The sequence below is a fragment of the Rahnella aceris genome (genome assembly GCF_011684115.1).
Classification (GTDB): Bacteria; Pseudomonadota; Gammaproteobacteria; order Enterobacterales; family Enterobacteriaceae; genus Rahnella; species Rahnella aceris.
The window spans coordinates 1,036,258-1,266,943 of record NZ_JAADJV010000001.1 but is presented as its reverse complement, the minus strand read 5'-3'; the positions used below and the strand labels follow the sequence as shown (position 1 = coordinate 1,266,943).

Below are 230,686 nucleotides of genomic sequence, written 5' to 3'. Positions count from 1 at the left end.
TCATTCATGTTAATGATTCCCGATAAGGTAGGCGCTGGGATTCTACTCCCCCCCAGTATTAAATACACCCCCCCAGTATCCACAAAATGATATGATCGCGCCGTCATTGGTGTCACGGAGGAAGTGAGATGTCCCATACCATTCGCGATAAACAGAAGCTGAAAGCCCGTACCAGCAAAATTCAGGGTCAGGTGGCGGCGTTAAATAAAATGCTGGATGAGCCCCATGAATGCGCGGCTGTTCTGCAACAAATTGCCGCGATCCGCGGCGCGGTGAATGGCCTGATGCGGGAAGTGATTAAAGGCCATCTGACTGAGCATATTGTTCATGAAGAAGATGTTGTGAAACGTGAGGCCGATCTGGACGTCGTACTGAGCGTGCTGAATTCTTACGTGAAATAACCTCCTGTGCCGCAGGTCTGATCACGCCAAAAGGGGCCGAAGCCCCTTCTTTATATTTCCGTCACTGAGTATCGTGATTAGCTTTTGACTTGTTTGGTGGCAAAACCTTTGTTTAGTTTGCGCCAGTACACCAGCCAGGTGATCAGCGCACAGACCACGTAAAACACCAGGAAGACTTTCATCGCGCCAGCCGGTGAACCGGTCAGCGCCAGTGAAGTCCCGAACGCTTTAGGAATAAAGAAACCGCCAATCGCGCCGATTGAAGAGATAAAACCGAGCGCCGCAGCAGTATCCGTCACCGCTTCACGCAGCGCTTCATCATCGCTGGCGCCACGCGCTTTAGCCTGGTCGGTAGTGAGTTTGCGGAAAATCACCGCAATCATCTGGTAGGTAGAGCCACTGCCCAAACCGGCCGTCAGGAACAGCACCATAAATACCGCGAAGAATGCCGGGAAGTTGCCGCCCGCGCCGCCGACCGGCAAGGTCAGGAACAGTAAACCGGCAAAAATCGCCATGACGATGTAATTCACCAGGGTTACGCGAATACCGCCAAGGCGGTCTGACAGCATGCCTCCCGCAGAACGCGCCAGCGCGCCAAAGAACGGGCCGAAGAAGGCGAATTGCAGGATGTTAACGTCGGGGAACTGGGTTTTAGTCAACATCGCAAAACCGGCGGAGAAACCGATAAACGAGCCGAAAGTCGCCAGATACAATATGCTCATGATCCACAGATGACCGCGTTTCAGCACCGGCAACTGCTGGCGGATTGAGGCTTTAGAAGACGCAAGATCGTTCATACCAAACCAGGCAGCAAGCGTACCGATGATCAAAAAGGGTACCCAGATCCACGCCGCATTTTGCAGCCACATGTCCGTACCGTTCGCCAGGGTTTGTTTATCGCTGAAAGCCGCAAACACACCCAGGGAAATGACCAGCGGCGCAACCAGTTGCATCACGCTCACACCCAGATTACCCAGACCACCATTGATCCCTAATGCGCCGCCCTGCTTCGCTTTCGGGAAGAAGAAGCTGATATTGGACATGCTCGAGGCGAAGTTTGCTCCACCGAAACCGCACAACAGCGCAATGATCAGGAAAACGTTATACGACGTGGTGGTATCCTGCACCGCAAAACCCAGCCACAGGCACGGCAGCACCAGAAACACGGTACTGATGGCTGTCCAGCGGCGGCCGCCGAACAGTGGGATCATAAAGGAGTAAGGCACGCGTAACAGTGCGCCGGACACGGACGGAATAGCGGTCAGCATAAACAACTGATCCGTGGTGAAGTTAAAACCGACTTTATTGAGGTTAACGGAGACCAGGCTGAACAGCATCCAGACGCAGAACCCCAGCAACAAACACGGCACGGAAATCCATAAATTACGGCTGGCCACTTTATGCCCGGCCTTTTCCCAAAAGGCCGGATCTTCCGGACGCCAGTCCTGCAGCAGGCGTGACGGTTTTTCCGTCGGTGAAGCTGATGTGTGTGACATGTGTACCTCGGTGGCAACGCATTGTTGTTGTAATGATTAAGTTATGTCGCACACACTAGGTAGAGCCCCGCTTCAGGATGTTGATACAAATCAACGCAATCGCAGGTGGATAATGCAGGAAAAATGACCATGAATCCTTTGTGAGTATCCGGTGAAAAAAGAATAAACTGCTAGTATTCATAAAGTTGATGAAGAAATATTCTTTCATCTAATGAAGGTATAAATCAGATGGAAATAAAGGAGTAACCATAAAGAGGTATAGGGAAACTTCCTCTGATCATAAAAAATGCCCACTCTGTACAGGCTGGCGTCAGCCCGGCACGGTATCCGCAGCTTTCGATATAGGTTCAGGAAATACTATTCATGTTTAAACGCGCACTGCCTTCTTTGTCGCTCATCAGCCAGATCACATTGCTGATGCTGCTGCTCGGCCTTCTGGGCATTGGCGGAATGAGCATGGCGGCGTGGATGGCGGGCAGTATCGAAGGCAACGCCCATGCGATTAATAAAGCAGGTTCACTGCGTATGCAGAGTTACCGGCTGTTGTCGCAGGTCCCTCTGAGCGAAACCAGTGCCCGTTATATCAGCCAGATGGAAGCTGACGAAAGCAGCGCCGATTTATTACAGGCGGTAGAGCGCGAAAACCTGCAACCGCAGTTTCTGGCGTTACGTCAGTACTGGCAAACTACCCTGCGCGACCAGCTTCTGGCGGCTAAGCATCCGCAAGATGTATCAGCCAATATCGCCGTATTTGTCGGCCAGCTTGATGTGCTGGTCGCCGCACTTGAGTACAAAACCGAATACCATCTGCAACAGATTTCGCTGATTCAGCGCGGGCTGGTGGCGGTCACTGTATTACTGATGGCGCTGACCATCTGGTTCCTGCGCCGCCATCTGTTAACGCCCTGGAAAAGTCTGCTCGCACAGGCCAGCGCCATTACCGCCGGGGATTTCAGCCACCGCTATCAGCGCAAACGTGTGGCGAATGGCGATGCGCATAATGAAATGGATATTCTCGGCGATTCGCTTAACAGCATGTCGCTGGCGCTGGCGGAGATGGTTGATAATCTGGCGCAGCGCGTGGCAGAAAAAACCGCCGACCTGCAACAAAAAAATCAGATGCTGGATTATCTGTACCGTGTGAGCCGTCAGCTTCACACCAGCGATCCGCTTGAGGTGCGCATGGAGCCGGTGCTGAAAGAGTTACAGTCACTGACTCCGCTGAGCGGCATTCAGTTGCGGCAATACGAAAATAACAGTGTGGAAGTGTTCAATGAATACAGCCATGCTTCACCCCGTCAGCCTGACAGCCCTAAGGTCGGTGAACATGCGGATGACGGCGGCGAATCCCTGAGCTGGAGCCTGCGCGACGATCGTGAAAATTACGGTGTGTTGCTGGCACAGTTGCCGCCGGGCCAGTATCTGGATGACGATCAGCAGCAACTGCTACATACCCTGCTGGAACAGCTCACCAGCACCCTGATGCTGGCGCGTCAGGCAGAACATCAGCAGCAGTTAATGCTGATGGAAGAACGCTCAGCCATCGCCCGCGAACTGCACGATTCGCTGGCACAATCGCTGTCGTGCCTGAAAATTCAGGTGGCCTGCCTGCAAATGCACGCTGACACGTTCTCTGAAGAAGATAAAAATCTGTTGCAGCAAATGCGTGAGGAACTGAGTACCGCTTATCGTCAGTTGCGGGAACTGCTGACCACGTTCCGACTGACGCTCAATACTCCCGGCCTGCGTGCTGCGCTGCAACATACCGTGGATGAATTCTCGCGCCGCATGGGTTTGTCCATCGGTTTTGATTACCAGATCCCGCCGCGTTCCGTGCCGGCCAATCAAGGTATTCACCTGCTGCACATCGCCCGTGAAGCCCTGAACAATGTTTACAAACACGCTAACGCCACGCAGGTATCGCTTTCACTGCACTGTCATGACGGCGAAATCAACATGTGTGTTTGTGACAACGGCGAAGGCATTTCACAGGACGTCGAGCGACAAAATCATTATGGCCTGATCATCATGCAGGATCGCGCCAGTACCTTACACGGCAGCTGTCGGGTCGCCCGACGCCCGGATGGCGGCACAGAAGTTACGGTGCGTTTCCGTCCGGAAGCCCTGCCTGTCAATCCCCAGGAGCAAGTATGAACGACATCACCCCTTCCACTATTTTGCTGATTGACGATCATCCTATGCTGCGTAACGGCGTGAAACAGCTGATCGCGCTGGACTCGCGTCTCAAGGTCATTGGCGAAGCCAGCAATGGCGAACAAGGCGTTGAACTGGCGAAACAGCTCGACCCGGATCTGATCCTGCTGGATCTGAATATGCCGGGCATGAACGGGCTGGATACCCTCGACAGCATGCGCCAGACCTCGCTTTCCGGTCGTATCGTGGTATTCAGCGTGTCGAATCACGAAGATGACGTGGTGACAGCCCTGAAACGTGGCGCGGATGGTTATTTACTGAAAGATATGGAGCCGGAAGATTTGCTGGCCGCGTTGCATAACGCCGCCGCCGGGAAGATGGTGCTGAGCGAAGCGCTGACGCCGGTGCTCGCCGCCAGCCTGCGTGAAAGCCGCCCGAGCGGTGACCGCGATATTCAGTCCCTGACGCCGCGCGAACGCGACATCATCAAACTGATCGCTGAAGGTTTACCGAACAAAATGATCGCCCGCCGGTTGAATATCACCGAAAGCACGGTGAAAGTGCACGTCAAACATCTGCTGAAAAAAATGAAACTCAAATCCCGCGTCGAAGCCGCGGTATGGGTGTTGCAGAGTAATGTGCTTTAACAAGGTGTTAGCCTTTAAAAACCCTACTCGCCTCCCCCTTCGCAGGAGGAGGAGCAAAAAGCTAAACCCTCAGTGGCTCGGTCAGAAATTCAGCCCCGCGTCGTTGCCGTATTGCGGTTGCGCAGTCAGCGGCGGGGATACATTGAGGGTGATCCAGTTTGACGTCACTTTCTGCGATTTACTGTCTTCCACGGTCACCGACAGACGATAAATGTTGGTGGCGTCCGGGGAATCATCCCACGGCGGCACAATCACACTCCAGCCATCGGGATTACGGTTATTCGCGGGTGGCGTCAGGCTCAGCGCCTGCGTATCGCCCTGCCAGCTTAGCGCCACCACTGAATTCAGCGCGCGCAGTTGCAGTTTCAGCGGCACAGTTTCACCCGGCTGCAATGACCACGGCGGCGTGGCTAAAAACACCGACAATGTTTTACGCTGTTTGAATTCCATCACCGGCATATTATTGCGATCAACCATGTCCATGCGGCTTCCGCGCAGCGAGCGCGCTGCCGCGACATTCCGGAAAGACAATTGTTGATCCAGCGGCACACCCAGCCGGTAATTGAGGGTCAGCTTCACCACATCCTGATTATCGCCATCCTGCCCGGCCTGATGCTCGGCCATCACTGTCACCAGCGGTACCGGTGTGTAATTCACGCCAAACGACACCGCCGAGGGATTACTCTGCCGCGTGCCGTTGCCGAACAAATCCACCTGATGACCGAAATACTGCTCATAACTCAGCGAAGCCCCCAACTGGCGGTAGAACGGTAAATAGCCTTTGGTGGTGATGTCATAGCCACGCGCCTGACGGCGCAGTTGCGCAGACGTACTGCTGTCGGCTTTATAGGACGAAAACGGATGATAATAATTGGTGGAGAAACGCAGGTAATCTGTCCAGGCTTCCGCGCCCAGACTGCCGCGCGTCAGCTGATGATCGAAATCATTATCCACAAAAGCGTTATATCCCAGCATCCACGCGCCGGTGTTGAAGCGCTGCCCCAGGCCGAAATTACCGACAGTGGCATCCGTCTCGCTTTGCAGGCCAATCTGGCTGTAAACCAGATTGGTTTGAGAATTATATAGCGGGCTGAAAAGCCGGCCGGAGCTGCCGTCAAGATTACGCCCGGTCATATCCAGTGAGGTGCTCACTGTCCCCAGCGGCGAAAGCAAACTGCTGGTTTCTTTTTGCACCAGTTTCGCGGCCTGACTCAACGCCAGCGTCTCCGCCTGCACACGCAGGGGATCATCGCTGTCCGTAGTGGTGGCTCCCAGCTCTTTCAGCGTGGTAGCAAGTTGTTTTTCAGTGGCCGTCGGTCCGGTATTGTTATGGATATACTGGCTGCCAAGGCTCGGTAACGTCTGAGACGCTTGGGTCGGGGTGCCATTGTTAAAGACAGAACTTTCGTCGCTGGCAGGCAGAAAACCGCTGAGGTTATAGCTGAGTGCGTCGTATTCGGTGGGTTCTGCCGTCAGCGCACTGGCGCTTACAGCATAGAAGGCGGTTCCCCCAGCCATCAGCAAAGAGGCGCAGGTCTTGCCTGCAAATCGCTTCAATAAATCAGAAAAAAAATCTGTGACGTCAGTCATACCTTACACATTTTGCCCGTAAGGTTTGATCTTACCGCACGGTCAGCATAATTCAACCTTCACGCCACGAACGGCCACATACATCATTTCCTTAAATGAAATCATGCCAATTCATTTCCATAGTGAATACATGGATGATTTGCTGTCACATCACAAAAAATATCACCTAAAATAACACCAAAGATATCATTGCACACATTTGATAACATTTTTAACAAACCAACCATTTATCTTTACAGTCTGTTTTCATTTATCCTTAGCAGGTTAACGATTATCCCGACGCCACCCGACTGCCCTGGCAGAGTGCGTCCGGACCTTAAAGTGATGTATACCAACAGGGAACATAAATGAGCAAAAAAACCTTGCCCGGCGTGACCCGCAGACAAATTCTCTCCTTCACGGCCGCCTCCGCAGTACTGGGTGCCGCCAAAGCCGCAAATGCGGTGACGCTCAAAGGCACGCCCGTGTGGAGCCCCTTTGACGCCAGCCCGCCGCCGCAGATTGAGACCGATGGCTGGGCGTTCTTCACCGACGCCGAAGCCGCTGCTATGGAAGCTATTGTTGACCGTCTGGTGCCCGCCGATGACCTGAGCGTGGGCGGTAAAGATGCCGGATGCGCAGTGTTTATCGACCGTCAGCTGGCCGGATTCTACGGCACCTATTCCCGCCTCTACATGCAAGGCCCTTTCCAGGACGGTACACCGGAACAAGGTGACCAGTCACCGCTGGTTCCGCAACAGCGTTACCGTCTTGGTCTGGCCGCACTGGATAAATACACCCGGTCACAGCATCAGAAATTATTCAAAGATCTGCCCGGTGACCAACAGGATCAAATCCTGTCAGGCCTTGAGAGTGGAAAAATTGCCCTTGATGGGATCGATTCCAAATTGTTCTTCGCCATTGCACTTAAGAACACGATGGAAGGTTTCTTCGCTGACCCGATTTATGGCGGTAACCGCAATATGGTGTCGTGGAAAATGCTGGGCTTCCCTGGCGCACGCTACGACTACCGCGAATATGTCGGCAAACATAACCAGAAACTCGATCTCGAACCGCTGAGCATTTCCGGCGGCGACGCATGGAAAATGAAAAGCTAAGGGCAGAACAATATTATGGCAAAAAAATTACCCAAAACCGACGTGGTGGTGATCGGACTCGGCTGGGCCGGCTCGATCATCGCCAATGAATTGTGCGACGAAGGTCTGAATGTGGTGGCGATTGAACGCGGTCCGTGGCGTGATACGGCGCGCGATTTCAACGTAGCCACCGTTACTGATGAATTGCGTTACAACACCCGTCAGGAACTGATGTTACGCACCCGTCAGAACACCATCACCATCCGCAACAATCCGGCGCAAACGGCTTTGCCGATGCGCGAATGGGGATCTTTCCATCCGGGTAACGGCACCGGCGGCGCAGGCAACCACTGGGCGGGGATCACCTTCCGTTTTCAGCCAGATGAATTCCGCCTGAAAAGCCATCTGACTGAACGTTACGGCGCGAACGCCATCCCGGAAGAGTTAGTTCTGCAAGACTGGGGCACCGACTGGGACGAAATGGAACCGCATTACGCCTCTTTCGAACGTCTGGCCGGGGTGTCCGGTAAAGCCAGTAACGTGAACGGCGAACATCATGACGGCGGTAACCCGTATGAAGGGATGCGCTCGATTGAATATCCGACCCGCCCGATGGATCAGCCTTACGGCCCGACACTGTTTGCTGAAGCCGCGCGCAATATGGGCTACAAAGCGTTCCCTGTGCCCTCTTCCCTGATTTCCGAGCCTTACACCAACCCGCTCGGTGTAAAAATGGGACCCTGTACCTACTGCGGCTTCTGCACCAACTACGGCTGCGCGAACTATTCCAAGGCCAGCGCCATCACTACCGTATTACCGGCACTGATCCGCAAGGAGAATTTCGAAGCCCGCACCAACTGTGAAGTGATGCAGGTGTTGACCGATTCCACCGGTAAACGCGCCACAGGTGTGGTCTATATCGACTCGTCCGGTGACGAGTGGGAACAACCGGCTGATCTGGTGATCGTCAGTGCCTTTACCTTCGAAAACGTCCGTCTGATGTTGCTTTCCGGTATCGGTAAACCCTATGACCCGGTCACCTTAAGCGGCACCACGGGCCGTAATTACGCTTATCAGACCGCCAACGGTGTACAGCTGTTCTTCGATGACAAAAACTTTAACCCGTTCATCGGTGCAGGCGCGGTCGGGATGGGCATCGACGATTTCAACAACGACAACTTCGATCACAGCGGTCTGGGCTTCTTTGGCGGTGGCAATATCCGTGTCACACCCATCGGCGGTGCGCCCATCGGCTACCGCCCTGTTCCGCCGGGAACGCCGAAATGGGGCAGCGAATGGAAAAAAGCCACGGTCGCCAACTATCTCAGCTCGATGTCGATCGGCTGTGAGGCCAGCAGCTACACCACCAAAACCAACTATCTGTCGCTGGATCCAAACTATAAAGACCGTCTGGGTCGCCCGCTGCTGCGCGTGACCTTCGATTTCCCGGAAAACGATCTGAAAATGGCCGCGTATTGCACCGGTAAAGTGGCCGAAATCGCCAAAGCGATGAATCCGCGTCAGCTGGTCGCTAATCCGATGAAAGGCCACTGGAACGGTACGCCGTATCAGTCTTCCCACGTGGTCGGCGGATTTGTGATGGGCGCGGATCCGTCCACCAGCTCGGTAAACAAACATCTGCAAGTCTGGGATGTGCCTAATCTGTTTGTGGTCGGTGCGTCTGCCTTCCCGCAAAACCCCGGTTACAACCCGACCGGCACCGTCGGCGCGCTGGCGTTCAAAGCCGCCCATGCAATCCGTAACTACTATCTGAAAAAACCGGGAGAGATGATCGCATGAAAAAGTTAACCTCATTCTCACTCGGTTTACTGGCTTTGAGCATCAGCGGGCTGGCCCACGCGGCAGGCGACGGCTCTTTCGAACAGGTGGAACGTGGCCGGTATCTGGCAACGGTGGGCGACTGCGCCGCCTGTCATACCGCCTCCACGCCGGATGCCAAACCTTTTGCCGGCGGCGTGCCGATTGAAACACCATTTGGCCGTCTGGTCGGCGCAAACATTACGCCAGATGTGCAAACCGGTATCGGCAAATGGACGTTCGATGACTTCCAGCGTGCGATGTCCGAAGGCATCGGCCACGGCGGCAAACGTCTTTACGGTGCGATGCCGTTCACGGCCTACACCAAAGTAACCCGCGAAGATAACGCCGCCATTTGGGCGTATCTGCAAACCCTGCAACCGGTGCATCACGAAGTCGAGACTAACCAGTTGCCGTTCCCGTTCAACGTGCGTACCAGCCTGATGGGCTGGAACTGGCTGAACTTCACCCAAGGCGAATTCAAACCGCAGATGGATAAATCAGCGGAATGGAACCGTGGCGCGTATATCGTTGAAGGTCTGGGACACTGCGGCACCTGTCATACACCGAAAAATATGATTGGCGGCGACAAGGACAGCGAGTTCCTGCAAGGCGCGGTGGTGGAAGGCTGGGTTGCGCCGGATATCACCAGCAACAAGCACACCGGTGTCGGCAACTGGACGCAGGAAGATCTGATGCAATATCTGAAAACCGGGTCTAACCGTTTCGATATCGCTTCCGGTCCGATGGCGGAAGAAGTCACTAATTCGTCTCAGCACTGGACGGATGCTGATCTCAAAGCCGTGGCGGTGTACCTGAAAGACAGCGGTCATGACAGCGGCAGCAAAGCCCCTGCGCCGGTGAAAGCCGATGATAAGGCGATGGTGGCCGGGAAAAATATCTATGCTGACCGGTGTTCCGCATGCCATACGCCAGCCGGAAAAGGTCAGGAAGGTCTGTTCCCGCGCCTGGCCGATTCACCGCTCATCAACCAGACCAACGCCACGTCGCTTATCCGCGTGGTACTGACGGGCAGCCGTCCGGTGGCTACCGACAGCCAACCGACCGCGCCGTCGATGCCATCGTTTGATGCCAACATGAGCGATGCTGATGTCGCTAACGTGCTGACGTATATCCGTAACAGCTGGGGAAATGCCGCCGCGCCGGTTTCTGCCTCAGACGTGAAAGAGTTACGCGCAGAACTGAAGAAATAAGCAGGGATTTGCTGAAATGTTAAAGGCCGCGAGAGCGGCCTTTATTTTGAATGCATCACGGAGAAATCAGTGCCGGGGCGGCATCTGCATAATCTGCACTATCAGATGATCATTATTCTGGTTTAATTGCACCAGATGTTTGCATTCTACTTTTATTGCAGTGAGCTGTTCTTCAGTCAGCGAGTACGGCAGATTAATATCAATGCTGTACATATTCTGCTGCTCAGCCAGTTCAATCAGCCGGACAATATTGGTCTCGTCGCTGACCTGGGTGGAAACTACCTGTAAAGCCAGTGCGCGCAACGCTTCCTGCTTGGATTTTTCTTTTTTCGAACGGGATTTCAGAACCATGCCAAAGAACGGCATCACGCCATAAATAGCGTCGACAAAACTCCATTTCTTTTTGCAGGATGCGGACAAGTATTCCATGTAGTCAAAGGATGCTTGTTGACTGCGCGCATCGGGTACCAGGCGGTTTTCATTCATCCCCTCTTCCTCTTCCTGGTCAGGGTCAATCAATTATTTAATCAATGTATAACGCCGAAGATATTCAGCTATATAATGGCATAATTCACTAACACTTTGCCAGTCGCTTCCGGTGCTTTCCGTAACGGAAACTGACATGTTCTATTACGCTAGCACGATAGCGTCGCCCTGCGGGTCACGCTATGCTAATCACCGGATTTCTTAAAGCAGCAAGCCAATGAATAAAATCGTTTTTGTAGAAGATGATGCAGAAGTCGGCAACCTGATTGCCGCCTATCTGGGTAAACACGATATCGACGTGCTGGTTGAACCGCGTGGCGATACCGCGCAGGCGCGTATTGAAAAAGAAAAACCCGATCTGGTTCTGCTCGACATCATGCTGCCGGGCAAAGATGGCATGACATTATGCCGCGATTTACGCCCGATCTTCCCCGGCCCGATTGTGTTGCTCACATCACTCGACAGCGACATGAACCACATTTTGTCACTTGAAATGGGCGCCAGCGATTACATCCTGAAAACAACGCCACCAGCGGTACTTCTGGCCCGTTTGCGGCTGCATTTACGTCAGAGTCCGGCGCAGAATAGCCAAAATGAACAACCGGTTCAGACGCTCAAAAGCGGCAATGCCCTGCATTTCGGTCAGTTGTGCATCGACCCGGTTAACCGCGAAGTGACGCTGGTGGATGAAACGATCGTTCTTTCTACCTCCGACTTTGATTTGTTGTGGGAACTGGCAACACACGCCGGGCGCATTATGGATCGCGAAGCGCTGCTGAAAAACCTTCGCGGGGTCAGCTATGACGGGCTGGATCGCAGCATTGATGTCGCGATCTCCCGCCTGCGTCGCAAACTGTATGACAACACCCTTGAGCCATTTCGCATCAAAACCGTGCGCAATAAAGGCTATCTGTTTGCTCCCAACGCCTGGGAGACGTTACAGGAATGAAAAAGCTTTTCATCCAGTTCTTTCTGTTACTGCTGGTCTGTTTTCTGGTGATGGCGATGCTGGTCGGACTGGTTTACAAAGTCACCGCTGAACGTACCGGCCGTCAGTCCATGAACGATTTGATGAAAAGTTCGCTCTACCTGATGCGCAGTGAACTGCGGGAAATTCCGATTAAAGACTGGAACAAGACCATCAATACGCTGGATCTGAATCTGTCTTTCAAACTGCATATCGAGCCGCTCGGAAAACGCAAACTCAGCCCTGTGCTGGATCAACGTCTTAAAGACGGCGAAATTATTGCGCTTGATGACGAATACACTTTCATTCAGCGTGTGCCGCGCAGCCATTACGTGCTGGTGGTCGGCCCTATTCCGTACCTGTTTTATATGCATGAAATGCGGCTGCTGGATCTGGGGTTGCTGATCTTCATCGGTTTATCGCTGGCCCTGCCGGTATTCCTGTGGATGCGCCCGCACTGGCAGGATTTGCTGCGGCTGGAAAACTCCGCGCTGCGCCTCGGTAACGGCCATCTCGACGAACGTATTGATTTTGATTCCACCTCCAGCCTTAACCGGCTGGGCGTGGCCTTTAACCAGATGGCAGACAACATCAGTACGCTGGTCGCCAGTAAAAAACTCCTGATCGACGGTATCGCCCATGAGCTGCGTACGCCGCTGGTACGTCTGCGTTACCGGCTGGCGATCAGTGAAAACCTGCCGGAGTCGGAACAAAATGCCATCAACCGCGATATCGGGCAGCTTGAAGCGCTGATCGACGAATTGCTGACTTATGCACGTCTGGACCGTCCGCAGGTGACGCTTAACCTGGAAAAAGTCAATCTGGCCGAATGGCTGGAAGACAAAGTCGATGATTTCCGGCTGATCACCGAGCGCACCATTCTCTATGACGCGCCGCAAAATGCCGATTTCGGCGGTGTGGATTTACGTCTGATGGAGCGTGTGCTGGACAATCTGGTCAATAACGGTCTGCGCTATTCACAACAGACATTGCGCGTCAGCCTGTGGTTAGACAGTGAACTCGCCTGCCTGCAGGTTGAAGACGACGGGCCGGGCATCCCGCCGGAAGAACGTACCCGCATCTTTGAGCCCTTTGTTCGCCTGGACCCGAGCCGTGATCGCGCCACCGGCGGCTGCGGGCTGGGGCTGGCAATCGTCCATTCCATCGCCGTCGCTTATCAGGGGCGTATCGCCGTTGACGGCAGCCCGCTCGGCGGTGCCAGTCTGCGTTTCAGCTGGCCGGTAAAACCCACATTCAATCTGGCTGCAGAACAGCCTAATCACGAAAATCAGGAAGGGAGCCACAATGACCATCGCCTATAAAAAATTACACGACACCTTCGCCCGTTTGTCCCGCTTCGGCCATTTATCGGCTATTGCAGGCTGGGATGCCGCGGCCATGATGCCACCGGAAGGCGGACAAGCCCGCTCGGAAGCGCTGGCTGAACTGAGCGTGCTGACGCATCAGATCCTCACGGCGAAACAGGTCGGTGAATGGCTGGAACAGGCCAGCGGCGAACAACTTAATGACGTTGAGCAGGCCAATCTGCGCGAAATGCGCCGTCACTATCAGCAGGCGGCTTTGCTGCCGGAAAGCCTGGTACAGGCAAAATCACTGGCCGGCGCACGTTGCGAGCAGGCGTGGCGTATCCAGCGTAAATCGAACGACTGGGAAGGCTTCTCGGATAACCTGAAAGAAGTGGTTAAGCTGAGCCGTCAGGAAGCACAGTTGCGCGCCGAGGCTGCGGGCATCAGTCGTTACGACGCCCTGCTCGATTTATACGAACCGGGCATGACCTCACAGAAGCTGGATGTGCTGTTTGGCGATCTGAAAACCTGGCTGCCGGACCTGTTACAAACCGTGGTTGAAAAGCAAAAATCCGAAACCCGTATTGCGCCACAGGGGCCGTTTGACATCGAAAAACAGCGGCAGCTTGGTCTGAAAGTGATGGGTAAACTGGGTTTTAATTTCGATGCCGGTCGTCTGGATGTCAGCGCGCACCCGTTCTGTGGCGGGGTTCCGCAGGATGTACGTATCACCACACGTTACAATGAAAATGAATTCCTCAGCGCCATGATGGGAGTTATCCACGAAACCGGTCATGCACGTTACGAGCAAAACCTGCCAAAAGAATGGCTGGGCCAGCCGGTTTCCAACGCCCGTTCGATGGGTGTTCACGAATCACAAAGCCTGCTGTTTGAAATGCAACTGGGTTGCAGCGAGCCGTTCCTGAAATCTGTGTATCCGCTGGTTATCGAGCAATTCGGTCACCGTGAAGGGCTGGATGAAAGCAACTTTATGAAGCTGAACCAGCACGTCCAGCCGGGCCTTATCCGTGTCGACGCCGATGAACTGAGCTATCCGGCCCACGTCATCCTGCGATATGAAATCGAAAAAGCGCTGATGGAAGGTGAAATAGAAGTTGATGATATTCCGGCCCTGTGGAACAGAAAGATGCAGGAATATCTTGGCATCGACACTGTCGGCAACTACCGCGACGGCTGCATGCAGGATATCCACTGGACCGACGGTGGCTTCGGTTATTTCCCGACATATACCCTCGGCGCGATGTACGCCGCGCAGTTGTTCCAGACGGCTAACAAAGCCATTCCGACGTTGCAGGATGACATTGTCCGCGGTGACCTGACCGCCCTGTTCCAGTGGCTGCAACAGAATATCTGGCAGCACGGCAGCCGGTTCACGACAGATCAGCTGATGAAAAACGCGACAGGCGAAACGCTGAATCCGGCGTTCTTCCGGGCGCATCTTGAAGGGCGATACTTGTAGGCGGAAGGCGTGCGTTGTCGATTTTTTAAATATAAATCAATAAGTTGAAGTTTGCTTTAAAAGGGAAGTTGCCATTAATACCCCCTCCCCGCCTCCCCCTTCGCAGGGGGAGGAGCAAACACGCGGTCCGCTCCCTCCCCTGCGAAGGGGAGGGCTGGGGTGGGGTTTTAAAGCAAAATCAATAAGTTGAAGTTTGCATTAAACGCAAACACGCGATCCACTGCCCCGTAGCAACTCCATCGCTATACCCTCCAATTTCACCGTAATTCCCTGATTTTATTACGCCCCCTCCTTTGTACATTCCGTTACACGCCGAAACCAATCACTCACGGACAACCAGATCCAACACGCCTAGTATTCTTCATACCGGCCCCGCAGTGGGGTGGACACTTAAACAAAAATTCTGAGGAATTAAAGATGAAAAAAGTATTAGCTCTGGTTGTAGCCGCTGCAATGGGTCTGTCTTCTGTCGCTTTCGCTGCTGAAACTACTGCAACTCCGGCGCCAGCTGCTGCTGCAACTACCGCTGCTCCAGCACCTGCTGCCAAGCATGTGACTAAGCACAAAACTCACAAGAAAGTAGCTCAGAAAGCGCAGGCTGCTAAAAAACACGTGAAACACGCTAAGAAAGCGGCTCCAGTAGCTCAGAAAGCCCAGGCTGCTAAAAAACACGTGAAACATGCTAAGAAAGCTGCACCAGTAGCTCAGAAAGCCCAGGCTGCTAAAAAACACGTGAAACACGCTAAAAAAGCGGCTCCAGCTGCAAAAGCAACTCCAGCAGCATAAGTAGTCAGTAAAAGTCTTTGTGAGCGTATCTACTCACCATTATCAAGACTGATGATTTAACACCCGGTTCGCCGGGTGTTTTTTTCTCCGGTTTTCTATCTTGAGGTACTGATGGAAGATGCTGCGCCGCTACCTGTTCGAAATCACCCTGTGTTCCCTGATCCTTTGCGGTCTGATCACCCTGTTCTTCTACTTCTGAGATACCCCGCGATGACGCCCGTCATCGGCTCAAAAGGCTGAGTTACCAGACAAATATATCCACCACGAAACATAACCGTCTATAATCGTTCCATAATTACGGCTTCCCGGGTTCTCCCTGTTTTCAAGGTCAGAATGTTATGCGCATCGCGTTACCGCTGTTTTTGTGCTTTTTCTGTTTTACCGCCAGTGCCCTTGTACATGCAGACTCTCCTGATGATGCAGATTCCGACACACCTTCCATCAGCATGAAAGAAAAAACGGCCCTTTTCTTTGGTCACGATCAGCGCACACCGGTGGCTGCGGCGGCGCACTGGCCATGGCAGGCCATCGGGCAGATTGAAACCGAGAGCGGCAATTTATGCACCGCGACGCTCATTTCTAAACATCTTGTCCTCACGGCGGGCCATTGTGTGCTGGCGCCTCCGGGCAAAATAGACAAAGTCGTGGCGCTGAGATTCATTTCTCATGATCAGAAATGGCGATATCAGATCACCGCATTACAAACGCTGGTGGATCCGAAATTGGGCAAGAAACTGAAAGCGGATGGCGACGGCTGGATTGTTCCGCCTAAAGCGGCACCGTTTGATTTCGCACTGGTTCGCCTGACAGATGAAAAGCTGGCATTGCCGATCAAACCCCTGCCATTGTGGGAAGGCTCCCGTGACAACCTGACCGCTCTGCTGAAACAGGAAGGCAGGAAAGTGACCCAGGCCGGATACCCGGAAGATCATCTGGATGATTTGTATGTACATCAGGATTGTCTGATCACCGGATGGGCGCAACCGGGTGTGTTATCGCATCGCTGCGATACTTTGCCGGGCGACAGCGGCTCACCGTTGCTGCTGAAAAATGCCGATGGCTGGTCGCTGGTGGCAATTCAAAGTTCCGCGCCAGCGGCACAAGACCGTTATCTGGCCGATAACCGTGCGCTGGCCGTTCCGGCCATCCGCGATGCCCTGAATACGCTGTCCTCAGGTGTGATCAGTGCGAGCACGCCGGTAACGACGCCCGCTCAGTAACCGTAAGCATCACCATTTCAGAGCATAAAAAACCGCCTTCGTGTATCAGGCGGTTTTTTAGTTTTGAGAACCGGTTAAACCAGTTGCTCCATGGTCTGCAAAATCCGTTTATCCGAAATCGGATACGGCGTGCCCAGTTGCTGAGCGAAATAGCTGACGCGCAGTTCTTCAATCATCCAGCGTATTTCTTTCACCTCATCACTTTGCTGACGCACCGGCGGCAGTTTGTTCAACCACTGCTGCCATTGCTGCCGGATGTTTTCCACTTTCAGCATCTGCGCACGGTCGCGATGCGGATCCATCGCCAGTTTGTCCATCCGGCGTTCAATGGCCTGCAAATAGCGCAGCGTATCCGGCAGACGTTTCCAGCCATTTTGCGTCACGAAACCCCGATAAATCAGCCCGGACATCTGGGTTTTGATATCTGAAAGCGCCAGCGCCATGTTGATATCGATCCGTCCTTTCAGCCGTTTATTGATGCTGAAAACGGTCGTCAGAATTTGCTCCACCTGAATCGCAATCTGCACCACCGTATCATTCAGGTTGGCGCGCACGTGCTCATGCAGTTTTGCGAAATCTTCTTCACGCCACACCAGCCCGCCGGACTCCGCAATCAGTTTGTCGATGCCGCAGGAAATGCAGTCGTCAATCAGATCCAGCACTTTGCCATACGGGTTAAAATACAGCCCCAGTTTGGCTTTGTTCGGCAACTTCTCATGCAGGTATTTGACCGGTGAAGGAATGTTCAGCAGCAGCAGACGTCGCATTCCGCTGAGCATTGCCTGTTGCTGTTCCAGTTCACTGTCAAACAGGCGGATCGCTACGCTGTCTTTCTCATCCACAATCGCCGGATAAGCTTTTACTTCATAGCCGCCGCGCTTTTGTTCGTAGCGTTCCGGTAAGGTACCAAAGCTCCAGACATGCAGATCGCGTTGTTCGATACCGTCATCAGCCACCGCAGAAAGCGTTTGCTGAACCTGCTCTTTCAGGCCAGATTTCAGCGCGGCCAGGTCTTTGCCCTCGCGCAGCGTTTTGTTTTTATCATCGACAATGCGGAACGTCATTTTGAGATGATCGGGCACCTGATCCCACTGCCAGTCTTCGCGTGACACCGTCACGCCACTCATCTTACGCAGTTCCTTTTCCATCGCATCCAGCAACGGCATCTCGAACGGTTTGATGCGCCCGAGCAAGGCATCCGCGTAATTTGGCGCAGGCACAAAATTGCGGCGAACGGGTTTTGGCAGCGATTTAATCAGCGCCATGATCAGATCACGACGAATGCCCGGGATCTGCCAGTCAAAACCTTCTTCACTCACCTGATTGAGCAGCGGTAAAGGAATATGTACCGTTACGCCGTCAGCATCGGTACCCGGCTCAAACTGATAGGTCACGCGCAGTTTGAGATTGCCCTGATGCCAGAAATTCGGGTAATCGTGAGCGCTGATATTGCCCGCGCCCTCTTTGATCAGCATGCTTTTTTCAAAGTTCAGGCTGTCCTGCGGCTGCGTTTTCCACCAGGTATCAAAATGACGCGCCGACACCACTTCCTGCCCGATGCGTTGTTCATAGAACAGGAACAGGGTTTCGTCATCAACCAGAATATCGCGGCGACGGGATTTGTGTTCCAGCTCTTCCACTTCGGTGCGCAGACGCAGGTTAGCGCGGAAGAACGCATGACGGGTCTGCCAGTCGCCTTCCACCAGCGCATGCCGGATAAACAGTTCCCGTGACACGACCGGATCAATCGTGCCGTAATTCACCCTGCGTGCCGCCACAATCGGCAGGCCGTACAGCGTGACTTTTTCCGTCGCCATCACCGCGCCCTGGGCTTTTTCCCAGTGCGGCTCGCTGTAACTGCTTTTCGCCAGATGCTGAGCCAGCGGCTCGATCCATTCCGGTTCGATACGCGCGGCAATACGCCCCCACAGGCGGCTGGTTTCCACCAGTTCGGCGACCATCACCCATTTCGGCGGTTTTTTGAATAATCCGGAGCCAGGGAACACCGCAAAACGGGCATTGCGTGCACCGGTATATTCCTGCTTATCGGCATCTTTCTGGCCGATATGCGACAGCAAACCGGTCAGCAATGCGCAATGAACTTCGCGGTATTCAGCGGGCAGGCTGTTCACCGGCAGCCCCAGTTCTTTCACTACCTGACGCAACTGGGTGTAAATGTCCTGCCACTCGCGCACGCGCAGATAGTTGAGGAAATCGCTGCGGCACAATTTGCGGAACTGTGCAGAAGACAGCGCTTTCTGCTGCACCTGCAGGTGATCCCACAGGTTTACGAATGCCAGGAAATCAGAGTCTTTGTCGGCAAAGCGACGATGTTTTTCATCGGACGCCTGCTGTTTGTCCATCGGACGCTCGCGCGGATCCTGAATCGACAGCGCGGCGGTAATGATCATCACTTCACGTACGCAGCCGTTTTTCTGTGCTTCCAGCACCATGCGCGCCAGACGCGGATCCACCGGCAACTGCGCCAACTGACGACCGAGCGGTGTCAGCGTATAGCGACCATCGACGGCGTTATTAATGGCGTTCAGCTCTTCCAGCAGACGGACGCCATCCTGAACATTGCGTTTGTCCGGCGCCTCAACAAACGGGAATGCGGCGATATCGCCCAGCCCCAGCGAGGTCATTTGTAAAATGACGGAAGCCAGATTGGTGCGCAGAATTTCAGGGTCGGTGAATTCCGGGCGCGAGAGGAAATCCTGCTCCGAATACAGGCGGATACAGATACCTTCGGAAACACGTCCGCAGCGGCCTTTACGCTGGTTAGCCGACGCCTGCGAAACCGGTTCGATCGGCAGGCGCTGCACTTTGGTGCGGAAACTGTAGCGGCTGATACGCGCGGTGCCGGGATCAATGACATATTTGATACCCGGCACGGTCAGCGAGGTTTCGGCGACGTTGGTCGCCAGCACGATACGGCGACCGGAGTGCGACTGGAATACGCGGTTCTGCTCGCTGTTCGACAACCGCGCATACAGCGGCAAAATCTCGGTGTGAGGCAAATCCAGACGGTTCAGCGCATCGGCAGTATCACGAATTTCACGCTCACCGCTCATGAAGATCAAAATGTCGCCCATGCTTTCGCGGCCGAGTTCATCGACCGCATCGAAAATCGCCTGCAACTGGTCACGATCCACATCATCTGCGTCATCCACAATCGGGCGATAACGCACGTCAACCGGATACGTCCGGCCGGAAACTTCAATGACCGGTGCATGATTAAAATGACGCGAGAACCGCTGCGGATCGATAGTCGCCGAGGTAATAATGACTTTCAGGTCGGGGCGTTTTGGCAGCAACTGACGCAGGTAACCGAGGATAAAGTCGATATTCAGGCTGCGTTCATGCGCTTCATCGATGATCAGCGTGTCGTACTGCATCAGCATGCGATCCTGCTGGATCTCCGCCAGCAGAATACCGTCGGTCATCAGCTTAACGAGGGTGTTTTCACTGACCTGATCGTTAAAGCGAACTTTATAACCGACCGTGTTACCGAGCGTGGTATCCAGCTCATCGGCAATACGGTTGGCCACAGTACGCGCCGCCAGACGTCGCGGCTGAGTATGACCAATCACGCCTTTAATCCCGCGACCGAGTTCCATACAGATTTTCGGGATCTGTGTGGTTTTACCGGAGCCGGTTTCACCTGCGACAATCACTACCTGGTGATCGCGGATAGCGTTATAGATGTCTTCTTTCTTCTGGCTGACCGGCAAGTTTTCCGGATAGCTGATTTTTGGCCGTGAGGCTTCACGGGCACTGACTTTTTTCAGGCTCTCGTTGATGGCGGTCTGGATTTCAGCACTTAACGCGTCGAGTGCTTCAGGTTTATCAATCTTTCTGGCACCCTGCAAACGGCGTTGCAGGCGTTGCCGGTCACGTAGCATCAGCCCGTCTAACTGCGCTGATAATGCCGCGAGCGGTGATTTCACGTTCACAATTCCTTGTTGCATGTCAGCCGGAGAGCAAAACGTCTGCGCCAGCTGAATCTGAATGGGTGATGAGGAAGGTTTAAGCCTTGCCTGCTTGTGTCTATGTTAACACAAGGTATTGAACATGCTGAAAACGGGTGATTACGCCGCAGGATTAAAGTTGTTCAAAAAAATCGATGATAGGTCTCTAAATATTGCGCTATCACTGAATAAGCTTTGTGAATAAAGTAAGTTCCATTCGGGGGACGTTCTGGTTATAAAAAACCATTCCCTATGTATCACACAGTTAAGGAACTCACTAATGAGCAAAGTACTCGTTCTGAAATCAAGCATTCTGGCTAACTTCTCTCAGTCAAATCAACTGGCCGATTACCTGATTGCACAGTATCAGTCTGCAAACAGCGGTTCTGCCGTGACAGTTCGTGACCTGGCGGCTAACCCAGTCCCTGTATTAGATGGCGAACTGGTTGGCGCACTGCGTCCTTCCGATGCTCCTCTGACTCCACGTCAGGAAGAAGCACTGGCGCTGTCTAACACCCTGATTGACGAACTGCAGGCGCATGACGTGATCGTTATCGCTGCACCCATGTACAACTTCAACATCCCGACTCAGCTGAAAACGTATTTCGACCTGGTTGCCCGTGCTGGCGTGACCTTCAAATACACCGAGAAAGGCCCTGAAGGTCTGGTGAAAGGCAAACGCGTTATCGTTCTGACCAGCCGTGGTGGTATTCATAAAGACACCCCAAGCGACCTGGTTGCCCCATACCTGTCTCTGTTCCTGGGCTTCCTGGGGATGAGCGACGTAGAATTCGTTTACGCGGAAGGTATTGCTTACGGTCCTGAAGTGGCGACCAAAGCACAGACTGATGCGAAAGCAGCAATCGATGCCGCCATCAAAGAACTGGCTGCTGCATAATTATCGTTATCACAATCTGAGCACCCATTCACTTAAGAATCTGTCCGTTCCGCTCAGATGATGTTGTGATAAAGCTATTGCGCGCTGAAAGGCGCGCTTTTTTTTGCCTGCGATCCTCTGCTTACTTCTGCAACCACTTACCATTTATGCCACGGACGTATTCGCCCTTCCCGGCACGGGCGACCAGCTTTTGTCCGGCGAGTTTTGCCACATCGTCGGTGCTGACGTTATTGTCCCGCGCCACCTGTTCGTATTGCTGTTTGCGCCCCTCGTTAATTTTTGTCGCCAGCGCGACACTGTCGGCGTCTTGTTTCAGCGGTGCCAGATAGCCGGACAAGGTTTCGCCCACGCGCCCTTGCTGTTTGGCTTCATTGAGCGTTAACGCGAACGCCTGACTGCAAAACAGTAAACCACCCGTCAGTAACATCAGGCTGATTCTCCTGATGCTGTTTTTATTGAAAAATATCGCGGACATAGTGGCCCCTAGAATAAATCGCTTTGATTCTTCAACAGATTTTCCACGTCTTTATCCACTTTGATATGGATCTCGTGTTCGATTTTCACGTTCATGTTGATGGTGATCGGCTCTTTCGGCGCGGCCAGTTCGATACGCGGCACGCAACCGCTGAGCATCATTACGCAAAGCGCCACGCCCGGGCCGACAACTCGCAATTTCATTGTTCCTTCCTCACTGTTGGATCCTTTTTCTGTCCCGCCGCAGACGGATTTTTTGACAGCGCATCAGCAGGCAAAGACATCTGCTGTTGCAGCCATTCCTGAAGATTGTCGCCAAAACGCAAACTGCGCCAAAGCTGATAGATATTTTCCTCATGGGAATAATTGAGGACGATTTCACGTTTTTCTTTATCGCCACCGTGCGTCGTGTCGGTGTAATTCACACCGTCAACTTTAGCCTTCATGGTCAGCACACCAAGATTATCCAGACTGACCTGCGCATCGGAACGGCTGATTTCCAGATAGCGCAGCAGGCCAATGACCATATTGTTGGCGAAATTGCCGCTGGCCATTGCATCGGCAAATTGCGGGTCGAGGCGCAGCGTCAGGCTGCCGTCGTTTCTGATCCAACCGTTATGAATGATCCACTGCGGATTTTCCACATACAGCGGCAACTCACCATAAATCACACCGGACATCGCCAGTTGCTTGGGTTTCAGCGCCGTAAACAGTTCGCTGAGATTGATTTTTTCCAGCTTCAGCACAGCCGCATCATGCTGCGGCATACGCAGCGCCGACAAGCTGAGATGACCACGCAATATATCGACACCGAGATTGCTCAGGGTCAGTGGCGTTTGTTCACTCCACGGATAATGTCCCTGTAAATCGGCCGTCACGTTCTGCATTTTGACCAGATTGTTCACTTCGCCGATACGCAGCGTCACCGGCTTTTTCACGCCGAGCTGCCAGACCTGATCCTGAAGGCGATACGGCAGGCTGAAATCCAGCCCGCTCAGGTCGCCGTCTTGCATCCAGAAGCCCCCGTTTTTCACCACCCAGTGCCCCCCCGCGACAAATCCCTGCCCGCGCGCGGCCGAAAATGCCGACTGCGCGTAGAAGGTGCCTTCACGTAATTTGATGTTCAGATCCGGCGTGAGAAGCGGCTGGAACGCGGTCAGTTGCTGTTTCGGCCACCAGCCTTCCCCGCGCAGACGTTCGCCATCCCAGCGCCCGTTGAGCCGGATCGGGCCGATCGGTTTGGCATCCAGCATCCCGCGCATGATGAAACTGTCCGGGCTGCCACCGCTGAGCTGTAACGTCAGCGTGGCGGGCGGCAGATAGCCGCCGTTCGCCAGCGAAATCTTCTTCGCCACCAGTTTGATGTCCCCTTTAAACGCCGTTGGCTCATCAGGATACTGCGGTTTGAAGCGGGCGGATGGCGGACGTTTCCAGATCAAAGGGTGTTCGAGCGTAAGGCGCGGCGCATCGACATCTGCCAGCCCGTAATGCAGGCGGTCAAAGCCCGTCGAGAGCGAATTAATGCTGATCAGATTGTCGTGCCACTGGCCTTTGCCAGACATGTCCCAGCGGCCGTTCAGTGGCGGCAGATGCCCGTTGCCCCAGTAATTGAAATTCCACAACCCAATGTCCGGCCAGAACGCCAGCGATTTCCCGCTGAGATGCAGATCAAACGCGCCCCAGAAACTGTGACGTGCTTTGAGGATCGCTTGCAACGGCCCGCTCACGCCCTCTGCGGAGACTTTGACCCCCGCCAGTGGCCAGCGCGCATCGCTGATGGTCAGTTCCGGCGTCGGCTTACCCCACGCCCGTAACAGCGAACCGCTGCGCAATGAAAGCGTCGGGTTAAGCACCGAGCCGCTGAGCTGACCGGGCAATGACGCACTCAGAGACGTGGTCTGTAAATTTGCCTGACCGGTCAGGCGGAAACCTAAATCGCTGTCGAGTAAACCAATGCGTCCCGGCCCGAGCGTCAGCACCACGTTGGCCTTGCCGTTGTGGCCCTGCGTCAGCACATTCAGCCTTGCGGTAATGTGGGTCTGATCAAACGCCGGTGACCAGTCGCTGAGCGTCAGATTTACGCCCCCTGCCAGGGGTTGTGCGGCATAAGGCCAGCGCCATTGTCCCTGCGTGATCTGTAATTCGTTATTGTTGAGTTTCCATGGCAGCATCGCCAGAGGCTGATCACTGCCCTTTTCGGTCAGCGTCAGAATACCGTCGGTTGCCTGCCAGCTCAGCGTAATATCCAGCGGCTGAGGCACCTGCGCCGTTTGCATTTCGGCGTGCAGTTCGCCGGATTCAGGCAGATGATCGAGATTCGCTGGCAGCAGCAGTTTACCGCTGAGCGTCACCGGCTGCGTACTGCCCGGCGGCGTCAGACTGAATGAACGGATGGCAAGCTGACGGTTACCGTCAAGCACAGCGTCAAGTTTCAGGGCATCGCCATTCACAGAAAGATGTTGTACGCCGTCCAGATTACTGAGCTGCACACTGGCGGCGTAATGCTGCCACGGCGTTACAGAAAGCTGGCCGATACTGACGTCACCGGCAGGCAGGAGTTGCTGTATCTCTGCGAGGGAAAGCGTTGACTGACTTTCGCTTTTGGGCAGTTTTGCCAGACAGGCGGTATCGACCGTCAGCGCATCAAGCTTCAGCGCCCATTGGCCGGTGTTATGACTGAGGCGGGCATTTCGTGCCGTCGCGAGCGTGCAGTCCCCGGCCTGATAGCGCACGCCCGGCAGTTGCAGGACGCCGTGCGACCAGTGCGGAGAACCACTCAGCACCAGTTGGGTTCCGCCCGGCAACCAGTGGCTGGCAACAACGGGCAACCAGCGCGGCACGGTTTTCCATAACACCCACAACAGCAGCGCAATAATCACCACTATACTCAGGAGTATCTGCGCGCTTTTCTTCAGTCCGTTCCTCATGACTTGCCTTGTCTTATGCTTCACTAAATGATCTAAACGCCCGCAAGATATCATAATTAGCGTAACAACTGATGACAGGAATGCCAGAGCACCTGAATCAAATAGCACAGGATAAATTGTCTGCCTTCCTGCGCTCTGCTAGTTTGATGGCATATTGCGAATTGTTTCTGAAACTGTTTATTCCTTATAAAACATGCGGAAGCCGTTTCGCCAGAGATTCAAACTCACTGCGGAGAAACACCATGAAAGTGGCTGTCTACAGTACTAAAAATTACGACCGGAAATATCTGGAACTGGTCAACGCGCATTATGGCTATGAACTGGAATTTTTCGACTTTCTGCTGACCCCGCAAACAGCGAAAACGGCGGTAGGTGCCGATGCAGTCTGCCTTTTCGTGAATGACGATGGCGGCCGCGAAGTGCTGCAGGAACTGGCCTCTCTGGGCATTAAAACGCTGGCACTGCGTTGTGCGGGCTTTAACAATGTCGATTTAGATGCCGCAAAAGAACTGGGAATTTCGGTGGTGCGCGTACCGGCTTATTCGCCGGAAGCGGTGGCTGAGCATGCAGTGGGAATGATGATGTGTCTTAACCGCCACATCCATCGCGCTTATCAACGCACGCGTGAAGCCAACTTCTCGCTGGAAGGTCTGATCGGTTTTAACATGTATCAGCGCACCGCCGGTATTATCGGTACGGGTAAAATTGGCGTGGCGACGATGCGGATCCTGAAAGGTTTCGGCATGCGCATTCTGGCGTTTGATCCGTATCCCAGCCCGCTGGCCCTCGAACTCGGCGCGGAGTATGTCGACCTGGATACGCTGTATGCCGAATCCGATGTCATTTCGCTGCACTGCCCGCTGACACCGGAAAATCATCATCTGCTTAATGCAGAAGCCTTCTCCAAAATGAAAGACGGTGTGATGATCGTCAACACCAGCCGTGGCGGATTACTGGATGCCACTGCGGCTATCGATGCCCTGAAAAAGCAAAAAATCGGCGCACTGGGCATGGACGTTTACGAGAATGAACGCGATTTATTCTTCGAAGACAATTCTAACGAAGTGATTCTTGATGACGTCTTCCGTCGTCTGTCGTCCTGCCACAACGTGCTGTTCACCGGCCATCAGGCCTTCCTGACCAGCGACGCACTGACCAGCATTTCAGAAACGACGTTGTTGAATATTGATCAGCTGTCGAAAGGTGTGGTCTGCCCGAACCTGCTTTAATCACGTAATCAGCATCATCATTATAAGGCTCACTCCGGTGAGCCTTTTTACTTTCTGCATCTGCGCTGCAACACACTCAGCGGCTCAGCACCCGGCTGATTTCCGGGCCGTAGCCGGTGAGGGTCAGGACATCATCAGCCAGCGTGACCGAGGAAAATGGCAGGCTGCTTTCGCCGTCGACCATACCTTTCAGCGTAATAAAATCAGTATTGTCTACACGGTCATAACCGCCACGGTGATCGTGACCGGCGAAATAGGCGCGAACGTCGTACCGGCACAGCAATTCCACCAGCGTTTCACAATTCCACAGGTTGTGGCTGTTAACCGGTGTCAGCGGATAATGGCCGAAAACCAGTACCACCTCGCACTGCTCACGCGCCTCAAGCAAGTTTTTCTCAATCCATTCAAGCTGTTTCGGCCCGACCGCACCGTTCCATGGCTGCGCCTGCGACTGCTGACATTCTGTCAGTTCTTCCAGCATATATTCTGCTAACTGGCGGTCATCGGCATTGGCGTGGTTGCAATACAAACTGACGTCGTTACCGTCGATGACCAGAAAACGATAGCCCGGCAAACTGAACGAATAATAACTTTTCGGTAAACCGATGGCCGGTTTCTGCGCCCCGAGATGCTCGGAAATCACCTGCGCGTCGTGGTTGCCGATCACCGCCGCATGCGGGTGGCGCAGCGCCTCATAACGGGCAAGAACGGCCTGAAAGCTGCTCCAGTCGCGGTCCACCAGATCACCCAGCGTGACCACAAAATCGAGTTTGAGATCATTAAGCTCATTGATGGCGGTGGCCAGTTTATTCAGGCTGTTGCGGTAATAACGGATTTTTTGGGGTTCGGCATCCGCATACTGCGGGTCGGCAATCAGCCCGAAACGCAGCCGTGTGCCAGTGACCAGCGCATCGTGAACGTCCGGCAACTGATAAAATGCACTCACGTTGCCCAGCGCCAGCGCCTGCCGTTCGGATAACAAAGGGGATAAAGTGGTGACGGCCATAACATTCTCCTGTCGGGATCTTAACGGATCCCTGCCCGCATAAAGGATTGAACAAACTGACGCTGAAATATCAGAAATAACACCAGCAGTGGCAACACGGTCATCAGGGTGGCGGCACTGATCAGCGCCCATTGCACGCCCTGCTCCGGCGCGGAAAACAACTGCAGTCCGACCGTCACCGGCCGCACTTTGACGGAATCGGTGATCACTAACGGCCAGAGAAAATCGTTCCAGTGGAAGCTGATGGAAACCAGTGCAAAAGCGACATAAATCGGTTTCGCCAGCGGGATATAGATTTTGCGCAAGATATAAAACCGGCTGGCGCCTTCCACAATGGCGGCTTCTTCCAGCACCAGCGGAATACTTTTAAACGTCTGGCGCAGCAGGAAAATGGCAAACGCCGAGGCAAAATACGGCAGGGCGATGCCCGCCAGCGTGTCACGCAACCCGAGCGCGCCAATGGTTTTGTAGTTGTTCAGGATCAGCACATCGGGGCTTATCATCAGTTGCAGCAAAATCAGCGCGAAGATAAAGCCTGCCCCTTTCAGTTTAAACCGCACCAGCGCGTAAGCCGCCAGCGTCGCCAGAATCAGCTGGCACACCACAATCATCATCACCAGTAAAGTAGTGTTCATGAAGTAGCGCGCGAAAGGTGCCGCCTGCCAGGCGTTGATGAAATTCTGAAAAGTCAGCGGCGCAAACAGCGAAAAACTGCCCTGCACTGACGCCGGATGAATCGCCACCCAGACCGCGACCAGCACCGGTAAAAACCACAGTAACGCCGCCAGCCAGATGGCGAGATTCAGGATCAGGCGGCTGAAAGAAAACGGTTTCACTGATAATGCGCCCTTTTATCCAGCAGGTTGAATTTAATCAGCGCGATGACGGCGAGGATCACCAGTAACACGACGGTCATTGCCGACGCAGCCGGTAAATCCCAGTAACTGAACGCCGTGCGGTAGATGTAAAACAGCAGCAAACTGGTGCTGTTGTTCGGCCCGCCGTTGGTCATCGCAATCACCTGATCGACAATCCTGAATGCATTCATCGAGGCGTTGATCAGCACGAATAATGTGGTTGGCATCAGCAGCGGCCACTGTACCCGGCGGAAGAAATAGCGCCGTGATGCCCCTTCGATTTCTGCCGCTTCGGCCAGCCGCGGGTCGATTTGCTGTAATGCGGCAAGGTAGAAAATCATGAAGAACCCGGCCTCGCGCCAGACTGAAACTGCCATCAGGCTGTAGAGTGCCGTGCCCGGTTCACCCAGCCAGTTGACCGCAGGTAGCGAAAAGAGCGCCAGCATTTTGTTGAGCAAACCGAGTTGCGGCGTATAGAAAAATAGCCACAGATTGGCAATCGCCACCATCGGCAGCAGCGAAGGAATAAAGAAAGCGGCGCGGGTCAGCGCATTGCCGCGCAGACGACGGTTGACCGCCAGCGCCATCAGCAGCGCAAGGGCAACCGACAGCGGGATGGTGATAAGGGCGTAGAGCAGATTGTTGCGTAACGACAACATAAACACATCGTCGTCCAGCAGCGCACGGTAGTTATCCAGCCCGACAAACTGCGGCGGATGCCCGCTGCGGGCAGCGCTGAACAGACTTTCCCACACCGTTGCCAGCGCCGGATAGTGGGTAAACAGCAGCAGAAAACCCAGCGCGGGCAGCAGCAACAGATAGCCGTAAAGTTGTAATGACAACCCGCGTGTGCGGGTGGTCGGAAGAACCGCGTGAAATGTGCTCATGCTGTTCCTTTCGCGCTTACTGATACGGTTTCAGCAGGCGGTCAGCCTGTTTCTGCGCCGAACTCAGCGCGTCTGCCGGCGTTTTTGCCTGTGTGACCGCAGCTTCAATCGCGTGGTTCATCAGTTCCTGAATTTGCACGCTGTTATAGGTCGAGAGTTCCGGCTGCGAATATTTCAGTTGTTCGCGGGCCACCAGCGCCTGCGGCACCTGTTTCACATAATCCTGCATGACCGGGGTTTCCCACGCAGCAGGCGATGTCGCGACATAACCGGTGGCGATACTCCAGCGCGCCGCCTGTTCAGGGGCAGAAACCCAGCGGATAAATTCCAGTGCCGCTTTCTGTTGTTCCGGCGTGGTGTTTTTGAAGACGTAAAGATTACCGCCGCCGGTCGGGCTGCCACGCTGCGTTTTCTCCGGCAGCATCGCCACACCAAACGGGAATTTCGCGTTCTCACGCACGGTCGTCAGATTGCCGGTCGTCGTGACCATCATCGCCGTTTTGCCGTCGATAAAGTCCTGCGGAGTGGTGCCCCAGGCGATGGTGCCCTTCGGTGACACCGCTTCTTTCTGCGACAGATCGGTCAGCCATTGCAGGGCTTCCACATTGGCGGGTGTGTCAAACGTCACTGCCGTGCCTTTGCCATTATCCAGATGGCTGCCGTTGGTGGCCGCAATCCCCTGGAAATTCCAGTAACCGTTCGGCGTGGACGGGATTTCAATGCCCCACTGCTTCACTTCAGAACCGTCACGCACCACCAGTTTTTTGCCGAAATCGACCACCTGCTGCCAGCTGGCAGGCGGCGTGTCGCCATTCAGACCCGCCTTCTCAAACGCCTGTTTGTTCCAGTACAACACCACCGTCGAACGCTGAAACGGAATGCTCCAGACTTTGCCCTGAATGTGGCGGATAAAGGCCGGATAGAAGCCGTCGATCCATTTTTTACCGTCTGCGTCATTCGCCAGATCGCTGACCGGCAAAATCGCGCCCGCGTCGATCAGGGAATACGCTTCAATATCGCCGATCACCGCAATTTGCGGGGCATTGCCGCCACGAAACGCCGTCAGCGCTTTGGTGACGGTGGTGGCGTAATCACCGGTATACACCGGCTGAATGCTGATATCAGGATGTGTTTTCTGGAAATCTTCCACCAGCGTATCCACCGTATGACTGATTTTCCCGCCGACAGCAATCGGGTAATACATTTGTAATTTCACCGGATCTGCCGCAAAAGCAGAGGTGCAGGAGATGAGCAGAACGGCGGTAGCGAGACGTGAAAAACGGTGAACAGGTGACATAGTTTTCCCTTCGGCAATAGGCGTTGTATGAGTCAATAAAAGTGAATAACGGCAAAAAATGACAACTACACGGCAACTCTGTGATCTGACGGTAAACAGGATTGCTCAGCGTGGAAGCAGCGTTTTCCGTCTGCTGTAATGAAAAAATATTGTGCGCCCGTGGTCCATTGCAGACCGACCTTCTGACCATCAGCAAAGCGTTTCATGCCCGCGACTTTCACGGTCATTAGCTCGGGATATCCGGCAAGTGCGCAGGCCACCAGGGTGTCCGCCCCCATGTATTCATGGCTGACCACCCGGGCGGTCAGGCTGGCGTGTTCAGGCGAAATCAGCTGAATATCTTCGGCGCGCAGGCCGAGACTCAGGGCGTTTTCGTTGAGGTTTTCCACCACCGGCAGCGGCGTACCGGCGAGATAGTGATGCTGCCCGCGGCGTTCGAGCGGCAGAATATTCATTGGCGGCGCACCGATAAATTGCGCGGCAAAAATGCTGGTCGGGTTGTTATAAAGGTTATCCGGGGTGTCGTGTTGCTCGATGCGGCCATCGTTGAGCAAAATGATTTTGTCCGCCATGCTCATCGCTTCGGTCTGATCGTGCGTGACATACAATAAGGTCAGGCCGAGCTTCTTCTGAATTGCACGGATTTCGCGGCGCATACTCTGGCGCAGTTTGGCGTCGAGATTGGAAAGCGGTTCGTCCATCAGGCACAGCCTGTTGTTGGCAATCACCGCCCGGCCCAGCGCCACGCGCTGTTGCTGACCGCCGGAAAGCTGCGAAGGTAAGCGGTCGAGCAGCGGCTCCAGTTCCATCAGCCTGCTGACGTCCGCCAGCCGCGATGCAAAATGATGCTTGTCTTCGCCACGTGCACGCAGGCCGAAAAGCAGATTTTCGCGCACATTCATATGCGGGAATAACGCGTAAGACTGAAACACCATCGACAGTTTACGCTGCGAGGGTGCCAGCGACGTGACATCGGATTGCTGAAAATACAAGGTACCGCTTTCCGCCGTTTCCAGCCCGGCGATGGTGCGTAATAACGTCGATTTTCCGCAGCCGGAAGGACCGAGCAAGGCAATAAAATCACCCTCTTCCACATCAAAACTGATGTCATTGAGGGCCACTTTCGTCCCCCAGGATTTCCGGATGTGATGCAGTGATAGGTAGCTCATGCCGCTGTAAGTCTCTCTGACCGGTGATGGGCATAACCTATCGGGCTAAAATGACGCTTTTATGATCGGGAGATGACGGGATAAAGACGGACAAGGTTTTAAGCCCCATTCATTCACGCTATAATACGCCAACAAATATCGCATAAGTCAGTTGAATATATCGACATGGCGAATGCCAAAGGAATATTTCTCAGGAGAGAAGATGAAGAAGTCACTGTTTGTTCTGGCCGCCGCGATGACCCTGGGGGCGTGCAGCATGAATCAGAATACCGCCGTTAAACAGACCGATTTGCAGCATCACCGTTTTGAGTTGCTGAGCGTCGATGGTCAGACGGTTCCTGCCGCGCAAGGGCGCATTCCGGACATTGAGTTCGGCTCAAACATGCACGTTTCGGGAAAAATGTGTAATAACTTCATGGGTCAGGGCCAGTTGCAAAACAACGTGCTGACCGTGAAAGGACTGGCATCCACCATGATGATGTGCCCGGATGAAAACCTGAATAAGTGGGATCACGTGATCAGCGATGTGCTCAATAACGGCGCGGCGCTGACCTTGCAGGAAAACAAACTGACCCTGAAACAGGGTAAACACCAGTTGATTTATCGTCTGAAAGACCGGATGTAAATTTATTGCCACGTTAACTGCAAAAACGCCAGACGACTGTCTGGCGTTTATCAGGCTTTACACACACCCTGCATCAAAGCACTTTCCGAGCACTGACGACCATTAGCCATCGAACACATACCGACGCGGCTGCCATCAAGTTGCGGCGCCATCCGTAATTGCCCGCCCGCCATCGAACAGGCTGCATACGCCGGGCTATCCATATTAACGGTACGTTGCCCGATATTAACGCTGTTGCCTTTTTGTGGAACGTCAGCCGAATCGTCGTGGCTGCTGCATGCGGCTAACACCAGCACACCGGCGGCCAGTAACACGCGAAACGCAGTGATCATCTGTCCTGCTCCTGAATATGACGGGGATTTTTTTGCGAATCGCCATCATATCCGACGTTTTTCGCCTGCGTCGAGCCTTTCGGCAAAATAACATCAACTTTTTCCTAAAATAATCTCAAATTTAAACACTCAGACACATTTTATTTCGGCCTGTTATTTCTTTAACGCATAAAACCAACAGTAATTAACCGCTTTTCCCGCTGCATTCGCGGAAAAATATAATGATAAGGCGCTGCTGACTGAATTTGTCGAAAGATATTCATTAATCATCACGCGCGCGCCCTTCACGCCCCTATTTAGCCGCTGTCCCGAACCGGCTTCTGCACGACAGCTAATAATAATCCCAGCGCCTCGGGTTATTCAGTAACCGCTTAAAATATCAGCCGAAATAGCCCTGCACACAATCAGGATAAATCGATTAATCCGCCCTCTGCTAAGCTTTTAACATTCCCGCCAGCAACCGACTTTTCCGCTGGCTGCCATTGTGAGCAAAGCAAAAAAGGTATTCCATGATCACCACTGATGGTAATAATGCAGTCGCTTCCGTGGCTTATCGTACCAACGAAGTGATTGCTATCTACCCAATCACCCCCAGTTCAACCATGGCCGAAATTGCCGGTGCCTGGTCAGGCGAAGGGAAGAAAAATTTGTGGGGCGATGTCCCGACGGTAATGGAAATGCAGTCGGAAGCCGGTGCGATTTCCACCGTGCATGGCGCGTTGCAGACCGGCGCACTGTCGACCTCGTTCACCTCGTCTCAGGGTCTGTTGCTGATGATCCCGACGCTGTACAAGCTGGCCGGTGAACTGACGCCGTTCGTGCTGCATGTCGCTGCGCGCACCGTAGCCACCCACGCGCTGTCCATTTTTGGCGATCATTCGGATGTGATGGCCGTACGCCAGACCGGTTGCGCCCTGCTCTCTGCCGCCAGCGTGCAGGAAGCGCAGGATTTCGCGCTGATTTCTCAGGTTGCCAGTCTCAACAGCCGCGTGCCGTTCATTCATTTCTTCGACGGTTTCCGGACCTCGCACGAAATCAACAAAATTGCCCCGCTCAGTGATGACACGCTCCAGCAGATGTTGCCGCAGGCGCAGATTGATGCGCATCGCGCCCGTGCTCTGTCGCCGGACCATCCGGTGATCCGCGGCACCTCCGCCAACCCGGACACTTATTTCCAGTCCCGCGAAGCCACCAATCCGTATTACAACGCCACCTGCCAGCACGTCATTGATGCGATGAATGCTTTTGCCGTCCTGACCGGCCGTGAATATAAGCCGTTCGAATATGTTGGCGATCCGCAAGCCGAACGGGTGATTGTGCTGATGGGTTCCGGCATCGGCACCGCCGAAGAAGTGATTGAAACCCTGAATGCCCGTGGCGAAAAAGTCGGCGTACTGAAGGTCCGGCTGTACCGTCCGTTCAGCGCCGGACATTTGCTGTCCGTGCTGCCACAAAGTGTGAAAAGCATCGCGGTGATGGATCGCACCAAAGAGCCGGGCGCGCTGGCTGAACCGTTATACCTCGACGTGATGACCGCGCTGGCCGAAGCCTATTCCCGTGGCGAACGCGATTCACTGCCGAAAGTGAGCGGTGGCCGTTACGGATTATCTTCGAAAGAATTCGGGCCAGATTGCGTGCTGTCGGTGTTCCGCGAACTGTCGCTCAGCCAGCCGCGTCCGCGCTTTACCGTCGGCATTTATGACGACGTCACCGGCCTTTCCCTGCCGGTGGTGGAAGAAGCGTTGCCGCAGCACGCGTCGCTCGAGGCCCTGTTCTATGGCCTGGGCAGCGACGGTTCGGTATCGGCCACCAAAAACAATATCAAAATTATCGGCAACAGCACGCCGATGTATGCGCAGGGTTATTTTGTCTACGACTCCAAAAAGGCCGGTGGCCTGACGGTGTCGCATCTGCGTGTCAGTGAAAAGCCGATCAAATCTGCTTATCTGGTCAGTCAGGCGCATTTCGTTGCCTGTCATCAGTGGCAGTTTATCGATTTATATCAGATGGCAGAACGTCTGCGTCCGGGCGGGATTTTCCTGCTCAATACGCCGTTCAGCGCTGATGAAGTCTGGGCGCGTTTACCGCTGGAAGTGCAGGCGACACTTATCCAGCACGAAGCCCGTTTCTATGTGATTAACGCTGCCAAAATTGCCCGCGAATGCAAACTCGGCGCGCGCATTAATACCGTCATGCAGATGGCGTTCTTCCACCTGACGCAGATCCTGCCGGGCGAACAGGCGCTCGCCGAATTGCAGGGCGCGATTGCCCGCAGTTACCGCAGCAAAGGCGAAGAGATCGTCACCCGCAACTGGATGGCGCTGGCCGCTACGCTGGAAGAACTGGTCTCCGTGCCGCTGCAGGCTATTCCGGAAAATCCGCGCAAACGCCCGCCGATTGTTTCCGATGCGGCACCGGATTTCGTCAAAACTGTCACCGCTACCATGCTGGCCGGTCTTGGCGATGCCCTGCCAGTTTCCGCGTTCCCGCCGGACGGCACCTGGCCGACCGGCACCACGCAATGGGAAAAACGCAACATTGCCGAAGAAGTGCCGATCTGGAAACCGGATTTGTGTACCCAGTGCAATCATTGCGTCGCCGCCTGTCCGCACTCGGCGATCCGCGCCAAAGTGGTTCAGCCGGAATTTATGGCAGATGCGCCGTCTGCCCTGCAATCGCTGGATGTGAAATCCCGCGACATGCGCGGTCAGAAGTACGTGTTGCAGGTCGCACCGGAAGACTGCACCGGTTGTAATCTGTGCGTTGAAGTGTGTCCGGCGAAAGACCGTCAGGATCCGTCCATCAAGGCCATTAATATGGCGGATCGCATCGAACATCTGGAAGAAGAACGCGCCAATTACGATTTCTTCCTCAAACTGCCGGAGATTGATAAAACCACGCTGGAACGCATTGATATCCGCACGTCTCAGCTGATCACCCCGCTGTTTGAGTATTCCGGTGCCTGCTCCGGGTGTGGCGAAACGCCTTACATCAAACTGCTGACCCAGCTTTATGGCGACCGTTTGCTGATCGCCAATGCCACCGGCTGTTCTTCTATCTATGGCGGTAATCTGCCTTCAACGCCGTACACCACTAACGCCGAAGGTCGCGGTCCGGCATGGGCAAATTCACTGTTTGAAGACAACGCCGAGTTCGGGCTGGGCTTTCGTCTGACGGTTGATCAGCACCGCCGCCGCGTGCTGCGTCTGGTTGCATCGCTGGCGGAACATATTCCGGCGGACGTCCTCGGTGGCCTGCGCAATGACACGTCCACGCCTGAAGTGAAACGCGGGCATGTCACGGCGCTGCGTAAAATTCTGGCAGACATCGACACGCCGGATGCGCGTCAGTTAGCCACCGATGCCGATTATCTGGTGGATAAATCCATCTGGCTGATTGGCGGTGACGGCTGGGCGTATGACATTGGTTTCGGCGGCCTGGATCACGTCTTAAGCCTGACCGAAAACGTCAACGTGCTGGTGCTCGATACCCAGTGTTATTCCAACACCGGCGGACAGCAGTCGAAAGCGACTCCGCTCGGTGCAGTCACGAAATTCGCAGAACAGGGAAAACGCAAATCACGCAAAGACCTGGGAGTGAGCATGATGATGTACGGTCATGTGTATGTGGCGCAGATTTCACTCGGCGCGCAGCTTAACCAGACCGTCAAAGCCATTCAGGAAGCCGAAGCTTATCCGGGGCCGTCACTGATTATCGCGTACAGCCCGTGCGAGGAACACGGCTATGATCTGGCGCTCAGTCACGACCAGATGAAACAACTGACTACCACCGGTTTCTGGCCACTGTACCGCTTCGATCCGCGTCGTGTCGAAGAAGGCAAACCGGCACTGGCCCTCGATTCAAGACCGCCTTCCAGCGGGCTGACCGATACGCTCAATAATGAACAACGGTTCAGAAGACTGAACTCCCAACAGCCGGAAGTAGCAGAGATGTTGTATGCGGCGGCAGAGAAAGAGTTACAGGCTAAATATGACTTTTTAGCCATGCTGGCGGGGAAGAAGACCGAGCCGGAGTCTTGAGTTTTTAAACTGTGAGTTGAGAAAAAAACGCGGTCGGCTCCCTCCCCTGCGAAGGGGAGGGTTGGGGTGGGGTATCACAGACAAATCAAAAAGTTAACCTGTGCTTTGACGGCCGTTTTGTCTGCTAAACCCCCTCCCGACCTCCCCCTTCGCAGGGGGAGGAGCAAACAAGCGACCTCACTAAACTAACCGGTATTCCACCCGATATTCCCCCGATCCCACCTCAGCGGTATACCCGTCAGCACAGCGCACAAAATCAATCCCATCCGTTTCCTGCAAGCTTTGACCGTCCGTCAGGACAAGTGTGGCGGTGGTATTGGCCGGAATACTGACCTTAAGAATCACCTGCTGATCACTCACTTCCCAGCGTACGCCAATCGCACCATAGATTGACTGATAGCGGGTATCGAGCCAGCTCAGGCCGCCGCCGGTCTGCGGTTTGATGATGACGTGTTTGAATCCGGGCTGTTCCTCATCAGCTTCAATCCCTGCCGCCACGCGGTAGAGCCATTCCCCCACCGCGCCGTAAGCGTAGTGATTGAAGGAATTCATGTCCGCGCTCCACATGCTGCCGTCCGGTTTGATGCCGTCCCAGTGTTCCCAGACAGTGGTGGCACCGGCTTTCACCTGATACAGCCACGAAGGGAAATCCTCTTTCAGCAGTAAATTCCAGGCTTCTTTAGTGCGACCATTCTGGCTGAGTGCGTGACAGAAATACGGCGTGCCGACGAAGCCGGTCACCAGATGCCCGTCGTGCTCGTTGAGCAATTCAACCAGCGTATCGGTGGTGCGCTGGCGGAATTCGTCAGGGACCAGATTGAAGTACAGTGCCAGAATATGCGCGGTTTGCGTTCTGGCCGCCAGACGACCCGATGGCGTAAAGAACTCCTCCTGAAAACGACGGACAATCGCCTGATGCAAGGCAGTGTAATGTTGATAGTCTTCAGTACGATTCAGCGCTTTGGCGGCTTTGGCGAACAATTGCGTGGAATAAGCGTAATACGCCGTGCAGGTCAGGTCGTTTGGGGTAGCACCGAAATAACTGCCCTCTTTGGCATCCAGCGCCACCCAGTCACCAAACTGTAATTTGTAATGCCAGAGGTGATTTTCCGCATGCGCGGTCATGAAATCAATCCAGCCTTTCATGCTGGCATACTGGTTTTCCAGCACGTTGGTATCGCCATACATCAGGTACATTGTCCACGGGTTGATCACCGCGGCATCAGCCCAGGCCGAGGCAGAATGGGTTCCGCCTTCAGACAACAGGCGGTCCTGGCCACAGTAACCGGTCAGGATATCCGGGATAACGTGCGGCACACCGCCCTCAGCCGTCTGGTCATAACGAAGATCGGTCAGCCATTTGGCGAAGAAATTGCGGGTTTGCATCAGATAACTCGCCGTACGGCAAAAAATCTGCGCATCCCCCGTCCAGCCAAGCCGCTCGTCACGTTGCGGGCAGTCCGTCGGCACGTCGACAAAGTTACCTTTCAGCCCCCACAGAATATTGTGGTGTAACTGATTCAGATCCGGGTTTGAACAGGCGAAAGACCCGGTCTGCTCCATATCGGAATGCAAAACAATGGCGGTGAAGTTATTCAGATCCAACTGTGCAGGATATTCCTCAACTTTCACAAAGCGGAAACCTTGCCAGGTGAAGTGCGGATGCCAGGTTTCTGTCCCTTTACCTTTGAGCACATATTCAGTGCGCTGTCGGGCAGAACGCAGATTATCGAGATACACATTGCCCTCTGCGTCCAGCACTTCAAAGTGGCGTAACACGACTTTATCGCCCGCCTTGCCGCTGACCGTAAACTCTACCCAGCCACTGAGATTCTGGCCAAAATCAATGACTGTGTCGCCTTGCGGCGTGGTGAGCAGCGCAACAGGCTTAATTTCTCCCATTTTCCTGACCCTGTTGCTTCCCTGCGCCACCAGTGTGGATTTTTCATGCATCGCCAGACTGACCGGACGCCATCCCTTCTCTGCGAAACCTTTCACGCACCAGCCGGGGATTTCCCTGCGCGCATCGTAAGTTTCGCCGTCATAGATTTCTGAAAACAGAATGGCGGAATCCTGCCCTTTCCAGCTTTCATCGCTGACCACAATTTCATGCGAGCCATCGTTATAATTTATGACCAGTTGGGAAATAAGCGCGCTCCGTTCACCATAATAATTGCGATGACGGCTGAAGCCCATATCGCCTTTGTACCAGCCCGCACCGACAATAGCGCCAATAACGTTTTCACCTTTTTCCAGATGTCCCGTCACATCATAAGTCTGATAAAGTAAATGATGGTGATAACTCGTCCAGCCTGGCGTCAGGGCATCTTCTCCGACTTTATGACCGTTGAGATGTAATTCATAAAGTCCGAGTGCACTGACATGAATAAAGGCAGACTGAATATCTTCCGCACGGTTCAGAACAAAAGGTTTTCGCAATAATGTTGCACCGGAATTGTCTTTATCTGCCGACGTTTCGGCGGTAATAAAATCAGCCAGCCATTCATGGCTATACAGCACGCCGGAAATCATCTCCGCAGGTGAACTCCAGGCACTGGTTTCGTCATAATTATCACGTACCTGTACACGGATAAAATAATGCTGCGAGGATGTGAGCATTAATTCCGTCAGGGAAACATTATTTGAACATTCGCTTTCCTGCCATTCGCCGCGAAGCAGGATATTATCGAAATTCTGATCCTGGCTGATCTGGATCCGGTAAGCAGTTTGCCGGACATTTCTGTTATGGCTTTCAATTTCCCAGCCTAATACAGGCAGTTCCTGCACACCGTGCAATGCAGATTCCTGATTTACTGTAAGTCTGATCACTGCGAGCATAATGCCTTACTCCTCATGTAATGTTGTCTGAGCGGTAAAATAAACAACTAGATTTGCTTTATGGCGGATGCCGGATATTGTGTTGCCGGTTCTTTAATAACCGTACCGGCTTCGCTGTTAAATTCATTCCTTTGCTTGCCGTGGAAACAGATCCAGCCGATCAATAAACCGGAAGCCACCGTAGAGGATAAGATGAAATACAATACCAGCGGACCGGCATCAAGCAGCAGTGGCGTAATGAATGCCAGCACACCGCATAACAACCGGGAAATAGCGACGATAATACCTTGTGCTGTAGACCGGAGCATGGTCGGGAAGGATTCCTGCGACCAGACTTTCATTATCCCTTCGAAGGCCAGACCGCTGCCTATCGCGGTAAAGAATAAACAACCGAACCAGGATACGGGTGAAAAGTTAAATACTACCGGCAGGAAGAATCCTCCCGCAAAACAAAATGCCCCCATAATAAACGCGGGGATACGTTTCGGTGTATCGACAAAGCGCATAAACATGATCCCGGCAAATACCCCGACCGGCATGGTCAGCAGGTTCCACAGCGAGTGTTGCCCGACGGAAATACCCACTACGTTAACTGCAATATAAGTCCCAAACTGACCGCCGGTATTCGCTGCAAGATTGGTAAAAGTATAGAACAGGCACAACGCAATAAACGGCCACAGATATTTCCCGTGGATAAGATCTTTAAACGACGCTTTCTGCGCACGCACCGTGACAATGCCTGCACGCCGTTCGTTTCGGGCAATCAGCCATAAAGGCGACTCCGGGATCGTCCAGCGCAACGCCAGCAGAACGACGGCCACTACGCAGACATGCAGATACATAATCTGCGCACCGGGCCTTCCCCAGTCGCCCACCATGGCAGAAATTGCCATCGTGGTGCCAATCCCCAAAAACCACAGCAGATTCGACAATCCGATAATTTTCCCGCGATTTTTATCCGTCGCCGCTTCAGCAATGGTCGCCAGTGATACCGGTAAGTCTGCACCGGTAGCTAACCCGACCAACAATGTGCCAGCCAGCAGCACCGGAAAGGTATTGCCGAATGCCAGCAGCAGCGTACCGATAATGATCATTGCCATGGTGACAATAAACACTTTGCGTCGGCCATAACAATCCCCCAGTCTGCCGCCCAGAAATGCACCCAGTGCAATACTCAGGGTTAATATGCCAGAAAGTATGCCTATCTGAGCTGATGTTGTCCCTATCGTTTTCTGATAAATAACCAGGGCCGTTCCGTTTGAAACAATCGCGGCTGAATCAATATATGACGCCATGCCGGAAACCACCCCGACGTACCAGGGATTAGGTTGTTTAGTGGTTGACATAATAATGTCCTTCAGAGGTAATGGTGAATAAAAAAGTCCGTGAGTTATCCTTAATTCTTAGTGTTGTTATGGTTTTATATTATTAATTCTTATTATTGAATTTTGTTTTTAATAGCGTGTTTTAATCACACTGTTACTGACTCTCATTCGCTCCTGAGAGGGTGTTCTGTGAAACTCTTTTTTATAGGCTTCCGTCAGACGTGATGGGGTGGAAAAACCGCACACGGTGGCTATTTTCCCGACAGTTAAATCTGAGGTACGCAATAATTCCTGTGTTTTTAACAGACGGTAACGCTGCTGAAATTTTTCAGGTGTAAATCCTGTCATCTCTTTTATAAATCTGAACATCGTTCTTTTTGCCACACCACTTTCTTCACATAAATAATCCCAGTTGATGCTGCATGTGTAATTCTCGCGTAAATAATTCAGCAGATGTCGCTTGCCGGAATCTGTCGGGCTGGCCCGGCATTCCTTGCGGGTCGCACACTGGTACAGGATGACCATCATCGAAAATAAATAAGACTCTGCTGTGGCAAAGTAGGCGTTGTCGTAACAGGCATCACTTTGTCGGGTGATTTTATCGGTCAGCTCAATAACTTTCGTCAGTTCCTCGTCCGTTAATCCTGCACGCCGCTTTTTTATCGAGGCAGTATAATCTTTGATACCCGCCGTCAGTTGCCCAATGTTATTGAGAAAATAAAACGGGCGCTCTTTATGGAGCAAAATATTAGTAATTGACAGCTTATTGGTGGATTCATAACAATGGACATCATGAGCGCTGACGATGAAAAAATCGCCTTTATGAATAAATTCAGCCTGGTCGTTGATTATATGAAACCCGCTGCCGTTGCGGACAATAACCAGCTCATCAAACTCATGCCCGTGTACATCTTCCATCGACTGGCGATTCATATCGAATAAACTGAAAGCATGATGTTCCGAGAGAAAGAAATCACTGACCTTGAGTATTTTCATATATTCACCGGGTTAATAACTAAAATAAATATCGTTAATCACTCTGCGCCATAAAATGTTATGTCCTGATAAAATGATTAGACCGTAATAATTATGACAAGTCTATATAACCCACTGGCACTGGGGCGTAACCGCCCGTGACGTTTGTTTCATTTTTGTATCAGTGAGCTCATTTGAGGATCATCAGACATAAAAAATGCGCAGAGAGATCTGCGCATCGGGAGGAACGGCATGAAACGGTTTTGCTGAACGTTATGTCTGATGCAACCGGTGCTTATGCCCTTTCATCAGACTCAGCGAGGCAGAAAATGCCGCACCTTCGTCACCGGCCATAATCGCTTCGTAAATACGTTTATGTTCACTGAGGCACATGCCCCCTTCTTTTGAGGAATACTCAAAGAACCATTTGAAAATGGTGGTCAGCACGTTGCCGAACGGCACGTAAAAACAGTTTCCGGAGGAAATGAAAATCATCCGGTGGAACTGCGTATCGATATCGACCCAATGTTGTGCATCGAAGTTTTCGGCTACGTGACACATCTGGCGATAAATTCTTGAGAGTTCAATGCGTTGCTCTTTACTGGCGTTCACCGCCGCCAGCGCGGTGGCGTGCGGTTCAATCGCTTTGCGAAATTCCAGAAACTGGTGGTAAATATCTTCCGTCGCTTCCATGCCCTGCATCCACTCCAGCAACTGCGGATCCAGCATGTTCCATTGCGGACGCTCTTTCACGCGGGTGCCGATTTTTGGCCGCGACTCCAGTAATCCCTTGGAAGTCAGCAGTTTCAGCGCTTCACGCAACGCAGTACGGCTGACGCCAAACTGTTCGCCCAGCTCGATTTCACTCGGCAGTATCGCGCCTGACGCCAGTTCGCCCGAAAGAATTTTGCGGGCGATGTCGCGGGCGATATGGGTATTCAGGCCACGGGTCATGCCTGCGGCGGTTTCAAACTGCATCGTCATGCTCTTCCCTTTTTCCTGTGCAGATTGCCGACATCATAGTTCAGGTGGCGGCGCGCTGCATGCCCCCGCCACACTGAAACACCCGAACTGTGCGCTACGGCGCCATCTGGCCGCCATTCACATCCAGAATCTGGCCGGTGATGTAACCACTGCAGGCGTGCGAGGCGAAAAACAGGTAAGACGGCGCCAGTTCTTCAGCGGTGCCGAAACGACCCATGGCGATGGAGCCGGCGATTTTTTCGCGCACTTCTGCGCTCTTATCCGCGTGAAAAACGGTGTCGATGGTGCCCGGCGCGATCACGTTAAAGCGGATATTGTCCCGGGTGAATTCTTTCACCCAGTTGCGGTGCACATTGTGCAGCCAGGCCTTTGAAGCGGCGTAGAGACTGGCACCCGGCCCGCCGCCTTCGCGTCCGGCAATCGAACCGGTGCTGATCACCGATGTGGTTTTGCCGCTTTGTTTCGCCGCGTGACGCAGATGCGGAATAGCAAATTTTGTGACCATCAGCGCCGAGCGGGCATTGAGATCCATCACATGGTCATAAAAATCATCGTCAATGCTTTCCAGCCCCTGACGTCCGCCCAGGCCGCCCGCGTTATTAATCAGCACATCAATGCCACCAAAGCGTTCGACAAAACTCGCCACCAGCGCTTCGCACTCGGCCGACTTCGTCACATCCGCACCAAAATAGGCCACTTCGCCGCCGTTCTTAGCGATATCAGCCGCCAGTTTGTCCAGGCTGGCATCATGACGATGGCCGTTAATCCCGACTTTTGCGCCCGCTGCGGCAAATGCCTGCGCCGCCGCCAGCCCGATACCTTTGGTTGAACCGGTGATCAAAACACGCTGACCTTTCAAATCGTTAAACATAGTGACTCCTTTATGATTCAGGGATGTTCAGAGGTGAAACGGATTGCCACGCCACGCTGAACGCATCTTCCGCAGCCGGTGCGGCGCGGTTGCTGATGCGGACGTTCAGTGTCCGGTTGGCGGCAAAGTAAATATTCAGTTCGGTTTGCACGTCGTCATGGCTGACCACGCTGACGCGTTCAACCTTGCCGCGCGCGTCAAGGGACGTTTCGCTGGCTTCATCAAAATAGCCGTGGGTTTCAAACACGCTGGCGAAAATGGCGTTTGTCCCCCGGGTTCGCAGCAGTAAAGCGGGTTCATTACGCAGGTTAAAATTCGGATCGCTGGCCCCGGTGCGGGCGACAATCAGTTCGCCACCGTCGGGAAAGGCGCTGACCAGGGTGCGGTAACTGTCGCCGTCAAGCCAGCTGAATAAGGCCGAATCTCCCGCCGTAATATCAGCCCTCGCGCAATCCCATAAATGCTGATAGCCGTGATCTTCACCGAGTGGCGTCAGTTGGCTGGCAGCATCAAGAGCAGCATCAGTGCGGACAAACTGACCGAGATGATGCAGGCAATAATCGTACTGGTGCGGCTCATGGCTGGTAAGCCGGAACACATCGACGATCAGCGGCGAAGACAGTTCCGGCAGGCTCAGCATCAGCACCGTCCGTTGCTGGTTCACCCCCGGATAATAATCATTAAGCCGCGCACTCATCCCCTGACAGGCCGGATTACCCGTGACGAAGAAATGCGGTTCGCCCCAGCGTGTTTCGGCTTCAAGGCTGTTGCCGCCATTCTGGCTTTGCCCGTCAACCACCACGGTGTTGTGCGCGACGGTCTGCTTGCAGTAACTATTGTTTTCAGGAATATAGCGGCCACCGAATTTAGGCTCGACGTTGACCCAGCGGCCAAAGCCGTAATCACGCAGGAACTCGCGTCCGCCGCTGAACAGGCTAAGATGCAGGCCGTCAAAGTGGCCGTGATTGAGCGCCGAATGCAGGCGGGGAATGCTGCCGTGCTGGCCGTACCACATCAGCGCCATGTCCTGATTTTCTGCGTCACTGCGTAAAATCCCGATGCCGCCCTGCGTGCCTTGCGGACCATCGCGCAGTTCTGCGCTGCCCCAGTCCACGGGCGTTGCCGGGGCTTTTTTCAGGGCAGCAGAGAGTTTCAGCGCGGCCGCACTCACCCACACCGTTTGCTGTTGTTGTGCGACAGCGATCCACTGCGGATTGTGGCCATAGCGGGAATAGCAGACGCTGGCGGCGATCACCGCGCCGTCATCACGGATATTGATGGTTTTAGAGGAATCATTCAGCGCAGGCCAGACGCCGTCGGGGAATGCGGTCTGCATCAGGGCTTCACAGGTTTTACGGATAATCTGCTCACGGAACTGATAAATCTGTAAATCCGGCTGACGCCGTTCAATGGCCTCCGCCAGCAGTAACAACGGGCGCAACGCAAAGCGGTGGTAATACGGCCCTTCGATATAATAACCGTCCGGCGAAAAAAGCTGGCTGAGCTGGGCAAAGAATCCGCCACTTTCACTGTCGCCTTTCAGGCCATATAAGGCTTTTTCTACCAGCGATGCATCGTCCAGCACATAACCACTGATCGCCGCCGCGGCCACCGACCAGATACCGTGGTTATGCACGATATCGAAATCACGGCTATGCCGGTTCAGCGCATCATCTGCCATCACCTGAAACAGGTTAGTTTCTATATGTTCCCGCTGAGCCGCGCTAAGCGATGGCATCACACAGTGGTAGCCTTCGACGGCGTACAGCCAGAACATATTTTCATTCAGGGTCTGATGGAACAAACGACCGGGCGCATTGCTGTCTTTGCTGGTCGCGCTGCCCAGCGAGGGATAAATGTCGGCGTAACCGGTCAGCAGCGCCAGCGCGTAATCGCCATAACGTGGCTCACCGGTGATCAGCGCTAAACGCCCCGCCAGATTGATTCCCAGATAGTTTTGCTTGTGCTGCGTATGCTCAGGGCCACCGGCCTCGCCGTGACCGGGAATCGTCAGCGGCTGCACGAGCATGTTTTCCAGCGTGGTGATTTGCGCACGCAGCGCCGCACCCAAAGGAGAATCTGCATTAATCTGTCCGCGCAGTTCATCCGCTTCGCCCGCGCTTATCTGCAACGGCTGCCAGTGATTCATTTATGCATCTCCTGAGGCTGTGGCGCGACATATCCTGCCGCAAACGATGGCAATGACAGCAGCCAGGTTTCGCGTTCAGCCTCCATCACCGCGCCACGGGTCAGGTCTTCGTGGTATCCGCCGGAAGCCGGTTTCACCGCTGGCGGCAAGGTGAATTTCGCGCTGCGGATGTATTGTTCGTAACGGTTTTCACCCGTAGCGTTATCCGCCCAGGACAGCAACGGCACCGGACGCACACGGATCTGATCGAGTGACTTGTATGGCCAGGGCACTGACGGATCGGTAAAGCGCGCCATGAAATCCAGCGAGGTCAGCACGCTGCCGCCTTGTGGTGTTTTGTAATGCCAGAGGTCAATGCCGTTTTTCTGCGCCAGCACCGCCATCATGCTGATTGCCTGCAAATTGAAGTAGCTGTAATGAAACGAACGCGTGCGCGCCAGCTCGGCAGGCTGCGTGCCATCGGGTTTGAGTTGCACATCCAGCTTGCTTTTCATCAGCTTCGCCATGTCGCCAGTCAGCGCTTTATCGCCCAGATACCAGGCAATACCGGAGACTTGTGTCACATACCAGTTACCGTGATTGTTCTCCGTTCGTCCTTCTTTTTTCGCGATTTTACTGCCCTGCAACCACTGCAGATAATCCTGCATCCACGCCCGCATTTGCTGTTCGTCGTTATCTGTCCAGGCCGGATTTCCGCGCAACAGCACTAACGAATCGACAATTCGGGTGGAGAAATAGCGGCCATCCAGCACACCGGCGTTACGTCCCGGCGAAATGCCCGGCACACCCTGCGCATAATTCAGATTCGGGTTCATGCGCGTTTCCGGGTTGATAAACCAGGTGCGCAGCAGGCTGGCGGCTTTATCGGCGTATTTCTGTTCGCCGGAGAAATACCACGCCAGCGTCAGGTTCTGCACCCGTGCGGTAAAATCGGCCAGCCGCACGCCATCACTCTGGTCGTTTTTACTGGCGGGATTTACATGACCGTCCCTGCGGATCCACGGCAGTCCGTCGGGTGTGCTGTCGTCCGGCCACCAGTACGCACTCAGGCTGAGATAATCATGCTTCGAGCCTCCCGGCGGCGTCATGCCTTTGTCGGTCACGCTCAGCTCAGGCTTATTCAGCGCGGAATCCGCCGCGGCCAGCAAGTGCTGATACGCCTGCGCCGTTTGCGGTGCCGCATGGTGATCATGCAGTTGCTGGCGGACAACAGCCATTTGCGCCGTATTCAAAAATGCCGGTTCCGCAGCCAGTGCTCCGGCAGAACCCGTCATCAGCGTCAGCAACAGCACCAGGCTGGCCGTCACTCCTTTTCCATTACTGCACAGCATTAACGTCATGTATTCTCCCGGCTCCGCGCCATTTCCCCGTTGAGATTTCACGCTTTAGTCATACTAATAAAGCAATGAACCTTCATTTTCGCCAGCCAGAATTGACTTAAAAGCCGATATTCGGCCAAACAAGTGACCAGAATCACAATTTGATAACAAACTAAGCATTTCTTATTTGTCCGACTTTTAATTTCAATTCCCTCTTCTACGCTTGCTCAATACATAACCAAAAAACATCTCACCCTACAAACAAGAGAGTAACGACAATGGATATCAACGTTCTGGTCATGATCGGTTACTTCGTCTTAATGATTGCCATCAGTTATGCCTTCAAAAAAATGGCGTCCGGCTCCTCGAGTCACTATTTCCGCGGCGGCGGGCGAATGCTCTGGTGGATGGTCGGCGCGACCGCCTTTATGATCCAGTTCAGCGCCTGGACATTTACCGGTGCGGCCGGTCAGGCTTACCGCTACGGTTTCAATGTCGTCAGCGTGTTTGCCGGTAACGTGTTCGGCTATCTGATCGCCTGGTGGTGGTTTGCCGCCCGCTTCCGCCAGTTGCGTGTTGATACCGCAACCGAGGCAATCAACCATCGCTTCGGCAAAGGTAACGAACAGTTTTTCACCTGGATGATCATTCCGCTGAGCATTCTCAGCGCCGGCGTATGGCTGAACAGCCTGGCGGTGTTTGCCAGCGCGGTATTCCGGCACGACATCACTCTGACGCTGTGGGTGACGGGCATCGTGGTGCTGGTGATTTCGCTGCTGAGTGGGGCGTGGGGCGTGGTCGCCAGTGATTTTGTGCAGACGCTGGTGGTGGCGATTATTTCCATTGCCTGCGCAGTGGTGGCGTTATTTAAAGTCGGCGGCCCGGTGAAACTGGTGACGGAGTTTCCTTCCGGCTTCATTACCGGCCCTGACGTTGGCCCGCATTATATTTCCCTGCTGGTGGCCTGTTTCCTGTTCTTCTTTATCAAGAATGTGCAGAGCATCAACAATCTGCAGGATTCCTACCGCTTCCTGAATGCCAAAGACAGTTTCAATGCCAAAAAGGCGGCATTGTTCGCGTTAGTGCTGATGCTGGTCGGTACGATTATCTGGTTCATTCCGCCGTGGGCGGTGGCGATCCTTTATCCTGACGCGGCAACCGCGCATCCGGAACTGGGCAAAAACGCGACCGATGCGGTGTATCTGATTTTTGCAGAACGCGCCATGCCGGTGGGCACCGTCGGCCTGCTGATGGCCGGACTGTTCGCCGCCACCATGTCTTCTATGGATTGTGCACTGAACCGTAATTCCGGGATTTTTGTACGCAGCTTCTGGACGCCGGTCATTAACCGTGACAGTGAACGCAGCGACAAATATCAGTTGCGCGTCGGCCAGATTGCCTGCGTGGTGAATGGCGTACTGGTCATTCTGGTGGCGCAATACATGCACACCATGCAGACAGTCAGCCTGTTCGACCTGATGATGAAAGTCGGCACGCTGATGCAGGCACCGATTGTGGTGCCGCTGTTCCTCGGTGTGTTTATCCGTAAAACGCCGGACTGGGCGGCATGGGTCACCGTATTATTCGGATTATGTGTGTCTTATGTGGTGGCGAACCTGTTCACCGCGCCGGATGTCGCCCGTCTGCTGGGGATCACCCTGACGGCACGTGAGCTGCTGGATGTGGCGATCATGTGGAATATCTTTGCGCACCTGGTGTTTACCGGCGGGTTCTTCTGCCTGACCACTCTGTTCTATCGCGAGTCCGATACAGTGCGGGAAACTCAGCGCCAGCAGTTCTTTTCTGACATGGAGACACCCGTCTATGCCGACCATGAACAAGATGAGTTCGACCGCCTGCAGCGCGATAAAATCGGCCGTATTTCGATGTACATGGGCGCGGGTTTGCTGCTGATGGTGCTGGTGCCGAATCCGTTGTGGGGACGGCTCCTGTTCCTGCTGTGCGCCCTGTCAGTTCTGCTGTTCGGCTGGATATTGCACCGCAGCGCAGAAAAAGGCATGAAAGCCGCACTGGCCAAAAAAGCATTAAAACGCAATGTGGTGACGTCGCAAAGATAGGGGCAATGAGAAAACCAATGCAGAGATTTGGGCAACGGTTTGCGGTAATCCGTTCATAAAAAACCCGCTTTAGCAGCGGGTTTTAATATCAGACAAAAAAAGATTACGCACCGGATTTACTTCGGAAGTTCTGTTACCTGTTTCACTTCAGTTTTGCTGATTTGCTGTTTCACACCATTGGCGTCGGTATATTCCAGCAGACCGGAATCTGCTTCTTTCGGTTTACCGTCGCTGATGATGGTTCGCGCATCATTGGTCTGAATCGCATAACTCGTGCGGGTACAGCCAGACAGCGCTGCGACACACAGGATAGCGGCTAAAGGCAAAAGCATTTTTTGAGGCAATAAATTCCTGTTCATCATTCTCTCCTTTGTCAGAATTTCCGGATAAATCAGTTATCCAGTTCACTCATATTTTTAACCTGGTCGCGATTGATCTGCTCGGTTTTACCCGTCTCGGCATTTTTATAAGACACCAGACCGGTATCGTCATCTACCTGAGGTTTACCGTCTGTGACGATGGTTTTCCCGTCCGTAGTTTTAATCGCCTGATTAGACGCGCAACCTGCGACAAAAAGAATGGATACAGCGGCAAGTGACGCGGCAATAAGGTTTTTCCTGTTCATACTTCTCTCCTAAAAGTGATTCTGATTTAACAATGCGTTTAGTAAGCATAGTTAGCATTTCAGCTTGTTCATTGAGAAACATCTGTATTTGCCCCGTACCTTCATCACAGGTGTGTCATTCAAGGCACAAAATCCCTTAAACAGCCCCGCTTCCCCTCTGCGGACAAGTAAAATAACCTAAACTATTGCCTGAAAAATTTGCCGATTCTTGGCCGGAGATGACCGAAAGTACTTATGAACATCTGAAAGTTTATTTGTCCGTGACAACACCGAAAATAAGGGTCGCCTCTTCTTCCAGACCTGCAACTCCCTTTCCCCAAGCGGAGCATGCCGGAATGCTGCTATAAAACGCGCTGACATTTCACGGCGTAATCCGTATCATACGCGCCACACGAACGCATGCCGGATGCTGACTGCGGGAACAAACCCGCCTTTTATCATCGGCAGTTGGAGCATGAAAGCGACCCGACCGGTATGCTGAACAAGAAACTCGCGTTGCAGGTTTTCCCCCTGCTGCGCCACCAGACGAATCGAACATCAAAAAATGTCAGATAATCAATTAGTTAATAAAAAAGATCAGTACAACCTCAACAAGCTACAAAAGCGCCTGCGCCGTGACGTTGGGAAAGCAATTGCTGACTTCGGTATGATCGAAGAAGGTGATCGCATTATGGTTTGTCTTTCCGGCGGAAAAGACAGCTACACCATGCTCGAAATTTTGCGCAACCTGCAACAAAGCGCGCCGGTGAATTTTTCACTGGTGGCGGTCAATCTTGACCAGAAACAACCGGGGTTTCCGGCACACATCCTGCCTGAGTATTTAGACGCGCTGGGTGTGGAATATAAGATTGTCACCGAAGACACCTATTCCATCGTCAAAGATAAAATCCCGGAAGGCAAAACGACCTGTTCCCTGTGTTCACGTCTGCGCCGCGGGATTTTGTACCGCACCGCGACGGAACTGGGTTGTACCAAGATTGCCCTCGGCCATCACCGCGATGACATTCTGCAAACCTTGTTCCTCAACATGTTCTACGGCGGCAAGCTGAAAGGAATGCCACCAAAACTGATGAGCGACGACGGTAAACACATCGTGATCCGTCCGCTGGCGTACTGCCGCGAGAAAGATATCGAACGTTTTGCGATTGCGCGCGAATACCCGATTATCCCTTGTAACCTGTGCGGCTCGCAGCCAAACCTGCAACGTCAGGTTATCGGCGACATGCTGAAAGACTGGGATAAAAAATATCCTGGCCGCATTGAGACCATGTTCAGCGCGATGCAAAATGTGGTGCCTTCGCATCTCAATGACATGAATCTGTTCGATTTTAAAGGGATCCGTCATGGCGATGCCGTAGTCGACGGTGGAGATCTGGCGTTTGACCGTGAAGATATTCCGATGCAGCCTGTTGGCTGGCAGCCGGATGAAGATGAAGCGGCGGTGCCGGTTGAACGTCTGAACGTGCTGGAAATTAAATAATCTCCCGCGCAGCGTTCACTGTGAATCTTATAGCCCGCGCAATGCGGGCTTTTTGTTTATCAGGCTAGTGTGAACGTCTCCGTCCAGTTGTAATTAGTCATGACAAGGTTCACCGGCAAACTCAGCGAGCCAAAGTCTTTCTGCCGGTTTTCATGGAACCAGACACGCAGCGATTCAGGCAGATATTGCGCGCTGTAACGCAGCAAGGTGCTGTGCCAGAAGACTTGCGGGATTTCCGTGTTGGGGAATCGCTCTCTGATCCTGGCTGCCCACGGCGTATTCAGCAGATGCTCAACCAGCGCCTGTCTCACCCGCAAACTTTCCGCGTCCGGAAATCCCGCCAGCAGAAGCTGATCCGGTAAAGCCACCAGCCGCAAATCGCTGATCTGCATAACATGGCCACGGCAATACTGTTCAAAAATGCTGATCAGATCCGCGAGGCCTTCCGCGTCTTCAGGGCGGTCATACAGCGCCTGCGTGATGGCGAAAAAAGTGAAATGCATGCCGTTAACCTGCGCCACATCGGCCAGCGGATCCCCCTGCGCAGCGGTGGCTAAGTCTGCCAGTAACCCCGCCATCCGGGGGCCTGCGCGATGACCGCTGGTGATGGCAAGCCGCGTCGGGTGATAAAAAGGCTCAGTGCGGATTTCGCCCGTGTCGCGGTGGTTTTTCCAGATGCCGGATGTTTTAGTGGTCGTATTTTCATACGCCTGATGAATCATTTCCCGGGTATGCACAGCAATCTCCTGTTATGTCGAAAATAAGGCAGGCAAGCAAAAATGCCTGTACAGGCCTTCCGCAGGGGAGAAACCTTAAAAAAGATTGAGCGAAATCAACATTAGAATGGCTGAATCGGTGCAGTATCTATTCCGCAGGTGAATGCAACGTCAAGCGATGGGCGTTGTGCTCCATATTGTCTTATTTCCAAATTTTTAGAATTAATGCATAGCACAATTTAATTCGAACGACGCCGGTCTTATGACCGGCTTTTTTTTGGCTTTTTTTCAGCCAGTTAATGCTCTACAGCCACCGGCTTTTTTTCATCCACAGTGCGACACCACCGCCCAGCGCCAGCAGACAGGCACAGAAAATCCCGAAACCAAACGGCGAGGTATTGCCGGGAATACCACCCAGATTGACACCAAACAGACCGGTCAGAAACGTCGCAGGCAGGAAGACCATCGCCAGCAGCGACATGGTGTAAGTGCGGCGGTTCAGTGAATCGGCCAACAGTGAGCTGATTTCATCCGAGAGTACGGCAGTACGCGCAATGCTGGCATCCAGATCATCCAGTCCGCGCCCCAGCCGATCGGAAATTTCCTGCATCAGACGGCGGTCATCGTCATTCATCCACGGCAGGCGTTCACTGGCAAGGCGGGAGAACACATCGCGCTGCGGCGCCATATAGCGACGTAAAACGATAAGCTGTTTGCGCAGCAACGCCATCGCACCCCGCTCCGGCACCTGCTGCTCCATCAAATCATCTTCAATATCGATAATTTTATCGTGCAGATCTTCAATGAAATTACTGGTGTGATCGGTCAGCGCATCACAAATTTCCACCAGCCAGCGCCCGGTATTCCGCGGCCCGCTGCCTTGCTTCATATCCCCGATCATCTCTTCCATGGAAAACACTTTCCGGTGCCGCGTGGAGACAATCATTTTATCGGTGAGGTAGACGCGGATGGTGACCAGCTGATCGGGCCGCGCATCCGCATTAAGATTGATACTGCGCAAGGTGATCAGCGTGCCCTCGCCTACGCGCATAACTTTCGGGCGGACGCTGTCCCCGGCCAGTGCCTCGCGCACGGTATCCGGTAACACCGGCGTGCTGTTGATCCACTGTTCGCTGGCAGGAAGCGTGTAATCAAGATGCAACCAGCAGGGTTTATCTTCACTGGCGACACATAGCGGACTGATATCGTTCACGCCGCCCTGTCCGTCCATCTGGAAAGCATAAACGGCATCTGAAACCTGTAGTTCTTTTCCCTTGATGACTTCCACGACATTCCTCGCTTTTTCTTCGTTATCTGTTTTAAGTTTAGCGCTAAGTCTCTCAGTTTCGCGACATAACCGAGTGTTTCTACCCGCCGGGTGTCTGCATTTCGGCCAGTTCAGGCATCACGCCGCGCATCATTTCGAGGAATTTGCGCAGGCGCGCCGGATAATAACTGGAATACGGATAGACCAGATAAACCGGCAGCGGCAAGGCGTTCCAGCCGGGTAATACGCGCTGTAAACGTCCTTCGGCGATGTCTTCTTTGACGATCCACGCAGACACAATGCCCGCCCCTAATCCCGACAACGCGGCCTTACGCATGGCGTATAAACTGTCAGTCGCCATACGCGGCGCAATGTTGCAACTTTCCATTCTGCCGTCATTGTCATGTTTTAGCGTAAATTCGTTGCGGTAATACGTGCTGAAAGAAATCCAGGGTAATTTTGCCAGTTCGCTGACCCGGGTAACCGGATGCTGCCGCAGCAGTTCCGGCGTCGCCACCACAATACGTGGCACCTCGGCCAGCAAAATGGCCACCATCGACGGATCGGCAACATTCCCCACCTGAATGGCGCAGTCAATATCTTCAGAAATGAAGTCCGGCGTGCGGTCATTCAGCATCCAGTCGACGGAAAGATTCGGGTATCGCTGTAAATAACGGGTCAGCGGCGCGATCAGCTGGTCCTGTCCGAACGCATGCGGCGCACGCACCCGCAGGGTCCCCACCGGTTCATCACCCGCCCCGCTTAGTTGATCTTCCAGCGAGACCCAGCGTTCGAGTAATAATTTTGCCTGCTCATAACACCGCTGGCCGTCGTCGGTGAGCTTCATCGCGTGGGTGGTGCGCAGGATAAGTTTCGCGCCCAGCAGGCGCTCGAGTGACTGCAAACGGCGACTGACGGTCGGCTGGCTGGTGCTCAGTTGCGCCGCAGCCGCAGACAAACTGCCGCTTTCCACAATACGCACAAAAGTTTGCATCAGGTCGATACGGTCAATACCGCTGGTGACGGGTGTATTCATACGCCTCACGTATAACAGTTTTACCTTTCCGCAGGCTACCACTTATAACCATTCGGGTGAAGAATGCATTCCACGCACTTACGGCTACAAACTTATTATTCAGGGGTCACGTTATGTCAGAACTTACCAGCACATCCCATGTTGAGGGATCCGCCCTGTCGGGCAAAATCATTTTTACACTGGCCGCCGGTGCGGGGTTAAGCGTCGCCTCGATTTACTACAGCCAGCCGATGCTCGGCATTATGGGCGGTAATCTGCAAGCCAGCACCACGTCCGTCGGTCTGATTCCGACGCTCACACAGGCCGGTTACGCATTGGGAATTCTGTTTCTCATTCCGCTGGGTGACCGCCATGACCGCCGCACCATTATTCTGCTGAAAAGCATTTTACTGGCCGCTGCGTTGTTGCTGTGTGGTTTTGTGCCAGGCATTCACGGTTTGCTGGTCGCCAGCCTGATCACCGGTATCGGTGCCACCATGGCGCAGGATATCGTGCCCGCCTCGGCGCATCTGGCGCCAGCCGCACAACGGGGGAAAACGGTCGGCACAGTGATGACCGGTCTTCTGGTCGGGATTTTGCTTTCCCGCGTACTCAGTGGTTTTGTGGCCGAGTATTTTGGCTGGCGGGTGATGTATCAGCTGGCGGCGCTGAGCGTCGCGCTGATTGGCGTTGCGCTCTGGCGGGTATTGCCGCGTTTCAAACCGGATACGCGTATCAGTTATGCCGGTCTGCTGCACTCGATGTTTGGCTTGTGGAAAAACTATAAAACACTGCGTCATGCCGCACTGGCTCAGGGTTTGCTGTCCGTCGCGTTCAGTGCCTTCTGGTCAACGCTGGCGATTATGCTTAACGAACAGTTCCATCTGGGCAGCGCGGTGGCCGGGGCATTTGGTCTGGCGGGTGCAGCAGGGGCATTAGCTGCGCCGCTGGCCGGGGCGTTAGCCGATAAGAAAGGCCCGGCGCGGGTCACGCAAATGGGTTCTGCACTGGTGATGATTTCTTTTGCGGCGATGTTCCTGTTACCGCTGTTGTCACCGCACGCTCAGCTGGCGCTGATTGTGCTGAGCGCCATCGGTTTTGACTTAGGTATTCAGGCCACGCTGGTGGCACATCAGACGCTGGTGTATGGCCTTGAACCAGCGGCACGCGGCAGACTGAATGCCCTGCTGTTCACCGTGGTGTTTATCGGCATGTCAGCCGGTGCGGCGCTGGGCAGTAAAGCGCTGGCAACCGGTGGCTGGACGGGTGTGGTGGCGCTGGCAACGATTGCGGCAGGTGCGGCACTCTTGCTACGTCTGTTCAGCCGTAAAAACTGAAAGATGAGATAAAAGAAAAGCGCCCGCAGCTATTCACTGCGGGCGCTTTTTTACGTCAGAAATATCAATGTCTGAGGATGTACATTTCCTGACTGTAAGCCACATCCTCCGGGTTATTAATCGGATAGCCTTTCACCCAGGGTTTGATCAGACGGCCGTTGGTGTACTGATAAATCGGCGCAATGGGGGCCTGCCCGGTAATAATCTGCTCGGCTTTGTTGTAGTCATTATTGCGGCGCGCTTCGCTGGTTTCACGGCTGGCGTCACTGATGACTTTATCGTATTCCGCATTGCTGAATTTGCTGATGTTGCCGTTATGTGTGGACGTCAGCAGCGACAGAAACGTCGAGGCTTCGTTGTAATCGCCGACCCAGGACGCGCGGATCACATCGAAATTACCGGTGTTGCGGCTGTCGATGTACGTTTTCCATTCCTGATTCACCAGTTTCACATCGGCACCCAGCGTCTTTTTCCACATCGATGCCACTGCGATGGCAATCTTCTGATGGCTTTCCGAGGTGTTGTACAGCAGCGTCAGATGCAGCGGTTTTGACGGGCCGTAACCGGCCGCCGCCAGCAGGCTTTTCGCCTGTGCGTTCAGTTCTTCCTGTGAATATTGCTGCAGCTCACTTTCAACCGGTTTGAAGCCGTTGGTCACATCCGGCGTAAAGCGCCACGCCGGTTTTTCGCCCGTGCCCAGCACTTTTTCAGCAATAATTTTACGGTCAATGCTCAGTGAAAGCGCCTGACGCACCCGGACGTCGTCGGTCGGCGCACGGCGGGTATTGAAGGCGTAATAATAAGTGCCGAGCTGATACGGCGTGTAAACCTGCCCCGGCAAATCATGCAGCAATTTTTTGTACTGGTCTTTCGGGAAGGACTCGGTGATGTCGATATCATTGGCCAGATAACGTTTCGTGGCGTTGGATTCTTTGTTGATCGGCACGAAGGTGACTTTCGTCAGCACCGTGCGGGCATGATCCCAGTAATACGGGTTCGGTTCCAGCACCAGCTTTTCATTGACCACGCGGTCTTTCAGCACATACGCGCCGTTACCCACCAGATTGCCCGGTTTGGTCCATTCATCACCGTATTTTTCAACAGTGGCTTTATGCACCGGGAACAGGCTGAAATTCGCCAGCAGACTGACGAAATAAGGCACCGGTTTATCCAGAGTAACGCGTAAAAGCGTCGGGCTGACGGCGGTCACACCCAGTTTATCCACCGGCATTTTCCCGGCGATAATCGCATCCGCATTAGCAATGCCGGCCAGCCCGGCAAACCACGCGCCGGATGATGACCCTTTCGGATCCACCAGACGCTGCCAGCTATAGACAAAATCCTGTGCGGTCACCGGATCGCCGTTCGACCATTTGGCGTCTTTGCGTAAAGTGAACAGGAATACCTGATTGTTCTGGTTTTGCCAGCTTTCCGCCACGCCCGGAATATTTTTCCCGGTGGCGTCCTGATTCACCAGCCCTTCGAATAAATCACGCGCCACCTGCGCTTCCGGCAGGCCGACAACTTTTGCCGGATCCAGTGAGGCGGGTTCGTCTTTAATGTGACGGACAATTTCCTGTTTTGTCGCGAGCTGGGAACCGGCAGGAACCTGAGCGGCGATAGCCTGACTGGCAGTCAGCGCCGCCAGCACAGCGCATACGGAATACGATAAAAGCGGAAATGGATTTCCCTGCAGCATAAATTCTCCTGAACTGACAAAGGGCTACGCCCTGAAACATTCACGAGTTTTATCATTACCGGTAATAATTCCCTATAAGAAATCATTACAGATTTGCCTTCGCGCACAAAACCGCCGGGTTTGGTGAATAAAAAGCCGGGCGAAGTCAGTCCGAACCGGCAACGTCAATGCCACCGCAGTGAAATTTCATGGCCGGTTCGACGTCCTGAGCCAGCCAGGTCGGGCCATCAAGGTCAATAAACTTAGCCCCCGCCGTCAGCGGTAATGCTGCGCGAACCGCCCGTGACGTGCACAACATGCAGCCGAGCATAATCTCAAAACCCTGTTCACGCGCGGCTTCTGCCAGCACCAGTGCACCGGTGAGTCCACCGGTTTTATCCAGTTTAATGTTCACCATGTCATAGCGGTTTTTCAGCGCCGGTAAGCCTTCAACCGTATGACAGCTTTCGTCAGCGCAAATCGGCAGCGGGTGGATAAAGTTTTCCAGTACCGAATCCTCACCGGCAGGCAGCGGCTGTTCAAGCATCAGAATGCCGAGGTCAGCCAGCAACTGACAGCGAGCCGCCAGTCCGTCACTTTGCCAGGCTTCATTGGCATCGATAATCAGCGAGGCGTTCGGCACGGCGGCACGCACCGCCACCAGCCGTTCGGCAATCAGGCGGTCATCAAGTTTGATTTTCAGCAGAGTCGCCCCCTTTTGCTGCAAGGCTAGCGCCGCTTCCGCCATCGCTTCCGGCGAACCGATACTTACTGTCTGCGCCATGCTGATGGAAGGCAGCGGTTCAGTGCCGGTCAGTTGCCATAAATTCAGGCCACTGGTCTGGGATTCAAGGTTCCACAGCGCACAGTCCAGCGCATTGCGGGCGGCGCCTGCCGGAAGTATCTGTTGCAGTTTTTCGCGGCTGGCACCCTGTTCTATAGCGGTAACGACGCTGGCGATTTGTGCCATTACCGAGGTTTCGCTCTCGTCATAACGCGGATACGGCGTGCATTCCCCGACGCCGCGAATGCCGCTTTCTTCTATTTCGACCACCACCACCCGCGCTTCAGTGCGGCTGCCACGGGAGATCACAAACGGCGTATGTAACGGCCAGGCTTCAGGATAAAAGCGAACACTTCTCATAGCGTCTCCAATAGTGAAATGCGCCCTGCGGGATACAATCAATACATACAACTTATTAACAAATAATCTATATCCAACATAGCATTGTTCCCCTAAACTGAAAGCCGTTTGACTCAAATGGAAATAGGAAATAATCATGACCCAGACAGTACACTTTCAAAGCAACCCGGTTAGCGTTGCAGGCAAAATCCCTCAGAAAGGCGATGTTGCTAAGCCTTTCACCCTGGTCGCTAAAGATCTTTCTGATGTCAGCCTGAGCAGCTTCGCGGGCAAACGTAAAGTCCTGAACATTTTCCCAAGCATCGATACCGGCGTTTGCGCCACGTCCGTCCGCAAATTCAACCAACTGGCGGCTGACATCGACAACACTGTGGTGCTGTGCATTTCTGCTGATCTGCCCTTCGCACAGTCCCGTTTCTGCGGCGCGGAAGGCCTGTCCAACGTGATTACCCTGTCCACCCTGCGTGGCGGTGATTTCAAATCCGAATACGGCGTGGGCATTACCGATGGCGCGTTGTCCGGTCTGACTGCCCGTGCGGTTGTGGTGCTGGATGGTCAGGATAACGTGTTGTACAGCGAGCTGGTGAATGAAATCACCACTGAGCCTGACTATGAATCTGCGCTGGCTGTGCTGAAATAATCACTTCTTAGCAGATAAAAAAAAAGCAACGGCGTAATCCGTTGCTTTTTTATTGCGCATCATTTCTGAACCGGGAATTACTCGTCGCTGTCGCCCGTTTCGCCACGACGACTGCTGAGGCCATATTCGCGCAGTTTGTTAGCAATAGCCGTGTGTGAGACGCCCAGACGTTTCGCCAGTTTACGCGTGCTCGGATAAGTGCGGTAAAGCCGGGTCAGCACGGAGCGTTCGAAACGTTTGCTGATGTCGTCAAGCGAACCGTTCAGTGCTTCCTCACCTATCGTCACTTCAGCATCGAAGTCCGGCAGAACGATGTCCTGCGGGCGTAGCTCTCCGCCTTCCAGTTGCGTCAGCGCACGATAAATGGCATTTTTCAACTGGCGGACGTTGCCCGGCCAGCCGTAGTGCGTCAGGTAATTCGCCAGCTGTGAAGACAGTTTCGGACGCGGCATCCCCTGTTCATCCGAGAAACGCGCCACGAACAGTTCAGTCAGCGGCATCACATCCGCAGGACGGTCGCGCAGTGGTGGCAGTGTCAGGCTCAGCACGTTCAGGCGGTAATACAGATCCTCACGGAACTCGCCGCGCTGCACCAGTTCCACCAGGTTTTTCTGAGTGGCGCACATCACGCGGACATCCACTTTCACTTCGTGCTCTTCACCCACGCGACGGAACGTACCGTCATTGAGGAAGCGCAGCAGTTTGATCTGCATTCTCGGCGACATTTCACCGATCTCATCGAGCAGCACGGAGCCGCCGTTAGCCTGTTCAAAGAAGCCTTTTTTGCCTTCCAGCGCATTCGGATAAGCGCCTGCCGCATAGCCAAACAGCTCACTTTCTACGACGTCATCCGGCAGCGACGCACAGTTCAGACCGAGGAAAGGTTTTTTGCCGCGTGCACTGCGCAGATGGCAGGCATGCGCCAGTAAATCTTTACCGGTGCCGGTATCACCGACAATCAGCAGCGGCGCATCCAGCATGGCAAGTTTACGCGCCTGATCCAAAACGTGACGCATTTTGGTGCTGACTGCGACGATGTGGTCAAACTCACTGTCATCGTTAACAGTCAGATCCTGCAACTGACGTCCCATGCGGGCAGCCGATTTGAGCATGACGACAGCGCCGGCAATTCCGCCTTTTTCGTCTTCGTCATCCACATGTATTGGCGTGAGATCCATCAGGAAATCCTGGCTGCGGATCACAATACGTTCGGTGTGTGGCTGGGCATTTTCGCTTTCCAGCCAGCGCGTGACGTTGTAACCGGTGATCAGATTCGCTGCTGTCACATTGCGGATTTTGTCTTCATCAAGTTCAAACAATGCCATCGCCGACGGATTGGCCTGCTCGACCTTGCCTTTCATATCAATGGAAAAAACCGGTTCCGGCATGGAAACCAGTAAAGCGCGTAACGCACGATGCTCCCGTTCGGAAGGCATGAACGACACGGTACGGACGTCCGTCACGCCGTCGATGCGGCGGATTTCAGCCATCAGGGCGCGAAAAGTATCAAAATCCAGTTGGGAAAAATTCAGGTAAATACGGCCAATCGAGGCAATCTCGATACCGCGTAAATCAATACTGCGTAAAACCAGTAAATCGAGGAGTTCACGGGTGAGACCCAGGCGGTCTTCGCAAAAAACTTCCAGACGCATCAGTGTTGACCTTTTTCTGCCGGTGCGGAAATCGCTGCAGGCATAATACTCTTTCATGTACACCGGAAGAAGAGACTGTCACGAAAAGTTGACAAAATAATTCGCTGAATGACATCTGACTGCCATGATGATCGGGTAAGGATTTTGCTTTCATAGTGATTTCTGCTGACAGCATCCGGCACATGTTGGTTTCGCCATCCCGCCTTTTTCTGCTACTATCGCCCTTCTGATTTCATCGCCAAATGGTTCCCGACTATGAAGTTCGTCTCCTTTAATATCAATGGATTGCGCGCACGTCCACATCAGCTTGCGGCAATAATCGAACAGCACCAGCCTGACGTTATTGGTTTACAAGAAACCAAGGTGCATGACGATATGTTCCCGCTGGAAGAAGTCAGCCAGCACGGGTATCACGTGTTTTATCACGGGCAAAAAGGCCATTACGGCGTTGCCATGCTGACCAAGCAAGAACCCGTCGCTGTACGCCGTGGTTTCCCCGGTGATGATGAAGAATCTCAGCGCCGCATCATCATGACCGATATCGAAACGCCACAAGGCATTCTGACGGTCATCAACGGTTACTTCCCGCAGGGTGAAAGCCGCGACCATCCGACTAAATTCCCGGCAAAAGAGAAGTTTTACCGTGATTTGCAGGATTACCTGACCACCAGTTTGTCGGTGAACAATCCGGTCGTGGTGATGGGCGATGTGAATATCAGCCCGACCGATCTGGACATTGGTATCGGCGAAGACAGTCGCAAACGCTGGCTGCGCACCGGTAAATGTTCGTTTCTGCCGGAAGAACGTGAGTGGATGGATCGCCTGAAAGGTTGGGGTCTGATCGACACCTTCCGTGCCGCCAACCCCGACACCGCTGATAAATTCTCGTGGTTTGATTACCGCTCACGCGGCTTTGATGAAAACCGTGGTCTGCGTATTGATCTGATCATGGCGAGCACGCCGCTGGCCGCGCGTTGTATCGCCACCGGGATTGATTACGATATCCGCGGGATGGAAAGGCCGTCTGACCATGCGCCAATCTGGGCGACGTTCGACCTGAAGTAATGACCATGAAAACGATTGATGTGGTCGCCGCCCTGATTGAGCGCGAGGGCAAATTGCTGCTTGCCCGTCGGGATGCGTCCGGCGATCAGGCCGGTTTGTGGGAATTTCCCGGCGGCAAAGTCGAAGCCGGGGAAAGCCAGCCTGCTGCATTAGTGCGCGAGTTGCAGGAAGAAATGGGCATCACTGCCACGGTGGAAAATTTCATCGCTACCAGCGTTGTGCAACAGTCTGAACGGTTAATTCGTTTGCATGGCTGGCGGGTCAGCGGGTTTACCGGCGAGATTAGGTTACAGTGTCACTCTGAAATCTGTTGGGTAACGCCGGATGAGGTGCTGTCGTTTGAACTGGCACCGGCGGATATCCCGCTGGCACAAGCTTATCTGGCAAAATTTGCCGGTTAGCGATCATGGCAAATAAAAAGGCGCGGACTGTTGCCAGTTTCGCGCCTTTTTTGTCTGAACATTTTAAGAAAGCGTTATTTCTTCAACACTTGCCATTTGAGTTCGTTGGTGCCCACCACATTCGGATCACGGGAACACTGCAGGACCACGCTGTCTGCCGTGACAACGGCCCCCTCGCTGTAACTCTGGTTGTTGTAGATACAGCAATTGTGGCAGGTTGGCGCGCTGTTATTGTTGTTGCCGCTGTTCTGCCAGATTTGCGGCGGCAATGGCACAACGACATCCGTACCGTTGCCGATATTGCTGCGGTTCGCCATCGCCGGTGCAGCCAGCAACGCGGAACTGATCAGCGCTGCCATCAGAACTTTACGGATAAAAACATTATTCATCACTGTTTGCTTCCTTCCCTTTGGTACTCGCTTTGCGGCGTTTAGGGGCGCTTTTGCCTTTCGCCACAGCGCCCGCCGGTTTGGAAGGCAGACTGCGGAATGCCGAAGACACCCGGTTCGTTTTGGCCTGCATGATGAGATTCTGCAACGTCGCGACCAGCGGTTGCATGAAATCCTGATAACGGCAGCTCTTTTCACTGATACGCGTCAGCGTGGATTCCCAGTCAGCGGTCATATCCGGGCGGGCGGCGATGTCCGGCAGCGAGTGGATCAGCGCGCGGCCGGTATCGCTGGAATGAATATAGCGCCCTTTCTTATACAAAAATTCGCGGCGGAACAGCAGCTCGATAATCCCGGCACGGGTTGCTTCCGTACCTAATCCATCTGTCGCACGCAGGATTTTTTTCAGTTCTTTATCCTGCACAAAACGCGCAATCCCGGTCATGGCGGAAAGCAATGTAGCATCGGTAAAAGGCCGCGGCGGCTGGGTCTGGCGTTCAACCACTTCTCCGCGCTCGCACAACAGTTCGTCACCTTTGGCCACCACCGGCAGCGGCGTGCCTTCGTTTTCCTCGTCGCGTTCTTTACTGCCCAGCAACGTGCGCCATCCCGCCTCGGCCAGAAAACGCGCTTTGGCGATAAATTTACCGCCCGCGATATCCAGGTCGATAACACATTTGCGGTAAACCGCATCCGGGCAGAACTGCATCAGATACTGACGCGCCACCAGGCCGTAAATTTTGCGTTCGTCATCCGTCAGATTGACGTTACTGCTGCGCGCCGTCGGGATAATCGCATGGTGCGCATCAACCTTTTTGTCATCCCAGCAACGGTTACGTAAATCGGTATCCACTGCCGGTTGTGGCATCAGGTCAGGCCGGTGAACGCCAATGGCATTCAGCACGGCATGACGCCCGGCAAAATGCTCTTCTGGCAGATATCGGCAATCCGAACGCGGATACGTAATCAATTTGTGCGTTTCATACAATTTCTGACAGATATCAAGAATTTGCTGAGCACTCAGCCCGAAGGCTTTAGAGCCTTCAATCTGCAATGTGGAGAGTGAAAACGGCAGCGGCGCAATATCATTCTCACGCTTGTCATTATAGCCGGTGACCATCGCCGGTTGTCCGGCAATACGCGCCACGACATGATCGGCCAGCGGACGGTGCAGCAATCGCCCTTCTTCATCCTGATACGGCTCGCAGGAATCACTCGGCTGCCACAGCGCGACAAAACGCTCTTCGGCAGGTGTGACGATATGCGCTTTTACTTCAAAGAAATCTTTCGGCACGAAGTTTTCGATATCTTCATCGCGACGGACCACCAGTCCGAGAACCGGGGTCTGTACGCGTCCGACGGAGAGCACGCCGTTGTAACCGGCGTTGCGCCCCAGAATGGTGTAGGCGCGGGTCATATTGATGCCGTAAAGCCAGTCGGCACGGGCGCGGGCCAGCGCGGAAACACACAGCGGAATAAAATCACGGTTGTCGCGCAACCGCTCAATAGCACGCTCGACGGCCTGCGGGTTGAGATCGTTAATCAGGCAGCGCTGGGTCGCGTGACGTTTTTCCGGCGTCAGTTCGAGATAATCCAGCACTTCATCCACCAGCAACTGCCCTTCGCGATCCGGGTCACCGGCGTGGACAACCTGCGAGGCCTCGAGCAATAAGCGTTTAATCACGTTGAGTTGTTTGGCGACGGAAGAACGCGGCTGAAGCTGCCACTTTTCAGGAATGATCGGCAAATCGGCGAGCGACCAGCGCGCAAAGCGGCTGTCGTAGGCATCGGGCTGCGCCTGTTCGAGTAAGTGGCCGACGCACCAGGTCACCACCTGATCGTTGCCACAGGCAATATAACCATCGCCCCGGCGATGAGGTTTCGGCAGGACATCCGCAATCGCGCGGGCAAGGCTGGGTTTTTCGGCAATGAACAGACGCATCAACAGGCACCTGTTTGCGGTGTAATCGCGACAAAGATTTCCATTATCCCACCCTTCATTTCACTACGTCCTCATCATGCAGAGTGGCTATGTTAGCCGCTGACGGCGTAATTAGTAAGATGGTTACAAGGATCCGCGACGGCGGTCGCTCATTTAGGCAGCAAAAAACCGGTTTAATCGGAAAAGGCCGATCAAAACCGGTTAATAAGCGAGCGGTCTGATTTTACAAATGCGTGATGAATGGCGTGCTGTCGGCCGGGATCACCTGCAAACTGGCTTTCAGTTGCGGTGTACCGAGATACAGGAAACCGACGATTTTATCGTTTTCACCACATTTGAATGCCTTGCGTACGTCCGGATGATCAGTCCACGCGCCGGTACGCCAGATGCCGTTAAAACCCTGCGCCAGTGCAGCCATCTGCATGGCGTAAACCGCACAACCGGCGGAAAGCAACTGTTCCCATTGCGGTACTTTAGGACTTTCTTTGCACACGGCAATCACGGTAATAATTTGCGGTGCGCGCAAGGGCGCCTGCGTGGCTTTCTCAATGGCTTTTTCATCCGCGCCGTCTTTTATGGCGGCCGCGCGCAGCACCTCACTGAAACGTGTCAGGCCGTCGTTTTCAGCAATGACAAAACGCCAGGGTTGCAGGGCACCGTGATCCGGGGCGCGCATACCCGCATGGATGATGTTTTGCAGCGCTTCACCGGCCGGTGCCGGTGCAGCCAGGCGGGAAGCAGAACGGCGGTTAAGTAATAAGTCCAAAGCGTCCATGATATTCTCCTGAGAATAATTGCTATTTGAATTACGTTAACATAATCGTAACGCCTTTTTCCAACGGTCAACTGGCTTTCAGATAATGCATCACTGCCAAACTCTGACATGATTTAAAGCTGACATTTTTCTGGCGGGTCATTAGGATAGCGGGACTTATCTGTCTTGTTGGAGAGACCATGCGCACATTGTGGCGAATTATCGCCGGTTTTTTTAAGTGGACCTGGCGTCTTCTTAATTTCGTCAGAGAATTCATTCTCAACGTATTCCTTATTCTCATTATTCTGGCTGGTGTTGGCATCTGGTATGCCGTGCAGGACAAGCCTGTCGAAACGACCCAAGGTGCACTGCTGGTTGATCTCAGCGGCTCAGTGGTCGACAAGCCTTCCGTCAATAATAAAGTCCGTCAGTGGGGACGCGAATTGCTGGGCACGTCGAGCAGCCGCTTGCAGGAGAACTCACTGTTTGATCTCGTCGAGACCATCCGCTCCGCTAAAGACGACAAAAACGTTACCGGGATTGTGTTACAGCTGACCGATTTCACCGGCACCGACCAGTCTTCACTGCAGTACATCGGTAAAGCACTGCGTGAATTCCGCGATGCAGGCAAACCGGTTTACGCCATCGGCGACAGCTATAACCAGTCACAATATTATCTGGCCAGTTACGCCAACAAAATCTATCTGTCGCCGCAGGGCGCGGTCGATCTTCACGGTTTTGCCACTAACAATCTGTATTACAAATCCCTGCTGGATAAGCTGAAAGTCACCACCAATATCTTCCGCGTCGGAACCTATAAATCTGCCGTTGAGCCATTGATCCGTGATGATATGTCTCCTGACGCCCGTGAGGCAGACAGCCGCTGGATTGGCGGATTGTGGACCAACTATCTCAATACCGTGTCAGCCAACCGTCAGATCACGCCCGAACAACTGTTCCCGGGTGCGGCGGGCGTGCTGGCGGGTATGCAGGCAACCGGCGGTGATATGGCGCAATATGCGCTGAAAGCCAAGCTGGTTGATGCACTGGCGTCACGCACCGAAGCCGACAACGAGATGGTGAAAGCCTTTGGCTGGAACAAAGACACCAAAGACTTTAATTACACCAGCATTTACGATTATTCGCCGAAGCCAAAACCGGACAACAACGATCCGCAAATCGCGGTGATCTTTGCCACCGGTGCAATTAACGACGGTGAAGAACAACCGGGCGCAGTCGGTGGCGACACCACGGCACAGCAAATTCGTGATGCCCGTCTGGATCCGAAAGTGAAAGCGATTGTCTTGCGCGTTAACAGCCCGGGCGGCAGCGTCAGCGCTTCTGAAGTCATCCGTTCCGAACTCGCGGCTGCGAAAGCCGCAGGTAAACCGGTTGTGGTTTCAATGGGCGGTATGGCGGCATCCGGCGGTTACTGGATTTCAACACCAGCCAACTACATCATCGCCAGCCCGAGCACCCTCACCGGCTCCATCGGTATCTTTGGTGTAATCAACACGTACCAGAACACGCTCGATTACGCGGGTGTGCATACCGACGGCGTGGCAACGTCACCGCTGGCGGATATCGCTTCCACCAAAGCGCTGCCGCCGGAGTTCTCGCAGATGATGCAACTCAATATCGAGAACGGTTATAAAACCTTCCTCGGTCTGGTTGCCGATTCACGCCACAAAACGCCTGAGCAGATCGACCAGATCGCCCAGGGCCACGTGTGGATCGGTTCAGATGCCAAAGCCAATGGCCTGGTTGATGAGCTGGGTGATTTCGATGACGCTGTGAAGAAAGCCGCTGAACTGGCCAAACTGCCAAAATGGCAACTGAACTGGTATGTCAGCGAGCCAAGCCTGAGCGACCTGGTATTCTCGCAGGTCAGCGCATCGGTCCACGCTATGTTGCCAGCGGCAATCCAGGCGTATCTGCCTGCGCCGGTGAGCAAAATGGCCATGGCGCTGAAATCACAGGCTGACCTGTTCAGCAACATGAACGATCCGCAGAACCGTTACGCACTCTGCCTGACCTGTGGTGATGTGAAGTAACGTTCCGTTTTGGGATAATGTGGGATAAAGAATCGCCTTAATGCACAGCCCGGAGCTTCTTGCTGAGAACTCCGGGCTTTTTTAGGGTGGGACGTCAGCCACGAAGCCTTTATACTTAGCGCAGTTGCTTTCACCTTTCTAAAAAAGAACATCTTCGATGACTAAAAAATCTATTTACGTTGCCTATACCGGCGGCACAATCGGTATGCAGCGTTCTGAACAGGGTTACATTCCGGTGTCCGGCCATTTACAACGTCAGCTGGCGCTGATGCCTGAATTCCATCGCCCTGAGATGCCTGAATTTACCATTCAGGAATACGCGCCTCTGATGGATTCCTCCGACATGACGCCGGAAGACTGGCAGCACATCGCCGACGATATTCAGGCGCATTACGACGACTACGACGGTTTTGTTATCCTGCACGGCACCGACACCATGGCATTCACCGCTTCTGCACTGTCGTTCATGCTGGAAAATCTGAGCAAACCGGTGATTGTGACAGGGTCACAGATTCCGCTTGAAGCGTTGCGTTCTGATGGTCAGATCAACCTGCTGAACTCGCTGTATATCGCCGCGAATCATCCGGTCAACGAAGTCACCCTGTTCTTCAACAACCGTCTGTATCGCGGCAACCGCAGCACCAAAGCGCACGCAGATGGTTTCGATGCCTTTGCCTCACCGAACCTTTCGCCGCTGCTGGAAGCCGGGATCCACATCCGCCGACTTTCCACGCCGTCACTGCCTGAAGTGCCTGCGGCGAAGCTGAAAGTGCATCACATCACGCCACAACCGATCGGCGTGGTAACGATCTACCCGGGCATTTCCGCCGAAGTGGTACAAAACTTCCTGATGCAACCGGTAAAAGCGCTGATCCTGCGCTCCTACGGTGTCGGTAACGCCCCGCAAAAAGGCGACCTGCTGAAAGTGCTGAAAGACGCATCTGAGCGCGGCATTGTGGTGGTTAATCTGACGCAATGTATTTCAGGGCGCGTCAACATGGGCGGCTATGCCACCGGCAACGCCCTCGCCCATTCCGGTGTGATCAGCGGCTTTGATATGACCGTGGAAGCGGCACTGACCAAGTTGCATTATCTGCTCAGCCAGTCACACACTCCCGAGGAAATCCGCGAACTGATGCAGCAAAACCTGCGCGGCGAACTCACCGAATAAATAAGAGGGCGATATGAAATCTGCTTTGTTGCTGGTCGATCTGCAAAATGATTTTTGTCGCAGCGGCGCGCTGGCCGTGACTGACGGCGACGCCACGATTGCGGTTGCCAATAAGATGATGACATGGTGTAAAAGCCATGACATCGCCGTGGTGGCATCGCAGGACTGGCATCCGGCGGGACATCGCAGCTTTGCGGTGAATTCCCACGCGGAGCCCTGGACGTCGGGCGAACTGAACGGTCTGCCGCAAGTCTGGTGGCCGGTTCACTGCGTTCAGCGTGAACCGGGCGCTGAATTTCACCCGGGGCTGAATCTGCCGCAGGTGGATTTTGTGGTGCAGAAAGGCACCAATCCTGACATCGACAGTTACAGTGCGTTTTTCGATAACGGACATCGTGCTGCTACGATGCTCAATGACTGGCTGAAAGCGGCGCAGATTACACATGTGTATGTGATGGGGCTGGCGACGGATTACTGTGTGAAATTCACGGTGCTGGATGCGCTGGAGCAAGGTTATCAGGTGACACTGCTGACCGACGGTTGCCGTGGCGTCAATCTGCAACCCGAAGACAGTGCTGAAGCGGTTGAAGCGATGCGTAAAGCAGGGGCAAAAATCAGTACCTCTGAGGCAGTAACAGGCTGAATTTGTCTTCCCGTCTGACTTGATAAAGGCGCTTCAGCGCCTTTATCAGCAAACAGCACTTTCGCAACCCGCCCACTTACTCCGGCTTCAGTTTAATCAGCGTATCCTGCGTAAATTGCTGTTTCAGTTCCTGCTTGCTTTTGGTGACAATCTGCCCGTCCGTGCCAATGCTCATGTGCTGGGCATCAACATTGTGACGCGACTGATACAGCATCACGGCCTGCAGGCTGTGCTCTTTCTGTTCCGGCGTCAGCGCGACACCGTCCGGCCACTTTCCGAGTTCAACTGCCTGCGCGAGACGTGCGTAAATTTCCGGCGTCATTACATCAATAAGTTGATTAATTTCCATCTGAGCACCTTGTGTTCATCTGTATTATTCAAACGGTTTTGAATAATAGCTGAATCGATTTTGTCGGTAAAATTACATCACCATTTTCTTGCGAACTAACCGCGGGTTTTATTGCCACTTTTGCCATCCGTAAAGCTCATTGAGGCAGAGTTTATGCAGTAACGTTCACCTGTCGGTTTCGGGCCATCCGGGAAAACATGCCCCAGATGAGCTTCACAGCGGGAACAGCGGATTTCGACACGCGCCATTTTATGCGAATTATCAGTGAGATATTTGATCGCATCAGGGTTAACTGGCTGATAAAAACTTGGCCAGCCACAGCCGGAATCGTATTTGGTATCGGAGTAGAACAACGCTGACTCGCAGACCACGCAATGATAAATCCCTTCGCGGTGGTTGTGCAGCAATTTTCCGGAGAACGGAGGTTCTGTTCCGTGCTCCTGCGTGACATAACGTTGAATTTCAGTGAGTTGGTCAAGTGTAGGGGAAGATTTGGCTTCAATGCTCATGATTCTCGTTCTCTGACGAATATAAAAATCAACTTAAATAACAGTTTATAATAACAAAAAATTAACAACGAGTCTGCCCGTTTTGTCCTAAACTGTATGGCATCAGCGTTAGCCAGCTTGCAACTTGTGATGGCGATCACACTCCTGATCTTCCGGCTCTTTATATTCTGTTTTTCGCCCCCATGTGGTTGTGAGCCGATTTAAAAACGGAACGTGCAATAAGCGAGCAAGAGTAGGTCGTCGCTTTGACTTACAGCAATAATTGACACGATTCCGCTTGACGCTCAGCAAGGTTTTTGTAATTTTACAACCAACCTTTTATTCACTAAAAAAATAGCTGGTGGAATATATGACTATCAAAGTAGGTATCAACGGTTTTGGCCGTATCGGTCGCATTGTTTTCCGTGCTGCTCAAGAACGTTCTGACATTGAGATCGTAGCAATCAACGATCTGTTAGACGCGGACTACATGGCATACATGCTGAAGTACGACTCAACTCATGGTCGTTTCAACGGTACTGTTGAAGTTAAAGACGGTCACCTGGTTGTTAACGGCAAAACCATCCGTGTTACCGCTGAGCGTGACCCAGCTAACCTGAAATGGAATGAAGTTAACGTTGACGTTGTAGCTGAAGCTACTGGTCTGTTCCTGGATGATGCGACTGCTCGTAAGCACATCACTGCAGGCGCTAAGAAAGTTGTTCTGACTGGTCCTTCTAAAGACAACACCCCAATGTTCGTTATGGGTGTTAACCATAAAGAATACGCAGGTCAGGAAATCGTTTCTAACGCATCTTGCACCACTAACTGCCTGGCACCACTGGCTAAAGTTATCAACGACAACTTCGGTATCGTTGAAGCACTGATGACCACTGTTCATGCAACTACCGCAACTCAGAAAACCGTTGATGGCCCGTCTCACAAAGACTGGCGCGGCGGCCGCGGCGCATCCCAGAACATCATCCCTTCTTCTACCGGTGCTGCTAAAGCAGTAGGTAAAGTTATCCCAGCTCTGAACGGTAAACTGACGGGTATGGCGTTCCGCGTTCCTACTCCTAACGTTTCTGTTGTTGACCTGACTGCACGTCTGGAAAAACCAGCGTCTTACAAAGAAATCTGCGCAGTAATCAAAGCAGCTTCTGAAGCAGGCGATCTGAAAGGCGTTCTGGGCTACACCGAAGACGACGTAGTATCTACCGACTTCAACGGCGAAAAACTGACTTCCGTATTCGATGCGAAAGCAGGTATCGCGCTGAACGACAACTTTGTGAAACTGGTTTCCTGGTACGACAACGAAACTGGCTATTCAAACAAAGTATTGGATCTGATCGCTCACGTTTCCAAATAATTGGTTATGTGAATGAACTGATTGAAGGGCGACGCAAGTCGCCCTTTTGCTTTCTGTCGGATGCACTTTTTTATCAGCACATGAGTGCGATCAAACAGACGGGTTTGGTTCATGTGTAGTCTTGGTTCAAAATCGTAATTGTTTAACCCTGACAGGATTTTAGATAATGACAGAACAACTCTTTTCTCTTCCGATCGTAAACCAAATCTCTACCTCCGTTAGCCAGCGTCTTGTCGACGAACTGCCGGTACTCGTTGTGACTCATCCGAAAGTCCGTGCTGCCATTGCCCTGCAAGGTGCACATCTGTTGGCATGGCAGCCTGAAGGCGAAGAGCCGGTGCTATGGATGAGCAGCGCCAGCGCGTTCAAAGAAGGCGTTGCGATTCGTGGCGGTATCCCTATCTGCTGGCCGTGGTTTGGTCCGGCGGGCAAACCCTCACACGGTTTTGCACGTAACGTTGCGTGGGAACTGACTGACCACAAAGAAACTGACGAAAATGTGGTACTGACCTTAACGCTGAAAAGCTCCCCTGAAACACTGGAATTATGGCCGCATGCATTCACGCTGACGGCACGCTTCACGCTCGGGGCAACCTGCCACATCGAGCTGGAGTCGACCGGTGATTTCGAAGCCAACAGCGCCCTGCACACCTATTTCAACATTGGCGACATCGCCGATGTCACTATTAAAGGCCTGGGCAACAGCTTTATTGATAAAGTCGATGGCGCAAAAGCCAAGCAGGAAGACGGTGATCTGACCTTCACGGGCCAGACTGACCGCATCTACACCCAGCCGCAAGCCACCAGCGAAATCGTTGATCCGGTTCTGAAACGTACGCTGGTTGTCGCACATGAAAATAACGCCGATGTGGTGGCCTGGAATCCGGGTTCTGCACTGTCGGTGAGCATGGCTGATATGCCGGATGACGGATATAAAACCATGGTGTGCGTTGAAACGGCGCAAGTTTCTCATACACACACCTCTACGCATGCCGCGCCAGCGCGTCTGGCAGTGACCTTCTCTGTCCGTAAATAACCGGTTTAGGTTTGCAGCAAAGATGACATAGGGGCCAGATGGCCCCTTTTTATCGTCTGATGACCGATGTGAATGATTGACTTCAAACCATATCCAGCGGCGTTTTATGATTCGGTGCCGGGAATACTGTGTCAATTCGTGCTATTTCATCGGCCGTCAGGCTGAGCGTCAGCGCCGCCGCATTATCTTTCACGTGCTGCGGTTGTACCGCTTTAGGAATAGCGATCACGTTACCGGTGCGCGTTACCCAGGCCAGAGCAATCTGCGCGCTGCTGACACCCCGAGCGTTGGCGATTTCCTGCATCACCGGTGCAGTCAGGACGTCGTGACGTAACTTGCCGGCCTGCGCCAGCGGGCAATAGGCCATAACGGGAACGCTGTGCTCCTCACACCACGGCAGCAGGTCAAACTCAATGCCACGGACTGCCGCGTGATACAGCACCTGATTGGTCATGCATGCATTGCCTCCGGGGATTTTCCACAGCGCCTGCATATCGTCAGTATCAAGATTAGAGACACCCCAGCGCCGGATTTTGCCGGATTGCTGCAATTTTTCCATCGCCGTGACAGTGTCATGTAGCGGAATCGAACCACGCCAGTGCAACAAATACAGGTCTAGACAATCTGTTTTTAAACGCTTCAGACTTTGCTCACAGGCGGCGATCGCTTTCGCGCCACCGGCATGATGCGGATACACTTTTGACACCAGAAACACGTCATCACGCCGCCCGGATATCGCTTCACCGACCACCCTTTCCGCACCGCCATCCGCGTACATTTCTGCAGTGTCGATCAGCGTCATACCGGCATCCAGCCCTTGCTGCAAGGCCTTCACTTCGGCACGGAGATCACTGTTCCGTTCCCCCATATACCAGGTACCTTGTCCGATTGCGGGTACTGTCGTGCCATCAGGCAATTGCACGGTCTTCGCTTTCATCTGTTTCCTCCGGTTGGGTCATAGCTGAAAAGTTAATTCGATTCTTTGAAAATTTACTGATCTATAAATGTGCAAATGGGGCGATACGCCCCACTAATGTGCAATATGTTCACCATGATGGTGCATTGCCTCAGAAGGTGTAAGTCACACCCGTCCACAACACGCCAGTCCAGTTATTTTCGATGATCGGGCTGTCGGTCACTTCACTGGACAGACGCAGGTAGCGACCGGTCACGAACCCTTGCCATGCTGGCGTGAAGTTATATTTTGCGGAGACTTCAACATACGGGCTGAAGCTGTCGTTCGGGGAATAGCTATGGAAGCCACTGCGACGGGATTCGTCTTTGGTCACGCCATAATAATACTGGGTGAGATTCGAGCTAAACCAGGTCACACCAAAGCCCGGTACCACAGCCCAGTTAGAGCCTTTAATGGCATACAGATAAGCCAGATCAGCAGTCATGCCATTGCTGGTATCCAGCGTATCCGCATTGAAGCTGGCGCGGAGGGTACCCCACTCGGCATTATGCGAATAAGCCAGACCGGCCATCAGCGTTGAGTGACGTTTATCGAGGCGCTTCATGCGCTTATCGTCGCTGTCGCTTGGGTCAAAGCTCAACGGGAAATAGCTGGCGGTGACGCTCAGTTTGTTGGCGTCATCATTCCACAGGTAATAGCCCGCCATCAGGGTGTGAAAATAGAAATCATCATTGTCGTAATTGATGATCGGTACCGGGTATACGTGGTCATTATTACCACGGTACGGATCCGGAGCGACCAGCGCAGATGCACCCGCCTGCCAGGTTCCCGCCACGGCAGCATGACTGCAAAGCACTGCCGCGCTAACGATGGACAGTGTTTTTAGATTGATCATTTTCATTGTCTTAATTCCATTAAGTAAAAAAACGTCGCTAGTGTAAATGAACCTTAAACGTCACGCTTAGCAATTCTGGGTCTATAAAAAGACATATCCAGAAAAACCGGGGCGATCGCACAATTTAACTGCAAAATATGAAATAAAAATGACTAAAGAAACAACTTCCGCTCTGCAGGGCACGTCCTGTAAGGCTTTTCAGAGCATTCCGCACAACTGAGTCATTGATATGACTTAAAAAACGCCAAAACCAGAGAGGAAATTTTCTTAATGCCAAACTACGCTTATAAATAGATGAAAGACTTAGCCTGAACGGTTGCCCGTCCCACCGAATAAAGACAGTTCTCAAACCATCGAGATTGTCGCTTTCCAAGGGGTTTTGCAAGTTGGCATAAGGGTTGCTGTATTTCAGGTGGGAGATCTTTCTTCCGGGAGCGCTGAAAAAAGCTCTCATTAACCTGTGCGTTACCCGAATCATTGGAATTGCAGCAAGGCGGCAAGTGAATGATTCCCGATGAGCTTACACAGTTAAGTGACCCGGGTGAACAAGCGAAGCCAACGAAGGTGCGGTTCCAAAGACGAAGGGTAAAATAACGAAGGACGGGCATCGTATGAACATATTTGACCATTATCGCCAGCGCTATGAGGCTGCCAAGGACGAAGAGTTCACACTGCAGGAATTTCTTACCATTGCACGGCAAGATCGCAGTGCTTATGTCAATGCGGCGGAACGTCTGTTGATGGCAATCGGTGAACCAGCGATGGTAGATACCGCGCTTGAACCACGCCTGTCGCGTTTATTCTCGAACCGTGTTGTTGCACGTTACCCTGCATTTGAAGAATTTTACGGCATGGAAGAGGCTATCGAACAGATTGTCTCCTACCTGAAACACGCCGCGCAGGGTCTGGAAGAAAAGAAACAAATCCTTTATTTACTGGGCCCGGTGGGTGGCGGTAAATCGTCACTGGCCGAACGGCTGAAATCCCTGATGCAACGTGTACCGATTTACGTGCTGAGCGCCAACGGCGAACGCAGCCCGGTAAACGACCATCCGCTGTGCCTGTTCAATCCGCAGGAAGATGCGCATATTCTGGAAAAAGAATACAACATTCCTCCGCGCTATCTCGGCACCATCATGTCGCCATGGGCGGCAAAACGTCTGCATGAATTCGGGGGGGACATCACGAAGTTTAAAGTCGTGAAAGTCTGGCCGTCGATTCTCGAACAAATCGCCATCGCCAAAACGGAACCGGGCGACGAAAACAACCAGGACATCTCCGCACTGGTCGGGAAAGTGGATATCCGTAAACTGGAAAACCACGCGCAAAATGATCCGGATGCTTACGGTTATTCCGGTGCTTTATGCCGCGCAAACCAGGGTGTGATGGAATTCGTTGAGATGTTTAAGGCACCGATTAAGGTGCTGCACCCGTTACTGACGGCGACACAGGAAGGTAACTATAACGGTACCGAAGGGATCTCCGCCCTGCCGTTCAACGGCATTATTCTGGCGCACTCCAACGAATCTGAATGGGTGACGTTCCGTAACAACAAGAATAATGAAGCGTTCCTTGACCGTGTGTACATCGTGAAAGTGCCTTATTGCCTGCGCGTGTCTGAAGAGATGAAAATCTACGACAAGCTGCTCAGCAACAGTGAACTCTCGCATGCTCCTTGTGCACCGGGAACTCTGGAAACGCTCGCGCGCTTCTCGATTCTCTCGCGCCTGAAAACGCCTGAAAACTCCAGCAGTTATTCCAAAATGCGGGTGTATGACGGTGAAAGCCTGAAAGATACCGACCCGAAAGCCAAGTCCTATCAGGAATACCGCGATTATGCGGGTGTGGATGAAGGCATGAACGGGCTGTCGACGCGCTTTGCGTTTAAAATTCTCTCCCGTGTTTTCAACTTTGACCATGTGGAAGTGGCTGCCAACCCGGTGCATTTGTTCTACGTGCTGGAACAGCAAATCGAGCGCGAACAGTTCCCGCAGGACATCGCTGAAAAATATCTGGAGCACCTGAAAGGCTATCTGATCCCGAAATACGCTGAGTTTATCGGCAAAGAGATCCAGACTGCTTATCTGGAATCCTATTCAGAATACGGACAAAACATTTTCGACCGTTATGTTACCTACGCTGACTTCTGGATCCAGGATCAGGAATACCGCGATCCGGATACCGGTCAACTGTTTGACCGTGAATCGCTGAATGCCGAGCTGGAAAAAATCGAAAAACCGGCCGGGATCAGCAATCCAAAAGATTTTCGTAACGAAATCGTCAACTTCGTGCTGCGTGCCCGCGCCAATAACAGCGGCCGCAATCCAAACTGGACCAGTTACGAAAAACTGCGCACGGTCATTGAGAAAAAAATGTTCTCAAATACCGAGGAATTACTGCCAGTTATCTCGTTTAACGCCAAGACGTCGACAGATGAACAGAAAAAACATGATGATTTTGTCGACAGAATGATGGAGAAAGGATACACACGCAAACAGGTACGCCTGCTGTGTGAATGGTACCTGCGCGTAAGAAAATCCTCGTAACAGAAGATCGTTGGCAACGTCGTTTGGGGGAAATATGACGTATTTTATTGACCGTCGGCTGAATGGCAAGAATAAAAGCGCGGTGAACCGCCAGCGCTTTTTGCGCCGCTATAAGTCGCAAATCAAACAGTCGATTGCCGAGGCCATCAACAAGCGTTCGGTTACCGACGTGGATAGCGGGGAATCCGTTTCGATCCCCAATTCCGATATCAACGAGCCCATGTTTCATCAGGGTCGCGGTGGCTTGCGCCACCGTGTTCATCCCGGCAACGATCACTTTGTGCAGAATGACCGCATCGAACGACCGCAGGGGGGTGGTGGCGGTGGCAGTGGTCAGGGCGATGCCAGCAAGGATGGTGAAGGCGAAGATGAGTTTTCATTCCAGATTTCAAAGGACGAATATCTCGATCTGCTGTTTGAAGATCTGGCGCTGCCAAACCTGAGAAAAAACCAGCATAAACAGCTGAATGAATTTAAAACCCACCGCTCCGGTTACACGTCTAATGGCGTACCGGCCAATATCAGTGTGGTGCGCTCTTTGCAAAACTCGCTGGCCCGCCGCACGGCGATGACAGCGGGTAAAAAACGCGAGCTGCGTGAGCTGGAATCGACGCTGACCGAGGTCGAGCACAGCGAACCAGCACAATTACTGGAAGAAGAACGGCTGCGTAAAGAGATTGCTGAGCTGCGGGCAAAAATCGCCAAAACGCCGTTCATCGATACCTTTGATTTGCGCTACCGTAACTATGAACGTCGCCCCGAGCCTTCGAGCCAGGCGGTGATGTTCTGTCTGATGGATGTCTCGGGTTCGATGGATCAGGCAACCAAAGACATGGCCAAACGTTTCTATATCCTGCTCTATCTGTTCCTGAGCCGGACGTATAAGAACGTCGACGTGGTCTATATCCGTCACCATACACAGGCTAAAGAAGTGGATGAACAGGAGTTCTTCTACTCGCAGGAAACCGGCGGGACCATCGTTTCGAGTGCACTGAAACTGATGGATGAAGTCATTCAGGAACGCTACGACCCGGCGCAGTGGAATATTTACGCCGCGCAGGCCTCCGATGGCGATAACTGGGCTGACGACTCCCCGCTCTGCCATCAGCTTCTGGCACAGAAGATCCTGCCGATGGTGCGTTATTACAGCTATATCGAAATTACCCGCCGCGCCCACCAGACGCTGTGGCGTGAATACGAAGTGCTACAGGAGAAATTCGATAATTTCGCCATGCAGCATATCCGTGAACAGGAAGATATTTATCCGGTATTCAGGGAGCTGTTTCATAAGCAGGTTCAGGATCATTAATGTTTAGTCTTTAAAAACAGCCGGTTAAGTTACTTTTACTGGCTGTTTCCCTTCACTTTTGAGTGCATATTCCCTTTCAATGAGATCAATAAATTACTCTTCGTTTTGGTGAAGATTTTCTTTCCATACGTCCAAACTATACCGTTTCATATGACGCAACAGCACAGTGAGTAAAATAATTTATTGATTAAAAAAGTAAATATCACCATTTATGAACGTATTTATTGGCAAATCATTTCAAAAGTGATGAGCATGCGAAAATAAAGTTACTAAGGACTTCTCTCCGGCATGCCTGCAGATAACCCATTGTTCGAATCGTTCAATGGCAGTCTGAGGAATGCCTGAATATCCACTCGTTCCTGTCGATCGAGAATGCGCAAGAAAAGCTCGATCGCTGGCGGAAGGAACATAACCATGATGGACCACATTCCTCGTTAAATAACCAGACTCCGGCAGAATTTATCCGAAGCCTGCAAACAGGCCCGGATCTCTGATTTATCCTGGCACAGATATTGGGAAGGGATCAGAAACCGGAAATCTCAAAAAGTGCGTGGAAGTAAAACAGGTGTGCTTACAAGGGAGGAGAAAAAAGGACTACAAAAATGATATAGCTTGAGTGCAAGAAGGTTACAGAATGGGTGCAAAAACACCGGCGCAAGGCCGGTGTCGATAGTGCCTGACCAATGTAGGTATTTTGAAGAGACTACATCTGTCGAATATCAGATAAAAATTCATGAAACTCTTTTTCTGTCATCTCAAACTCTGGCCCTTCGACCATTGCAATTAGTGACAGCAACGCAAAATCTAACTTTTTCGTGAGTGAAAAACTTGGATCTTGATAAATATCAAGTGCCTCTTTTGATATTTTAAAAATATCAAACCCATCCGCAACTATTCTTTCAAGCCTATCAGCCACTACGTCTTCCATGCTCATTGCTGCCCCCAATTCTTTAATTCTGCTCCGGTCGGAGGGTAGTGCTGAGCATCAACCGATTGGCCATTAATACTTTTCGGGTGGACACGGATTACCTCCCCTGAATGATCATAGCTTTCCATCCACTGCCTCGTACTGCCCGTTTTAGGATCAAACTCTGTAACAAAAGAAGCCCCCCGAGTAGGGCCTTCCGTTCTGGCTGTGTAGTGGTCAACAAAAATTGGCCACGGCTTTAGAGTTTTCCAGAACAATCGTTCTGATTCGTTGGGCGACTAACCACCATTATATTGATGAGTTTTGAGTTGGCTGTGATATCCCGTTATGTAATTCGTTATCGCTGTGCTGGCTTCGCTAAAATTAGCGTATCCATTATCCGGCATCCATTCTGTTTTCAGACTTCTAAAAAAACGTTCCATCAGGCTGTTGATGCTCCCAGCAATTCCCCCGGCGACCCAGGCTTTGCTTTATCTGATATCTCCACAGTAACTGCTTGAAATTACTACCAGTATAGTGCCTACATTGGTCCGAATGATACAGCAAACCCCCAGAGACTGAAAATAATTTGAAACATAACTACTTAATTAGTTTTTGAGGTTTTGCAAAACCAGTATTTCCGTTTATAAAATATAGTCCGCCATCCCAACGATAGGCCGTAATATTACCTAGATCATCTACACTGATATTTGTGAAAGGATTCCCCTCAGAATCATACTCACTATAAACCTGCCAAATTACTTGAGCACTCGCATCAATCAAGTAAACATTTCTGGCGCATTGCTCTCTGCCATAGATGCTTTCCATATCGAGCCGATCATATAGCACTACTTTATTTCCATCTTTTACACTTAACTCGTTCACAATTTGGTCAGTCATTTCAATAATCTCATTTTAAAGGTATTGGCTTACCTAATAATGCCGCTGGTATACGATCTAAAAGCTCATACTGAACCCCACCAGAACTTGATGCTCCAAACTGCGGCTGAGGTGCAACTTTCCCAACTTGCATTTTGGTTCCTGCTGGCACAATTGTAAGTATTCAACCAAAGTGCAGAAGCGTCAGTATGGCGGTGAGCTGTTTGCACAGGCGGCTCTAGGACTGGGTTATCACCCGTTTTAGCGTTTGCTGGATGAAGGGGAGCATTTGGTTCACTCCGGTGAGCGTCACATCGTCTACCGTTGCCTGCGCAACCGGCGCTTTACCCATAAACGCGATGTTGGCGGCAACACGCAGATAGTAATCTTCTGCACGATTGAGCGGGCAGCGCCCAGAGTTGCCCCCAAGCCAGTTTTCGCTCTAACGACCTGTCCTCGCGGTTCGACACGATTAGTAGTGCGAAAAAGGCCGAAAAGGCACTGAGAAACATCACCAACGGGAAAGCGTAGCTAAACCAAATTGGACGGGCTTGTACCACAGAGACTTCGCGACCAGTGTATACCAGTAACCCCACCGCTGAGAATGCACTTGCCAACGCCAGCCATTGAGTAGCGGAGCCGTCACGGCGCCAGCAGCAGCCAGCATCATTGCTGCTCTATACCGAACAACTCCCTTGCGCAATCCCCGCAAAGCACCCAGGGTCGCTGCAACGCCCACGGCGAGCAGCGCCACAGGCGTTGCATGACGTATGTCCATGCCGAGGCCGAACACCAGCGCCAGTCAGTCCCAGCGCGGCTCCGATGATTAGGCCCAGCAGTCCACCCGTCAATGAGAGCATCGTGAATGATCTCTACTTTCCCTTGAGCAGTCTGGGATGCGATTCGTGAGAGGCGGACATCAAGTTCGGCGACTCGGCGGCTGATTCAGCGTGGTCACAGTGATTGTTGTTGCTGTGCGCGAACGACTGGTTATCCTGCCAGAGCTGAACCGCTGAGGATATAAAGTAAAATCCCGGATCGATGGCCGGGATTGAGTAATCAACTTAAATCTAAAGATACAAGTTGCCCGTCTTCACCAAAAATAATTGTCACCGCTCCGTAAGGACAATCAGCCGTAATAACTTTGTTTTTGAGCTCCTCATCTACACAGTGTGAAGCCTTCAGCGTTTGATCATCAAATCGGATTTCAAGGAAATAACCCTCTCCGTTGTTCACATGAGGTAATGCATCTTTTTCACCTCGTGCCGCAAGATATTTTTGTATTTCTTCAATATGTATTTTTGCCATACTCATTGCGCCTCAAGGTAAAGGAACAAAAGAACCTTTCTCGATAAGATTTTTCACTTGGTTTGGCCTGATAGGACCGACAGATATTATCTTCATTTCATTATTTGGTACAGTAATTCGCAAAAGCTTTCCATCAACGGTTTGTATTACATTGATATGACCGCTTCTTGCATCATAAACACGTACCGCATCGGGGTTGTTAACAAGCTTTTGCAGGTCTGCAGCGTTAAATTTCCCAGACAAACTCCCCAACCTTGGGTCATTTAGTTGATCGTAAACTCGTTCAGCTATATTAAAGACACCAGTTTTTGGAGCAGCTTTTGCAAATTTCCCAATTAAGGCTAATGCTCGCTCAGCTGGTAATGTACTTAATAATGCTAACGCATAATCTTCTGGATTTTTTGCATTCAATAATGACATCACAGTGTCTGATCCTGGATTATTTTCCAAGATAGCCTTGATAACATCCTCAGGTAGATCACCTTTTATATATTGGTCACGGATTTTCTGTTTTTCTTGATCCGTCAGATTGGGATCTTGCAAAAGCTCTTTTTCTAAAGAGGCTGCACCTTCAAAATACTTACTACCTTGGCTACCAAAAACGTCCCCAAGACTACTAAGTGCATTATTCTCCACTGCCGTCTTCCCAGCAATCGCCCCTTGCACGCTTGCCAATGACGAATTCCCGGCCACACCACCCGCCAGACCGGCAGCTAATGTACTTAATGCGCTGACATTTGCCTTCTGCTCCTCCGTCAGGTCTTCTGGTTTGGTATTGGGGTAAAATGCACTGATGATGATTTTCGCAGCTAATTCTCCCGCAGCACCGCCTGCTGCGCCGCCCGTCACTGAGCCACCCTGAATATAGGCTGTCACAGCCCCGGCCAATGCATGCCCAACGGTGTTAGCGACAGCGCTGTCCCCCGTGACTTTTTTTACCTCCTGAGACAGATAAGGTGCCAGCCCGCCCGCCAGAGCCTGTCCCATATCGCCACCGGTGAGCCCGGCAAGCGCTCCGCTGATACGCCGGTTACCATTAGCGTAGAACGGGGCAACTGGTGATCAGGCCTGCTGAGTAATTGATAAAAAGATCCCGGCAACTTGGCCGGGATCTTTTCAGTTCATTTGTTTATATATGTGTTTCAGCCATTTTTCCGAAGAACGCCATTCGTTATGGGTAATAATAGTTACAATCAATTTTGTTAAGCAGTATGTCCTGTAATTCATCTTCTGATAGAGAAAGTGCCAGCAAATAATCTATCTCTGCTTTCATCTGCTGCCGCTCTTCCGCAGTCTCAGTAGCCTTATATGCTGCCAATCTTTCATTCGCATTACCAAACAGCACCTCAAAATCTTAGTTAAGGTAGAACCTTAATAAATATGATAAATAAGGGTATTTTTCTTTAATATTCATTAAGTTGTATACTATTCATTAATCCATATCTGCCATTCTTTGTGGTGAACGACTACGTTTTTCGGCGCCCTAGCGGGGATACGTGGGTAACAAAATTGCCGTCAGACAGGCTGCATCAGTGATGCAAAAGAATGGTTGCGGGGACAAACTCAGGAACTGTGCGCCTAAAATCCGGATTCCGAGTCAGAAAATAGGCAATTGGTTGATTTTTTGGCACCTCCGAAACCATTTCCCTTCACATCAGGCTGATTAGCCCTAAAAACCTTGGTCAGGAGACATGGCAAAAAAGCGATTGAGGCGCCTAACCATCAAGAAAACTCTATTTTACAATCTGATAGAGGGAACGAGCGCCCATCAGAAATAACAAATTGTTCACCTTCGATTTGAGCGAGTAATAGAGCAAGGCCATTTGCCCCTATCTCAATATCTTTTTTCCAACCGTTAAGATCACCATGATAGGAAATCGCGTGAAAAAGAGGACCCGAGGGCGGGGTGACTTTGCACCCTCGATCATTTACCCCACCTCGAACGGCATTCGGAGGTTCAGAAAAGCACGTTACGTTATTAAATTGTTTTCGGAATTTGTTTTTCCCATCATCCGAAAAATAAACAACTTGCTGCCCATCAACAACCGTAACACCAGGTACACTTCGAGAGTCCGATTGCTCAATTTTTCCGCCCAGAATTTTTTCTAAAGCCTCTCGTTCACTAGTCATTTCACACCTCACTTTCAGAACCTTCATTCAACAGTGAAGGCATGCACAGGCTCTTCCGACGACTTGGCTTAGGTTATTAATCAGTAAGTAATTATCGGATAATCACCTTGGCTAGTCGTAATTACATAAGATTCTAACCCGTTATTTTCTGGAGTTATGCATATATAACTTCCATCGTCAAAGCATAAATTCAATCTTTTATTACCCAGGAGTGAGCAATTTTTAACCTCATGATTAAGAAGAGGAAAAAGTAAATTACTTGTTTCTATATTTTCTCCATGACCTAAATGTGACCGTTCATTTCGACCGCATAGGAATGGGCATTGGATCAATACTCGGGTACTAGACGAAAATAATAAAATCATAGACCCAATTCCAACTGTTATTCCGGTAAATATAGAGTGCTCAAACTCATGAAGTTCATCTTTACTAATCATTGCTACCTCATCTTTTTGGTGGCATCGTCTCTGTTGGTAATGGAATGTGCGTTTCCCCACGAGTGCCGGTACCGCCTGTGGCAGGATTCGTCGGCTGACCATTTTTGACCGATATCCAATAACCATTTTCTAACCCAGGTACCGGAGTTGAGCCAGGCGGCATAACTCTAATATACGAGCTGCCAGGGTTACTCGGGTCAGTACCAGGAGGATAATAAATTATGCTTCCGGTTACTCTACCTGGTTTGCTCACCCAGTCCGAGGGGATTACAGGACCTTGTGCCGGGTTTGTGAAAGGTTGCAAGTTAGTCGGTACTTTAGGTGTTGAAGTTCCTCCGCCATTCACTCCACCCCCGTTTTTGCCTGTTCCTGTTGCACCAATCCCAACACCTACTCCTAATCCTGGACCCTGGACTTACTACGTTATGTGTCAGCTCAGGATTTTCAGTGTCAGGAAGCCCACCAAATATCTCATTCTCCTTTTTCCTTAACTCTTCTGCATCCTTTTCGAATTTGCTAAGGTCACTCTCCGCATTATTCTCAACTGCCGTTTTCCCGGCAACCGCACCCGTCCCCGCAGCCACAGACGAATTACCGGCCACGCCACCCGCCAGACCGGCCGCCAGCGTGCTCAGTGCGCTGACATTCGCTTTTTGATCATTCGTCAGGTTTTCCGGTTTTACTCCCGGATACAGCTCTTTCGCAATCAACTGCGCAGCCAGTTCACCGGTCGCGGCCCCGGCTGCACCGCCCGACACAGAACCGCCCTGCAGATAGGCGACCACTGCGCCGGCAAGCGCATGCCCGGTGATATTTTCGACTTCGTTAACGTTGCCTTTGGCGTCTGTGGTCGCCGCCTTCACGGCCAGGGACAGATAAGGGGCCAGCCCGCCCGCCAGCGCCTGGCTCATGTCGCCACCGGTTAAGCCTGCCAGCGCGCCTGATATCGCCGTGCCCGCCGTCCAGAACGGGCTGCCGATACCATACTTTTGTTCTGCTGCAATGTATTCCGGCGAGTTCTCCAGCATTTTCTGCTGGTCTGCAGGTGAAGCTTTATTGTACTCCGCCGTGCCTGACAATCTTGCGAGCGCGTCACTTCGTGCATTCACCTGCGCCTGCATGACCACGTTCTGCATCGTCTGGACGCCCACCTGGCTGATAGCCTGCGCCACGGCCTGATTTTCTTCTATTTTCTGCTTGTCGAAAATTTTATCGATATGCCCGTTGGCGTTCTCCGTATCACGGCTCAGCGTACTCACATCCTGCGTTTGCTGGCCGGTATCACGCACCGTAATGCTGCCATCAGCAACCGCTGAACGGGTGGTGCCCGATGCGCTGCCGCTGGCATTGGTCATCACCGGCAGCACACCCCCTGCATTGTGCCGCACGTCCCCCTGGTCTTTACTGGATGAGAAACCGGCGCTGACCCCAACGCTGCTGGCACTGTAGTTTGCCTTGTTCTGGATATCGTCCCAGCCCAGCGTCCCTGTATTCAGACTGTTATTGGCCGCATCAGCGGTCGAGGCAATCACGGCACCGTTCAGTTGTGTATGGTCACCGACGTAGATGTCATAACCCTGATTGCCCGCAAACAGCCCGCTCTGGTCGCCCACGCTGGCGTATTCACTTTGGGTTTTAGACTTGCTCATACTCAGGGAAGCAGAGCCGGTCATCGACCCAAAGGTGAAGCTGAATCCACCGCTGATGCTCTGCTGTTTACTCTGGTAGTCGTCGGTATCCTGCTGACTGGTGAGCGTCAAATCACGCCCGATATTTGCCGTGATTTTATCGCCCAGCGCCTGCGCTCCGGAGAGTACGGTGTCACGCCCGCTGCTTAAAATCAGGTTATCTTTGGCATTTACGCGGGTATTGACGTATTCCGTCGTTTCACCGTCCGAGGAACCTTTCGCAGCATACCCATTACCCTGTACCCCAATGCCGGTTTCCTTACCCAGTGAGATATGCGCGCCGACACTCCAGCCGTTTGAACTGTCTTTACTCGTCTGTTTGCTGTTATTCGTCGCGGCCTGCAATAGCAGATCGTTCTGCGCAGCAAGCGTGACTTTATTTCCCGTCACACCGCTGCCGGTGATAGTGATATCACCGCTTTGCCCATTGGCACCTGTCGAAACGATGGCAACATTACGTCCACCGGTAATCGTGCTGCCAGTGACCTGATTTTGTTCCAGTTCGGAAGTGGATTTACTTTTACTCGCACCGATATTGACCTGCAACTGGACCAGGTTGCCATCCACTTTGCCATTCATCAACTGAGACGCCTGCGTTGCGGTCCCGTCCATCGAGGACATCCAGCCCTGCTCCACCGCCTGCACGCCATACAGTGCTTTCATTCGGCCGTCGCCGGTCTGTGAGGCCTGTTTGGCAATGCTGGTGAGCGACAACAGCGCATCCGTCACCGGGCTCGACAGCGAGACCGTCAGGCCGCTTTGTTTCTGCTCGTAGATTTGTTTGCGGGTCAGCATGTCATTGCCGGGGTCAACCGTGACCGAGCCGCCGACGATGTTGACGTCATTTTTAGCGTTCACATCCGAGCCACCGATATGCGCCTGTTCACCGGCAATCAGATTCACGTTGCCGCCGGTGCTGCCGACGGCACTGCTGCTCTGGCTCTGGGTGGTGCCGTCCTGATTGATTTGCTGACGCGAGGATTTGCTGCCGAACGTCACGCCCAGACCGCCTCCGCTGAACATGCCGCTGGTTTTTTTCTCACTCAGCCGGTAGCTGGACTGTTCCTCTGTGGCGGCGGTAATGCTGAGGTCTTTCCCCGCTTTCAGCGTCACATCCCCGTCACCGACCACGGACGAACCTTTCACCGTCAGGTCCTGCCCGGCGACAACGGAGACTTTATTGCCACTCAGCTGTGAGGCTTTCTCTGTGGTGGCATAGTCCTCTGCAACGGTATGCGTGGTCGTGCCGGAGAACAGGTGTTTTTTGGTTTTGGTTTTTTCGTCGTAGCTGTACTGGCTTTCCTGTGCGGTGGTGATATTCACATCCCGCCCGGCGTTCAGGGCCAGGTCGCCGGTGGCCTGTACTTGCGCGGCCTGTGTCGTAATGTCACGCCCGGCGGCAATGCTGGTGCTTACGCCGCTGACCACCGCTGTCCCTTCCTGCCCCACATTCTCGCGGATACTCACGCTTTTACTGCCGTGGGTTTCGCTGTAGGTGCTGGTCTGCTGCGCGTTCAGGTTGACGTCGCGACCGGCGCTGAGTGAGGCGTTGAGGTCGGCGGTGAGTTGCGCCGCCTGCGAGTTAAGGTCGCGCCCGGCGCTCAGCGTCAGGTCGCCGCCGCTGCTCACCACCGTGCGGGTGGCGTTGTTGCTGTCAGCCTGATTTTTGCCGCTGGTCTGATGGCTGCTCTTGTCCATCGTGTTGAGGTTGATGTCATTAACTGCCGCCAGCATGGCGTCGCCTTTGGCGGTCACGGCGCTGCCTGCGTGGTCTCCGACAGATCTCGAAGACCATTCGTTCAGCAGGATTTTGAGTGCGCCAGCGATGTTTTTTAAAGTCAACGTCTGACGGAGTTTGAAGATTTAATTTGGATGTTGGGATTATGCAGAATTATGGGCAGGGACGTCTATTCAGTGTGCATTACAAAACGTGGAAGAGACGTGTTTTGGGTGTGCTAATATCTCAGGCATCACACCCATGGCAAACATAATTAGGGCAATCATGGACAGCAAGATGCTTAACGAAATAAGTAAATTTCTAAGTTATATTTTACGTCATAAACCTGACACCATCGGATTGCAACTTGATGTAGAAGGCTGGGCAGATATCAATTCTTTGATTCTCGGCGCGGCGAAAGAAGGCCGCGTACTTGATCAGGCAATAATTCAGACAGTAGTAAATAGCAGTGATAAGAAACGTTTTACTCTCTCCGAAGATGGCCAGCGTATTCGTGCAGTTCAGGGACATTCAACACCAGACGTGAACCTTCAACATATGGAGAAAAAACCGCCAGAATTCCTCTACCATGGCACTGCAACACGCTTTCTTGAATCTATTCTTCAGCAAGGATTGATTGCAGGTTCACGTCACCATGTGCATCTATCACAAGACATAACCACAGCCGTAGCTGTCGGACAGCGATATGGAAAGCCTGCGGTGCTAAAAGTTGAAGCCCTGCGGATGCACCAACAGGGATTCAACTTTTTTCAGGCTGAGAATGGCGTATGGTTAACGAACCATGTCCCCAATTTTTTCATATATCAGGAATAGCCATTGTCTTTGTCTTCGACTTGCTCGGCTTTATAGCGGGAAGACTCTTCTTTGGCAGCACTAAACCATTCAGAGAAACCAGAATAAGACAAATTATCCCAAGGACTTAACTTCGGTTTTGAATAATCATAAATCCGGACACCCGTAGTGCCATCCTTACCTCCCCCATCAAAACAAGCAAGAACAACCCAGCCATCATTATACAGCCCTGACTCATCTTGAATAATTGCAAAGGGAACCAGGGCAGCCCCCGAAAACTTCAAAAGCATCGAGCTGTAATAAAAAAGAGATGTCGCCATATCTTTCGATAGAAGCCGCCAAGGCTCTATATCTAAAAACTCATCAGCTAAAACCACATCTAAATAATCAACAGGGAATTCAAAACTATTGGGTAAAATTGGAAGGTCGTACAAAAAAGGCTTCATTATTTAGCACCTCCAGAAATACGTGGTGGTTCTGTTGAACCGTAAGGATTAGAAGTAGAAAACCCCCCTGACTGTTTGTTTATACGACCAGTAATGGCCTCACCCCAAGTATTAAAATTCTGCCACCCTCTAGCCTCTTGAATAGCTGGCGTCAATGGATCATCAAATCCACGGACGCTAGCTTTAACGTCGATCCCCGCCTCTCTGGCCGCGGCAATTCGAGTGTTATCCATGCTAGTCAGCTTGCCATCAGGCATTTTAACGACGTCAACTGGATCACCTTTCCAACCATTAGTCCGCATGCTTTGTACCAAATCGTCGTATGTGTAATTTTTACCCGTGTCTCGGTCAGTTTTATTGAATGAAAAGCTATTTTGCGAGAACCGAATATCATCCGCCGCATGGAATGTGACACTGCCAGCGCCTTTTGCACCCACATCGGCAGTAACTGACGTCGCTTTTCCTACTCCGCCAATCCCCGCCGCGCCCACCTGCGTCAGGCCGTAAATCCCTTCCGAGTACTGTGGAGAGACTCCCAACCCTTCCAGCAAATACGCACCGCTGGTTTTCTGGTTGACACCAGACAGGAAGGTGTTAAAGCCTGCATTAGCCGTATCTATCCCTGAGGCTGCCAGATAACCGCCTGCCAGGCAAGCTACACCCGCGGTGGTCGTGCATATTGCTGCCCCACCCACCGCCTGGAGTTCCCCGGCGGTAAATTGCGTCAGGCCACCTAAACGCGTCCTCACACCGTAGTGGGATAGCGCATCCCCGGTTTGATCACTAACCGAATACCCGAACATCGGCAAACTGGCGCTGGCATAGCTGCCCATTGCGTAGATCAGCTGGTTACCGCTCTGTGATGCCAGTACTGTACGCTCACTGGCATACGCATCACTGTTACCTAACTGCTCCAGCGCCTGCGCTTTCACATAATCCGGAGAACCTTCCGCAAACTCAGCGGAACATTTCACCAACGCACAGGCCGCCGCTTTCAGACGCGCTTCTTTATCTTTATCCCCACCGGACAATTGCTGGATCCGGGCTACTTCATCCGGGTGTAACTGGCGGTTATAGCGTTCAGCATCCAGTGAGACGGCTGCGCCGGACTGTGCACCGGTCATTCCGCCAATAATTCCGTCAATTGCACTACCACTTACCTACAGCAGAGCGGGGCGTACCACTGGCATTACCGCTACTAAACGCCATCGTCGGGAGCGGCGGGATCATCTGATTTATTTGATCGGTCTTGCCCTCTTTATCACGGATATCGCCCCTTGCACGCCTGCCAATGACGAATTCCCGGCCACACCACCCGCCAGACCGGCAGCTAATGTACTTAATGCGCTGACATTTGCCTTCTGATCCTCCGTCAGATCTTCTGGTTTGGTATTGGGGTAAAATGCACTGATGATGATTTTCGCAGCTAATTCTCCCGCAGCACCGCCTGCTGCGCCGCCCGTCACTGAGCCACCCTGAATATAGGCTGTCACAGCCCCGGCCAGCGCATGCCCAACAGTGTTAGCGACAGCGCTGTCCCCCGTGACTTTTTTTACCTCCTGAGACAGATAAGGTGCCAGCCCGCCCGCCAGCGCCTGCCCCATATCGCCTCCGGTGAGCCCGGCAAGTGCTCCGCTGATAACCTTCCCGTTTTCCCGCTGGCAGAAATCCCCACACTGCGGGCCTTGTAATCCGCTTCATTCTGGATATCTGTCCAGCCCAGCGTGCCGATATTGAGGCTGTTCCGTCGAGGCAATCACAGCGCCGTTAAGTTGAGTAAGGGTGCGTTATGCCAGAGTTCTTCATGAGCAACGCGCCACTAAAATGGCCACGTGTTATAGCCGCACGGACGGCCTGCACCTGAAGGGTAACTGACTGGGATACTTACATTTGGGACTGATACTCTGGTTACCATTGCTGTAGAACGCGGGCAACTGGTGATCCGAGCTGCTGAGTGACACGTAAAAATATCCCGGCTCAGAAGTGAGCCGGGATTATTGATTAATCAAACTCTTTTTCTAATCGTTCAACAACGCGTTTGTAGATTTCAACGACTTCTGGGACTCCGTCACTTAGATCGTCATGGAAGTACTCCTGATAAAACTCCTCCGGCCAAAGTGATATTTCGTATTCACTACGCTTTTGGATCTTCCAGTATTGCGATGGACGGTTATCAACGATTTCAAAAATGCATAAGGGAACCGATATAATATAATCCATTGGTATTTTTTGTAATTGCAGCAATGTTCCCGCATTAACACCAATTTTGCTACTTATAGCCAAAACCGTATAAGTTTGCCCAACAATATATGGATACTGAGGATCTTGATTATCCATTAAGCCGAGCACTGTCTTCTGTTGTGCTGTTAGGTTAGTCGCAAGGCATTTTACTTTCATAACGTCCCACTATTTTTTTATCGCTATCGTTTTTGGCTCAACAACTTGGCCTGTAGCCGCATTACGGTAAGCATGGATTTCGAAAACAGTACCATCAACAGCTTTGTAGCTTTGACTACTAACTTTACTCCAGTCGGCTGTTTTTCCACCATATTCTGCAACTAAACGGGCAGAGTCTTTCAGCACGGCACCAGATCCATGACCAGCCACTGAAGTCCCTCCACTTCTGGATAGCTCAGCCAACTGAGCCTCACTTGCCAGCGACTTATTCAGATTCAGGCCACTAACGGAACTATTAGCCCCCCTACCCGGTAAACTCTTCCCGTTCTTCGCCGCCACAACCAGCATAGCCAGCGACATCCCTTCGGTCATTTGACGCGCTGTCTCAACCTCAACACCCAGCTTATTACTCAGTTCAACCACATACTGATTACGTACAAACTGCTGGCTGTCGTTGAGCTTATCCGCTTCGCCGTACTGGAACAGTTGCTTGTCTTCCGTCCCTGCATAACCCGGATAGTTACCGTAACTTTCTTTAAATTGTGTAACCCAGTAGCTGTCCAGCGCTTTACGCTCTTCTGGCGTCGCGGCCTGATTTTTTACCAGCGCTTCATAATAGGCCCGTTGCTCTGAACCCAGCGCAAACTCAGCCGCGCAATCTACCCGGCGACAGGCTTCAGCTAACAGTCGCTGCTCTTTCTCTTCGTCTCCGCCTGCCAGCTTTTTGATTTCAGCTCGTTCATCCGGGTGTAACTGGCGGTTATAGCGTTCAGCATCCAGTGAGACGGCTGCACCGGACTGTGCACCGGTCGTTCCGCCAATAATTCCGCCAATTGCACTACCACTTAACGTGGCGGCCCACTGGGTGATAGCCCCTCTTTCATTGCGGTCCAGTTGTGTGTTGTTACTCAGATAAGTATCGACCATCTGACTAAACGCTTCGCTGCTCATCCCGGCCAACCCGCCGGCCAGCGCATTGCCGCCGCCGAAACTCGCCTGGATTGCACCTATCACACCGTGGATCGCGGCTTTTTCGGGGCTATTCGGTCCCCAGCCCATCGCCTCACCAAGATCACCGGCAGCTGAGTTCGCCATCTGCCCGAACAACGCCGCCAGTTCCTGTTGCTCGGCAATTTTCTTCTCATCGAAAATCTTATCGATATGACCATTGGCGTTGTCGGTATCGCGGCTTAGCCCTGCAATATCCTGCGTCTGCTTCTCACTGTCTCGGATGACGATACTGCCCGCAGCAATGGCCGATTGCGTTGTACCTGAAGCGTCACCGCTGCTCTTAACACCAATAACAGGGACAACGCCGCCGCCGTTAACCCGCTCGCCTTTATTATTTTTTTCCGATGAAAAGCCACCGGCAAGCCCCTGGCTACTGGCACTGTACTGCGCTTCGTTATTGATATCGCTCCAACCCAACGAACCGGTATCAAGCAGGTTCTTATCGGCTGTTGCAGTGCTCGCTATGACTGCACCACCCAGTTGGGTATGGTTGCCTACCGTAATATCGAACCCTTTATCCCCGGCAAACAACCCGCTTTGCTCACCAACGCTTGCGTAGTCGCTGTCGGTTTTGCTCTTATTAATACTCAGTGAGGCTGAACCGGTCATTGACCCGAAAGTGAAACTGGCGCCGCCACTCACGCTTTTCTGCTGGCTGTGGTACTCGTCAGTATCCTGCAGGCTGGTTATCGTCAGGTCGCGACCCACCTCAGCAGTGATTTTTTCACCCAACACCTGCGCACCGGAAATAACCGTATCCCGTCCGCTGCTCAGGCTAAGCCCATCACTGGCGTTGACCCGCGTATTAACATATTCGGTACTCTTACCGTCAGCCGTTCCTTTTGACTGGTAACCGCTGGCCGACACGCCAATTCCCGTCTCCTGACCCAGCGATATATGCACACCGACATTCCAGCCGCTGCTGTTATTCTTACTGGTTTGCTCGGTGTTGTTCGATGCGGCATCCAGCAGCAGATCATTCTGCGCCACAAGAGTGACATTATTGCCTGTCACACCGCTGCCGCTGATATGAAGATCACCGCTGGTACCTTTGTTACCCGTAGCCACCAGCGTGGTATTTCCGCCTGCGCTGAGGGTGCTGCCGCGTACCTGATTTTGTGTAGAACTGGATTCAGATGAGCTTTTACTCGAACCTACGCTGAGTTCCACCTTCACGGCGTTCAGATTGCCCTGGGCTACATCAGTCGCCATGGAAGAGGCACCCGCGACAGCTATCCATGCGTTATCTGCCGCCTGCACGGCATACAGCGTTTTCAGCCGTTCGTCGCTGACCTCCCCACTTCGTTTGAGTGTGCTGTTCGCTGCAAGAATGGCATCGGTCACCGGGCTGGACACTGACAATGTCAGACCGCTCTTTTTCTGTTCGTAACTCTCTTTACGTCTCAACAGATCGTTACCGGGGTCAACCACAATTTCGCCCGCGACAACGTTCAGGTTTTTATCGGCAATCACATCCGCGCCGCTGATATGTGCTTTTTCACCCGCGATAATATTTGCGTTACCGCCGGTTGAACCAATAGTGCTGACACTCTGACTCTGAGTGGTACCCTCTTCATTGAGCTGATGTCGCGATTGTGCGCTGCCGATGGTTACACCAAAACCTCCCGTGCCCATCAGCCCGCTTTTTTTAGTCTCGCTCAGGCGGTAGCTGGAACTGGTATCGGTGGCTGCAAGGATATTGACATTTTTCCCCGCTTTCAGCGTCACATCCCCGTCACCCACCACGGACGAGCCCTTCACCGTCAGGTCTTGCCCGGCAACAATTGACACCTTGTCGCCACTCAGCTGCGAGGCTTTCTCTGTGGTGGCATAGTCCTCTGCAACGGTATGCGTGGTCGTGCCGGAGAACAGGTGTTTTTTGGTTTTGGTTTTTTCGTCGTAGCTGTACTGGCTTTCCTGTGCGGTGGTGATATTCACATCCCGCCCGGCGTTCAGGGCCAGGTCGCCGGTGGCCTGTACTTGCGCGGCCTGTGTCGTAATGTCACGCCCGGCGGCAATGCTGGTGCTTACGCCGCTGACCACCGCTGTCCCTTCCTGCCCCACATTCTCGCGGATACTCACGCTTTTACTGCCGTGGGTTTCGCTGTAGGTGCTGGTCTGATGCGCGTTCAGGTTGACGTCGCGACCGGCGCTGAGTGAGGCGTTGAGATCGGCGGTGAGTTGCGCCGCCTGCGAGTTAAGGTCGCGCCCGGCGCTGAGCGTCAGGTCACCGCCGCTGCTCACCACCGTGCGGGTGGCGTTGTTGCTGTCAGCCTGATTTTTGCCGCTGGTCTGATGGCTGCTCTGATCCATCGTGTTGAGATTGATGTCGTTGACTGCCGCCAGCGTGGCGTCGCCTTTGGCGGTGACGGCGCTGCCCGCCACGGTCAGGTCGTGTCCCGCGCTGGCCGATAAATTACCGCCCGCGCTGACCGTGCTGGCCTGGCTGTCGGTGGTCTGTGTACTGCTTTTCGCCGTGGTTTTGCTGGTGCTGAGCGCGTTGCCAGTGATGCTGATATCGTTCAGCGCCACCAGTTGCAGGTCACTGCCCGCCGTGAGTCGGGCACCGGTGTTGTTGATGTCGTGACCGGCGGTAAGCGAAAGCCCGTCAGTGGCCGAGATACCGGCCACGTCGCCGGTCTGGGTCTGGCTGAAGGTCAGCTGAGACGTTTTGCTTTTGCTGGTGGTCGGCGCGGCCGTCCACTGCTGCGCCTGCGTGACGTTATTGATGTCGCCGCTGACCGAGGCCAGTGCCACGGTCTGTCCGCTAATCGAAGAACCGATATTATTGATATCGCCCAGCGCGCTCAGCTGCAGGCTGCCGTTAGAAGCAATCAGCCCGGCGTTAAGGTTATCCAGCGAACTGCTGCTTTTTGCCGCCAGTTGCGTCTGGGCCTGCAGGGTACTGCCCGCGTTGACGATATGCCCGGCGTCGAGATTGACGGTGTTCCCGGAAATCACGCTGCCGGTCACCGCGTGGGTGTCGTTAGCAGAAAGATAGAGTTTAGGTGCCAGAACCGTCTGGCCGTTGACGGTGGTTTTTTCCCACCAGACGATGCTTTTGGTCAGCGCCGCGACCTGTTCCGGCGACAGGCTGACGCCCAGTTGCAGGCCCAGACCGGCCTGCTGTTCGGCGGCGTTATCAATCAGATACTGCATCTGCGCGAGGTCTGACCCTGTGCCGCCGACGTAGCGCTGTCCGGTCTGACTGAGCACGGCGTTATCGACATAACGGGTATCGAAGGCGGCATCGCCGAGGAATTTGTAGTCATAGTCCGGCGTCAGCTTCAGCCGGTCCATAAAGTAGGCCGAGCCGAGGAACTTGCTCTCGTCGGTATAGACCGGTGCCGTTTCAATGCGCGGGTTGGACGGCGTGCCAGGCTGAACCGCAGGATGGACAACCTGACCTGCCACCGGCGTTGCAGAAAAGGCCGCAGAGGTCAGGCCGGTACCACCCGGGGTGGCCTGTTTGCCCACGGCAGATATCGCAGACGTCGGTCGCGCAAGGTAATCGTTCAGCGCATTGAACAGTGACGGATCGGTTTTACCGATCCCGCCAAGTTGCGGGTTGGTGGTGATCAGATACGGGCTGGAAGGATCCTGACTCGCCACAAACAAACCGTTATTGCCGGTCGGCAGCGGGTAATCCGTCAGTGCAGCGCCCTGATTGCCGATTTGCTTTAACGCATCGGTGACGGAATTGTTCCACTGTACCGAGCCGACGGTCAGGTTTTGTGCGGATGCCAGTTGTTTACTTTGCGAACCGCTGACCTGTTGCAGGCCCGACGTGCCGTTCAGAGACGGGGCGCTTATCGCATGGGATAAACCGCCTGCGTTAGCGGAGGTCGTGGTATTGCTGATGTTATTGCTGAAACTGGCGTTAACTGCCCCACCGGCCTGAATAACTGAGCGGAGGCCTTCGCCGGTGCTGAGGGTTTCGTAAGTTGCGCCGTTCGCTAACTGATAGGTAACTTTAGTATTGGTATCGGCATCAACGTAATAGCAGTTGCCACAGTCAGGGTCAAAGTAAGCTAAGCCGTGGAGTTTATCGAAGCTCTCAGTGGCTGTAACGCCCGTATATTTATAGGTCAGATATTCATTTTGGACGCCATTCTCATAAGACTGATTATTCAAAGAACTGCCGGACAGGGTGATGTTTCCCCCTGCCAAAATATTGCTGGCGATATTATCTACATTACTGGCTGCAATATTTAAATCGCGGTTTGAAGCAATACGCCCCGCGCCTCCTGAGGCGGTAGCATTAACGGTTGAGGTACTGACCAGATATTTCTTTTCTGCAGCCGTCGCTTTCGGCGCAAGGTAAAAATGGTCATCAACGGAACCGTTACCTTGTCCCATACTTCCGCCAGTTCTGACCGATACCGTGTAATAACCGAGGTCGCTTTCGTTGAGATCCCCTAATCTCATGGTCACGGAGCTTTGCCCCAACCATGACGGCGCATCCACCGGCGTTTGAGAGGAACCGGACACACTCAAACCGTCCCGCTGATTCAGCAGATGGCCGGTATTGATGGTGATATCGCCGTTGGTGGTTTCGATATCCCCCGACGTGTTGACCACTTCACTGTTGGCGTTGCCCGCCGCGTCCCGCTGCAGCCACAGGCTGTTGCCTGCCAGAATATCGCCGTAGTTATTGTGAATACTGTCGGCCAGCAACTGCATGTTGTTACCGGCGTACAGCAGTGCGCTGTTGGCAAGCGGCCCGGCTGCGGACATCACCACGTTGCCCGCCCCGCCGACAAAGCCGCTGTTGTTAAGCACGCCACGGCTGGCCAGGCGGATATCCCCGCCGGACTGTACGCTGCCGCTGCCGTTGAGCTGGATGTTGCTGGCGTCCACGCCCACCGTACCGCCGCCACCGCGCAACTGACCGCTGTTGGTAAAGTTGCCCGTGGAACTGAGCTGGATACCGTTGCCCTGCAAGGTGCCGAGCACGTTCAGGTCGCCCTGCGTGCTGAGGTTGAGGTTCTGCCCCGCTGCCAGCGTGCCGGTCTGGGTAAAACCCGAACCGAGTTGCAGCGTCATATCCCCCAGCGCCAGCAGGCTGCCCGCCTGATTGAGCACCGGTGTCACCAGCGTCAGGTTGCCTGCGCTGTAAAGTCTGCCGCCCGCCTGGTTGTCGGCGTTCTGAACGTTAAGCCCCAGTGACTGGCTGCCCAATACGGTGCCGGTGTTATGCAGTTCGTTACCGGTAAGCGTCAGCCGGTCGCCCTGAAGCTGGCCCTGATTGGTCATCTGCGTGACGTTCAGTGCGCTGTCGCCCTGTCCGGTCAGCGTACCGCTGTTGTTGAGCGTGCCGCCGGTCATGGTGAGGCCCTGTGCCTGCAGCGTGCCGCTGTTGGTCAGCACCGGTGCAGACACTGTCAGCCTGCCGCCGGTCAGTAAGGTGCCCTGGTTGTTGAGATTACCGGTGAGGGTCAGATGGCTGACGCCGTCGCCCTGCAGCTGACCCTGATTGAGCAGCGATTGTGCGCCCAAATCTAACGTCCCCTGACTGCGTACGGTGCCGCCGCTCAGATTGGTGATGCCGTTTTGTACCGTGCCCTGCAGGCTTTGCTGGCCCTGTAACTGCCCGGCGTTTGAAATGCTGTTGGTAGTGAGCGTCAGATTACCGGCCTGAAGAGTGCCGCTGTTAGCAATATTCCCGGCGTTCAGCGTGGCGGTGCCGCCACTGAGTAATGTGCCGCCCTGCTGAACCTGAAGTTGCCCGCTGAACGTGGCCGTAAGCGCGCTGACACCGCTGATACCGCCGCTGCTGGTCAGGACACCGCCGGTAAGGGTCAGGTTATCCGCCGACCAGTTCCCCTGATTATTCAGGTTCGCCGCCTGCAAAATAGCCAGACCGGTTGAGATGATTTTGCCCTGCGCCTGCGTGTTGAGCGCGCCGGTCAGGTTGAGGTTGGCGCGCGAGGCGGTCTGGATCGCGCCGTTAAGATCTAACTGACCGGCGTGTACATCGGCGCTGTCGGCCTGCCAGTTGCCGTTGTTGGTGACGTGCGCGGCGGTGACGGTGAGTGCGCCCTGCGTCAGCATCTTGCCGGACGTGGCGTTGGTTAAATCCTGCTGCAGCTGCGCCGTCAGGCCCTTCAGGCCAATCAGGTTGCCGCTGTTGTCCGCGTTGTTCGCCGTAAGCGCGAGCGTGTCGCCCTGGATCTGTCCTGTGTTGCTGACGTGGTCAGCCGTCACCGTGGCGGTTTTATCGCTGAGCAACTGGCCACTGTTTTCCAGCGTGGCGGCGTTCACCGTGACATCACCGGAAGAGAGCAGGCTGCCGCTGTTGGCGAGATCCCCCTGCATCTGCGCGTTCAGGCCATTCGTGCCTAATGCCGTGCCGCCGTTGGTCAGGCTGTTACCGGTAAGATTAAGCTGGCTGCCCTGTAAACGTCCCTGATTCTGGGTATCGCCTGCCTGCACACCCAGCGTGCCGCCGGACAATACCTGCCCCTGCGTACCGTTGGTTAACGTACTGGCGGTGAGCGTGGTGCCGCCGTTGCCCTGCATCAGCCCGTTGTTGCTGATACCCATGGCATTCACGCCGACGGTTTGTGCCAGAAGCTGGCCGCTGTTGGTCACTACCGGTGCCGTCACGGTCAGACCATTACCCGCCGATATCACGCCGGTGCCCTGATTGGTCAGACTGCCGGTGACATTCACGCCGACGTTACCGCCCGACACGTTGCCCTGATTGACCAGCGTCTGGCCTTCCAGCGTCATCTGGTTCTGCGCAGACAGGCTGCCTTGCTGCTGCAACGTACCGGCTTTCACATGCAGGCCGTCGTCGGCGGTGATGGCACCGCTGTTGGTCAGCGAGCTGGCCGTGATATCCACATTGTCCGCACCCAGCGCCGCGCCGTTGGTCAGCGTACCGGCCTGAACTGTCAGCGTGCCCGGTGTCACCAGTTTCCCGGCCAGATCGGCTTTTTCAGACGCACTGATCCCCAGCGCGTTTTTACCCTGCGTCTGCGAGCCGTTGCCGGTGGTGAGCTGTTGCGTGGTCAGCGCCGCGTTACCATCTGCGGAGAGAAAACCCTTTAAGTTCGCGGTATCCGCACTGAGGTTCACATCGCCCTGGCTGGACTGTACCGATCCGGCGCGGGTGGTCAGCGCGGTGGCGTTAAGTGTTGCACCCTGCGTGCCGGTCAGCGTGCCGCCCAGATCTGCCTGGGCGGTGTTGAGCGTCAGCTGACCATCGGCCAGTAAGGTTGCCGCATCACCGTTGGTCACGCCGTCCCGCGCGTTCAGTATGATGTCGCCGCGGGTGCCGGTCAGCCCCTGATTGTTGAACTGACTGAGGGTCAGCGTCTGGTCACCGCCGGACTGCGCCGTGCCGTTGTTATTGAAGGTGTCGCCGTCAAGCTGCTGCGTGCCGAGGGATTGCAGCAGGCCGTTACTGGTCAGGGTGCCGAAGCTGAACTGCCCGTTGCGGTTGGCGGCCAGCGTGCCGCCGTTGCTGAAATCGTGTGCGGTAAAGTTCAGGTCACGTCCGGCAATCAGGCTGCCGGACCACTGCCCGCCGCTGGCAACCGTGGCCTGCACGTCATTTTGTGCCGAGGTTTTACCACCCTGTGCGGCATTAAGCCGGTCAGCGTTAATCGAAAGATTATTGCCCGCGCTGATGGTACCGTCGAGCTGCTGCTGGCGGGCGGATAACTGCATATCTCCCGTGGAGGCCAGTGAACCGGTGCCGGTCACCTGCAATGTGCCGCCACCGGCTTCCAGCGTGTTGCCGTCGAGCGCACCGGCCACCGTGGCGCTGCCGGTTGCCGTCAGGGATAAATCTTTATCGCTGTGAACGGAACCCTGCGCCCCGACGGACAGATCCGTAGCGTTCAGGCCGACGTTGCCGGAGGTCGACAACTGGCCGCCCAGCGTCTGCTGCGCGGCAGTAAACTGAATATCGCCAAGGCTGGTGATCAGCGAGTTTTGCCCGGCGTTCAGGGAATTACTGTTGAGCGTCAGGCCATTTTTGCCGGTCAGCGTGCCGTCGACAATCATCTGACCGCCGCCGATGTTCAGCCGGTCACCGGCAAACAGCGAGCCTTGTTCACCCACGGTCATCTGGTCAGCAACCTGCAACCCCAGCCCCTGCTGTGAACCGATCAGCCCCTGATTGCTGAGGGTATTGGCGGTGATGTTTTGCGCGCCGCCGGACTGCATTTTGCCGCTGTTGTTCAGTTCGCTGGCGTTCAGGATCTGTGTACCCTGCGCCTGGATCAGGCCGCCGTTGGTCAGTTTTTGCGTGGCGAGCTGCGTGTTGCCGCTGGCGGCCAGCGTGCCATTGTTGGTCATGTCGCCCGCACTGACGCCCAGATTACCGCCCGCCGTCAGGCTGCCATTCCACACACCGTTATTGCCCGCCTCCGCCTGCACATTCCCGACAGCGTAAAGCTTAGCGCTGCTGGCCGAACTCAATGAGCCGCTGCTGAGCTGCAGGTTTTGTCCGGCGCGGACGTTCCCGCCGAGTACCGCACTGCCCTGCACGCCGATATCCGCATCGGTACCGGACTGAATTTGCGACCCTGCGAGGGTGGAAAGTTGCCCGAAACGCCCGGTCAGTTGATTGTCACTCGACAGCAATCCGCCAAGCTGCGTTTCTCCGGCGGTGAGGGTCAGGGCACCGCTGGCCTGCACCACCCCGCTGTTATCCAGCGTTGTCGCCTGAAGATCTTGCGTCCCCTGTGCCTGCAGCGTGCCGGTATTGGTCAGCCGCTGCGTGGTGATACGGGCGTTTCCGTTTGCGGCGATCAGCCCGTTATTGGTCAGATCCCCGGCGTTCAGTTGGAGATCTTTCCCCGCCGTCAACTTGCCCTGCCACTGGCTGTCATTACCGGCGGTAGCATGAATATTGCCTGCCGCAGACACCTGCGCGGTATTACCTGAATTGAGCTGGTCAGCGGCCAGCGTGATATTGCCGCCGCTGGTCACCTGACTCCCCTGAACGGCCAGTTGTCCCTGACTGTTGAGCGCCATATCGCCGCCCGACTGCTGGGTGCCGTTAAGCGCGATAGCCTGCGCATTCGCCGTCAGCTTGCCGGTGGAAGTCGCATTACTTAGCGTCAGCCTGCCGCTGGCATCAATCTGCATATCGCCGACCGAGGCATTCAGGTTGCCGAGGTTGACCCCGACGCCCTTGTCGCTGGAAACCAGATGAATGCGGTTGGCGTACATACCGCCGAGTGCGCCGGTGTCAATCGCCACCGCCGGTACGCCTGCGCCGGATATCGGCGTGGCATTGCCCTGCGCATCGACACGGTTGGCACCCAGGGTGACGTTCAGGTCTCTGGCGTACAGCCCGGCGTTAATCTGCGCGGCGCGGGAAATCAGTGAAAAAGAATCGCTCGTGCGGGCATCCAGCCCCTGACCTTCAACGGTGATCGCGCCCTGCGTGACGTCGAGGGATTGCAGCGAGCCGTCCGCATTCAGCACCGGCCTGCCGGTGGTCAGCGTGGCGTTAGGGGTGTTGAGGAAGCCGCAGCCGTTACAGGTGATGCCGTAAGGGTTGGCGACCATGACGTTCGCGGCTTTACCGGCGACTTCCATGTAGCCGTTAAGCTGCGAAGGGTTCGACGACACCACTTCGTTAATGATGCCCTTCGCTTCCTGACCTGCCGTAAGATTGGGGTTGTTCTGTATCAGCCCGCCCAGCTGAGTCTGGGTCAGTTTGCCGGTGGCGTTGTTGAGAATGAGGCCCTGCTGGCCGACGTTGAAATCGTTGTATTTATTATGCGAAATCCCGGCCTGATTCGGGGTGGCGATGTTCACCACCGGCACGCCGTTACCCGCCTGATCGGTGCGGGTGTTGCCTTCGGCTACCGTGATACCCGCCGCAAATGCAGGCATCACCGGTTGCCAGACCAGCCAGCCCATCAGCCCGTAGGCCAGCGCTTTACGCCATAACGCGACCGGTTGCTCTGTGATCGATTTCATCGCCGAATTCCTTCTCTCTTATGCAGAGGTACAACGCTAAAGTGCAAAACCGATGCGGTAGTAGACCGTGACGCGATCCGGTGCCAGTGAGTCCGGATAGCTCAGCGGCCAGCCGACGGTAAACTGGCTGGAGAAATGTGCGTTACTGCTCGATAAACCCACCGCCCCGCCCCATAAGGTGCCGGACGCATTGGTGTCGTGATTGCTGCGTTGCAGGTAGCCGCCGTCGAGGGCCGTCACGGCGCTGATCTGGCCGAGCACCGGCAGCGTGAACAGTTGGGTATCCAGCTCATTACGCCAGTAGCCGCCGTTGTCGCCGGAGATGTATTGCTCTTTGAACCCCCGCACCGAGCTTTCGCCACCAATCGTCAGGCGTTCGCTGCCGTAAAGACGGTCATCGCCCCACTGGCCGTAGGCGCTGGTCAGCCAGGTAATGCGTTGCGTGACAGGCCGGTAATAGCTGGTGGACAGCGTCCATTTAGAGAACTCCGCACGCGGGGCATCCGGATTTTTATCTTCATCGCTTTCGCCGCCAAACCACGGCACGCCACGGCTGAACGCCGGGTTAAGCGTGGCGTATCCGCCCCAGAGTTTCTGGCTGTGATTGATACCGGCGGTCCAGCTGGTCAGGCTGCGGGTGCTGCTTTCCAGCGGGGCATCGTTGAGATAATTTCGGTTGAGGCGGTGCGTCAGCCCGAGGCTGGCGGCGGTTTTCATGTCGCCGTTGCGAAACAGTACGCGGGAAAGCGTGAAGCGGTGCGCCTGGCTGTCGCCGGTGGAGCGCCACAGATAGCCCTGCGATTCAATGGTGCTCAGGTAGTCGCTGTAGCTGTAGTTGTAATCGAACAGCCAGTAGCCGTAAGGCAGATTAACGCCCGCCTGCACGCTTTTCGCGTCATGGTCGCTTGCGCCGTCGCTGCTGCGTGACGCACTGACAAACCACTGATCCGCCAGCCCGAGCAGGTTATTGCCGGTCAGCGAGCCGCTGACCTGTCCGGTGCCGGTGCTTTTCTGCCCTGAGTTATCAAAACCGGCGCTGGCCTGCAGGGGAAACTCAGGCTTTGAGGTGAGGTTGACGATGGAGTATCCCGGCTGGCTGCCGGGCTGGATTTCAATCTGCACCGGCGTTTTGCGCAGCCGGTTAATCTGCTCCATCCCCTGTTCGATATCACGCAAATTAAGGATGTTGCCGGTCAGCCCCGGAAACGCCATCGCCAGCATTGCGCCGCGCTGGTTTTCCATTTTGATGGCTTCGAGTTTGCCTTCCATCACCGTCAGGCTGAGCGCGCCGGAAGACAAATCCTGTTCAGTGAGAAACGCGCGGCTGGTGATGTAACCCTGGCCGATATACCAGTCGGAGACCTGTTTCACCAGGGCATTAATCTGGCCAATGCCGAGGCACTGTTGCAGATAGGGTTGAGTGAGTTTTTGCTGTATTCGCGCGGGCATATGGTCTGCGCCGCTGAGGGTAATGTCGTGAATATCAAAGCACGGGCCGGCGGGTTGCGCTGGGGTTTGCGGCGCGGGGGCGACTGACGTGCTGCGCTCCAGTTCCTGACGCTGCTGCTGGTTCTGCTGCAGAAGTTGCCGCTGCTGCTGTTCGATACTGTCGCGGTCAGCGGGGCTGAGCGGCGCGGCCTGCGCGGTGAGGGAAAACATTCCGGTAAGTACCAGCAGGCAGGAAACTCGCCACCGCAGGGAAAGACACGCGCACGCCGAAACAGTGCGGGCTAATGGTGTAAGAAAGCTTATGATTTCCATATCCGGTGTTTTCTATCGCCAGAACCGCTTGCCTGTACGCCTCAAAAACACAGCATCAGAAGTGGCTATGGCATTGATTTAAGATTAAACATTCGGTTTCTATCGGCAGGGATAAGATTTACTTTAGGTTTTTTTTAAGTTTATAAAAAAAATTCTGCAAGAAGCATAGCGCGAAACATAAGAAATCATGGTTTATAGGGGTATTCACTCTGTTGCCCCTGCCAGCACCGTTTGTGGCCTTCAGGGATATTTTCTTGTGGCTTACAAGCAGGATACAGGGAATATAATCGGGAGGCTTAATAGCCATCCGCTTATTTAAAATTCAGTGCAAGATGCTGGCAAAAATAACCCATAAAAAAAGCCAGAGGATTTCTCCTCCGGCTTTTCTGCATAATTCCCCGGGGGAAATTACAGACCGTACACCAGGTTTACAGACGTCACGGTGTCGGTTTTATCCGGCGCACTGGCTGGTGGTTTGGTGTTATAGGTTACGTCATACGCCACTTTCAACGAGAAGTGGGAGTTGATCGCAACGGTCAGCGCGGTTTCTGAGTTCAGCGTAGTTTCGTCGTTCGCTAATACAGAAACACCCTGCGTGAAGCGCGCAGTGTCGCTGATCTGGTAACCGTAAGTGCCTGAAGCGTAAGCCAGCGCACGAGTGGTGTTACCGCCCTGTTCGAATTCATCATGACGAACACCAGGACCTGCTTCCAGGTTCAGCGTATGAACCGGGCCGCTCCAGATCTGACGACCATAACCGACAGCGCCCACAGTCCGCGAACGGTAACCGTTATAACGGTCGCTCAGCCAGCTCCCCTGACCGAAAATATAGTTCGCGTTGTCAAGGTTATAACGCGTACGGGCACCGGCCTGATACTTCTCGGATGAACGCACACCGGAAGAAGAGGTGTTACGCGCAGAACCCCACAGGCTGTTAGCCGTGTTGGTATCAAACCAGGTCATGGTGGTATCAGCATTCAGCGTGGAGTTGCTGGTGTTACCGGTTTGCGCACTGTAACCCGCCTGAATATTGCCCTCGAACGGTTTTTTCGCCTGAGCCGGATCATCTAACGCGGTGAAGATGGTGGTGTCTGCAAGGCTTGAAATACTGAACAGCGCTGCACCGCAGACTACGGCACAAGCTGGTAAACGACGTACAACCCGAAAAAACATTTTGTTTCCCCAATAAGACTTAAGGCAAATAACGAGACTGGAACCACACGATTTATGCCATTAATTAGGATCCGTTAATCAAGCCTGGCAACTCCATTTCGATGGCATATGCATACAAATATTTCTACCGCAACAAATATAACGCACTCAGCCCGGAATATCTTAATAAAGCGGCTTTTTTGGATAGTTCCGAGTGACATATATTTCCGGCAATAGAAACATACAAAATCATTACCCTTTCTTGCATTGATTTCTTATTTCAATGAGGAATGGAAATGGTTCATTACGCGCCACACTTTACGTCTTCCCGCCACTTTGGTTCGAAATATTGCGAGCCGGCAGCGTACAGATTTCCGCCTAACTCGTCGCTGAATCTTGTCCTTTTGAGCGATGCGGGGTAGTTTTGTCCTGATAACGTCTTATTTTTGCCTCGGGTTCCTCGAAGGCAGCCTTCAGGAGGAGTGGTCATGGCTTTACAACAAGAGATTATTCAGGCTCTGCACGTCAAACCCCACATCGATGCCGCACAGGAAGTTCGTGTCAGCGTCGATTTTCTCAAAAGTTATCTGCTGGCCCACCCGTTCATCAAGACACTGGTTCTGGGTATCAGCGGCGGGCAAGATTCTACTCTTACCGGCAAACTTTGCCAAACAGCAATTAGCGAATTACGCGCACAAACAAATGATAGCGCTTACCAGTTCATTGCGGTGCGCTTGCCATATGGCGTGCAAGCTGATGAATCGGACTGCCAGGATGCCATTGCGTTCATCCAGCCAGATCAAGTTCTGACCGTTAATATCAAGAATGCCGTCCTGGCAAGCGAAGCGACCTTACGTGAAATCGGTATCGAACTGAGCGATTTCATTAAAGGCAACGAAAAGGCCCGCGAGCGCATGAAAGCTCAGTACAGCATCGCCGGGATGAAAAAAGGCGTGGTGGTCGGGACTGATCATGCTGCCGAAGCCGTGACCGGTTTCTTCACTAAATACGGTGATGGCGGCACGGACATTAACCCGATTTTCCGTCTGAACAAGCGTCAGGGAAAAGCCCTGCTCAAAGAATTGGGTTGCCCGGAACATCTCTATACGAAAGCCCCGACCGCTGACCTTGAAGATAACCGCCCTGCCTTGCCAGATGAAGCCGCACTCGGCGTAACTTACGAACTGATCGACGACTATCTGGAAGGCAAGAAAATCGACGATAAATATGCCACCATCATTGAGGGCTGGTACCTGCGCACTGAACATAAACGTCAGCCGCCGGTCACGGTGTTTGATGATTTCTGGAAGAAAAAATAAGTCTTTCGTCACCGCTTAGATCACGGACACCTGCGGGTGTCCGTTTTTATTCACAGCGCCCGCCGGTCTGATTATCACAAGCTTCTTTCCATTCATTAACGAAATCATTACCCTTAGCGTCCTTTCGGATGACTGACAGTGATGTTTTCAATGCAAAAATTCCTTTTCCTGCTGCTGAGCATGGTGCTGCTTGGCCCTTTAGGTATTGATTTGTACCTGCCCGCCATTCCCGCCATCGCGCTCGGTTTACAGAGCACCGAGGCGGTCATTCAGTCCTCGATTTCATTATTTATTCTGGTGATGGGGCTGGGACAACTGGTGGCCGGTCCGCTGGTGGATAAATTTGGTCGTCGCCCGATCGCCATTATCGGCGTCATGGTGTATCTGGCAGGGGCGATAGTTGCCGCGATCTCCGTAACACCGTGGATGTTTTTATTATCCCGCGTCATTCAGGGACTGGCAGTGTGCTGCACTTCCGTGGTGATTTTCAGCGGCGTACGCGATCGGATGAGTGGCAACGATGCCGCCCGTGCGTATGGTTTCCTCAATGGCACGCTGAATATCATTCCGGCACTGGCACCGCTGATCGGCGGCCTGATCGCGCAATATTATGGCTGGCGTGCGCCGTTCTGGGCATTAACCGGTTATACACTGGCTGTCTTACTGCTGGTTATATTCAAACTGCCTGAGACTCGCCCTGCTGATACGCAGACCAACACCGGCCTGCCATTCCGTCAGTACGCCCGCATTTTATTCAATGCGCGCTTCATTACTTTTGCTCTGGTGAATGCAGGTGCAATGGGTATGGCGCTGACCTATGTCTCGCTGGCGCCGACCGTTTTGATGAACACTGCCGGGCTGACGCCACTGCAGTTTTCACTGGTATTCGGCGCAAACGGATTCTGGATCATGGGGATGAGCTTTATCGCCAACCGGATTATCCGTAAAGTGGGGCGTCCGGTATGTCTGAAAACAGGCGGCATCCTGATGTTTATTGGCTGTCTCGGGCTAATCGCTGGGATCACGCTGGTTCCGCCTGCGGAACAAACAGCAACCTGGCTGTATATGGTGCCAGTCGCCAGCGCCTGTGCCGGTCTGGCTTTCCTGATGGGCCCGGCCACCAGTTATGCGCTGGAACCGTTCTCCGGTGAAGCAGGCGTGGCTTCGGCACTGGCAGGTTCGGTGCAAATGGCGGGCGGTGCACTACTTGGTTTTATCGCGATGGCATTACCGTTGCAGCCTAAGCTGAGTCTGTCGCTGGTGATGCTGGCAGGAGGATGTCTGGCGATGCTGGCTCGACGCGCCAGCAAAAAATCGACGGGCCAGCTGACCCGCCTGGGACAGTAATACGTTTTTTAACCGATTGTCGACACCGGTACGCGGGGTGCCAGCGCACTCAGCAGTTCGTAACCCAGCGTACCGGCCGCTGTTGCCACGTCATCCACCGGTAAATTATTCCCCCACAACTCAACCGGCGCACCCATCTGCGCCTGCGGGCATGGCGTTAAATCCACAGCCAGCATATCCATTGAAACCGTGCCCGTCGTCGTCGTTCGCACGCCGTCTACCCAAACCGGTGTACCGGAAGGCGCATGGCGCGGGTATCCGTCCGCATAGCCACAGGCCACCACGCCGATACGCTGAGGACGAGTTACACTGTAACGCCCGCCGTAACCCACGCGCGCACCGGCGTTAAGTTCCTGTACGGCAATCAGCTCACTTTTAAGCGTCATTACCGGTTGCAGACCGGTATGCGCAATATCTTTCCACTCACCGCTTGGCGACGCGCCATAGATAATAATTCCCGGACGGATCCAGTCATGATGTGTATGCGGATGCCACAGCGTCGCAGCGGAATTGGCCAGACATCGCGGGCCGCGAATGTTTTGCCCGGCGAGGTTAATCACACTCATCTGCGCATCGACACCTTCCGCACTGTCAGCGGTGGCGAAATGGCTCATCAGCGTGATTTCCCCCACCTGCTTCAGCTCACGTAACTGCTGCCAGACAGCACCGGCGCGCTCAGGCGCAAAACCCAGGCGGTTCATGCCACTGTTTACTTTCAGGTAGATACTGACCGGCAGGCTGATGCTGGCCTGCGCAAGGGCTTTTATCTGCCATTCGCTGTGTACGGCCGTGGTCAGGCGATATTTATCAACAATAGCCAGATCCTCTGCGGTAAAAAAACCTTCAAGCAGTAATATCGGTCCCTGCCAGCCGGACTCACGCAGTAAAATCGCCTCATTGAAATCGAGTAAAGCGAAACCGTCAGTGGCGGATAAACTGCGCCAGATACGGGATATACCGTGGCCGTAGCCGTTGGCTTTCACCACCGTCCAGACTTTACTGTTGGGGGCAAAACCGCGAATGATGTTCAGGTTTTGAGTTAACGCAGACTGAGACAATGTGGCTGAAATCGGGCGAGGCATACCAGCTCCGGCAATAAGCAAAGTAAAAACCATGCGGTATCAAACCCCGCATGGGATCGGATTACAGCAGGTTCAGCCTACCGGATGCATTTTGTGCGGGCCAGCCGGACGGGCAATGAAATCCGGGCTGTAACGCTCAACCGAGAGATCATCGGATGGGATCGCAGGCATCACGCCGGACATAATGTCCGAGAGCAACTGCCCGGAGCCGCAGGCCATCGTCCAGCCCAGCGTGCCGTGGCCGGTATTGAGATACAAATTCTTAATGCGCGTACGCCCGACAATCGGCGTGCCATCCGGCGTCATCGGACGCAACCCCGTCCAGAACGTGGCCTGTTCGACGTTGCCGCCGTTCGGATAGAGATCTTTGACCACCATCTCCAGCGTTTCGCGGCGCGCCTGCGCCAGCTTCAGGTTGAAGCCGACAATCTCCGCCATACCGCCGACGCGGATGCGGTCATCAAAACGGGTGATAGCAATTTTATAGGTTTCATCAAGTACGGTAGACACCGGCGCAGAAGCCGGATCAGTAATCGGAATCGTCAGGGAATAGCCTTTCAGCGGATAAACCGGAATAGAGACCAGATCACGCAGCAACGCGGTGGAATACGATCCGAATGCCACCACGTATGCATCCGCCCTGACGAACTCATTGCCACACTGCACGCCAGTGATTTCGCCATTTTCAATATGCAGCTTATCCACCGTGCGGTTAAATTCGAAGATAACTCCCGCCTGACGCGCCATGTCTGCCAGCTTGCGGGTAAACATCTGGCAGTCGCCGGTTTCATCATTGGGTAAACGCAGGCCGCCGGTCAGTTTGTGCGCAACCTGAGCCAGCGCCGGTTCTGCAGTCGCCAGCTGGCTGGATTCGAGCAACTGATACGGCACACCGGCGTCTTCCAGCACCGCAATATCTTTGGCTGCGCTTTCAAACTGCTGCGCGGTGCGGAAAAGCTGCAACGTGCCACCCTGCCGACCCTCGTACTGAATGCCGGTATCTTCGCGTAACGCTTTCATGCAGTCACGGCTGTATTCCGCCAGACGCACCATGCGGCTTTTGTTGGTCTGATAGTGGTCCATGTTGCAGTTACGCAGCATTTGCCACATCCATTTAAGCTGGAACTGTGTTCCGTCGAGGCGAATCGCCAGAGGCGCGTGCTTCTGGAACATCCATTTGACGGCTTTGACCGGAACCCCCGGAGCCGCCCACGGCGCAGCATAGCCCGGTGAGATCTGTCCTGCATTACCCGCACTGGTTTCTTCTGCCGGGCCGGACTGGCGGTCAATAACCGTCACCTGATGACCCGCTTTAGCCAGATACCATGCACTGGCGACACCGACCACACCACTGCCTAAAATCACCACACGCATATCGACTCCACTCCACGACAAAACAAAGCATAATATTCTGATGACAGGAAATTAACCTGACTGAGAAAAATCACCAACACAGGCACTCACAACCGTGAGGTCTTTCACATTTATTTATCGTTCATGACAGCATTTATTTCAATAGCCAGAAATAAATAACGATATTCCGCAACATTCCGGCCATGCGGCAAGAAATTTATGGCGTAATGACAGCATTGATTGCATTGATGTCACAAGACTCCCGACGCTTCAGGGTCAGTTTTGTTGCAGGTTTTTATTCTTGTGTACAAGCCGTGCATCAGCACAAAACACCACAAACAAACAGGCATGTGATATTCCCTCACGCTGCGCAGAGAATTGACGTTCAGGTTGAACGGGGATTTATAAAACGAGGCAAAGCAGAGGTGGCTGCGTAAAACATTAAGGCCACTATTCATAGTGGCCTTATATTGCGGGAATTTACCGGCGTAACAGAAAAAATCAGGCAGACGTCGTTTCCAGTCTCATCAGAGAGACAGGTTTAAACAGGCCCGTCTGCCCTTCCAGTTGTACGCAACTTTCGCGGCGAATTTCTTCCGGTGAACTCGATTTCACCCTGAACGCGGTAATTTTGCCGGTAACGCCCGTTTCGGCATCCATTACACGAACGCCCTGGCCGATACGATTTCTATATCTATCATAAGTAAAGGTATTTACCATTTTCTTGACCTCCTAAAGCATCAATAACAAACAATAGCGGGTTAATGCTATACCCGTAAAAATTAAGTTTCAATATATAAACCCTGCTAAGTATCAGGTTAAATTTCATACCCTGTCCCGCCACGTTGCCATTTTAAAAATGTGACTCATATCGCAACGACGCAATTACTGACCTACACTTCAATCGGTTTCTGTTTTGCACCGTTCATTTCAGCAATTTTCAGCAATAAGGAGTCGATTGTGAATAACTCAAACTTTCTGAAGCTTAAAGATGGTACACAACTTTTTTATAAGGATTGGGGCAGCGGACAGCCGGTGGTTTTTAGTCACGGCTGGCCCCTGTCGTCGGATGCTTTTGAAGATCAGATGCTGTTTCTGGCAGAACATGGTTATCGCGTTATTGCCCACGACCGCCGCGGACACGGGCGTTCTTCTCAGTCATGGGAAGGCAATAATATGGACCAGTACGGAGATGACATGGCCGAACTGACGGCTTATCTGGATCTCAAAGACGCGATACACGTCGGGCACTCTACCGGCGGCGGCGAAGTTGCCCGTTATATTGGCAGGCACGGCACCTCGCGGGTGGCAAAAGCGGTATTAATTGGTGCAGTGCCACCGATTATGATCAAAACAGATTTCAATCCCGGAGGATTACCTCTTTCTGTTTTCGATGGTATCCGTGGCGGTGTGACGAAAGATCGTTCCCAATTTTTCCTGGACTTGCCCGACGCATTTTATGGTTTCAACCGCCCCGGTGCTGAGGTGTCAGAAGGTTTACGCCAAAGTTTCTGGCTCCAGGGTATGCAGGGTTCAATAAAAGCACTTTATGATTGTGTTAAAGCGTTTTCTGAAACCGATCAGCGCGAAGACCTGAAGAAGATGACGATCCCGACGCTGGTGATTTACGGTGATGATGACCAGATTGTGCCACCCGCTTCCTCCAGCGAAGCTGCGCTTAAGTTGTTGCCAAATGGCAAAGGTAAGGTTTATGCGGGCGCATCTCATGGTCTGTGCAGCACACACAAGAATCAGATAAATCAGGATTTGTTAGAATTTATCCGCAGTTAATCCCCCGCTGTTTGCGCCTGTCTCCTGATATTGTTCGCCCAAAGCCAGACTGTACGCGGCTTTGGGCTCTTTATTGCCCGCCGATTGACAGTCTCCTGCCTTAAGGATATAGATTTGTTGAGGAATGGATTCATGGTGTTTATCTAACGACACACTCAGATTGAGCTACGATTATCAATGGACGTGCGAAATCTTAAGAAAAGGTTGTGAATCAAACACTCTGTAGCGTCCATAACTGAATGAGGGTGCGGCTTATGACGACAGTGACCCAAAAGCAAAAAACTGAGGACAAACGTCTTAGCGATGGACCGGACTGGACGTTTGAGTTATTGCAAACTTATCTCGAAGAGATTGACCGGGTGGCGAAGTCCTACCGGCTTGAAACTTATCCGCATCAAATCGAGATCATCACTTCCGAACAAATGATGGATGCCTATTCCAGCATTGGCATGCCGATCAATTACACTCACTGGTCGTTCGGCAAGAAATTCATCGAAACCGAACAGCTGTATAAGCACGGACAACAAGGTCTGGCGTACGAAATCGTCATTAATTCCAACCCGTGTATCGCTTATCTGATGGAAGAAAATACGATCACCATGCAGGCGCTGGTGATGGCCCATGCCTGCTACGGGCATAACTCTTTCTTCAAAAATAACTATCTGTTCAGAAGCTGGACCGATGCCAGTTCCATCGTCGATTACCTGCTGTTCGCCAAGCGTTATATCAGTGAATGCGAGGAACGCTATGGTGTCGATGAAGTTGAACGGTTGCTGGATTCCTGTCATGCGCTGATGAATTACGGCGTTGACCGCTATAAACGTCCGCAAAAAATCTCCCTGCAGGAAGAACTGGCGCGGCAAAAAAGCCGTGAGGAATACCTGCAAAGTCAGGTGAATTCTCTGTGGAAAACGCTGCCACGCAAAGACAGTGTAGACGCACCGGAACAGGCGCGACGTTTCCCGCCGGAACCGCAGGAAAACCTGTTGTATTTTATGGAAAAAAATGCACCTCTGCTGGAATCCTGGCAGAGAGAAATTTTGCGCATTGTGCGTAAAATCAGCCAGTATTTTTATCCGCAGAAACAAACTCAGGTCATGAACGAAGGCTGGGCGACATTCTGGCATTACACCATCCTGAATCATCTGTATGACGAAGGAAAAGTCTCCGACCGTTTCATCCTGGAGTTCCTGCACAGTCACACGAATGTGGTGTATCAGCCGCCTTATAACAGCCCGTATTACAGTGGTATCAACCCGTATGCTCTGGGTTTCGCGATGATGCAGGATATCAAGCGTATCTGTCAGGAGCCGACGGAGGAAGACCGTTACTGGTTCCCGGATATCGCCGGTTCAGACTGGCTCGACACGCTGCATTTTGCGATGCGTGACTTTAAAGACGAGAGCTTCATCAGCCAGTTCCTGTCACCGAAAGTGATGCGTGATTTCCGTCTGTTTACGGTGCTCGATGACGATCACAATAATTATCTGGAAATCGCCGCGATCCACAATGAGGAAGGCTACCGTGCAATTCGTCAGGAGTTGTCGGCGCAGTATAATCTGAGTAATCACGAACCGAATATTCAGGTCTGGAATGTGGATTTGCGCGGAGACCGCTCGCTGACATTACGCTACATTCCGCAGGACCGGGCACCGCTTGATAAAAGCCGCCGTGAAGTGATGAAACACGTCCACCGCCTGTGGGGCTTCGATGTCTTTATCGAGCAACTCAATGAAGACGGCAGCGTCGAGTTACTCGAACGTTGCCCGCCACGTCCGACACCGCTGTAAAATTTCCATTTTCAGGCATTAAAAAAGGGCGCTAAGCGCCCTTTTGTTATTACTGGCTCCCTCAATCCTTCAAATTATATCGAGGCAGCCAACGATGAGACTGTTTGAAGGATATAGGGAATTAACGATGTTTTTGTTCGGCCAGGTCACCCGGCATAGCACCCTGCATGCTGTGCCAGATTTCACCGCTCTGACGGCCATAATTACGCACACAATCCACAATCTGCTCATAGCTTTTCTCGTGGCAGATATCAGACAACTTTTTATAGAAAGTGATCGCCAGTTTGCGCGCTTCAGGATTGGAGAAGTAATAGCGTCCGACGCGCGTATAAAGACCACGCAGTCCGTTGATGATCAAACCATAAATCGGGTTGCCAGAGGCGAATGCCAGACCACGGAAAATGCCGTAATCGAGCGCCGTAAAGGCTTCGGCATGATCTTCAACCTGAGTCGCTTTCGCGAGAACCTGTTGGGTTTCTTCCGGGTTGGTACGCATCGCCTTGCGGATAAAGATCGTCGCGATGTTGGTACGCACAGACAGCAAATTATCAATCAGCTGCGGTACGCTGTCATGATCCAGACGCGCCAGCGTTTCAAGAATATTCAGGCCGGATGTTTCCCAGAAATTATTCACTTTCGTCGGTTTACCGTGCTGAATGGTTAACCATCCATCGCGGGCAAGCCGCTGTAACACTTCACGCAATGTGGTTCGGGTTACACCAATGAGTTCTGAAAGCTCTCTTTCAGCAGGCAAAATTGAACCCGGAGGGAAGCGGCTATTCCAGATACTTTCGATGATATACTCTTCGGCAAAACCGGCAGGACTTTGTGCCTTAATAACCATGTGTTTGTCGTTCCGTGTGGGGCTTTTATTAGGGATATAGTTCATCTCATCATACCAGATGAAAATGCCCTGTTATAGCGTCCCGACGGAAGTAATGTTGAAACTGTGGGTGGGCTGACAGAATTTCACATTTTTCATGGATTTATTGCATCGCCCTTTATTATTGAAAAATCCAGTCAGACGATTAAACTTACCTATCTTTTTGAAACATTAATAAAATATATATAAAGGACCTTTGGGCAATATGGAAACAACCTACAGCCGCGCATTCATAAAGAATTTTCTTGGCCAGTCACCAAACTGGTACAAAATAGCAATTCTGGTTTTTCTGATTGTTAACCCGCTGATTTTCTTCCTCATCAGTCCCTTTATCGCGGGCTGGTTGCTGGTGATTGAGTTCATTTTCACATTAGGTATGGCGCTTAAATGCTACCCGCTTCAGCCGGGTGGATTGCTCGCCATCGAAGCCGTCATGATCGGCATGACCAGCGCAGGACGGATCCGCGAAGAAGTGTCTGCTAATCTGGAAGTCATCTTGCTGCTGATTTTCATGGTCGCTGGCATCTATTTCATGAAGCAGTTGCTGTTAACCGTGTTCACCAAATTGTTGTTGAATCTGCGCAATAAAATTGCCCTTTCACTGGCGTTTTGTTTTGCTGCCGCCTTTCTTTCCGCATTCCTGGACGCACTGACCGTTATTGCCGTGGTGATCAGCGTTTCAGTGGGCTTTTATTCCATTTATCACAACGTTGCTTCAAATCAGAATGAAAATACTGAGGTCAATGACGACAGCTCTTTTACCGGCAATCAGCAGCATCAGGCTGTGCTTGAACAATTCCGCGCATTTTTACGCAGCCTGATGATGCACGCCGGTGTCGGTACCGCGCTGGGTGGCGTGATGACGATGGTCGGCGAACCGCAAAACCTGATCATCGCGAAAAGCGCAGGCTGGCAATTCATCGATTTTCTGATCCGCATGTCGCCGGTCAGCGTGCCGGTCTTTTTCTGCGGATTTATTGTATGTGCGCTGGTAGAACGCTTCCGCTGGTTTGGTTATGGTGCGCAACTGCCACATCCGGTGTATGAAGTGCTTAAAAAGTTTGATCAAAAGAACAGCGAGAACAACACGAAGCAGGAGCGTATAAAACTGGCTGTGCAGGCGGTGATTGGTGTGTGGCTGATTGTTGCGCTGGCATTCCATCTCGCTGAGGTTGGCCTGATCGGCCTGACGGTGATTATCTTTGCAACCGCGTTATGTGGTGTGACGGATGAACATGCCATCGGCAAGGCATTCCAGGATTCACTGCCGTTCACTGCCCTGCTGACGGTATTTTTTGCCATTGTTGCCGTGATCGTCGAACAGCATCTGTTCAGCCCGATCATTCATTTTGTGCTTCAGGCTGCACCGTCCAATCAGCTTTCACTCTTTTACCTGTTCAACGGTTTGCTCTCATCGGTTTCAGATAACGTTTTCGTCGGTACGGTCTACATCAATGAAGCCAAATCGGCGCTGGAAAATGGCATTATCGATCTGAAACAATTTGAGATGCTGGCCGTGGCCATTAATACCGGCACCAACCTGCCTTCAGTGGCGACACCCAATGGTCAGGCAGCCTTCCTGTTCCTGCTGACTTCTGCCCTTGCACCGCTGATCCGGCTTTCTTACGGAAGGATGGTCTGGATGGCATTGCCGTACACTGTGGTCATGACACTCGTCGGCCTGTTGTGTGTTCAGTATCTGTTGCCCGATATGACCCAGTGGTACAGCGACATGGGATGGCTGAGTTTGCCCCCGGTAACTGAGATCATGCCGGTGCATTGATGAAGGAAAGATTGAGTCAGTAATCTCCTGTAAGCACCTTCACTCAGGAAATTACAGAATTTAAAGTCGAATTGTCCGATTTATATTAATTATTTACCGAATATTGATTCGGACAGGCTGGCAGCAGCAAGCAATTGGTTTACACTGCGTGTCAGTAGCTAACTGCAGGGAAAAATTTTCTATGTTGCAATATCTTAACCGCTGTTCACAAGGTCGCGGTGCATGGCTTCTGATGGCTCTGACTGCACTGGCACTTGAGCTGGTTGCATTGTATTTCCAACACGTGATGTTACTTAAGCCCTGTGTCATGTGTATTTATGAACGTTGTGCTCTGATGGGTATTCTGCTGGCTGGCCTCGTCGGTGCTATCGCACCTTCCACATGGTTACGCTATGCCGGGATCCTCATCTGGCTCTACAGTGCTTACGAAGGTATCCGCCTGTCATGGGAACACACCATGATTCAGTTGCACCCTTCTCCGTTCGCCACCTGTGATTTTGCCGCGCGTTTCCCAAGCTGGTTGCCACTGGACAAATGGTTCCCGTGGATGTTTATCGCCAGCGGTGATTGTGCAGAAAAACAGTGGGAATTCCTGTCACTGGGCATGCCACAGTGGCTGGTCGTGATTTTCAGCGTGTTTATGGTGATTGCTGTTCTGGTGCTGCTGGCTCAGTTCGTTAAACCAAAACGTCGCGATTTATTTGGTCGTTAATTCAGTCCTTGCTGACACGGAAAAGCGCCTCTGATGGCGCTTTTTTTATGTCTGTGGAGGAGAAGATGTTTTCCAAAACAGACGTGATGTATTATCTGCAGCGCCCGGTCAACACGGGCTTTCTGCCTCTGTGCTTTTTATTACCATTATTGGAACGTGCAATGAAAAATCTTCCCGTCTGGGCCATTTGGATCATTTGTGTGGGAGCCTGCGTCGCCTTCTGGGTCGTCGCTGGTTTCGTGTTATACGGTCTGTTTAAATAAAATTTAAACATCAGGGATAGAAATCGACAGTGACGTTTAACGGAAATGGAATGACAGGTATTAACGCGGGTGCAATGGCGGAGTTCCATTAATCCCGGCGTTGCTTTTGATCAGAGGTAAGATTCCCCCCTTCCCCCTTCTGCACACAACACACTGCACAAAAAAAGACCTACGTTTGTAAATTCGTCAATGCATTCTATGCTACGAGGGCTAAAAGATTTATCAGAGGAACAAAAATGTTCATTAAAGGTTTTTCAAAAGGCTTTTTCATCGCAATTCTTTTTATCGTAACTTTGGCTTTTTTCGATGTATTAAGGCCTTACTACTCTTCCGTACTATGGGCCATTATTCTCGCCGTCATCTTCAATCCGTTAAAAAATCGGCTGAAACAGGTTGTCGGTGATCGCAACGGTGTGGTCTCTCTGCTGACCGTTTTGATTATTTGTCTGATTGTCTTCACCCCTCTGGCGATTATAACCTCGTCGCTGGCACTTGAATTCAATGCGGTTTATACCAAACTGCAGGGAAATCAGACACAGCTGCCCGTGATCCTGGCGGATTTCATCCATCATTTACCACGATGGGCACGGCACTTCCTGTCAGACCATGATCTCGACAGCACCGCTGAGATTCAGAAAAAACTTTCTGATGTGGCACTGCAAGGTAGTCAGTATCTGGCTGGCAGCGTTTTCGTAATAGGTAAGAGCACATTCGGCTTTGTCGTGGGTTTCGGCATCATGCTGTATATCCTGTTCTTCCTGATCAAGGATGGCGCTTACCTGGTCAATCTGACACTCGCCACCCTGCCGTTGTCACGGTATGTAAAGCATCATCTGTTTATGAAGTTTGCAGCAGTTTCTCGCGCGACAGTAAAAGGCACCGTTGTGGTGGCGGTTGTACAGGGCGCGCTGGGCGGTATTGCGTTTTACATCGCCGGTCTGGACGGAAGCCTGCTTTGGGGTGCTCTGATGGCGTTCCTGTCGATCATTCCGGCAGTGGGTTCAGCCATTATCTGGGTGCCTGCGGCGATTTATTTCTTCGCCTCCGGGATGCTGTGGCAGGGGATCTTTATTGTGGCCTTCTTCGTGGTGGTCATCGGCATCGTGGATAACGTGTTACGTCCGCTGCTGGTCGGCAAAGACACCAAAATGCCGGATTATCTTATCCTGGTCACCACACTTGGCGGTATGGAAGTATATGGCATCAATGGCTTCGTGATTGGCCCGCTGATTGCCGCGTTATTCATCGCCTGCTGGAACATTCTTTCCGGCCGGGATCATCAGAACAATACCGATGAGATTAATGAAGACTTTATCGAAGAAGGGAAAAACCATCCAGATGCCTGAGGCTCTCAGCAACTGCGACAATCCACCGAGTTTTACCAAATATGATTATGAAGTTTTCATAACCTGGCGTAGAAATAAGAAGCAATAGATACTCTTTGTCTGAAGGGGCAATGAATGAAAAATATCATCTTAAGTATGGTCGCAAAAATCTCCCACATGGAAGCGGATTCCAAGCAACTTACCGCACAGGTTGAGGCTCAGTCCCTTTTGCTGAGTGCTATATTTTTAACTGTCGGCAAAAATGGCGGCCCCCAGGAAATTATCGAAAGCGTGAACAAAGCCATCAACTCAGTGCTGGACTCTGCTGATGAGATGCTTAAATCAGACGCTAAGATTTTGTTCGAGCAATTCCAGGCACTCATTGAACTGACCCGACTGATTGATAAAGAAGATCCTGAACTGGATGCCGAAGCACTCAGCGCCATGAACGGTGTCAGACCCGACTCTGAGATTTAGTGTAAAAATTCGTAATAAAAAGCCCCGGCAATGATTGCCGGGGCTTTTTGTTTTCTGATTGCGGGCAAAATCGGTTATCTGGCCCAGCTTGGCTTATTCATGGCATGCAGGTGTCGGGAAGCAAAGTGATGTGAAGTAAGATTTAATCACGGTTTAAACAGAGTATTACCGCAAACTGAAGCGCTGCTTGGCACGTAGTAACATCGGTTTGCGGTAATTTTTTGCCCCGAATATGCCCTGATGCTCATTTTACTCCCCCTTCAGCATGAAGTTGTCCAGACTGTCATCAAACTCCATGATTCCCTCGTGGTTGCCCCTCGTCAGTATCAAATGCTCCATTCCTCGCCTGGGCGATACCGGCTCCTCGATAACAAACCCAAACCAGTCATCGTAAACCTGACCAAGCCAATACCCCCTCCATGCTCCTTGCGACGCTGAAAGAAGACATAGCTGCCCGATGGTATCCGGTCGCGCGGCTCACCACGGTATACGATGTCAAAATTAGAATCCTTGCCCATATATCACCTTACAAAAACTGTTTATATATACAGTATAATCATGTATTTCCTTGCTTGTGAAGGTACTAGTAAGGATGGCGTGGTGGTTAATAAAAATTACTTTTATTTATTCAAGCAGGTGAAAATCTTTGCCAGCACGAAATACAACTAACAATTCTTTACGCTTCCTTGCGTTCTATGCAACAAATGCTAGGATCCTGCAATCTCTCATAATCTGACTATAACCATGTTAAAGATTTTTGTTAAATATGCATTTATTGGCGGACTTAACACAGCAATCCACTGGCTAACATTTGCTGCTGTATACTTTTCATTCGGTCATGACCAAATGGTAAGTAACTTCTCTGGGTTTTGTGTCGCTGTCACGTTTAGTTTTTTTGCTAACGCCAAGTGGACTTATCAGGTTGACCATACAGCTACAAAGTACTTTCTCTATGTCGGTTTTATGGGATCGATTTCGTTGGCCTGCGGTTATTTTGGCAATAAGGTTGAGCTTAATCCAGTATTAACTCTGATAGTATTTTCAGCAATAAGTCTAATTGTTGGGTTTCTGTATTCAACATTTATAATATTTAGGGAGGAATAATGAAAATATCTCTTATAGTCCCAGTATTCAACGAAGAGGATACAATCGATATTTTTTATCGAACCGTCCGCGAGCAGTTGTCGCAATATGAAGTGGAAATTGTTTTTGTCAACGATGGAAGTGTAGATAATACAAAAAAAATTATTACTGCATTGACAATATCTGATCCTCTTGTCACTTCGCTGTGCTTTACAAGAAATTTTGGTAAAGAACCAGCTTTGTTCGCTGGCCTTGAAGCATCAACGGGAGATGCAGTAATCCCAATCGATGTTGATCTTCAGGACCCCATCGACGTTATCCCCAGACTTATTGAAAAGTGGCAGGACGGAGCAGATGTTGTTCTAGCTAAACGATCTGATAGACTATCAGACAGCCATTTCAAGCGGAAAAGCGCTGAATGGTTTTACAGGCTACATAACATGATAAGTTATCCTAAAATAGAGGAAAACGTTGGCGACTTCAGATTAATGTCACGTGCTGTCGTAGAGAATATTAAGTCTCTGCCAGAGCGAAACTTATTCATGAAAGGAGTTTTATCATGGGTAGGTGGCCGAACTGAGATTGTTGAATATACAAGAGACGAGCGCGTAGCTGGCTCGACAAAATTCAACGGCTGGAAATTATGGAATCTTGCACTTGAGGGGATTACATCATTCTCCACGCTACCACTTAGAATATGGACATACGTAGGATTCTTCGTCGCAGCTCTATCGTTTGTCTATGGCGCATGGATGATCATAGATAAACTTATATGGGGAAATCCAGTCGCTGGATATCCATCTATCTTAGTTTCTATTCTTTTTCTAGGTGGTATACAGCTTATAGGAATTGGTGTACTTGGTGAATATATAGGTAGGATTTACATTGAAACAAAAAAACGCCCACGATACATACTTTCTAAGTCGGATAAAGAATAAAATGAACGGATTTAGTCGTTTAGAAAAATATATTGCGGTGGCGGGATTATTTATTTTTGTCTTTTCCGTAATCGTATCTCGTAGACCAGACATAATTTTCAACGCGCAGCCTTGGGCAGAGGATGGAAAAATATGGATGGAGAATATTTATAATAATGGTTTTTGGAACTCGCTAATTTACCCGCAAAATGGATATTATCAAACCATATCAAGAATCACTTATGGAATGGCAATACTTACTGGGATTTCAAATGCTGCATTGGTTGCCAACATTATAGCGATAAGCATTAGATGCTTTTTTGTGCTTTTTGTTTTATCTGGAAGAATGTCCTTTATAAGGATGCCTTATAGAATCGCGGCAGTTATATATTTTTTGCTGATGCCAAATCTGACTGAAGGATATGTGAACATTACAAATGTTCACTGGTACTTATCTCTATACCTTATGGCTGTTGTCCTGGCTGATGATGGTAAAGAGGTAGTCTGGAAGATACACGACTTTACACTTCTAATTATCAGTTCTCTCAGTGGGCCTTTTGTTGTATTCATTGCGCCATGTCTGCTGATTAAGCGAGTGTCTCAGCGTGGAGGTATTGTCAAGGCTATAAAGGGAATCAATGCTTTTGATATCACCATGGTCGTGTGTTGCATTATACAGGTCGCAGCTATCCTGAACTCCTCTGACACCGGTAGGTCTTCAGCCCCCCTAGGAGCAAGCTTTAGTCTCTTGGCCGATGTCATAAGTTACCGTGTGATAGGTGGTTCGCTCTTTATGAACGACCGAATTTCAGACATGGGGTCTATGCATGTACTGAACATCTTGCTTTTCATCGCACTAATCTTTCTGGTGGTTATTTTCTTCTTTAGGTGTGGGTGGCGTTTTAAATCGGCGGTTTTATTCCCGGTGTTGATGATCGGGTTTGCACTGGCAAAGCCTATGATGAGCCTTGATCAGCCGCAGTGGCCAACTTTACTGATCCCTGGGGGAGGTGAAAGATACTTTTTCATCACCAACTTTGCATTTTTTTCTCTTCTTCTTTATGTAGTGAGCCGAATTTCCCCCAAATCTTTGGCGCCACTTATGATAATTTCCATCATGGCACTTACTGTTTTATTACGTGGGTTCTCAATACCACCAATGGCCGAGGTGGGTTATCGTGAGGATATAAAATCATTCAATGCATTGCCGACAGGAGAGTCGATGCAGATTCGCATCAACCCGCCTGGATGGAGCATGCATCTACATAAAAAATAAAATAAGGGCATGATGGTAATGCCAGTCAGTTAAGCATTTTTATGAATACAAATTCATTTTTGTGCTTCAAAGGATAATGAAGGAATCAGGCTTATAGCGCTATTTTTCTTCATCGAAGGCCCAAATTCACGGGCCTCATTTCCTTAAGTGACCAGCATTAGGCCTGATGGCCCTTTTTTTATTTTCCTACCGATGTGTAATCAACTCGTACTGAAATACCTGACGTTCCGTTGATAAAGAATGATCCCTTCCCAATATCGGTGCCAGGATAAATCAGAGATCCGGGCCTGTTTGCAGGCTTCGGATAAATTCTGCAGGAGTCTGGTTATTTAACGAGGAATGTGGTCGATACTGGTTATATTCCTGCCGCCAGTGCTCGATCTTCTCCTGAGCATCTTCCAGTGACAGGAACCAGTGCACGTTCAGAAATTCATCACGCAGGTTGCCGTTAAATGACTTAACCAGGGCGTTATCTGTGGGCTTCCCGGGGCGTGAGAAGTCCATCGTTACCCGGTTTTCATACGCCCAGCGATCCAGCGCTTTCGAGATAAATTTGCTGCCGTTGTCCGTCTGTAGCCGCTGTGGTACACGCTGCTGTGTCTGCCTGAACCGTTCCATCGCGACCACATGGTCACCGCGAAGTCCCTGGCCTACCTCGATCGCCACGCATTCACGACTAAAATTATCGACTACAGTCAGGGCACGGATCCGGCGTACGTTGAACAGATTATCAGCAACGAAATCCATGCTCCAGCACTGATCCACAGCGGTCACGGCCGGGCGGATACGCCTGTGCCTGGCCGTCACGTGCCGCCGCGGGTGTTTTGACCGCAGGTTCAGCCCTTCCAGACAGTAAATCCGATGGGTTTTCTTGTGGTTAACCAGCCAGCCCTCGCGCCGCAGCAGGATATGGATCCGCTGCACACCATAACGAATGCGGGTTTCTGTAATCTCCCGTATCCGCTGCGTGAAGGTCCGGTCATCGCGGCAGCTGCGGTAGTGGTAGACCGTTCGGCTCTGCATCATCAGCCGGCATCCCCTGCGAACCCCGATGCGGTACGCCGCCAGCAGGTATTCGGCCGCCTCGCGTTTCTGCACCGGCCTCAGAACTTTTTTTAGATGACGTCCTGCAGCATTTCCTTGTCCAGACTGAGATCGGCGACCAGCCGTTTCAGGCGGTGATTCTCTTCCTCCAGCTGTCGCAGACGACGCGGTTCTGTCACGCCCATACCGCCAAACTTCTTCTTCCCATTGTAAAAAGTAGCCTCAGAAATCCCCATCTTTCTGCACACTTCCTCCACCCGAGTGCCGGTTTCGGCCTGTTTAAGGGCAAAGGCTATCTGTTCTTCGGTATAACGGGTCTTTTTCATGGTTGATATGCCTCTCAGTGAAATGAAAGAAAGACCGGATACTTCAGTTTAGACTGGCACTGCTTTCAGGGAGGAGATCACTGTACAGCGTTTACGGGTGATGCCCCGTATATACCCCGCGCTATATCACAGTGATGAAGTTCTTCAATCACTTCAGGTAGTTACTTCGCCCAGCTTGGCTTATTCAGGATGTGATCCTGCCAGTCTTCAACGTCGTCTTCGCGCACGGCGATGTAGCGTACGGAGATCTGCGCTGTATGCATGGCCGATTTCGATGCTTTGTTCAGCAGCGGATGCCAGGGAAGCAGCGGGCGTCCTTCGCCGATCAGGCGATAAGCGCAGGTTGGCGGCAGCCAGTCGAAGGTTGTCAGGTTTTCGCGGGTCAGTTTAATGCAATCTTCTTCCAGCGTGAAACGACGTTCATAGTTACGACACTGGCAAGACTTGATGTTGAGCTGGTTACAGGCGACGTTGGTGAAATAGATTTCATCGGTGTCTTCGTCGATCAGCTTATGCAGGCAGCATTGTCCGCAGCCGTCGCACAATGCTTCCCATTCTTCGTCGGTCATTTCAGACAGCGTTTTGTGCTGCCAAAAAGCGGGTTCAGTCATAATGTGCATCCGGTATAAAGAAAATGAGGGTGCTTATATAGACGCTTTAGCCTGCAGATGCAAGTAAAGCCGCCGGAAATGGGTTCCGGCGGAGAGGAAAAACGCCGTCAGATCACGCGGGAACTTACCTGTTTACCATTAAGTGTAGCCACAATTTCATCACCCGCTTTTAGCGGGCCGACGCCGTGTGGTGTACCGGTCAGAATGATATCGCCCGCGCGCAGCGTGAAGAAGCGGCTCATATAGGCAATCAGCGGCAGAAGCGGCGTCAGCATATCGCGGGTATTCCCGCTCTGACGCACTTCTCCATTGATCTCTAACCGCAGTTCAGCCTGTTGTGCATCACCAAATTCACTTACCGGAATAAATCCGCTCATCGGGCAGGAACCGTCAAACCCTTTGGCTTTTTCCCAGGGTTGTCCGGCTTGTTTGAACGTCGACTGCAAATCCCGCAGCGTCAGGTCAAGTGCCAGCCCGTAACCAGCGATAGCATTGGCGACGCGATCTTCCGTCGCCTGCTTCAGTGGTGTGCCGATAAGTACCGCCAGTTCGACTTCATGATGTACCGCACCGAGATCCTTCGGGATGACGATGGGTTGGCGGAAATCGCACAAAGCGGTTTCCGGCTTGATAAATAACACCGGTTCCGCCGCTTTCTGCCCGCCCATCTCTTTAATATGATCGGCGTAGTTACTGCCGACACACACGACTTTGTTGACCGGAAAATCCAGTAATGCGCCGTGCCAGTCTCTGTGTTGGTACATACAGCTACTCCTTGAAGTTAGGAATTTCAGCCGCTGAACGGATTATGCGGTGCTGGCGCTAACGGTGCAGAAGGCGCCGGAGTTGTCGCCGGTGCTAAATCGCCGGAAGCCACCGGTGACTGCGAGCCCATAATACCATCCGCCATCATGCCGATACTCAGCGCGAAATAGGTTGAACGGTTCCAGTGCATGATCGTACGGAAGTTATCGTAAACCAGGAACGCGCGCCCCTGCGTGTCATCCGGTGTGATAATCCATGAACGGGTCGCTGTCGACATTAGCGGGTTGCCGTCAACTTGCGTCACGCCGCGCTGCTGCCAGTAGCTGGCCGGATGCATCTGGTTATTTTTCAGCCCCGACAGAACGCCATCAAAGTTAGCTGGTAATTTCACTTCCTGGCCCCAGCCCTGATCGCCTTTCCAGCCTTCTTTCGCCAAATAATTGGCCGTGGAAGCAAAAACATCATCGGTGTTTGCCCAGATGTCTATCTTGCCGTCGCCGTTACCGTCAGCGCCGTAAGTCAGATAAGAACTTGGCATAAACTGCGACTGCCCCATCGCACCCGCCCAGGAACCTTTCATCATGTCGCTGGTGGCTTTACCGGAATCGACAATTTTAAGCGCCGACATAAATTCTTTGGTGAAGAAGGCTTCACGACGTCCTTCGAAGGCCAGTGTGGCCAGCGCAGAGAATACATCCTCTTTACCCTGAATTTTGCCGAAGCTGCTTTCCATCGCCCATAACGCCACAATGTACTGCGGCTGAACCCCATAACGTTCGCTGGCTTTTGTCAGCGCAGGCAAATTACTCTGAAGCTGTTCCTGCCCCTGTTTAATCTTCCATTCAGGTAGAACGCGTGTCAGATAATCGTCGAGGGTAATTTTCTTTTCGAGCTGATTGCGATCTGAATTGATCACGCGGTCAACAAAATGAATGTTGGCGAAGGTGCTGTCGATGGTCTGCTGGCGGATCCCTTGTGAGAGCGCCTGTGCTTTGAGTTGTTCGACATAAGCCGGGAATTCCGCGGGGTCCCGCCCCTGTTCAGCCAGAGACGTTTTGCCAGAAGGCGCTGCCGGTGCGGCAGCAGCAGGCTGTGTTGCCGCAGTGGATGGTGTAGAGGGTTGCCCTGAGGTAGCTTTCTGTGCTGCACAACCACTGAGGATGATCAGCGGTGTTAACACGGCCAGTGCCGACAATTTCATCAATTTCTTCCTTTTGACTTCTGCAAGTGATTCATCGCTATAAGCTTTGAGCACGACCAAGATGAATGCAAGTCATGCCGTCTGAAAGTTCGAGGAGTGCCGAGACAAATGTCAGGAATGCGTTATTTACTGGCGTCGTTCAGATGAATATTCAATAAACTTTCTACCGGCGGTGGAACCTGCAGATAATAACCCTGCTCTTCCAGCGACTGACGCACTTTAGCAATATCTGCTGTGGCAAGTTTTTCACGGTTTGCCAGGTTTAGCATCATTGAGAACTGAGGCACGCCAAAACCTTTGAGTAATTCTTCAGGCACACGGGAAAAATCGTCTTTTTTTTCGACATACAGATAAGTCTGGTCGCGTTTAGTACTTCTATAGATCACACAAAGCATTTTTTTAACTCTATTTTATTGAAACGGTGGCTTGCCTAGATATAACTGTAACTATAACATGCTTATCGTACATCGGAATATCGCCCCCCGAGTGGTATTCCGGGGATTTAGAGTTGCTGAGACTGAGTCAGGATAGATGTCACAATCGCCAATAGAACTAAAAGGCAGCAGTTTTACCTTATCGGTTGTTCATTTACATAGTTCACAACCTGAGGTTATTTACCAGGCATTACAGGAAAAAGTGGAGCAAGCTCCAGCCTTTTTGAAAAATGCCCCTGTTGTTATCAACGTTGCCTCACTGACCGGTGAAGCAAACTGGAAAGACATTCAACAGGCTGTCGCTTCTGCAGGCTTTCGCATTGTTGGCATCAGTGGTTGCAAAGATGAGGCGCAAAAACGCGCACTTTCCCGCACCGGTTTACCGCTGCTGAGTGAAGGCCGCGCACAGCGTATCGCTGCAGAACCACCGGTTCCTGTCGTGCCCGACAATGCACCGGCTAAAACCCGCATTGTCAGTACTCCGGTCAGATCCGGCCAACAAATTTATGCCCGTAACAGCGACCTCATCGTGACCAACAGTGTCAGCGCAGGTGCGGAACTGATTGCCGATGGCAATATCCACATCTACGGCATGATGCGAGGCAGAGCGCTGGCTGGCGCCGCAGGCGATGCAAATTGTCAGATTTTTTGCACGCAGTTAGGCGCTGAACTAGTCTCTATCGCAGGGCAATACTGGTTGAGTGATCAAATCCCGGCCGATTATCTCGGTCAGGCAGCGCGCCTCAGCCTGTTAAATAATGTGTTAACCATACAACCTTTAAACTAAGCCCTTTTGACAAGGAATCCATTCATGGCACGCATCATAGTTGTTACATCGGGTAAAGGGGGCGTTGGCAAGACCACTTCAAGCGCGGCCATTGCTACCGGTTTAGCTCAAAAAGGCAAAAAGACTGTAGTTATCGATTTCGATATCGGTCTGCGTAATCTCGACCTGATTATGGGCTGTGAGCGCCGGGTGGTTTATGATTTCGTTAACGTGATCCAGGGTGATGCCACGCTGAATCAGGCGCTTATCAAAGATAAACGCACCGAAAACCTGTTTATTCTTCCGGCTTCGCAAACACGTGATAAAGACGCACTGACCCGCGAAGGCGTTGAGAAGATCCTGAACGATTTAGCCGAAATGGAATTTGATTTCGTGGTGTGCGATTCCCCTGCGGGCATCGAAACCGGCGCACTGATGGCGTTGTATTTCGCCGATGAAGCCGTGATCACCACCAACCCAGAAGTCTCTTCCGTTCGTGACTCCGACCGCATCCTGGGCATTTTGTCTTCAAAATCTCGCCGTGCGGAACAAGGCTTAGAGCCTATCAAAGAACATCTGCTTCTTACCCGTTACAACCCGGGCCGTGTCAGCCGTGGCGACATGCTGAGCATGGAAGATGTGCTGGAAATCCTGCGTATTCCTCTGATCGGGGTTATCCCGGAAGATCAGTCTGTACTGCGTGCGTCCAACCAGGGCGAGCCGGTCATTCTGGATCAGGAATCCGATGCAGGGAAAGCGTATGACGATACTGTCAGCCGTCTGCTTGGGGAAGAACGTGCATTCCGTTTCATTGAGGAAGAGAAGAAGAGTTTCCTGAAACGCCTTTTTGGGGGATAAACCATGGCATTGTTAGATTTCTTTCTGTCCCGCAAAAAATCGACAGCCAATATAGCCAAGGAACGGCTACAGATCATCGTAGCCGAACGGCGTCGAGGGGATAGTGAACCATCATATCTGCCTGAACTGAAACGTGACATTCTGGCGGTCATCTGTAAGTACATTAAGATTGACCCAGAAATGTTGCAGGTTCAGTTCGAGCAAAAAGGTGACGATATTTCCGTACTGGAACTTAACGTCACCCTGCCAGAATCGGAAGAAACGCCTAAATGACAGCAGTCTGTTTGCTTTGTTCGCAGGTGTTTTTTTCAGCATAGCGCCCCCTGTTTTTTCAGGGGGCTACTGCTTTTTATCTCGTTCCCTTCCGCTATTCTCTTCCCGCCCCGAAATAACCACTGTATATAACCCCATTAAACAGGTTCTTTTTCCGTCTGTTTGTGCTTATTCCTGATAATTCTTGATTAAGACTTCTCTCATTTTAGCTGGAATTTAATATCCCCAGACTGGCCTGATTGCCGCTATTTTAGGATTAAGCGTTATCGGGAAATATAAAATAAAAAGAGCGGGACAATTGCCCGCTCTTTTTAACGCATATTCACTTTCCTTCTTAAAAGAAGGAATCAATAATTGCTCAAAATTTCATTCAGTCTTTCAGCTAACAACTTCCCGCGCCAGCCACTGATTAATTCAGGTTGTGATTCTTTATCTTTTAACTTCCAGTGATGGGTCAGTAACTGATTAATCTGGCGACGTGATGCCAGCATTTCAACGCTCAGTTTACTCTCTTCACTGACAGTCTGAATAAGTGCCTTAATATCCTTAAAGACTTTGCGGTAACCCGGCTGATCAATCAGGTTCAAAATCGGTGCGGGCAGTTCAGCTTCATCCAGTGCATTCGATTCCTCCACCAGCGCCAGCAACGTACGCCCGTGATAGCGAATCTCCGGGCCACTCAGACCAAGCGCTTCCAGCTCGCCCAGCGACGTTGGCTGATAGCGCGCCACCTGCCAGAGGTTTTCCTCACGTACTACAAAATTAACGGCCAGATCACGCTGACGGGCCTGGTTCAGGCGCCACGCGGCTAACAACTTCAGGCATCCCAACTGGCGTGGACGCAACTGAAAAGCGTTACTGATTTCCAGATAAGCCAGTTCCGGTTGCAGCACTTCCTTACGGCGGCGGCACAGAGCAAGGCATTCATCCAGCGCGGCATCCATCCACCCTGCGTCTTGTGTTTCACGCATCAGTTGATCGGCCAGCGGCAGCAGATACCACACGTCAGCCGCAGCATAGACGCATTGCTTTTCGCTCAGGGGACGGGCTATCCAGTCAGTGCGCGATTCGCTTTTATCCAGCTCAACGCCGGTGGTTTCAGCCACCAGACGTGCAAAACCACAGGACAACGGGCGTCCGCTGAAAGCAGCGAGGATCTGCGTATCAATCAGCGGCGAAGGCATCACCCCAAAGGCATTCAGGAAAACTTCCAGATCTTCGCTGCCGGCATGCAGGAATTTGATGACATCAGGATCAACCAGCAAATCAATGAAGGGTTGCCAGGCGGTGATTGGCAATGGGTCGATCAGCGTCAGCCTTTCGCCATCGAATAACTGTATGAGCCCCAGTTGCGGATAATACGTGCGGGTACGGACAAATTCGGTATCCAGCGCAATTTTACTGTGCGCTTTGGCCTGAAGACAAACTTGCTCCAGCGCGTCATTGGTGGTGATCAACTCATAATTCAAAACATCATTCTCTTAATCATTACTGCGTTATAACGTGATAACGCCGGACATCGCCGGCGTTAAGAATCTGACTCTTTCTGACTGAACAGGCAATCCGCTATGCCGCATCCTGCTTCGGAGTGGCTTTCGGTTTCAGCTGCTCATCACGAAGTTCCCTTCTGAGAATTTTACCGACATTTGACTTCGGCAACTCGTCGCGGAACTCGACAATCTTCGGTACTTTGTAACCGGTTAATAACCGACGACAATGTGCGAGAAGCTCTTCGCTGGTCAGTGATGGGTCTTTCTTCACCACGCAAATTTTGACGATTTCACCCGACGACTCATCCGGCACGCCAATGGCGGCAACTTCGAGTACCTTGTCATGCTGTGAAACCACCTCTTCAATTTCGTTAGGGTAAACGTTGAAACCGGAAACCAGAATCATGTCTTTTTTACGGTCAACAATCCGTAAGAAGCCCTGCTCGTCCACTGTAACGATATCGCCCGTCGATAACCAGCCATCTTTTAGCACCTCATCGGTGGCGGAAGGCCGTTGCCAGTAACCCAGCATAACCTGCGGGCCTTTAACCCACAGCTCGCCAGGCTGGCCAGGCCCGACATCCTGGCCGTTATCATCCACGAGACGGACTTCCGTGGATGGCACTGGCAGACCGATACTGCCACTGTAATGTTTCAAATCATACGGGTTACCCGCCACCAGCGGTGAACATTCTGTCAGTCCGTAACCCTCCAGCAGATGTTTACCGGTCAGTTTTTCCCACTTCTCTGCCACTGATTTCTGCACCGACATTCCGCCGCCGACAGAAAGACGCAACGAGGAGAAGTCAAGCTCACGGAAATCTTCATTATTGAGCAACGCATTGAACAATGTATTCACGCCGCTGATAGCCGTGAAAGGATATTTCCCGAGTTCTTTGACCATCCCCGGCACGTCGCGCGGATTGGTGATGAGCAGGCTTTTACCGCCCAGTTCAAGGAACAGCAGGCAATTCACTGTCAGTGCGAAAATGTGATACAGCGGAAGTGCGGTTACCACCAGCTCATGTCCCGGCTGTAACAACGGCGCGTAGGCCGCTTTCGCCTGCTCGAGATTCGCCTGCATGTTGCGGTGGGTCAGCATCGCCCCTTTCGCCACGCCCGTCGTTCCGCCGGTATATTGCAGGAACGCCAGATCATTATTAATGATATCGGGCTTAATGTATTGCAGACGACGTCCGCGCTGTAAGGCGGTGCGGAAGGAAATCGCGTTCGGCAAGTGGTATTTAGGCACCAGCCGTTTGATATATTTCACCACAAAGTTAACCAGCGTCCCCTTCGCCGCAGAAAGCTGATCGCCCATTCGGGTCAGGATCACATGCTTAACCTGGGTTTTGTACACCACTTTTTCCAGGGTATGTGCAAAGTTTGAAACAATCACAATGGCACTGGCACCGCTGTCGTTGAGCTGATGCTCGAGTTCACGCGGCGTATACAGAGGATTGACGTTGACTACCACCATGCCGGCGCGCAATACGCCAAACAGGGCAATCGGGTATTGCAGCAGATTCGGCATCATCAGGGCAACGCGGTCGCCCTTCCTGAGCCCAAGCTCATTTTGCAAATAGGCGGCGAAAGCACGGCTGCGCTCTTCGAGCTTGCGGTAAGTCATCACCTCGCCCATGTTGATAAATGCCGCATTGTCAGCGTAACGCAACGTAGCATTTTCAAACATCTCGACCAGCGAACTGTAGCGGTCAGGGTCGATGTTCTCAGGAACATCTGCCGGATATCGTTTTAGCCAAACCTTTTCCAAGGTATCACTCCTGAAATCATGTTCTGTTGCCGTCTCTATTCGACGAGTTTTATCACGTCTTTAACAATATTTTAACTCAGCTTACCAGTTGCGTTTCAAACAATGTCGAGGTTGAGAGGCGGGTCACTTTTTCTGTGCCCTTACTTTGTCAACCGTCCATGGCAGAAAATAAAAAGGCGGCAATTAAGCCGCCTTAACAACGCTTCTCTTCAGGTCATTTCCCGGACAGCGGCACAACAGAATGCGTCGCTGCCGGTTTTACTGTTGCCGGGGGAAGCGCGCCATGAGAAGGCGGAGCTCCACGCGGCGGCGGCGGTCTATTCGGTGACGACGCTTTCGACCCGGGCCGGTGCTGTATTATACCAGCCGGGACCCCAACCGGGCCCAAACCCCCGCCCCCAGGAATCATACGGCCCGCCAAAACCATAGCCCCATGGGCCGATAGGTTGCGGAGGCATGACGACCTGTTGCTGTATCCGCCAGCGTTTGTAGCTGTTGACATTAACGGTAACGAAATCATAAGACGTCTGGCCGATGGTGCCCTTTTCCACGCCGGTAATTGGCCCGACGACGGTCACTAACTGATTGCGGTAATCCACCGGATCCACAAAACCGTTAATGTAAGCCATGATGCGTCCGCGTGATGCTGCCCCTAAAATCGGGCGAGCGCCCTCATCCAGCGGAACAGTTGCGATTTCCAGACGCGTCTTGTTTTGCAGGTTGGTTACGGCAATCACTTTGCCGCCAAAACGCGACTCCTGCCCGACGTACAAATTCGGCGCGCCCTGCACGGCCTGTAAATTCATTTGCGGCGTAGCCGTGGTCCCACGAATTTCATCGGGCACGGTGACACACCCTGATAATACCAACACGCTGAGTGCAACAGCACTCCGCACCATTTTCTTACCCGTTACACCTGATAACTGCTGAACAACAGACCACTTACGCATTACGATGACTCCTGTGCAAACTCTTCATTTTGACCGTCTTTTGATGCACAAGTTGCCATGACTTATCGGCCTGGCAGCTTTTTCCACGTAACTTCATTACGCAGGTAAGTCGGTTCAGCATCTTCCGGATTAACGCGAATACCGTTTTCCCAGAGCTGCAGCGCCAGCGGCAACATATCTTCCGCCTGCGGCAGTAACATTTTTCCATCAAATAAATCCGCCGCCGGGGATTCACCCAGTAAATGCGGATAGGCTTCCCAGCCCGTACCCACGGTGGCAAAGCGCCCGTTTCGCTCAACGGTACGCGCCAGCAGTTGTTCAGGTTTGATGACCGTCTCGGTATTTTCACCGCTCCAGACACCTTGTGTATTGCGGGTAAATTCACCCCAGTACACTTCGCCCATGCGGGCATCAATGGCTGCCAGCACCTGTTCCGCGCCGGTCTGGCGGTAAGCACCCTGCGCCATGGTGAGTAAGGTGGAGACGGGCAACAAAGGCAGTTCTGCGCCGAGCGATAAGCCTTGCGCGATACCTATGCCGATGCGCACACCGGTAAAACTACCCGGTCCCCGGCCGAAGGCCAGTGCGTCGAGTTGTTTCAGGGAAAGCCCCGCTTCGGCGAGGATCTGCTGCACCAGTGGCAGAATGCGCTGCGTATGTTCGCGGGCGCAAAGTTCAAAATGAGCGAGCGTTTCGCCCTGATCGTAAAGCGCAACCGAACAGGCTTCTGTCGCCGTATCAATTGCTAAAATTCGCGTGGACATGCCAAACCTCAGGCGGGAAATTAATAAGTTATACCCTCAATACCTCGCGCGCAGTCAACGCATCTGCAACGTGAAATATGACGGGTATAAGAACCTTTTTCGGGGCGGCATCTTAGCATAAACAAAGGGCTAATTCTGCTCTTCAGCGTTCTGTAAAAAGCGGATCGCTTGTGCCAGATCACGGGTGCGCGGTGTCGGCGGCAAACTGTTGAGGAAAACTTCACCATACGGACGCATTACCAGCCTGTTATCGCAAATCACCATCACCCCGCGATCATCCGTATCACGGATCAAACGTCCGACACCCTGTTTAAGCGTAATGACAGCATCCGGTAATTGTACGTCATTGAACGGATCTCCGCCGCGCAGACGGCAATCCTCAATACGGGCTTTGAGCAATGGATCGTCAGGCGACGTGAATGGCAGTTTGTCGATAATTACGCACGACAGCGCGTCACCGCGCACGTCCACCCCTTCCCAGAAACTGCTGGTGGCGACCAGTAATGCGTTACCGGCTTCGACAAACTGCGCCAGCAACTGGCCCTTGCTGGTTTCGCCCTGCAACAAAACCGGCAGCGTCAGGCTGGCCCTGAATTCTTCCGCCAGTTCACGCATCATTTTGTGAGACGTACACAGGAAAAAACAGCGGCCTTTATTAGCTTCGATAAGCGGGCGCAACATCCGCGCCAGCTGTTTCGAACTGCCCTGCACATTTGATTCAGGCAGAAAGCGCGGAACGCACAACAGCGCCTGTTTGGCGTAATCGAACGGGCTCGGCAGCAGCAACGTTTCTGCCTCATCCAGCCCCAGACGCTCAGTAAAATGATGCAGCTGATCGTTCACCGAAAGCGTTGCCGAGGTGAAAATCCACGCCCCCGGTTTTTCTTTCATCATCTCGCTGAATTTGTCGGTCACCGACAAGGGAGTCAGCGCCAGGACGAAATGGCGTGAATTACATTCGTACCAGTAACTGTAACCGGGGATCGACACGTCTTTCAGGCGTTTGAGACGGTTGCGGTAAAGCGTGGCGCGCTCGAAAGCCGCATCCAGCAACGCAGAACGGCCGAGGGACAATTTAACCACGTCGTAGCAAAGTTCCAGCGCGTCATCGAGCAACAGTAAGGCACGCTGAATGGCGGGCTGACTGAGAACATCGCGAAGATTGCCGCGAAAACCGGGCTCGCCGAGCGCCAGACGGAAATCCATCGTGCTCTGGCTAAGCCGGTCAGCGCTTTTCTGCAACTGCACAGAGTCACGGACTTCCGTGCGGTAAGCAATAGTAATGTCTTTTGCCATATCAAGCAGCTGGCGGCTGGTGACCTGCTGGCCAAAATACTGGCTGGCGATGTCAGGGATCTGATGGGCTTCGTCGAAAATCATCACGTCAGCTTCGGGGATCAGCTCACCAAAGCCGCTCTCCTTCACCACCATGTCCGCCATAAACAGATGATGGTTCACCACCACCACATCGGCGTCCATCGCCTTACGGCGGGCTTTTACCACGAAGCATTCTTTGTAAAGCGGGCAGTCACTCCCCAGACAGTTGTCGTTGGTACTGGTCACCAGCGGCCAGACAAAGCTGTCTTCAGGTACCACGGTGCAGGTGCTGATATCGCCCTCTTCCGTGCTGCTCGACCAGTGACGCAGATGCGCCAGTTCGCTGAGCGCCTGGCTGGCAAGATCGCCGCCGGAGAGCGATTGCTGCTCCAGACGTTCCAGACATAAATAGTTTGAGCGCCCTTTCAGCAGCGCCAGACGGCCCTTGAAATTCAGCGCGCTGGCAACTTTGGGCAAATCGCGGGAATAAAGCTGATCCTGTAAGTTTTTCGAACCGGTGGAGATAATGACTTTTTTGCCGGAGCGCAATGCCGGTGCCAGATAAGCGTAGGTTTTACCGGTACCAGTACCGGCTTCCACCACCAGCCCTTGCTTACCGCTGATGGCTTTGCTGACAGCCTGCGCCATCAGACGCTGAGGTTCACGGGGTTTAAAACCTTCAATTTTCTGCGCCAGTGCGCCGTCTGTTGCGAAATCGTCTGTCACTCTGTCTCTCTACCTGTACGGATCAGCAGTGATTATGCCAATCCCTCGCCCCGACTACCACCGCCATCTGCCAATCCAACGTATTCATCCTTTGTGATACCCTTAGCGGCATCATAGAAAAGTGACTAACTGGAGCCATAATATGACCATCGAGCGTATCCGACCTGAGCCACGGATGTCCGACATCGTTATCCATAACAACACCATTTATTACACGGCAGTGCCGGAAAATCTGGACGCGAATGCAAAAGACCAGACCGCAGAAACGCTGGCCATTATCGATGCTGCGCTGACGGAAGCGGGCTCGGATAAGAGCAAAATTCTCGATGCCACACTGTTTCTGGTCAATAAAGAAGATTTCCCGGCGATGAATGAAGCCTGGGATGCCTGGGTATCACCGGGCAATGCACCGGTACGCTGCACGGTTCAGGCTAACCTGATGAATCCGAAATATAAAATTGAAATCAAGATCATTGCCGCACGCTAAGCACTGATCAGCAGACATAAAAAAACCTCCCGCGGGAGGTTTTTCATTTTCAGCACGTCGCTGTTTTAGATCTTTGCACCGGCGACCGCTTCTTTCGCCAGCTCAGTAATGCGTGCGTAATCACCGCTTTCCAGCGCATCGGCTGGCACCAGCCATGAACCACCGATACACAGCACGCTTTTCAGCGCCAGGTAATCACGGTAGTTCGCTGGCGAAATTCCGCCAGTCGGGCAGAAACGCACCTGCGGGAACGGACCGGCAATCGCCTGCAACGCTTTCACGCCGCCATTGGCCTCAGCCGGGAAGAACTTAAATTCACGCAGACCAGCATCCAGACCCATCATCAGTTCAGATACCGTACAAATCCCCGGGATTAAAGGAATAGAACCGGCATTGGCTGCTTTCAGCAAAGCATCAGTCAGGCCAGGGCTAATCGCAAACTGGGCACCCGCCTCGGTCACTTCAGCCAGTTGCTCTGGATTGAGTACCGTACCTGCGCCAATGATAGCGTCCGGCACTTCTTGAGCAATGGCACGGATCGCATCCATCGCGCATGGGGTGCGCAACGTCACTTCCAGCACACGGACGCCACCCGCAACCAGCGCTTTAGCCAGCGGAACCGCATGCTCCAGTTTGTTGATAACAATCACAGGAACAACCGGCCCTGAGGTCAGAATTTGTTCCGCGCTTGTTTTCCAGTTTTTCATCTTGTTCTCCATTCATGCCCGCAGGCACCGTTGTGATTGATGGCGCGCCCCTGCCACAGGGACCAGCAGAATTTAAACCCTGCCAGTAACCGACCACACCCGATTGGACGATACTACTCTCCCCGTCATACTTGAAGCCGCAGCGGCGTTGGCTGCGCTTGTTCACCCGAATCACTGACTCATGTCAGCTCATCGGGACTCACACACTTGCCGCCTTGCTGCAACTCCAATTATTTTGGGGAGTAATGACTCAATAAATTATTCGTTACTCGAACTCGTTCCAGGAACGGCCGTCGCGGGTGATCATCGCCACGGAAGCCACCGGCCCCCATGTCCCGGACTGATACGGTTTTGGTGCTTCGCTTTCCGCAGCCCATGCGTTCATGATGGAATCGACCCATTTCCAGGCTTCTTCCACTTCGTCACGACGGACGAACAGCGCCTGAATTCCACGCATGGTTTCCAGCAGCAGACGCTCGTAAGCATCAGCAATATGCTGTTCATTGAAGGTTTCAGTAAAGCTCAGATCCAGCTTGGTGGTTTGCAGACGGTGTTTGTGCTCAAGACCCGGCACTTTATTCAGCACTTCGATCTCGATACCTTCGTCCGGTTGCAGACGAATAGTCAGTTTGTTCTGCGGCAACTGCTGGTAAGAATCACGGAACAGGTTCAGCGCCGGGTTTTTGAAATACACCACGACCTCAGAACATTTGCTCGGCAGACGCTTACCGGTGCGCAGGTAGAATGGCACGCCCGCCCACTGCCAGTTGTCGATATCCACACGAATAGACACGAAAGTTTCGGTGCTGCTGGTTTTTTTCGCACCTTCTTCTTCCAGATAGCCAGGGACTTTTTTGCCCTGCACGAAGCCGGCTGTGTACTGGCCGCGCACGGTGTTTTCACGCACGTTTGACTGGTCGATACGACGCAGTGAGCGCAGCACTTTCACTTTTTCGTCACGGATACGGTCGGTGCTCAGATCAGCCGGAGGTGACATGGCGATCATGGTCAGAATTTGCAGCAAGTGGTTCTGGATCATGTCGCGCATCTGACCGGCGTCATCAAAGTAACCCCAGCGGCCTTCGATACCGACTTCTTCAGCGACCGTGATCTGCACATGATCAATGGTGCGGTTATCCCAGTTGCTGGCAAACAGATTGTTAGCGAAACGCAGTGCCAGCAGATTCAGTACCGTTTCTTTACCCAGATAGTGGTCGATACGGTAAACCTGGGACTCAGCGAAGTATTCCGCGACTTGATCGTTGATAACCTGAGAAGACTCCAGAGAGTGTCCCAGTGGTTTCTCCATCACGACGCGCGCAGGTTCTTTGTTCAGCCCTGCTTCGCCCAGACCGCGGCAAATCGCACCGAAGTGGCCTGGCGCGATCGCAAAGTAGTTAATGGTGGCGCGATTTTGCTGGTCAAGCATTTTGCCCAGCACTTTGAAATGCTTCACATCGTTGACATCAAGGTTACAGAAATCAAGACGGGCGCTGAGCTTATCCCACAGTTCCGGATCAATTTTTTCTTTCATGAAGGTGGTCAGTGCTTCTTTGACCACTTCGGTATAGGCCGCTTTGTCCCATTCCGCACGTCCGACACCGATGATGCGGGTGTCCGGGTGAATGTGACCCGCTTTCTCTAACTGATACAGGGAAGGCAACAGCTTACGGCGCGCAAGATCGCCCTTTGCACCGAAAATTACCAGATCACACGCCTGGGCTGTCTGAGTTACCGCCATGTTCTTCTCCTCAATGCAGGAATACCTAACATATTTCTGGTTGCTGTGCGTGAGCCGCAACTCGAATTATCTCGGGTACATATTGTAATTTTATTTCAGCAACAATGTACTCTGATTGCCCGTGAGCCGTAAACCATGTTCTGACAGGGGGATAACTCTGCGGAAAAGCTTGTTTTTATCATAAATGTCTCAGCGGATAGTAAAACCCACCACATTCTGTAATTTTATGACAAAACTGAACAGAATTTACCATACTGAAAGTTAGATCCCGGTCAAACTCTGACAAAAAAAGCGTTTTTTCGCCTGACTGACGCTGCCAACAGCATTAAGCGCGTAGTATATTTTCATCAAATCAACACGATTTCCTCTTTTCAAAGAAATCGTTGAAACCTATGAGTGTCATGCTTATGAATACGTTGGAAAAAATCCAGACCCACCTTGACATTCTGAGCAAGTCAGAACGCAAAGTCGCCGAAGTGATCCTGGCATCCCCACACATTGCAATCCACTCCAGTATTGCCACTCTCGCCCGCATGGCGGACGTCAGTGAACCTACTGTAAACCGTTTTTGCCGTCGCCTCGACACAAAAGGGTTTCCAGATTTTAAATTACATCTGGCACAAAGTCTGGCAAACGGCACACCTTATGTGAACCGTAACGTGGATGAAAGCGACAGCGTCAGCGCTTACACCAGCAAAATTTTCGAATCCGCTATGGCCAGCCTCGATCAGGTGAAAAATACTCTCGATATCGCTGCCATCAACCGCGCAGTCGATTTACTCACCCAGGCGAAAAAGATTTCTTTCTTTGGGCTGGGCGCATCGGCCGCAGTGGCGCATGATGCCATGAACAAATTCTTCCGCTTTAACATTCCCGTGGTGTATTTCGATGACATCGTCATGCAGCGCATGAGTTGCATGAATTCCAGCGAAGGCGATGTGGTGGTGTTGATTTCCCACACCGGCCGCACCAAAAATCTGGTCGAGCTGGCGCAACTTGCCCGCGAAAACGACGCTACGGTCATTGCCATCACGTCCTTTAATACGCCACTGGCGCATGAGGCCACGCTGGCTCTGTTACTGGATGTTCCGGAAGATACCGACGTTTATATGCCGATGGTTTCTCGAATCGCTCAGTTGACGTTGATTGATGTGCTGGCTACCGGGTTTACGCTGCGTCGTGGTGCAAAATTCAGAGATAACCTGAAGCGGGTCAAAGAAGCGTTGAAAGAATCGCGCTTTGATAAGGGAATGGTCGTCCCTAACCTGCCGGAGTAAGCTCGTCATGCGAGTCGGCACATCAAACCATTCATAGAATATATGAACAAATCATCATTGATTTAATAGGGAGTCTGGCGGGAAATCTACGCGCAAAGTGCGCAGGGTAAATGTCAGACATGAGGTCAGCGGGTCACACAGGTGAAACCCTTTTGTATTACAATTACACCTAAACCCAATGTGGGCTCGCTGTTTTTTTGCATTACCATGTTTCATCAGTTAACGGAGTTAGGCATGTCCAGAAGGCTCAGAAGAACGAAGATTGTTACCACGCTCGGCCCTGCAACTGACCGCGACAATAATCTTGAGAAGATCATTGCTGCTGGTGCGAACGTTGTGCGTATGAATTTCTCCCACGGAACCGCTGAAGATCACATTCTTCGCGCGAACAAAGTGCGTGAAATAGCCGCGCGTCTCGGCCGCCACGTCGCGATTCTTGGCGATCTGCAAGGTCCGAAAATCCGTGTATCGACCTTCAAGGAAGGTAAAGTTTTCCTCAATATCGGTGACAAATTCCTGCTCGATGCCAACATGAGCAAGGGTGAAGGCGATAAAGAAAAAGTCGGCATCGACTATAAAGGTCTCCCAGCTGATGTGGTGCCGGGTGATATTCTGTTACTTGATGACGGCCGTGTGCAGCTAAAAGTACTCGAAGTTCAGGGCATGAAAGTGTTCACGGAAGTGACCGTGGGCGGCCCGCTGTCTAACAATAAAGGCATCAATAAGCTGGGCGGAGGTCTTTCTGCCGAAGCGCTGACTGAGAAAGATAAAGCAGACATTATTACTGCGGCCAAAATGGACGTAGATTATCTGGCAGTTTCATTCCCACGCACCGGCGAAGATCTTAACTACGCGCGCCGTCTGGCACGCGATGCAGGCTGTAATGCGCAAATCGTGTCTAAAGTCGAACGCGCTGAAGCGGTGGCGTCAGATGAAGCAATGGATGACATCATTCTGGCATCCGATGTCGTGATGGTGGCCCGCGGTGACCTGGGTGTTGAAATCGGCGACCCTGAGCTGGTGGGTATCCAGAAAAAACTGATCCGTCGTGCACGTCAGCTGAACCGCGCGGTGATCACTGCGACCCAGATGATGGAATCGATGATCACTAACCCGATGCCAACCCGTGCAGAAGTGATGGACGTAGCGAACGCCGTGCTCGATGGCACAGATGCGGTCATGCTGTCAGCGGAAACGGCTGCCGGTCAATATCCTGCTGAAACTGTGGCAGCCATGGCGCGCGTATGTCTGGGCGCAGAAAAAATCCCAAGCATTAACGTTTCCAAACACCGCCTGGACGTGGAATTCGATAACATCGAAGAAGCCATTGCAATGTCCGCCATGTACGCGGCAAACCACCTGAAAGGGGTCACGGCGATCATTTCCATGACCGAGTCCGGGCGTACCGCGCTGATGTTGTCACGTATCAGCTCCGGCCTGCCGATCTTTGCCATGTCGCGCCACGAACACACACTGAATCTGACCGCGATTTACCGCGGCGTTACCCCTGTCTTCTTCGACAGCGCAAATGACGGCGTAGCGGGCGCACAGGATGCCGTGAACTTACTGCGTGATAAAGGTTACCTTTTGTCAGGCGATCTGGTGATCATCACCCAGGGTGATGTCATGAGCACCGTCGGTACCACCAATACCAGCCGTATACTGCGTGTTGAATAATAGTTAAATGTAATAAGATATAAACATATGGCCGATCATCGTGATCGGCCTTTTTTATTTTCGTCCTGCACCTGAATCTATTACTCCCTCCTGCTGGTCAGTGAACAGTCTTAATTTGATCATTATTTTGCCATTCGTTTGAAATAATCAGGTTCACTGCATAAATCATTGCGTGATGAAAATTCATTACACCTACAAACATTGCGCTTAAATATAACTTTTTATCGCAAGACAACCCTTCTTTTAAGTCAGCAAACGTATAACAAATACAGATTCATCTCATAGGAATGTGTACTCCGAACTTATCCTTCAGAAATTTATGTGACACACATCACATTAAACAATCAAAAAGTTCTGTTATGGGCAAATGTTCAATGTCGTTGTTGAATGATAATGATTTGCATTTATAATGATTCTCAATCGTTAAAACCTTGTATAAGTCCGCACTAAGGAATCCAAACAAGACATATCACTGCTTATTTTTTATAACATAAAATATTTAACCATACACTTTACAGGCATGGCCATCAGCCCTGCCTGCTGATGCTTACGTTCACTGCTAAATCCTGACTTTATCCGGGTGGCCGCCCCACGCCTGCTGAGGATGAAAAGGACTAACCAAAAGGATCCAGAATGAGCCAGATAAATAACTGGGAATTAATGCAATCCGCCACTCAAGACCTGACAATCACTCAGGCGAATATAAGCAAAAATAAAGGTTATATTTTTAACCAGAACAGCACTTCTGAATGGCAGATACTGATTGAGCAAGGCCTCGAATTAATTAAATCCCATATTAACCATACTGAGAAACCTTTTTCCGGCGTTTCTCCGGCTGAATTAGCCGAGCAATTTCGCCATATTGACCTGACCAAACCTTTAGACGGAACGCGGCTGGCGCTGGAAGAACTGGATGATTTATATCTTCAGCACGCGGTCTATTTCCACCATCCGAAATACCTCGCGCATCTCAACTGTCCGACCGTAGTACCTTCCCAACTGGCGGAACTGTTTATCAGCGCCATCAACTCCTCGGTGGATACCTGGGATCAGAGCGCAGGCGGCACACTCATCGAGCAAAAAGTTATTGACTGGACACTCGCCCGTATCGGTTTTGGCGCACAGTCAGATGGTATTTTCACCAGCGGCGGTACGCAGTCTAATCTGATGGCAATGCTGCTGGCACGAGACAGTCATTGCAAACGCACCCGCCCGCAGCACAGCATCAAGTACCAGGGGCTGCCGCCGGAAGCCAACCGCTGGCGTATTTTCAGTTCACAGGTCAGCCATTTCAGTATTCAGAAATCCGCTGCCCTGCTCGGCCTGGGTTATGACGCCGTGGTGCCAGTCGCCTGCGACAGCGCTTTCCGTATGGATATTGCCGCGCTCCGTCAGGAAATTGAGCGCTGCCACACTGAAGGGTTGATTCCAATTGCGGTCGTGGCAACCGCCGGTACGACCGACTTTGGCAGCATTGACCCGCTGAATGAGATCGCTGAAATCTGCCGCCAGGAAAAAATCTGGATGCATGCTGATGCCGCATACGGCTGCGGTTTGCTGGTTTCACCTCAGCATCGCCAGCGCATTGAAGGGATCCATCTGGCCGATTCCGTTACCGTGGATTATCACAAATCCTTCTTCCAGCCGGTGAGCTGCAGCGCGTTTCTGGTTAACGATCACAGCCATCTGGAGCACGTCACGCACCACGCTGAATACCTGAATCCGCTGAGTGCGAAACTGGAAGGCACGCCAAATCTGGTGAACAAAAGTATCCAGACCACCAAACGTTTTGATGCCCTCAAAATGTGGCTGACGTTGCGCATTATGGGTCAACAAGCACTGGGGGAATCATTTGATGTGCTGCTGGCACGCGCAACAGAAACGCATCAGATGATGGAACAAAATCCGAATATCGAAGTGCTGCATAAACCGGAACTGAGCACGCTGGTATTCCGTTTTGTGCCGCGTATCTCCATGAGTCATGAACAGATTGACGAAATCAATGCCGGGATCCGCAAGGCCATTTTCCGCGACGGCAGCGCCGTTATCGCCGGTACCAAAGTGCATCAGCGTCAGTATCTGAAATTCACCTTACTGAACCCCACCACCACCAGGGAAGACGTTGCCGATGTGCTCAGCCTGATCACGCATTACGGCAAAGAACTGACTGCCAGCGCGCTGAGCGCCGCGAAAAACCGGTAAAAGGAGCCGCACCATGAATATCCATTCAAACGACCAAACGTATGATTTCATCGCCGTGGGCATCGGCCCGTTTAACCTCGGGCTGGCCTGTCTGACTGAACCGGTGAAAGAGCTGAACGGTCTGTTTTTAGACCAGAATGACAGCTTCGACTGGCACACCGGTATGATGCTGGAAAGCGCGCATTTACAGACGCCGTTCATGGCAGATCTGGTGACTCTCGCCGATCCGACCAGCCCTTACAGCTTCCTGAATTACCTGAAATTACAGGGGAAACTTTACTCGTTCTACATCCGTGAAGACTTCTTCATGATGCGTAAAGAGTTCAATCAGTATTGCCAGTGGGCATGCAGCCAACTGACCAGCCTGCAATTCTCCACGCGCGTGGAACTGGTCACCTGGGATGCCGTGCAGGAATGCTATCTGGTTGAAACGCGCTCAACCAAAAGCGGCGAAAAGCAGATTTACCGCACCAAAAGGCTGGTTCTCGGCACAGGACCGTCGCCGTGGATACCCGCCTGTGCGCGGGATGCCGGCAGGAACGTGCATCATTCCTCGGCCTATTTGCCGAACAAAGAGCAGGTACAGAATTCGAAATCCATTACCGTGGTCGGCAGCGGCCAGAGTGCCGCAGAAATTTACTATGACCTGCTCTCTGATATCGATAAGCACGATTACCACCTGACCTGGGTGACCCGCGCTCCGCGTTTCTACCCGCTGGAATACAGCAAACTGACGCTGGAAATGACCTCACCGGAATACATCGATTATTTCCACGCGCTGCCAATGAGCAAGCGCGATCAGCTCAATCGTGAACAAAAATGCCTGTATAAGGGCATTAACATCAGTCTGATCAACGACATTTATGATCTGATGTACGTCAAACGTCTCGACGGCCCGCTGAATGTCAATTTGTATACACATTCGGAACTGAAAGCACTGACCCGCAGCCGCAGCGGCGAACTGGAAATGACCCTGCTCCACCACGAACAACAACAGGAATACCAACACCGCACGGAATCCGTGATCCTCGCAACGGGTTACGGCTATCAGCCACCGCAGTTTGTTGAAGGCATTTACAACCGTATTCAGTGGGATGACTCGGGCCGTTACGCCGTCAGGCGCAATTACAGCATCGATGCGCACAACCAGATTTTCGTACAAAACGCCGAGCTGCACACGCACGGCTTCGTCACTCCGGATCTGGGCATGGCGTGCTACCGCAACAGCACCATAATCCGCGAGATGCTCGGCAGTGAAGTGTATCCGCTGGAGAAATCCATCGCCTTCCAGACCTTTGGGTCCCGCATCCCTGGCGCAAACTAACGGAGAATTTACCCATGTCTGATGCCATTTCAACCGCCGTATTCTCCTGCCAGCGCGACGCAGGAAAACTGTCTTTACGCCCGCTGGCGCTGGAGAAAGATGCCGCCGTTTTACATGACTGGATGACGCAGCCCTACGCACATTTCTGGGGAATGCAGAACAGTACCCTCGCAGAAGTCGACAGCTTCTATCGCAACCTGACTCACGGTAAACCGCTGGCGGCGCTGATGGGCGAAATAGACGGTCAGCCGCAATTTCTCATCGAATGCTATCCGGTTCAGGATGATCCGTTGCATGAACATTACGACGTCCGGCCCGGCGATATGGGCATGCATATTCTGCTCTCTCCGGCCGAAAAACCGGTGTCAGGCTTCAGCTGGCAGGTGTTCTCGGCCGTGATGGAATACCTGTTCAGCCAGCCCGAAGTCCGCCGCATAGTGGTCGAGCCGGATGTTCGTAACGAAAAGATTCACAAGCTGAATAAGCGCGCCGGTTTCCGCTATCAGAAACAAATTCAACTGACACACAAAACTGCATGGCTGGCATTTTGCCAGCGTGAAGATTTTTTTCAGGCAAGCCAGAAGGAAAAACACACCATGACTCCTGCAAATCTGCAAACCGGTGAGCACCTGCAACCGGAACTCTGGGCAAAAGCGAATGCCCTGCTGCTGCGTAAATGCCTGGCGGAACTGACCCATGAACGTCTGCTCGCGCCGCAGGCGTTGAAAACGACCGGCACCTGGACTGACTATCAGCTGGCAGTACCGGCCTCGGAAATAGAATATCGTTTCCGTGCCCGCCAGTTGCCTCTGAATGACTGGATGATTGATCTCGACAGCATTCAGCGCCTGGATAATTTTATCCCGCAGCCGCTGGACGCGGTTAAATTTATCATTGAATTCGCGGAGCAAATTGGTATTTCCCAGGCCATGCTGTCGACCTATCTGGAAGAAATCAGCAGCACGCTTTACAGCAGTGCCTACAAATTGGCAAACAATCACACCACAGCAAAACAACTGTCGCAGGCCGATTTCCAGACCGTCGAAACCAGCATGACCGAAGGCCATCCGAGCTTTATCGCCAACAACGGCCGTATCGGTTTTGATGCCGGTGATTATGTCCGTTACGCGCCGGAAGCGGCCAATCCACTGCAATTGGTCTGGGTGGCGGTTCATCATGACAAAGCACATTTCGCCAGTGTCGAAGGTTTACCGTATGAAAAACTGATCGCGGAAGAACTGGGTGAAGCGCAGATTTGTGCTTTCACGCAAAAGCTGGTTGATAAAGATGTCGACCCGAAAAATTACTACTTCATGCCGGTACATCCGTGGCAGTGGCAGAACAAATTACTGACCGTCTTCGCACCGGATATCGCCCGTCAGTTTCTGATTTATCTCGGTGAAGGTGATGATAACTATCTGGCACAACAGTCGATCCGCACTTTCTACAATGCCAGCCGTCCGAAAGGACGTTACGTTAAAACGGCGCTGTCGATCCTGAACATGGGCTTTATGCGCGGGCTTTCACCTTACTATATGGCGACCACTCCGGGCATTAATGAATGGCTGGCGGATCTGGTCGAAAACGATGCGTATCTGCAATCCACCGGTTTCAGCATTTTGCAGGAAGTGGCGTCACTCGGTTACCACAATCACTATTTCGAGCAAGCCATCAAAGGCGACAGCGCGTACAAGAAAATGTTTGCGGCGTTGTGGCGCGAAAATCCGGTCGCTTTGTTGCAGCCAAATCAGCGTCTGATGACCATGGCCGCCCTGCTGCACACCGATAAACACGGCGATGCGCTGATTGTCGAGATGATCAAATCATCCGGTCTGGCCACCGGCGACTGGCTTAAACGCTACATGCACGCCTATCTCAGCCCGCTGCTGCACTGCTTTTATCAGTACGACCTGGTGTTTATGCCGCATGGCGAAAACCTGATCCTGCGGTTCGAAAACAATATTCCGGTGAATGCTTTCATGAAGGATATCGCCGAGGAAATTGCGGTGATGAACCCCGACGCCAGCCTGCCGGAAAAAGCCAAACGTCTGGCGGTGGACGTACCGGAAAATCTTAAAATTTTGTCGATTTTCACTGACGTCTTTGCCGGGGTATTCCGCTTTATCGCCCGTATTCTGGAAGAACATGGCAATTATCCTGCCGGGCAGTTCTGGCAGGTGGTAGCCGAAGTGGTACGCGACTATCAGATTCAGTATCCGGAACTGTCGGAGAAATTTGCCCGTTATGACATGTTTGGCGCCGAGTTTACGCACTCATGCCTGAACCGTCTGCAACTGGCGAATAACCAGCAGATGATCAACCTGTCAGATCCGGCGCAGAACCTGAAATTCGCCGGCACGCTGGAAAACCCGATTGCGGCCTATGCTAACCGCTACTGAAAACCCGGTTTAATCTGATGAAGCTTTAATGCCATGAATAGTAGCGCGGCTTTCACAGGCCGCGCTTTTTCGATTTTAAGACCCGGAGAATTAAGGTTATGTCGTCCGTTTCCGAACCCGCTTCGCGGCTGAATTTCCGCCAGTGGCTGTTCCCGCTGTCGCTGGTGCTATTCGAGTTCGCCACCTATATTGCTCACGATATGATCCAGCCGGGTATGCTGCAGGTGATCAGTGATTTCAGCGCAAGTGCCGACTGGGTTTCTACCTCGCTAACCGCTTATTTGTGCGGCGGTATTTTGCTGCAATGGCTGCTCGGGCCGCTTTCCGACCGCCTTGGGCGCAGGCCGGTGCTGCTGACAGGCGTGGCCTTTTTCACCGTCACCTGTCTGCTGACGGTTTTCACCCGAAACATTGAACAGTTCATTCTGATGCGTTTTTTACAGGGAATGAGCCTGTGCTTTATCGGCGCGGTAGGTTATGCCGCCATTCAGGAAGCGTTCAGTGAAACAATGAGCGTTAAACTGATGGCGCTGATGGCGAACATCACGTTGATCGCTCCCCTGCTCGGGCCGCTGGCTGGCGCGGCGTTTATTCATTACGCACCATGGAAAGCCATGTTTGCGTTGTTCTCACTGGTCTCTGCATTCTCATTCTGGGGGCTGTGGCGCAGTATGCCGGAAACCGCCAGCGGTCGCGGGGAGCGTTTTTCAATGCGCAGGCTACTGACCGATTACCGCGAAGTTTTCACCAACAAAGGCGTGGTGCTTGGTTCGCTGTCTATCGGGTTGATCACCCTGCCGTTGCTGGCGTGGGTGGCGCAGTCGCCGGTATTACTGATTCAGGATGGCGGAATGACGCCGCTACAGTACGGATGGTGGCAAGTGCCGGTATTTACCGGATTGATTATCGGTAACATCACGCTCAGCAAACTCAGTGGCAAAGTGAATATCCGCACGCCTGTCTGGCTCGGTCTCGCGCCGATAGTTCTCGGTCTGGCAGTCAGTGCTTATGCCGCGCTGTTTATGGTACATGCCTGGGGCTGGATGATTGGCGGGCTGAGCCTCTATGCGCTGGGCTCGGGACTGGTAAATGCCGGGCTTTACCGCCTGACGCTGTTTTCCAGCCCGACCGGTAAAGGCACGGTCGCCGCTGCACTTGGGCTGCTCACCATTGTGGTTTTTGCGGCGGGTATAGAAGTGGCAAAGCAGTTATATTTCGCACTGGGCAACGGCATTTTTATGCTGGCAGGCATGATTTCCGGTGTCACCGGCACATTGCTGATTGCAGTGTTTCTCAAACGTATCCCTGAAAAAGCATAAAAAAAAGCTGAGGTGCGAGCCTCAGCTTTTTCAAATCTTTTTACCGTTACTTTTTGGGATAAAGCTCTTTGCGTGAATAGGGCTCAGGCTCACCCGGTTTGCGGGTTTTAAGCAACTTGAGGATCCAGGTGTACTGTTCCGGATTCGGCCCGACCAGCACTTCCACTTCCTCATTCATCCGGCGCGCAATGCGGTTATCATCGGCAGTTGCCAGATCATCCATTGGCGGGCGCACATAAATATCGAGACGTTGTTCGTGGCCGTTATACACCGGAAACAACGGTATGATCGACGCACGGCACACTTTCATCAGGCGTCCGACCGCAGGCAATGTCGCCTTGTAGGTCGCGAAGAAATCGACGAACTCGCTGTGCTCAGCACCGTGATCCTGATCCGGCAGATAGTAGCCCCAGTATCCCTGACGCACCGAACTGATAAACGGCTTGATGCCATCATTACGCGCATGCATCCGGCCACCAAAACGACGGCGAACGGTATTCCACAGATAATCGGTCAGCGGGTTTTTCTGATTATGGAACATGGCGGCCATCGGATGTCCGTCAGCGGCCATCAGCATCGCCGGAATATCCACAGCCCATCCGTGTGGCACCAGAAAAATCACATTTTTACCTTCGGCATGCATCTGATCGACAATTTCCTTGCCGTGCCAGTGAACGCGCTGCATGACTTTTTTGGGGTCACGGATCGCCAGTTCAGCCATCATCACCATGGATTGTGGCGCGGTGGCAAACATTTCATCGATGATATGTTCACGCTCCGCTTCAGAGGTTTCCGGCAGGCAGTACAGCAGATTAATTTGCGCACGACGACGTGCGCCTTTCGCAAACTTTCCGGCCAGACGGCCAAGACTGCCTAATATAGGGTCACGAACCTTTGCGGGCAGATACGCCATTGCGGCCATCGCTCCGACGCCCAGCCAGACGCCCCAGTAACGCGGATAATAGAAGGCTTTCTGAAACTGCGGAATAAATTCTACGGTAGATCGTTTTTCTTTTTCTGGCTGCATGCTCAGGCTCTTATGACAAATTCTGCCTTAATGATAAGTGCAGTGATTTATTTTGCAATAAATCACTGCCTCACAACATTAAGCGCAAAAGGGGATCCTGAACGGTCAGTCCAGCTTCAGTTGAGGAACAACCTGACGAACGGTGGCCAGGTAAGTACTGCGATCTTTACCTGTCAGCCCTTCGGTGCGCGGCAGTTTAGCCGTCAGCGGATTCACAGCCAGCTGGTTAATCCACATTTCAAAGTGCAGATGCGGGCCGGTTGAGCGACCAGTATTGCCGGAAAGCGCGATGCGATCCCCCCGTTTCACTTTCTGACCGGGTTTCACCAACAGTTTACGCAGATGCATATAACGGGTCATGTACTGACGACCATGACGAATGGCCACATAGTTACCCGCAGCGCCGCCGTTCTTGGCAACGACCACTTCGCCATCACCCACCGCCAGAACAGGCGTACCGACAGGTACGGCGAAATCGACGCCACGGTGCGGCGCAATACGCCCGGTCACCGGGTTCAGACGACGCGGATTGAAGTTAGACGAAACGCGGTACTGTTTGCCCGTCGGGAAGCGCAGGAAACCTTTCGCCAGCCCGCTGCCGGTACGGTCATAGAACTTACCGTCTTCGGCGCGCACGGCATAGTAGTCTTTACCGCCAGTGCGCATACGCACTGCCTGCAATTCACTTTGCTCGTTCTTACCGTCCAGCACTTCGTTGGACATCAGTACTGCAAAGTCGTCGCCTTTCTTCAATTTACGGAAATCGAGTTGCCATTGCAGCGCCTTAATGACAGCACTGACTTCAGCGCTGCTCAGCCCTGCCGCTTTGGCACTGGTGACAAAACTGCCGTTCAGCGTCCCTTTCAATACGGAGTCTTTCCATTCCCCTTTCAGGGTTTCCAGAGACGATTTGAAGGTATTGCCGGAACGGTCAAAGGTATAGGTTTCGCGACGTGATTTTTCCCACGTCAGACGCTGTAAATCCCCGGCATCGTTAAGTGTCCAGGAAATCTGCTGGCCGATTTTCAGGTTACGTAAATCACGGTTGGCGTCAGAAAGCGCAGCAATTTCCGACATATCAATGCCGTACTGATTCAGAATGCTGCTGAGGGTATCGCCGGTAGAAACCACATACTCATGCACGCCCGCTTCATTGACAGTTTTATCGTCAAGATCATCTTGCGGAATGTCATCATCAGCGGGGGGAGACTGGTCGATAGGTTCGCTGGCTTCGGGAAGCAGTGAACGCAGTTGCTGATTATCAAGTGTGATATTTTTAACCAGCGGTCGGGTATCAGAAAGGTCATTGTCCGGGTGGTAAGCTAACGGTTTCCATACGGCCACAGCCAGTGTGACGACGGTAAGAGACCCCAGCATAATGCGATGGGGCCGTGGAAGGTTGCTATACGCCAGAGCGATAGATCGGGCTATCAGCTGCACTTAAATTCTGTCCTTTTAGCTTACTTCAGGCAGCTCAGGTACTGGTTCGTCAGCTGTGACAAAAAGTTCACATAGCTGTCCGCACCCAGTGCAATGCTGCTCCCCAGAGGATCCAATGTGCCCATACGCACTTTTGTTCCCTGGGCAACAGCCGTTATGACGGCCGGCCTGAATTGTGGCTCAGCAAAAACGCAGGTCGCTTTTTGCTCAACCAACTGTGTTCGAATGAGATGTAATCGCTGTGCACCGGGTTGAATTTCGGGATTGATCGTAAAGTGACCAAGTGGCGAAAGGCCGAAGTGTTTTTCAAAGTAGCCATAGGCATCGTGAAAAACAAAATATCCCTTACCCTGAACAGGTTGCAGAATACTACCAAGGTTTTTGTCAGCTTTTGTCAAGGTGTCTTCAAAATGAGATAAATTTGCATCTAATTGTTGCTTTTTTTGCGGAACCAGCGCTACGAGCTTGTTATGGATCACAATAGCAGCCTCGCGGGCAATTTCCGGCGACAGCCAGACATGCATATTGTATTCGCCATGATGATGATCAGCGTCATCGTGATCATGGTCATGATCAGCCTCATGTTCGTCATCATCACTGCCCTTAATCAGCAGCGGTTTCACTGCCGGTAACGTCGCGATGGCCACCTGACGGTTCGGCGACAACTGCGCCGCAGATTTGGTCATGAAAGCTTCCATTTCCGGCCCCACCCACACCACCAGATCGGCGCTACGCATGCGTGCAATATCCGAAGGGCGTAAGGCGAAATCATGTGGAGATGTGCCGTCCGGCAGCAACACTTCCGTCGGCATAACACCATCGGCAATGGCTGATGCGATAAAACCCAGCGGGCGTACGGAAGCCAGAACCACGGCCTGCGTGCTGAAAACCGCGCCTGAACTCAATATTGCGGCTGCCAGAAACATCCGTTTAACGCTTTTTTTCTGTATCATGCTGAGTGAACTCATCTTCAGGTTGGGGGAAAACTGGTTATTTTTAGCGAAACGCAATATTATAACATCCGATTTGTTCTGCAAGACCCTATGACATGCCCACATTAGCTACGCTCCAAAATATTTCAGTGACTTTCGGTTCGCGACGCGTGTTGTCCAACATCTCGCTAAGCCTGCAACCGGGGAAAATTCTGACCCTTCTCGGCCCAAATGGCGCAGGGAAATCCACATTAGTGCGCGTTGTGCTTGGCCTGATTGCGCCGACAGAAGGCACGATGACTTGCGAACCCGGTTTACGTATCGGCTATGTTCCGCAAAAAATTCATCTTGATCCCACCATGCCGCTGACCGTCAGCCGCTTTATGCGACTGAAACCCGGTGTGAAGAAAAGCGATATTCTGCCCGCGCTCAAACGCGTACAGGCTGCGCACCTGCTGGATCAACCGATGCAAAAACTCTCCGGCGGCGAAAATCAGCGTGTTTTACTGGCGCGTGCGTTAATGAACAGCCCGCAGTTACTGGTGCTCGATGAACCGACGCAAGGTGTTGACGTCAACGGACAACTGGCGCTGTACAACCTGATCGACAGCCTGCGCTGCGAATTGGGGTGCGCGGTGCTGATGGTGTCGCATGACTTGCATCTGGTGATGGCGAAAACGGACGAAGTGCTGTGCCTGAACCAGCACATCTGCTGTTCCGGCTCGCCGGAAGTGGTCTCTACGCATCCGGAATTTATTGCGATGTTCGGTAACCGTGGCGCCGAGCAACTGGCGATTTACCGTCACAACCACAACCATCGTCATGATTTAAAGGGAAAGATAATTTTGCGCAACACCGGAGGTCGTGACGCATGATCGCGCTGTTATTACCCGGCTGGCTGGCGGGTGTATTGCTGGCGATTGCCGCTGGCCCGCTGGGCTCGTTTGTCGTCTGGCGCCGCATGTCCTATTTTGGCGATACGCTGGCCCATGCCTCTCTGCTCGGCGTAGCGTTTGGCTTACTGCTTAATGTTAATCCTTTCTATACCGTTATCGCCGTCACGTTATTGCTGGCCGTGTTACTGGTGGTGCTCGAGCGGAAACCGCATCTGGCCGTCGATACCCTGCTCGGAATTATGGCGCACAGCGCCCTGTCACTCGGTCTGGTGGTGGTCAGCCTGATGTCCGGCGTACGTGTGGATCTGATGGCGTATTTGTTTGGTGATTTGCTGTCAGTGACCTACAGCGATATCTGGATGATTGGTGCTGGCGTAACGGTGGTGATTGCGGTGCTGTGCTGGCAATGGCGGGCATTGCTTTCCATGACCATCAGCCCGGAACTTGCTCATGTTGATGGCGTAAAACTGCAACGCACACGTATCGTCCTGATGCTGGTAACAGCGCTGACGATCGGTCTGGCGATGAAGTTCGTCGGCGCGCTGATCATCACCTCGTTGCTGATTATCCCCGCCGCGACAGCGCGACGCTTCGCTAAAACGCCTGAGCAAATGGCCTGCGTCGCGGTAGCGGTTGGCATCATTGCGGTGACCGGCGGCCTGACGTTCTCTGCATTCTATGATACGCCTGCTGGCCCTTCTGTCGTGCTGTGCGCTGCGGTGCTGTTTATGCTCAGCCTCAGTAAAAAACAGATTGCCTGACCGCAACGCCAGAAACAGAAACGGACGCCCTGAGCGTCCGTTTTTTATGCCTTTTCTTCCTGGCTTTTCTCCCGTGCCTCCCGCTCTTCCTGCGCTGCTTCCTGCCTTGCCTGCCGCCAGTGCAGCACCGGTGATACGGTTATGCCGTGGATCACCACGCTGGTGACAATCACCGTGAACGCGATGTTGGTCATATAGTTGGCGTCCGCGCCATGCAATCCGTGCGTCCAGGCGTAAGCGATATAGTTCATACTGCCGATACCGCGAATACCAAACCAGCCAATCATCAGCCGCCTGCCCTTGGGCACGTGTACGCCTATTGTCGTGATATAAACAGCCAGAGGACGGATGACGATAAACAGCAGCGCAGCGATCAACAGCCCCATCGGCTCCCAGTGTTCCGCCAGCGTTATCCCGAGCACCATGACAATCCCGGCGGCAAAAATCCGCTCAATGGTATCGCCAAATGACAGTGCATCACCCACCATCAGTCCGATCGAATTGCGCGGCATTTCAGCTTGCATCGAATGACGCTGGTGTGGATTGACCATGCCTTCAGCGGGTGGCGGGCGCGACCCGTCCGTCAGATCCTCCGGCGGATGCAAAGAGACCACGCGCACTTCCGCGCTGCGCAACCCGACACCGGCGGCAAAGGCTGCAAGGAAACCGGAAGCATCAAGAGATTGTGCGGCCGCGTAACTGAGCGCAATCAGTGACAACGCCAGAAAATCACTCGGTGCGACCGTACGCTGACGGCTGTGAAAACGCGTCGCACTTAGCCCGACCAGTTTCCCCATCGCGAAGCCAATTGCCAGCCCGCCGAGCAATGCCCAGATCACATCGCGCCATGCCCAGTGCCACAATTCTTGTGAAGATAATCCTTCATGCGCGGTAAACAACATCAGCGCCAGCATCAGGATGGGCAGCGCGGAACCATCATTCATCCCCGCCTCGCTGGAAAGTGCAACCCTGAGTCCGTCATCATCATTGGCATCATTCACTGCAATCATGCTGGCCAGCACCGGATCCGTCGGCGCAATGATGGCACCCAACGCAAGAGCCAGTGGCCATGAAATACCTGTAATGTAATGGGCAATAGCCGCGACGCACAGGACGGTCAGTAACATGGCAGGAAAAGCCAGTAACACACCGACGCGCCAGCTTTGTGCGCGAAAGGGCAACCGGAGTTTCAGTCCGGTAATAAATAATGACGCCGCCATGGCGATTTCAGTGAAATGTGCGGTGAGGGTGGAATACGCCACCAGATCGATATGCAGTAAATCCAAAACCCAGGGACCGCAGACGATCCCTGCGGCCAGATATAAACCAAACGTCGTCACCGGACCGCGGGAAATCCACCCCGATGCGAGTGACATAATCAATAGCAGTCCTCCGACCGCCGCTGTCCAACCTAAAAATCCCATGTCTATCCCATACTAAATATCAATCTATTAAGCATAGTACATGTATGCAGATGAATGATTTTTCAGATAAATAACATCAGGCACAAATGGCGCGGTGTATTCTTAGCCGGTAGGCTAAAATTGATTTTTATCCGGGAAAAGACGAGTCATAAAATGATTAAATACAGTGTGCTGTATCCAAATATCGAAAACGGAACCTTTGATCATGATTATTATCGTGATGTGCATTTACCGCTGATCAAACGCCGCATGGGCGAGTTTTGCCATTCTTACGCTATTGATAAAATGCCTGAGGGCGCTCCGGCTGAGTCGCCATTCATCGCCGCCTGCCATATCTATTGCAACTCAATGGAAGATTTTGAAAAAGGCATGAAAGACAATGCGGCAGATTTTGTCGCTGACGTGGCAAACTTCACCAATATCGAACCCGTGAAGATGATTTTCGACGTCGTTGTCTGAGCCATTCACCCTGCCCTGAAGGTAAAAAAGGCGATTAACCCGTCAGGTTAGCCGCCTTTTTTATTGTCGTGTGGACGCTGTATAAAACCCTGCCAGCGCCATTATTTCATCAGTAACTTTTTGATTGGCGCACTCGGCTCGCGCCTGATGGTATGCAAAAACTCCTGCGCCTTATCATTGACCGCATAATCGGCGGTGACGCCAAAATCCTGCACCATTGCCCACTTTTCAAACAGTGCTTCATCACTCTTACGCATAAACCACAGCATTCTGATTGCCGTTACCGCCACTTGTGGGATCTGCGTCACAGTGCCGTTGATCCACTTATTTAGCGTGCTGCGAGGCAGTCCCAACAGGATACACAACGCGGGCTGGTCGATATCCAGCCTCCGGACATAGTCCAGGAACTCATTTGCGTTATCTGCCATAAACTTATCTCCAATTTATATAACCCTGCTCATTGTACAGGAATCTCATAGATATTCCATCCCGTCGCTATTCGCTACGAGAACTCCTGATTTTCAGTGTCACTGACACAAAGATTAGTGTCTGCTAGCTACAAACAAACAAGCTAAGTGAAACAAATTCATGTAGCGCTATAACTTTACGTTTCTTGACATAAGTCAAACGTTCGTTGAATGCGTGAAGCAAGTCACATTCACCGCATGTATGATTTTCGTAAAGAGACAGAAAGAGCGTTCTGATAATGCTTCTTATTTGTCGCTAACAGATACTTATTTCAATATCGGAAAAAACAAATGACTGCACAAGTTTCAGAACGAATTCAACATAGCGCCGCTGCAAATCGCAAAGTTAATCGCGAGAATAAGATCCTCACGAAGCCATTTGGAATCTCTGCTGCTACGTTTTGCAGGATGCTTGCAGGGTCGTTACTGATGGTTAGTTCTGTAACTTTCATACAATCAGCCAGTGCGGCCTTCACATCGCAAGAAACGGATGCAGTTAATCAGTATCTTTCCGCACATCAGAGTTACCCAAATTACATAAAACAGGGAATTGAAAGCGCCACCAGTTTCCAGCAGGTACACGACTACCTGTTGAACAATACTTACTACAACGGAACCTCGACAGTTCCGGTAGACCAAATTTCGATGGCTGAGCCAATAAAAACAGAAACCGTGCCGTTAATTACTTTAACCCCCGCAGAACCCGCTAAAGATGGCGTTGTTATAAATGACCCTACTGGTAACCCTGTACTGATCACTCCGGTCAAAAATGACCCTACCGGGAATCCTGTGCTGATCACTCCGGCCAAAAATGACCCTACCGGGAACCCTGTGCTGATCACTCCGGCCAAAAATGACCCTACCGGGAATCCTGTACTGATCACTCCGGCCAAAAATGACCCTACCGGGAATCCTGTACTGATCACTCCGGCCAAAAATGACCCTACCGGGAATCCTGTACTGATCACTCCGGCCAAGAATGACCCTACCGGGAATCCTGTGCTGATCACTCCGGCCAAAAATGACCCTACCGGGAACCCTGTGCTGATCACTCCGGCCAAAAATGACCCTACCGGGAACCCTGTGCTGATCACTCCGGCCAAAAATGACCCTACCGGGAATCCCGTTAGTGTTAACACGACAGAGCAGCAGAATCCTGTTATTCCCAAAAAACAGGGGATTACATCGCAGCCCGGCTCCTCCCCCTATTCACAAGATATAAGGGTTCGTTCAAGCTATTACGACCAACAGATCACTGCCCTGAATGCCGAAGCTGAACAAAATCACGCCGAAATTCTCTCTGAATCTCACAGCCGTGCTGCCGCAGATGCTCAGGTGTTGCAGAAGTCTCAGGACTACACCAACTCAAAATTCTCCGCGTTAAAATCTGAGGTTGATGACAACAAAAAAGAAGCCGCTGCCGGATCGGCTTCCGCTATGGCGCAGGCCAATATCCCTCAGGTGCAGGAATCCCAACAGTTCGCGGTGGGTGCCGGTGTCGGCGGTTATGATGCGCAAAACGCTCTGTCCGTTGGCGCTTCATTCCATGCCAGCAGATCCACCATTGTCAAAATGTCAGTCTCCGACGACACGCAAAGTAACTTTGGTTATGGCGCTGGCGTGAGCCTTGGCTGGTAAATCGTTCCGGGGGCTCCGTCCCCCGTTCTTCCCTTTCAGGTAAATCTCAATGAAAAAATTTATCGTTTTTGCAGCCATTATCCTGCTTTCCGGTTGCTCTACTCAGGCTTCAAGAATGGCTGACTGCCAGTCACAGGGCGTCTCCAAAGATACCTGTTATATGGCTGAACAAAATCGTCAGACCGCCATTCAGAGTGTTGCCCTTAAGCAGGCAATGGAAAATGCCTCCACGCAATATGCCCAGGCCGCTAAAAAGATCGTGCATGCGCGCATTAAAGGTATCGACGTCAAAATCTTTCCTGCGGATAAACAGGGATATATCGAAGGGACCGCCGCATATCTTGATGAAGATAACGCAGATGCTCAGGTCTATCGCAAAGGCGTTTTCACAGCGATTTATTACAAGCGCACGCACAAGCTGGTTCTGATGCGTGACGGGCAAATTTATGGAAGGACGCCGATATGAAAAAGCACCACACCGATCAGTTCAGACATCTGCCACCGGGGCAGCAATATACCTGCCTGAAAATGTTACAGCGCGTTGAGGAAACCCCGCTGACCGACGGGGTGACCGGCGTCGCTGTATCGGTCATGATGAAAGACGGTCATACCGCCACACTCAGTAAATTCATCGCGCAACCTGATGAAATCTCAATTCTGGTCAGTTGGGAAAAAGAAAGAGAATAATGCACTCTGACTACGTTTTTATATCTCCTGCCCTCCTCTCCCGCCAGTCCCGCACTTCTGTTCTAGTATATAGAGGTGCGAAACCCACCTTCTCTGCACCTTTGCCCTAATTAATTGATGAGTCTGTTCAAAAATTTGCGTTTGTAACTCACGCCTTATGCGCGGACGATGGACTCTCATGCTCATGACTAACGCCTTACAGGCGCAGGAGTAAACGTGGGATTTTTAAGCGAATTTTTCGCCCGTATTACCGGCTCCAAAACCGGGCAGGATACGGTAAAAACATCACCTCAACAGGAGTTAAAGATGGCAAAAGTACTGGTTCTCTATCATTCCATGTATGGTCATATTGAAACTGTGATCGGATGATAATAAAAATCGGTAAAGTTCGCCCAAAAGCGCATTAAATAACAGTTGGTTAGAATCAGCCAAAATCGCCAACGACAAACTTATGCGATATTTGACTATTTTTTTTGCCCCACAGGTGCCCCATTGCTCGCCCCCTGCTCATACAGAATCAGAATACCTTTTAAACTACACAGCAGCAGCTCCCAGTTTTTTCTTCATATCACTGCGCTCACATCAGGGCGAACTTAAGTCAAATTAACCGTGCAAATACCGTTCAGGTTGTTTTAACATTGCCCACCCTTTTTATATGGATATTTGAATAATGGCTATACCAGCATATTTATGGTTGAAGGATGACGGCGGCGCGCTGATCAAAGGCGGTGTGGATGTTAACGGTCGGGAATACAGCATCGAGGTTAAGGGATTCCATCACAACCTGATGATCCCTACGGATAACGCGACGGGTAAAGTAACGGGGACCCGCATGCACTCCCCTTTACTGATCGTGAAGGACTTCGACTGTTCAAGCCCTTATATTTATAAAGCGGTGGCAACAGGCCAGAGTCTCGAATCTGCCGAGATTAAATGGTACCGGATTAACGACGCAGGCCAGGAAGTTGAGTATTTCAACATGTTGCTCGAAAAAGTTCGGATAGTGTCCATCTCTCCAGCTATGGCAACTGGTGATAATACTCAGGACAACCATCTTGAAACAGTAGAGTTACGCTACGAGAAAATTACGTGGAAGCATAACGACGGCAACATTATTTTTGCCGACTCCTGGAACGACCGCCAGACGGCTTAATGTGAAAAAAGGGGCGCTATGCCCCTTAATCGTAAAGCCACTTACCAGCCTTTGCAGACTCAATAATCATTTCAACAGTAAGAGTCTTGTACGACTTTTCTTTGTACTCCCGCCGCAGCCTAAACCACCACCACGGTAATTCGGGTTGAAAATAATCATCAATGTTGAAGTTGTCGTGTTTGATGTTATACCGTGTGAATAAATCTAAAAGCATTTCTTCCAGTTCTTCCGGTACAAAGTAAAAATGTTCTCTAAAAGTCCAGTCTTTGCTGACCGGTTTCTTCCGTTCACTGTAATTTTCAGTGATGTATTGAAGAATCTCACTTTCATCAATTGCCATCAGAAGTACGTCCACGCCACACGGTCTTGAGGATACGCAATGAGGTTGTATTTTTTACGAGTATCCCTTGCCACAAGAGCAACCATTACTACTGCCTGAGCGTAACCAAGATAAGGAACTGCGCGGCCGACGACAGCACCGACTTTGTTCGTATGGCGTACCTCGCCCAGTACCAATGATTCAATACGCATTCCGTCAGGGAATCTTGCATTATTAAAAATGCGTCTTGCCATCTTCGACGCTATGCTGATTTTGTTGCCTTTAGCCCCCAGTACCTTGCGCTTAGGTAAAATTGGCTGACCTGCAATAATGGTTGCGGCAGTTTCAACAGCCATTCCACTATGGTCTGCGAAAGATTCGATGAAGATAAGCCAGAACAGCTCTTCTTTCGTTACGTTGGCATGACCGTGATAGAAGTATGTTCCGTTTAGCGTTTCAGTTGTATCCATTCTCAATATCCTTTTGATTTGAAGGGTTTTAGAATAAACCCTGCGTCTTCAGCAGGCAATTAAATCAAATACACGGAATATCATCAAACTCATCGGTCGTCGCATCATTGATGATATGCGTAACGACGCCGAAAATTATCGTCGCCTCTCCTTCAAGATCCCCCCCACAATAAGCGTTTCTATTTCAGGCTGATCGAGGGATGCCGGATAGAACCCATTGCTCTTTGATGTATTTCGGAGCGGCAAGCATTTCTTCGCCCGCTTCCGTTTTTTTACCTTCAGCCCTATTCTGCTGGCCGGTCATCTTCATAAAGATCATTGGAGCTGTTTGAAATGAGCACACACAACATCATTCAGTTAGAGCCTAATGACTGGGTAACAGAAGATTTATTGATCGCGCTAACCAGGTTGAAGTCAGGCACGATTAACCAGGGGGACAAAGCAGCATCGAATAGATGTTCAATTGCGGGAATATGGCCGTTCAGTATCCCATGCCTGTACTTTCGTTTTCAGCCCAAGAGTAATGCGCCACAATGAAAACTCCGGCTATCATTATGCAGTGGGTTCCCTCAGCGCAATCTGGGAAACGGCACTGAAACGCGCAGGTTTAAAATATCGCAAGGCCTATCAGTCTCGTCACACCTATGCGTGCTGGTCGCTTTCTGCGGGTGCAAATCCGTCATTCATCGCATCACAGATGGGACATTCGAGCGCCCAGATGGTGTTTAACGTTTATGGCAGTTGGATGCCGGAAAGCAGCGCTGATCAGGTGACGATGCTAAACCAGAAGCTAAGCAGTTATGTCCCATGCATGCCCCATGGAGTAAAAGGGGCTGTATAAAATAAGCTTAATTGCCCTAATTAATTGATGAGTCTGTTCAAAAATTTGCGTTTGTAACTCACGCCTTATGCGCGGACGATGGACTCTCTTGCGCATGACTAACGCCTTACAGGCGCAGGAGTAAACGTGGGATTTTTAAGCGAATTTTTCGCCCGTATTACCGGCTCCAAAACCGGGCAGGATACGGTAAAAACATCACCTCAACAGGAGTTAAAGATGGCAAAAGTACTGGTTCTCTATCATTCCATGTATGGTCATATTGAAACGATGGCGCAAAGTGTTGCAGAAGGCGCACGCAGCGTACCCGGGGTTGAAGTCACAATAAAACGCGTCCCTGAAACCATGCCGGAAGAAGCCTTTAAGGCTGCCGGTGGTAAAACCGGTCAGACGGCAGAAGTCGCTTCCCCCGCAGAACTCGGCGATTACGATGCCATCATCTTCGGCACACCGACCCGATTCGGTAACATGACTGGCCAGATGCGCACTTTCCTTGATCAGACCGGCGGCCTGTGGGCCAAAGGCGCACTGGCAGGCAAAGTCGCCAGTGTATTCAGCTCAACCGGCACCGGCGGCGGTCAGGAAATGACCATTACGTCAACCTGGACCACCCTCGCCCACCACGGCATGATTATCGTTCCAATCGGTTACACCACACCTGAACTGTTCGATATTTCTCAGGTTCGCGGCGGTACACCTTATGGTGCCACCACCATCGCCGGTGGCGACGGCTCGCGCCAGCCGAGCGCAGAAGAACTACGGATTGCCGTACATCAGGGCAAACATGTGGCGACCATCGTCAGTAAACTGGTCAGCTAAATAACCGCGTAAAATAAGGCGCAGAATTCTGCGCCTTAAATTCCCATCACCAGTAAGTCCAGTGCTGCAACAACATCAGCACGATGAATATCCGCATTTAACACAGGTTCATGGCGTAGCTGCGTCGCACTCACGCTGGTCAGGAGATTAGTCATCAGCACGTATTGATGATTTTGGATCCTGATAAGGGGATGAAGATGCCTGATGGGTTTCAGGTTGCTAAGTGCAGTTAGCGGCACCACGATCCGCTCATTGAGTCTTTCAAATAAGGGATTCTGAATATCCATAAAATAGGGATAAAGATTTTTACCTTCTCCCTGATTTTCGTACACATCAAATTGCGCCATTACAACACTCCACGACCTTGAGAGAAGAGTCCTGCCTTTTCAGTGAAGGCGTTGCAGGAATCCATTGCTTGCTGATTTTCCTCTAAGAAAAGTTTCCTTTGCTTCTCTTTCACCGCTTCTCCTAACGCTTTATCGAAAGTTGCTGAAAGATTAATGCCGAACACTTTGGCCTGTTCTAGTAAATCGGCACTCAGCGTGACATTCGTTCGTTTTTTATTTCCGGCTACTGATGACATAACATCCTCTTCATACACACCTTAGATGCGCATTAGAGTGTCACACAATGAAGTCATAAACTATTAAATCCTTTTCTACGACCAAAAAAAACGGCCCTTGCGGACCGTTTTGTCTCTGACGGAGATTACGCCGGTTTTGCTTATTTACCACGCGACGCAATAATGTTTTCGGCCACATTGCGCGGTGCCTCGGCATAGTGATTGAACTCCATGCTGTAGGTTGCACGGCCTTGCGACATCGACCGCAAAACGGTGGAATAACCGAACATTTCAGACAGCGGCACTTCGGCTTTGATAATTTTACCGCCACCGCCCGCGATTTCTTCCATGCCCTGCACCGTACCGCGACGCGACGATAAATCGCCCATCACGCCACCGGCATACTCTTCCGGCGTTTCCACTTCCACTTTCATCATCGGTTCCAGAATCACCGGATCGGCACGTTTCGCCGCTTCTTTGAAACCAAAGATCGCCGCCATTTTGAACGCCATTTCCGAGGAATCGACCTCGTGATAGGAACCAAAGGTCAGCGTCACTTTCACATCGACCACCGGATAACCGGCCAGAATGCCGTTGTTCAGCGCTTCCGTGACCCCTTTTTCAACCGCAGGGATATAGTCGCGCGGCACCACGCCACCTTTGGTCGCATCCACAAACTCAAAACCTGTGCCTGCCGGCAATGGTTCGAGCGTGAAGACCACGTGGCCGTACTGACCTTTACCGCCGGACTGACGCACAAATTTCCCTTCGACATCAGTCACCGTTTTGCGCACCGTTTCACGGTACGTTACCTGCGGTTTGCCGATGTTGGCTTCCACACCGAACTCCCGTTTCATACGGTCGACGATGATTTCCAGATGCAATTCGCCCATACCGGAAATGATCGTCTGGCCGGATTCCTCATCGGTGCGGATACGGAACGACGGGTCTTCTGACGCCAGCCGTGACAGCGCGATGCCCATTTTCTCCTGATCGGCTTTAGTCTTCGGCTCGATGGCCTGCGAAATCACCGGATCCGGGAACTCCATGCGCACCAGCGTAATGATGTCCGAAGGATCACACAGTGTTTCACCTGTCGTCACATCTTTCAGCCCCACACAGGCGGCGATATCACCAGCACGAATTTCGTCAATCTCGATACGGTCATTGGCATGCATCTGCACGATACGGCCAATACGTTCCTTCTTGCCGCGCACCGGGTTATACACGCTGTCGCCTTTTTTCAGCACGCCGGAATAAACACGGACAAACGTCAGCTGGCCGACATACGGGTCAGTCATCAGTTTGAATGCCAGCGCCGAAAACTTCTCGTTGTCATCAGAGTGACGGAAAACGTCGTTACCGTCTTCGTCTGTGCCCGCCACCGGTGGAATATCCAGCGGAGAAGGCATCAGTTCGATCACGGCATCGAGCATACGCTGCACGCCTTTATTCTTGAACGCACTGCCGCACAGCATCGGCTGGATTTCACCGGCGATAGTGCGCAGACGCAGCCCTTCGGTAATTTCATCCTCAGTCAGCGTGCCTTCTTCGAGATATTTATCCATCAGCGCGTCATTAGCTTCAGCGGCTGCCGACACCATTTTCTCGCGCCATTCTTCTGCCAGAGCCTGCAATTCTGCCGGGATCGCTTCATAGGTAAAGGTCATACCTTGTGTCGCGTCATCCCATAAAATGGCGCGCATTTTGCGCAAATCCACCACGCCGGTGAAATGCTCTTCTTTACCGATCGGAATGACAATCGGCACCGGATTGGCTTTCAGCCGGTCCACCATCATCTGGCGGACACGGAAGAAATCTGCGCCCTGACGGTCCATTTTGTTGACGAACGCCAGACGCGGCACTTTGTATTTATTGGCCTGACGCCAGACGGTTTCAGACTGTGGCTGCACGCCGCCCACGGCGTCGTACACCATCACCGCACCGTCGAGAACGCGCATGGAACGCTCTACCTCAATGGTGAAATCCACGTGCCCCGGGGTGTCGATAATGTTAATGCGGTGCTCATCGAAGGAGTGATCCATCCCGCGCCAGAAACAGGTCACGGCGGCTGACGTAATGGTAATGCCGCGTTCCTGTTCCTGAGCCATCCAGTCTGTGGTCGCACCGCCGTCATGCACTTCTCCCAGCTTATGATTCATGCCGGTATAGAAAAGAATACGCTCGGTGGTGGTGGTTTTACCTGCGTCGATGTGTGCTGAGATACCGATATTGCGGTAGCGCTCGATTGGCGTTTTGCGAGCCATATAACGTCCTTACTGGTTGATGGCTAAGTTGGCGGAGAGTGGTTTTCACATCCCGTCACAAAGTAATGGGTACTAAACTTCTTAATGCGGAGAGTATACTACAATTGTACGTGTATATTCGTACAATAAATTTATTCTATCGATGAAATTGGTCAGAGGCCGTCGCGTTGTACAGCAGCAAAGGGATAGGCTATATTGCGCGGCCGCCGATGAGCGTCGTTAAAGTAAAGGAACAATATGATAGCCAACCATCCTGAGCGCGAGCAGATCCGCCTCGAAAATGTTCTGACTGCGCTGGGTAATCCGTTACGTCTGGCCGTGGTGCGCACCCTGGCAAAAGGTGGCGAGCATCCTTGCGGAACCTTATTACAGGGCCTGTCAAAATCGACGCTGACGCACCACTGGCGCGTATTGCGTGACAGCGGCGTTATCTGGCAGCGCCCTGACGGTCGTGCCAATTTGCTTTCGCTGCGCCGCGAAGATCTGGATGCCCGCTTCCCCGGCCTGCTCGATTCCCTGCTCAGCGCCATCGAATCCGACGGCATTACACTGGAATCCACCCAGAAACACATTTCCGAGCAGCACCTTTAATGAGCCGTCAGTTGCGATTTTACAAGATCGCAAAACGTATTGATTATAGCCGATGAATGGCTGTCTTCGCGCCGCGCGAGATATAACGGTGCGCTGAGTTGTGTCGCGGCGTCCAGCGGCAAAAATATCACCCCGTCCCCGCCCAGCCGGGTCATGGATTCCGGCACAATAGAAATCCCCAGTCCGGCGCCGACCAGGCTCAGACAAGAGGTTAAACGTGGCGCTTCCTGCACGATATGCGGACTGAAACCGGCACGCACATACGCCGCCAGTATGGCATCGTACAATCCCTGACCGGCGCGACGGCGGTATAATACAAAAGGCTCGTTATTCAGATCTTCGAGTCTGAGTGGCTGACTGGCTGGTTGCGACGCCAGTTTGTGTCCGGCCGGAACCGCCACCCACATCGGTTCCTCCAGCACCTTTTCCATCTCTAATTCCGGCATATCTTTGACCCGCATGCGCACAAAAGCGACATCCAGCTCGCCCGCCACCACGGCGGCCAGCAATTCGCCACTGCCACTTTCCTCAAGCTGAGTGCTGACGGCCGGATAAATTTCCCGATAACGGCGCAACAGCGCGGGCACAAAAGTATGCAGCGCGGCGGAACTGGTGAAACCGATGCGAATCCGACCCTGTTCGCCCTGCGCGGCGCGGTGCATGGCAGCGCTGAGCTGAGCGGCCCGCGCCAGCACAGCACGGGCTTCCTGCAATAACACTTCGCCCGCTTCGGTCGGGATCACCCCACGCGGCAAGCGTTGTAATAAAGGGATGCCAAATTCCTGCTCCAGTCCCTGTAACAGGCGCGTCAGCGGCGGCTGTTGAATAAACAGCAATTCTGCGGCGCGGGTAATGCTGCCCGCTTCCACCACGGTAACAAACGCATTCAGACGTTTCAGTTCAATCATAACCATACCTTCAGGGTATCTTTAGCCATCAATAAATGCATTAGACATCATGGCACATCCACGCGCATGATCCTTAACAGAATTTACGCCTCTGGCGGCTTTGGATTACTTTTGAGGGAGAGTGTGAAAATGTCAGCGCAAACGCAGGAAAAATTAATGCCTGAGACAGAAGAAAATACCGCGCCACAACCCGATTGCAGGCAACTGTTTATGGGCTTTTTCGTCCTTGGCCTGACCGGTTTCGGTGGCGTGCTGCCGATGGCGCGACACATGCTGGTGGATAAACGCCACTGGCTGACCGCCGCTCAGTTCACCGAGTTGCTCGGGTTGTGCCAGTTTTTACCCGGCGGCAACATCATTAACCTGTCGGTCGCGCTGGGGATGGAGTTCCGCGGATTACGCGGCGCATTATCGGCGCTACTCGGGCTTATTCTCGCGCCGACGATTTGTGTGGTGCTGCTCGGCCTTGTGTATGCACGTTATCAGAATGAACCGCTGGTGGAACATCTGTTCGCCGGAATGGCGGCGGCGGCGGCCGGTTTACTGCTCTCGACCGGCATCAAAATGCTTGCTCCTTTGCGGGGGAAATGGCTGCAACTTTTGCTGGTTGCCGTCGGCGTAATGGCAATTGCCGTGTTCCGGATCCCGATGCTGCCGGTCATGCTGGTGCTGGCCCCGGTCAGTATTTTCATCTGTGCGAGGAGTAAATTCTGATGCCAGTTTTACTTTCTCTTGCCCTGTTATTTACCGAGCTTTCCGTGCTGGCATTTGGTGGCGGAAATACCATTCTGCCTGAGATGCAACGTGCAGTGGTGCAGGTGCATCACTGGATGAGTGCGCAGGAGTTCAGTGCGCTGTTCGCCCTGGCACAGGCCGCTCCCGGCCCGAATATGATGATCGTGCCGCTGATTGGCTGGCAGGTTGCCGGATGGTCAGGATTGCTGGTGTCTTCTCTGGCAAAATTTGGTCCGTCGTCAATCATTACACTTGTCGTGATGGGCGGCTGGAAACGTTACAAAGACCGTCCGTGGCGGCAGATAGTGCAACGCGGGCTGGTGCCGGTGACGGTCGGGCTGGTGGTGTCGAGCGGATTACTGATCGCCAAAGCCTCAGCCACCACGCTGACGCTTGCGGGGGTGATCGCCTTGTGTACCCTGCTGGCGCTCAGTAAGCGTATCCACCCGTTATGGGTACTGGCCGTTGGCGCGGTGCTCGGACTGGCATTCGGCTGACATCATTGCGAAGCAGATCGCAACATTCAGCAGGCAAATAGGTTATTGATTGGGAATTGAGTTCTTCTATAGTTATCAACCATTAAGGACGATGATGAAAATCAAACCTCTGAGCCTTGCTGTCGCTGCCCTGCTGCTTTCCTCACCTTCTGTTTTTGCCGCCGATAATCAACCGGAACTTAGCCAGCGCGAAGTGACGCTGCTGACTGTCGACGGCTTACAGTTCAAAGATCTCGATCATTCCGGAAAACTGGAACCTTATGAAGACTGGCGACTGACGCCGGAAGAACGTGCAGCGGATCTGGTGAAACGCATGACGCTGGAGGAAAAAGCCGGGGTGATGATGCATGGCTCGGCACCGACGGCCAACAGCCCGATCGGCGCAGGCACGCATTATGACATGGCAGCGGCGGAAAAGATGATTACCGGCGCGAAGGTCAACAGCCTGATCACCCGGCTTTCGGCGAACGACCCCGCCATGATGGCGGAAGAAAACAATAAACTGCAGCAGATTGCCGAAAAGACGCGCCTGGGTATTCCGGTCACCGTCAGCAGCGACCCGCGTAACTCATTCGAGTATCTGGTCGGTGCGAGTACCTCTTCCGGTAAATTCACCCAGTGGCCGGAAACCTTAGGACTGGCGGCGATTGGCAATGAGAAACTCACCCGCCGTTACGCCGATATCGTCCGTCAGGAATATCTGGCCGTCGGTATTCGTGAGGCACTTTCACCGCAAGCCGATCTGGCAACAGAGCCGCGCTGGGCGCGTATCAGTGGCACCTTCGGCGAAGATCCGACACGGGTGCATAACATGGTGCGCGGGTATATCGAAGGGATGCAAAACGGTCCTGACGGGTTAAATCAGGGCAGCGTGATTTCCGTGGTCAAACACTGGGTCGGCTATGGCGCGGCTGAGAACGGTTTTGACAGCCATAACGTCTACGGCAAAAACGCCGTCTTCCCCGGCAATAATCTCAAAGAACACATCTATCCGTTTACCGGCGCGTTTGAAGCCAAGGTCGCCAGCGTCATGCCGACATATTCAATCCTGAAAAATGTTTCCGTGGACGGCAAACCGCTCGAACAGGTCGGTGCCGGATTCAGTCATCAGTTGCTGACCGACATTCTGCGCGGACAATACGGTTTCAAAGGCGTCATTCTCAGCGACTGGCTGATCACCAGCAATTGCGAAAACGAATGCCTGAACGGTTCGCCGGAAGGTAAAGAACCGGTGCCCGGTGGCATGTCGTGGGGTGTCGAAAATCTGACGCCGCAACAGCGTTTCGTGAAGGCGGTGCTGGCGGGTGTCGATCAGTTTGGCGGCGTGACCGACTCACAGTTGCTGGTCAGCGCAGTGCATGAAAAGCAACTGACTGAACAGCGCCTGAATGAATCTGTTGTGCGTATTCTTGAGCAAAAATTCCAGACCGGACTGTTTGAAAATCCGTATGTCGATGTGCAGAAAGCCACCCAAACCGTCGGGCGCGCTGACTGGCAAAAAGAAGCCAATTCGGCGCAGGGACATTCACTGGTATTGCTGCAAAACACCGATGATGTGTTACCGCTGAAAAAAGGCAAAAAGATCTGGCTGTACGGCATAGCACCGCAGGCCGCGACGGCAGCCGGTTTTACCGTGGTGGATGCGCCGGAGAAAGCCGATATTGCGCTGATCCGCGCCCATGCCCCGTACGAGCAACCGCATAAAGCCTGGTTCTTTGGCAAGCGCCATCACGAAGGCTCGCTGGCCTTTACCGGTGACAACGCGGATTATCAGGCGATCGTGAAAGCCAGCAAAGCAGTGCCGACAATCGTCACCGTTTATCTCGACCGTCCGGCGATCCTGACCAACGTGAAGGACAAAGCGAAAGTGATTATCGGCAATTTTGGTGTCAGCGATACCGTTTTGTTTACGCGCCTGACCAGCACCGAAGCCTATACCGGTAAGCTGCCGTTTGAACTGCCATCGTCTGAAGAAGCCGTGCTCAGACAACAATCCGATATGCCACATGACAGCGAAAATCCGCTGTTTGATATTGGCTTTGGTCTGGCGCGTTAAGCCCTGTTAACCGGTGACCCGCGCCAGCACAAAACCGTCCCAGCCTTTGCTGCCGACGGTTTGCAGCGCGGTCGCTGATAAACGCGGTTCCTGTTCAATCATCTCAATAAAGCGACGCACACCCTGCACCCGGGCGTCGTCGCTGTGCGGATCCACCACCGCGCCGTCCCGCACCACATTATCGCCAATAATTAATGTCCCCGGTTTCGACAATTTCAGCGCCCATTCCAGATAAAGCGGATTGCTGGGTTTATCGGCATCAATAAAAATCAGGTCAAACGGCGCTTCCGCCGCGAGCGTGGGCAAGGTCTCTGACGCAGGCCCGGTGTGTAAGGTAATTTTATCCTGCAAACCGGCCAGCTCAATGTTGGTTTGTGCGATGCGCGCATGATGCGGATCGGCTTCCAGCGTCACGACTTTTCCGAGCGCCGGTAACGCCCGCGCCAGCCAGATAGTGCTGTAAGCGCCGAGCGTACCGATTTCTAAGACTTTCTGTGCGCTGATGATTTGGGCGAACAGCGCCAGTAATTTTCCCTGATTGGGTGCTACGTCGTGTGCGGGTAAACCGGCCTGATGATTGTTTTTCAGTACCTGATCCAGAACCGGATCGCTGTCCACTAAGTGACTCACCAGATAGTTGTCAACCGCTGCCCATTTCCTGCTGTATTCCTCCGGACTCCCCTGACCCATTTTCGCCTCCCGGCCGTGAATTCTACATAGAGAACATGATTAAAAAACTCACTATTAACCCTAATCACTTCCGGCCATTTTGCTCAGATTTTTATTGCCGCAATTAAAAAACCCTCGTTTTCATCAGGTTAAAAATGCGTCACTTCACATTTTTGGCGTAAAGTTCCCTTGAATTTGTAAAATAATAATGATAACAATTATCATTAAGTTTAACATCCGTCACGTTTCGGTTAAGTGACTGCCCTTCGCACGTCACGCTTTTGTGCGGAACACATGTTGGCTTTTGGGTTTATTACACACGCATCAATTAATCACTCAATCATTATTGAGTTATTTATAGGGATTATGAATATGTTGTTGGCTTTCCCCCTCAAACGCTCGGTGCTTATGTGCGCGCTGGCAATGCCGGTTGCCTCAATGGCTGCTGAAGACACCGTCATTGTCAAAGCCGCGCCTGCGGATACCGCCGATGCTCCGACGCAGGGTTACAGCGCGAAAACCAGTAAAAGTGCGACCAAAACGGATCAGCCGCTGATCACCACCGGTCAGGCCGTTTCTGTTGTGACCCGTCAGCAAATGACTGACCAGAACGCCACCACGGTTAACGCTGCACTGAACTACACGCCAGGCGTATTCACCAACTTTGCCGGCGGCGCAACGCGTTATGACACCATTTCCCTGCGCGGTTTCCACGGCGGTGACGTCAACAACACCTTCCTCGATGGCCTGCGGATCCTGAGCGATGGCTCGACCTATAACTCCATTCAGGTTGATCCGTGGTTCCTGGAACGTATTGATGTGGTGAAAGGACCGTCTTCTGCGCTTTACGGCCAGAGCATTCCCGGCGGTGTGGTGGTGGAATCCACCAAGCGCCCGCAGTTTGCTGAAGAAGGTCACTTCCAGCTTTCCGGTGGCACGCAAAATACCAAAGGCGGCGCATTCGATTACACCAATGCCATCAACGATCAGCTGGCATTCCGTCTGACCGGGATGACCCGCAGCAGCGATACGCAGTACGATCACCAGCGTGAAGAGCGTTACGCGATTTCGCCACAGTTGCTGTGGACGCCGGATGAAAATACCTCGCTTTTACTGCGCGCGTATCTGCAAAAAGATCCGTCCGGTGGCTACCACGCCGCGGTTCCGGCTGACGGCAGCCTCTACGGACAGAAACTGAGCCGGGGTTTCTTCGATGGCGAAAGCACCCGCAACCAGTTCAAACGCTGGGAGCAAATCTACAGCTACGAATTCCAGCACGCGTTTAACGACGTCTGGTCATTCCGCCAGAATGCCAACTACACGCATTCCAACACCGAGTTGGATCAGGTGTATCAGGCGGGCTGGAATGCGGACCGTACCGAGATGAGTCGTTATTATTCCGGTGAGAAGTCCTCGCTGGATACTTTTGCGATTGATAACCAGCTCGAAGCGGATTTCGCGACCGGCGAACTGGCACATAAAGTGGTGATCGGTTTCGATTACTCCCACTTTATCAATGATGTGAAATCTGACGCTGCTTACGCTGAAAACCTCAACCCGTACACTGGCGTTGGCGGTGATGCACTGGATTATTACAGTCATAAACGCGGTAAAAACCGTTATGAGCAGATGGGTACCTATCTGCAAGATGAGATGAACTGGAACAAATGGTATCTGACCCTGTCAGGCCGTTACGACACGCTAAAAACCTCCAGCCGCAGTTACGAAAGCATCTACGGCACCACCAGCAACAGCGAACGTAAAGACAGTCATTTCAACAGCCGCGCTTCCCTGCTGTACGCCTTTGACAGCGGCATTTCACCGTACGTCAGCTACAGCCAGGCGATGACGCCATCTGCCCTGCCAGGCGCTGACGGCACGCTGCTGAAACCGATGCAGAGTGAGCAATACGAAGCCGGGATCAAATACCAGCCGGTCGGCACTTCCGATATGTACACCGCGGCGCTGTATGATCTGACGCAAAAAGACGTGGGTAACCGCGTGGTAGTCGGCAGCTACTACGAGCCGGCAGGTAAAATCCGCTCACAGGGTCTTGAGCTGGAAGCTAAGAAACAGGTTACCGAACGCTTTAACGTGATGGCCGGTTACACCTACAACAAAGTGCGTATCCGTGATGCGGCTGAGAACAACGGCAACACGCCGTATGTGACGCCAAAACAAATGGCTTCCATCTGGGGTCAGTACAACACGCCGATTGGTGTGGATATGGGTGCAGGTGTGCGTTACATCGGCACACAATGGGCGGATAACGAAAACACCCGCCACATGCCTTCTGCCACGCTGGTTGATGCGTCACTGCGTATGAATCTGGTGCAGTTCAATCCGCAACTGAAAGGCGCGTATGTGCAGCTGAATGCTAACAACCTGTTCGACAAGAAATATGTCGCAGCCTGTTACGGCACCAGCTACTGCTACTGGGGTCAGGAACGTACCGTGGTTGCTACGGTAGGGTATGATTTTTGATAGATTTTTCAGCGCCTCCCCCTGAAAAGGGGGAGGTCTGTGAATCGCCCGGATACGGTTTATTCTTCTGCAAGATCCAGCCGCGCCTTCAGCGCTTTCTTCGCACTTTCCAGCAACGCATCTGAAACTTCACGATCAGGCTCACAACGTGCCAGCGACAAACTGCCCATCAGTTCCGCACTGACCGATATCGCCTGCGTTTGCGGGTCGTCCACGCCCATTTCTGTCAGCTGGCGGATAATCATCCCACGGATACGTTCGATGCCGCGCGCGAACTCTGCCTGACAGGGCGCTGACAAGCGTGGCGTTTCAGAGGCCAGCGCCGACACCGGACAGCCCTGCGCCCGGTTATCGCGGTGCCCGGGCGACAGGTAGAAATCGATATACCCTGCCAGTTGCTGCTGCGCCGTCAGCCCCTGATTTTCTTTATCCCAGCGGACCATAACCTGATTAAACATCTGCCCGATGGCGGCCTCAATCAGTGCCTCTTTTGAGGCAAAGTGCGCATAAAACCCACCGTGCGTCAGGCCAGCTTTGCTCATTACACCTGCCACGCTGACCTGCAACGGCCCTTTGGTACGGATGTCTTTCGCCGCCTCCTTCAGGATCCGCTCGCGGATTTTAGGTTTATGTTCACTCTCATAGCGCATAATAACACCCTGATAATCAGAAAATTGCTGTCATAGCTTACCTGACCGCATCGGTTAACGAAACGCGCGCATCCACGGATAATCCGGGGCGCAGCGCCGCTAAATCTGGCTGACCAGCGTCAAGCCGGATCCGCACCGGCACCCGCTGAACAATTTTGGTGAAATTACCCGTGCCCGGCTCAAATGGCAGCAATGCAAACGTCGAACCTGATCCCGGCGCAAGGCTGTCGACTTCACCGCGAAACGTCACGCCCGGCAGCGCATCCACATGCACGTCCGCACGTTGTCCCGGCTGCATTCTGCCGGTCTGTGTTTCTTTGAAGTTGGCCGTCACATAAATGCCCTGTTCAGGTACCAGCGTCATCAGCCGCTGACCGGGTGTAACGTAATCGCCAACCTGTACCTGTCGGTTTCCCGCTATGCCATCGATGGCAGCAACAATAGTGGTGTGATTGAGATCCTGCTGTGCCAGCGCTTGTGCCGCCTGCGCTTTCACCACAGCGGCCTTCGCCAGTGCCAGCGCCGCCTGAATTTCTGCCCGCCGGGCGTGTGTCACCGCCGCCTGATTTTGGGCAACATCCAGCATCGCCGCGGCGTGCGCCGAGGTTTGTTCTGCCGTCACCGCCACCGTTTTATACCGGTCGGCATCATTACGTGATGTGGCACCGCTGACCGCCAGCGACTGATAACGCTGCTGCTCGGCTTCAGCATGTTGCTGTTCCGCACGCGACGAACGGATCGCCGTGCGCGCGGCTTCGATTTGGGTGAGTGCCAGTTGTTCCTGCGCCTGCTGGCTCAGCAACGCCGCTTCCTGTTGCGTTACCTGCGCGCGGGCATCTTCAAGTTCTCCCTGCGCAGACGCCAGACGAGCCGTAAACTCTTCGCTGTCGATCAGCACCAGTTTATCGCCGGCATGTACCCGCTGGTTATGACGCACCAGCACCGTCGAAACGAAGCCTTTTACTTTTGGCGCAACGCTGGTGGTGTCTGCCGTCAGATAGGCATCATCCGTGGATTCCGACGCGGGCGCAGCCAGTAACCATGCCGCGCCACTCAGGGCTACCATCAGCGCAATACCGCTGACCACAAAGATCCGCTTTGACCGTTTAGTGGCTTTTACTGCCGGGGACGCGCTCCCTTCATCTGCTGTTGCTTCACTCATTTTTAATTTCACTCATTGTATGATGGTCATCATATTAATATGATGACCATCATATAAACAAGTCCCCGGGATCTCATAGCCATGTCTGTCACCCTGACTCCAGCCGCGACGCTTTCGCCTGCGGATTATCCGACATCACGTAAGTTTTTGATTTTCAGCATTATGGCGTTCGGTATGTTTCTGGCGCTCATCGACATCCAGATTGTCGCCGCCTCGTTAAACGATGTGCAGGCCGGGCTTTCCGCCGGACCGGATGAAATCAGCTGGGTACAAACCTCGTATCTGATCGCCGAACTGGTGATGATCCCGTTCTCGGCTTTTCTGACGCAGGCACTTTCCACCCGCTGGCTGTTCAGCGCATCGGCGGCGCTGTTCACCCTCAGCAGCATCGGGTGCGGATTGTCGTGGAATATCGAGTCGATGATCTTCTTTCGCGCGTTGCAGGGTTTTACCGGCGGCGCGATGGTACCGACAGTATTCGCGACCGGCTTCGCCATGTTTCAGGGCAAACAGCAGGCGCTGATCCCGGCGATCCTCGGCATGGTCAGCGTGCTGGCCCCCACGCTTGGGCCGACTGTGGGTGGCATAGTCACGCAGTTACTCGACTGGCGCTGGATTTTCTTCATCAACATTCTGCCCGGCGCTCTGGTTGCCACCGGTGCCGTGCTGTTTATTCATGTGGATAAAGCGGATTATCCGATGCTTAAACGTATCGACTGGATACATTTATTGTCGATGGCGATAGCGCTCGGTTGTCTGGAATATGTGCTGGAAGAAGGCCCGCGCAAGAACTGGTTCAGCGATCCGCAAATCCAGATTTCGGCGTGGTTCTCACTGGTGGCCTTTGTGCTGTTTCTCGAACGATCCTTTTATTCGAAAAACCCGATCGTACGCCTGACGCCCTTCCGTGACCCGACATTCACCTTCGCCTGCCTGTTCAATCTGGTGGTTGGATTTGGTCTTTATGCCTCTACATATCTGACGCCGGTTTTCCTCGGCCGCATCCGCGATTTCAACAGCCTGCAAATCGGTACAACGGTGTTTGTGGTGGGTGTCGGGCAATTCTTCAGCACGATTATTGCCGCCAGATTAATCAGCCGCGTTGACCGGCGGATACTGATCACCGTGGGTTTATCCGGTTTCGCACTGAGTTTATGGCTGACGACCGCCGTGACTCCTTACTGGGGAGCAGAACAGTTTTTCTGGCCGCAGGTGGTGCGCGGCCTGTTCATTATGTTGTGCATCGTGCCGAGTGTGAACATGGCGCTGACCGCGTTTCAGGGGCCGGAACTGCGCTACGCCTCCGGGCTGTTTAACCTGATGCGTAATCTCGGCGGCGCGATTGGCATTGCCACGGTGAATACCTGGTTGCAGGACTGGACCCGCGTTCATGCGGCACGTTTCGGCGAATCGCTGGGGCAATACGGGGATCATGCGCAGGAAGTGATGGGATCGCTGGCACAAAAAATCGGCCATCTGACACCTGATACCGCTCAGGCATTGCTGATGGCGAAAGGCGTGTTTGGGGCGAAAGTCGCGGCGCAATCGCTGACGCTGGCGTTCAACGACATCTTTCAGGTCATGGCCTGGATGTTTATTGCCGCACTGGTTATGGTGCCGTTTTGCCGTAAATAAGGTCAGGAATGTGAAGGAAATGTGCAGGCTGCCGCAAAAAATGCGGTTGTGGCAGGGAACTTTTCTAACAAGGTGAGAAAGCTTTGGCCTGTTTGAAATAAATCCTTATAATTAGCGGCCCTGAAATGCGATTCGTTACACATACCGGATCCCTTTCAAGTGCTATGTGCAAGTACACTATTCCTCCGGCCGGTTTCTATCGGATCGGGGGGAATCAACATCCTGACAACTGCCAGTGTGGCATTAACGACCAACGAAAATATGAAAATGAGCATTCGCGCAATCCTTACCCTGGTTTTGGCAGTTGCTGCATATAGCCAGGCGTCTTTTGCTGTGGTCTACCCTCTTCCGGCCAATAATGGTCGTCTGGTCGGTGAAAACATCACAGTTACTGTTCCGCAGGGCAGCAGCCTGCCACTGGAACATTTTGCAGCGCAATACCAGATGGGTTTGAGCAACATGCTCGAAGCTAACCCTGGCGTTGACCCGTACCTGCCAACCCCGGGCACCGTGCTGACCATTCCTCAGCAGTTGATCCTGCCGGAAACCCCGCACGAAGGCATCGTGATCAACAGCGCTGAAATGCGTCTGTATTACTACCCGAAAGGCACCAATACTGTGGTCGTGCTGCCGATCGGTATCGGTGAGCTGGGCAAAGACACCCCGATGAACTGGGTCACTACCGTTCAGCGTAAAAAAGCCGGTCCGACCTGGACCCCGACGGCGAAAATGCATGAAGAATATGCTTCTCGTGGCGAATTCCTGCCAGCCGTCTTCCCTGCGGGTCCGGACAACCCGATGGGGCTGTACGCGCTGTATGTCGGGCGTCTGTATGCAGTCCACGGCACCAACGCCAATTTCGGTATCGGTTTGCGTGTGAGCCACGGTTGTGTGCGTCTGCGTGATGCTGACATCAAATGGTTGTTCGACAACGTCCCGCAAGGCACCCGCGTTCAGTTCATCAACGAGCCGGTGAAAGCCACCGTGGAACCAGACGGCAAACGTTATATTGAGATCCACAACCCGCTGTCCTCTAACCAGGAAGAGTTTGATTCTCAGCAGCCGCTGCCAATCACTCTGGCAGGCAGCGCAAGCAGCGTATCGATGGATCCGGCGGTCAACCAGACTGTTGTTCAGCGCGCTATCGAGATGCGTTCCGGTATGCCGGTACAGATCAACTAATTACGTCTTTGACGTTGTTGTGAAAAAGCCCCGTTCATCGGGGCTTTTTTTTGCATAGTGCCGATGCAAAGGCGGCTTCTCAGTTGCACTGAAAAGCTGACCGAGAAAGTTTCGGTTTCTCAGTTGCACTGAAAGCTGTGCCGAGAAAGTTTCGGTTTCTCAGTTGCGGTGATCACTTATCGGGCAGCGCCGAAACCGCCCAAGAGGGAAACGTGCTTTTTCCCTCTTGGATCTCCCTTCGCTTTTTCAACAAGCGCTTCCGCTCGCTGACTATGTTTCATCAGCCGCAGTGATAGCCGCAAAATCCCGCCGCTGCGCGGTTCCCTTCGTTCGGGTTACAACCCGCGCAAAAAAGACGCGCGGTTTTCCACCTCTCCTCAGGCGATATTTTGGAACCGGCCTCAGGCTTTTACTTCACAACCTCACTTACTTCATTCTTTAAAAAGTCGCGGGCGATTCAGAAAGCTTGCTGAACGGAGCGGCCTGGAGACCAAAGGCTCCAGGACCGAGTGAAGGAACCGCAAAGCGGCAAGATTTCCAGCCTGTCGCCGTGCTACCTGAAACATAGCCAGCGAGCGGAGCGCGCAGTAAAAGAGCCGGAGATTCTTAAGAGGCGCGGCGATAGGCGCCTCTTAAGGCCAGTTTGGGTGGCAACCCAAGGTCTTGACCTTGAAGTTGAAGTTAAAACCCAGTCTCACGGCCAGTCCGGCGCCTGTCATTAAAATGTCACAAGTCTCCCTTAACCTTCCGGTAACAAAAAATATCGATATGTATATTTTTATTTCCGATGGTTTATAAAAAGGAGTTTTGATAATGCAACAATCCGTATCTCTGGTCGCCCGCGCAGTCACTGCCGCCCTGCTGCTTTCCGCTTCTTCCTCCACCCTCGCCGCTGAAACCGACACGCTGACCGACCGGGCGGCAAAAGGCGTGCTGACGGAACCGGGTGGTGCCCGCCGTCTGAGCGGTGATCAGACAGCAGCGCTGAAAGCCTCGTTGTCAGACAAAACGGTGAAAAACGTGATTTTGCTGATTGGCGACGGCATGGGTGATTCTGAAATCACGTCTGCACGTAACTATGCAGAAGGCGCAGGCGGCTATTTCAAAGGCATTGATGCCCTGCCGCTGACCGGCCAGTACACGCATTATTCTCTGGATAAGAAAACGCAAAAACCAAGTTACGTGACCGATTCCGCCGCATCAGCCACCGCCTGGGCGACCGGTGTTAAAAGCTATAACGGCGCGATTGGCGTGGATGTAAACGGCAAAGATCACCAGACCATTCTTGAGATCGCCAAAGCCGCAGGCAAGGCCACCGGCAACGTCTCCACCGCAGAATTGCAGGATGCAACGCCGGCCGCACAGATTGCGCATGTGACCTCACGCAAGTGCTACGGCCCGCAAGAAACCGCAGAGAAATGCGCCAGCAACGCGCTGGAAAATGGCGGACGCGGTTCGATCACGGAACAGTTGTTGCAGGCTCGCGCTGATGTCACGCTGGGCGGCGGCAGAAAATCGTTCAGCCAGCTGGCGAAAGCCGGTGAATTTAAGGATAAATCCCTCAAAGAACAGGCGCTGACACAGGGTTATGTTTGGGTGGAAAACGCAGAACAGCTCAGTGCCATCACGCAGGCAGACCAGAAGAAACCGGTTCTTGGCCTGTTCTCCGAAGGCAACATGCCGGTGCGCTGGCAGGGTCCGAAAGCCACTTATCACGGCAACATTGATAAACCGGCTGTCACCTGTGAAGCCAATCCGCAGCGCACCGCTGACATCCCGACGCTTGCCGCCATGACTGAAAAAGCCATCGACTTGCTGAAAGCTAATCAGAACGGTTTCTTCCTGCAGGTTGAAGGCGCATCGATTGATAAACAGGATCACGCCGCTAATCCGTGCGGACAATTCGGTGAAACGGTGGATCTGGATGAGGCCGTGCAAAAAGCGCTGGAGTTCGCCCGTCAGGACGGCAACACGCTGGTTATCGTCACCGCCGACCACGCCCATTCCAGCCAGATTATCGAATCCGATGCCAAAGCCCCCGGTCTGACCCAGACGCTGACCACCAGGGACGGTGCACCGATGACCATCAGCTACGGCAACTCAGAAGATGATTCACAGGGACACACCGGGACGCAGCTGCGTATTGCCGCGTTTGGCCCGCATGCGGCGAATGTGGTGGGTCTGACGGATCAGACGGATTTGTTCTATACCATGCGGGATGCCATGGCGATTAAAGCGCAATAGTTTTGAAAATGAGGGTTTTGCTTTGCTCCTCCCCCGGCGAAGGGGGAGGACGGGAGGGAGTTTTAAGGGTAAATACTGACACTAAAAAAATTTAACTCTTTGATTTTTATTTAATACCCCACCCCAACCCTCCCCTTCGCAGGGGAGGGAGCAAACCCACAACCTTGACCTTAGTGCAATAAATTATCCAGTCTGTCGTCATCAATCCCGTCCGGCTCCAGATGAGCCGTCACATCCGCAGACTTAAACAACTTGCTCACCGCCATTTCAGCCGCATCACCGATATCGTGCCCGACATCCACCGTCAGATTGCCATCAACCTCGACGTGAAACTCGACAAATACGCGGTCGCCGCCGTTGCGGGTGCGAATGTCATGTACACCGCGCACGCCTTCAACACTTAATACTGCCGCTTTCACGCGCTTGCGGTCATCTGCACTCAGTTCGCGATCAAGCAACTGGGTCAGTGCATCTGCCGCCATACCGCGCGCATTCCAGATCATATAGAAGGAAATCAACAGCGCGCCGATGGAGTCGGAACGCGTCCAGCCGAAGTAACGCTCGAAAATCAGCGCCAGCAGTACGGCAATATTCACCGCGACGTCCGTAATGTAGTGCGCGCGGTCAGCCGCGATGGCCGTTGATCCGGTACGTTTCACCACATAGGTTTGCATCAGCACCAGTCCGGTGGCGGCCAGCGAACTGCCGATGATCACCCAGATACCAAGACCGAGCTGCGCCAGGGGTTCCGGATTAATGATGCGCCCGATGGATTCACCGCCGAGCACCAGCCCCGCGCCGCCCAGTAACAGCGCCTGTACAAACGCGGCCACAGCTTCGGCTTTGCCGTGGCCGTAACGATGGCCTTTGTCTGCCGGCCGTCCGGCATAACGCACGCCGATCAGCGTCACCATCGAGGCCAGTACATCGACCAGACCGTCGGCGGCAGAGGTCAGCAGCGCAATCGAACCGGTGGCGGTCCATGCCCAGACTTTGACGCAAACCAGGATCAGCGCGACGCACAGCGACACCAGCGAGGCAATACGTGTCAGGCCTTTATAGGAAGGCGCGGGACGGGTCATGGGTTGACCCACAAGAATGATTGTTGTTGGGAATGTTTCACAAAAATGTCCTGAAGCAGAGAATCAACTTTATTTGAAAAATACAAATACCAGCCCGGCATTATAACCCATTTCCAACTTTTAAGACGTTCCCTATGGTTTGGATCTTTGTGCTTTCCCTAAGGTTAATTGACATGGATTTACTTGCATTTACATCAATACGTTCTAGCTTAAAACAAGATTTCTTTGTTCCGGCGCGTGGCGGCCGATAATCAGAAGAGCACTATTCAGAAGAGCATTATGACAAACGATAACAAGACACAGCCCTCCGCGTCCGGCGACGCAAATACTGAACTCGATTCCAGCCAGGTAAAATCAGGAGGAGGTCACACTCAGGATCCCAAAGACCAGAAAAATCCCGACGACAGTAAACAGGATAACGATGAAAAGCGTAAAGGCCCCGGCAAGAAACCCCTGATCATCCTCGGGATTGTGGTAGTGGTGATGGTGGTCGTGGCACTGGTCTGGTGGCTGATGACCAAAGATCAGGTCAGCACCGATGACGCCTTTACCGAAGGTGATGCCGTCACCATCGCGCCGAAAATTGCCGGTTATGTCACTCATCTTGCGGTGAAAGATAACCAGTTCGTGAAGAAAGGCGACTTACTGGTGGAAATCGATCCGCGTGACGCGGCCGCGCAGCGCGATCAGGCACAGGCTCAGCTCGGTCTGGCGGTCGCGCAGTTGCATCAGGCGCAGGCGCAATACGATCTGGCGAAAGTACAATATCCGGCGCAGCTTGCTCAGGCGAAAGCCCAGCAGACGCGGGCGGAAGCCAATTTGCTGAATGCCACTGCCGATTTCCGTCGTCAGCGCGGCGTAGACCCGCGTGCCACCACGCAACAAAATATTGATACGTCCAACGCGCAGGTACGTTCTGCAGCCGCTGATCTGGAAAATGCCAAAGCGCAGGTGCAGGTTGCCGCGCAGGTACAGCTGAATATCCGTCAGGCTGAAACCAACGTCGAAGCTCGTCAGCAACAGGTTGAACAGGCGAAAGCTCAGCTGGAAACGGCGACGCTCAACCTCTCCTATGCGCAGGTGCGCGCACCGTTCGACGGCTACGTCACCAAGCGTAATGTGCAGCTCGGTACGCTGGTTCAGGCCGGAACCTCGCTGTTCTCAGTGGTTTCGAAAGATATCTGGATCGCCGCAAACTACAAAGAATCGCAGCTCGAACGCATGCGCCCCGGCAACAAGGTGGAAATTACCGTCGATGCCTTCCCGGACATCAAACTTCACGGCCACGTTGACAGTATTCAACAAGGCACCGGTTCGCGCTTCTCGGCCTTCCCGGCTGAAAACGCCACCGGCAACTACGTGAAAATCGTTCAGCGCGTACCGGTGAAAATCGTCATCGACAGCGGTCTTGATGAGAATCACCCTCTGCCGCTGGGTCTGTCTGTCGAACCGACGGTGACCGTCGAATGAATGAAGATCGCAGCTACTGGAAACCCAAGGCCAATCCGTGGGCAGTTGCCGCCGTCGTGACCATTGCGGTGTTCATGGAAATCCTGGACACCACTATCGTTAACGTGGCGCTGCCGCACGTCGCCGGTTCATTATCTTCCAGTTATGACGAATCGACCTGGGTGCTGACGTCCTATCTGGTGGCGAACGGTATCGTGCTGCCGATTTCGGCGTTTCTCAGCCGCGTGATGGGCCGCAAAACTTACTTCCTGATCTGTATCGGCATGTTCACCGTTTGCTCCTTCCTGTGCGGCATCGCCACCGAACTGTGGCAGATGATCTTATTCCGCATCCTGCAGGGCTTTTTCGGCGGCGGTTTGCAGCCGATCCAGCAATCGGTATTGCTGGATTACTTTAAACCGGAAGATCGCGGCAAAGCGTTTGGCCTTTCATCGATTGCCATTATTGTCGCGCCGGTCGTCGGCCCGACACTTGGCGGTTACATCACGGATAACTTCAGCTGGCGCTGGGTATTCCTGATCAATATTCCGGTCGGGATTATTGCCCTGCTGGCGATTTATCAGCTGCTGGAAGATCCGCCGTGGGAGCGCAAGGCAAAAGGCAAACTCAGTATTGATTACATCGGTATCGGGCTGATTGCGCTGGGTCTGGGCTGCTTACAGGTGATGATGGACCGCGGCGAAGACGATGACTGGTTCCAGTCCGGCTTTATTGTCACCTTTGCTGTGCTGGCGGCCACCGGGATTGTCGGCGCGGTTTACTGGCTGCTGTACGCCAAAAAACCGGTGGTCGATCTGCGCTGTCTGAAGGATAAAAACTTTGCTGTCGCCGGTTTACTGATGGCCGGTATGGCGATGATTCTGTATGGCAGTTCGGTGGTCATTCCGCAACTGGCGCAGCAGCAACTGGGTTACACCGCCACACTCTCGGGGCTGGTGATGTCGCCGGGCGCGGTGCTGATCGTGCTGTCGATCCCGCTGGTGCTGAAGCTGATGCCCGTTGTACAAACGCGTTACATCATTGCCTTCGGTTTCTTCCTGCTGGCGGCCTCGTTTATCTATTCGGCAACGCTGACACCTGATGTCGATTTTGAAACGCTGGTGCTGTACCGCAGCGCGCAGTCGATAGGGCTCGGTTTCCTGTTTGTGCCGCTGACCACTATCGCATTTATTACCATCCCGCAAAAAATGAACGCCGACGCTGCCGCGCTGTTTACCATGTTCCGTAACGTCGCGGGGTCGATTGGTATTTCGCTGGCGACAGCCGGTGTCACCGAGCGAACGCAGGCACACAGTGCGCATATGGCGCACAACATGTCGCCGCTCAATGAACAGTTTAATCAGGCGGTGAGCAAAAGCGCTGAGGCGATCCGTGATTTTGCCCACGTGGTCGGCGACCCGATGCAACTGGCGACCGTGCGCATGTATCAGGAGATGATTTCGCAATCGCGCATTCTGGCCTACATCGACGTATTCGGTTATTGCGCCATCGTCGCCGTTATTTTGATCCCGTTTTGTTTCCTGCTTTCGCCAGTTAAGAGCGAAGGTAATGCCGGAGCACATTAAGTTGAACAAGAAAAGCTCTACTCTGAGAAATCAGCCATCCGTGATGCCGTCCTGCTCCACCCTCTGCGAAGGCCGGGGCCGGAAGGGGGTTTTACATTCAGGCACCCGTTTTCTGACTCTCTCGACATTAACGCTGGTATTAGCAGCGTGCTCCGTTGGCCCGGATTATCAGAAGCCGAATCCGGTGACACCCTCGGCCTATAACGATATGACCCAGCCGAAAGACAAAGACGGCGCATCGATTGCCCTGCCCTCGGAGCCAAATCCGCTGTGGTGGAAAGCCTTTAATGACCCGCAACTCGACAGCCTGATCACCCGTGCGATTGCCGGGAATATTTCCCTGCAACAGGCAGTACTGCGTATCGCCGGTGCCCGCGAGCAGGTGAAACAGGCCGAAGGCGCCTGGCTGCCATCGGTGCAGGGCAGCGCGAAAATGACCCGTCAGCAGCTCGGTCTGAAAGGTATTCTCGATTCCAGCGGCGCCTCGCAACAACTTGACGATCTCGGACCGGAAGCCTCCGGCGCGATCAGCACGGCTACGCGGCCGGTGAATTTGTATCAGGGCAATTTCGATGCCAGCTGGGAGCTGGATTTGTTCGGCGGCACACGACGTCAGGTCGAAGCCGCCAATGCCCAGACGCAATCGTCCATAGAACAACGCAACGATGCATTAGTTTCGCTGGAAGCTGAGGTCGCCCGTGCCTATCTGCAACTGCGTGGCGCGCAAAGCGTGACGGCAGCGATACAGACGCAAATCGATGTCGCGCAGCAAACCTTAGATCTGACACAAAACCGTCAGCAAAACGGACTGTCACCGCAGCTTGATGTCGAAAATGCCCGCGCACAGTTAGGTTCCCTGCGCGCCCAGTTGCCGCAATATCAGGCGCAGGAACGTCAGGCAATGAACGGACTGGCCGTGTTGCTCGGTCAGACGCCTGGCTCGCTGGATGCTGAACTTTCTGCCCCTAAACCGATGCCTGCCCTGCCCGCTGCCGTGCCGGTCGGTGTGCCGTCACAGCTGGCGCGCCGTCGTCCGGACGTACGCAAAGCCGAGGCAGATCTCCACGCGGCAACCGCCAATATTGGTGTATCCGTCGCGCAGATGTTCCCGAGTATTTCGCTCACCGGCCAGTTCGGTATGCGTAACACGGACGTCAGTTATCTCGATAACTGGAGCAGCCATTTCTACTCCTTTGGCCCGCAGATTTCCCTGCCGATTTTCCAGGGCGGACGTCTGGTGTCCAGCGTGCATCTTTCCCGTGCGCAACAGGCGAATGCGGCGCTGAATTATCGCCAGACCGTGCTGACAGCGTTGCAGGATGTCGATAATGCGCTGGTGAATTACCGCACCGATCAGGATCAGGTCAGCGGTTTAGACCAGACGACCGAAGCGCTACAGACCGCGTTTGATCTGGCGAGCGACAGCTACCGCCAGGGGCTTTCTACCTTTATCAACGTGCTTGATGCCCAGCGCCAGCTGGCACAGGCGCATCAGCAATCCGCTGAAGCGAAAGTGAAAACCAGCACCGACCTGGTCTCGCTGTATAAAGCGTTAGGCGGCGGCTGGGAGCCGTATCAGAACGTCGATTTGCCGACCTACACCGTCTTTGGTCCGGCAGCCACGCCGGATGTGAAGGTACAAACCACGTCTGGCGTGACACCGTAACGCCTTATTAATGTGAAGAGATAAAATCCGACGGCGTGGACGGGGCAGGCAATGAAAAATTCTGCCTCATCCGCGCCACTTCACTCACCGGGGTCAGCCCGAATAAGCGTTTAAATTCGCGGCTGAACTGCGACACACTTTCATAGCCCACCTGCGCGCTGGCCGCCGAGGCGGTCAGGTTATTGCGCAACATCAGTAATCTGGCCTGATGCAAACGGGTGGACTTGAGATACTGCATCGGCGACGTATCAGTGACGGTTTTAAAGTGACTGTGAAACGTCGGCAGGCTCATTCCCGCTTCTTTTGCCAGCGCATTCACATCCAGATGCGAGTGGTATTCTGCGTGCAGTTTTCGCAGGGCTTTTACCACTTTGCCAAATTGCCCTTGCAGGGTCAGTGCGCTGCGCAGCGTGCCGCCCTGAGCACCGGTCAGCACGCGGTAATACAACTCACGCATCATCGCCCTGCCCAGAATTTTTGCATCCAGCGGAGATGCCATCACCTGCAAAAAACGTAATACGCAAGCCCGCATCGCGTCATCCATCAGGCTCGACACCATACTTTTCGGCGATTCCGGCTGCGGGGCGTCATAAGCATCGAGCTGCAACATCAGTTCTGCCGCCAGACTGAAATCGAGTCGCAGGTAAATTGCCAGCATCGGTTCACTGGCGGTGGCGTCAGTTTCCATGGTGAAAGGCACCGGCACCGATACGGTCAGATAATGCTGTGCATCATACAAATAGACATCATTACCTAAGAATCCGCGTTTTCTCCCCTGCACCACAATCACGATCCCCGGCTCATACAAAACCGGCGTGCGCAGCAGCGGACGGTTTGAACGTAAAAAACGCACATCTGCCAGCGTCGTCAGGTTGTAGCCTTCATGGGGCGTAAGCTGGTCCAAAAGCGCGATCATTTGCTCAGTCACTGTCAAAGATGGAAACGTCATATGAACCTGAAAATATGCAGCGGAAAGTGAATGAAGTGTCGCACCGGGAATCAGTCGCGTCCAGACGCCTCAGAGGAACAGGCAAACATCAGAGAGGATCGGGGCTACGGATTTGCTGTTGTCCCCCCTATTCTGCAAGTCCGCTTTTTACTGAGGAGTTTGTATGAGTCAGTCAAAATTATTATTCATCACCGGCGTCAGCAGCGGATTTGGCCGTGCGCTGGCAGAAGAAGCCCTGAAAGCAGGACATCGTGTGGTCGGCACGCTGCGTGATGCGCAAGCCTGCGCAGAATTTGACGCGCTGGCCCCCCGCCGTAGTTTTGGTCGCATGCTGGATGTCACTGATTTCGAGGCTATCGCCCCGCTCGCGGCTGCCGTGGAACAGGAAATCGGTGCCGTTGACGTGCTGGTCAACAATGCCGGTTACGGACATGAAGGTATTATGGAAGAGTCGCCGTTAAGCGAGGCGCTGCATCAGTTTGACGTCAATGTTTTTGGTGCGGTTGCGGTCATCAAAGCCTTCCTGCCGTATTTTCGTCAGCGTCGTGGTGGACATATTCTTAACATCACGTCGATGGGAGGCTTTATTACAATGCCGGGCATCAGCTATTACTGCGGCAGTAAATTCGCCTTGCAGGGGATCTCTGAAACACTGACCAAAGAACTCAAACCGTTCAATATTGCCGTCACGGCCATTCAGCCCGGGTCTTTTCGTACCGACTGGGCGGGACGTTCGATGGTGCGCTCACCGCGTGCCATCAGTGATTACGATGCCAGTTTCGACCCCGTGCGGGAAACGCGGGAAAAACGCAGCGGTCATCAGCCGGGCGACCCGCTAAAAGCCGCACAAGCGATGTTGCAGTTGCTCGATGCGCCTGAGCCGCCAGCCTCGCTGTTACTCGGCAGTGACGCCGTTAAATTTGTCAGGGAAAAGATGCAACAAATGCGTGAGGATATCGATATCTGGGAAACGGTCAGCCGGTCTGCCGATGGCTGAAACATTCTTTTAAAGATCCCGTCAGCGCATTTCCCGGAGACTGCGCTATTCTGTTCAGACACTGAAATCGTCCTGCCTGCGGGCAGGATTTTCGTCTGAATAACAATCGGGTAAAACAATGAATTCCATTTCCAACGAAGATAAAAAACCCAGCTGTGATTCAGTGATTAACAGCGTGGCTTACCGCGACGGTAAACGATTGCAGGATGTGACGGTCGAAGACATCAGCGAAGTCCTGAAAGAGCCCGATACCTTTGTCTGGCTCGGACTGTGGCAGCCGGAAGATGCCTATATGCGCAGCATTCAGGAAGAATTCGGTCTGCATGACCTGGCGATTGAAGATGCACTGACCGCCCATCAGCGACCGAAAATTGAGCAGTACGGCGAATCGCTGTTTATCGTTACGCACACTGCGCAGAAAGTGAATGAAACCATCGAGTACGGCGAAACACACCTGTTTCTCGGCAAAAACTTTCTGATCACCGTGCGTCACGGTGCGTCATCCAGCTATAAAGAAATCCGTAAACACGCCGAAGAACGCCCGGAAATGTTGAGTAAAGGGCCGGCTTATGCACTGTATTGCGTACTCGATTCCATCGTGGATAACTATCTGGAAATCCTGCATCAGTACACCGAACAGTTTGATGCCATCGAAAAACTGATGTTCCGCAACACCTTTAATCAGCAGGCGGTGCAGCAGGTTTATAGTCTGCGGCGGGATCTGCTCTCGCTGCGCAACGCCGCGGTACCAATGGAAGATATCTGTAATCAGCTCAGCCATCACTACGAAGAACTGATGCCTAAGAGCCTGCGGGCTTATGTGCGTGATGTGCAGGACCACGCTAATCAGGTGATCCGCACGACGGACGATGTGCGCGAAATGCTGTCGAACGCCATGCATGTGAATCTGGCGCTGGTGTCGGTGCATCAGAACGAAGTGGTACAGCGACTGGCGGGCTGGGGCGCGATTCTGGCGATCCCGACAGTGATTTTCAGTCTGTACGGCATGAACTTCAAAAACATGCCGGAGCTGGATGACTGGTGGGGATATCCGGTAACGCTGGGCGTCACTGTCGCCGGTTGTGTGTGGTTATACTGGAAGCTTAAAAAATCAGGCTGGCTGTAAGTTAATTATCACCTGAAAACACACGTTAATTAACATGCGAATAACAGAAACCGCTGTTATTCGCGTTCTTTAATTATCCTGACAATTTTAATCCTGACTTATTCTGTTTGTCCTTTCCACTTCGCCTTATTTCCTTATATACTCGGTCGCATCTTCCTTACGGAAATAATATTCATCATGTCAGTCCGTTTCGCGATTTCACAGTTCATGCATTCGCTGCGCTTGCCCGGCAAGCGGGTCAGTGTGTTGCTGTTCGCGTTATGCTGGCTTGTCCTGAATGCCCAACTGGCGCTCGCCAGCCATCAGTGCGATATGCGCCCGCCGGTGAAAAACACCGCCATGGCACATAACATCACCATGCAAATGCCTGATTCTCCAGAGCACATGCAGAGTCAGTCGCTGTTGTGTGAGAAGCACTGTGCCCCTGAAAGAACCCAGTCTGACAGTGGTTCCGCGCCACTGGTGGCATTGCCCGTCGCTCCGGCATTAGCCATGCTCACCGTCGATGCCAGCACAGCGGTCACCACCGCGGACTGGATTGCGCCAACCGTCACTCCGCCTCCCGCTGAAGTTCAGTTCTGCCGATACAGAGAATAGCCCCTGCTGTCCTGAGTGTTTTTCCGCACTCAATATTAAATGAAATTGTTTTGCCAGATTAATGGCCAGTTTTTATCTAATGACAGTATTGGAGTATTTCCCATGCGTGCAATTTTAAATGTATTTACCGCAAGTCTTTTCTTTATTTCAGCTTATTCTTTTGCCGATGCTATGCCAATGAATCACGATGCTATGGCGATGCAGCATAATATGCAGGCCTATGAATCCGAAGGCGTGATCACTCAGTGGCAGTCTGATCGCGTGGGGATTTCCCATCACGCCATTCCTGCGCTGAAATGGCCGGCCATGACCATGAATTTCCGTCTGCCGCCGGAGATCGCCGCCAACTCCCTGCCCGCCGGTACGCCGGTCACCTTTAGCTTTGTCAAAACTGAGTCCGCTTATCAGTTACAGACACTGACACCGCTGAAACGCTGACCGGGAGATTCACCATGTTGACTTTACCGCGCCATCACCGGATGACGTGGCAATGGCTGCTGGCTTTTGTGCCGGTCAGCGCGTTTGCCACACCCGTTACCCTGCCGCAGGCGCTGGTCGCTGCACAGGATTATTCCGCCGAGCTTTCTGCCAGTCGTCACCAGATCAATGCGCTGGATAACCGTGCCGATTCGGCCATGCAACTGCCGGATCCGAAGCTGAAATTCGGTATCGAAAACCTGCCGGTCAGCGGCGGCAACACCGACCGGTTTACCCGTGAAGGGATGACGATGGAACGTATCGGCATCATGCAGGATTACATCAGCAGCGATAAGCGCCAGCGCAAAGCCGACACGCTGCGTGCAGAATCCCGGGAAGTGGCGGCTACCCGCCAGAGTATCCGGGCACGTTTGCAACGCGATGCGGCACTGGCCTGGATGGAACTGGCTATCGGCGGGCAAACCGTCTCGCAATTACAAAAACTGGTGGACGAAAGTCAGCGCCAGATTGGGGTTCAGCGGGGCGGTGTCAGCAGCGGCAGTTCGCTGCCCGCCTCGGTGCTGGACGCGCACCTGACGCTCATCAGCATGCAAGACAAACTGACCGAAGCCGAACGGGATGTTCAACTGGCGCGCACCCGCTTAAGCCAGCTGACCGGCATCGATCAGCCTGAAATTAACGGTGCCATTCCGCCTTTCACCGAACTTCCTCCACAGGCGTTACAGGCGACAAGCGTCGAACAACATCCTGAAATTATTCAGGCTCGGCGTGAAGCCGATGTGGCGCAGGCGAAATCTTCCCAGTCGGCCATTGCGGCGCTGCCGGATGTCGGCGTGGAAGTCTATTACGCCCATCGTGCCGACAGTTATGAAGATCTGGCAGGGGTGATGTTTACCGTCGATCTGCCGCTGTTTACCGCTTCGCGTCAGGATAAAGATCACGCCGCCGATCAGTCGATGGCAATGGAAAGCAATGACCGGCTGGCGCAACTGATGCGCGACCATCAGGCGCAACTGACCAGTTTGCTGGCGCAATATCAGGCCGCCGCCACGTTATGGCAGCGGCAAAAAAACAACGTTATTCCCCTGCAACAGCAACGCATCAGCGTGATTCAGGCACAGTATCGCGCCGGAAAAAGCAGCCTGAATGACGTTCTCGACGCCCGCCGCAACCTGATCGACAGCCAGATTTCCGAACGCAATGCCGGGCTGGAAGTGGCCCGCTATTGGGTCGCCCTGCGTTATCTGGCCCCCCAGGAGATTCATTAATGACTTCCGCTAAAACTTACAGCCTGCTGGCCGTCGCCATCATGGCCGCACTCGCCGCCGGTTACGTGGCTGGCCGTCACAGCCCTGCGGCGCAAACGCAGGCTTCTGCTGCTCCGGCCGAACGCAAAGTGCTGTACTGGTATGACCCGATGACGCCCGGCCAGCGTTTCGATAAACCGGGCAAATCGCCCTTTATGGATATGGATCTGATGCCGCGTTACGCCGATGAAGCCACGGATGACGGCGGTGTGACGGTCAGCGCCCGTCAGCAGCAAAATCTCGGTATGCGCAGTGAAAAGGTACAGCGACGGATGATTTCCGCACCGCTTAATGTGTATGGCACGGTCAGCGCCGATGAACGCAGCCTGCGCACGGTCGCCGCGCGTGCGAATGGTTTAGTCGAAAAACTTTACGTCGCTGCCAGCCAGCAGCCTGTGAAAAAAGGTCAGAAACTGGCCACACTGTGGATCCCCGACTGGACCGCCGCGCAGCAGGAATATCTGGCCGTGCGTCAGCTTGGCGACCGCAGCCTGACTGCCGCCGCCCGTCAGCGGCTGGCTTTGCAGTTTATGCCGGAAGACATTCTGCGCCGCGTCGATAAAACCGGTCAGCCGCAAACCCGCATCGACGTGGTCGCGCCGGAAGACGGTTATATCAGCCTGCTTTCCGTGCGTGAAGGCGCGCAGGTCAGCGCCACACAGCCGCTGTTCGAACTGACCAGTCTGAAACAGGTTTGGATTGTGATGGATTATCCGCCTTCTGCCGCCAGTCAGATCCAGATCGGCGGCAAAATTACGGCCAGTGCCGACAGTCAGCCGGGCGAGATATTTCACGGTACGGTCAGCGAATTGCTGCCGGATGTGGATGCCGTCAGCCGTACGCTGAAAGCCCGCGTGGTGATTGATAATCCGCAGGAAAAACTGCGTCCCGGCATGTACCTGAATTTATCGCCAGATGTCAGTGCGCAGACGGCGGTTCTGGCCATTGCGCAGGAAGCGCTGATCCAGACCGGCAGCCGCAATACCGTGCTGCTCGACGACGGCAACGGACATTTCACCCCGCAGAAGGTCACCATCGGCGTGACGCGTGATGGCTGGACGCAGGTACTTTCAGGCCTGGAAGAAGGTCAGTCTGTTGTCACCTCCGGGCAGTTCCTGATCGACTCCGAAGCCAGCCTGCGCAGCGCACTGCCTGCCACCGACGCCCCGGCGCCGGACGCGCACCAGCACGGAGGTGATTTATGATTGCCGCTGTGATCCGCTGGTCGCTGAAGAACCGGCTGCTGGTGTTACTCGCCGCGCTGATGATGGCGGGCTGGGGCATCTGGTCATTGCAGAAAGCGCCGCTCGACGCCCTGCCGGATCTCTCCGATGTGCAGGTGATCGTGCGCGTAAGTTATCCGGGCAAGGCACCGCAAATCATCGAAGATCAGGTGACCTATCCGCTGACCACCACTCTGCTGTCAGTGCCCGGCGCGAAAACCGTGCGCGGCTTTTCGATGTTCGGTGATGCCTATGTTTATGTGTTGTTCGATGATGGTACCGATCCTTACTGGGCGCGCTCCCGCGTGCTGGAATACCTGAGTCAGGTTCAATCCTCACTGCCCGCCGGAGCCAAAGCCTCGCTGGGACCGGATGCCACCGGCGTCGGCTGGATCTATGAATACGCGCTGATCGACAAAACCGGCAAACACAGCCTCGAACAACTTCGCGCCCTGCAGGACTGGACGCTGCGTTATGACCTGAAAACCGTACCGAATGTCTCTGAGGTCGCCAGCATCGGCGGCATGGTGCGTCAGTATCAGGTAGTGGCCGATCCGCAACGGATGCGCGCCCGGGGCGTGACGCATCAGCAACTGGTGACCGCGCTGCAAAACGCTAATCAGGAAAGCAGTGGCTCGCTGCTGGAAATGGGCGAGGCCGAATACATGGTGCGCACCTCCGGCTATCTGAAAAGTCTGGAAGATTTCAACAATGTGGTCGTGACAGTCAACAGCGGTATTCCGGTGCTGCTGGCGGATGTCGCCACCGTCCGCACTGGCCCTGAACTGCGGCGCGGCGTGGCGGAACTTAACGGTGAAGGCGAAGTGGCGGGCGGCGTGATTGTTATGCGCTCGGGTAAAAATGCACTGGAAACCCTGAAGGCGGTGAAAGAGCGGCTACATGCCCTCGCCCGCACGCTGCCTGCGGGGGTTGAAATCGTGCCGGTCTACGATCGCCAGCCGCTGATTGAAAACGCCGTCGAAACGCTGTCGCATAAACTGCTGGAGGAATTCGCGGTAGTCGCAGTGGTCTGCGCGCTGTTTCTGTTCCATTTCCGCTCGGCGCTGGTGGCGATCATCACCCTGCCGCTCGGTATTCTCGGCGCGTTTATCGTCATGCATTATCAGGGGGTCAGCGCCAATATTATGTCGCTCGGCGGTATCGCGATTGCCATCGGCGCCATGGTCGATGCGGCGATTGTGATGATCGAGAATATGCATAAGGTGCTGGAGCAATGGCGGCACGATCATCCCGGCCAGCAGCCTGCGTCTGCGGATTACTGGAAGGTGTCTGAGCGTGCCGCCACGGAAGTGGGTCCGGCGCTGTTTTGCAGTTTGCTGATCATCACCCTGTCGTTTATTCCGGTGTTTTCGCTGGAAGCACAGGAAGGCCGGATGTTCTCCCCGCTGGCATTCACCAAAACCTACGCGATGGCGGTGTCTGCCGGGCTGGGCATCACCCTGGTGCCGGTGCTGATGGGCTATTTTATTCGTGGCAAAATTCCTGATGAAAACGCCAGCCCGATCAACCGCTGGTTGATTGCCGCCTACCAGCCGGTGCTTTCTGCCGTGCTGAAACGTCCGAAAACCACGCTGTTATTCAGCGGCCTGTTCCTGCTGGTGTCTCTGTATCCGCTGGCAAAACTGGGCAGTGAATTTATGCCGCCGCTCGATGAAGGCGACCTGCTGTATATGCCGTCGACGCTGCCGGGGATTTCAGCCCGCGAAGCCGCACGGTTGTTGCAGCAGACGGATCGGTTAATCAAAACTGTGCCCGAAGTCGCCAGTGTATTTGGCAAGGCCGGACGCGCCGACAGCGCCACCGACCCGGCGCCGCTGACCATGATCGAAACGACCATCCGCTTTAAACCGAGGGACCAGTGGCGACCGGGCATGACGCCGGACAAACTGGTGACAGAACTCGACAACGCGGTGAAATTGCCCGGCATCGCCAACGTCTGGGTACCGCCTATCCGCAACCGTCTCGACATGCTGGCCACCGGCATCAAAAGCCCGGTGGGCATCAAGGTGAACGGCAATAACGTTGCACAAATCGAGCAGATCGCCCAGCAGATCGAGCATATCGTGAAACAGGTGCCGGGCGTGACCTCGGCACTGGCCGAAAGGCTGGAAGGTGGCCGTTACGTCGATATTGATATTAACCGGCGTGAAGCAGCGCGTTACGGTGTCACGGTAGCTGAATTACAGTCGCTGGTCTCAACGCTGGTCGGCGGGGAAAATATCGGCGAAACGCTGGAAGGCCGCGAGCGTTATCCCATCAACCTGCGTTATCCGCGTGAGCTGCGCGACAACGTGCAGGCGCTGCGGGATTTACCGGTGCTGACCGCCTCCGGCGCACAGGTGCCGCTGTCGGCGCTGGCATCCGTCAACGTCACCGATGGCCCGCCGATGCTGAAAAGTGAGAACGCCCGTCTTTCAGACTGGATCTATGTGGATTTGCGCGGACGAGATTTGAAATCTGCCGTCGAAGACATGCAACAGGCGGTCAGCCAGCAGGTAACATTGCCGGAAGGGGTGACGGTCAGTTGGTCGGGGCAATTCGAGTATCTTGAACGCGCCACGGCAAAACTGAAAATCGTGCTACCGGTGACACTTTTGATCATCTTCGTCCTGTTATACGTGACGTTCAGCAGCGTGCGCGACGCCCTGCTGATCATGGCGACACTGCCGTTTGCCCTGACCGGTGGCGTCTGGCTGTTGTACCTGCTGAGTTTCAATCTGTCGGTCGCCGCCGCCGTCGGGTTTATCGCCCTGGCCGGGGTTGCCGCCGAGTTCGGGGTGATCATGGTGCTGTATCTGAATCAGGCGGTGCAACGTCAGCAAAAAGCCGGCGGGGATATGAGTGAGGCAGAACTGTGCGACGCCATTCACCACGGTGCGGTGTTGCGCGTCCGGCCAAAAGCCATGACTGTTGCCACTATCATGGCGGGTTTACTGCCGATCATGTGGGGCGGCGGAACCGGTTCAGAAGTGATGCAGCGTATTGCCGCGCCGATGATCGGCGGCATGGTGAGTGCCCCGTTGTTGTCGATGCTGGTGATTCCGGCGGTGTATTTGCTGATGCATCGGAGAAGGAATAAAAAAGTTTAAGGGAAAGCCCCTCCTCTTCGCAGCGGGGAGCCGAACGGATCATTCTTAGGGTTTTGTCCTGGCTCCTCCCCCTGCGAAGGGGGAGGTCGGGAGGGGGTTTTAAGGGCTAACATCTTGTCAAGGTATACTTCAACTTATTGATTTTTCTTTAATACCCCACCCCAACCCTCCCCTTCGCAGGGGAGGGAGTCGACCGGATCATGCTTTGGATTTTACTCCTCAACCGGAACGATCCTCTCTGCCGGTTTCTCCAGAATCATCGTCTGCGTCTGACTCAGACTGATCCCCGCGGCCCGCAGCATCTTCAGGATTTCGTAAAGCAAATCACTGCGCGTACCGCTGACCATGCGCGGGCTGTTCACAAAACCTGTCACACTCAGCACAATCCCGGTCGGTCCCAGTTCTTTAAAGCTGACCGAGGCCGGTGGGTTTTCCAGAATGGATTCGTGCAAGTTGTAGGCTTCCAGCAGTAATGTCTTAACCTGTTCCGGGTCGATATCCAGCGGGAAGGTCAACGTGATAGTCGCCACGCCCTGCGCGTTACCCATGGTGGCGTTACGCACGTTCTGTGAAATCAATTGTGAGTTCGGCACAATCACGGTGGATTTATCGCTTAGCTGAATTTCAGTTGCACGGACATTGATACGGCGGATATCCCCTTCCACACCGCTGATACTGATCAAATCCCCCACTTTCACCGGCCGTTCGGTCAGCAGGATCAGACCGGAGATGAAGTTCTTCACAATCTCCTGCAAACCAAAACCGATACCGACCGACAAGGCACTGACGATCCACGCCAGTTTGTTCCATTCGATGCCAAGCGAAGACAGCGTCAGCAGGATGATCAGCACGTAGCCGACGTTGGTGAACAGCGTCACCAGCGAGGCACGCATACCGCGATCCATCATGGTTTTTGGCAGGAAATCGTTATCCAGCCACCTGCGTGCGGAACGCAGAATATACCAGCCGACCACCAGACACAGCACCGCGTTGACCGCGTGCGCCGGAATGATGTTCATGCTTTCGAGACCTTTACCGCCCCAGATATCGACGATTTTTGCCAGCAACTCCAGCGGCGTCGTCGTGCCGAAAGTACCGTTAAGCAGCGCGACGGCGGCCATCAGCAGCAGTCCGGTTTTACCGATTGCCGAGAATAACGTGGCAGCCAGTGACAGGTGACGGTCATTGACGCTCAGCGTACTTTTGAGGATTTTGCCGCTGTGCGTGGTCGGCGCAAACAGACTCTCACACAGGTCCACGACAAAGTGGATCAGCAGATACAGGCAACTGACTACCAGCCCGATCCACAGCAGTTCGAAGGTCACAAAACGCGCCAGCGGAATATAACCAATCAGCAGCGCCATCAGGATGACAAACGCCGTCAGGCTTATCACCAGATGGATAAGCCCGGCCAGCGTGGAACGTGCTTCGGTCTGTTCCCCTTCGGCCTTCATCTTGCGACGCATACGGTTGATACGCACTGGCGCGATCAGGCAGTTGAGCGCCACGAGTAACGCCGCCAGTCCGTTGCCAAATAACGTTGCTGAGACGCTGGCACCAACCAGGTTATTCAGCTGTTCGATGATACCGAACAGGAAAATAAAGCCCGCCAGCAGCACCGGGAATGATGCCAGTGTTTTTGCCAGCGGATCGGCAATGCCCGGCAGACGCCACGACGGATGGTTATTGGAAAGTAATGCAATCCCCAGACCGGCGATCACGGCAGAGAAATAGGTCAGTTCAACCAGTTGTCCGGCAAATTCCGTCACCCACGGCGAGGTATCCGGCAGACGGGTGAAAATATACCCGAGCAACTGAACACTGATGCCAAGCGTCAGGGTGGTGCTCAGCGTAGTGAAACAGGCCAGAAAACTGCGACGGAAACGCCCCTGCGGCAACCAGCGCGGCAGGATCCAGTTCATCGGTCTGTCCAGCACGCGGCGACCGGCCAGGCCAATCACCAGCGCCAGTAACAGATAAATTGCGGTGCCGATGCGCCATTCCTCGCTCCACGCCTGCATCCACGCGTCTTTAACCTGCGAACCGAAGTCATCAAAACGCGCCGCATCATCATCGTTTGGCGTAATAAGCGGTGCCCAGAAATTCCCTCCGAGAATGCTGCCGGTATTGAGCGCAATCTGGGTTTTCAGTGCATCACGACGTAATCCGGCGATTTGCGAAGACAGGTTTTGCGCGCCAAGGGAGATGGCTTTGGTCTGCTCGATTTGCGTGGTCAGCAGCGTTTTGCTGTTGTTGAGCTTATTACGCTGGCTGATCACTTGCGGCGTTTCCGTGATCGTGCCCGGTGCAGGCGCCGGACCCAGCACGTCGAGCTGTGCCTGCACCTGCGCCAGATCCGGCGTCAGCGCACCCGTCAGCTTGTCGGCATCTTCGGCCAGTTTCTGCGCAGCATCAGTCAGGCCGGTAAATTTCTTGTCGGTTTTCGCCGAAGAGACCTGCTGTTTCAGCTGATCCAGACGCTTTTGTAATGCCGGTAACGCGGTCGTGACGTTCACTTTAACCGGTTGTTCCGCCGTGGCAGGCTGGCCTGTACTTTCGTCAGCCTGACTCAGCACCGGCGTTATCAGCAGACATGACAACAATGCCAGCAACAACGGCACTCTTAACATTTTTTGCATAGAAGGATGATTCCGGGAGTTCGGGAAATTATTGTTTGAAAAATCCGGCTAAGGATACGCTTTCTCGTGCCAAAAGGAGTAGGGATTTTCTGCTTCTCAGGCTGCGGTGCATAACCCTAAATCATTCGGGGTGCATCAGGGCAGCGACTGAGCAAATCCCCGGCAGCATACATAAGTATATGACCGGGGTTTGCGAACGAAGCTAACGCAGAGGCAGCCTGAGGGATGACGGTTAGTGCTGACCGAGCATCTGGCGAAGTATAGCCGCAGACTCCGCAGGCTGAAGCGCCAGAATGCCGGAGTACAGGCTGATGGAAATTTCGCATACTTTTTCGCGATCGACATCCGGTTTGGTCAGGTCATTAAACATCTGCAACTGTTCTCCGTACATACTGGCCAGGGCTTCACGCACCGGCACCATCATCTGCACCACTTTTTCCGTGCTCACAGGGGCAGGCATAACCGTTTGCCCGCTGCCGGTCGCCAGCAGTAAATCATTCATGGTGTCGAGATCTTTGCGGAACAGTTCCGGCGGCAGCACCTGTGCGGTATTCACGCCGCCGCTGACCTGCGGATAAAGGAATTTAAAGCAACTGCCGTCTTTGCGTGCCTGCAGCGTCTGCATTTCTTCCAGATTTACCTGCATCGCCTGGTTCACATTGGCGTCCGGTGCGTGGCTGATGCGTTGCGAGAGTAACAATGACACCATTGGTTTGACGGTATCAATGGCTTCCTGCTGCGGTTTACCCTCTTTCTTCATATTCAGGATATTGCTGCGGATCTGCGCATACAGTGCCGGTTCCTGCATTCTGATGGTGTTGTACAGCGGCAATTCGGCCAGCGCCTGATCGATTTTCTGCTCTTCACTGTTACCGGCAAGACGCGGTTTGATGACGCCCCCCCACAGCAGGTTACCGCCGATGATCAACACCAGAAATAAGATCACCGCAGGTACCCGGCCAATTTTGCCTTTTTTGTGTAATGCCCCGATCAGCGAGCCAATGACCGCACCGCTGATGCCCCACACCATCACTTCATTCCAGTTCATTTTCCTTTGCCTTCAGTAAACAATTTAGTGACTTCCAATCTGTGCGACCGCATCGCGGCTGGCGTCAATACGCGCCTGCCCGTGCAGTTCGTGCAATTTGCCCTGTCGCATTTCCAGCAGACGATCGGCGTGTTCAAAATAGTGATCATCATGGCTGATTGCCAGCACGGTTTTACCCATATCACGCAATTGTGGCAACAGCTCGCGGTAGAAGGTACGGCGGAACTGGGGATCCTGATCGGCCGCCCATTCGTCAAGCAGCAGGAAATCACGCCCTTCAGCAGCGGCCAGCAACAGCGCCACCCGTTTACGCTGTCCGGCAGACAGTTGCAGATTGGTCACTTCATTGCCGTTGAACTGGAGTTTTTCTTTCATTTTCAGGCGTTGCAGCCAGTCTTCCACCAGCAGCGGGTCCGGCATCTCGCCTTGCGGACCCATGAGCTGACCGAACAGGTGGAAGTCAGTGAACACCGCCGAGAAAATCTGCCGGTATTGTTCGGCGTTTTCGGCGGTGACCGGCACGCCGTCGAGCAGGATTTGCCCGGAACGCGGCTGATACAGGCCGGTCAGCAACATCGCCATTGTCGATTTTCCGCTGCCGTTGCCGCCAATCAAAAATACCAGCTCGCCACGGGTGATCGTCAGGTTCAGCGGACCGACGCCAAAACCAGCGCCCTCTTCTTTGCCTGCGTAACTGAAGGTCAGGTCGCGCAGTTCAAGGGTTTGCCACTTTTTCGCGACAATGGCGGGGGTAAAGGCTGCGTTATATTCCGCCAGTTTCAATGCTTTCAGTTTGCCAAAAGCCACCTGTGCGCTGAGCAGCGTCGGCAGCGCACCCACAGCCTGTAACATTGGCGTGCGCAGGAACAACAGCGTCAGGGAATAAGTAGCGGCAACGTCGGTATCCGACCAGCCGAGCGTATTCGCCATGAAGAACACCAGGCCAATCGCGCCCAGCATCATGATATTCGACCAGTTCACGGCGCTCAGGTGGAAGGTGTCGGCGCGGATGATGTGGTGACGATATTCTTCGGCATCTTTACGGTATACATCATCAAACAGATGGCGCGCACGCTCGCGGTTCAGCGCCAGCTCTTTGCGCCCCTCGATCACTTTCTGATAATCGGTTTGCAGTTTGTCTTCCGCATCACGCACTTTCGCCAGATGACGGTAAACATGCGACACCAGTTTGAAACCGCCGAAAATAGTGATCAACAGCCAGATGACCGTCACCAGCAGCATTTCCGGTGACAGCCAGGCCAGATATCCCGCACAGCCAAGGGTCAGGATAATCCCCTGCACCAGCTCCGGCAGGCGCACAAACGCCAGTGTGATGTTACGGATGTCGCTGCCCAGGCTGGCAAGCAGTTGCGCATTACCGATTTGCTCGATGCGTTCGATATCGGTATCGAGAATACGTTTAATGAACTGGCCACGCAGACGGTAAATGAAGTGATGACCGAGCACGGTCAGCGCCAGCTGAGAGCCTAACGTGACCGCCATCAGCAACAGAAGTAATCCGAGGAATTGCGGAAGAACCATCAGCGAGCCTTGGGTGGTTTCAATCAGTTTCAGATTGATAAACGCGATCAGCCCGATGCCCAGAACGGCGCTGAGCAGGCTCAGCGCCATCACCCCTAAAAACGGCCAGCGGTATTGCTTAAAGACAACACGTAACAACTCCATGAATTTTTCTCATTCTGAATGCAGGAAAATGATGCTGCACGCAGTTTAATGACACGCATTGTCATATCAAGAACAATTCTCATTTTACCCGCGTATCCTGGCGGATCACCATGCGCTCGAACTTACCGGCGACCACCAGATAGCCAAACATGCCGAGCAAACCGTGTGCGCCGACAAACCACAGCGCGAGGTTAAAGGAGCCGGTTGCCGCGACGATATAACCGATCACTACAGGCGTAATAATCCCCGCAACGTTACCCAGACAGTTAAACACCCCGCCGCTCAGGCCGATCATTTTCTCCGGCGCGGTATCTGACATCACTGCCCAGCCGATGGCCGGTAAACCTTTGCCAAAAAACGCCAGTGTCATCAACGCAATCACCGCCGCATCAGTGGAAACAAAGTTACTGGCAAATCCCGCAGATTATCGCGCTGGCAGCTCAGGAATTGCCGGAAATCACGCTGGTAATGAAGGAAATGGTGTCGTCAGCCCAGCTTCAGGCACTGGCGGCGCGCACGCTGGATATCGGCTTTGTGCGCCAGCCGGTGACGTTATTTCCGCTGGCCTATCATTGCGTACTGCGTGAGCCTTTATGCGTTGCGTTGCCTGCTTCATCCGCGCTGACCGCCAAACCACGCCTCCGTCTGCGGGACTTTGCCGGACAACCTTTCATCATGTATTCCGCCAGCGAAGGAAAATACTTTTACGACTGTATCGCCGGGCTGTTTGCACAGGCCAACGTCGTGCCGCATTACGTGCAACATTGCAGCCAGACTCACACTATTCTCGGGCTGGTGCGCGCCGGTGTCGGGCTGGCGGCATTCCGGCAACCGGTTATCGCGCACTGCACGGCAAGTGGCGCAATCGCAAGAAAAAAGCTGACAGTCCGCCGCTCGCTTCCTAAACTGAGGTAATGGATAAAGAACAAGAACTTCGCCGAAGTAAACGTAACGCGCTGGGGTTGCTGCTGGTTGCCGCCGCCCTGTTTGTCATCACCCTTTTCCTGCCGCCCAACTTCTGGGTGTCCGGTCTGAAAGCCATTTCCGAGGCCGCGATGGTCGGGGCAATGGCTGACTGGTTTGCCGTCGTGGCACTGTTCCGCCGCGTGCCGGTGCCGTTTGTCGCCTCGCATACGGCGATCATCCCTAAAAACAAAGACAAGATTGCCGATAATCTGGCGGTGTTCGTGCAGGAGAAATTCCTCGCGCCCGCCACACTTATCACACTGATCCGCCAGCATGACCCGGCGCGGATGCTGACAGACTGGCTGAACGCGCCCGACAACGCACAACGGTTTGCCAAATATGCCGTGAAGATGATCCGCGGTTTTCTGGACGTCACTGACGATCAGCGCATCGCCCAGCTTATCCGCCGTGCGCTGTACCGGGTGATCGACAAAATCGACCTGTCGGCGTCGATTGCCACCTTGCTGGAAAGCCTGACCAAAAACGGCCGCCATCAGGAACTGCTGGATCAGGCGATGGATCAGCTGGAAATCCTGCTGGCAAAAGACAGCACGCGGCAGTTTATCTCCGCGCAGATTGTCGGCTGGATGAAACGCGAACATCCGCTGACCGCCAAATTACTGCCCACCGGCTGGCTGGGGCGCAACGGCGCGGATATGGTCTCCAATGCCGTGAATTCCGTGCTCGACGATATGGGCAACGATAAAACCCACGCTTTCCGCAAAGGCTTCGATCGCTCGGTACAAAGCTTTATCTGGAAGCTGCAAAATGACCCGGCGACCGCGCAGAAAGCTGAAGAGATCAAACAGTATCTGAAAGATGACGAAAAGCTGAATACGTATGTTTTGCAGCTGTGGGGCGATATGCGTAACTGGCTGAAAGAAGATTTAGAAAGCGAGGATTCGCGGGTGTTCGCCAAAGTCACCGAATCCGGGCAATGGCTGGGTAATGCGCTGGCGCAGGACGAAAAGCTGCGCCTCTCGCTGAATCAGCAGATGGAAAGTATTGCAGAGAAAGTCGCGCCGGAATTCGCCGAATTCCTGACCCGCCACATCAGCGACACAGTGAAAGGCTGGGACGCGCGCGATATGTCGCGGCAAATAGAACTGAATATCGGTAAGGATTTGCAGTTTATCCGCATCAACGGCACGCTGGTCGGTGCCTTTATCGGCCTGGTGCTTTACCTGCTGTCACAACTGCCGGTGGCGATTCCCTGGGTGATGGCGCGGATTTAAGGCGCCTGAACAACCTGTATTTTACCCCGGTTCTGGTCCTTAAAACCTCTTCTCAGACTCCCCCTTTGCAGGGGGAGTAGCAAAAAGCCAGGCCGGAAATAGCCCGACCGGCGCCCTCTCCTGCGAAGGGGAGGGTTGGGGTATTAAAGACAAATGAATGAGTTAACGTGTGCATTCGCCTTACCACCCGCATGCCTCACTTTTCCCAAAGGCACAAGCCGATAATTACTTCACAGTTTTACTGAACGCATCCACCGCCAGAATGGCATTCGCCACATCTTCGGCGGACAGGTTGTGGTTCAGATTGCCCAGCGTATCGCCCTCGCCGCCTGCCAGCGCACCCACTTTCACCAGATTGGCGAAAGATTCGTTTTCCAGATGCATTTCTTTCAGCGTGGTTGGCATTTTGATGGCGCGGTAGAAGCGCACGTATTTCGCGATTTCTTCGTCCGGACGTTGTTCCAGCACCATCTGCGTCAATGTACCGTATGCCACTTTTTCACCGTGCGTCAGGTGGTGAATATCACCAGAGATCGCAGTAAAACCATTATGGATGGCATGCGCCCCCGCCAGACCGGCATTTTCAAAGCCCAGACCGGACAGCAATGTGTTGGCTTCCACCACGGCTTCAACCGCTGGCGTCACCAGTTTCTGCTCAACTGCGGTGTAAGCACTGTAGCCGTAAGTCAGCAGCGTTTTTTCGCAGGCTTCGGCAATGGCCATCCCGGCGATAGTCGGGTCGCCGCCTACCATAGACTGGGAATGGGAACGCAATACCGCCTGCGCTTCAACAAAGGTCGCCAGGCCGTCAGCGATACCGGAGGCGAACAGGCGTACCGGTGCCTGTGCGCAAACATGAGTATCCACCAGCACCAGATCCGGGTTTTTATTGTAGAAACGGTAGGATTCGAAAACGCCTTCATCGGTGTAGATAACCGACAGCGCACTGCACGGCGCATCGGTAGAGGCCACGGTCGGCACAATCACTACGTTTTGTTTCAGTTCATCTGCAATGGCTTTAACCGTGTCGAGCGTCTTACCGCCACCGAGCCCAACCACTACCTGTGTTCCCGCATCACGGGCGATACCTGCCAGACGGGTGATTTCGCTGGCAGAGGCTTCACCGTTAAAGCGCTCGTAGTGGAATTCTACGCCCGCTTTTTTCAATGATTTCTGTACGCGGTCACCGATAATTCCCCAAACAACATCATCAGCAATCAGGAATGATTTTCCCCCCAGGTCGGGCAGATAATCCCCTAACTCATCCAGTACACCGCTGCCCTGAACGTATTTTCTTGGCGAAGAGAAGATAAATTTACTCATGATAAAAACCTCTTTTCGTTGATAATGTGAAAGTGAATAACTCTCCGAGGGTAACGCAGCATGACAGGAAGCCCAACCCTTTTAATTCACATTAACAGCATGACTCGCAAAGAATTTCTTCAATTAATGCGGAAGTTTAAAATAATGAGGTAATTCATATTTGAACGATTTAATACCTCTTAATGATTATTAAAATCCGCATGATTCATCGCTGATAGATAAAGCGCAGTCTGTTAGCTTTTAACTATTGAATGCATCAATAAAAGCGACTTTCCCTTATCAGTAAACCCCGTAGAATTCATCGCATTGGCAGCACGTCGTAAGCAGTGGTCATTAGCCAGCTCGCTGTTAGCCATTCCATTAATATTTCTGAAATTAATAAGGAACAGCATGTACAACTTTCAGCGCTATAACGCCAAAGAACTGGCGCTTGCCTATATGAGCAGCAAACCACACGACTTTTCGCCGAACGAATTTTTACAACAGTTGAAAGAGATCGAGAAATCTTTCGACATGGCGCTGCGAAATCCGCAGCAGCAGCCACAGAACGGAATGTTGGTGAAGGCGTTTTGATTGCCATCTTGCCCTTCATCAGTTAAGTGTCGTGCGTTACCCTTGCTTTACCCGTGGAAGTATTTTGCACGTGCCTGTATTGGGTTCATCTGCAAAAATAAAATAGAAAAAAAGCAAAAGCCCCGAATAGTCGGGGCTTTTTGTATTTATTAATGACAACTCCCCTAAATCATTCAAGTTGCAGGAAGGCGGCAAACGAACGAATCCCGATGAGCTGACTAAAGTCAGTGATTCGGGTGAGCGAATGCAGCCAACGCACCTGCGGTTTGAAGGATGACGGGGACTACTTCGTCATCTGACGGTCATCAATGTACTTGCGTTTATCCGGCGCTGGCGGGAAATACTGATACAGCCAGGTTTCAGACAGCGCAGTCTGGCCGTTGCGCAGGAACATACGCAGCTCGACCGGCGCGACTGAATCGCTGTCAGGATACCAGTCAAACAGGATGCGGTAACCGTCGAACGGCTGCACATACAAAATTTCGATGTTTTTGATTTTACCCGCCGAGACGTTGATCACCGGCTCGATCCCTTTATCAGCAAAGGCTTTCAGCTCGCCACCAATGAAATCGATAGCAAAACGACGCGCCCAGACTTGCGGATAGTTCTCACCCGGCGCCCACCCTTCCGGGAAACCGCCCATACCGGTACGGGTCGCCAGCACATTCGCCAGCGGGCTGCGGTGAGGAGGTACGGAACTCCAGTACAGCTTATAGCTGAAACTAAATTCAGCACCGGATTTCACCGGTGTTTCCGGTTGCCAGAAGCACACCACGTTATCCAGGGTTTCACCCGTAGTCGGGATTTCCATCAGATTGACGGCGCCCTTCCCCCAGTCCCCGACCGGTTCTACCCACAGGCTCGGACGCTTGTTGTACCAGCCAATCACGTCCTGATAATTATTGAATTCATGGTCGAGTTGCAACAGACCAAAACCTTTCGGGCTGTTGTCGCTGAAGGCGTTGAACTGCAATCGCTGCGGGTTGTTCAACGGGCGACAAATCCACTCACCGGTACCGGTCCACATTTCCAGGCGATCAGAATCGTGGATTTGCGGGTGGATGGTGTCGCAACGGCCACGTTCACTGGTGCCACAACTGAACATGCTGGTCATCGGAGAAATGCCCAGTTGTTTGATATCTTCGCGGGCATGCAGATGGTTTTCAATTTCCATCACCACACGGGTCGGTTCGCAGTGGATCACGAATTTATACGCGCCGGTAATGCTCATGCCGTCCAGCAAGGCGTAAACCGTAAAAGTCGTGTCGCCAGGTTTTGGCGTATCAAACCAGAATGCGGTGAAATCAGGGAATTCTTCCGGCTGATCGGTAAAGGTATCGACCGCCACACCACGGGCTGACAGGCCATATTGGTAGGTATCATCTACTGCACGAAAATAGCTGGCACCGAGGAAGGAAACCACGTCGCGGCGCGTCAGTTCAGGGGCTTTATTGACTTTAAAACCGGCGAAACCAAGATTTGAGAAGCCTTCCAGTTGTTTGGTATCCACACCGGCATCGTGATAGTTAAACAATTCAGGGCGGAAATGGATTTCGCGCGCCATGTGTTTCACCGGATCTACAGAATACATGCGCACGCGGCGTTTGAAGCCCATGCCGACGTGAAACAGTTCCACATCAAGCTGACGGTCAGGCAGACCATTCCACAGCGAATGTGCATGATCATACTGAATCGCGTTGTAGGCCTGTGGCGTGAGTTCAGCCAGCGTCTTCGGCAACGGCTGCGGCGCGCCACCGTAGGGCTTGTCCGCCAAATCTTTCGCCATTTTTTTCAGCGCGTTGAAATCAAACGGCAATTCGCCGCCGTCTGCCACATTCGCCTCTGCCGCTTCTGCGGAACGGGTGAACAGTGTGGACATAGCCGGCACACCACACCAGGCGGCGAATGCCATAGATGCTTTAATAAATGCTCTTCGTTCCATGCCAGAATCGTTTCCTGTACTGGGCAAAAAAATCCGGGGGCTTCGTCACAAAAACGCAGTCCCCGCGTATTCAGAATTTTCGACCCTAAGGCTAACGTAAAATTCACAAGCCGAGTACAAGAAATTGAATGCATTCAGCTAATATTTCGCTTGAAAAAGTTAGCGCTTATGACAGTGCTTATCCCCCGTATGACAGGGGATGAGCCGGTTTTCAGAAACGCCGGTTTTAGCCGTAATTCCTGCCCTGTTGAGGTGCGTAACCCCCCGGTGACTTTAGGAAAATTCTGTTACCGGAAGGTTACTATCACTCATGATTCAGCGTGTTATCCGCGCCGGGTTAGCACGCCTTTGTGTCCGCCCTGCTATGCTGAAATCTCATCGCTTTGTGATTTTTTGTTTTACTGCAAGAGGTTTCAGCATGTCCGATGAACTGATTCAGGAGAAAGCCCGTGCGCTATACGCGCAGTTAACCGGCAAAATTTCACTCCCCTGCACGCTCCATGTCAGCGGTGCCGGAAATCTTCCCTCTTATTATCCGGTAACCCCGCTGATTGCCGCCTCTGTTGCGCTGGCAGGAATCGCAGTGTCGCAACTGGTCGCCCTCAGAAACGGCAAACACGATGCCGTAACCGTGGATCGCCGTCTGGCCTCGCTGTGGTGTAAAACCAGTATCCGGCCTGACGGCTGGGAAATACCGCCAGCCTGGGACAGTCTGGCGGGTGATTACGCCACGGCAGACGGCTGGATCCGTTTGCATACCAATGCCCCCGCGCACCGTAAGGTGGTTGAAACACTGCTCGGCAAAGCGGAAAACCGCGAGGCGCTGGCGCTGCGGGTGGTGATGTGGAAAAAAGCAGCACTGGAACACGCCGTGGTGCGGGCAGGTGGATGTGCCGCGCAGATGCTCAGCCCGGAAGAATGGCAGCAGCATGTTCAGGGAAAATCGCTGAACGCGGAACCTCTTTTTCAGCATGCGTTGTCCGTTAAAGTGGCACCGCCGCATTGGGAATTATCCCCGCAACAGCCGCTGGCGGGCGTGAAAGTACTCGATCTGACACGGATTATCGCCGGGCCGGTGGCGACGCGTTTTCTCGCAGGACTGGGCGCTGATGTATTACGCATTGATCCCTTTGGCTGGGATGAACCCAGTCAGGAAGCGGATGTCACGCTGGGTAAACACTGTGCGCGGCTGAACCTGCATAACCCGCAGGACCGGCACCGTTTCGAAGAATTACTGCGGGACGCGGATGTGATTGTGCATGGCTATCGCGCAGGCGCGCTGCACAAACTGGGTTACGGCAGTGAACAGCGTCGCGCGATTGCGCCAGGGCTGGTGGATGTGTGCCTGAATGCCTATGGCTGGAGCGGGCCGTGGCGCGAACGGCGCGGGTTTGACAGTCTGGTGCAAATGAGCTGCGGGATCGCTGAACAGGGAATGCAGCGTTCCGGTCGTCACAAGCCTGTTCCGCTGCCGGTTCAGGCGCTGGATCACACTACCGGCTATCTGATGGCTGCGGCAGTGCTGCAGGGTTTGGCGCAACGTATGGAAACCAGTCAGGGCAGCGAATGCCGCCTTTCACTGGCACGTACCGCCCGCGAACTGATGGAAAATGGCACCTTAGCAGAAAGCGGCGAACCACTGATTGAATCCGCGGATCCGGCCGACTTTTTGCCCGAACAGGAACGTACGGTCTGGGGCAATGCCCGGCGTTTGCTTCCTCCTGTTCGTCTGGAAAATACGACATTACACTGGCGCTTCCCGGCTTCACCGCTCGGCTCTGCCCCCGCCAGCTGGCGTTAAGTCGTCAGAGAAAATGCCGCCTTGCGATACTGCAACGGCGTTTTGCCGATCATCTTTTTAAAACGGGTAATAAAATACGGCGCGTCAGTAAATCCGCATTGCAGTCCGATTTCTTCGACCGAACGGTCGGTGGAACGCAGTAATTCACATGCCCTTTTAACCCGCCGGGTGGCAAGGTAATCCTGAATGGAGCCCCCGGTTTCCTGCCCGAAAACCCGCGAGATATAACTTTCTGACAACCCGATGGCCGCTGAGAGCTGCGCCAGAGAAAACTTCTGCACGTAATTTTCTTCAATCCACTGCATCACTTTAGAGGCCGTTGTCCGGCTGATGGTTTTCGGCATTGCGTCCTCTGCGGGCATAAAGGCCATCAGTTGCAAAATCAGTAGGGTAATTTCTTCCCACTGATCGGCCTGCGCTTCAGACAACTGATTGAACTGCTCGAGAATGACTTCTATATGGCTGGCATGTTCGCTGAGATCATAAATGTGTGCCGCGCGGTCGGCATCCCACAAACTTGCGAACCGTGCCCGGCGTTGCGGGAACGATTGCAGGCAGCCATCCAGCAACTGGTGGTCCAGATGAATGGTAGTGCGCAAATACAGGTTCTTTTCACCGGATTCGACAAACACTTTGTGCAGTTTAAAAGGCGGAAAGACAAACAACCGTCCCGGGCGCAACGTGTATTGCTGATTATCCACAATGACAATGCCGTAACCCTGACTGACGAAAAGTAACTCCAGACACTGATGCCAGTGGAAATAATTAGCACTCCCACGGTTCATCCGGTTAAAGGAAACCTGACGTTCATTAAGGGCAATGCGTTCCAGATAATCAGATACCGGCATTCCTGTTTTCCTCAGTTCATTTTTACGTCATTAACGGCAAGGACAACAAAACACAATTTTCAGTCAGTTTTTTATAATTTAAGCCGTTTTAATCGTGGTTTGGTAATCACAATTTCAAAAATCACGCCATTCTGTGAAGCACGTAACAATCAGCGATTTTCAGTTCTCTATATTTCACTCGCAGCACAGAGAATTGAAATAATATTTCAAATTAATAAACCCTTATTTTCTGCTTCCCTCACGTCACCGGGAGAGTTTTTATGACGCCGAAAAAAGTGAACATCAATAATCCGTTACAGACCCGCGATGATGTGCAGCATCTCTTGCAAGAATTGCTCGCGGCGGTGTCGCCTTATACAGAAGAAGGCAAAAGCGGAATCAGTCTGGGCAATTCCACCACCCATTACGGCAAAGAGATTGCCAAAATGGAAGCGCTGTCACGCATGTTGTGGGGAATATTCCCGCTGCTGGCGGGTGGCGGTGAATGTGAAGATTTGCCTTTTTATCTGAATGCCATTCGTTTCGGCACCGATCCGCAGCATCCGCAATACTGGGGAAAAATCCGTGATTTTGATCAGCGCTGTGTGGAAATGGCGGCGTTTGGCGTCGGGCTGACGCTGCTGAACAAGCAATTGTTGCAGCATTTCAGCGCGCAGGAGCAACAGAATCTGGCTGACTGGCTGAATCAGGGACGCGATGCCACCATCCCGAATAATAACTGGAATTTCTTCCCGGTCATGGTGCAGATGGGTTTTAAAGTCTCCGGATTACCCTGGGATCAGGAAGCCGTGGCGGCCCGATTTGCGCTGATGGAAGAATATTATCTGGGCGATGGCTGGTATTCCGACGGTCCCGGCAGGCCGCGTGATTACTACATTTCGATGGCGTTTCATTATTACGGGCTGCTGTATGCACAGAATATGGCCGATGTGGATGCGCCGCGTGCGGCCATGTTACGTGAACGCGCACAACGTTTCGCACAGGATTTCATTACGATGTTTTCAGCAGGCGGCGCGGCGGTGCCTTTCGGACGTAGCCTGGCTTATCGTTTTGCCGAAGCGGCGTTCTGGAGTGCGGCGGCGTACAGCAAACTGGAGGTGTTCAGCCCGGGTATTATCAAGGGGCTGATTTTGCGTCATTTGCGTCACTGGCTAAAAGAGCCGATTTTCGACCGCGACGGCGTGCTCAGCATTGGTTACCACACACCGAATCTGGTGATGGCTGAAGACTATAACGCGCCGGGTTCACCTTACTGGGCATGCAAACTGTTCCTGGTGCTGGCATTGCCGCCGGACGATGCCTTCTGGCAGGCAGAAGAAGCCCCGCTTCCCGCACTCCCCGCAGCTTACTGTATTCCTCATGCCAGTCAGATCCTGACCCGCGATGCCGAAGGCCAGCATGTCGTGATGCTGACATCCGGGCAGCTTGAGCTGAATAACTTTGTGAATACCGAAGCCAAATACACCAAATTCGCCTATTCCAGCCAGTTCGGATTCACTTTAGATCGTGGCCGGTACGGGCTGAATCATGCCGGTTGCGATTCGATGCTGATGTTCTCGGAAAGTGACGGTTATTTCCGCGGACGTCGGGACTGTGCAGAGACGCGGATCACCGGCGAGATGATTTACTCCCGCTGGCTGCCGTGGCACGACGTTGCCGTGCGTACCTGGCTGATCCCCTGCGGCGACTGGCATCTGCGCGTTCATCACATCGAGAATCAGCGTCCGCTGGAGACGGCCGAAGGCGGTTTCGCGGTAATGCAGGAACCTTCAACGCAAACACAGCTGTCAGCAGAAAAACGTGGGGTGACAGTCACGGCACGCAACGGCGTCAGCCGGATTGTCGCACTTGAAGAAAGCGAACCACGCGAAGCCTCCGCTGTTATCACCCCGCCCAACAGCAGCATTATGTTCGCCGAAACCGCCGCCATTCCGGTGCTGAAATCGTCACTGCCTGCCGGTTCTCACTGGCTGATATGCGCCGTATGTGCGTCTGCTACCCGTGATATCAGCGCGCTGGCCGGGCCGGAAGTCAGTCGTCAGGGGCAACAATTGCGCTGGCAATATCAGGGTAACAGCGGGCACATCACGTTAGGTTAATCCTCAGGATCCGTTTCAGGAGTCACTATGAAAGCCATAAAAACAGCCAGTAAAACGGCTTACTACAAAATGAGCAGCTTTATATTCCTGTATTTCTTCACCTGGTCTTCAAGCTTCGGGCTATATGCCTTATGGCTGGGGCAAAAAGCCGGACTCGACAGTGTCAGTATCGGTACCGTGTTTGCCGTTAACGGCGTGTTCGCGGTGATCATGAAGCCGGTTTACGGCTATATCATGGACAAAATCGGCATGAGCAAATCTCTGCTGTACTTTGTCGTGCTGGTTTCTGCCCTGATGGCACCGTTCTTTATTTTCGTTTATCAGCCCCTGCTGGACAGCCATCTGATGCTCGGGATTATCGTCGGTGCGCTGTATCTGAGCCTCGGCTGGTACGCCGGTGTCGCAGCATCCGAATCTTACGCCGACCGCTTCAGCCGCCTGTATCACATGGAGTTCGGGCAGGTCCGCATGTGGGGTTCGCTGGGCTGGGCGCTGGCCGCGTCGTTCTCCGGCGTGCTGTTTAATCTCTCCCCGGCCTGGAACTTCGGGCTGAGCAGCGCCACCTCGCTGGTCATGCTGGCGGTGCTGTTGTCGCTGAAAATCGGTGATGAAGAACTCAAAGATAACGACGTGATTTCACAACAAAAGATCGTGTTCAGCGATGTGATTTTACTGCTCAAAAACCGCAAGTTCTGGATGTTCTCGCTCTATGTCGCCGGTGTGGCGTGGATGATGTTTGTCGCCGAACAGCAATTTTCACGTTATTTCGTCACCTTCTTCGACACTAAAGAACAGGGCAACGCCTGGTACGGTTATCTGAGCACCGTGCAGTCCGGCCTCGAATTCCTGATGATGATGGTGATCCCTTTCCTGGTGAATTATTTCGGCGCCAAGAAAAGCCTGCTGCTGGTCGGTGCACTGGTGGGATTACGCCTGATTGCCTCCGGGCTGACCAACGATCCGCTGCTGATTTCCATTATCAAGCCGTTCTACGGGCTGGAAATCGCGCTGCTGCTGGTGTCAGTGTTTAAGTACATCGCCGAGCATTTCAGCAAACGCGTCAACGCCACCATGTATCTGCTGGGCTATCAGGCCATGATTTATGTCGGCTCGATTGTGGTCGCTCCCCCTGCTGGTTACTTCTACGACCGCATCGGTTTTGAACACACTTATCTGATTATGGGCGGTATCGCACTGTGCTTTACGCTGATTTCCGCCTTCACGTTATCGGCCTGCCACAGCCTGCGCTCAGGCACACCCGTACCGGCTGAACAGGTTGAAGTTGAAACTATTGGAATGGAAAGGGAGAAGGTATGACTATCACCATCGCGAAAGAGACGTTGTTACCCGTGGAACTGAATCAGCTGGATAAGATCGCCTTTGCACAAAAAATGCAGCGCGCGCGCCAGACGGTGCTCAGCAAAATTTCCCGCAATCTGGAGAAGTTCGGCAATAAGTTCCCGGCGGAAACCTGCGAAAACGGCCATTACCCGCTGACAGAGAATGTGGAGTGGACCACCAGTTTCTGGACCGGTCAGCTATGGCTGGCATGGGAAATGACCGGCGATGATCGTTACCGGCTGGCGGCAGAAAAACAGGTCACGTCGTTTGGTAACCGTATCGCCAACCGCATTGATACCGCGACGCATGACCTCGGTTTTCTCTACAGCCTCTCATGCGTCAGCGCGTATAAACTGACCGGCAACCGGCAGGCGCGCGGTTTTGCACTCCTCGCAGCTGAAGCGCTGATGGAACGTTTTAATACCCAGGCGAAAATCATTCAGGCGTGGGGCGATTTAAATGACCCGGAACAGGCTGGCCGCATGATTATCGACTGCAATATGAATCTGCCTTTATTGTACTGGGCGAGTGAGCAAACCGGTGAACCGCGCTTCGCCGAGGCTGCCCGCGCCCATGCAGAACAGGCGGCGAAATATATTGTCCGCCCGGACGCCTCGACCTATCACACCTATTACATGGATACCGTGACCGGCGAGCCGCGTTTTGGTAATACGCATCAGGGATATTCTGATGACTCCTGCTGGTCACGGGGTCAGGCCTGGGGCATCTACGGTTTTCTGCTCAGCTATCGTTATACCGGCGATGCAGATCAGGTTGAGCTGTCACGGCGTCTTGCGCATTATTTCCTTAACCGCTTACCGGAAGACGATGTCTGCCACTGGGATCTTGCACTGCTTGGCACCGATGCCGTTCGCGACAGTTCGGCTGCGGCTATTGCGGTCTGCGGCCTGCTGAGTCTGGCCACCGCGCTGCCAGCCACCGATGATAAACGTGCGTGCTATGAAGAAATGGCGCTGCGCATGATGGACTCACTGACTGAGAATTATCTTACCGGTGATCAGGAGGATTGTGACGGTTTGCTTAAGCATTCTGTCTATCACATGGCGAGCGGTAAAGGCGTAGATGAGTGTTGCAGCTGGGGGGACTATTTTTATGTCGAAGCGCTGACACGCGTGACGCAATGCTGGCAGTCCTACTGGTAATCTCTGTGACGCAGTGTTTACGCACTGCGTCCGCTTTTCCTGCCATTTTCATTCGTGAATTGTTTTTAAGCATACGCAGGGTTATCAGCATATTGTTATGTCTTCCAGAGTGTTACTGTAACATCATAATTAATTAGCTTTTCTTCTATGTCCTTACATCCATTAAGAATAGTCTTAATTCGAGTCATTTTTTTGTTCAGTCACAAAATAAATTGTGACATAAACCAAATTTACCAAACCCCTTCCTGCCTCTTACGGGGTAAAAAAATCACTTCCAACCGGACAGATTTCATGCAAAAAGTAGAGTCAGCATGCAGTTTGTGCCTTTTGTGCTGACACCAAAGAATCCAATCATTATGCAGAACAGGGATGTCCTATGGGGACTTACTATGCAAACGATAATCTTGGATCCATGCCGGTATACGCGTCTCGGATTGCAACAATTTCTCGCCAGTGAACAAGACATCAGTTACGTCAGCCATTTTGAGCAGCTTCTCAATGGTTGCAGCAAACTGAATCCTTCCCTTGTTTTTATTAACGAGGATTGCATATCGCCTCATTCAGGTAATAAAGAGCGTCTGGGAGAACTGATCACCGAATACCCTGATACGCTGTTTTTTATTTTTATGTCCCGTACGCGTATTCATTTTGAAGAGTATATTTTTGTGCGTAAGAACGTGATTATCACGTCGAAATCCATTAAGGCCGATACCCTTAAGCAGTTAATCAATCATCCGTTATTGCCGCAGTCGCAGGATCCTGCCAGCAGCGGAATGCTCGATACCCGGCCCGTGATGCTCAGCCGTTCTGAATCAGCGATGCTCAAGATGTGGATGTCCGGCAACGGTACCATTGAAATATCCGATAAATTACAAATTAAAACCAAAACGGTGTCTTCCTATAAGGGAAATATTAAAAGGAAAATAAAATCACCGAATAAACATATTATTTATCACGTCGTCCGTTTATGTGATCAGCTTACCAACGGCATCTACGTCAATTAACCCCCCGCCCCTCTCTTTCGGCCTCCTGCTACAGGCTACGCAACGGTGTGGCCTGTAGAAATCGTCGTTAATCTCTGAAAATGAGATCTCCGCCACAAATATAAACTGAATCCCTGCGCCGGAATGCCGATGACACCCTATGGCGTTTTTTTCGTCAAGGCCGGACTTGCCCGCTGGCAATGCCTTTATCGCTGTCACTGACCGCCCGGAACAGGCGGTATACAGGATCAATTGAGCGGAACAAAATAAAATGGATACTCCTACACAGTTAACGACCAGAACCTCCTTTATCAGCAATATTCGCCTTGTTACCCTGATTAGCCTGATTCTTACCGGGATCCTTTTCCTTTTTGCTGTGTCCATCGGCACCTCCGGTTTCTTTCTGAAGCAAAGTAATGCCGCGCTGGCAAACGCCACCCAGGAGCTGCAAATCCGTCTGGCGCTTTCCAACAGTTCAAACCATCTGCGTACCGCACGTTTGCTGTTGATTCAGGCTGCTGCAGCCGCGCGTATTGGCGATCAGGATGTGTTTAGCCAAAACCTGAAGGACGCTGCCAGCCGCATTAAACAGTCACAAACCTCGTTTGATATGTATATCAACCGGCCAAATAAAACCGATAAAGATCGGGCGCTCGATGAACCGCTGAAAAAAGCCTACGACGCCTATCTGACTCAGGGCATGGCGCCGATGCTGGAATCGGCCAAACAGGCACATTTCGAAGAAGTGATTTCTCAGGAAGCAGAAACAGTACGTGGCCTGGATCTCGCCAATAACGTCCCGCTGCTGGCGGCGATTGCCTATCGCACCCAAACCGCTAACACCATCAATGATAAAGCGCAGCGCAATGCCGTGCTCGGTTATACCCTGATGGGCGGCGGGTTCCTGCTGGCGCTGGTCCTGACCTTCATCACTTATCTGGTCATGCGCAAAGTGATTATTCATCCGCTGAACCGGATGGTGATGCGCATTCAGAAAATTGCCGAGGGAGATCTGACGCAGCCCACCCGGGCACATGGCCGAAATGAAATCGGCGTACTGAGTAACAACGTAGATCAAATGCAACGCTCGCTGGCGTCAACGGTGCTGACCGTACGTGAAGGCGCGGTGTCTATTTATCAGGGGTCGACAGAAATTGCTTCGGGCAATACCGATTTATCATCGCGAACTGAACAACAGGCGGCGGCACTGGAAGAAACGGCTGCCAGCATGGAACAGCTGACGGCTACGGTGAAACAGAACTCCGAAAACGCCCACCACGCCAGCAAACTGGCCGCCGACGCCTCCAATAAAGCGCAAAAAGGCGGGAATATTGTGGCGGAGGTTGTCAGTACCATGGATAAGATTTCCCGCAGTTCGACCAAAATTGCTGAAATCACCAATGTGATCAACAGCATCGCTTTCCAGACAAACATTCTGGCGCTCAATGCCGCCGTGGAAGCGGCACGCGCCGGTGAACAGGGGCGCGGATTTGCGGTGGTGGCCAGCGAAGTGCGCAGCCTGGCACAACGAAGTGCACAGGCAGCGAAAGAAATCGAAGCGCTGATTGAAGAATCCGTCGATTACGTCGGCGAAGGCAGCATTCTGGTGGGCGATGCAGGTGACACGATGTCAGAAATTGTCACCGCGGTCAGCCATGTGACGGACATCATGGGTGAAATCGCTTCCGCATCGGATGAACAAAGTCGTGGGATCAGTCAGGTCAGCCAGGCGGTGTCGGAAATGGATGGTGTCACGCAGCAAAACGCCTCACTGGTGCAGGAAGCCTCAGCGGCGGCCGCGTCACTGGAAGAACAGGCCGCGCGCCTGACACAGGCTGTCGCGGTGTTCCGTCTGGATGGCAGCACACGCAGTGCGCAGCCACAGTCCCCGGCATCATCCCGCGCCCTGCCCGGCCCGGCTTCCCGTTCGTCAAAAGGGGTGAACGATGAGCCGAACTGGGAAACGTTCTGATAGTCGCGTCAGCGTTATTCCGGACGGGCAATAAGTAAAAAAATACCGGTGGCAAACCTTCTGCCCCGGTATTTTTTTATTCGTAACGGATGTAGCGTAAACGTTATTCAGAACCTTCACGTGGTTCGACAAACGTGCCGTCTTTGGTGTCGCCTTCATTGAAGAACCAGATGCCCGCCGGATATTCCTCCAGCGAAACCAGATACATGACGCCTTCGTAAAACTCCTCTACGGCTAATACTTTACCTTCGCGGCGCGGCCCGCCGTCGGTTTTCACTGTCACAAGATCATTAACTTTCATCAGGTTATCCCATGGTTTTCAATTATGATTATTGTAGTACAGACCACCGCACAAAGGCATGGCATGAAAGGAAAGATAATGCGAAACGGTAAAATACCCCTGCGGGACTCCTTTTCATTTTCTTAACGAATTGAAGCAAGAATCCTGACTTTCATTTTCTCTATACTGGCGGTGTGCTTACCCCCCGAGGAAGTACATAATGAATGTCATAAGAAATATTTTGCCCGCCGTTATGCGGGCTTTTTTTTATCTTTTTGCCAGAGACCGCCGGATAAAACAGCAGACGCTCGCAGAAATGACAAACGGCGTATCAACGATACGGTTAACTGATAAGCGGTTAACTGACAAACAACAGACGTAAAAAAACCCGCGCATGCGGGTTTTTGTCATCTGTACTTTTATCGCTGAAACAGCGGTAAAGTAAGATTAGATAGCGGTAACGTTAGCCGCAGACGGACCTTTAGCACCGTTCTCGATAGTGAACTGTACGTTCTGGCCTTCAGCCAGGGTCTTGAAACCTTGATCCTGGATAGCGGAGAAGTGTACGAACACATCTTTGCTGCCGTCAGCAGGAGTGATGAAGCCAAAGCCTTTAGACTCGTTAAACCACTTAACCTGACCTTTCATCATTGACATAAGAATTACCTTTTAAAAATAAATTTCGCCACCATGGGCATGTTATAGCCGGATTTCAGTCGTTACTTATGGAGGCACTAAGAAGGAAATTCGTCAGAGCAGGGTTATCATGGATAACGCTTTAAATTGGAACAACTTTACTCAGGATGTCGTGCATAAATAGGTCTGTACCACAGGCCGGTATGTATTTACTCATGACTGCCCTTTAATAGCAACTCTTTTTAATGCAATGCTGCGGTAAAGCGCGAAATTAGTCTAATTTTGTACCGAACAGTTCAATAGATGTACAGTTATCAGGCTATTTTTCAACAGGTTGTGGTTTATCGGCCGCTAAGACCGCTCCGCAATGTGCGCAAAATTTTGCATCTATTTCATGGCCAGAATGCAGACAAGTCTGACAAGAACGGGCAGCACGCCCTTTTTCCAATTCCTGCGACATATAAGCCGTTAAAATCCCGGTCGGCACGGCGATGATCGAATACCCCAGCAGGATCAGCACCGACGCAAGCATTCTTCCCAGTGCAGTATGCGGTGTAATGTCCCCGTATCCGACCGTCGTCAGCGTCACCACGGCCCAGTAAACAGACGCGCCCAGCGACGTAAATCCGCCGTTGCCGCCTTCGGCAGCAAACATCAGCCCGCCGAAAAGACAAAGAATAATGGCGACAAAGCCAAAGAAGATGCAGAGCTTACGTTTCGCACGCATCAGGCTGCGCCATAAAACCCCGGCGTCGCTCATGTAGCGCAACAATTTCAGTACCCGCAGCACACGTAAAATTCTCAGCAGGCGGATGAGGATCTCCAGATTCCCCGCCCCCGCGAAGGAAGGCAGCATCCACAGGATGTACATGGGCAGAATGGTGCAGAGATCGATAATGCCGAAAAAACTCACCGGATAACGGGTTTTGCGCGGCGAACAGACCACCCGTAAGACGTATTCCACCGTAAAAAGCGCGGTAAACCCCATTTCGACCAGGCCGAACAACGGGATGATATTGGGTGTCGCCGGAAACAAATCATATGCACTGGATTCGATAAACAGCAGCAGAACGCTGAGCAGTGACGCCAGGATCCAGAATATTTCCATCCGGCGGCCGCTGCGGGTGCGGTGTTCAAATAAAAGGGCATAACAGCGGCGTCGGGCTGACGCAAAAAAGCGGTAATCCTGAGACATAACCGGCACCAGCAAAAAGGAATTATGGCAAGAATAGACGCTTTTCATCGCCCTCGCCTGCGGACAAAAAGTCCAAAAAAAACGCCAGTCGCACAAGGTATTGGTGAAATACACTGTGCGACCGGCGTTGACTGACGGCACGGAGAATTAATCCATTAATTCAGACACCGCGTGACGAACATATGCCGTGATTTGCGCGACGTCGTCTGCGTCTGCACTGCCGCCGCCAATCGACCGCACGGTATTCTCCAGATGGCCGATATCCTGTTCAACTTTCTTGGCAATCTGCACTTTAACAATAGTGTCGACTGAAGAGATAAAAGCCCGCATGACAGCTTTCAGCGCGAAAATCTCACCGAAAGAATCGTACGCAGGTTTGTCAGAGGCCGCTGGTTGAGCAACCCGTGGTGGCAAGTTTTTCAGCCTGTCCACATGTTCAATCATCAGATCCATGTCTCTGATGAGTTCGTCAAAACTCTTAGCCACTGGTTTTCCTTCGCCCGGCGAAAGGCAGCAGGATACCACCGCGCTTTCAAGCCGAGAAGTCACAGAAACGTGTAAAGAGTAAATTTCGCCACAATGCGCCCGCCCTGCCGGGTTCTTCTACACAGAGAGTCGTAAGCCGGACAGGCACATCAGGTCGCTATTTAGCTGCTTATTTAATCAACGCAGCGCAATACGGCCTTTCAGGCGTTTTTCAATGACGCCATATCAACAACAAAGCGGTATTTCACGTCGCTTTTCAGCATGCGTTCGTACGCGCCGTTGATGTCCTGCATGTCAATCATTTCCACATCACAGGAAATGTCATGCTCAGCACAGAAATCCAGCATTTCCTGGGTTTCAGCGATACCACCGATCAGGGAACCGGCGACGGTTTTGCGGCCCATAACCAGTTTGCCGCTGTGCAGCGCAGGCTCGACTGGCTCAATCAAACCGACCAGAATATGGGTACCGTCACGTTTGAGCGTGTCCAGATACGGGTTCAGATCATGTGGATTAGGCACGGTGTCCAGGATGAAATCGAAGTGGCTTTTTACGGCGGCCATTTGTTTTTCATCAGTAGACAGCACCACGTGGTCCGCGCCCAGACGGTAAGCTTCCTGCTCTTTGCCTTTGGAACGGGTGAACAGCGTCACATCTGCGCCCAGTGCTTTGGCAAATTTCAGGCCCATGTGACCCAGACCGCCCAGGCCCACCACAGCCACTTTGTGACCTTTACCGATTTTCCAGTGTTTCAGCGGAGAATACGTGGTGATACCGGCACACAGCAGCGGTGCAGCAGATTTGATGTCCAGTTTTTCAGAAACACGCAGAACGAATTTTTCTGAAACCACGATTTGTTCGGAATAACCGCCGTAGGTCATCATATTGTCATGACGATCATGGCTGTTATAGGTCATGGTAGCGCCTTCTTCACAGTACTGTTCCAGGCTTTCCGCGCAGGATTCACAATGCTGACAAGAATCGACCATACAACCGACACCGACGGTGTCGCCCACTTTGAAGCCAGAGACTTTCGCGCCAACCTGTTTCACGCGTCCGATAATTTCATGCCCCGGAACCATCGGATAAATGCTTTGATGCCATTCATTACGCGCCTGGTGGATGTCAGAGTGGCAAACACCGCAGTACAGAATGTCGATCACAACGTCGGTATCACGCGGGTCACGGCGAACAAAATTATGAGGCGCAAGAGGCGCATCCGCTGAAAGTGCAGCGAAACCACGAACGTTAAGCGTCATTTTTATCTCCTGATTGGATTACGGAATACTTCATGCCCGCAGAAAAGGCAGGCACCGCAAAATTATGACGGTTTAAGATGACTTACTGATATAACGATCCTCGCCATTACTTGCCTGAATCTGTTTATTTCAGGATTTTCAGGCGGGATTGTGCAGAGACTAAACAGTGGCACTTTGCCCGCAAAGCGCCACGTTTTAAGAAAGGATTAAATCAGACCCGCTTCTTTCAGTTCGCTTTTCAGATAAGCGTAATAGATAGGTGCAGCGACCACGCCGGGTATGCCAAACGCCGCCTCGAAGATCAGCATCGCCAGTAAAACCTCCCAGGATTTCGCCTTGATGCGACTGCCAACAATGCGGGCATTCAGGAAGTATTCCACTTTGTGGATGATGATCAGATACGCCAGCACCAGCGCGCCGACCCACAGCGACAGCGACAGGCCGACGATGAAAATCAGCGTATTCGAAATCAGATTACCGATAACCGGCAGCAACCCGCAGACGAAGGTCACGACAACCAGCGTTTTTGCCAGCGGCAGATGAATGCCGAACAGCGGTAAAATGCCAAACAGGAAAATACCTGACAGCACGGTATTGATCAGGGAAATCTGGAACTGCGCAAAGACCACGTTACGGAAGGCTTCACCCAGCAAATGCATCCGCTGCAACAGCTCCTTTTTCAGCGGGGCGTTCAGTTCGCCCTTGCGCGGCTGCTGAAGCGAGATAATCGCACCGAGGATCATACCGATAATCATGGTCAGGAAAACGTGGGCAGCATTCTTGCCAACGGCCTGAATCATCACGATATGTTCACGCAGCCATTGCAGGAAACTGCGCTGCAACTCTTCAATATTCGCCGGTAAATAATGCAGTAATACCGGCGATAAACGGCTTTGTGCGTCAGTCAGCAGATGCGAGACCATGGCGTTAAACGCCACCGGATTACGCATATCCTCCATCAGAAAATCCGCAATGCCCGCAATCGCCAGCGTCAGACAACTGATCACCAGGGTCGCGATAATGGCCACCACCACCCAGCGGGCACGTTCGCCACTGATGATTTTTTGAAAGTACGGGGTAAGCGCATTGATGAGTTCAAACACTAAAAAACCGGCAATAAAACATGCCAGTAAATGAAGAGGAAGAATCAGTAACAGCCCGCCCATCACAATCAACACACTGAGCCAGCGAATTTGATTCGATCTCATAATCTGCATTGCCTGTATCCTTAAATCTCTGTTCACCGGGCTTTGCCCTGACGTGGTCACATCATAGCACTGAACGCCAGCGCACAATCCTCCGGTAAGTTAAACAGTTAAGAAAATTTTGACTGGCGGGGAGGTTCTTTTATTATCCCCCCTGAAAAAGTCGTAAAGAAAATCTGAGAGTCTGGAGAAAAGTATGTCTGAATTAATCCGCGATAAACTGAGCCTGCCTGCAGGGCACGATAAATTATTACTGCATTCCTGCTGCGCACCCTGCTCGGGCGAAGTGATGGAAGCCATTCAGGCATCGGGGATCGACTATACAATTTTCTTCTACAACCCGAATATTCACCCGCAGAAAGAATATCTTCTGCGCAAAGAAGAAAACATGCGATTTGCCGGACAGCATGGCATTCCTTTTATTGATGCAGATTACGACACCGATAATTGGTTTGCGCGGGCGAAGGGCATGGAAAATGAACCTGAGCGCGGCGTGCGCTGCACCATGTGTTTTGACATGCGTTTTGAACGTACGGCGTTATACGCCTTTGAACATGGTTTCAGCGTCATCACCAGTTGTCTGGGGATTTCCCGCTGGAAAGACATGAAGCAAATTACCGGCAGTGGCGAACGCGCTGCGGCGCCTTATCCGGGCATGGTTTACTGGGATTATAACTGGCGTAAAAAAGGCGGCTCTGCGCGCATGATTGAAATCAGCAAGCGCGAACGCTTTTATCAGCAGGAATATTGCGGCTGTGTTTATTCCCTGCGCGACAGCAACTTACACCGTAAATCGCAGGGGCGGGACTTAATCAAACTCGGTGTGAAATATTACGGCGACGAAGACGGCGAATAACCCCGCCCCAGCCCCTCTCTTTTTGTTATACCCGTCCATCAGGCCGGGTTATTTATTCTGTTATTTCGCCCGCGCCCTGTCAGATACGCCAGTCACTATTTCCATACCAGTTATTTATTTCGTCAGAATGCTAAACATCAGATTCATAGAATAATTTCCTATGACCTCTCCGGCCTTTGCATCTTGCGTTCACCGTTAACGCTTGTTACTTTCCGCCTCACGCTTTTATATACGCATTAATTCTAAGTAATAACACACAGTTATTACCCGCGTATAGCGCTGTTCAGATCCATTAAAAATATAAAACAAACACAACATTATTGAGGGACAAAATATGTGGGTTTTAATTGGTATTCCGATCGTCGTGCTGGGTTTTGCACTGCGGTTTAATCCTTTATTAGTGGTGACCGTGGCCGGTATTTCTACCGGTCTGGCGGGCGGCATGCATACTATCGATATCATCAGCGCCTTCGGCAAAGCGTTCACCGATAACCGCTATATGGGATTGATCTGGCTGACACTGCCGGTGATCGCGATCCTCGAACGCAGCGGCCTGAAAGAACAGGCCCGTCATCTGATTTCCAAAGTGCATGCCGCCACTACCGGCCGTGTGCTGATGCTGTACTTCTTCCTGCGTCAGATGACCGCCGCACTGGGGCTTAACTCGCTGGGCGGTCATGCACAGATGGTTCGCCCGCTGATAGCGCCGATGGCTGAAGCTGCGGCCACCACCAAATACGGCGATTTGCCTAATGATGTGCGACAGAAAATCCGTGCTCACGCGGCAGCCGCCGATAACGTGGCGGTGTTCTTCGGTGAAGACATTTTCATTGCCGTGCAATCTATCCTGCTGATCAAAGGTTTTCTGGAACAGTACGGCATTAACGTTGAACCGCTGCATCTGTCTGTCTGGGCGATCCCTACCGCCATTGCTGCGCTGATTATCCACTTTATACGGTTATGGCTGCTTGACCGCTCGCTGGCTAAACGCTTCGACGTTCATCACGGGAGTACAGCGAAATGATTAACCTGCAGACTGTTTATATTCTTGCGGGCCTGATGTTCTGCGCCTATGCGTTCTTCAACGTGCGCGATAAAAGCCATTCCCGCCGTTATGTCAACGCGCTGTTCTGGGGCATTTACGGTGTCACTTTCCTGTTTGGCGCTGAATTGCCGCACTTCGTGACCGGCTGTATGGCGATTTTACTGGCGGTCATTGCCGGTAGCGGGAAACTGGGTAAAGGCAAATCAGACAGTGAGCAGCCCGGACAGGTCGAAAAACGCGAAACGGGGGCAAAACGCTTCGGCAACAAACTGTTTATTCCCGCCCTGCTGATCCCGATTGTGACCCTGATCGGCACCCTGACGCTGAAATACACGCCGCTGGTGGAAGCCAAAAACGTGACGCTGATTTCGCTGGTACTCGGCACGCTGGTGGCCTTTATTGTGGCGCTGATTATGCTGCGTGATTCGCCGGTCAAAGCCGTGAAAGCGGGAGGACAGACGATGGATACCGTCGGCTGGGCGGCAATTCTGCCGCAGATGCTGGCCGCACTCGGCGCGCTGTTTGCGCTGGCGGGGGTCGGTGGCGTGGTATCGGAACTGGTCAAAAACATCATTCCGCTCGGCTCACCGCTGGCGATTGTGATTGCCTATACCTTCGGCATGGCACTTTTCACCATGATCATGGGCAACGGTTTTGCCGCCTTCCCGGTGATGACCGCGGGGATCGGGCTGCCACTCATCGTCAACCAGTTGGGTGGAAATCCGGCGATTATGGGCGCGATCGGCATGTTGTCCGGTTTCTGCGGCACCTTAATGACGCCGATGGCGGCCAATTTCAATATCGTGCCTGCGGCGTTGCTCGAATTGCAGGACAAGAATGGCGTGATTAAAGCGCAGTGGAAAACCGGTGTATTGCTGTTGCTGGTGAATACCGCGTTTATGTATTTCTTTGTGTTCCGTTTCTGATAAGGAAAGACGATGACGACGCAACAAAGTACCGCCCTGACGCCAGAGATGGCGTCCCGTTTTGCCTCACTGGCGCTGAATCATTTAACCCGTGAATTCCCGAACAAACTCATGCATGCCATGAGCAGCGCGGCAGATGCGCAAACGCCACGCCAGTTACATCCGGTCTTTTACGGCAGCTATGACTGGCATTCCTGCGTGCACGGATATTGGTTATTGCTGCGCCTGCTGGATCGTTTTCCGCAATTACCGGAAGCTGAAAAAATCATTGCGGTGATCGGCCAGCATTTCACGCCAGAAAATGTCGCCGGTGAAATGGCCTATCTGCAACAACCGCAACATGCCGGATTTGAAAGACCGTATGGCTGGGCGTGGTTTCTGGCGCTGAGCCAGCAATTGCATGAGATGGCATTGCCGCAGGCTGCTGAATGGGCAAAAACGCTGGCGCCGATGAGCCGGTTCTTCGAAAAGAGTTTTAGTGAGTTTTTGCCCAAAGCCACCTATCCCCTGCGGGTCGGCAGCCATTTCAACACCGCGTTTGCACTGGCATTAACGCTTGATTATGCGCGCTGCGTTAAGCATCACAAACTGGCAGAACTGATCGAAGAAACGGCGCTGCGCTGGCATCTGGAAGATGTGCATTGTCAGGCGTGGGAACCGGGCGGTGATGAATTCCTGTCACCCTCCCTGATGGAGGCTGAACTGATGCGGCGCGTTCTGCCGGGCGAAGCATTTGTGACCTGGTTTGGCCGTTTCCTGCCGGATCTGGCTCACAGTCAGCCTGCCACGCTTTTCACCCCCGCCACGGTCACTGACCGCAGTGACGGTAAAATTGGCCATCTGGACGGACTGAATCTCAGCCGCGCCTGGTGTCAGCGTTCGCTGGCCTCTGCGCTGCCAGCGGGCGATCCGCGTGCGGCCTTGCTGCGCCAGACGGCAGAAGCCCATCTGCACAGCGCGCTGAACCATCTCGACAGCACCTACATGGGCGAACACTGGCTGGCGACCTTTGCCCTGTTGGCACTCGAAGCCTGACAGTCCTCTTCCTCTGTTCAGCCGCAGGGTTACCGTGAAATCGTTAACGAATAATCCCGCGCGCTGAATCGAGGAAAAATGCATTGAAGTGGCACAGTAACGGATATTCCGCGCTGAGCTGCTCAATTTCCCCCTTCACCCGTTCCACCGATTCCGGCTGGTGATAAAGCAAATCGTACAGATAGCGGATGACATTTTGCTGCGCTTTTCCGGCCCGGCAAAATTCCGTTGCCTGCTCGTTTATCCCTTTCGGCACCGCGCGATTTCCCCCCGCTATCACAAAAGGCGGCACGTCCTGCACCACACAGGTATTAGCAAGGAGATGGACGCCCGTGCCAATAATACAAAACTGATGCACCGCGCTCAGGGCATCAATCCGGGCATCACTGCCTAATGAAACATGCCCCGCCAGAGCACTGTGTTCGCCGATAAACGTGGCATTTCCTATCTGACAGTCATGGCCGACATGCACGCCCCCTTCAAACACATTCAGGTGCCCGATCCGGGTCATACCACCGCCCTGCACGGTGCCGCGATGCAGTGTCACGTGGCGGCCAATGCGGTTTCCATTGCCGATTTCCAGCCCGGTGGGTTCTCCGGCGTATTTCAAATCCTGGCTGATCTCGCCAATGGATGAGCCCATGCCAATCTGGTTATCCGTGCCAATTTTGGTATTGCCGTTGATAACGACATGAGAAGAAATGTGTGTTCCTTCGCCGATTTGCACACCGGCGGAAATAAAGCAGAAAGGCCCGATAACCACTCGCGGGCCGATAATGACACCTGGCTCTATGATACTGCTGGCCGCAATTGTGGCCGAAGATGAAATCAACACGAACATCCTTCTGACAGCCAGCAGGCAGTCAGTAGTGAATTAAACCGGACAGGCATAATCAGGGAAAGATCAAAATGAGCGGAGGGAAACGCACTCAGAAAGGTTTAAACAAGGGGGAGTGTTTCGTTGAACATCCGCATCGCTACACGGCACAGCATAAGGCTTCAGGATCGAAAAGGCGGTCTCTTATATTTTTTTTATTTTCTGAACCTTTTCGGAAACGCTGCATAATGAAAATTTTATGACAGGTAGATTAAGGCTTTCTTAAGCTTGGATGAATATTCTATTGGATATTCATTTCTATACGTTATGTTTCCTTCACATCAACGCTGCTACCACCACCCTGTTGGGAGTTTTCATTGCGCTCTATATTTCCGAAGATTAGCTACTTTACGCTGACTTTACTGCTGACCCTGTATTTTACCTTTATCGTTAATCTGCCGATTTTGCTGCATTTTTATCACATCTTACATGCACTGCCCGCGTACAACCTGGCTTTTGCCCTGAGCATTCCGGTTGCGCTGTTTGCCGCACTGAACTTTGTGTTCACCCCTTTCAGCTTTCGTCCATTGCTTAAGCCGTTCTTTATTATCGTGCTGCCGGTCAGTGCCCTCGCCAGTTTTGCGATGATGACCTTCCAGGTCGTATTTGATCGCGGCATGATCGAAAATATTCTCGAGACGCAATCGGCTGAAGCGTCGTCTTACCTGAATCTGAAAGTGATACTGTGGTTTGTCTTCACCGGCGTTTTGCCCGCTATTTTGCTTTTCCTGACACCGGTCAGCTATGAAAAAACGCCGTTACGCCGTCTCGGTGTCCGTCTGGTGTCGATGGTGATTTCATTGCTGGTGGTTGCCTCCATTGCCGGGATTTTTTACAAAGATTACGCCTCTGTGGGCCGTAACAACCGCACCCTGAATCTGGAAATTGTGCCGACAAACTACCTCTACAGCGCGTTCCAGTACATCAATCACCGTTACTTCACGCCGAAAATGCCGTTCCAGACTATTGGCAACGATGCAAAACTGGTGCAGCAACCGGGGCAGAAACCAAATCTGGTGTTCCTGGTGATTGGGGAAACCGCGCGGGCGCAAAATCAGTCATCTGAGGGTTACGCCAAACCGACTAATCAGTACACACAGGCTATTCCTGACGTGGTGTTCTTTAATAAAATGACGTCATGCGGCACGGCAACGGCGATTTCTGTGCCGTGCATGTTCTCGAATATGAAGCGCACCCGCTACGACGCCAACCGCGCCCGTAACAGTGAAGGCTTGCTGGATATCCTGCATAAAGCCGGTGTTTCGGTGTTCTGGAAAGACAATGATGAAGGCTGTAAAGGCGTATGCGACCGTGTGCCGAATATCACCATCGATACAAAAAAAGACGGTAAATACTGTGATGGCGATACCTGCTACGACATGGCGCTGATGCAGAATATCGATGACGACATCAAACCTGACGGCAAAAATACGCTGATTGGCTTACATCTGATCGGCAGCCACGGCCCTACGTACTACAAACGCTATCCGCAGGAATTCCGTAAGTTTATGCCTGACTGCCCGCGCAGCGATATTGAAAACTGTTCTCAGGAACAACTGGTGAATACCTACGATAATACCCTGCTTTACACGGATTACACGGTGTCGCAGGTGATTGAGAAGGCGAAGCAGTATCAGGATAAGTACAACGTGGCCGTGATTTATCTTTCTGACCATGGCGAATCGCTGGGTGAAAATGGCCTGTATTTGCACGGCACGCCTTACAGCGTGGCACCGGCGCAACAGACACACGTGCCGATGCTGTTCTGGTTATCCAGCGGTTATGTGAAAGCGCAGGGAATTGATCTGCAATGCCTGAAATCGTATGCCGTGAACAAAGACGTTTCACAGGATAACCTGTTCCACACCGTGCTGAGCGCGATGGACGTGCAAACCTCGGAACGTGATCCGCAACTGGATATTCTGGCAGCCTGTCGTACATCACAAAGGTAATCACGCCCCTGTTGAAACGGTTTGCTGCCAGAACGTTATGGCAGCAAACCGCACTCCGTCAGAATGCTTTTTGCCAGCGTGCTGACCGTTTTATCAAACCGCTCCGATTCATTATCCATCACCATATACAAAGCCGTTTGCCGCACCGTTCTGGCTGATAATTCCAGTCGTCGGAGCAAACCGCTCTCCAGCGCTTTTTCCACACTTTCCAGCGGCAGCCAGCCGTACCCCACGCCCACCGCAATGGCTTCCATCGCGGCCCCGACGGTGGTGAATGTCCAGCTGGCAACAGGGCCGGATGACACATTTTCTGCACGCGGCGCGTGCCGGTCGGCCACGCTAATCAGCGGAAAACGCGCCAGATCCTGCGCAGTCAGCGGAACGGTGAGGCTCATCAGCGGATGATCGCTTTTGGCCACCGGCACAAAATCCACGTCAAGCAGGAAGCGCCCCTGTATCGCATTTTCCGGTGCCAGCGTGGTGATGTATAAATCCGCTGATCGTTCATTTAATTGCTTAAGGCTTTCGCCGCGCAGAATTTCTGTCAGATGAACACGGGTATCGGGAAACTGCTGCTGAAAATTTTTGAGTGCGCGAAACAGACGGTATTTGGGAAAGACACTGTCGACAACCAGGCTCAGTTCGGTGCGCGTCCCGTCTTTCAGCCCGGCGGCACGGTGCTCAAGTTGCAAAAAGGCGGAAATCAGCGGCGTGGCCTGCATCAGCAACGCCCGCCCCTGTTCCGTCAGTGTCGCTTTACGGCCATGAATCTCCAGCAATGGCAGACCGAGACGTTCCTGTAATCCACTCAGGGCATAACTAACGGAAGACTGACTGCGGTTCAGTACCTCTGCGGCCTGCGCGTAACTTCCTTGTTCAATCACCGTTTGTAATACCACCCACTGCTCAAGTGTGGTGCGTGGAAGTGCCATATTTTTACTCCCTTTAGGTAAAACACATCGGAATTTTAGATTATTTCCATCTGAAATCAGCGTTTTTTTATCAATTTTTTAGCGCGTAATATTCTCCTCATCGAAACAAAACATTTCACCTGTTACTGCGTTAAGGAGAATTACCATGAGCAACTTTGATAAACATGACCTGAGCAATTTCATCGGCAAACACGTTGTTTACACTTACGACAACGGCTGGAATTATGAAATCTATGTGAAAAATGCCGAAACGCTGGATTACCGCATCCATAGCGGGCTGGTCGGTAACCGCTGGGTGAAAGACCAGAAAGCCTATATCGTGCGTGTGGCTTCTGATGTGTACAAAATTTCCTGGACAGAACCGACCGGTACAGATGTCAGCCTGATTGTGAATCTGGGCGACAACGTGTTCCACGGCACCATTTTCTTCCCACGCTGGATCATGAACAACCCGGAAAAAACCGTGTGCTTCCAGAACGAACATATTCCTTTGATGAATGCTTACCGCGATGCCGGACCCGCTTATCCGACTGAAGTCATCGACGAATTCGCCACCATTACCTTCGTCCGTGACTGCGGCGCCGACAATGACACCGTGATCGACTGCGCTGCCAGCGAGTTACCGGCTAACTTCCCGGACAATCTGCGTTAATCGTTAACCCGCAGACATAAAAAAACCGCAGTCATGACTGCGGTTTTTTCATGAATACCGTTTCAGGAGTACAGGAACATCAGCGCGCCAGCGTTTTCAGCAGCGTCGCATTGAATCTTTCCGGTTCTTCCATCTGCGGTGCGTGGCCCAGACCTTTAAACTCAATCAGTTTCGCGTGCGGAATAAGCTTCGCAACCTGTTTACCCAGCACGTTGTAATGACCGATTTTTGCTTTTACCGCAGGCGGCGCAATATCGCTGCCGATGGCTGTCGTATCAGCCGTGCCGATCATCAGCGTGGTCGGTACACGCAGGTTTTTGAATTCGTAAAAGACCGGCTGCGTGAAAATCATGTCGTATATCAGTGCCGAGTTCCAGGCCACCAGTTTATGCCCCGGCCCGTTGTTCAGCCCTGCCAGCATATCGACCCAGCGGTCGTATTCCGGTTTCCACTTATTCACGTAATAGGTTTTGAGTTCGTACTGTTTAATGCTTTCCGCCGAGGTTTTCAGCTCACGGTCGTACCACTGATCGACGGTACGATACGGCACGCCCTTAGCTTTCCAGTCTTCCAGACCAATCGGGTTCACCAGCACCAGTTTCGACACTTCCGGCGCATACATCAGGCTGTAGCGCGTCGCCAGCATACCGCCGGTCGAATGCCCGACAATCACCGCTTTGGTAATCTTCAGACTTTTAAGCAAATCATGCGTGTTGGTCGCCAGTTGCTGGAAACTGTACTGGTAATGCGAAGGTTTGGTCGACGAACAGAACCCGACCTGATCGGGCGCGATAACCCGGTAGCCTTTACTGACCAGCGCCGAAATAGTGTCACCCCAGGTCGCGGCACAGAAATTCTTGCCATGCATCAGCACCACGGTCTGACCATTTTTGTGCCCGGTGGGCGGCACATCCAGATACCCCATTTGCAGCGGGGCACCCTGGGAATTAAAAGAGAATTGTTTCAGCGGGAACGGATAATCAAATCCCTGCAATTGCGGACCGTAAGAAGGCGCATCGGCAGCCATT

The 230,686-nt window shown here is 52.8% G+C and carries 192 protein-coding genes and 9 pseudogenes (2 of these 201 running past the window's edge); 98 read left to right on the top strand and 103 right to left on the bottom strand.

All coding sequences use genetic code 11. The annotated features are described in order from the left end of the window. Positions 1 to 8 carry the beginning of a nickel/cobalt efflux protein RcnA gene (locus GW591_RS05690; RefSeq protein ID WP_013575421.1) on the bottom strand. It extends 868 nt beyond the left edge of the window, so 8 of the gene's 876 nt are visible here — the first part of the coding sequence; its start codon is at positions 6 to 8; its stop codon lies off the left edge, out of view. 120 nt (positions 9 to 128) lie between these two features. Between GW591_RS05690 and rcnR the strand changes: the two genes are divergently transcribed. After that, complete coding sequence (rcnR, locus tag GW591_RS05685; RefSeq protein ID WP_013575420.1) at positions 129 to 401, top strand: Ni(II)/Co(II)-binding transcriptional repressor RcnR; 273 nt, start codon at positions 129 to 131, stop codon at positions 399 to 401. Between the two features lie 77 nt (positions 402 to 478). Here rcnR and GW591_RS05680 read toward each other — a convergent pair whose 3' ends face one another. After that, the gene (locus GW591_RS05680; RefSeq protein WP_166860279.1) at positions 479 to 1,897 is read right to left on the bottom strand and encodes a NarK family nitrate/nitrite MFS transporter; all 1,419 of its coding nucleotides are present in this window, start codon (positions 1,895 to 1,897) and stop codon (positions 479 to 481) included. Between the two features lie 363 nt (positions 1,898 to 2,260). Between GW591_RS05680 and narX the strand changes: the two genes are divergently transcribed. Continuing rightward, a complete protein-coding gene (gene narX, locus GW591_RS05675; protein WP_166860277.1) occupies positions 2,261 to 4,051 on the top strand; it encodes a nitrate/nitrite two-component system sensor histidine kinase NarX in 1,791 nt (596 codons plus the stop codon). Further along, positions 4,048 to 4,698, top strand: a complete 651-nt coding sequence (gene narL, locus GW591_RS05670; RefSeq protein ID WP_013575416.1) for a two-component system response regulator NarL — start codon at positions 4,048 to 4,050, stop codon at positions 4,696 to 4,698. Before narX ends, narL begins: the two co-directional genes overlap by 4 nt. Positions 4,699 to 4,779: 81 nt before the next feature. Here narL and GW591_RS05665 read toward each other — a convergent pair whose 3' ends face one another. Then, the gene (locus GW591_RS05665) at positions 4,780 to 6,288 is read right to left on the bottom strand and encodes a YchO/YchP family invasin (protein WP_166860275.1); all 1,509 of its coding nucleotides are present in this window, start codon (positions 6,286 to 6,288) and stop codon (positions 4,780 to 4,782) included. A gap of 347 nt (positions 6,289 to 6,635) precedes the next feature. Here GW591_RS05665 and GW591_RS05660 point away from each other — a divergent pair, with 347 nt between their 5' ends. From GW591_RS05660 to GW591_RS05650, 3 genes are read left to right on the top strand one after another with little or no spacing between them, the layout of a single operon-like run. Beyond that, positions 6,636 to 7,385: a gluconate 2-dehydrogenase subunit 3 family protein gene (locus GW591_RS05660; protein ID WP_013575414.1), complete on the top strand. Its 750-nt coding sequence runs from the start codon at positions 6,636 to 6,638 to the stop codon at positions 7,383 to 7,385. Between the two features lie 15 nt (positions 7,386 to 7,400). Next, positions 7,401 to 9,164 carry a GMC family oxidoreductase gene (locus GW591_RS05655; RefSeq protein WP_166860273.1) on the top strand — a complete coding sequence of 588 codons (1,764 nt, stop codon included), beginning with the start codon at positions 7,401 to 7,403 and terminating at the stop codon, positions 9,162 to 9,164. After that, positions 9,161 to 10,396 carry a c-type cytochrome gene (locus GW591_RS05650; protein WP_037033954.1) on the top strand — a complete coding sequence of 412 codons (1,236 nt, stop codon included), beginning with the start codon at positions 9,161 to 9,163 and terminating at the stop codon, positions 10,394 to 10,396. Before GW591_RS05655 ends, GW591_RS05650 begins: the two co-directional genes overlap by 4 nt. A 66-nt stretch (positions 10,397 to 10,462) precedes the next feature. Here the strand turns inward: GW591_RS05650 and GW591_RS05645 are convergent, their stop codons facing one another. Continuing rightward, the gene (locus GW591_RS05645; protein WP_166860271.1) at positions 10,463 to 10,882 is read right to left on the bottom strand and encodes a hypothetical protein; all 420 of its coding nucleotides are present in this window, start codon (positions 10,880 to 10,882) and stop codon (positions 10,463 to 10,465) included. Between the two features lie 217 nt (positions 10,883 to 11,099). Here GW591_RS05645 and rstA point away from each other — a divergent pair, with 217 nt between their 5' ends. The 6 genes from rstA to GW591_RS05620 all read left to right on the top strand — a co-directional run bounded on the left by rstA (position 11,100) and on the right by GW591_RS05620 (position 16,642). After that, positions 11,100 to 11,831, top strand: a complete 732-nt coding sequence (gene rstA / locus GW591_RS05640) for a two-component system response regulator RstA (RefSeq protein WP_013575410.1) — start codon at positions 11,100 to 11,102, stop codon at positions 11,829 to 11,831. After that, complete coding sequence (rstB, locus tag GW591_RS05635) at positions 11,828 to 13,171, top strand: two-component system sensor histidine kinase RstB (protein ID WP_166860269.1); 1,344 nt, start codon at positions 11,828 to 11,830, stop codon at positions 13,169 to 13,171. The genes rstA and rstB overlap by 4 nt, the downstream gene beginning before the upstream one ends. Next, the gene (locus GW591_RS05630; protein WP_112198572.1) at positions 13,155 to 14,636 is read left to right on the top strand and encodes a carboxypeptidase M32; all 1,482 of its coding nucleotides are present in this window, start codon (positions 13,155 to 13,157) and stop codon (positions 14,634 to 14,636) included. Before rstB ends, GW591_RS05630 begins: the two co-directional genes overlap by 17 nt. Before the next feature lie 417 nt (positions 14,637 to 15,053). Continuing rightward, positions 15,054 to 15,422: an acid resistance repetitive basic protein Asr gene (asr, locus tag GW591_RS05625; protein ID WP_015697278.1), complete on the top strand. Its 369-nt coding sequence runs from the start codon at positions 15,054 to 15,056 to the stop codon at positions 15,420 to 15,422. Between the two features lie 118 nt (positions 15,423 to 15,540). Further along, on the top strand, positions 15,541 to 15,621 hold the full coding sequence (gene ydgU / locus GW591_RS24275; RefSeq protein WP_455567028.1) for a small membrane protein YdgU: 81 nt from the start codon (positions 15,541 to 15,543) through the stop codon (positions 15,619 to 15,621). A 139-nt stretch (positions 15,622 to 15,760) separates the two neighbouring features. Next, complete coding sequence (locus GW591_RS05620) at positions 15,761 to 16,642, top strand: trypsin-like serine peptidase (protein ID WP_013575406.1); 882 nt, start codon at positions 15,761 to 15,763, stop codon at positions 16,640 to 16,642. 74 nt (positions 16,643 to 16,716) lie between these two features. On the opposite strand, the gene hrpA is transcribed toward GW591_RS05620, so the two are convergent. After that, positions 16,717 to 20,592: an ATP-dependent RNA helicase HrpA gene (hrpA, locus tag GW591_RS05615; protein WP_121019371.1), complete on the bottom strand. Its 3,876-nt coding sequence runs from the start codon at positions 20,590 to 20,592 to the stop codon at positions 16,717 to 16,719. A gap of 301 nt (positions 20,593 to 20,893) precedes the next feature. Between hrpA and GW591_RS05610 the strand changes: the two genes are divergently transcribed. Then, positions 20,894 to 21,511 (top strand): FMN-dependent NADH-azoreductase, encoded by a 618-nt coding sequence (locus GW591_RS05610; protein WP_013575404.1) that lies wholly within the window; start codon positions 20,894 to 20,896, stop codon positions 21,509 to 21,511. A gap of 121 nt (positions 21,512 to 21,632) precedes the next feature. Here the strand turns inward: GW591_RS05610 and GW591_RS05605 are convergent, their stop codons facing one another. From GW591_RS05605 to GW591_RS05595, 3 genes are read right to left on the bottom strand one after another with little or no spacing between them, the layout of a single operon-like run. Then, positions 21,633 to 21,938 carry a YdbL family protein gene (locus GW591_RS05605; RefSeq protein ID WP_013575403.1) on the bottom strand — a complete coding sequence of 102 codons (306 nt, stop codon included), beginning with the start codon at positions 21,936 to 21,938 and terminating at the stop codon, positions 21,633 to 21,635. Between the two features lie 56 nt (positions 21,939 to 21,994). Continuing rightward, a complete protein-coding gene (locus GW591_RS05600; protein WP_013575402.1) occupies positions 21,995 to 22,189 on the bottom strand; it encodes a YnbE family lipoprotein in 195 nt (64 codons plus the stop codon). Beyond that, on the bottom strand, positions 22,186 to 24,912 hold the full coding sequence (locus GW591_RS05595; RefSeq protein WP_166860267.1) for a YdbH family protein: 2,727 nt from the start codon (positions 24,910 to 24,912) through the stop codon (positions 22,186 to 22,188). Before GW591_RS05595 ends, GW591_RS05600 begins: the two co-directional genes overlap by 4 nt. A gap of 242 nt (positions 24,913 to 25,154) precedes the next feature. Here GW591_RS05595 and GW591_RS05590 point away from each other — a divergent pair, with 242 nt between their 5' ends. Then, the gene (locus tag GW591_RS05590) at positions 25,155 to 26,141 is read left to right on the top strand and encodes a 2-hydroxyacid dehydrogenase (RefSeq protein ID WP_013575400.1); all 987 of its coding nucleotides are present in this window, start codon (positions 25,155 to 25,157) and stop codon (positions 26,139 to 26,141) included. Between the two features lie 76 nt (positions 26,142 to 26,217). Here GW591_RS05590 and GW591_RS05585 read toward each other — a convergent pair whose 3' ends face one another. From GW591_RS05585 to GW591_RS05565, 5 genes are all read right to left on the bottom strand, one after another. Further along, positions 26,218 to 27,147, bottom strand: a complete 930-nt coding sequence (locus GW591_RS05585) for a metallophosphoesterase (protein ID WP_166860265.1) — start codon at positions 27,145 to 27,147, stop codon at positions 26,218 to 26,220. 20 nt (positions 27,148 to 27,167) lie between these two features. After that, entirely contained in the window at positions 27,168 to 27,983 is an 816-nt protein-coding gene (locus GW591_RS05580) for a carbohydrate ABC transporter permease (protein WP_013575398.1), read from the bottom strand. Beyond that, positions 27,980 to 28,891, bottom strand: coding sequence for a carbohydrate ABC transporter permease (locus GW591_RS05575; protein WP_166860262.1), 912 nt, complete (start codon positions 28,889 to 28,891; stop codon positions 27,980 to 27,982). The genes GW591_RS05580 and GW591_RS05575 overlap by 4 nt, the downstream gene beginning before the upstream one ends. A 16-nt stretch (positions 28,892 to 28,907) precedes the next feature. Next, the gene (locus GW591_RS05570) at positions 28,908 to 30,188 is read right to left on the bottom strand and encodes an ABC transporter substrate-binding protein (protein WP_037033938.1); all 1,281 of its coding nucleotides are present in this window, start codon (positions 30,186 to 30,188) and stop codon (positions 28,908 to 28,910) included. 65 nt (positions 30,189 to 30,253) lie between these two features. After that, entirely contained in the window at positions 30,254 to 31,357 is a 1,104-nt protein-coding gene (locus GW591_RS05565; protein WP_166860259.1) for an ABC transporter ATP-binding protein, read from the bottom strand. A gap of 202 nt (positions 31,358 to 31,559) precedes the next feature. Here GW591_RS05565 and hslJ point away from each other — a divergent pair, with 202 nt between their 5' ends. Beyond that, positions 31,560 to 31,982: a heat shock protein HslJ gene (hslJ, locus tag GW591_RS05560; protein ID WP_013575394.1), complete on the top strand. Its 423-nt coding sequence runs from the start codon at positions 31,560 to 31,562 to the stop codon at positions 31,980 to 31,982. Positions 31,983 to 32,032: 50 nt separating this feature from the next. Here hslJ and GW591_RS05555 read toward each other — a convergent pair whose 3' ends face one another. Beyond that, entirely contained in the window at positions 32,033 to 32,314 is a 282-nt protein-coding gene (locus tag GW591_RS05555; RefSeq protein WP_013575393.1) for a putative hemolysin, read from the bottom strand. A 509-nt stretch (positions 32,315 to 32,823) separates the two neighbouring features. On the opposite strand from GW591_RS05555, the gene nifJ reads away from it, so the two are divergent. After that, positions 32,824 to 36,354, top strand: coding sequence for a pyruvate:ferredoxin (flavodoxin) oxidoreductase (gene nifJ, locus GW591_RS05550; protein ID WP_166860257.1), 3,531 nt, complete (start codon positions 32,824 to 32,826; stop codon positions 36,352 to 36,354). A gap of 180 nt (positions 36,355 to 36,534) precedes the next feature. Here the strand turns inward: nifJ and GW591_RS05545 are convergent, their stop codons facing one another. From GW591_RS05545 to GW591_RS05515, 7 genes are all read right to left on the bottom strand, one after another. Next, a complete protein-coding gene (locus tag GW591_RS05545) occupies positions 36,535 to 39,192 on the bottom strand; it encodes a glycoside hydrolase family 78 protein (protein ID WP_166860246.1) in 2,658 nt (885 codons plus the stop codon). Positions 39,193 to 39,239: 47 nt separating this feature from the next. After that, positions 39,240 to 40,538 carry an MFS transporter gene (locus GW591_RS05540; RefSeq protein WP_166860232.1) on the bottom strand — a complete coding sequence of 433 codons (1,299 nt, stop codon included), beginning with the start codon at positions 40,536 to 40,538 and terminating at the stop codon, positions 39,240 to 39,242. Positions 40,539 to 40,646: 108 nt separating this feature from the next. Continuing rightward, complete coding sequence (locus tag GW591_RS05535) at positions 40,647 to 41,513, bottom strand: helix-turn-helix domain-containing protein (protein WP_112152472.1); 867 nt, start codon at positions 41,511 to 41,513, stop codon at positions 40,647 to 40,649. A gap of 252 nt (positions 41,514 to 41,765) precedes the next feature. After that, on the bottom strand, positions 41,766 to 42,476 hold the full coding sequence (locus GW591_RS05530) for a FadR/GntR family transcriptional regulator (protein WP_013575388.1): 711 nt from the start codon (positions 42,474 to 42,476) through the stop codon (positions 41,766 to 41,768). 94 nt (positions 42,477 to 42,570) lie between these two features. Next, complete coding sequence (locus GW591_RS05525; RefSeq protein WP_013575387.1) at positions 42,571 to 43,347, bottom strand: SDR family NAD(P)-dependent oxidoreductase; 777 nt, start codon at positions 43,345 to 43,347, stop codon at positions 42,571 to 42,573. Positions 43,348 to 43,357: 10 nt separating this feature from the next. Continuing rightward, positions 43,358 to 45,496: a heparinase II/III domain-containing protein gene (locus tag GW591_RS05520; RefSeq protein ID WP_166860230.1), complete on the bottom strand. Its 2,139-nt coding sequence runs from the start codon at positions 45,494 to 45,496 to the stop codon at positions 43,358 to 43,360. Next, positions 45,493 to 46,836 carry an alginate lyase family protein gene (locus GW591_RS05515; RefSeq protein WP_112152470.1) on the bottom strand — a complete coding sequence of 448 codons (1,344 nt, stop codon included), beginning with the start codon at positions 46,834 to 46,836 and terminating at the stop codon, positions 45,493 to 45,495. The genes GW591_RS05520 and GW591_RS05515 overlap by 4 nt, the downstream gene beginning before the upstream one ends. Positions 46,837 to 47,093: 257 nt before the next feature. Here GW591_RS05515 and GW591_RS05510 point away from each other — a divergent pair, with 257 nt between their 5' ends. After that, entirely contained in the window at positions 47,094 to 48,893 is a 1,800-nt protein-coding gene (locus GW591_RS05510) for a sodium:solute symporter family transporter (RefSeq protein WP_112152469.1), read from the top strand. Between the two features lie 116 nt (positions 48,894 to 49,009). Here the strand turns inward: GW591_RS05510 and GW591_RS05505 are convergent, their stop codons facing one another. Together GW591_RS05505 and GW591_RS05500 are read right to left on the bottom strand one after the other, a co-directional pair. Then, on the bottom strand, positions 49,010 to 49,252 hold the full coding sequence (locus GW591_RS05505; RefSeq protein ID WP_013575383.1) for a YgdI/YgdR family lipoprotein: 243 nt from the start codon (positions 49,250 to 49,252) through the stop codon (positions 49,010 to 49,012). Between the two features lie 32 nt (positions 49,253 to 49,284). Continuing rightward, positions 49,285 to 49,518 (bottom strand): YgdI/YgdR family lipoprotein, encoded by a 234-nt coding sequence (locus tag GW591_RS05500; RefSeq protein ID WP_015689902.1) that lies wholly within the window; start codon positions 49,516 to 49,518, stop codon positions 49,285 to 49,287. Positions 49,519 to 49,825: 307 nt separating this feature from the next. On the opposite strand from GW591_RS05500, the pseudogene GW591_RS24065 reads away from it, so the two are divergent. Continuing rightward, positions 49,826 to 49,957, top strand: a pseudogene (locus tag GW591_RS24065) (site-specific integrase); the annotation flags it as partial. A 105-nt stretch (positions 49,958 to 50,062) separates the two neighbouring features. Further along, the gene (gene ttcA, locus GW591_RS05495; RefSeq protein WP_112152468.1) at positions 50,063 to 50,998 is read left to right on the top strand and encodes a tRNA 2-thiocytidine(32) synthetase TtcA; all 936 of its coding nucleotides are present in this window, start codon (positions 50,063 to 50,065) and stop codon (positions 50,996 to 50,998) included. 59 nt (positions 50,999 to 51,057) lie between these two features. On the opposite strand, the gene GW591_RS05490 is transcribed toward ttcA, so the two are convergent. The 3 genes from GW591_RS05490 to GW591_RS05480 all read right to left on the bottom strand — a co-directional run bounded on the left by GW591_RS05490 (position 51,058) and on the right by GW591_RS05480 (position 54,017). Then, a complete protein-coding gene (locus GW591_RS05490) occupies positions 51,058 to 51,735 on the bottom strand; it encodes a hypothetical protein (protein WP_041673129.1) in 678 nt (225 codons plus the stop codon). Between the two features lie 283 nt (positions 51,736 to 52,018). After that, the gene (zntB, locus tag GW591_RS05485) at positions 52,019 to 53,002 is read right to left on the bottom strand and encodes a zinc transporter ZntB (protein ID WP_013575379.1); all 984 of its coding nucleotides are present in this window, start codon (positions 53,000 to 53,002) and stop codon (positions 52,019 to 52,021) included. A gap of 79 nt (positions 53,003 to 53,081) precedes the next feature. Beyond that, positions 53,082 to 54,017: a LysR family transcriptional regulator gene (locus GW591_RS05480; RefSeq protein WP_013575378.1), complete on the bottom strand. Its 936-nt coding sequence runs from the start codon at positions 54,015 to 54,017 to the stop codon at positions 53,082 to 53,084. Positions 54,018 to 54,130: 113 nt separating this feature from the next. On the opposite strand from GW591_RS05480, the gene GW591_RS05475 reads away from it, so the two are divergent. Next, complete coding sequence (locus GW591_RS05475) at positions 54,131 to 55,333, top strand: MFS transporter (RefSeq protein ID WP_013575377.1); 1,203 nt, start codon at positions 54,131 to 54,133, stop codon at positions 55,331 to 55,333. Between the two features lie 64 nt (positions 55,334 to 55,397). Here GW591_RS05475 and GW591_RS05470 read toward each other — a convergent pair whose 3' ends face one another. Both GW591_RS05470 and ycjG read right to left on the bottom strand, forming a co-directional pair. Beyond that, on the bottom strand, positions 55,398 to 57,032 hold the full coding sequence (locus GW591_RS05470) for an ABC transporter substrate-binding protein (RefSeq protein WP_166860228.1): 1,635 nt from the start codon (positions 57,030 to 57,032) through the stop codon (positions 55,398 to 55,400). A gap of 145 nt (positions 57,033 to 57,177) precedes the next feature. Then, positions 57,178 to 58,155 (bottom strand): L-Ala-D/L-Glu epimerase, encoded by a 978-nt coding sequence (gene ycjG, locus GW591_RS05465; protein WP_013575375.1) that lies wholly within the window; start codon positions 58,153 to 58,155, stop codon positions 57,178 to 57,180. Between the two features lie 136 nt (positions 58,156 to 58,291). Between ycjG and tpx the strand changes: the two genes are divergently transcribed. Further along, a complete protein-coding gene (tpx, locus tag GW591_RS05460; protein ID WP_013575374.1) occupies positions 58,292 to 58,795 on the top strand; it encodes a thiol peroxidase in 504 nt (167 codons plus the stop codon). A 77-nt stretch (positions 58,796 to 58,872) separates the two neighbouring features. Here the strand turns inward: tpx and tyrR are convergent, their stop codons facing one another. Then, the gene (gene tyrR, locus GW591_RS05455; protein WP_015689897.1) at positions 58,873 to 60,447 is read right to left on the bottom strand and encodes a transcriptional regulator TyrR; all 1,575 of its coding nucleotides are present in this window, start codon (positions 60,445 to 60,447) and stop codon (positions 58,873 to 58,875) included. Between the two features lie 255 nt (positions 60,448 to 60,702). Between tyrR and xthA the strand changes: the two genes are divergently transcribed. Both xthA and GW591_RS05445 read left to right on the top strand, forming a co-directional pair. Further along, on the top strand, positions 60,703 to 61,512 hold the full coding sequence (xthA, locus tag GW591_RS05450) for an exodeoxyribonuclease III (RefSeq protein WP_013575372.1): 810 nt from the start codon (positions 60,703 to 60,705) through the stop codon (positions 61,510 to 61,512). After that, positions 61,512 to 61,913 carry a pyrimidine (deoxy)nucleoside triphosphate diphosphatase gene (locus tag GW591_RS05445; RefSeq protein WP_318644543.1) on the top strand — a complete coding sequence of 134 codons (402 nt, stop codon included), beginning with the start codon at positions 61,512 to 61,514 and terminating at the stop codon, positions 61,911 to 61,913. Before xthA ends, GW591_RS05445 begins: the two co-directional genes overlap by 1 nt. A gap of 74 nt (positions 61,914 to 61,987) precedes the next feature. Here the strand turns inward: GW591_RS05445 and GW591_RS05440 are convergent, their stop codons facing one another. The 3 genes from GW591_RS05440 to GW591_RS05430 all read right to left on the bottom strand — a co-directional run bounded on the left by GW591_RS05440 (position 61,988) and on the right by GW591_RS05430 (position 65,019). Beyond that, positions 61,988 to 62,302, bottom strand: a complete 315-nt coding sequence (locus GW591_RS05440; RefSeq protein ID WP_013575370.1) for a DUF1496 domain-containing protein — start codon at positions 62,300 to 62,302, stop codon at positions 61,988 to 61,990. Next, entirely contained in the window at positions 62,295 to 64,244 is a 1,950-nt protein-coding gene (locus tag GW591_RS05435) for a DNA topoisomerase III (protein WP_013575369.1), read from the bottom strand. The genes GW591_RS05440 and GW591_RS05435 overlap by 8 nt, the downstream gene beginning before the upstream one ends. Before the next feature lie 223 nt (positions 64,245 to 64,467). Then, positions 64,468 to 65,019 (bottom strand): NAD(P)H nitroreductase, encoded by a 552-nt coding sequence (locus GW591_RS05430; protein ID WP_166860224.1) that lies wholly within the window; start codon positions 65,017 to 65,019, stop codon positions 64,468 to 64,470. 179 nt (positions 65,020 to 65,198) lie between these two features. On the opposite strand from GW591_RS05430, the gene sppA reads away from it, so the two are divergent. From sppA to pncA, 3 genes are all read left to right on the top strand, one after another. Then, a complete protein-coding gene (gene sppA, locus GW591_RS05425; protein WP_013575367.1) occupies positions 65,199 to 67,052 on the top strand; it encodes a signal peptide peptidase SppA in 1,854 nt (617 codons plus the stop codon). Between the two features lie 157 nt (positions 67,053 to 67,209). Beyond that, positions 67,210 to 68,223, top strand: a complete 1,014-nt coding sequence (ansA, locus tag GW591_RS05420; RefSeq protein ID WP_013575366.1) for an asparaginase — start codon at positions 67,210 to 67,212, stop codon at positions 68,221 to 68,223. A gap of 13 nt (positions 68,224 to 68,236) precedes the next feature. Then, on the top strand, positions 68,237 to 68,866 hold the full coding sequence (gene pncA / locus GW591_RS05415) for a bifunctional nicotinamidase/pyrazinamidase (RefSeq protein ID WP_013575365.1): 630 nt from the start codon (positions 68,237 to 68,239) through the stop codon (positions 68,864 to 68,866). A gap of 76 nt (positions 68,867 to 68,942) precedes the next feature. Here pncA and GW591_RS05410 read toward each other — a convergent pair whose 3' ends face one another. Continuing rightward, positions 68,943 to 69,215 (bottom strand): YeaC family protein, encoded by a 273-nt coding sequence (locus GW591_RS05410; protein WP_015689892.1) that lies wholly within the window; start codon positions 69,213 to 69,215, stop codon positions 68,943 to 68,945. A 95-nt stretch (positions 69,216 to 69,310) separates the two neighbouring features. Further along, entirely contained in the window at positions 69,311 to 69,724 is a 414-nt protein-coding gene (gene msrB / locus GW591_RS05405; RefSeq protein ID WP_119261590.1) for a peptide-methionine (R)-S-oxide reductase MsrB, read from the bottom strand. Between the two features lie 349 nt (positions 69,725 to 70,073). Here msrB and gapA point away from each other — a divergent pair, with 349 nt between their 5' ends. After that, positions 70,074 to 71,072: a glyceraldehyde-3-phosphate dehydrogenase gene (gene gapA, locus GW591_RS05400; RefSeq protein ID WP_013575362.1), complete on the top strand. Its 999-nt coding sequence runs from the start codon at positions 70,074 to 70,076 to the stop codon at positions 71,070 to 71,072. Between the two features lie 166 nt (positions 71,073 to 71,238). Beyond that, a complete protein-coding gene (locus GW591_RS05395) occupies positions 71,239 to 72,108 on the top strand; it encodes a D-hexose-6-phosphate mutarotase (protein WP_119261589.1) in 870 nt (289 codons plus the stop codon). 82 nt (positions 72,109 to 72,190) lie between these two features. On the opposite strand, the gene GW591_RS05390 is transcribed toward GW591_RS05395, so the two are convergent. Both GW591_RS05390 and GW591_RS05385 read right to left on the bottom strand, forming a co-directional pair. Continuing rightward, a complete protein-coding gene (locus GW591_RS05390) occupies positions 72,191 to 73,045 on the bottom strand; it encodes an aldo/keto reductase (protein WP_112152625.1) in 855 nt (284 codons plus the stop codon). A 130-nt stretch (positions 73,046 to 73,175) separates the two neighbouring features. Then, on the bottom strand, positions 73,176 to 73,925 hold the full coding sequence (locus tag GW591_RS05385) for a MipA/OmpV family protein (RefSeq protein WP_013575359.1): 750 nt from the start codon (positions 73,923 to 73,925) through the stop codon (positions 73,176 to 73,178). Positions 73,926 to 74,530: 605 nt separating this feature from the next. Here GW591_RS05385 and yeaG point away from each other — a divergent pair. The 3 genes and pseudogenes from yeaG to GW591_RS05370 form a co-directional block, all read left to right on the top strand. Further along, complete coding sequence (yeaG, locus tag GW591_RS05380; RefSeq protein ID WP_013575358.1) at positions 74,531 to 76,465, top strand: protein kinase YeaG; 1,935 nt, start codon at positions 74,531 to 74,533, stop codon at positions 76,463 to 76,465. A gap of 34 nt (positions 76,466 to 76,499) precedes the next feature. Next, positions 76,500 to 77,774 (top strand): YeaH/YhbH family protein, encoded by a 1,275-nt coding sequence (locus GW591_RS05375; RefSeq protein WP_013575357.1) that lies wholly within the window; start codon positions 76,500 to 76,502, stop codon positions 77,772 to 77,774. A gap of 285 nt (positions 77,775 to 78,059) precedes the next feature. Beyond that, positions 78,060 to 78,268 (top strand): annotated as a pseudogene (locus tag GW591_RS05370) (integrase core domain-containing protein); the annotation flags it as partial. Positions 78,269 to 78,477: 209 nt separating this feature from the next. On the opposite strand, the gene GW591_RS05365 reads toward GW591_RS05370, so the two are convergent. The 10 genes and pseudogenes from GW591_RS05365 to GW591_RS05315 form a co-directional block, all read right to left on the bottom strand. After that, positions 78,478 to 78,702 (bottom strand): hypothetical protein, encoded by a 225-nt coding sequence (locus GW591_RS05365; RefSeq protein WP_173362071.1) that lies wholly within the window; start codon positions 78,700 to 78,702, stop codon positions 78,478 to 78,480. 216 nt (positions 78,703 to 78,918) lie between these two features. Further along, a pseudogene (locus GW591_RS24060) lies at positions 78,919 to 79,248 on the bottom strand (IS3 family transposase); the annotation flags it as partial. A 33-nt stretch (positions 79,249 to 79,281) separates the two neighbouring features. Continuing rightward, a complete protein-coding gene (locus GW591_RS05355) occupies positions 79,282 to 79,581 on the bottom strand; it encodes a hypothetical protein (RefSeq protein ID WP_013575354.1) in 300 nt (99 codons plus the stop codon). 238 nt (positions 79,582 to 79,819) lie between these two features. Next, positions 79,820 to 79,966: pseudogene (locus GW591_RS24225) on the bottom strand (hypothetical protein); the annotation flags it as partial. Continuing rightward, positions 79,962 to 80,198: pseudogene (nrfD, locus tag GW591_RS05350) on the bottom strand (NrfD/PsrC family molybdoenzyme membrane anchor subunit); the annotation flags it as partial. The pseudogenes nrfD and GW591_RS24225, both read right to left, overlap by 5 nt. A 421-nt stretch (positions 80,199 to 80,619) precedes the next feature. Then, positions 80,620 to 80,868 (bottom strand): hypothetical protein, encoded by a 249-nt coding sequence (locus tag GW591_RS05340; protein WP_013575353.1) that lies wholly within the window; start codon positions 80,866 to 80,868, stop codon positions 80,620 to 80,622. A 12-nt stretch (positions 80,869 to 80,880) separates the two neighbouring features. Continuing rightward, on the bottom strand, positions 80,881 to 81,855 hold the full coding sequence (locus GW591_RS05335) for a VENN motif pre-toxin domain-containing protein (RefSeq protein WP_119261585.1): 975 nt from the start codon (positions 81,853 to 81,855) through the stop codon (positions 80,881 to 80,883). 184 nt (positions 81,856 to 82,039) lie between these two features. Beyond that, the gene (locus GW591_RS24210) at positions 82,040 to 82,213 is read right to left on the bottom strand and encodes a hypothetical protein (protein ID WP_158307032.1); all 174 of its coding nucleotides are present in this window, start codon (positions 82,211 to 82,213) and stop codon (positions 82,040 to 82,042) included. 377 nt (positions 82,214 to 82,590) lie between these two features. After that, positions 82,591 to 82,998: a hypothetical protein gene (locus GW591_RS05325; RefSeq protein ID WP_013575352.1), complete on the bottom strand. Its 408-nt coding sequence runs from the start codon at positions 82,996 to 82,998 to the stop codon at positions 82,591 to 82,593. Between the two features lie 754 nt (positions 82,999 to 83,752). Next, positions 83,753 to 86,878: a hemagglutinin repeat-containing protein gene (locus tag GW591_RS05315; RefSeq protein WP_318644542.1), complete on the bottom strand. Its 3,126-nt coding sequence runs from the start codon at positions 86,876 to 86,878 to the stop codon at positions 83,753 to 83,755. 247 nt (positions 86,879 to 87,125) lie between these two features. Here GW591_RS05315 and GW591_RS05310 point away from each other — a divergent pair, with 247 nt between their 5' ends. After that, positions 87,126 to 87,674 carry an RNA 2'-phosphotransferase gene (locus GW591_RS05310; RefSeq protein WP_013575349.1) on the top strand — a complete coding sequence of 183 codons (549 nt, stop codon included), beginning with the start codon at positions 87,126 to 87,128 and terminating at the stop codon, positions 87,672 to 87,674. Here GW591_RS05310 and GW591_RS05305 read toward each other — a convergent pair. The 8 genes and pseudogenes from GW591_RS05305 to GW591_RS05265 form a co-directional block, all read right to left on the bottom strand. Beyond that, on the bottom strand, positions 87,665 to 88,099 hold the full coding sequence (locus tag GW591_RS05305; protein ID WP_013575348.1) for a hypothetical protein: 435 nt from the start codon (positions 88,097 to 88,099) through the stop codon (positions 87,665 to 87,667). The two genes, GW591_RS05310 and GW591_RS05305, sit on opposite strands and share 10 nt — an antisense overlap. Then, complete coding sequence (locus tag GW591_RS24205) at positions 88,099 to 89,223, bottom strand: hypothetical protein (RefSeq protein WP_318644541.1); 1,125 nt, start codon at positions 89,221 to 89,223, stop codon at positions 88,099 to 88,101. Before GW591_RS24205 ends, GW591_RS05305 begins: the two co-directional genes overlap by 1 nt. A 111-nt stretch (positions 89,224 to 89,334) precedes the next feature. After that, positions 89,335 to 89,703 carry a VENN motif pre-toxin domain-containing protein gene (locus GW591_RS05295; protein WP_223510312.1) on the bottom strand — a complete coding sequence of 123 codons (369 nt, stop codon included), beginning with the start codon at positions 89,701 to 89,703 and terminating at the stop codon, positions 89,335 to 89,337. 50 nt (positions 89,704 to 89,753) lie between these two features. Continuing rightward, positions 89,754 to 89,877 (bottom strand): annotated as a pseudogene (locus GW591_RS24270) (VENN motif pre-toxin domain-containing protein); the annotation flags it as partial. Between the two features lie 223 nt (positions 89,878 to 90,100). Continuing rightward, positions 90,101 to 90,496 carry a hypothetical protein gene (locus tag GW591_RS05285; protein WP_112151910.1) on the bottom strand — a complete coding sequence of 132 codons (396 nt, stop codon included), beginning with the start codon at positions 90,494 to 90,496 and terminating at the stop codon, positions 90,101 to 90,103. 9 nt (positions 90,497 to 90,505) lie between these two features. After that, positions 90,506 to 101,455 carry a hemagglutinin repeat-containing protein gene (locus tag GW591_RS05275; RefSeq protein WP_225444884.1) on the bottom strand — a complete coding sequence of 3,650 codons (10,950 nt, stop codon included), beginning with the start codon at positions 101,453 to 101,455 and terminating at the stop codon, positions 90,506 to 90,508. 36 nt (positions 101,456 to 101,491) lie between these two features. Further along, on the bottom strand, positions 101,492 to 103,114 hold the full coding sequence (locus tag GW591_RS05270; protein WP_015689886.1) for a ShlB/FhaC/HecB family hemolysin secretion/activation protein: 1,623 nt from the start codon (positions 103,112 to 103,114) through the stop codon (positions 101,492 to 101,494). Between the two features lie 510 nt (positions 103,115 to 103,624). Beyond that, positions 103,625 to 104,389: a DUF481 domain-containing protein gene (locus tag GW591_RS05265; RefSeq protein WP_013575345.1), complete on the bottom strand. Its 765-nt coding sequence runs from the start codon at positions 104,387 to 104,389 to the stop codon at positions 103,625 to 103,627. Positions 104,390 to 104,856: 467 nt separating this feature from the next. Between GW591_RS05265 and nadE the strand changes: the two genes are divergently transcribed. Both nadE and GW591_RS05255 read left to right on the top strand, forming a co-directional pair. Beyond that, positions 104,857 to 105,687: an ammonia-dependent NAD(+) synthetase gene (gene nadE, locus GW591_RS05260; protein ID WP_013575344.1), complete on the top strand. Its 831-nt coding sequence runs from the start codon at positions 104,857 to 104,859 to the stop codon at positions 105,685 to 105,687. A 150-nt stretch (positions 105,688 to 105,837) separates the two neighbouring features. Beyond that, positions 105,838 to 107,034 carry a multidrug effflux MFS transporter gene (locus GW591_RS05255; protein WP_166860222.1) on the top strand — a complete coding sequence of 399 codons (1,197 nt, stop codon included), beginning with the start codon at positions 105,838 to 105,840 and terminating at the stop codon, positions 107,032 to 107,034. An 8-nt stretch (positions 107,035 to 107,042) separates the two neighbouring features. On the opposite strand, the gene dadX is transcribed toward GW591_RS05255, so the two are convergent. The 3 genes from dadX to ydfZ form a co-directional block, all read right to left on the bottom strand. After that, positions 107,043 to 108,116: a catabolic alanine racemase DadX gene (gene dadX / locus GW591_RS05250; RefSeq protein WP_112151908.1), complete on the bottom strand. Its 1,074-nt coding sequence runs from the start codon at positions 108,114 to 108,116 to the stop codon at positions 107,043 to 107,045. Between the two features lie 72 nt (positions 108,117 to 108,188). Next, a complete protein-coding gene (locus tag GW591_RS05245) occupies positions 108,189 to 109,490 on the bottom strand; it encodes a D-amino acid dehydrogenase (protein ID WP_126124848.1) in 1,302 nt (433 codons plus the stop codon). 480 nt (positions 109,491 to 109,970) lie between these two features. Further along, positions 109,971 to 110,189, bottom strand: coding sequence for a putative selenium delivery protein YdfZ (gene ydfZ / locus GW591_RS05240; RefSeq protein WP_013575338.1), 219 nt, complete (start codon positions 110,187 to 110,189; stop codon positions 109,971 to 109,973). Between the two features lie 240 nt (positions 110,190 to 110,429). Between ydfZ and GW591_RS05235 the strand changes: the two genes are divergently transcribed. Both GW591_RS05235 and GW591_RS05230 read left to right on the top strand, forming a co-directional pair. After that, positions 110,430 to 111,260, top strand: a complete 831-nt coding sequence (locus GW591_RS05235; RefSeq protein WP_013575337.1) for an alpha/beta fold hydrolase — start codon at positions 110,430 to 110,432, stop codon at positions 111,258 to 111,260. Between the two features lie 254 nt (positions 111,261 to 111,514). Further along, positions 111,515 to 113,050 (top strand): SpoVR family protein, encoded by a 1,536-nt coding sequence (locus GW591_RS05230; RefSeq protein ID WP_013575336.1) that lies wholly within the window; start codon positions 111,515 to 111,517, stop codon positions 113,048 to 113,050. A 121-nt stretch (positions 113,051 to 113,171) separates the two neighbouring features. Here GW591_RS05230 and fadR read toward each other — a convergent pair whose 3' ends face one another. Continuing rightward, positions 113,172 to 113,894, bottom strand: coding sequence for a fatty acid metabolism transcriptional regulator FadR (fadR, locus tag GW591_RS05225; protein WP_013575335.1), 723 nt, complete (start codon positions 113,892 to 113,894; stop codon positions 113,172 to 113,174). A gap of 244 nt (positions 113,895 to 114,138) precedes the next feature. Here fadR and nhaB point away from each other — a divergent pair, with 244 nt between their 5' ends. From nhaB to GW591_RS05185, 8 genes are all read left to right on the top strand, one after another. Continuing rightward, complete coding sequence (nhaB, locus tag GW591_RS05220) at positions 114,139 to 115,716, top strand: sodium/proton antiporter NhaB (RefSeq protein WP_013575334.1); 1,578 nt, start codon at positions 114,139 to 114,141, stop codon at positions 115,714 to 115,716. A 181-nt stretch (positions 115,717 to 115,897) separates the two neighbouring features. Further along, entirely contained in the window at positions 115,898 to 116,428 is a 531-nt protein-coding gene (gene dsbB / locus GW591_RS05215; protein ID WP_013575333.1) for a disulfide bond formation protein DsbB, read from the top strand. Between the two features lie 65 nt (positions 116,429 to 116,493). Next, on the top strand, positions 116,494 to 116,691 hold the full coding sequence (locus GW591_RS05210; RefSeq protein ID WP_013575332.1) for a hypothetical protein: 198 nt from the start codon (positions 116,494 to 116,496) through the stop codon (positions 116,689 to 116,691). 236 nt (positions 116,692 to 116,927) lie between these two features. Next, positions 116,928 to 118,037: an AI-2E family transporter gene (locus GW591_RS05205; protein ID WP_013575331.1), complete on the top strand. Its 1,110-nt coding sequence runs from the start codon at positions 116,928 to 116,930 to the stop codon at positions 118,035 to 118,037. 114 nt (positions 118,038 to 118,151) lie between these two features. Next, complete coding sequence (iraP, locus tag GW591_RS05200) at positions 118,152 to 118,493, top strand: anti-adapter protein IraP (protein WP_013575330.1); 342 nt, start codon at positions 118,152 to 118,154, stop codon at positions 118,491 to 118,493. A 744-nt stretch (positions 118,494 to 119,237) separates the two neighbouring features. Next, the gene (locus GW591_RS05195) at positions 119,238 to 119,597 is read left to right on the top strand and encodes a GtrA family protein (RefSeq protein WP_126124846.1); all 360 of its coding nucleotides are present in this window, start codon (positions 119,238 to 119,240) and stop codon (positions 119,595 to 119,597) included. After that, positions 119,597 to 120,514: a glycosyltransferase family 2 protein gene (locus tag GW591_RS05190; protein WP_037034667.1), complete on the top strand. Its 918-nt coding sequence runs from the start codon at positions 119,597 to 119,599 to the stop codon at positions 120,512 to 120,514. The genes GW591_RS05195 and GW591_RS05190 overlap by 1 nt, the downstream gene beginning before the upstream one ends. A 1-nt stretch (position 120,515) precedes the next feature. Beyond that, positions 120,516 to 121,769 carry a glucosyl transferase gene (locus GW591_RS05185; RefSeq protein WP_126124845.1) on the top strand — a complete coding sequence of 418 codons (1,254 nt, stop codon included), beginning with the start codon at positions 120,516 to 120,518 and terminating at the stop codon, positions 121,767 to 121,769. Between the two features lie 273 nt (positions 121,770 to 122,042). Here GW591_RS05185 and GW591_RS05180 read toward each other — a convergent pair. The 5 genes from GW591_RS05180 to GW591_RS05160 form a co-directional block, all read right to left on the bottom strand. Next, a protein-coding gene (locus GW591_RS05180) for an IS3 family transposase (RefSeq protein ID WP_126124844.1) occupies positions 122,043 to 123,139 on the bottom strand; the annotation gives its coding sequence in 2 pieces (ribosomal slippage) (positions 122,043 to 122,887 and positions 122,887 to 123,139; 1,098 coding nt in all). A 161-nt stretch (positions 123,140 to 123,300) separates the two neighbouring features. Continuing rightward, entirely contained in the window at positions 123,301 to 123,750 is a 450-nt protein-coding gene (locus GW591_RS05175) for a YcgN family cysteine cluster protein (RefSeq protein ID WP_126124843.1), read from the bottom strand. Positions 123,751 to 123,857: 107 nt separating this feature from the next. After that, the gene (locus tag GW591_RS05170) at positions 123,858 to 124,514 is read right to left on the bottom strand and encodes a fumarylacetoacetate hydrolase family protein (protein WP_013575328.1); all 657 of its coding nucleotides are present in this window, start codon (positions 124,512 to 124,514) and stop codon (positions 123,858 to 123,860) included. A 26-nt stretch (positions 124,515 to 124,540) separates the two neighbouring features. Next, positions 124,541 to 125,716, bottom strand: a complete 1,176-nt coding sequence (locus tag GW591_RS05165; RefSeq protein ID WP_126124842.1) for a lytic murein transglycosylase — start codon at positions 125,714 to 125,716, stop codon at positions 124,541 to 124,543. 122 nt (positions 125,717 to 125,838) lie between these two features. Further along, entirely contained in the window at positions 125,839 to 126,111 is a 273-nt protein-coding gene (locus tag GW591_RS05160) for a YcgL domain-containing protein (RefSeq protein WP_013575326.1), read from the bottom strand. Between the two features lie 136 nt (positions 126,112 to 126,247). Between GW591_RS05160 and minC the strand changes: the two genes are divergently transcribed. Genes minC through minE form a run of 3 tightly spaced genes read left to right on the top strand, consistent with a single transcriptional unit; the run spans position 126,248 to position 128,047 of the window. Further along, complete coding sequence (minC, locus tag GW591_RS05155) at positions 126,248 to 126,937, top strand: septum site-determining protein MinC (protein ID WP_013575325.1); 690 nt, start codon at positions 126,248 to 126,250, stop codon at positions 126,935 to 126,937. A gap of 24 nt (positions 126,938 to 126,961) precedes the next feature. After that, entirely contained in the window at positions 126,962 to 127,774 is an 813-nt protein-coding gene (gene minD, locus GW591_RS05150) for a septum site-determining protein MinD (protein WP_013575324.1), read from the top strand. A gap of 3 nt (positions 127,775 to 127,777) precedes the next feature. Beyond that, a complete protein-coding gene (gene minE, locus GW591_RS05145) occupies positions 127,778 to 128,047 on the top strand; it encodes a cell division topological specificity factor MinE (RefSeq protein ID WP_013575323.1) in 270 nt (89 codons plus the stop codon). Between the two features lie 347 nt (positions 128,048 to 128,394). On the opposite strand, the gene rnd is transcribed toward minE, so the two are convergent. The 5 genes from rnd to GW591_RS05120 form a co-directional block, all read right to left on the bottom strand. Further along, a complete protein-coding gene (gene rnd / locus GW591_RS05140; protein WP_013575322.1) occupies positions 128,395 to 129,516 on the bottom strand; it encodes a ribonuclease D in 1,122 nt (373 codons plus the stop codon). 97 nt (positions 129,517 to 129,613) lie between these two features. Next, positions 129,614 to 131,311 carry a long-chain-fatty-acid--CoA ligase FadD gene (gene fadD, locus GW591_RS05135; RefSeq protein ID WP_013575321.1) on the bottom strand — a complete coding sequence of 566 codons (1,698 nt, stop codon included), beginning with the start codon at positions 131,309 to 131,311 and terminating at the stop codon, positions 129,614 to 129,616. A 317-nt stretch (positions 131,312 to 131,628) separates the two neighbouring features. Beyond that, positions 131,629 to 132,261, bottom strand: coding sequence for a Slp family lipoprotein (locus GW591_RS05130; protein ID WP_015689883.1), 633 nt, complete (start codon positions 132,259 to 132,261; stop codon positions 131,629 to 131,631). 62 nt (positions 132,262 to 132,323) lie between these two features. Further along, positions 132,324 to 133,025 carry a tRNA (adenosine(37)-N6)-threonylcarbamoyltransferase complex dimerization subunit type 1 TsaB gene (gene tsaB, locus GW591_RS05125; RefSeq protein WP_015689882.1) on the bottom strand — a complete coding sequence of 234 codons (702 nt, stop codon included), beginning with the start codon at positions 133,023 to 133,025 and terminating at the stop codon, positions 132,324 to 132,326. 129 nt (positions 133,026 to 133,154) lie between these two features. Then, complete coding sequence (locus tag GW591_RS05120; RefSeq protein WP_121019386.1) at positions 133,155 to 135,068, bottom strand: ATP-dependent DNA helicase; 1,914 nt, start codon at positions 135,066 to 135,068, stop codon at positions 133,155 to 133,157. Positions 135,069 to 135,210: 142 nt separating this feature from the next. Between GW591_RS05120 and GW591_RS05115 the strand changes: the two genes are divergently transcribed. Beyond that, positions 135,211 to 135,555, top strand: a complete 345-nt coding sequence (locus GW591_RS05115; RefSeq protein ID WP_013575317.1) for a RidA family protein — start codon at positions 135,211 to 135,213, stop codon at positions 135,553 to 135,555. A 65-nt stretch (positions 135,556 to 135,620) separates the two neighbouring features. Here GW591_RS05115 and GW591_RS05110 read toward each other — a convergent pair whose 3' ends face one another. Further along, positions 135,621 to 136,262 carry a bifunctional 4-hydroxy-2-oxoglutarate aldolase/2-dehydro-3-deoxy-phosphogluconate aldolase gene (locus tag GW591_RS05110; RefSeq protein ID WP_013575316.1) on the bottom strand — a complete coding sequence of 214 codons (642 nt, stop codon included), beginning with the start codon at positions 136,260 to 136,262 and terminating at the stop codon, positions 135,621 to 135,623. Positions 136,263 to 136,527: 265 nt separating this feature from the next. Beyond that, the gene (gene zwf, locus GW591_RS05105; RefSeq protein ID WP_013575315.1) at positions 136,528 to 138,003 is read right to left on the bottom strand and encodes a glucose-6-phosphate dehydrogenase; all 1,476 of its coding nucleotides are present in this window, start codon (positions 138,001 to 138,003) and stop codon (positions 136,528 to 136,530) included. Positions 138,004 to 138,410: 407 nt separating this feature from the next. Between zwf and GW591_RS05100 the strand changes: the two genes are divergently transcribed. The 6 genes from GW591_RS05100 to GW591_RS05075 all read left to right on the top strand — a co-directional run bounded on the left by GW591_RS05100 (position 138,411) and on the right by GW591_RS05075 (position 148,201). Further along, positions 138,411 to 139,280 (top strand): MurR/RpiR family transcriptional regulator, encoded by an 870-nt coding sequence (locus tag GW591_RS05100; protein WP_013575314.1) that lies wholly within the window; start codon positions 138,411 to 138,413, stop codon positions 139,278 to 139,280. 234 nt (positions 139,281 to 139,514) lie between these two features. Then, positions 139,515 to 140,957 carry a pyruvate kinase gene (pyk, locus tag GW591_RS05095; protein ID WP_013575313.1) on the top strand — a complete coding sequence of 481 codons (1,443 nt, stop codon included), beginning with the start codon at positions 139,515 to 139,517 and terminating at the stop codon, positions 140,955 to 140,957. Between the two features lie 633 nt (positions 140,958 to 141,590). Continuing rightward, on the top strand, positions 141,591 to 143,159 hold the full coding sequence (locus GW591_RS05090) for a pyridoxal phosphate-dependent decarboxylase family protein (protein ID WP_166860220.1): 1,569 nt from the start codon (positions 141,591 to 141,593) through the stop codon (positions 143,157 to 143,159). Positions 143,160 to 143,172: 13 nt separating this feature from the next. Next, complete coding sequence (locus GW591_RS05085; RefSeq protein WP_126124838.1) at positions 143,173 to 144,483, top strand: lysine N(6)-hydroxylase/L-ornithine N(5)-oxygenase family protein; 1,311 nt, start codon at positions 143,173 to 143,175, stop codon at positions 144,481 to 144,483. Between the two features lie 14 nt (positions 144,484 to 144,497). Beyond that, on the top strand, positions 144,498 to 146,882 hold the full coding sequence (locus GW591_RS05080) for a GNAT family N-acetyltransferase (protein WP_166860218.1): 2,385 nt from the start codon (positions 144,498 to 144,500) through the stop codon (positions 146,880 to 146,882). A gap of 98 nt (positions 146,883 to 146,980) precedes the next feature. Beyond that, positions 146,981 to 148,201: an MFS transporter gene (locus GW591_RS05075; RefSeq protein WP_013575309.1), complete on the top strand. Its 1,221-nt coding sequence runs from the start codon at positions 146,981 to 146,983 to the stop codon at positions 148,199 to 148,201. Between the two features lie 46 nt (positions 148,202 to 148,247). On the opposite strand, the gene lpxM is transcribed toward GW591_RS05075, so the two are convergent. The 3 genes from lpxM to znuA form a co-directional block, all read right to left on the bottom strand. Next, a complete protein-coding gene (lpxM, locus tag GW591_RS05070) occupies positions 148,248 to 149,228 on the bottom strand; it encodes a lauroyl-Kdo(2)-lipid IV(A) myristoyltransferase (protein WP_037034697.1) in 981 nt (326 codons plus the stop codon). Between the two features lie 105 nt (positions 149,229 to 149,333). Next, a complete protein-coding gene (mepM, locus tag GW591_RS05065) occupies positions 149,334 to 150,668 on the bottom strand; it encodes a murein DD-endopeptidase MepM (RefSeq protein WP_013575307.1) in 1,335 nt (444 codons plus the stop codon). Between the two features lie 20 nt (positions 150,669 to 150,688). After that, the gene (gene znuA / locus GW591_RS05060) at positions 150,689 to 151,621 is read right to left on the bottom strand and encodes a zinc ABC transporter substrate-binding protein ZnuA (protein ID WP_015689879.1); all 933 of its coding nucleotides are present in this window, start codon (positions 151,619 to 151,621) and stop codon (positions 150,689 to 150,691) included. A gap of 95 nt (positions 151,622 to 151,716) precedes the next feature. Here znuA and znuC point away from each other — a divergent pair, with 95 nt between their 5' ends. Both znuC and znuB read left to right on the top strand, forming a co-directional pair. Next, complete coding sequence (gene znuC / locus GW591_RS05055) at positions 151,717 to 152,475, top strand: zinc ABC transporter ATP-binding protein ZnuC (RefSeq protein ID WP_013575305.1); 759 nt, start codon at positions 151,717 to 151,719, stop codon at positions 152,473 to 152,475. Further along, entirely contained in the window at positions 152,472 to 153,257 is a 786-nt protein-coding gene (gene znuB / locus GW591_RS05050; protein WP_013575304.1) for a zinc ABC transporter permease subunit ZnuB, read from the top strand. Before znuC ends, znuB begins: the two co-directional genes overlap by 4 nt. A gap of 44 nt (positions 153,258 to 153,301) precedes the next feature. On the opposite strand, the gene GW591_RS05045 is transcribed toward znuB, so the two are convergent. Continuing rightward, on the bottom strand, positions 153,302 to 154,681 hold the full coding sequence (locus GW591_RS05045; protein WP_013575303.1) for a cation:proton antiporter: 1,380 nt from the start codon (positions 154,679 to 154,681) through the stop codon (positions 153,302 to 153,304). Between the two features lie 153 nt (positions 154,682 to 154,834). Between GW591_RS05045 and GW591_RS05040 the strand changes: the two genes are divergently transcribed. After that, positions 154,835 to 155,140 (top strand): EthD family reductase, encoded by a 306-nt coding sequence (locus GW591_RS05040; RefSeq protein ID WP_013575302.1) that lies wholly within the window; start codon positions 154,835 to 154,837, stop codon positions 155,138 to 155,140. A 101-nt stretch (positions 155,141 to 155,241) separates the two neighbouring features. Here the strand turns inward: GW591_RS05040 and GW591_RS05035 are convergent, their stop codons facing one another. After that, positions 155,242 to 155,568: a hypothetical protein gene (locus tag GW591_RS05035; RefSeq protein ID WP_013575301.1), complete on the bottom strand. Its 327-nt coding sequence runs from the start codon at positions 155,566 to 155,568 to the stop codon at positions 155,242 to 155,244. A gap of 330 nt (positions 155,569 to 155,898) precedes the next feature. On the opposite strand from GW591_RS05035, the gene GW591_RS05030 reads away from it, so the two are divergent. The 5 genes from GW591_RS05030 (at position 155,899) to GW591_RS05010 (ending at position 159,085) form a co-directional block, all read left to right on the top strand. Further along, entirely contained in the window at positions 155,899 to 157,245 is a 1,347-nt protein-coding gene (locus GW591_RS05030) for a YadA-like family protein (protein WP_166860215.1), read from the top strand. 49 nt (positions 157,246 to 157,294) lie between these two features. Next, positions 157,295 to 157,711 carry a hypothetical protein gene (locus GW591_RS05025; RefSeq protein WP_013575299.1) on the top strand — a complete coding sequence of 139 codons (417 nt, stop codon included), beginning with the start codon at positions 157,295 to 157,297 and terminating at the stop codon, positions 157,709 to 157,711. Then, complete coding sequence (locus GW591_RS05020; protein ID WP_013575298.1) at positions 157,708 to 157,932, top strand: hypothetical protein; 225 nt, start codon at positions 157,708 to 157,710, stop codon at positions 157,930 to 157,932. The genes GW591_RS05025 and GW591_RS05020 overlap by 4 nt, the downstream gene beginning before the upstream one ends. A 216-nt stretch (positions 157,933 to 158,148) precedes the next feature. Next, positions 158,149 to 158,301, top strand: coding sequence for a hypothetical protein (locus GW591_RS05015; RefSeq protein WP_225444883.1), 153 nt, complete (start codon positions 158,149 to 158,151; stop codon positions 158,299 to 158,301). 301 nt (positions 158,302 to 158,602) lie between these two features. Then, on the top strand, positions 158,603 to 159,085 hold the full coding sequence (locus tag GW591_RS05010) for an Hcp family type VI secretion system effector (RefSeq protein ID WP_013575296.1): 483 nt from the start codon (positions 158,603 to 158,605) through the stop codon (positions 159,083 to 159,085). 25 nt (positions 159,086 to 159,110) lie between these two features. Here the strand turns inward: GW591_RS05010 and GW591_RS05005 are convergent, their stop codons facing one another. From GW591_RS05005 to GW591_RS24265, 3 genes and pseudogenes are all read right to left on the bottom strand, one after another. Further along, the gene (locus GW591_RS05005) at positions 159,111 to 159,425 is read right to left on the bottom strand and encodes a DUF1493 family protein (protein WP_013575295.1); all 315 of its coding nucleotides are present in this window, start codon (positions 159,423 to 159,425) and stop codon (positions 159,111 to 159,113) included. Continuing rightward, on the bottom strand, positions 159,425 to 159,874 hold the full coding sequence (locus GW591_RS05000; protein WP_121019392.1) for an STM2901 family protein: 450 nt from the start codon (positions 159,872 to 159,874) through the stop codon (positions 159,425 to 159,427). The genes GW591_RS05005 and GW591_RS05000 overlap by 1 nt, the downstream gene beginning before the upstream one ends. 64 nt (positions 159,875 to 159,938) lie before the next feature. After that, positions 159,939 to 160,040, bottom strand: a pseudogene (locus GW591_RS24265) (DNA polymerase V); the annotation flags it as partial. A gap of 167 nt (positions 160,041 to 160,207) precedes the next feature. On the opposite strand from GW591_RS24265, the pseudogene GW591_RS24220 reads away from it, so the two are divergent. From GW591_RS24220 to wrbA, 3 genes and pseudogenes are all read left to right on the top strand, one after another. After that, positions 160,208 to 160,267: pseudogene (locus GW591_RS24220) on the top strand (excisionase family protein); the annotation flags it as partial. Between the two features lie 19 nt (positions 160,268 to 160,286). Then, positions 160,287 to 160,715, top strand: a pseudogene (locus GW591_RS04990) (tyrosine-type recombinase/integrase); the annotation flags it as partial. A gap of 216 nt (positions 160,716 to 160,931) precedes the next feature. After that, positions 160,932 to 161,531, top strand: coding sequence for an NAD(P)H:quinone oxidoreductase (gene wrbA, locus GW591_RS04985; RefSeq protein WP_015689874.1), 600 nt, complete (start codon positions 160,932 to 160,934; stop codon positions 161,529 to 161,531). A gap of 35 nt (positions 161,532 to 161,566) precedes the next feature. On the opposite strand, the gene GW591_RS04980 is transcribed toward wrbA, so the two are convergent. The 3 genes from GW591_RS04980 to fusA all read right to left on the bottom strand — a co-directional run bounded on the left by GW591_RS04980 (position 161,567) and on the right by fusA (position 164,360). Next, positions 161,567 to 161,878, bottom strand: a complete 312-nt coding sequence (locus GW591_RS04980; RefSeq protein WP_095921782.1) for a CcdB family protein — start codon at positions 161,876 to 161,878, stop codon at positions 161,567 to 161,569. Further along, entirely contained in the window at positions 161,878 to 162,114 is a 237-nt protein-coding gene (locus GW591_RS04975; RefSeq protein WP_119262237.1) for a type II toxin-antitoxin system CcdA family antitoxin, read from the bottom strand. The genes GW591_RS04980 and GW591_RS04975 overlap by 1 nt, the downstream gene beginning before the upstream one ends. A 140-nt stretch (positions 162,115 to 162,254) precedes the next feature. Continuing rightward, positions 162,255 to 164,360 carry an elongation factor G gene (gene fusA, locus GW591_RS04970; protein ID WP_013575289.1) on the bottom strand — a complete coding sequence of 702 codons (2,106 nt, stop codon included), beginning with the start codon at positions 164,358 to 164,360 and terminating at the stop codon, positions 162,255 to 162,257. Between the two features lie 237 nt (positions 164,361 to 164,597). On the opposite strand from fusA, the gene GW591_RS04965 reads away from it, so the two are divergent. Next, on the top strand, positions 164,598 to 164,951 hold the full coding sequence (locus GW591_RS04965) for an ArsR/SmtB family transcription factor (RefSeq protein ID WP_013575288.1): 354 nt from the start codon (positions 164,598 to 164,600) through the stop codon (positions 164,949 to 164,951). Here GW591_RS04965 and GW591_RS04960 read toward each other — a convergent pair. After that, positions 164,948 to 165,865, bottom strand: coding sequence for a LysR family transcriptional regulator (locus GW591_RS04960; protein ID WP_183065301.1), 918 nt, complete (start codon positions 165,863 to 165,865; stop codon positions 164,948 to 164,950). The genes GW591_RS04965 and GW591_RS04960 overlap by 4 nt on opposite strands. A 150-nt stretch (positions 165,866 to 166,015) precedes the next feature. On the opposite strand from GW591_RS04960, the gene GW591_RS04955 reads away from it, so the two are divergent. The 3 genes from GW591_RS04955 (at position 166,016) to GW591_RS04945 (ending at position 169,147) form a co-directional block, all read left to right on the top strand. Further along, positions 166,016 to 166,573 (top strand): chromate transporter, encoded by a 558-nt coding sequence (locus tag GW591_RS04955; protein WP_173362069.1) that lies wholly within the window; start codon positions 166,016 to 166,018, stop codon positions 166,571 to 166,573. Further along, a complete protein-coding gene (locus GW591_RS04950) occupies positions 166,573 to 167,091 on the top strand; it encodes a chromate transporter (RefSeq protein WP_013575285.1) in 519 nt (172 codons plus the stop codon). Before GW591_RS04955 ends, GW591_RS04950 begins: the two co-directional genes overlap by 1 nt. Positions 167,092 to 167,185: 94 nt before the next feature. Continuing rightward, the gene (locus GW591_RS04945; RefSeq protein WP_166860213.1) at positions 167,186 to 169,147 is read left to right on the top strand and encodes a glycoside hydrolase family 3 protein; all 1,962 of its coding nucleotides are present in this window, start codon (positions 167,186 to 167,188) and stop codon (positions 169,145 to 169,147) included. 6 nt (positions 169,148 to 169,153) lie between these two features. Here GW591_RS04945 and GW591_RS04940 read toward each other — a convergent pair whose 3' ends face one another. After that, complete coding sequence (locus GW591_RS04940; RefSeq protein ID WP_112151889.1) at positions 169,154 to 169,837, bottom strand: O-methyltransferase; 684 nt, start codon at positions 169,835 to 169,837, stop codon at positions 169,154 to 169,156. 351 nt (positions 169,838 to 170,188) lie between these two features. Between GW591_RS04940 and GW591_RS04935 the strand changes: the two genes are divergently transcribed. Then, on the top strand, positions 170,189 to 172,300 hold the full coding sequence (locus GW591_RS04935) for a TonB-dependent siderophore receptor (protein WP_119262236.1): 2,112 nt from the start codon (positions 170,189 to 170,191) through the stop codon (positions 172,298 to 172,300). A 59-nt stretch (positions 172,301 to 172,359) separates the two neighbouring features. On the opposite strand, the gene GW591_RS04930 is transcribed toward GW591_RS04935, so the two are convergent. Next, positions 172,360 to 172,950: a TetR/AcrR family transcriptional regulator gene (locus tag GW591_RS04930; protein WP_166860211.1), complete on the bottom strand. Its 591-nt coding sequence runs from the start codon at positions 172,948 to 172,950 to the stop codon at positions 172,360 to 172,362. Between the two features lie 37 nt (positions 172,951 to 172,987). Then, a complete protein-coding gene (locus tag GW591_RS04925) occupies positions 172,988 to 174,112 on the bottom strand; it encodes an HlyD family secretion protein (protein ID WP_013575280.1) in 1,125 nt (374 codons plus the stop codon). Positions 174,113 to 174,193: 81 nt separating this feature from the next. On the opposite strand from GW591_RS04925, the gene GW591_RS04920 reads away from it, so the two are divergent. The 3 genes from GW591_RS04920 (at position 174,194) to phoA (ending at position 179,173) form a co-directional block, all read left to right on the top strand. After that, entirely contained in the window at positions 174,194 to 175,747 is a 1,554-nt protein-coding gene (locus GW591_RS04920) for a DHA2 family efflux MFS transporter permease subunit (RefSeq protein WP_013575279.1), read from the top strand. Between the two features lie 261 nt (positions 175,748 to 176,008). Further along, a complete protein-coding gene (locus GW591_RS04915) occupies positions 176,009 to 176,929 on the top strand; it encodes a L,D-transpeptidase family protein (protein WP_015689872.1) in 921 nt (306 codons plus the stop codon). Between the two features lie 813 nt (positions 176,930 to 177,742). Beyond that, a complete protein-coding gene (gene phoA, locus GW591_RS04910) occupies positions 177,743 to 179,173 on the top strand; it encodes an alkaline phosphatase (protein WP_112151886.1) in 1,431 nt (476 codons plus the stop codon). 170 nt (positions 179,174 to 179,343) lie between these two features. Here the strand turns inward: phoA and GW591_RS04905 are convergent, their stop codons facing one another. Beyond that, positions 179,344 to 180,255 (bottom strand): cation diffusion facilitator family transporter, encoded by a 912-nt coding sequence (locus GW591_RS04905; RefSeq protein WP_015689870.1) that lies wholly within the window; start codon positions 180,253 to 180,255, stop codon positions 179,344 to 179,346. 279 nt (positions 180,256 to 180,534) lie between these two features. Between GW591_RS04905 and GW591_RS04900 the strand changes: the two genes are divergently transcribed. From GW591_RS04900 to GW591_RS04890, 3 genes are read left to right on the top strand one after another with little or no spacing between them, the layout of a single operon-like run. Continuing rightward, positions 180,535 to 181,725 carry an HlyD family secretion protein gene (locus tag GW591_RS04900; protein ID WP_015689869.1) on the top strand — a complete coding sequence of 397 codons (1,191 nt, stop codon included), beginning with the start codon at positions 180,535 to 180,537 and terminating at the stop codon, positions 181,723 to 181,725. Beyond that, positions 181,722 to 183,290, top strand: a complete 1,569-nt coding sequence (locus GW591_RS04895; protein ID WP_013575274.1) for a DHA2 family efflux MFS transporter permease subunit — start codon at positions 181,722 to 181,724, stop codon at positions 183,288 to 183,290. The genes GW591_RS04900 and GW591_RS04895 overlap by 4 nt, the downstream gene beginning before the upstream one ends. Continuing rightward, a complete protein-coding gene (locus tag GW591_RS04890; RefSeq protein WP_041673121.1) occupies positions 183,274 to 184,956 on the top strand; it encodes an efflux transporter outer membrane subunit in 1,683 nt (560 codons plus the stop codon). Before GW591_RS04895 ends, GW591_RS04890 begins: the two co-directional genes overlap by 17 nt. Positions 184,957 to 184,963: 7 nt before the next feature. Here GW591_RS04890 and GW591_RS04885 read toward each other — a convergent pair whose 3' ends face one another. Further along, positions 184,964 to 185,905 (bottom strand): AraC family transcriptional regulator, encoded by a 942-nt coding sequence (locus tag GW591_RS04885; protein ID WP_166860209.1) that lies wholly within the window; start codon positions 185,903 to 185,905, stop codon positions 184,964 to 184,966. A 163-nt stretch (positions 185,906 to 186,068) separates the two neighbouring features. On the opposite strand from GW591_RS04885, the gene GW591_RS04880 reads away from it, so the two are divergent. From GW591_RS04880 to GW591_RS04850, 7 genes are all read left to right on the top strand, one after another. Then, entirely contained in the window at positions 186,069 to 186,902 is an 834-nt protein-coding gene (locus GW591_RS04880) for an oxidoreductase (protein WP_166860207.1), read from the top strand. A gap of 118 nt (positions 186,903 to 187,020) precedes the next feature. Then, a complete protein-coding gene (gene corA / locus GW591_RS04875) occupies positions 187,021 to 188,028 on the top strand; it encodes a magnesium/cobalt transporter CorA (protein ID WP_013575270.1) in 1,008 nt (335 codons plus the stop codon). A 177-nt stretch (positions 188,029 to 188,205) separates the two neighbouring features. Next, positions 188,206 to 188,625, top strand: a complete 420-nt coding sequence (locus GW591_RS04870; RefSeq protein ID WP_166860206.1) for a hypothetical protein — start codon at positions 188,206 to 188,208, stop codon at positions 188,623 to 188,625. A gap of 102 nt (positions 188,626 to 188,727) precedes the next feature. Next, positions 188,728 to 189,063: a copper-binding protein gene (locus tag GW591_RS04865; RefSeq protein WP_112151882.1), complete on the top strand. Its 336-nt coding sequence runs from the start codon at positions 188,728 to 188,730 to the stop codon at positions 189,061 to 189,063. 14 nt (positions 189,064 to 189,077) lie between these two features. Next, positions 189,078 to 190,331, top strand: coding sequence for a TolC family protein (locus GW591_RS04860; RefSeq protein WP_112151881.1), 1,254 nt, complete (start codon positions 189,078 to 189,080; stop codon positions 190,329 to 190,331). Continuing rightward, entirely contained in the window at positions 190,331 to 191,575 is a 1,245-nt protein-coding gene (locus GW591_RS04855; protein ID WP_112198660.1) for an efflux RND transporter periplasmic adaptor subunit, read from the top strand. The genes GW591_RS04860 and GW591_RS04855 overlap by 1 nt, the downstream gene beginning before the upstream one ends. After that, a complete protein-coding gene (locus tag GW591_RS04850; protein ID WP_119261565.1) occupies positions 191,572 to 194,703 on the top strand; it encodes an efflux RND transporter permease subunit in 3,132 nt (1,043 codons plus the stop codon). Before GW591_RS04855 ends, GW591_RS04850 begins: the two co-directional genes overlap by 4 nt. A gap of 212 nt (positions 194,704 to 194,915) precedes the next feature. On the opposite strand, the gene GW591_RS04845 is transcribed toward GW591_RS04850, so the two are convergent. The 4 genes from GW591_RS04845 to GW591_RS04830 all read right to left on the bottom strand — a co-directional run bounded on the left by GW591_RS04845 (position 194,916) and on the right by GW591_RS04830 (position 200,446). Beyond that, positions 194,916 to 197,342: a DUF3772 domain-containing protein gene (locus tag GW591_RS04845; RefSeq protein ID WP_013575264.1), complete on the bottom strand. Its 2,427-nt coding sequence runs from the start codon at positions 197,340 to 197,342 to the stop codon at positions 194,916 to 194,918. A 232-nt stretch (positions 197,343 to 197,574) separates the two neighbouring features. Next, positions 197,575 to 198,390 carry a hypothetical protein gene (locus GW591_RS04840; RefSeq protein WP_037034743.1) on the bottom strand — a complete coding sequence of 272 codons (816 nt, stop codon included), beginning with the start codon at positions 198,388 to 198,390 and terminating at the stop codon, positions 197,575 to 197,577. Between the two features lie 24 nt (positions 198,391 to 198,414). Further along, positions 198,415 to 200,076, bottom strand: a complete 1,662-nt coding sequence (locus GW591_RS04835; protein ID WP_037034745.1) for a multidrug ABC transporter permease/ATP-binding protein — start codon at positions 200,074 to 200,076, stop codon at positions 198,415 to 198,417. 79 nt (positions 200,077 to 200,155) lie between these two features. Then, complete coding sequence (locus GW591_RS04830; RefSeq protein WP_126124826.1) at positions 200,156 to 200,446, bottom strand: MFS transporter; 291 nt, start codon at positions 200,444 to 200,446, stop codon at positions 200,156 to 200,158. Between GW591_RS04830 and GW591_RS04825 the strand changes: the two genes are divergently transcribed. Together GW591_RS04825 and GW591_RS04820 are read left to right on the top strand one after the other, a co-directional pair. Then, a complete protein-coding gene (locus GW591_RS04825) occupies positions 200,440 to 200,991 on the top strand; it encodes a LysR substrate-binding domain-containing protein (RefSeq protein ID WP_166860203.1) in 552 nt (183 codons plus the stop codon). The genes GW591_RS04830 and GW591_RS04825 overlap by 7 nt on opposite strands. Then, positions 200,991 to 202,277 carry a DUF445 domain-containing protein gene (locus tag GW591_RS04820; RefSeq protein ID WP_112197693.1) on the top strand — a complete coding sequence of 429 codons (1,287 nt, stop codon included), beginning with the start codon at positions 200,991 to 200,993 and terminating at the stop codon, positions 202,275 to 202,277. Before GW591_RS04825 ends, GW591_RS04820 begins: the two co-directional genes overlap by 1 nt. Before the next feature lie 225 nt (positions 202,278 to 202,502). Here the strand turns inward: GW591_RS04820 and GW591_RS04815 are convergent, their stop codons facing one another. Further along, on the bottom strand, positions 202,503 to 203,600 hold the full coding sequence (locus tag GW591_RS04815) for a glycerol dehydrogenase (protein WP_013575258.1): 1,098 nt from the start codon (positions 203,598 to 203,600) through the stop codon (positions 202,503 to 202,505). A gap of 390 nt (positions 203,601 to 203,990) precedes the next feature. Here GW591_RS04815 and GW591_RS04810 point away from each other — a divergent pair, with 390 nt between their 5' ends. Next, positions 203,991 to 204,173, top strand: coding sequence for a hypothetical protein (locus GW591_RS04810; protein WP_013575257.1), 183 nt, complete (start codon positions 203,991 to 203,993; stop codon positions 204,171 to 204,173). Between the two features lie 283 nt (positions 204,174 to 204,456). Here GW591_RS04810 and GW591_RS04805 read toward each other — a convergent pair whose 3' ends face one another. Then, positions 204,457 to 206,115 (bottom strand): glucan biosynthesis protein D, encoded by a 1,659-nt coding sequence (locus GW591_RS04805; protein WP_013575256.1) that lies wholly within the window; start codon positions 206,113 to 206,115, stop codon positions 204,457 to 204,459. Between the two features lie 418 nt (positions 206,116 to 206,533). Here GW591_RS04805 and GW591_RS04800 point away from each other — a divergent pair, with 418 nt between their 5' ends. Beyond that, positions 206,534 to 207,916 carry a CoA transferase gene (locus GW591_RS04800; protein ID WP_166860201.1) on the top strand — a complete coding sequence of 461 codons (1,383 nt, stop codon included), beginning with the start codon at positions 206,534 to 206,536 and terminating at the stop codon, positions 207,914 to 207,916. On the opposite strand, the gene GW591_RS04795 is transcribed toward GW591_RS04800, so the two are convergent. Continuing rightward, on the bottom strand, positions 207,913 to 208,764 hold the full coding sequence (locus GW591_RS04795) for an AraC family transcriptional regulator (RefSeq protein WP_112151875.1): 852 nt from the start codon (positions 208,762 to 208,764) through the stop codon (positions 207,913 to 207,915). The two genes, GW591_RS04800 and GW591_RS04795, sit on opposite strands and share 4 nt — an antisense overlap. A gap of 260 nt (positions 208,765 to 209,024) precedes the next feature. Here GW591_RS04795 and GW591_RS04790 point away from each other — a divergent pair, with 260 nt between their 5' ends. The 5 genes from GW591_RS04790 (at position 209,025) to GW591_RS04770 (ending at position 216,322) form a co-directional block, all read left to right on the top strand. After that, complete coding sequence (locus GW591_RS04790) at positions 209,025 to 210,863, top strand: DUF2264 domain-containing protein (RefSeq protein ID WP_166860199.1); 1,839 nt, start codon at positions 209,025 to 209,027, stop codon at positions 210,861 to 210,863. 27 nt (positions 210,864 to 210,890) lie between these two features. Continuing rightward, positions 210,891 to 212,180, top strand: coding sequence for an oligosaccharide MFS transporter (locus GW591_RS04785; RefSeq protein ID WP_013575252.1), 1,290 nt, complete (start codon positions 210,891 to 210,893; stop codon positions 212,178 to 212,180). After that, a complete protein-coding gene (locus GW591_RS04780; RefSeq protein ID WP_112197696.1) occupies positions 212,177 to 213,367 on the top strand; it encodes a glycoside hydrolase family 88 protein in 1,191 nt (396 codons plus the stop codon). The genes GW591_RS04785 and GW591_RS04780 overlap by 4 nt, the downstream gene beginning before the upstream one ends. Before the next feature lie 389 nt (positions 213,368 to 213,756). Further along, a complete protein-coding gene (gene rcsA / locus GW591_RS04775) occupies positions 213,757 to 214,371 on the top strand; it encodes a transcriptional regulator RcsA (protein WP_015689856.1) in 615 nt (204 codons plus the stop codon). A gap of 250 nt (positions 214,372 to 214,621) precedes the next feature. Next, entirely contained in the window at positions 214,622 to 216,322 is a 1,701-nt protein-coding gene (locus tag GW591_RS04770; protein ID WP_013575249.1) for a methyl-accepting chemotaxis protein, read from the top strand. 103 nt (positions 216,323 to 216,425) lie between these two features. Here GW591_RS04770 and dsrB read toward each other — a convergent pair whose 3' ends face one another. The 6 genes from dsrB to GW591_RS04740 form a co-directional block, all read right to left on the bottom strand. Beyond that, on the bottom strand, positions 216,426 to 216,623 hold the full coding sequence (dsrB, locus tag GW591_RS04765) for a protein DsrB (RefSeq protein ID WP_013575248.1): 198 nt from the start codon (positions 216,621 to 216,623) through the stop codon (positions 216,426 to 216,428). 426 nt (positions 216,624 to 217,049) lie between these two features. Next, the gene (gene cspE / locus GW591_RS04760) at positions 217,050 to 217,259 is read right to left on the bottom strand and encodes a transcription antiterminator/RNA stability regulator CspE (protein ID WP_013575246.1); all 210 of its coding nucleotides are present in this window, start codon (positions 217,257 to 217,259) and stop codon (positions 217,050 to 217,052) included. Between the two features lie 298 nt (positions 217,260 to 217,557). Then, positions 217,558 to 218,481 carry a potassium channel family protein gene (locus tag GW591_RS04755; protein ID WP_013575245.1) on the bottom strand — a complete coding sequence of 308 codons (924 nt, stop codon included), beginning with the start codon at positions 218,479 to 218,481 and terminating at the stop codon, positions 217,558 to 217,560. Positions 218,482 to 218,580: 99 nt separating this feature from the next. Further along, entirely contained in the window at positions 218,581 to 218,919 is a 339-nt protein-coding gene (locus GW591_RS04750) for a hypothetical protein (RefSeq protein WP_013575244.1), read from the bottom strand. 200 nt (positions 218,920 to 219,119) lie between these two features. Further along, the gene (locus GW591_RS04745; protein ID WP_015689853.1) at positions 219,120 to 220,178 is read right to left on the bottom strand and encodes an NAD(P)-dependent alcohol dehydrogenase; all 1,059 of its coding nucleotides are present in this window, start codon (positions 220,176 to 220,178) and stop codon (positions 219,120 to 219,122) included. A 206-nt stretch (positions 220,179 to 220,384) separates the two neighbouring features. After that, complete coding sequence (locus GW591_RS04740; RefSeq protein ID WP_013575242.1) at positions 220,385 to 221,395, bottom strand: AI-2E family transporter; 1,011 nt, start codon at positions 221,393 to 221,395, stop codon at positions 220,385 to 220,387. A gap of 184 nt (positions 221,396 to 221,579) precedes the next feature. On the opposite strand from GW591_RS04740, the gene GW591_RS04735 reads away from it, so the two are divergent. The 4 genes from GW591_RS04735 to GW591_RS04720 all read left to right on the top strand — a co-directional run bounded on the left by GW591_RS04735 (position 221,580) and on the right by GW591_RS04720 (position 225,245). Continuing rightward, positions 221,580 to 222,239, top strand: a complete 660-nt coding sequence (locus GW591_RS04735; RefSeq protein WP_166860197.1) for an epoxyqueuosine reductase QueH — start codon at positions 221,580 to 221,582, stop codon at positions 222,237 to 222,239. A 334-nt stretch (positions 222,240 to 222,573) separates the two neighbouring features. Then, positions 222,574 to 223,263, top strand: coding sequence for a DUF969 domain-containing protein (locus GW591_RS04730; protein ID WP_015689851.1), 690 nt, complete (start codon positions 222,574 to 222,576; stop codon positions 223,261 to 223,263). After that, positions 223,263 to 224,210 carry a DUF979 domain-containing protein gene (locus tag GW591_RS04725; RefSeq protein WP_379670757.1) on the top strand — a complete coding sequence of 316 codons (948 nt, stop codon included), beginning with the start codon at positions 223,263 to 223,265 and terminating at the stop codon, positions 224,208 to 224,210. The genes GW591_RS04730 and GW591_RS04725 overlap by 1 nt, the downstream gene beginning before the upstream one ends. A gap of 12 nt (positions 224,211 to 224,222) precedes the next feature. Beyond that, positions 224,223 to 225,245, top strand: coding sequence for a DUF2891 domain-containing protein (locus GW591_RS04720; RefSeq protein ID WP_015689850.1), 1,023 nt, complete (start codon positions 224,223 to 224,225; stop codon positions 225,243 to 225,245). Positions 225,246 to 225,288: 43 nt separating this feature from the next. On the opposite strand, the gene lpxA is transcribed toward GW591_RS04720, so the two are convergent. Then, positions 225,289 to 226,077 (bottom strand): acyl-ACP--UDP-N-acetylglucosamine O-acyltransferase, encoded by a 789-nt coding sequence (gene lpxA, locus GW591_RS04715; RefSeq protein WP_041673215.1) that lies wholly within the window; start codon positions 226,075 to 226,077, stop codon positions 225,289 to 225,291. A gap of 362 nt (positions 226,078 to 226,439) precedes the next feature. On the opposite strand from lpxA, the gene GW591_RS04710 reads away from it, so the two are divergent. Beyond that, entirely contained in the window at positions 226,440 to 228,074 is a 1,635-nt protein-coding gene (locus tag GW591_RS04710) for a phosphoethanolamine transferase (protein WP_121019404.1), read from the top strand. Positions 228,075 to 228,109: 35 nt separating this feature from the next. Here GW591_RS04710 and GW591_RS04705 read toward each other — a convergent pair whose 3' ends face one another. After that, the gene (locus tag GW591_RS04705) at positions 228,110 to 229,006 is read right to left on the bottom strand and encodes a LysR family transcriptional regulator (protein WP_112197703.1); all 897 of its coding nucleotides are present in this window, start codon (positions 229,004 to 229,006) and stop codon (positions 228,110 to 228,112) included. Positions 229,007 to 229,151: 145 nt separating this feature from the next. Between GW591_RS04705 and GW591_RS04700 the strand changes: the two genes are divergently transcribed. Continuing rightward, positions 229,152 to 229,658 (top strand): phenolic acid decarboxylase, encoded by a 507-nt coding sequence (locus tag GW591_RS04700; RefSeq protein WP_013575234.1) that lies wholly within the window; start codon positions 229,152 to 229,154, stop codon positions 229,656 to 229,658. Between the two features lie 79 nt (positions 229,659 to 229,737). On the opposite strand, the gene GW591_RS04695 is transcribed toward GW591_RS04700, so the two are convergent. Then, a protein-coding gene (locus tag GW591_RS04695; RefSeq protein WP_013575233.1) for an alpha/beta fold hydrolase crosses the window boundary here: on the bottom strand, positions 229,738 to 230,686 show its 3' portion. 65 nt of this gene lie beyond the right edge of the window; only the last 949 of its 1,014 coding nucleotides appear in the window; the start codon falls outside the window, past its right edge; its stop codon occupies positions 229,738 to 229,740.

Coding starts and splice junctions, on each gene's coding strand:
- GW591_RS05295 (WP_223510312.1), bottom strand. CDS start 89,703: ATGGGGCAGGCGCTGGCGGGCGGGCTGGCACCTTATCTGTCTCAGGAG.
- iraP (WP_013575330.1), top strand. CDS start 118,152: ATGAAAAATATCATCTTAAGTATGGTCGCAAAAATCTCCCACATGGAA.
- pncA (WP_013575365.1), top strand. CDS start 68,237: ATGAAATCTGCTTTGTTGCTGGTCGATCTGCAAAATGATTTTTGTCGC.
- GW591_RS05035 (WP_013575301.1), bottom strand. CDS start 155,568: ATGGCAGATAACGCAAATGAGTTCCTGGACTATGTCCGGAGGCTGGAT.
- cspE (WP_013575246.1), bottom strand. CDS start 217,259: ATGTCAATGATGAAAGGTCAGGTTAAGTGGTTTAACGAGTCTAAAGGC.
- GW591_RS05545 (WP_166860246.1), bottom strand. CDS start 39,192: ATGCTCGCAGTGATCAGACTTACAGTAAATCAGGAATCTGCATTGCAC.
- GW591_RS05165 (WP_126124842.1), bottom strand. CDS start 125,716: ATGAAATTGTCGGCACTGGCCGTGTTAACACCGCTGATCATCCTCAGT.
- GW591_RS04815 (WP_013575258.1), bottom strand. CDS start 203,600: ATGAGTAAATTTATCTTCTCTTCGCCAAGAAAATACGTTCAGGGCAGC.
- GW591_RS05505 (WP_013575383.1), bottom strand. CDS start 49,252: ATGAACAGGAATTTATTGCCTCAAAAAATGCTTTTGCCTTTAGCCGCT.
- GW591_RS04810 (WP_013575257.1), top strand. CDS start 203,991: ATGTACAACTTTCAGCGCTATAACGCCAAAGAACTGGCGCTTGCCTAT.
- rcsA (WP_015689856.1), top strand. CDS start 213,757: ATGCAAACGATAATCTTGGATCCATGCCGGTATACGCGTCTCGGATTG.
- GW591_RS04735 (WP_166860197.1), top strand. CDS start 221,580: ATGTCTGAATTAATCCGCGATAAACTGAGCCTGCCTGCAGGGCACGAT.
- GW591_RS04730 (WP_015689851.1), top strand. CDS start 222,574: ATGTGGGTTTTAATTGGTATTCCGATCGTCGTGCTGGGTTTTGCACTG.
- GW591_RS05410 (WP_015689892.1), bottom strand. CDS start 69,215: ATGGAAATTAATCAACTTATTGATGTAATGACGCCGGAAATTTACGCA.
- GW591_RS04795 (WP_112151875.1), bottom strand. CDS start 208,764: ATGCCGGTATCTGATTATCTGGAACGCATTGCCCTTAATGAACGTCAG.
- GW591_RS04800 (WP_166860201.1), top strand. CDS start 206,534: ATGTCCGATGAACTGATTCAGGAGAAAGCCCGTGCGCTATACGCGCAG.
- GW591_RS05480 (WP_013575378.1), bottom strand. CDS start 54,017: ATGAATACACCCGTCACCAGCGGTATTGACCGTATCGACCTGATGCAA.
- GW591_RS04955 (WP_173362069.1), top strand. CDS start 166,016: ATGCCTGAGACAGAAGAAAATACCGCGCCACAACCCGATTGCAGGCAA.
- GW591_RS05365 (WP_173362071.1), bottom strand. CDS start 78,702: ATGGAAGACGTAGTGGCTGATAGGCTTGAAAGAATAGTTGCGGATGGG.
- GW591_RS04830 (WP_126124826.1), bottom strand. CDS start 200,446: ATGACACTGGCGTTTTTTGGCAAAGGTTTACCGGCCATCGGCTGGGCA.
- zwf (WP_013575315.1), bottom strand. CDS start 138,003: ATGGCGGTAACTCAGACAGCCCAGGCGTGTGATCTGGTAATTTTCGGT.
- GW591_RS05605 (WP_013575403.1), bottom strand. CDS start 21,938: ATGTTACTGACGGGTGGTTTACTGTTTTGCAGTCAGGCGTTCGCGTTA.
- GW591_RS05080 (WP_166860218.1), top strand. CDS start 144,498: ATGTCTGATGCCATTTCAACCGCCGTATTCTCCTGCCAGCGCGACGCA.
- GW591_RS05440 (WP_013575370.1), bottom strand. CDS start 62,302: ATGAATAATGTTTTTATCCGTAAAGTTCTGATGGCAGCGCTGATCAGT.
- GW591_RS05385 (WP_013575359.1), bottom strand. CDS start 73,925: ATGAAAATGATCAATCTAAAAACACTGTCCATCGTTAGCGCGGCAGTG.
- GW591_RS04940 (WP_112151889.1), bottom strand. CDS start 169,837: ATGGGTCAGGGGAGTCCGGAGGAATACAGCAGGAAATGGGCAGCGGTT.
- GW591_RS04885 (WP_166860209.1), bottom strand. CDS start 185,905: ATGACGTTTCCATCTTTGACAGTGACTGAGCAAATGATCGCGCTTTTG.
- narX (WP_166860277.1), top strand. CDS start 2,261: ATGTTTAAACGCGCACTGCCTTCTTTGTCGCTCATCAGCCAGATCACA.
- GW591_RS05025 (WP_013575299.1), top strand. CDS start 157,295: ATGAAAAAATTTATCGTTTTTGCAGCCATTATCCTGCTTTCCGGTTGC.
- GW591_RS05310 (WP_013575349.1), top strand. CDS start 87,126: ATGGACAGCAAGATGCTTAACGAAATAAGTAAATTTCTAAGTTATATT.
- GW591_RS04890 (WP_041673121.1), top strand. CDS start 183,274: ATGCCGGAGCACATTAAGTTGAACAAGAAAAGCTCTACTCTGAGAAAT.
- GW591_RS05010 (WP_013575296.1), top strand. CDS start 158,603: ATGGCTATACCAGCATATTTATGGTTGAAGGATGACGGCGGCGCGCTG.
- ydfZ (WP_013575338.1), bottom strand. CDS start 110,189: ATGGTAAATACCTTTACTTATGATAGATATAGAAATCGTATCGGCCAG.
- nifJ (WP_166860257.1), top strand. CDS start 32,824: ATGATCACCACTGATGGTAATAATGCAGTCGCTTCCGTGGCTTATCGT.
- GW591_RS05660 (WP_013575414.1), top strand. CDS start 6,636: ATGAGCAAAAAAACCTTGCCCGGCGTGACCCGCAGACAAATTCTCTCC.
- GW591_RS04880 (WP_166860207.1), top strand. CDS start 186,069: ATGAGTCAGTCAAAATTATTATTCATCACCGGCGTCAGCAGCGGATTT.
- GW591_RS05610 (WP_013575404.1), top strand. CDS start 20,894: ATGAGCAAAGTACTCGTTCTGAAATCAAGCATTCTGGCTAACTTCTCT.
- GW591_RS05130 (WP_015689883.1), bottom strand. CDS start 132,261: ATGCGTAAGTGGTCTGTTGTTCAGCAGTTATCAGGTGTAACGGGTAAG.
- GW591_RS04870 (WP_166860206.1), top strand. CDS start 188,206: ATGTCAGTCCGTTTCGCGATTTCACAGTTCATGCATTCGCTGCGCTTG.
- GW591_RS05110 (WP_013575316.1), bottom strand. CDS start 136,262: ATGAAAAACTGGAAAACAAGCGCGGAACAAATTCTGACCTCAGGGCCG.
- GW591_RS05535 (WP_112152472.1), bottom strand. CDS start 41,513: ATGAAAATACTCAAGGTCAGTGATTTCTTTCTCTCGGAACATCATGCT.
- GW591_RS05115 (WP_013575317.1), top strand. CDS start 135,211: ATGACCATCGAGCGTATCCGACCTGAGCCACGGATGTCCGACATCGTT.
- GW591_RS05435 (WP_013575369.1), bottom strand. CDS start 64,244: ATGCGTCTGTTCATTGCCGAAAAACCCAGCCTTGCCCGCGCGATTGCG.
- GW591_RS05325 (WP_013575352.1), bottom strand. CDS start 82,998: ATGACTAGTGAACGAGAGGCTTTAGAAAAAATTCTGGGCGGAAAAATT.
- GW591_RS05570 (WP_037033938.1), bottom strand. CDS start 30,188: ATGTCACCTGTTCACCGTTTTTCACGTCTCGCTACCGCCGTTCTGCTC.
- xthA (WP_013575372.1), top strand. CDS start 60,703: ATGAAGTTCGTCTCCTTTAATATCAATGGATTGCGCGCACGTCCACAT.
- GW591_RS04965 (WP_013575288.1), top strand. CDS start 164,598: ATGATAGCCAACCATCCTGAGCGCGAGCAGATCCGCCTCGAAAATGTT.
- GW591_RS04945 (WP_166860213.1), top strand. CDS start 167,186: ATGAAAATCAAACCTCTGAGCCTTGCTGTCGCTGCCCTGCTGCTTTCC.
- GW591_RS05645 (WP_166860271.1), bottom strand. CDS start 10,882: ATGAATGAAAACCGCCTGGTACCCGATGCGCGCAGTCAACAAGCATCC.
- ycjG (WP_013575375.1), bottom strand. CDS start 58,155: ATGAGAAGTGTTCGCTTTTATCCTGAAGCCTGGCCGTTACATACGCCG.
- narL (WP_013575416.1), top strand. CDS start 4,048: ATGAACGACATCACCCCTTCCACTATTTTGCTGATTGACGATCATCCT.
- GW591_RS04930 (WP_166860211.1), bottom strand. CDS start 172,950: ATGCGCTATGAGAGTGAACATAAACCTAAAATCCGCGAGCGGATCCTG.
- GW591_RS04865 (WP_112151882.1), top strand. CDS start 188,728: ATGCGTGCAATTTTAAATGTATTTACCGCAAGTCTTTTCTTTATTTCA.
- GW591_RS05650 (WP_037033954.1), top strand. CDS start 9,161: ATGAAAAAGTTAACCTCATTCTCACTCGGTTTACTGGCTTTGAGCATC.
- GW591_RS05335 (WP_119261585.1), bottom strand. CDS start 81,855: ATGGGACAGGCTCTGGCGGGCGGGCTGGCACCTTATCTGTCTCAGGAG.
- GW591_RS04925 (WP_013575280.1), bottom strand. CDS start 174,112: ATGAGTGAAGCAACAGCAGATGAAGGGAGCGCGTCCCCGGCAGTAAAA.
- GW591_RS04790 (WP_166860199.1), top strand. CDS start 209,025: ATGACGCCGAAAAAAGTGAACATCAATAATCCGTTACAGACCCGCGAT.
- nadE (WP_013575344.1), top strand. CDS start 104,857: ATGGCTTTACAACAAGAGATTATTCAGGCTCTGCACGTCAAACCCCAC.
- tyrR (WP_015689897.1), bottom strand. CDS start 60,447: ATGCGTCTGGAAGTTTTTTGCGAAGACCGCCTGGGTCTCACCCGTGAA.
- GW591_RS04900 (WP_015689869.1), top strand. CDS start 180,535: ATGACAAACGATAACAAGACACAGCCCTCCGCGTCCGGCGACGCAAAT.
- tpx (WP_013575374.1), top strand. CDS start 58,292: ATGACCCAGACAGTACACTTTCAAAGCAACCCGGTTAGCGTTGCAGGC.
- GW591_RS04835 (WP_037034745.1), bottom strand. CDS start 200,076: ATGGAGTTGTTACGTGTTGTCTTTAAGCAATACCGCTGGCCGTTTTTA.
- GW591_RS04805 (WP_013575256.1), bottom strand. CDS start 206,115: ATGGAACGAAGAGCATTTATTAAAGCATCTATGGCATTCGCCGCCTGG.
- yeaG (WP_013575358.1), top strand. CDS start 74,531: ATGAACATATTTGACCATTATCGCCAGCGCTATGAGGCTGCCAAGGAC.
- GW591_RS05585 (WP_166860265.1), bottom strand. CDS start 27,147: ATGGCCGTCACCACTTTATCCCCTTTGTTATCCGAACGGCAGGCGCTG.
- GW591_RS05190 (WP_037034667.1), top strand. CDS start 119,597: ATGAAAATATCTCTTATAGTCCCAGTATTCAACGAAGAGGATACAATC.
- GW591_RS05600 (WP_013575402.1), bottom strand. CDS start 22,189: ATGAAATTGCGAGTTGTCGGCCCGGGCGTGGCGCTTTGCGTAATGATG.
- minC (WP_013575325.1), top strand. CDS start 126,248: ATGTCACAATCGCCAATAGAACTAAAAGGCAGCAGTTTTACCTTATCG.
- GW591_RS05565 (WP_166860259.1), bottom strand. CDS start 31,357: ATGAGCTACCTATCACTGCATCACATCCGGAAATCCTGGGGGACGAAA.
- GW591_RS04820 (WP_112197693.1), top strand. CDS start 200,991: ATGGATAAAGAACAAGAACTTCGCCGAAGTAAACGTAACGCGCTGGGG.
- GW591_RS04980 (WP_095921782.1), bottom strand. CDS start 161,878: ATGGCGCAATTTGATGTGTACGAAAATCAGGGAGAAGGTAAAAATCTT.
- GW591_RS05530 (WP_013575388.1), bottom strand. CDS start 42,476: ATGACGATGCAGTTTGAAACCGCCGCAGGCATGACCCGTGGCCTGAAT.
- nhaB (WP_013575334.1), top strand. CDS start 114,139: ATGGAAACAACCTACAGCCGCGCATTCATAAAGAATTTTCTTGGCCAG.
- GW591_RS05255 (WP_166860222.1), top strand. CDS start 105,838: ATGCAAAAATTCCTTTTCCTGCTGCTGAGCATGGTGCTGCTTGGCCCT.
- GW591_RS05525 (WP_013575387.1), bottom strand. CDS start 43,347: ATGTTTAACGATTTGAAAGGTCAGCGTGTTTTGATCACCGGTTCAACC.
- GW591_RS04740 (WP_013575242.1), bottom strand. CDS start 221,395: ATGCAGATTATGAGATCGAATCAAATTCGCTGGCTCAGTGTGTTGATT.
- znuA (WP_015689879.1), bottom strand. CDS start 151,621: ATGATACAGAAAAAAAGCGTTAAACGGATGTTTCTGGCAGCCGCAATA.
- GW591_RS04895 (WP_013575274.1), top strand. CDS start 181,722: ATGAATGAAGATCGCAGCTACTGGAAACCCAAGGCCAATCCGTGGGCA.
- GW591_RS05475 (WP_013575377.1), top strand. CDS start 54,131: ATGTCAGAACTTACCAGCACATCCCATGTTGAGGGATCCGCCCTGTCG.
- GW591_RS05185 (WP_126124845.1), top strand. CDS start 120,516: ATGAACGGATTTAGTCGTTTAGAAAAATATATTGCGGTGGCGGGATTA.
- GW591_RS05020 (WP_013575298.1), top strand. CDS start 157,708: ATGAAAAAGCACCACACCGATCAGTTCAGACATCTGCCACCGGGGCAG.
- GW591_RS04950 (WP_013575285.1), top strand. CDS start 166,573: ATGCCAGTTTTACTTTCTCTTGCCCTGTTATTTACCGAGCTTTCCGTG.
- GW591_RS05390 (WP_112152625.1), bottom strand. CDS start 73,045: ATGAAAGCGAAGACCGTGCAATTGCCTGATGGCACGACAGTACCCGCA.
- GW591_RS05430 (WP_166860224.1), bottom strand. CDS start 65,019: ATGGACGCTTTGGACTTATTACTTAACCGCCGTTCTGCTTCCCGCCTG.
- GW591_RS04840 (WP_037034743.1), bottom strand. CDS start 198,390: ATGAACTGGAATGAAGTGATGGTGTGGGGCATCAGCGGTGCGGTCATT.
- GW591_RS05305 (WP_013575348.1), bottom strand. CDS start 88,099: ATGAAGCCTTTTTTGTACGACCTTCCAATTTTACCCAATAGTTTTGAA.
- GW591_RS05270 (WP_015689886.1), bottom strand. CDS start 103,114: ATGTTTTCCCTCACCGCGCAGGCCGCGCCGCTCAGCCCCGCTGACCGC.
- GW591_RS05500 (WP_015689902.1), bottom strand. CDS start 49,518: ATGAACAGGAAAAACCTTATTGCCGCGTCACTTGCCGCTGTATCCATT.
- GW591_RS05655 (WP_166860273.1), top strand. CDS start 7,401: ATGGCAAAAAAATTACCCAAAACCGACGTGGTGGTGATCGGACTCGGC.
- GW591_RS05355 (WP_013575354.1), bottom strand. CDS start 79,581: ATGACTGACCAAATTGTGAACGAGTTAAGTGTAAAAGATGGAAATAAA.
- msrB (WP_119261590.1), bottom strand. CDS start 69,724: ATGAGCATTGAAGCCAAATCTTCCCCTACACTTGACCAACTCACTGAA.
- minE (WP_013575323.1), top strand. CDS start 127,778: ATGGCATTGTTAGATTTCTTTCTGTCCCGCAAAAAATCGACAGCCAAT.
- GW591_RS05000 (WP_121019392.1), bottom strand. CDS start 159,874: ATGGATACAACTGAAACGCTAAACGGAACATACTTCTATCACGGTCAT.
- GW591_RS04920 (WP_013575279.1), top strand. CDS start 174,194: ATGTCTGTCACCCTGACTCCAGCCGCGACGCTTTCGCCTGCGGATTAT.
- GW591_RS05005 (WP_013575295.1), bottom strand. CDS start 159,425: ATGGCAATTGATGAAAGTGAGATTCTTCAATACATCACTGAAAATTAC.
- GW591_RS04770 (WP_013575249.1), top strand. CDS start 214,622: ATGGATACTCCTACACAGTTAACGACCAGAACCTCCTTTATCAGCAAT.
- phoA (WP_112151886.1), top strand. CDS start 177,743: ATGCAACAATCCGTATCTCTGGTCGCCCGCGCAGTCACTGCCGCCCTG.
- GW591_RS04975 (WP_119262237.1), bottom strand. CDS start 162,114: ATGTCATCAGTAGCCGGAAATAAAAAACGAACGAATGTCACGCTGAGT.
- GW591_RS05375 (WP_013575357.1), top strand. CDS start 76,500: ATGACGTATTTTATTGACCGTCGGCTGAATGGCAAGAATAAAAGCGCG.
- ansA (WP_013575366.1), top strand. CDS start 67,210: ATGACTAAAAAATCTATTTACGTTGCCTATACCGGCGGCACAATCGGT.
- wrbA (WP_015689874.1), top strand. CDS start 160,932: ATGGCAAAAGTACTGGTTCTCTATCATTCCATGTATGGTCATATTGAA.
- znuC (WP_013575305.1), top strand. CDS start 151,717: ATGCCCACATTAGCTACGCTCCAAAATATTTCAGTGACTTTCGGTTCG.
- GW591_RS04705 (WP_112197703.1), bottom strand. CDS start 229,006: ATGGCACTTCCACGCACCACACTTGAGCAGTGGGTGGTATTACAAACG.
- GW591_RS04850 (WP_119261565.1), top strand. CDS start 191,572: ATGATTGCCGCTGTGATCCGCTGGTCGCTGAAGAACCGGCTGCTGGTG.
- GW591_RS04860 (WP_112151881.1), top strand. CDS start 189,078: ATGTTGACTTTACCGCGCCATCACCGGATGACGTGGCAATGGCTGCTG.
- GW591_RS05275 (WP_225444884.1), bottom strand. CDS start 101,455: ATGAAATCGATCACAGAGCAACCGGTCGCGTTATGGCGTAAAGCGCTG.
- GW591_RS05555 (WP_013575393.1), bottom strand. CDS start 32,314: ATGATCACTGCGTTTCGCGTGTTACTGGCCGCCGGTGTGCTGGTGTTA.
- GW591_RS04780 (WP_112197696.1), top strand. CDS start 212,177: ATGACTATCACCATCGCGAAAGAGACGTTGTTACCCGTGGAACTGAAT.
- GW591_RS05085 (WP_126124838.1), top strand. CDS start 143,173: ATGAATATCCATTCAAACGACCAAACGTATGATTTCATCGCCGTGGGC.
- GW591_RS05680 (WP_166860279.1), bottom strand. CDS start 1,897: ATGTCACACACATCAGCTTCACCGACGGAAAAACCGTCACGCCTGCTG.
- GW591_RS04755 (WP_013575245.1), bottom strand. CDS start 218,481: ATGAAAAGCGTCTATTCTTGCCATAATTCCTTTTTGCTGGTGCCGGTT.
- GW591_RS04915 (WP_015689872.1), top strand. CDS start 176,009: ATGAAAATGAGCATTCGCGCAATCCTTACCCTGGTTTTGGCAGTTGCT.
- lpxM (WP_037034697.1), bottom strand. CDS start 149,228: ATGCAGCCAGAAAAAGAAAAACGATCTACCGTAGAATTTATTCCGCAG.
- GW591_RS04960 (WP_183065301.1), bottom strand. CDS start 165,865: ATGGTTATGATTGAACTGAAACGTCTGAATGCGTTTGTTACCGTGGTG.
- rstA (WP_013575410.1), top strand. CDS start 11,100: ATGAATAAAATCGTTTTTGTAGAAGATGATGCAGAAGTCGGCAACCTG.
- GW591_RS05265 (WP_013575345.1), bottom strand. CDS start 104,389: ATGTTTTTTCGGGTTGTACGTCGTTTACCAGCTTGTGCCGTAGTCTGC.
- GW591_RS05175 (WP_126124843.1), bottom strand. CDS start 123,750: ATGACTGAACCCGCTTTTTGGCAGCACAAAACGCTGTCTGAAATGACC.
- GW591_RS04855 (WP_112198660.1), top strand. CDS start 190,331: ATGACTTCCGCTAAAACTTACAGCCTGCTGGCCGTCGCCATCATGGCC.
- GW591_RS05040 (WP_013575302.1), top strand. CDS start 154,835: ATGATTAAATACAGTGTGCTGTATCCAAATATCGAAAACGGAACCTTT.
- dadX (WP_112151908.1), bottom strand. CDS start 108,116: ATGCCTCGCCCGATTTCAGCCACATTGTCTCAGTCTGCGTTAACTCAA.
- asr (WP_015697278.1), top strand. CDS start 15,054: ATGAAAAAAGTATTAGCTCTGGTTGTAGCCGCTGCAATGGGTCTGTCT.
- GW591_RS05515 (WP_112152470.1), bottom strand. CDS start 46,836: ATGACGTTAATGCTGTGCAGTAATGGAAAAGGAGTGACGGCCAGCCTG.
- GW591_RS05620 (WP_013575406.1), top strand. CDS start 15,761: ATGCGCATCGCGTTACCGCTGTTTTTGTGCTTTTTCTGTTTTACCGCC.
- GW591_RS05510 (WP_112152469.1), top strand. CDS start 47,094: ATGGATATCAACGTTCTGGTCATGATCGGTTACTTCGTCTTAATGATT.
- GW591_RS04745 (WP_015689853.1), bottom strand. CDS start 220,178: ATGACGCTTAACGTTCGTGGTTTCGCTGCACTTTCAGCGGATGCGCCT.
- GW591_RS04935 (WP_119262236.1), top strand. CDS start 170,189: ATGTTGTTGGCTTTCCCCCTCAAACGCTCGGTGCTTATGTGCGCGCTG.
- GW591_RS04720 (WP_015689850.1), top strand. CDS start 224,223: ATGACGACGCAACAAAGTACCGCCCTGACGCCAGAGATGGCGTCCCGT.
- GW591_RS05170 (WP_013575328.1), bottom strand. CDS start 124,514: ATGTACCAACACAGAGACTGGCACGGCGCATTACTGGATTTTCCGGTC.
- GW591_RS04845 (WP_013575264.1), bottom strand. CDS start 197,342: ATGCAAAAAATGTTAAGAGTGCCGTTGTTGCTGGCATTGTTGTCATGT.
- GW591_RS05340 (WP_013575353.1), bottom strand. CDS start 80,868: ATGGCAAAAATACATATTGAAGAAATACAAAAATATCTTGCGGCACGA.
- GW591_RS05540 (WP_166860232.1), bottom strand. CDS start 40,538: ATGTCAACCACTAAACAACCTAATCCCTGGTACGTCGGGGTGGTTTCC.
- GW591_RS05195 (WP_126124846.1), top strand. CDS start 119,238: ATGTTAAAGATTTTTGTTAAATATGCATTTATTGGCGGACTTAACACA.
- dsbB (WP_013575333.1), top strand. CDS start 115,898: ATGTTGCAATATCTTAACCGCTGTTCACAAGGTCGCGGTGCATGGCTT.
- GW591_RS04905 (WP_015689870.1), bottom strand. CDS start 180,255: ATGACCCGTCCCGCGCCTTCCTATAAAGGCCTGACACGTATTGCCTCG.
- GW591_RS05075 (WP_013575309.1), top strand. CDS start 146,981: ATGTCGTCCGTTTCCGAACCCGCTTCGCGGCTGAATTTCCGCCAGTGG.
- GW591_RS05470 (WP_166860228.1), bottom strand. CDS start 57,032: ATGCTGCAGGGAAATCCATTTCCGCTTTTATCGTATTCCGTATGCGCT.
- GW591_RS04785 (WP_013575252.1), top strand. CDS start 210,891: ATGAAAGCCATAAAAACAGCCAGTAAAACGGCTTACTACAAAATGAGC.
- GW591_RS04700 (WP_013575234.1), top strand. CDS start 229,152: ATGAGCAACTTTGATAAACATGACCTGAGCAATTTCATCGGCAAACAC.
- hslJ (WP_013575394.1), top strand. CDS start 31,560: ATGAAGAAGTCACTGTTTGTTCTGGCCGCCGCGATGACCCTGGGGGCG.
- GW591_RS05160 (WP_013575326.1), bottom strand. CDS start 126,111: ATGCTTTGTGTGATCTATAGAAGTACTAAACGCGACCAGACTTATCTG.
- ttcA (WP_112152468.1), top strand. CDS start 50,063: ATGTCAGATAATCAATTAGTTAATAAAAAAGATCAGTACAACCTCAAC.
- fusA (WP_013575289.1), bottom strand. CDS start 164,360: ATGGCTCGCAAAACGCCAATCGAGCGCTACCGCAATATCGGTATCTCA.
- GW591_RS05665 (WP_166860275.1), bottom strand. CDS start 6,288: ATGACTGACGTCACAGATTTTTTTTCTGATTTATTGAAGCGATTTGCA.
- pyk (WP_013575313.1), top strand. CDS start 139,515: ATGTCCAGAAGGCTCAGAAGAACGAAGATTGTTACCACGCTCGGCCCT.
- GW591_RS05045 (WP_013575303.1), bottom strand. CDS start 154,681: ATGGGATTTTTAGGTTGGACAGCGGCGGTCGGAGGACTGCTATTGATT.
- ydgU (WP_455567028.1), top strand. CDS start 15,541: ATGCTGCGCCGCTACCTGTTCGAAATCACCCTGTGTTCCCTGATCCTT.
- fadR (WP_013575335.1), bottom strand. CDS start 113,894: ATGGTTATTAAGGCACAAAGTCCTGCCGGTTTTGCCGAAGAGTATATC.
- GW591_RS05395 (WP_119261589.1), top strand. CDS start 71,239: ATGACAGAACAACTCTTTTCTCTTCCGATCGTAAACCAAATCTCTACC.
- rcnR (WP_013575420.1), top strand. CDS start 129: ATGTCCCATACCATTCGCGATAAACAGAAGCTGAAAGCCCGTACCAGC.
- dsrB (WP_013575248.1), bottom strand. CDS start 216,623: ATGAAAGTTAATGATCTTGTGACAGTGAAAACCGACGGCGGGCCGCGC.
- minD (WP_013575324.1), top strand. CDS start 126,962: ATGGCACGCATCATAGTTGTTACATCGGGTAAAGGGGGCGTTGGCAAG.
- GW591_RS24205 (WP_318644541.1), bottom strand. CDS start 89,223: ATGACCGGTGCACAGTCCGGCGCAGCCGTCTCACTGGATGCTGAACGC.
- GW591_RS05285 (WP_112151910.1), bottom strand. CDS start 90,496: ATGAAAGTAAAATGCCTTGCGACTAACCTAACAGCACAACAGAAGACA.
- sppA (WP_013575367.1), top strand. CDS start 65,199: ATGCGCACATTGTGGCGAATTATCGCCGGTTTTTTTAAGTGGACCTGG.
- corA (WP_013575270.1), top strand. CDS start 187,021: ATGAATTCCATTTCCAACGAAGATAAAAAACCCAGCTGTGATTCAGTG.
- GW591_RS05210 (WP_013575332.1), top strand. CDS start 116,494: ATGTTTTCCAAAACAGACGTGATGTATTATCTGCAGCGCCCGGTCAAC.
- GW591_RS05100 (WP_013575314.1), top strand. CDS start 138,411: ATGAATACGTTGGAAAAAATCCAGACCCACCTTGACATTCTGAGCAAG.
- GW591_RS05230 (WP_013575336.1), top strand. CDS start 111,515: ATGACGACAGTGACCCAAAAGCAAAAAACTGAGGACAAACGTCTTAGC.
- gapA (WP_013575362.1), top strand. CDS start 70,074: ATGACTATCAAAGTAGGTATCAACGGTTTTGGCCGTATCGGTCGCATT.
- GW591_RS05205 (WP_013575331.1), top strand. CDS start 116,928: ATGTTCATTAAAGGTTTTTCAAAAGGCTTTTTCATCGCAATTCTTTTT.
- GW591_RS05030 (WP_166860215.1), top strand. CDS start 155,899: ATGACTGCACAAGTTTCAGAACGAATTCAACATAGCGCCGCTGCAAAT.
- tsaB (WP_015689882.1), bottom strand. CDS start 133,025: ATGTCCACGCGAATTTTAGCAATTGATACGGCGACAGAAGCCTGTTCG.
- GW591_RS05590 (WP_013575400.1), top strand. CDS start 25,155: ATGAAAGTGGCTGTCTACAGTACTAAAAATTACGACCGGAAATATCTG.
- GW591_RS05090 (WP_166860220.1), top strand. CDS start 141,591: ATGAGCCAGATAAATAACTGGGAATTAATGCAATCCGCCACTCAAGAC.
- GW591_RS05245 (WP_126124848.1), bottom strand. CDS start 109,490: ATGCGTGTGGTGATTTTAGGCAGTGGTGTGGTCGGTGTCGCCAGTGCA.
- GW591_RS05520 (WP_166860230.1), bottom strand. CDS start 45,496: ATGAATCACTGGCAGCCGTTGCAGATAAGCGCGGGCGAAGCGGATGAA.
- rstB (WP_166860269.1), top strand. CDS start 11,828: ATGAAAAAGCTTTTCATCCAGTTCTTTCTGTTACTGCTGGTCTGTTTT.
- GW591_RS05575 (WP_166860262.1), bottom strand. CDS start 28,891: ATGAGCACATTTCACGCGGTTCTTCCGACCACCCGCACACGCGGGTTG.
- znuB (WP_013575304.1), top strand. CDS start 152,472: ATGATCGCGCTGTTATTACCCGGCTGGCTGGCGGGTGTATTGCTGGCG.
- GW591_RS05630 (WP_112198572.1), top strand. CDS start 13,155: ATGACCATCGCCTATAAAAAATTACACGACACCTTCGCCCGTTTGTCC.
- GW591_RS05445 (WP_318644543.1), top strand. CDS start 61,512: ATGACCATGAAAACGATTGATGTGGTCGCCGCCCTGATTGAGCGCGAG.
- GW591_RS05595 (WP_166860267.1), bottom strand. CDS start 24,912: ATGAGGAACGGACTGAAGAAAAGCGCGCAGATACTCCTGAGTATAGTG.